This window comes from Saccharopolyspora hordei, from assembly GCF_013410345.1.
GTDB classification, from domain to species: Bacteria; Actinomycetota; Actinomycetes; order Mycobacteriales; family Pseudonocardiaceae; genus Saccharopolyspora; species Saccharopolyspora hordei.
Window position 1 is genome coordinate 1,755,169 of record NZ_JACCFJ010000001.1, and the last position, 228,184, is coordinate 1,983,352.

213 protein-coding genes, 3 tRNA genes and 1 riboswitch (2 of these 217 running past the window's edge) are annotated in these 228,184 nt (G+C 72.7%); of the genes, 153 read left to right on the forward strand and 63 right to left on the reverse strand.

Translation table 11 applies throughout. From position 1 onward, the window contains the following. Window positions 1–854, forward strand: the 3' portion of a protein-coding gene (locus HNR68_RS08300) for an acetyl-CoA C-acyltransferase (RefSeq protein WP_179719217.1). 334 nt of this gene lie to the left of the window's left edge; 854 of the gene's 1,188 nt are visible here — the last part of the coding sequence; the start codon falls outside the window, past its left edge; the stop codon is at window positions 852–854. A 144-nt stretch (window positions 855–998) separates the two neighbouring features. Next, window positions 999–1,697 carry a hypothetical protein gene (locus tag HNR68_RS08305; RefSeq protein ID WP_246330411.1) on the forward strand — a complete coding sequence of 233 codons (699 nt, stop codon included), beginning with the start codon at window positions 999–1,001 and terminating at the stop codon, window positions 1,695–1,697. On the opposite strand, the gene HNR68_RS08310 is transcribed toward HNR68_RS08305, so the two are convergent. The 3 genes from HNR68_RS08310 to HNR68_RS08320 form a co-directional block, all read right to left on the reverse strand. Beyond that, window positions 1,698–3,017: a DNA polymerase IV gene (locus HNR68_RS08310; RefSeq protein ID WP_179719221.1), complete on the reverse strand. Its 1,320-nt coding sequence runs from the start codon at window positions 3,015–3,017 to the stop codon at window positions 1,698–1,700. A 98-nt stretch (window positions 3,018–3,115) separates the two neighbouring features. Next, the gene (locus tag HNR68_RS08315; protein WP_218888232.1) at window positions 3,116–3,454 is read right to left on the reverse strand and encodes a TipAS antibiotic-recognition domain-containing protein; all 339 of its coding nucleotides are present in this window, start codon (window positions 3,452–3,454) and stop codon (window positions 3,116–3,118) included. A 252-nt stretch (window positions 3,455–3,706) separates the two neighbouring features. Further along, a complete protein-coding gene (locus HNR68_RS08320) occupies window positions 3,707–3,892 on the reverse strand; it encodes a hypothetical protein (protein WP_179719225.1) in 186 nt (61 codons plus the stop codon). Between the two features lie 941 nt (window positions 3,893–4,833). Here HNR68_RS08320 and HNR68_RS08325 point away from each other — a divergent pair. Further along, entirely contained in the window at window positions 4,834–5,550 is a 717-nt protein-coding gene (locus HNR68_RS08325; protein WP_246330804.1) for a helix-turn-helix domain-containing protein, read from the forward strand. Here the strand turns inward: HNR68_RS08325 and HNR68_RS08330 are convergent. The 5 genes from HNR68_RS08330 to HNR68_RS08350 all read right to left on the reverse strand — a co-directional run bounded on the left by HNR68_RS08330 (window position 5,532) and on the right by HNR68_RS08350 (window position 10,394). Further along, window positions 5,532–6,509, reverse strand: coding sequence for an ABC transporter substrate-binding protein (locus tag HNR68_RS08330; RefSeq protein WP_179719229.1), 978 nt, complete (start codon window positions 6,507–6,509; stop codon window positions 5,532–5,534). The two genes, HNR68_RS08325 and HNR68_RS08330, sit on opposite strands and share 19 nt — an antisense overlap. A 66-nt stretch (window positions 6,510–6,575) precedes the next feature. Continuing rightward, complete coding sequence (locus HNR68_RS08335) at window positions 6,576–7,619, reverse strand: ABC transporter permease (RefSeq protein ID WP_179719231.1); 1,044 nt, start codon at window positions 7,617–7,619, stop codon at window positions 6,576–6,578. After that, window positions 7,619–8,383: an ATP-binding cassette domain-containing protein gene (locus HNR68_RS08340; RefSeq protein ID WP_179719233.1), complete on the reverse strand. Its 765-nt coding sequence runs from the start codon at window positions 8,381–8,383 to the stop codon at window positions 7,619–7,621. Before HNR68_RS08340 ends, HNR68_RS08335 begins: the two co-directional genes overlap by 1 nt. Further along, entirely contained in the window at window positions 8,380–9,423 is a 1,044-nt protein-coding gene (locus HNR68_RS08345) for a class I mannose-6-phosphate isomerase (protein WP_218888233.1), read from the reverse strand. Before HNR68_RS08345 ends, HNR68_RS08340 begins: the two co-directional genes overlap by 4 nt. Beyond that, window positions 9,420–10,394: a LacI family DNA-binding transcriptional regulator gene (locus tag HNR68_RS08350; protein ID WP_179724780.1), complete on the reverse strand. Its 975-nt coding sequence runs from the start codon at window positions 10,392–10,394 to the stop codon at window positions 9,420–9,422. Before HNR68_RS08350 ends, HNR68_RS08345 begins: the two co-directional genes overlap by 4 nt. A 440-nt stretch (window positions 10,395–10,834) precedes the next feature. Here HNR68_RS08350 and HNR68_RS08355 point away from each other — a divergent pair, with 440 nt between their 5' ends. The 4 genes from HNR68_RS08355 (at window position 10,835) to HNR68_RS08370 (ending at window position 13,415) form a co-directional block, all read left to right on the forward strand. Next, on the forward strand, window positions 10,835–12,223 hold the full coding sequence (locus HNR68_RS08355; protein WP_343049998.1) for a glycoside hydrolase family 47 protein: 1,389 nt from the start codon (window positions 10,835–10,837) through the stop codon (window positions 12,221–12,223). A 252-nt stretch (window positions 12,224–12,475) separates the two neighbouring features. Then, complete coding sequence (locus tag HNR68_RS08360; RefSeq protein ID WP_179719237.1) at window positions 12,476–12,685, forward strand: hypothetical protein; 210 nt, start codon at window positions 12,476–12,478, stop codon at window positions 12,683–12,685. Then, complete coding sequence (gene cutA / locus HNR68_RS08365; RefSeq protein WP_179719240.1) at window positions 12,661–12,978, forward strand: divalent-cation tolerance protein CutA; 318 nt, start codon at window positions 12,661–12,663, stop codon at window positions 12,976–12,978. Before HNR68_RS08360 ends, cutA begins: the two co-directional genes overlap by 25 nt. A 77-nt stretch (window positions 12,979–13,055) precedes the next feature. Beyond that, window positions 13,056–13,415, forward strand: a complete 360-nt coding sequence (locus HNR68_RS08370; RefSeq protein WP_343049999.1) for a DUF3817 domain-containing protein — start codon at window positions 13,056–13,058, stop codon at window positions 13,413–13,415. Between the two features lie 7 nt (window positions 13,416–13,422). On the opposite strand, the gene HNR68_RS08375 is transcribed toward HNR68_RS08370, so the two are convergent. Beyond that, window positions 13,423–13,923 (reverse strand): MarR family winged helix-turn-helix transcriptional regulator, encoded by a 501-nt coding sequence (locus HNR68_RS08375; protein ID WP_179719242.1) that lies wholly within the window; start codon window positions 13,921–13,923, stop codon window positions 13,423–13,425. Between the two features lie 149 nt (window positions 13,924–14,072). On the opposite strand from HNR68_RS08375, the gene HNR68_RS08380 reads away from it, so the two are divergent. Beyond that, window positions 14,073–14,375, forward strand: a complete 303-nt coding sequence (locus HNR68_RS08380) for an MTH1187 family thiamine-binding protein (protein ID WP_179719244.1) — start codon at window positions 14,073–14,075, stop codon at window positions 14,373–14,375. Window positions 14,376–14,464: 89 nt separating this feature from the next. On the opposite strand, the gene HNR68_RS08385 is transcribed toward HNR68_RS08380, so the two are convergent. Then, window positions 14,465–14,746 carry a hypothetical protein gene (locus HNR68_RS08385; protein WP_179719245.1) on the reverse strand — a complete coding sequence of 94 codons (282 nt, stop codon included), beginning with the start codon at window positions 14,744–14,746 and terminating at the stop codon, window positions 14,465–14,467. A 310-nt stretch (window positions 14,747–15,056) separates the two neighbouring features. Between HNR68_RS08385 and HNR68_RS08390 the strand changes: the two genes are divergently transcribed. Next, complete coding sequence (locus HNR68_RS08390; protein WP_179719247.1) at window positions 15,057–15,971, forward strand: tetratricopeptide repeat protein; 915 nt, start codon at window positions 15,057–15,059, stop codon at window positions 15,969–15,971. Window positions 15,972–16,047: 76 nt separating this feature from the next. On the opposite strand, the gene HNR68_RS08395 is transcribed toward HNR68_RS08390, so the two are convergent. Together HNR68_RS08395 and HNR68_RS08400 are read right to left on the reverse strand one after the other, a co-directional pair. Next, entirely contained in the window at window positions 16,048–17,514 is a 1,467-nt protein-coding gene (locus HNR68_RS08395) for a neutral zinc metallopeptidase (RefSeq protein WP_179719249.1), read from the reverse strand. Window positions 17,515–17,878: 364 nt separating this feature from the next. After that, window positions 17,879–19,099 carry a neutral zinc metallopeptidase gene (locus tag HNR68_RS08400; RefSeq protein ID WP_218888824.1) on the reverse strand — a complete coding sequence of 407 codons (1,221 nt, stop codon included), beginning with the start codon at window positions 19,097–19,099 and terminating at the stop codon, window positions 17,879–17,881. Between the two features lie 100 nt (window positions 19,100–19,199). Between HNR68_RS08400 and glgP the strand changes: the two genes are divergently transcribed. Further along, a complete protein-coding gene (glgP, locus tag HNR68_RS08405) occupies window positions 19,200–21,749 on the forward strand; it encodes an alpha-glucan family phosphorylase (RefSeq protein ID WP_179719251.1) in 2,550 nt (849 codons plus the stop codon). A gap of 7 nt (window positions 21,750–21,756) precedes the next feature. Here the strand turns inward: glgP and HNR68_RS08410 are convergent, their stop codons facing one another. Next, window positions 21,757–22,695: a GlxA family transcriptional regulator gene (locus tag HNR68_RS08410; protein ID WP_179719253.1), complete on the reverse strand. Its 939-nt coding sequence runs from the start codon at window positions 22,693–22,695 to the stop codon at window positions 21,757–21,759. A 69-nt stretch (window positions 22,696–22,764) separates the two neighbouring features. Here HNR68_RS08410 and HNR68_RS08415 point away from each other — a divergent pair, with 69 nt between their 5' ends. Continuing rightward, complete coding sequence (locus HNR68_RS08415; RefSeq protein WP_246330412.1) at window positions 22,765–23,709, forward strand: NADP-dependent oxidoreductase; 945 nt, start codon at window positions 22,765–22,767, stop codon at window positions 23,707–23,709. Here HNR68_RS08415 and HNR68_RS08420 read toward each other — a convergent pair whose 3' ends face one another. The 3 genes from HNR68_RS08420 to HNR68_RS08430 form a co-directional block, all read right to left on the reverse strand. Continuing rightward, window positions 23,710–24,870: a hypothetical protein gene (locus HNR68_RS08420; RefSeq protein ID WP_343050000.1), complete on the reverse strand. Its 1,161-nt coding sequence runs from the start codon at window positions 24,868–24,870 to the stop codon at window positions 23,710–23,712. It lies immediately after the preceding gene. Between the two features lie 126 nt (window positions 24,871–24,996). Then, window positions 24,997–25,425, reverse strand: a complete 429-nt coding sequence (locus tag HNR68_RS08425) for a rhodanese-like domain-containing protein (protein ID WP_179719255.1) — start codon at window positions 25,423–25,425, stop codon at window positions 24,997–24,999. Beyond that, window positions 25,422–26,018: a cysteine dioxygenase gene (locus tag HNR68_RS08430; protein WP_179719257.1), complete on the reverse strand. Its 597-nt coding sequence runs from the start codon at window positions 26,016–26,018 to the stop codon at window positions 25,422–25,424. The genes HNR68_RS08425 and HNR68_RS08430 overlap by 4 nt, the downstream gene beginning before the upstream one ends. A gap of 466 nt (window positions 26,019–26,484) precedes the next feature. On the opposite strand from HNR68_RS08430, the gene HNR68_RS08435 reads away from it, so the two are divergent. The 3 genes from HNR68_RS08435 to hrpA all read left to right on the forward strand — a co-directional run bounded on the left by HNR68_RS08435 (window position 26,485) and on the right by hrpA (window position 32,247). Next, window positions 26,485–27,252: an ABC transporter ATP-binding protein gene (locus HNR68_RS08435; RefSeq protein WP_179724790.1), complete on the forward strand. Its 768-nt coding sequence runs from the start codon at window positions 26,485–26,487 to the stop codon at window positions 27,250–27,252. A 111-nt stretch (window positions 27,253–27,363) separates the two neighbouring features. Beyond that, window positions 27,364–28,146, forward strand: coding sequence for an enoyl-CoA hydratase-related protein (locus HNR68_RS08440; protein WP_179719259.1), 783 nt, complete (start codon window positions 27,364–27,366; stop codon window positions 28,144–28,146). Between the two features lie 159 nt (window positions 28,147–28,305). Continuing rightward, window positions 28,306–32,247: an ATP-dependent RNA helicase HrpA gene (gene hrpA, locus HNR68_RS08445; RefSeq protein WP_179719261.1), complete on the forward strand. Its 3,942-nt coding sequence runs from the start codon at window positions 28,306–28,308 to the stop codon at window positions 32,245–32,247. A 319-nt stretch (window positions 32,248–32,566) separates the two neighbouring features. Here the strand turns inward: hrpA and HNR68_RS08450 are convergent, their stop codons facing one another. Then, window positions 32,567–33,412 carry a DegV family protein gene (locus tag HNR68_RS08450; RefSeq protein WP_179719263.1) on the reverse strand — a complete coding sequence of 282 codons (846 nt, stop codon included), beginning with the start codon at window positions 33,410–33,412 and terminating at the stop codon, window positions 32,567–32,569. A 285-nt stretch (window positions 33,413–33,697) separates the two neighbouring features. On the opposite strand from HNR68_RS08450, the gene HNR68_RS08455 reads away from it, so the two are divergent. Both HNR68_RS08455 and HNR68_RS08460 read left to right on the forward strand, forming a co-directional pair. Next, window positions 33,698–34,480 (forward strand): electron transfer flavoprotein subunit beta/FixA family protein, encoded by a 783-nt coding sequence (locus tag HNR68_RS08455; protein ID WP_179719265.1) that lies wholly within the window; start codon window positions 33,698–33,700, stop codon window positions 34,478–34,480. A gap of 33 nt (window positions 34,481–34,513) precedes the next feature. Then, window positions 34,514–35,464: an electron transfer flavoprotein subunit alpha/FixB family protein gene (locus HNR68_RS08460; protein WP_179719266.1), complete on the forward strand. Its 951-nt coding sequence runs from the start codon at window positions 34,514–34,516 to the stop codon at window positions 35,462–35,464. A gap of 58 nt (window positions 35,465–35,522) precedes the next feature. Here the strand turns inward: HNR68_RS08460 and rnhA are convergent, their stop codons facing one another. Both rnhA and HNR68_RS26700 read right to left on the reverse strand, forming a co-directional pair. Further along, the gene (rnhA, locus tag HNR68_RS08465; protein WP_179719268.1) at window positions 35,523–35,981 is read right to left on the reverse strand and encodes a ribonuclease HI; all 459 of its coding nucleotides are present in this window, start codon (window positions 35,979–35,981) and stop codon (window positions 35,523–35,525) included. Window positions 35,982–36,125: 144 nt separating this feature from the next. Beyond that, the gene (locus HNR68_RS26700) at window positions 36,126–36,368 is read right to left on the reverse strand and encodes a hypothetical protein (RefSeq protein ID WP_246330413.1); all 243 of its coding nucleotides are present in this window, start codon (window positions 36,366–36,368) and stop codon (window positions 36,126–36,128) included. A gap of 122 nt (window positions 36,369–36,490) precedes the next feature. Here HNR68_RS26700 and HNR68_RS26705 point away from each other — a divergent pair, with 122 nt between their 5' ends. Beyond that, entirely contained in the window at window positions 36,491–37,300 is an 810-nt protein-coding gene (locus HNR68_RS26705) for a glycosyltransferase (RefSeq protein ID WP_343050001.1), read from the forward strand. Between the two features lie 276 nt (window positions 37,301–37,576). Here HNR68_RS26705 and HNR68_RS08475 read toward each other — a convergent pair whose 3' ends face one another. After that, window positions 37,577–37,768 carry a hypothetical protein gene (locus HNR68_RS08475; protein WP_179719270.1) on the reverse strand — a complete coding sequence of 64 codons (192 nt, stop codon included), beginning with the start codon at window positions 37,766–37,768 and terminating at the stop codon, window positions 37,577–37,579. Between the two features lie 106 nt (window positions 37,769–37,874). Here HNR68_RS08475 and HNR68_RS08480 point away from each other — a divergent pair, with 106 nt between their 5' ends. The 12 genes from HNR68_RS08480 to HNR68_RS08535 all read left to right on the forward strand — a co-directional run bounded on the left by HNR68_RS08480 (window position 37,875) and on the right by HNR68_RS08535 (window position 57,375). Beyond that, window positions 37,875–39,110, forward strand: a complete 1,236-nt coding sequence (locus tag HNR68_RS08480) for a cysteine desulfurase family protein (protein WP_179719273.1) — start codon at window positions 37,875–37,877, stop codon at window positions 39,108–39,110. A gap of 3 nt (window positions 39,111–39,113) precedes the next feature. Next, window positions 39,114–40,202, forward strand: a complete 1,089-nt coding sequence (gene mnmA, locus HNR68_RS08485; RefSeq protein WP_179719275.1) for a tRNA 2-thiouridine(34) synthase MnmA — start codon at window positions 39,114–39,116, stop codon at window positions 40,200–40,202. A 245-nt stretch (window positions 40,203–40,447) separates the two neighbouring features. Beyond that, window positions 40,448–41,239, forward strand: a complete 792-nt coding sequence (locus tag HNR68_RS08490) for an alpha/beta fold hydrolase (RefSeq protein ID WP_179719277.1) — start codon at window positions 40,448–40,450, stop codon at window positions 41,237–41,239. Window positions 41,240–41,271: 32 nt separating this feature from the next. Then, window positions 41,272–42,804 carry a fatty acyl-CoA synthetase gene (locus HNR68_RS08495; protein WP_179719279.1) on the forward strand — a complete coding sequence of 511 codons (1,533 nt, stop codon included), beginning with the start codon at window positions 41,272–41,274 and terminating at the stop codon, window positions 42,802–42,804. Window positions 42,805–42,837: 33 nt separating this feature from the next. After that, window positions 42,838–43,866, forward strand: a complete 1,029-nt coding sequence (locus tag HNR68_RS08500) for a uroporphyrinogen decarboxylase/cobalamine-independent methonine synthase family protein (protein WP_179719281.1) — start codon at window positions 42,838–42,840, stop codon at window positions 43,864–43,866. Between the two features lie 165 nt (window positions 43,867–44,031). Continuing rightward, window positions 44,032–45,039, forward strand: a complete 1,008-nt coding sequence (locus HNR68_RS08505) for a DUF6461 domain-containing protein (protein WP_179719283.1) — start codon at window positions 44,032–44,034, stop codon at window positions 45,037–45,039. Window positions 45,040–45,090: 51 nt separating this feature from the next. Then, window positions 45,091–45,783, forward strand: a complete 693-nt coding sequence (locus tag HNR68_RS08510; RefSeq protein ID WP_179719285.1) for a hypothetical protein — start codon at window positions 45,091–45,093, stop codon at window positions 45,781–45,783. Window positions 45,784–45,894: 111 nt separating this feature from the next. Then, window positions 45,895–48,015 (forward strand): NAD-dependent DNA ligase LigA, encoded by a 2,121-nt coding sequence (gene ligA, locus HNR68_RS08515; RefSeq protein ID WP_343050456.1) that lies wholly within the window; start codon window positions 45,895–45,897, stop codon window positions 48,013–48,015. A gap of 3 nt (window positions 48,016–48,018) precedes the next feature. Beyond that, window positions 48,019–48,534, forward strand: coding sequence for a GNAT family N-acetyltransferase (locus HNR68_RS08520; protein WP_343050003.1), 516 nt, complete (start codon window positions 48,019–48,021; stop codon window positions 48,532–48,534). 171 nt (window positions 48,535–48,705) lie between these two features. Next, the gene (locus HNR68_RS08525) at window positions 48,706–49,512 is read left to right on the forward strand and encodes an alpha/beta hydrolase family protein (protein ID WP_179719289.1); all 807 of its coding nucleotides are present in this window, start codon (window positions 48,706–48,708) and stop codon (window positions 49,510–49,512) included. A gap of 4 nt (window positions 49,513–49,516) precedes the next feature. Then, window positions 49,517–52,546, forward strand: coding sequence for an AAA family ATPase (locus HNR68_RS08530; RefSeq protein ID WP_179719290.1), 3,030 nt, complete (start codon window positions 49,517–49,519; stop codon window positions 52,544–52,546). Then, on the forward strand, window positions 52,543–57,375 hold the full coding sequence (locus tag HNR68_RS08535; protein WP_179719292.1) for a nucleoside/nucleotide kinase family protein: 4,833 nt from the start codon (window positions 52,543–52,545) through the stop codon (window positions 57,373–57,375). Before HNR68_RS08530 ends, HNR68_RS08535 begins: the two co-directional genes overlap by 4 nt. 36 nt (window positions 57,376–57,411) lie before the next feature. Here HNR68_RS08535 and HNR68_RS08540 read toward each other — a convergent pair whose 3' ends face one another. Beyond that, a complete protein-coding gene (locus HNR68_RS08540) occupies window positions 57,412–58,065 on the reverse strand; it encodes an ACT domain-containing protein (RefSeq protein ID WP_179724795.1) in 654 nt (217 codons plus the stop codon). Between the two features lie 295 nt (window positions 58,066–58,360). Between HNR68_RS08540 and gatC the strand changes: the two genes are divergently transcribed. The 4 genes from gatC to gatB are packed head-to-tail and all read left to right on the forward strand — an operon-like array spanning window position 58,361 to window position 61,873. Continuing rightward, window positions 58,361–58,660, forward strand: a complete 300-nt coding sequence (gene gatC, locus HNR68_RS08545) for an Asp-tRNA(Asn)/Glu-tRNA(Gln) amidotransferase subunit GatC (RefSeq protein ID WP_179719295.1) — start codon at window positions 58,361–58,363, stop codon at window positions 58,658–58,660. Then, complete coding sequence (gene gatA / locus HNR68_RS08550) at window positions 58,660–60,168, forward strand: Asp-tRNA(Asn)/Glu-tRNA(Gln) amidotransferase subunit GatA (protein ID WP_179719297.1); 1,509 nt, start codon at window positions 58,660–58,662, stop codon at window positions 60,166–60,168. The genes gatC and gatA overlap by 1 nt, the downstream gene beginning before the upstream one ends. Continuing rightward, window positions 60,165–60,365, forward strand: coding sequence for a hypothetical protein (locus HNR68_RS08555; protein WP_179719299.1), 201 nt, complete (start codon window positions 60,165–60,167; stop codon window positions 60,363–60,365). The genes gatA and HNR68_RS08555 overlap by 4 nt, the downstream gene beginning before the upstream one ends. Next, the gene (gene gatB, locus HNR68_RS08560) at window positions 60,362–61,873 is read left to right on the forward strand and encodes an Asp-tRNA(Asn)/Glu-tRNA(Gln) amidotransferase subunit GatB (protein WP_179719301.1); all 1,512 of its coding nucleotides are present in this window, start codon (window positions 60,362–60,364) and stop codon (window positions 61,871–61,873) included. The genes HNR68_RS08555 and gatB overlap by 4 nt, the downstream gene beginning before the upstream one ends. Before the next feature lie 61 nt (window positions 61,874–61,934). Here the strand turns inward: gatB and HNR68_RS08565 are convergent, their stop codons facing one another. Beyond that, on the reverse strand, window positions 61,935–63,359 hold the full coding sequence (locus HNR68_RS08565; RefSeq protein WP_179719303.1) for an FAD-dependent monooxygenase: 1,425 nt from the start codon (window positions 63,357–63,359) through the stop codon (window positions 61,935–61,937). An 86-nt stretch (window positions 63,360–63,445) separates the two neighbouring features. Between HNR68_RS08565 and HNR68_RS08570 the strand changes: the two genes are divergently transcribed. Next, entirely contained in the window at window positions 63,446–64,036 is a 591-nt protein-coding gene (locus tag HNR68_RS08570) for a TetR/AcrR family transcriptional regulator (RefSeq protein ID WP_179719305.1), read from the forward strand. Here HNR68_RS08570 and HNR68_RS08575 read toward each other — a convergent pair whose 3' ends face one another. Further along, complete coding sequence (locus HNR68_RS08575; RefSeq protein ID WP_343050004.1) at window positions 64,037–65,194, reverse strand: PQQ-dependent sugar dehydrogenase; 1,158 nt, start codon at window positions 65,192–65,194, stop codon at window positions 64,037–64,039. 73 nt (window positions 65,195–65,267) lie between these two features. Next, entirely contained in the window at window positions 65,268–66,203 is a 936-nt protein-coding gene (locus HNR68_RS08580) for an alpha/beta fold hydrolase (RefSeq protein WP_179719307.1), read from the reverse strand. A 198-nt stretch (window positions 66,204–66,401) separates the two neighbouring features. Between HNR68_RS08580 and HNR68_RS08585 the strand changes: the two genes are divergently transcribed. Next, complete coding sequence (locus HNR68_RS08585; RefSeq protein ID WP_343050005.1) at window positions 66,402–67,061, forward strand: DoxX family protein; 660 nt, start codon at window positions 66,402–66,404, stop codon at window positions 67,059–67,061. A gap of 153 nt (window positions 67,062–67,214) precedes the next feature. Here the strand turns inward: HNR68_RS08585 and ilvD are convergent, their stop codons facing one another. Both ilvD and HNR68_RS26710 read right to left on the reverse strand, forming a co-directional pair. Further along, complete coding sequence (gene ilvD / locus HNR68_RS08590; protein ID WP_179719311.1) at window positions 67,215–69,059, reverse strand: dihydroxy-acid dehydratase; 1,845 nt, start codon at window positions 69,057–69,059, stop codon at window positions 67,215–67,217. 341 nt (window positions 69,060–69,400) lie between these two features. After that, the gene (locus HNR68_RS26710; RefSeq protein WP_343050006.1) at window positions 69,401–69,868 is read right to left on the reverse strand and encodes a PH domain-containing protein; all 468 of its coding nucleotides are present in this window, start codon (window positions 69,866–69,868) and stop codon (window positions 69,401–69,403) included. 380 nt (window positions 69,869–70,248) lie between these two features. Between HNR68_RS26710 and HNR68_RS08600 the strand changes: the two genes are divergently transcribed. The 8 genes from HNR68_RS08600 (at window position 70,249) to HNR68_RS08635 (ending at window position 80,406) form a co-directional block, all read left to right on the forward strand. Next, window positions 70,249–72,078: an acetolactate synthase large subunit gene (locus HNR68_RS08600; RefSeq protein ID WP_179719313.1), complete on the forward strand. Its 1,830-nt coding sequence runs from the start codon at window positions 70,249–70,251 to the stop codon at window positions 72,076–72,078. Between the two features lie 7 nt (window positions 72,079–72,085). Continuing rightward, complete coding sequence (gene ilvN / locus HNR68_RS08605) at window positions 72,086–72,592, forward strand: acetolactate synthase small subunit (RefSeq protein WP_179719315.1); 507 nt, start codon at window positions 72,086–72,088, stop codon at window positions 72,590–72,592. A gap of 244 nt (window positions 72,593–72,836) precedes the next feature. Next, window positions 72,837–73,832, forward strand: coding sequence for a ketol-acid reductoisomerase (gene ilvC / locus HNR68_RS08610; protein ID WP_179719317.1), 996 nt, complete (start codon window positions 72,837–72,839; stop codon window positions 73,830–73,832). A 197-nt stretch (window positions 73,833–74,029) separates the two neighbouring features. Beyond that, on the forward strand, window positions 74,030–74,275 hold the full coding sequence (locus HNR68_RS08615; protein WP_179724800.1) for a DUF397 domain-containing protein: 246 nt from the start codon (window positions 74,030–74,032) through the stop codon (window positions 74,273–74,275). 289 nt (window positions 74,276–74,564) lie between these two features. After that, window positions 74,565–76,160 carry a phosphoglycerate dehydrogenase gene (gene serA / locus HNR68_RS08620; RefSeq protein ID WP_179719319.1) on the forward strand — a complete coding sequence of 532 codons (1,596 nt, stop codon included), beginning with the start codon at window positions 74,565–74,567 and terminating at the stop codon, window positions 76,158–76,160. Window positions 76,161–76,453: 293 nt separating this feature from the next. After that, window positions 76,454–77,497: a 3-isopropylmalate dehydrogenase gene (locus HNR68_RS08625; RefSeq protein ID WP_179719321.1), complete on the forward strand. Its 1,044-nt coding sequence runs from the start codon at window positions 76,454–76,456 to the stop codon at window positions 77,495–77,497. Window positions 77,498–77,762: 265 nt separating this feature from the next. Beyond that, on the forward strand, window positions 77,763–79,391 hold the full coding sequence (gene cimA / locus HNR68_RS08630; protein ID WP_179719322.1) for a citramalate synthase: 1,629 nt from the start codon (window positions 77,763–77,765) through the stop codon (window positions 79,389–79,391). Between the two features lie 232 nt (window positions 79,392–79,623). Next, window positions 79,624–80,406: a fumarylacetoacetate hydrolase family protein gene (locus HNR68_RS08635; RefSeq protein WP_179719324.1), complete on the forward strand. Its 783-nt coding sequence runs from the start codon at window positions 79,624–79,626 to the stop codon at window positions 80,404–80,406. A gap of 45 nt (window positions 80,407–80,451) precedes the next feature. On the opposite strand, the gene HNR68_RS08640 is transcribed toward HNR68_RS08635, so the two are convergent. Then, window positions 80,452–81,681: an FAD-dependent oxidoreductase gene (locus tag HNR68_RS08640; protein ID WP_179719329.1), complete on the reverse strand. Its 1,230-nt coding sequence runs from the start codon at window positions 81,679–81,681 to the stop codon at window positions 80,452–80,454. A gap of 105 nt (window positions 81,682–81,786) precedes the next feature. Between HNR68_RS08640 and gltX the strand changes: the two genes are divergently transcribed. The 5 genes from gltX to HNR68_RS08665 all read left to right on the forward strand — a co-directional run bounded on the left by gltX (window position 81,787) and on the right by HNR68_RS08665 (window position 84,880). Then, on the forward strand, window positions 81,787–83,283 hold the full coding sequence (gene gltX / locus HNR68_RS08645) for a glutamate--tRNA ligase (protein ID WP_179719330.1): 1,497 nt from the start codon (window positions 81,787–81,789) through the stop codon (window positions 83,281–83,283). Window positions 83,284–83,444: 161 nt separating this feature from the next. Next, a complete protein-coding gene (locus tag HNR68_RS08650; RefSeq protein ID WP_179719332.1) occupies window positions 83,445–84,197 on the forward strand; it encodes an HAD-IA family hydrolase in 753 nt (250 codons plus the stop codon). Between the two features lie 165 nt (window positions 84,198–84,362). Further along, window positions 84,363–84,434 (forward strand) — tRNA-Gln (locus HNR68_RS08655). 60 nt (window positions 84,435–84,494) lie between these two features. Then, window positions 84,495–84,570, forward strand: a tRNA-Glu gene (locus HNR68_RS08660). A gap of 237 nt (window positions 84,571–84,807) precedes the next feature. Continuing rightward, window positions 84,808–84,880, forward strand: a tRNA-Glu gene (locus HNR68_RS08665). Between the two features lie 158 nt (window positions 84,881–85,038). Here the strand turns inward: HNR68_RS08665 and HNR68_RS08670 are convergent. Continuing rightward, window positions 85,039–85,740: an IclR family transcriptional regulator domain-containing protein gene (locus HNR68_RS08670; protein ID WP_179719334.1), complete on the reverse strand. Its 702-nt coding sequence runs from the start codon at window positions 85,738–85,740 to the stop codon at window positions 85,039–85,041. A gap of 89 nt (window positions 85,741–85,829) precedes the next feature. Here HNR68_RS08670 and leuC point away from each other — a divergent pair, with 89 nt between their 5' ends. From leuC to HNR68_RS08685, 3 genes are all read left to right on the forward strand, one after another. Next, window positions 85,830–87,233, forward strand: coding sequence for a 3-isopropylmalate dehydratase large subunit (leuC, locus tag HNR68_RS08675; protein ID WP_179719336.1), 1,404 nt, complete (start codon window positions 85,830–85,832; stop codon window positions 87,231–87,233). A 25-nt stretch (window positions 87,234–87,258) separates the two neighbouring features. After that, entirely contained in the window at window positions 87,259–87,861 is a 603-nt protein-coding gene (leuD, locus tag HNR68_RS08680) for a 3-isopropylmalate dehydratase small subunit (RefSeq protein WP_179719338.1), read from the forward strand. A 233-nt stretch (window positions 87,862–88,094) separates the two neighbouring features. Beyond that, the gene (locus tag HNR68_RS08685) at window positions 88,095–88,796 is read left to right on the forward strand and encodes an HU family DNA-binding protein (RefSeq protein ID WP_179719340.1); all 702 of its coding nucleotides are present in this window, start codon (window positions 88,095–88,097) and stop codon (window positions 88,794–88,796) included. A gap of 468 nt (window positions 88,797–89,264) precedes the next feature. Here the strand turns inward: HNR68_RS08685 and HNR68_RS08690 are convergent, their stop codons facing one another. The 3 genes from HNR68_RS08690 to cofC all read right to left on the reverse strand — a co-directional run bounded on the left by HNR68_RS08690 (window position 89,265) and on the right by cofC (window position 93,321). Further along, the gene (locus HNR68_RS08690; RefSeq protein ID WP_179719342.1) at window positions 89,265–90,269 is read right to left on the reverse strand and encodes an NUDIX hydrolase; all 1,005 of its coding nucleotides are present in this window, start codon (window positions 90,267–90,269) and stop codon (window positions 89,265–89,267) included. 79 nt (window positions 90,270–90,348) lie between these two features. Next, window positions 90,349–92,625, reverse strand: coding sequence for an RNA degradosome polyphosphate kinase (locus tag HNR68_RS08695; RefSeq protein WP_179719344.1), 2,277 nt, complete (start codon window positions 92,623–92,625; stop codon window positions 90,349–90,351). Window positions 92,626–92,673: 48 nt separating this feature from the next. Continuing rightward, window positions 92,674–93,321 carry a 2-phospho-L-lactate guanylyltransferase gene (gene cofC / locus HNR68_RS08700; protein ID WP_343050007.1) on the reverse strand — a complete coding sequence of 216 codons (648 nt, stop codon included), beginning with the start codon at window positions 93,319–93,321 and terminating at the stop codon, window positions 92,674–92,676. A 112-nt stretch (window positions 93,322–93,433) separates the two neighbouring features. On the opposite strand from cofC, the gene HNR68_RS08705 reads away from it, so the two are divergent. From HNR68_RS08705 to HNR68_RS08725, 5 genes are all read left to right on the forward strand, one after another. Beyond that, window positions 93,434–94,228, forward strand: a complete 795-nt coding sequence (locus HNR68_RS08705) for a 1-acyl-sn-glycerol-3-phosphate acyltransferase (RefSeq protein WP_179719348.1) — start codon at window positions 93,434–93,436, stop codon at window positions 94,226–94,228. Further along, the gene (locus tag HNR68_RS08710; RefSeq protein ID WP_179719349.1) at window positions 94,215–95,222 is read left to right on the forward strand and encodes an NAD(P)H-dependent glycerol-3-phosphate dehydrogenase; all 1,008 of its coding nucleotides are present in this window, start codon (window positions 94,215–94,217) and stop codon (window positions 95,220–95,222) included. The genes HNR68_RS08705 and HNR68_RS08710 overlap by 14 nt, the downstream gene beginning before the upstream one ends. A gap of 79 nt (window positions 95,223–95,301) precedes the next feature. Next, window positions 95,302–96,408 (forward strand): cystathionine gamma-lyase, encoded by a 1,107-nt coding sequence (locus tag HNR68_RS08715; protein ID WP_179719351.1) that lies wholly within the window; start codon window positions 95,302–95,304, stop codon window positions 96,406–96,408. A gap of 333 nt (window positions 96,409–96,741) precedes the next feature. Further along, a complete protein-coding gene (locus tag HNR68_RS08720; RefSeq protein WP_179719353.1) occupies window positions 96,742–97,212 on the forward strand; it encodes a cupin domain-containing protein in 471 nt (156 codons plus the stop codon). Between the two features lie 84 nt (window positions 97,213–97,296). Beyond that, window positions 97,297–97,674 carry a group I truncated hemoglobin gene (locus tag HNR68_RS08725; protein WP_179719355.1) on the forward strand — a complete coding sequence of 126 codons (378 nt, stop codon included), beginning with the start codon at window positions 97,297–97,299 and terminating at the stop codon, window positions 97,672–97,674. Window position 97,675: 1 nt separating this feature from the next. Here the strand turns inward: HNR68_RS08725 and HNR68_RS08730 are convergent, their stop codons facing one another. Further along, window positions 97,676–98,332 (reverse strand): pyridoxamine 5'-phosphate oxidase family protein, encoded by a 657-nt coding sequence (locus HNR68_RS08730; RefSeq protein ID WP_179719357.1) that lies wholly within the window; start codon window positions 98,330–98,332, stop codon window positions 97,676–97,678. A 59-nt stretch (window positions 98,333–98,391) separates the two neighbouring features. Between HNR68_RS08730 and pdxR the strand changes: the two genes are divergently transcribed. Both pdxR and HNR68_RS08740 read left to right on the forward strand, forming a co-directional pair. After that, window positions 98,392–99,801, forward strand: a complete 1,410-nt coding sequence (gene pdxR / locus HNR68_RS08735; RefSeq protein WP_179719359.1) for a MocR-like pyridoxine biosynthesis transcription factor PdxR — start codon at window positions 98,392–98,394, stop codon at window positions 99,799–99,801. A gap of 131 nt (window positions 99,802–99,932) precedes the next feature. Then, window positions 99,933–101,024 carry a D-alanine--D-alanine ligase family protein gene (locus tag HNR68_RS08740; protein WP_179719360.1) on the forward strand — a complete coding sequence of 364 codons (1,092 nt, stop codon included), beginning with the start codon at window positions 99,933–99,935 and terminating at the stop codon, window positions 101,022–101,024. A gap of 45 nt (window positions 101,025–101,069) precedes the next feature. Here HNR68_RS08740 and HNR68_RS08745 read toward each other — a convergent pair whose 3' ends face one another. Beyond that, window positions 101,070–101,603, reverse strand: coding sequence for a DUF3515 domain-containing protein (locus HNR68_RS08745; RefSeq protein ID WP_343050008.1), 534 nt, complete (start codon window positions 101,601–101,603; stop codon window positions 101,070–101,072). Between the two features lie 117 nt (window positions 101,604–101,720). Further along, entirely contained in the window at window positions 101,721–101,954 is a 234-nt protein-coding gene (locus HNR68_RS08750) for an Lrp/AsnC ligand binding domain-containing protein (RefSeq protein ID WP_179719365.1), read from the reverse strand. A 72-nt stretch (window positions 101,955–102,026) separates the two neighbouring features. Between HNR68_RS08750 and HNR68_RS08755 the strand changes: the two genes are divergently transcribed. Beyond that, window positions 102,027–103,016: a thiamine-phosphate kinase gene (locus tag HNR68_RS08755; RefSeq protein WP_246330415.1), complete on the forward strand. Its 990-nt coding sequence runs from the start codon at window positions 102,027–102,029 to the stop codon at window positions 103,014–103,016. Window positions 103,017–103,073: 57 nt separating this feature from the next. Here the strand turns inward: HNR68_RS08755 and HNR68_RS08760 are convergent, their stop codons facing one another. Beyond that, window positions 103,074–104,408, reverse strand: coding sequence for an MFS transporter (locus HNR68_RS08760; protein ID WP_179719368.1), 1,335 nt, complete (start codon window positions 104,406–104,408; stop codon window positions 103,074–103,076). A 373-nt stretch (window positions 104,409–104,781) separates the two neighbouring features. On the opposite strand from HNR68_RS08760, the gene HNR68_RS08765 reads away from it, so the two are divergent. After that, window positions 104,782–105,456, forward strand: coding sequence for a uracil-DNA glycosylase (locus tag HNR68_RS08765; protein ID WP_179719370.1), 675 nt, complete (start codon window positions 104,782–104,784; stop codon window positions 105,454–105,456). 98 nt (window positions 105,457–105,554) lie between these two features. Continuing rightward, window positions 105,555–106,139, forward strand: coding sequence for an Rv1733c family protein (locus HNR68_RS08770; protein ID WP_179719372.1), 585 nt, complete (start codon window positions 105,555–105,557; stop codon window positions 106,137–106,139). A gap of 65 nt (window positions 106,140–106,204) precedes the next feature. Here HNR68_RS08770 and rpmB read toward each other — a convergent pair whose 3' ends face one another. Then, window positions 106,205–106,396, reverse strand: coding sequence for a 50S ribosomal protein L28 (gene rpmB / locus HNR68_RS08775; RefSeq protein ID WP_093146689.1), 192 nt, complete (start codon window positions 106,394–106,396; stop codon window positions 106,205–106,207). A 249-nt stretch (window positions 106,397–106,645) separates the two neighbouring features. Between rpmB and HNR68_RS08780 the strand changes: the two genes are divergently transcribed. The 8 genes from HNR68_RS08780 to HNR68_RS08815 all read left to right on the forward strand — a co-directional run bounded on the left by HNR68_RS08780 (window position 106,646) and on the right by HNR68_RS08815 (window position 117,901). After that, the gene (locus HNR68_RS08780) at window positions 106,646–108,205 is read left to right on the forward strand and encodes a DAK2 domain-containing protein (RefSeq protein WP_179719374.1); all 1,560 of its coding nucleotides are present in this window, start codon (window positions 106,646–106,648) and stop codon (window positions 108,203–108,205) included. Window positions 108,206–108,249: 44 nt separating this feature from the next. After that, entirely contained in the window at window positions 108,250–108,630 is a 381-nt protein-coding gene (locus HNR68_RS08785) for a GntR family transcriptional regulator (RefSeq protein ID WP_179719376.1), read from the forward strand. After that, window positions 108,627–109,580: a DUF1648 domain-containing protein gene (locus tag HNR68_RS08790; protein ID WP_179719378.1), complete on the forward strand. Its 954-nt coding sequence runs from the start codon at window positions 108,627–108,629 to the stop codon at window positions 109,578–109,580. The genes HNR68_RS08785 and HNR68_RS08790 overlap by 4 nt, the downstream gene beginning before the upstream one ends. Before the next feature lie 9 nt (window positions 109,581–109,589). After that, window positions 109,590–110,450 (forward strand): CPBP family glutamic-type intramembrane protease, encoded by an 861-nt coding sequence (locus HNR68_RS08795; RefSeq protein WP_179719380.1) that lies wholly within the window; start codon window positions 109,590–109,592, stop codon window positions 110,448–110,450. Window positions 110,451–110,504: 54 nt separating this feature from the next. Then, a complete protein-coding gene (locus HNR68_RS08800) occupies window positions 110,505–110,984 on the forward strand; it encodes a hypothetical protein (protein WP_179719382.1) in 480 nt (159 codons plus the stop codon). 93 nt (window positions 110,985–111,077) lie between these two features. Continuing rightward, window positions 111,078–113,315: an ATP-dependent DNA helicase RecG gene (recG, locus tag HNR68_RS08805; RefSeq protein ID WP_380574903.1), complete on the forward strand. Its 2,238-nt coding sequence runs from the start codon at window positions 111,078–111,080 to the stop codon at window positions 113,313–113,315. 554 nt (window positions 113,316–113,869) lie between these two features. Then, window positions 113,870–117,247, forward strand: a complete 3,378-nt coding sequence (locus tag HNR68_RS08810) for a pyruvate carboxylase (protein ID WP_179719384.1) — start codon at window positions 113,870–113,872, stop codon at window positions 117,245–117,247. A gap of 147 nt (window positions 117,248–117,394) precedes the next feature. Further along, on the forward strand, window positions 117,395–117,901 hold the full coding sequence (locus HNR68_RS08815; protein WP_179719386.1) for a hypothetical protein: 507 nt from the start codon (window positions 117,395–117,397) through the stop codon (window positions 117,899–117,901). A gap of 17 nt (window positions 117,902–117,918) precedes the next feature. On the opposite strand, the gene HNR68_RS08820 is transcribed toward HNR68_RS08815, so the two are convergent. Then, window positions 117,919–119,973: an ATP-binding domain-containing protein gene (locus HNR68_RS08820; protein WP_179719388.1), complete on the reverse strand. Its 2,055-nt coding sequence runs from the start codon at window positions 119,971–119,973 to the stop codon at window positions 117,919–117,921. 167 nt (window positions 119,974–120,140) lie between these two features. On the opposite strand from HNR68_RS08820, the gene rsmD reads away from it, so the two are divergent. From rsmD to HNR68_RS08880, 12 genes are all read left to right on the forward strand, one after another. Beyond that, window positions 120,141–120,695, forward strand: a complete 555-nt coding sequence (rsmD, locus tag HNR68_RS08825) for a 16S rRNA (guanine(966)-N(2))-methyltransferase RsmD (protein WP_179719390.1) — start codon at window positions 120,141–120,143, stop codon at window positions 120,693–120,695. A gap of 85 nt (window positions 120,696–120,780) precedes the next feature. Further along, complete coding sequence (gene coaD, locus HNR68_RS08830) at window positions 120,781–121,263, forward strand: pantetheine-phosphate adenylyltransferase (protein WP_179719392.1); 483 nt, start codon at window positions 120,781–120,783, stop codon at window positions 121,261–121,263. Window positions 121,264–121,372: 109 nt separating this feature from the next. Further along, window positions 121,373–121,801 carry a guanyl-specific ribonuclease gene (locus HNR68_RS08835; RefSeq protein WP_179719394.1) on the forward strand — a complete coding sequence of 143 codons (429 nt, stop codon included), beginning with the start codon at window positions 121,373–121,375 and terminating at the stop codon, window positions 121,799–121,801. A 209-nt stretch (window positions 121,802–122,010) separates the two neighbouring features. Further along, complete coding sequence (locus tag HNR68_RS08840) at window positions 122,011–122,745, forward strand: SPFH domain-containing protein (RefSeq protein ID WP_179719396.1); 735 nt, start codon at window positions 122,011–122,013, stop codon at window positions 122,743–122,745. A 369-nt stretch (window positions 122,746–123,114) separates the two neighbouring features. Further along, window positions 123,115–123,687, forward strand: a complete 573-nt coding sequence (locus HNR68_RS08845) for a YceD family protein (protein WP_179719398.1) — start codon at window positions 123,115–123,117, stop codon at window positions 123,685–123,687. Window positions 123,688–123,689: 2 nt separating this feature from the next. Further along, window positions 123,690–123,872 carry a 50S ribosomal protein L32 gene (rpmF, locus tag HNR68_RS08850; protein ID WP_150067595.1) on the forward strand — a complete coding sequence of 61 codons (183 nt, stop codon included), beginning with the start codon at window positions 123,690–123,692 and terminating at the stop codon, window positions 123,870–123,872. Between the two features lie 14 nt (window positions 123,873–123,886). Next, window positions 123,887–124,630, forward strand: a complete 744-nt coding sequence (gene rnc, locus HNR68_RS08855; RefSeq protein WP_179719400.1) for a ribonuclease III — start codon at window positions 123,887–123,889, stop codon at window positions 124,628–124,630. Between the two features lie 134 nt (window positions 124,631–124,764). Beyond that, complete coding sequence (gene mutM / locus HNR68_RS08860) at window positions 124,765–125,658, forward strand: bifunctional DNA-formamidopyrimidine glycosylase/DNA-(apurinic or apyrimidinic site) lyase (RefSeq protein ID WP_179719402.1); 894 nt, start codon at window positions 124,765–124,767, stop codon at window positions 125,656–125,658. Between the two features lie 101 nt (window positions 125,659–125,759). Beyond that, a complete protein-coding gene (locus HNR68_RS08865; RefSeq protein WP_179719404.1) occupies window positions 125,760–127,001 on the forward strand; it encodes a bifunctional glycosyltransferase family 2/GtrA family protein in 1,242 nt (413 codons plus the stop codon). Continuing rightward, the gene (locus HNR68_RS08870; RefSeq protein WP_179719406.1) at window positions 126,998–129,025 is read left to right on the forward strand and encodes a glycosyltransferase family 39 protein; all 2,028 of its coding nucleotides are present in this window, start codon (window positions 126,998–127,000) and stop codon (window positions 129,023–129,025) included. Before HNR68_RS08865 ends, HNR68_RS08870 begins: the two co-directional genes overlap by 4 nt. Before the next feature lie 102 nt (window positions 129,026–129,127). Beyond that, on the forward strand, window positions 129,128–129,832 hold the full coding sequence (locus HNR68_RS08875; protein WP_179719408.1) for a response regulator: 705 nt from the start codon (window positions 129,128–129,130) through the stop codon (window positions 129,830–129,832). After that, window positions 129,829–131,262, forward strand: coding sequence for a sensor histidine kinase (locus tag HNR68_RS08880; RefSeq protein ID WP_343050009.1), 1,434 nt, complete (start codon window positions 129,829–129,831; stop codon window positions 131,260–131,262). Before HNR68_RS08875 ends, HNR68_RS08880 begins: the two co-directional genes overlap by 4 nt. 66 nt (window positions 131,263–131,328) lie before the next feature. Here HNR68_RS08880 and asnB read toward each other — a convergent pair whose 3' ends face one another. From asnB to HNR68_RS08905, 5 genes are all read right to left on the reverse strand, one after another. Next, on the reverse strand, window positions 131,329–133,158 hold the full coding sequence (gene asnB, locus HNR68_RS08885) for an asparagine synthase (glutamine-hydrolyzing) (RefSeq protein ID WP_179719410.1): 1,830 nt from the start codon (window positions 133,156–133,158) through the stop codon (window positions 131,329–131,331). A gap of 304 nt (window positions 133,159–133,462) precedes the next feature. Further along, window positions 133,463–133,948 (reverse strand): hypothetical protein, encoded by a 486-nt coding sequence (locus HNR68_RS08890; RefSeq protein WP_179719412.1) that lies wholly within the window; start codon window positions 133,946–133,948, stop codon window positions 133,463–133,465. Then, window positions 133,945–135,438: a putative T7SS-secreted protein gene (locus HNR68_RS08895; RefSeq protein ID WP_179719414.1), complete on the reverse strand. Its 1,494-nt coding sequence runs from the start codon at window positions 135,436–135,438 to the stop codon at window positions 133,945–133,947. The genes HNR68_RS08890 and HNR68_RS08895 overlap by 4 nt, the downstream gene beginning before the upstream one ends. A gap of 1 nt (window position 135,439) precedes the next feature. Continuing rightward, complete coding sequence (locus HNR68_RS08900; RefSeq protein WP_179719416.1) at window positions 135,440–135,778, reverse strand: hypothetical protein; 339 nt, start codon at window positions 135,776–135,778, stop codon at window positions 135,440–135,442. Next, window positions 135,778–136,254, reverse strand: a complete 477-nt coding sequence (locus tag HNR68_RS08905; RefSeq protein ID WP_179719418.1) for an SseB family protein — start codon at window positions 136,252–136,254, stop codon at window positions 135,778–135,780. The genes HNR68_RS08900 and HNR68_RS08905 overlap by 1 nt, the downstream gene beginning before the upstream one ends. Window positions 136,255–136,725: 471 nt before the next feature. Between HNR68_RS08905 and HNR68_RS08910 the strand changes: the two genes are divergently transcribed. The 5 genes from HNR68_RS08910 to HNR68_RS08930 are packed head-to-tail and all read left to right on the forward strand — an operon-like array spanning window position 136,726 to window position 140,484. Continuing rightward, entirely contained in the window at window positions 136,726–137,097 is a 372-nt protein-coding gene (locus HNR68_RS08910) for a hypothetical protein (RefSeq protein WP_179719420.1), read from the forward strand. A 9-nt stretch (window positions 137,098–137,106) separates the two neighbouring features. Beyond that, a complete protein-coding gene (locus HNR68_RS08915; protein WP_179719422.1) occupies window positions 137,107–137,697 on the forward strand; it encodes a DUF3558 family protein in 591 nt (196 codons plus the stop codon). Window positions 137,698–137,706: 9 nt separating this feature from the next. Then, complete coding sequence (locus HNR68_RS08920) at window positions 137,707–139,008, forward strand: PPE domain-containing protein (protein WP_179719424.1); 1,302 nt, start codon at window positions 137,707–137,709, stop codon at window positions 139,006–139,008. Window positions 139,009–139,039: 31 nt separating this feature from the next. Next, window positions 139,040–139,810, forward strand: coding sequence for an ESX secretion-associated protein EspG (locus HNR68_RS08925; protein WP_343050011.1), 771 nt, complete (start codon window positions 139,040–139,042; stop codon window positions 139,808–139,810). Window positions 139,811–139,866: 56 nt separating this feature from the next. Next, window positions 139,867–140,484, forward strand: a complete 618-nt coding sequence (locus HNR68_RS08930; RefSeq protein WP_343050012.1) for a nucleoside/nucleotide kinase family protein — start codon at window positions 139,867–139,869, stop codon at window positions 140,482–140,484. A gap of 1 nt (window position 140,485) precedes the next feature. Here HNR68_RS08930 and HNR68_RS08935 read toward each other — a convergent pair whose 3' ends face one another. Both HNR68_RS08935 and HNR68_RS08940 read right to left on the reverse strand, forming a co-directional pair. Then, the gene (locus HNR68_RS08935) at window positions 140,486–140,677 is read right to left on the reverse strand and encodes a hypothetical protein (RefSeq protein ID WP_179719428.1); all 192 of its coding nucleotides are present in this window, start codon (window positions 140,675–140,677) and stop codon (window positions 140,486–140,488) included. After that, the gene (locus HNR68_RS08940; protein WP_179719430.1) at window positions 140,674–141,177 is read right to left on the reverse strand and encodes a hypothetical protein; all 504 of its coding nucleotides are present in this window, start codon (window positions 141,175–141,177) and stop codon (window positions 140,674–140,676) included. The genes HNR68_RS08935 and HNR68_RS08940 overlap by 4 nt, the downstream gene beginning before the upstream one ends. 135 nt (window positions 141,178–141,312) lie before the next feature. On the opposite strand from HNR68_RS08940, the gene HNR68_RS08945 reads away from it, so the two are divergent. Beyond that, window positions 141,313–141,606 (forward strand): acylphosphatase, encoded by a 294-nt coding sequence (locus tag HNR68_RS08945; protein ID WP_179719432.1) that lies wholly within the window; start codon window positions 141,313–141,315, stop codon window positions 141,604–141,606. Between the two features lie 130 nt (window positions 141,607–141,736). Beyond that, on the forward strand, window positions 141,737–145,375 hold the full coding sequence (gene smc / locus HNR68_RS08950; RefSeq protein ID WP_179719434.1) for a chromosome segregation protein SMC: 3,639 nt from the start codon (window positions 141,737–141,739) through the stop codon (window positions 145,373–145,375). 12 nt (window positions 145,376–145,387) lie between these two features. On the opposite strand, the gene HNR68_RS08955 is transcribed toward smc, so the two are convergent. After that, window positions 145,388–145,672 carry a hypothetical protein gene (locus HNR68_RS08955; protein ID WP_179719436.1) on the reverse strand — a complete coding sequence of 95 codons (285 nt, stop codon included), beginning with the start codon at window positions 145,670–145,672 and terminating at the stop codon, window positions 145,388–145,390. A 159-nt stretch (window positions 145,673–145,831) separates the two neighbouring features. On the opposite strand from HNR68_RS08955, the gene HNR68_RS08960 reads away from it, so the two are divergent. Next, window positions 145,832–146,443 (forward strand): hypothetical protein, encoded by a 612-nt coding sequence (locus HNR68_RS08960; RefSeq protein ID WP_179719438.1) that lies wholly within the window; start codon window positions 145,832–145,834, stop codon window positions 146,441–146,443. 10 nt (window positions 146,444–146,453) lie between these two features. Here HNR68_RS08960 and HNR68_RS08965 read toward each other — a convergent pair whose 3' ends face one another. After that, window positions 146,454–147,962 carry a sodium:solute symporter gene (locus HNR68_RS08965; RefSeq protein ID WP_179719440.1) on the reverse strand — a complete coding sequence of 503 codons (1,509 nt, stop codon included), beginning with the start codon at window positions 147,960–147,962 and terminating at the stop codon, window positions 146,454–146,456. An 8-nt stretch (window positions 147,963–147,970) separates the two neighbouring features. Continuing rightward, a complete protein-coding gene (locus HNR68_RS08970) occupies window positions 147,971–149,149 on the reverse strand; it encodes an anhydro-N-acetylmuramic acid kinase (protein ID WP_343050013.1) in 1,179 nt (392 codons plus the stop codon). Between the two features lie 158 nt (window positions 149,150–149,307). Between HNR68_RS08970 and ftsY the strand changes: the two genes are divergently transcribed. The 24 genes from ftsY to whiG all read left to right on the forward strand — a co-directional run bounded on the left by ftsY (window position 149,308) and on the right by whiG (window position 173,836). Beyond that, window positions 149,308–150,816: a signal recognition particle-docking protein FtsY gene (ftsY, locus tag HNR68_RS08975; protein ID WP_179719441.1), complete on the forward strand. Its 1,509-nt coding sequence runs from the start codon at window positions 149,308–149,310 to the stop codon at window positions 150,814–150,816. A 126-nt stretch (window positions 150,817–150,942) separates the two neighbouring features. Further along, window positions 150,943–151,632: a FadR/GntR family transcriptional regulator gene (locus tag HNR68_RS08980; protein ID WP_179719443.1), complete on the forward strand. Its 690-nt coding sequence runs from the start codon at window positions 150,943–150,945 to the stop codon at window positions 151,630–151,632. Next, window positions 151,629–152,843 (forward strand): CynX/NimT family MFS transporter, encoded by a 1,215-nt coding sequence (locus HNR68_RS08985; RefSeq protein ID WP_343050014.1) that lies wholly within the window; start codon window positions 151,629–151,631, stop codon window positions 152,841–152,843. The genes HNR68_RS08980 and HNR68_RS08985 overlap by 4 nt, the downstream gene beginning before the upstream one ends. 93 nt (window positions 152,844–152,936) lie before the next feature. Then, a complete protein-coding gene (locus HNR68_RS08990; RefSeq protein WP_179719445.1) occupies window positions 152,937–154,274 on the forward strand; it encodes an ammonium transporter in 1,338 nt (445 codons plus the stop codon). Then, window positions 154,271–154,609 (forward strand): P-II family nitrogen regulator, encoded by a 339-nt coding sequence (locus HNR68_RS08995; RefSeq protein WP_179719447.1) that lies wholly within the window; start codon window positions 154,271–154,273, stop codon window positions 154,607–154,609. The genes HNR68_RS08990 and HNR68_RS08995 overlap by 4 nt, the downstream gene beginning before the upstream one ends. A 446-nt stretch (window positions 154,610–155,055) precedes the next feature. Beyond that, a complete protein-coding gene (locus HNR68_RS09000; protein WP_343050015.1) occupies window positions 155,056–155,616 on the forward strand; it encodes an AAA family ATPase in 561 nt (186 codons plus the stop codon). A gap of 294 nt (window positions 155,617–155,910) precedes the next feature. Then, entirely contained in the window at window positions 155,911–157,632 is a 1,722-nt protein-coding gene (locus tag HNR68_RS09005) for a DEAD/DEAH box helicase (RefSeq protein ID WP_179719449.1), read from the forward strand. 171 nt (window positions 157,633–157,803) lie between these two features. After that, window positions 157,804–159,360, forward strand: a complete 1,557-nt coding sequence (gene ffh, locus HNR68_RS09010; RefSeq protein ID WP_179719451.1) for a signal recognition particle protein — start codon at window positions 157,804–157,806, stop codon at window positions 159,358–159,360. After that, on the forward strand, window positions 159,357–160,436 hold the full coding sequence (locus HNR68_RS09015) for an amidohydrolase family protein (RefSeq protein ID WP_179719453.1): 1,080 nt from the start codon (window positions 159,357–159,359) through the stop codon (window positions 160,434–160,436). The genes ffh and HNR68_RS09015 overlap by 4 nt, the downstream gene beginning before the upstream one ends. Window positions 160,437–160,572: 136 nt before the next feature. Next, on the forward strand, window positions 160,573–161,382 hold the full coding sequence (locus tag HNR68_RS09020; protein WP_343050016.1) for a CPBP family intramembrane glutamic endopeptidase: 810 nt from the start codon (window positions 160,573–160,575) through the stop codon (window positions 161,380–161,382). A gap of 100 nt (window positions 161,383–161,482) precedes the next feature. Continuing rightward, entirely contained in the window at window positions 161,483–162,241 is a 759-nt protein-coding gene (locus HNR68_RS09025; protein WP_179719455.1) for a CPBP family intramembrane glutamic endopeptidase, read from the forward strand. A 190-nt stretch (window positions 162,242–162,431) separates the two neighbouring features. After that, on the forward strand, window positions 162,432–162,872 hold the full coding sequence (gene rpsP / locus HNR68_RS09030) for a 30S ribosomal protein S16 (protein WP_179719457.1): 441 nt from the start codon (window positions 162,432–162,434) through the stop codon (window positions 162,870–162,872). Then, entirely contained in the window at window positions 162,869–163,108 is a 240-nt protein-coding gene (locus HNR68_RS09035; protein WP_010305954.1) for an RNA-binding protein, read from the forward strand. Before rpsP ends, HNR68_RS09035 begins: the two co-directional genes overlap by 4 nt. A 5-nt stretch (window positions 163,109–163,113) precedes the next feature. After that, window positions 163,114–163,650 (forward strand): ribosome maturation factor RimM, encoded by a 537-nt coding sequence (gene rimM, locus HNR68_RS09040; RefSeq protein WP_179719459.1) that lies wholly within the window; start codon window positions 163,114–163,116, stop codon window positions 163,648–163,650. 64 nt (window positions 163,651–163,714) lie between these two features. Beyond that, on the forward strand, window positions 163,715–164,515 hold the full coding sequence (trmD, locus tag HNR68_RS09045; RefSeq protein WP_179719461.1) for a tRNA (guanosine(37)-N1)-methyltransferase TrmD: 801 nt from the start codon (window positions 163,715–163,717) through the stop codon (window positions 164,513–164,515). Between the two features lie 192 nt (window positions 164,516–164,707). Further along, the gene (gene rplS, locus HNR68_RS09050; RefSeq protein WP_179719463.1) at window positions 164,708–165,064 is read left to right on the forward strand and encodes a 50S ribosomal protein L19; all 357 of its coding nucleotides are present in this window, start codon (window positions 164,708–164,710) and stop codon (window positions 165,062–165,064) included. A gap of 233 nt (window positions 165,065–165,297) precedes the next feature. Next, complete coding sequence (gene lepB, locus HNR68_RS09055) at window positions 165,298–166,212, forward strand: signal peptidase I (protein ID WP_343050018.1); 915 nt, start codon at window positions 165,298–165,300, stop codon at window positions 166,210–166,212. Window positions 166,213–166,219: 7 nt separating this feature from the next. Then, window positions 166,220–166,972 (forward strand): ribonuclease HII, encoded by a 753-nt coding sequence (locus HNR68_RS09060; protein ID WP_179719465.1) that lies wholly within the window; start codon window positions 166,220–166,222, stop codon window positions 166,970–166,972. A 33-nt stretch (window positions 166,973–167,005) separates the two neighbouring features. Next, window positions 167,006–167,329 carry a DUF2469 domain-containing protein gene (locus tag HNR68_RS09065; protein ID WP_009943624.1) on the forward strand — a complete coding sequence of 108 codons (324 nt, stop codon included), beginning with the start codon at window positions 167,006–167,008 and terminating at the stop codon, window positions 167,327–167,329. 706 nt (window positions 167,330–168,035) lie between these two features. After that, entirely contained in the window at window positions 168,036–168,437 is a 402-nt protein-coding gene (locus HNR68_RS09070; RefSeq protein ID WP_179719468.1) for a YraN family protein, read from the forward strand. Then, a complete protein-coding gene (locus HNR68_RS09075; RefSeq protein ID WP_179719470.1) occupies window positions 168,438–169,955 on the forward strand; it encodes a YifB family Mg chelatase-like AAA ATPase in 1,518 nt (505 codons plus the stop codon). It abuts the gene before it with no gap. Then, on the forward strand, window positions 169,955–171,115 hold the full coding sequence (gene dprA / locus HNR68_RS09080) for a DNA-processing protein DprA (RefSeq protein ID WP_179719472.1): 1,161 nt from the start codon (window positions 169,955–169,957) through the stop codon (window positions 171,113–171,115). The genes HNR68_RS09075 and dprA overlap by 1 nt, the downstream gene beginning before the upstream one ends. Before the next feature lie 788 nt (window positions 171,116–171,903). Further along, window positions 171,904–172,878: a tyrosine recombinase XerC gene (locus HNR68_RS09085; RefSeq protein WP_179719474.1), complete on the forward strand. Its 975-nt coding sequence runs from the start codon at window positions 171,904–171,906 to the stop codon at window positions 172,876–172,878. Continuing rightward, the gene (gene whiG / locus HNR68_RS09090; RefSeq protein WP_179719476.1) at window positions 172,853–173,836 is read left to right on the forward strand and encodes an RNA polymerase sigma factor WhiG; all 984 of its coding nucleotides are present in this window, start codon (window positions 172,853–172,855) and stop codon (window positions 173,834–173,836) included. The genes HNR68_RS09085 and whiG overlap by 26 nt, the downstream gene beginning before the upstream one ends. A gap of 14 nt (window positions 173,837–173,850) precedes the next feature. Here the strand turns inward: whiG and HNR68_RS09095 are convergent, their stop codons facing one another. Further along, on the reverse strand, window positions 173,851–174,384 hold the full coding sequence (locus HNR68_RS09095; protein WP_179719478.1) for a M23 family metallopeptidase: 534 nt from the start codon (window positions 174,382–174,384) through the stop codon (window positions 173,851–173,853). A 404-nt stretch (window positions 174,385–174,788) separates the two neighbouring features. Between HNR68_RS09095 and rpsB the strand changes: the two genes are divergently transcribed. From rpsB to HNR68_RS09125, 6 genes are all read left to right on the forward strand, one after another. Then, window positions 174,789–175,607, forward strand: coding sequence for a 30S ribosomal protein S2 (gene rpsB / locus HNR68_RS09100; protein WP_179719480.1), 819 nt, complete (start codon window positions 174,789–174,791; stop codon window positions 175,605–175,607). Window positions 175,608–175,782: 175 nt separating this feature from the next. Continuing rightward, window positions 175,783–176,598 carry a translation elongation factor Ts gene (tsf, locus tag HNR68_RS09105; protein WP_179719482.1) on the forward strand — a complete coding sequence of 272 codons (816 nt, stop codon included), beginning with the start codon at window positions 175,783–175,785 and terminating at the stop codon, window positions 176,596–176,598. A gap of 306 nt (window positions 176,599–176,904) precedes the next feature. Then, the gene (gene pyrH, locus HNR68_RS09110) at window positions 176,905–177,654 is read left to right on the forward strand and encodes a UMP kinase (RefSeq protein ID WP_179719484.1); all 750 of its coding nucleotides are present in this window, start codon (window positions 176,905–176,907) and stop codon (window positions 177,652–177,654) included. A gap of 101 nt (window positions 177,655–177,755) precedes the next feature. Continuing rightward, window positions 177,756–178,313, forward strand: a complete 558-nt coding sequence (gene frr / locus HNR68_RS09115) for a ribosome recycling factor (RefSeq protein WP_179719486.1) — start codon at window positions 177,756–177,758, stop codon at window positions 178,311–178,313. 36 nt (window positions 178,314–178,349) lie between these two features. Further along, a complete protein-coding gene (locus HNR68_RS09120; protein ID WP_179719488.1) occupies window positions 178,350–179,195 on the forward strand; it encodes a phosphatidate cytidylyltransferase in 846 nt (281 codons plus the stop codon). 28 nt (window positions 179,196–179,223) lie between these two features. Beyond that, window positions 179,224–179,955: a methyltransferase domain-containing protein gene (locus HNR68_RS09125; RefSeq protein WP_179719490.1), complete on the forward strand. Its 732-nt coding sequence runs from the start codon at window positions 179,224–179,226 to the stop codon at window positions 179,953–179,955. Here the strand turns inward: HNR68_RS09125 and HNR68_RS09130 are convergent, their stop codons facing one another. Further along, the gene (locus HNR68_RS09130) at window positions 179,956–180,720 is read right to left on the reverse strand and encodes a VOC family protein (protein ID WP_179719492.1); all 765 of its coding nucleotides are present in this window, start codon (window positions 180,718–180,720) and stop codon (window positions 179,956–179,958) included. A gap of 272 nt (window positions 180,721–180,992) precedes the next feature. Here HNR68_RS09130 and HNR68_RS09135 point away from each other — a divergent pair, with 272 nt between their 5' ends. Further along, a complete protein-coding gene (locus HNR68_RS09135) occupies window positions 180,993–181,460 on the forward strand; it encodes a hypothetical protein (protein ID WP_246330416.1) in 468 nt (155 codons plus the stop codon). Here HNR68_RS09135 and HNR68_RS09140 read toward each other — a convergent pair. The 4 genes from HNR68_RS09140 to HNR68_RS09155 form a co-directional block, all read right to left on the reverse strand. After that, the gene (locus HNR68_RS09140; RefSeq protein WP_179719494.1) at window positions 181,437–182,117 is read right to left on the reverse strand and encodes a metal-dependent transcriptional regulator; all 681 of its coding nucleotides are present in this window, start codon (window positions 182,115–182,117) and stop codon (window positions 181,437–181,439) included. The two genes, HNR68_RS09135 and HNR68_RS09140, sit on opposite strands and share 24 nt — an antisense overlap. A gap of 58 nt (window positions 182,118–182,175) precedes the next feature. Then, window positions 182,176–183,051: a metal ABC transporter permease gene (locus tag HNR68_RS09145; RefSeq protein ID WP_343050019.1), complete on the reverse strand. Its 876-nt coding sequence runs from the start codon at window positions 183,049–183,051 to the stop codon at window positions 182,176–182,178. A gap of 139 nt (window positions 183,052–183,190) precedes the next feature. After that, the gene (locus tag HNR68_RS09150; protein ID WP_179719496.1) at window positions 183,191–183,925 is read right to left on the reverse strand and encodes an ATP-binding cassette domain-containing protein; all 735 of its coding nucleotides are present in this window, start codon (window positions 183,923–183,925) and stop codon (window positions 183,191–183,193) included. Beyond that, window positions 183,922–184,848, reverse strand: a complete 927-nt coding sequence (locus HNR68_RS09155) for a metal ABC transporter substrate-binding protein (protein ID WP_343050020.1) — start codon at window positions 184,846–184,848, stop codon at window positions 183,922–183,924. The genes HNR68_RS09150 and HNR68_RS09155 overlap by 4 nt, the downstream gene beginning before the upstream one ends. Before the next feature lie 71 nt (window positions 184,849–184,919). On the opposite strand from HNR68_RS09155, the gene rlmN reads away from it, so the two are divergent. The 7 genes from rlmN (at window position 184,920) to HNR68_RS09190 (ending at window position 193,297) form a co-directional block, all read left to right on the forward strand. Then, window positions 184,920–186,032: a dual-specificity RNA methyltransferase RlmN gene (gene rlmN / locus HNR68_RS09160; RefSeq protein ID WP_179719498.1), complete on the forward strand. Its 1,113-nt coding sequence runs from the start codon at window positions 184,920–184,922 to the stop codon at window positions 186,030–186,032. A gap of 119 nt (window positions 186,033–186,151) precedes the next feature. Next, window positions 186,152–187,099, forward strand: coding sequence for a CE1 family esterase (locus HNR68_RS09165; protein ID WP_179719500.1), 948 nt, complete (start codon window positions 186,152–186,154; stop codon window positions 187,097–187,099). 93 nt (window positions 187,100–187,192) lie between these two features. Continuing rightward, a complete protein-coding gene (locus HNR68_RS09170) occupies window positions 187,193–188,638 on the forward strand; it encodes a PucR family transcriptional regulator ligand-binding domain-containing protein (RefSeq protein ID WP_179719502.1) in 1,446 nt (481 codons plus the stop codon). Between the two features lie 9 nt (window positions 188,639–188,647). Then, on the forward strand, window positions 188,648–190,051 hold the full coding sequence (locus HNR68_RS09175; RefSeq protein ID WP_179719504.1) for a PucR family transcriptional regulator ligand-binding domain-containing protein: 1,404 nt from the start codon (window positions 188,648–188,650) through the stop codon (window positions 190,049–190,051). Window positions 190,052–190,471: 420 nt separating this feature from the next. Further along, window positions 190,472–191,413 carry an agmatinase gene (gene speB / locus HNR68_RS09180; protein WP_179719506.1) on the forward strand — a complete coding sequence of 314 codons (942 nt, stop codon included), beginning with the start codon at window positions 190,472–190,474 and terminating at the stop codon, window positions 191,411–191,413. Window positions 191,414–191,524: 111 nt separating this feature from the next. Then, on the forward strand, window positions 191,525–191,758 hold the full coding sequence (locus HNR68_RS09185; RefSeq protein ID WP_218888237.1) for a hypothetical protein: 234 nt from the start codon (window positions 191,525–191,527) through the stop codon (window positions 191,756–191,758). Between the two features lie 105 nt (window positions 191,759–191,863). Then, window positions 191,864–193,297 carry an aldehyde dehydrogenase family protein gene (locus HNR68_RS09190; RefSeq protein WP_179719508.1) on the forward strand — a complete coding sequence of 478 codons (1,434 nt, stop codon included), beginning with the start codon at window positions 191,864–191,866 and terminating at the stop codon, window positions 193,295–193,297. A 145-nt stretch (window positions 193,298–193,442) separates the two neighbouring features. Here HNR68_RS09190 and HNR68_RS09195 read toward each other — a convergent pair whose 3' ends face one another. Both HNR68_RS09195 and HNR68_RS09200 read right to left on the reverse strand, forming a co-directional pair. Next, window positions 193,443–193,727 (reverse strand): DUF2631 domain-containing protein, encoded by a 285-nt coding sequence (locus tag HNR68_RS09195; RefSeq protein ID WP_179719510.1) that lies wholly within the window; start codon window positions 193,725–193,727, stop codon window positions 193,443–193,445. Between the two features lie 186 nt (window positions 193,728–193,913). Beyond that, the gene (locus HNR68_RS09200) at window positions 193,914–194,186 is read right to left on the reverse strand and encodes a GlsB/YeaQ/YmgE family stress response membrane protein (protein WP_179719512.1); all 273 of its coding nucleotides are present in this window, start codon (window positions 194,184–194,186) and stop codon (window positions 193,914–193,916) included. A 97-nt stretch (window positions 194,187–194,283) separates the two neighbouring features. Here HNR68_RS09200 and dxr point away from each other — a divergent pair, with 97 nt between their 5' ends. From dxr to HNR68_RS09250, 11 genes are all read left to right on the forward strand, one after another. Continuing rightward, window positions 194,284–195,531: a 1-deoxy-D-xylulose-5-phosphate reductoisomerase gene (dxr, locus tag HNR68_RS09205; protein ID WP_179719514.1), complete on the forward strand. Its 1,248-nt coding sequence runs from the start codon at window positions 194,284–194,286 to the stop codon at window positions 195,529–195,531. A 4-nt stretch (window positions 195,532–195,535) separates the two neighbouring features. Beyond that, window positions 195,536–196,819 carry a M50 family metallopeptidase gene (locus HNR68_RS09210; protein ID WP_179719516.1) on the forward strand — a complete coding sequence of 428 codons (1,284 nt, stop codon included), beginning with the start codon at window positions 195,536–195,538 and terminating at the stop codon, window positions 196,817–196,819. Window positions 196,820–197,007: 188 nt separating this feature from the next. Continuing rightward, the gene (gene ispG, locus HNR68_RS09215) at window positions 197,008–198,153 is read left to right on the forward strand and encodes a flavodoxin-dependent (E)-4-hydroxy-3-methylbut-2-enyl-diphosphate synthase (RefSeq protein ID WP_179719518.1); all 1,146 of its coding nucleotides are present in this window, start codon (window positions 197,008–197,010) and stop codon (window positions 198,151–198,153) included. 195 nt (window positions 198,154–198,348) lie between these two features. Beyond that, window positions 198,349–199,185, forward strand: coding sequence for a GNAT family N-acetyltransferase (locus HNR68_RS09220; protein WP_179719520.1), 837 nt, complete (start codon window positions 198,349–198,351; stop codon window positions 199,183–199,185). Between the two features lie 103 nt (window positions 199,186–199,288). Then, the gene (locus HNR68_RS09225) at window positions 199,289–201,076 is read left to right on the forward strand and encodes a penicillin-binding transpeptidase domain-containing protein (protein ID WP_179719522.1); all 1,788 of its coding nucleotides are present in this window, start codon (window positions 199,289–199,291) and stop codon (window positions 201,074–201,076) included. 56 nt (window positions 201,077–201,132) lie between these two features. After that, complete coding sequence (locus HNR68_RS09230; RefSeq protein WP_179719524.1) at window positions 201,133–201,405, forward strand: type II toxin-antitoxin system Phd/YefM family antitoxin; 273 nt, start codon at window positions 201,133–201,135, stop codon at window positions 201,403–201,405. Beyond that, window positions 201,402–201,797: a type II toxin-antitoxin system VapC family toxin gene (locus HNR68_RS09235; RefSeq protein ID WP_179719526.1), complete on the forward strand. Its 396-nt coding sequence runs from the start codon at window positions 201,402–201,404 to the stop codon at window positions 201,795–201,797. The genes HNR68_RS09230 and HNR68_RS09235 overlap by 4 nt, the downstream gene beginning before the upstream one ends. 61 nt (window positions 201,798–201,858) lie before the next feature. Continuing rightward, entirely contained in the window at window positions 201,859–202,716 is an 858-nt protein-coding gene (map, locus tag HNR68_RS09240; protein ID WP_179719528.1) for a type I methionyl aminopeptidase, read from the forward strand. Between the two features lie 132 nt (window positions 202,717–202,848). Further along, window positions 202,849–202,980, forward strand: a complete 132-nt coding sequence (locus tag HNR68_RS27125) for a hypothetical protein (protein ID WP_281377426.1) — start codon at window positions 202,849–202,851, stop codon at window positions 202,978–202,980. A gap of 124 nt (window positions 202,981–203,104) precedes the next feature. Continuing rightward, window positions 203,105–204,619 (forward strand): cobyric acid synthase, encoded by a 1,515-nt coding sequence (locus HNR68_RS09245; protein WP_179719530.1) that lies wholly within the window; start codon window positions 203,105–203,107, stop codon window positions 204,617–204,619. A 51-nt stretch (window positions 204,620–204,670) separates the two neighbouring features. After that, a complete protein-coding gene (locus tag HNR68_RS09250) occupies window positions 204,671–204,907 on the forward strand; it encodes a type II toxin-antitoxin system Phd/YefM family antitoxin (RefSeq protein WP_179719532.1) in 237 nt (78 codons plus the stop codon). Here the strand turns inward: HNR68_RS09250 and HNR68_RS09255 are convergent. Continuing rightward, a complete protein-coding gene (locus HNR68_RS09255; RefSeq protein WP_343050021.1) occupies window positions 204,883–205,578 on the reverse strand; it encodes a FadR/GntR family transcriptional regulator in 696 nt (231 codons plus the stop codon). The genes HNR68_RS09250 and HNR68_RS09255 overlap by 25 nt on opposite strands. Before the next feature lie 88 nt (window positions 205,579–205,666). On the opposite strand from HNR68_RS09255, the gene HNR68_RS09260 reads away from it, so the two are divergent. Then, window positions 205,667–206,911, forward strand: coding sequence for a CynX/NimT family MFS transporter (locus tag HNR68_RS09260; protein ID WP_343050022.1), 1,245 nt, complete (start codon window positions 205,667–205,669; stop codon window positions 206,909–206,911). A 48-nt stretch (window positions 206,912–206,959) separates the two neighbouring features. On the opposite strand, the gene gdhA is transcribed toward HNR68_RS09260, so the two are convergent. From gdhA to HNR68_RS09280, 4 genes are all read right to left on the reverse strand, one after another. Next, a complete protein-coding gene (gene gdhA / locus HNR68_RS09265) occupies window positions 206,960–208,300 on the reverse strand; it encodes an NADP-specific glutamate dehydrogenase (RefSeq protein WP_179719538.1) in 1,341 nt (446 codons plus the stop codon). Between the two features lie 315 nt (window positions 208,301–208,615). Continuing rightward, complete coding sequence (locus tag HNR68_RS09270) at window positions 208,616–210,013, reverse strand: mycothione reductase (protein WP_179719540.1); 1,398 nt, start codon at window positions 210,011–210,013, stop codon at window positions 208,616–208,618. A gap of 14 nt (window positions 210,014–210,027) precedes the next feature. Next, window positions 210,028–211,044 carry a VanZ family protein gene (locus tag HNR68_RS09275; protein WP_179719542.1) on the reverse strand — a complete coding sequence of 339 codons (1,017 nt, stop codon included), beginning with the start codon at window positions 211,042–211,044 and terminating at the stop codon, window positions 210,028–210,030. A gap of 133 nt (window positions 211,045–211,177) precedes the next feature. Continuing rightward, window positions 211,178–211,723: a YbhB/YbcL family Raf kinase inhibitor-like protein gene (locus HNR68_RS09280; RefSeq protein ID WP_179719544.1), complete on the reverse strand. Its 546-nt coding sequence runs from the start codon at window positions 211,721–211,723 to the stop codon at window positions 211,178–211,180. Between the two features lie 193 nt (window positions 211,724–211,916). Here HNR68_RS09280 and HNR68_RS09285 point away from each other — a divergent pair, with 193 nt between their 5' ends. From HNR68_RS09285 to HNR68_RS09295, 3 genes are all read left to right on the forward strand, one after another. Continuing rightward, the gene (locus HNR68_RS09285; RefSeq protein WP_343050023.1) at window positions 211,917–212,879 is read left to right on the forward strand and encodes a sugar kinase; all 963 of its coding nucleotides are present in this window, start codon (window positions 211,917–211,919) and stop codon (window positions 212,877–212,879) included. A 57-nt stretch (window positions 212,880–212,936) separates the two neighbouring features. Next, a complete protein-coding gene (locus HNR68_RS09290) occupies window positions 212,937–213,848 on the forward strand; it encodes an NAD(P)-dependent oxidoreductase (protein WP_179719546.1) in 912 nt (303 codons plus the stop codon). A 409-nt stretch (window positions 213,849–214,257) separates the two neighbouring features. Continuing rightward, window positions 214,258–215,064, forward strand: a complete 807-nt coding sequence (locus HNR68_RS09295; protein WP_179719548.1) for a S1 family peptidase — start codon at window positions 214,258–214,260, stop codon at window positions 215,062–215,064. 195 nt (window positions 215,065–215,259) lie between these two features. Here HNR68_RS09295 and HNR68_RS09300 read toward each other — a convergent pair whose 3' ends face one another. Then, window positions 215,260–216,159, reverse strand: a complete 900-nt coding sequence (locus HNR68_RS09300; protein ID WP_179719550.1) for a LysR family transcriptional regulator — start codon at window positions 216,157–216,159, stop codon at window positions 215,260–215,262. A gap of 155 nt (window positions 216,160–216,314) precedes the next feature. Between HNR68_RS09300 and HNR68_RS09305 the strand changes: the two genes are divergently transcribed. Beyond that, window positions 216,315–217,541 carry an MFS transporter gene (locus tag HNR68_RS09305; RefSeq protein WP_343050024.1) on the forward strand — a complete coding sequence of 409 codons (1,227 nt, stop codon included), beginning with the start codon at window positions 216,315–216,317 and terminating at the stop codon, window positions 217,539–217,541. Here HNR68_RS09305 and HNR68_RS09310 read toward each other — a convergent pair. Further along, complete coding sequence (locus tag HNR68_RS09310) at window positions 217,455–218,087, reverse strand: LysE family transporter (protein WP_179719552.1); 633 nt, start codon at window positions 218,085–218,087, stop codon at window positions 217,455–217,457. The two genes, HNR68_RS09305 and HNR68_RS09310, sit on opposite strands and share 87 nt — an antisense overlap. A gap of 314 nt (window positions 218,088–218,401) precedes the next feature. Between HNR68_RS09310 and HNR68_RS09315 the strand changes: the two genes are divergently transcribed. The 8 genes from HNR68_RS09315 to HNR68_RS09350 all read left to right on the forward strand — a co-directional run bounded on the left by HNR68_RS09315 (window position 218,402) and on the right by HNR68_RS09350 (window position 226,017). Continuing rightward, window positions 218,402–219,181, forward strand: coding sequence for a S1 family peptidase (locus tag HNR68_RS09315; protein WP_343050025.1), 780 nt, complete (start codon window positions 218,402–218,404; stop codon window positions 219,179–219,181). Window positions 219,182–219,352: 171 nt separating this feature from the next. Then, complete coding sequence (locus HNR68_RS09320; protein WP_343050026.1) at window positions 219,353–219,817, forward strand: DUF4291 family protein; 465 nt, start codon at window positions 219,353–219,355, stop codon at window positions 219,815–219,817. Between the two features lie 115 nt (window positions 219,818–219,932). Continuing rightward, on the forward strand, window positions 219,933–220,400 hold the full coding sequence (locus tag HNR68_RS09325) for a GNAT family N-acetyltransferase (RefSeq protein ID WP_179719556.1): 468 nt from the start codon (window positions 219,933–219,935) through the stop codon (window positions 220,398–220,400). Between the two features lie 112 nt (window positions 220,401–220,512). Then, a riboswitch (cobalamin riboswitch) is annotated at window positions 220,513–220,637 on the forward strand. 54 nt (window positions 220,638–220,691) lie between these two features. Continuing rightward, window positions 220,692–222,713: a putative cobaltochelatase gene (locus HNR68_RS09330; protein WP_179719558.1), complete on the forward strand. Its 2,022-nt coding sequence runs from the start codon at window positions 220,692–220,694 to the stop codon at window positions 222,711–222,713. A 258-nt stretch (window positions 222,714–222,971) separates the two neighbouring features. Next, on the forward strand, window positions 222,972–223,970 hold the full coding sequence (locus HNR68_RS09335; RefSeq protein WP_179719560.1) for a DUF6346 domain-containing protein: 999 nt from the start codon (window positions 222,972–222,974) through the stop codon (window positions 223,968–223,970). Window positions 223,971–224,013: 43 nt separating this feature from the next. Continuing rightward, window positions 224,014–224,403: a YbaB/EbfC family nucleoid-associated protein gene (locus tag HNR68_RS09340; RefSeq protein WP_179719562.1), complete on the forward strand. Its 390-nt coding sequence runs from the start codon at window positions 224,014–224,016 to the stop codon at window positions 224,401–224,403. Between the two features lie 14 nt (window positions 224,404–224,417). Beyond that, entirely contained in the window at window positions 224,418–224,726 is a 309-nt protein-coding gene (locus tag HNR68_RS09345; RefSeq protein ID WP_179719564.1) for a type VII secretion target, read from the forward strand. Window positions 224,727–224,730: 4 nt separating this feature from the next. Continuing rightward, the gene (locus HNR68_RS09350) at window positions 224,731–226,017 is read left to right on the forward strand and encodes a WXG100 family type VII secretion target (protein WP_179719566.1); all 1,287 of its coding nucleotides are present in this window, start codon (window positions 224,731–224,733) and stop codon (window positions 226,015–226,017) included. Window positions 226,018–226,050: 33 nt separating this feature from the next. Here the strand turns inward: HNR68_RS09350 and HNR68_RS09355 are convergent, their stop codons facing one another. Then, complete coding sequence (locus HNR68_RS09355; RefSeq protein WP_179719568.1) at window positions 226,051–227,211, reverse strand: MFS transporter; 1,161 nt, start codon at window positions 227,209–227,211, stop codon at window positions 226,051–226,053. Window positions 227,212–227,334: 123 nt separating this feature from the next. On the opposite strand from HNR68_RS09355, the gene cobO reads away from it, so the two are divergent. Together cobO and HNR68_RS09365 are read left to right on the forward strand one after the other, a co-directional pair. Then, window positions 227,335–227,949 carry a cob(I)yrinic acid a,c-diamide adenosyltransferase gene (gene cobO / locus HNR68_RS09360; RefSeq protein ID WP_179719570.1) on the forward strand — a complete coding sequence of 205 codons (615 nt, stop codon included), beginning with the start codon at window positions 227,335–227,337 and terminating at the stop codon, window positions 227,947–227,949. Beyond that, window positions 227,943–228,184: the 5' end (the start) of a cobyrinic acid a,c-diamide synthase CobB gene (locus HNR68_RS09365; protein ID WP_179719572.1), read on the forward strand. Its footprint extends 1,117 nt past the window's final position; 242 of the gene's 1,359 nt are visible here — the first part of the coding sequence; its start codon is at window positions 227,943–227,945; its stop codon lies beyond the right edge, outside the window. The genes cobO and HNR68_RS09365 overlap by 7 nt, the downstream gene beginning before the upstream one ends.

Below are 228,184 nucleotides of genomic sequence, written 5' to 3' on the forward strand. Positions count from 1 at the left end.
CCGGTGGCCAGGAGTCGATGACCCAGGCCCCGCACCTGCTGACCGGTTCGCGCGAGGGCTTCAAGTACGGCGACGTGCAGATGCTGGACCACATGGCCCACGACGGGCTGTTCTGCGCGTTCGACCAGGTCGCGATGGGCCTGTCCACGGAGAAGCACAACTCCCGCTACGGCGTGACCCGCGAGGAGCAGGACGCCTTCGCCGCCCGCTCGCACCAGCGCGCGGCCGCGGCGGCGGAGAAGGGGCTCTTCGCGGACGAGATCGTCCCGGTCGAGGTCCCCCGCCGCAAGGGCGACCCGGTGGTCGTCGACGCCGACGAGGGCGTGCGCCCGGACACCACGGTGGAGTCGCTGGCCAAGCTGCGCCCGGCGTTCGCCGCCGACGGCACCATCACCGCGGGGTCGGCGTCGCAGATCTCCGATGGCGCGGCCGCGGTCGTGGTGATGAGCAAGGCCAAGGCCGAGGAGCTGGGGCTGAGCTGGCTGGCCGAGATCGGCGCGCACGGCGTCGTCGCGGGCCCGGACGCCAGCCTGCACGAGCAGCCGTCCAACGCGATCAAGGCCGCCTGCGCCAAGGCCGGCGTCGACGCCACGGACCTGGACCTGGTGGAGATCAACGAGGCGTTCGCCGCCGTGGGCATCGTGTCCACCCGGGCGCTGGGCATCGACGAGGAGAAGGTCAACGTCAACGGCGGCGCGATCGCCCTCGGCCACCCGATCGGCATGTCCGGCGCGCGGCTCGCGCTGCACCTGGCGCTGGAGCTGCGGCGGCGCGGCGGCGGGACCGGTGCGGCGGCGCTGTGCGGCGGCGGTGGCCAGGGTGACGCCCTGCTCCTCCGGGTCCCGTCGGCCTGACCCTGAGAACACCCTGACATCGACCCTGGGATCGGTCGCCGACCAAGATCATCCGGAGTCGGCGTGGCTACCCTGGTCGGCATGAAATGGCTTCCAGGGGGATGGGAACGCGCTGACCGGGTCAGGAACCAGGAGCGGACGACGGTGCGCGCTCGTCGTCCCGACTGGCGCGGCACCGCCCGCTACACCTCGGAGCACGCTGCGACGCAGGGCCCGGCCACCCGGGTGCAGCCCGGGCCCGGGCACCGGCCCGTCGTGCTCGGCGCCGACGCGCGGGACGTCGACGTCAGCGCGAGCATGTTCCGGGCCCTGGTCATCGGCGGCGGCCTCAGCGGCCTGGGCACGGTGCTGGTCGCGGCGGCGCTGGTGAACAAGGGCAGCACCGTCGGGCTGTGGGTGTGGCAGCTCGTCTTCGCGGTGCTGTTCCTGTGGTTCATCGCCGGTTCCCGCGGGGTGTTCAACGGCCGCGGCTTCCTGGTCGACCGGAGCGGCTTCTACGCGCGCACCACCGGCGAGGTCTTCGGCGTGTCGTGGGACGAGATCAAGGCCGTCGGGATCGGCACCCTGCCGTGGGTGCAGCACGGCCGCCTCGTCGCCCCCGACCGGCGCCAGGCGCTGGAGTTCTACCCGGCCGACCCGGGCTTCGCGGCCCGGCACCCGGAGCTGGAGCGCTGGCGGGTGATCGAACCGGCGTCGCTGCCGGGCATGCCGGACGAGCGCTACCGGTTCCACCTGCCGCCGTTCAGCAGGCTGCCGCGCGCCCTGGAGGGAGCGGTGCAGGACGTCGTCCCGCAGAAGTGGGTCGGCCACTACAAGCGCAGCCTGCCGGGCCCGGAGAACTGATCACCAGCCGAGGCTGTCCACCGGGTCCGCGGGGGTCAGCTGCGGGTCGTCGATGGCGAACGTGCGGGCCACCCCGCGCCCGGTGGCGGCGGTCTCGAACCGCACCGTGACCCGGCCGTGGCCGGCGCCCTGGACCCAGCCGTGCCCGTGCTCGGGGTGCCGCACGTCGTCGCCGGCCCGCCACTGCCGGACCTCGGGCCCCGGGCTGGGCCGGGACACCGGCCGCGGGGCGAGCTCGGCGTCCGCGTGCTCCTCGGCCGGGTCGTCGAAGAGCGGCTCCTGCTCGTAGGTCGCCAGGCCCGAGTAGGACACGCCGACCAGCCGCACCGGGGTGCCGGGCGGGACCGCGACCGGCAGCAGCCGCCGCGCCGCCGCGGAGAGCGCGCCGAGGTCGCTGGTCGCCGAGGCGAAGGTCGCCGAGCGGCTGATCGTGGTGAAGTCCGAGTCGCGGACCTTGAGCGTCACGGTGCGCGCGGCGCGGCCCCCGGACACCAGCCTGCGGTGGGCCGACTCGGCGACCCCGAGCACCTCCGACAGCAGCTCGGCCCGGTCGGTGATGTCGACGTCGAAGGTCGTCTCCGCACTGACCTGCTTGGCCTCGGCCCGTTCGGCCACGGGACGGTCGTCGATGCCGTGCGCGAGCCGGTGCAGCTCGGTGCCGTGCGCCTGGCCCAGCAGCGAGACCACGTCGTTGAGGGTGAGCGCGGCGAGCTCGCCGATGGTGTGCACCCCGATGCGGTGCAGCTTGGACTCGGTGACCGGGCCGATGCCCCACATCGTGCGCACCGGCAGCGCGGACAGCAGCTCCAGCTGCTCCTCGGCGGGGACCACCAGCATCCCGTCCGGTTTGGCCAGGTCGGAGGCGATCTTGGCGAGCTGCTTGCCCGGCCCGGCCCCGATCGAGGCGGTGACCCCGACCTCCTGGCGCACCCTCGCCCGCAGCCGGCGGGCGAACTCCTGGACGCGTTCGGTGGGGGCGTCGGCCAGCTCGGTGGGCTCGAGGAACGCCTCGTCCACCGACACCTGCTCGACGACGTCGGAGACCTCCCGCACGATGCCGAGCACCCGCTGGCTGACCACCTGGTAGACGCGGAACCGCGGGGGCAGCACCACCGCCACCGGGCAGCGGCGCCGTGCTTCGGCCATCGGCATCGCCGAGCGGGCCCCGTACTCGCGCGCCTCGTAGCTGGCGCCGGCCACGGTGCCGCGCGGGCCGAGCCCGCCGACCAGCACCGGCCGGCCCCGCACGGTGGGGCGGGTGAGCTGCTCCACGGACGCGAAGAACGCGTCCATGTCCACGTGCAGCACCCACCTCCGCATGAGGACCATTCAACGGGATGGGCCCGACAGCGGCCGACGGGGCCGGGCGGGGTGCGAGGAGGGGAACCTTCCTGTCACCCCGCGCGCGGGGCCGGGGGTCAGCGGAGGTTCGCCCAGGCGTAGTGGATCATCGCCTCGCGGAGGTAGGCGGCCATGCCCTGGGGTTTCTTGCGCTCGATGCGGCGGCGGAACTTCGGCTGGTTCACGTACATCTCCGCCAGCCGCAGGTAGGAGGCGCGGTCGGGCGTCCAGAAGTTGCCGATCCAGCGGTAGTGCTCGCTGATGACCTGCTGGACGCGGGGGTCGTTGCTGGGCACGCCGGTGGCGAACAGCTCGGCGACGGCCGAGCTGATCCGGTTCCAGTCCTCGCCGATCTTCTGCGCGAGGGCTCGCCGCTGCTCCGGGGTGAGTGGGCCGTTGGCCCCTGCGGGCGTCATGTTCCCGATCAGGGCGGTTCCGTCCTCGACGGCCTCCGCCTGGTCGAGCCCGGGGTTCCCAAACACCTTGTCCGGTTGCACGGCGTCCCTTCCTCCACTCCGGCACGGCTCAGGTGCACTTCGACAGAGCACAGGCAGTGACCATCGCTCGCCACGATCTGCTGAGGATGTTCATCTGCCCGTGGCACAGTAACGGAGCGACTTTGGCACCGCGGGTGATTGGGGAGATCCGCTACCGGGCTGTGACGGCGATCAACCCCGCTCGCCCGGATCGTCGTCCTCCGGCTCGTCGCGAGCCGGCTTCGCGGGCGGCGCGAGGTACACCACGCCGCGCTCCAGGTCCAGCGGCCCACCCGGGTCGTGCTGCTCCGAGATGCCGCCCTGGTCGCCTTCGTGCTTGAGCTTGCGCCCGGGGAGGAGTTCACCGTAGGAGGCCATGCCCCCACGGTAACCGCGCACCACCGTCCCGGTCCCGCCCGCGAACGGGCATCCCACGGCACGCGACGGCTCGGGCAAGGGCCCGACCCCTCGCCCGAAGACGCTCCACGAGTCGTTCGGGACCTGATGGGGTAGGAGGCGGCTTTCCTCCTCTGGCCACCGAGATCGAGAAGCGCCGGAGCACTGAGGCCAGTTCGCTGGAGCAACTCGTGTTCTCGGTCGTGGAACACGAGGAATTCCGACGACACCCGGAACGGTTCGGGCCCGTTCCGAGGCATGCCGCGAGACCGCCAACGCACACGGGAATGAGCGACGGAACAGCACCGTTCGAAGTCGAGCGGACCCGAACCTCTCGAATGCCGAGAACACCAGGCCGCGAGCTGGATGTCATCGCTCCCCGCCTCGACGAAGAGTCGAGGCAGGGAGCGAAGGGATCGCAGCCGCTGCTCGTTCTCGTGTCTCGCACGAGCTCCACTGAACTCGTCGATCGTGGTCCACTGCTCGGCCGCGAGGTGTTCGGCGTGCACGGCCACACCCGAAGCCATCGCCTGGTAAGTGGTGAGGTGCACCCGACGGACCAGTTCACCGCCCGCCCAGATGTACACGTGCTCCCCAGCGCGGACGTGCCACGGCAGGTTCTTGAGCGGTGAGTGCGTCACAGCCGCACCCGCTTCCGGCGCTTCACCATCGCCCGGTACACCCGACGTTCCCGGCGCTGTTCGTGCCAGCGCCACAACAACGCACGCACGAGGAAACCTCCTCAGTGCTGCCGCAACGGGGTGCTTCGGTAGGTCGAGGGGTTCACCTACCGAAGCACCCGTCCGCATCGTCGGCGGCACTGATCACGGGGTGTGCAGACGAGGTGTCTGCACGTGTCTGCGGAGGAGCTTGGGCAGCTGCTGAGAGCCGCGAGGCTCGATGCCGGTTCGTCGCTGTCCCGCATGGCAGAACTGACTCACTTCTCGAAGTCCTACCTGGGGCAGGTCGAGACGGGGACACGTGCGGTGACTCCCGAGGTCCTGGAGGCCTACGGGCGAGCGTTGGGAGCGGCGATGTGGCGCAGGGAGATCACGCACCCGAGACTGGTCCGGGTCAAGGGCACCCAGCGGCTGGTGGAGCTCGTCCGGTCGGTGCAGTCGGGGCGGCCTGACGCGTTCGGCGAGAAGCCGACCGCGCACGCGACGGACATCGCGGTGGGCACGCGCATGGACCCCGATGGCGTCCGCCAGTTCCGGAAGTGGATGACCGAGGGCGAGACGGCGACGCTGCGCACCAACTCCTTGAGCGTGATCGCCACGGTGCCCGGCCGGGAGAACGCCGAACTCGTGATCGACGTGCTGGAGAACGACCCGAGAGGTCCGGCGGTTGTGCCTGGCGTCGGAGGTGTCCCGCCTGACTCAGGTCGACTGGCAGACCGCGCTGCGGGTCGCCGACGACATCGCCAGCCACCCGGACCCGGAGAAGCTCGCCCGCACGGCGGCGAAGGAAGCGGTGGACCCGAAGGACACCGAGAGCCGTTGGTGCGGCGCGTGCGTGCTGCGTCACCTGGCCCCAGTGCTGGGTCGCGCCCAGCGGGAAGTCGCCGGAACACGAAGGAGCCCCCGAGTTCCCACGGACTCGGGGGCTTCCTCGGTCGCTGTCAGCAGCTGGACTTGTAGAAGTACTGGCTCTGCTGGTCCATGTTCTCGCGGGTGATGGCGATCATCTCGGTCTTGGTCTCGCGCTCGACCGGCTCGCCCTTGATCGCCGCGATGGCGCGCTTGACGCCCTCCTGGCCGATCTTGCCGGGGTTCTGCGCGATGAGCGCCTGGACCCGGCCGTTGCGCAGGTCGTCGACCTGCTTGGGGCTGGCGTCGAAGCCGACCAGCTGGACCTGACCGGACTTGCCCGCGTTGGACAGCGCCGTCGCCGCGCCCTCGCCGGTGTTGAGGTTGGTGGCGAACACGCCCACCAGGTCGGGGTTGGCGGCCAGGGTCGAGGAGACGATCTGGGCCGCGGTCGCCGGCTCGTTCTCGGTGTACTGGGTCGGCAGCAGCTCCAGGTCGGGGTGCTTGGCGATCTCGTCCTCGAAGCCCTTGGCGCGCTCGTCGGTGGTGGAGGTGCCCGCCTTGGTGTTCAGCGCCAGCACCTTGCCCGGCTTGTCGCCGACCAGCTGGGCGAGGGTCTGCGCGGCGAGCTGGCCGCCCGCGTAGTTGTCCGACGACAGCGAGGTCACCGCGATGGAGCGGTCCTCGAGCGCGGTGTCCACCTCGACGACCTGGATGCCGTTGTTCTTCGCCTGCTGCAGCGGCGCGGCCAGCGCCTTGTCGTCGGTCGGGGAGATGATCACCGCGCCGGGCCGGGAACTGACGATGCCGCCGAGGATCTGCGACTGCTCGGCCTGCTCGAACTTCTCCGGGGCCTGCACGTTGAGCTGGTAGCCCTGGGCGGCCGCCTCCTGCTGGGCGGCGCACTCGATGGAGACGTAGAAGGGCTCGCCGCGCATCCCGGTGATCAGCGCGAGGTTCTTGTTGCCGGGGTCGGTCTGGCCCCCGCCGGTGTCACCGATCTGCCCGGAACCGCAGCCCGCCAGCAGCAGCGCGGCACCCACCGCGAGCACCGTCTTGCACGCTCTCATCCGAAACCACCTTCCACACACCGTTGTGCCGAAAACTCCGTGCCCGGTTCCCGCGCCCGCGCGGGTTCAGCGGCTGTTGCGCGCCTTCCGCCTGCGCTGGTCCAGCCACACCGCGGCGACCAGCACCGCGCCCACCGCGATGGGCTGCCAGAACGGGCGCACCCCGGCCATGACGAACCCGGCGTCGAGCACCGCGGGGATGAACACGCCGATCACGCTGCCCAGCACCGTCCCGACGCCGCCGAACAGGCTCGTGCCACCGAGCACGACCGCCGCGATCGCGTTGAGGTTGTCGTTGCTGTGGCCGCTGATCGTGGTGGTGCCGAAGTAGGCCAGTGACATGAACCCGGCCAGCCCGGCCAGCAGACCGGTCAGGGTGTAGACGGCGACGAGGTGCCGGGTCACCTTGATGCCGCTGCGGCGGGCCGCTTCGGCGTTCGAACCGATCGCGTAGGTGTAGCGGCCGAAGGCCGTGGTGTGCAGCAGCCAGATCGCCAGCAGCGTCACCACCGCGGCCAGGATCACCAGGTTCGGCACGACGCCGAACGAGGTCCCGGTGCCGAGCGTGGTGCGCAGCGCGCTCGGCACGGTGCGCACGTCGATGCCGTTGGTGAGCAGCTGCGCGGCACCGAGCGCCGCGCCGAACGAGCCGAGCGTGACGATGAGCGCGGGCACCCGGGCGACCGCGACCAGCACCCCGTTGAGCACGCCCCACACCGCGCCGCCGGCCAGCGCGACCACGAGGCCGATCGCGATCACGCCCCACCCGGCGCCGGTGGCGTCGCCGCCGCTGAGGCCCTCCATGGTCATCGCGGAGACGACGCCGGAGAACACCAGCACCGAGCCCACCGACAGGTCGATGCCGGAGGTGATGATCACGAACGTCATGCCGACCGCGAGCATGAGCAGCGGCGCCGCCTGCACCAGCAGGTTCTGCGCGTTGAACAGCGTGGGGAACGCGTCCGGGCGCAGGACGCTGAACAGCACGCACAGCCCCACCAGCACCAGGCCGGTCCACAGCGTGTTGGACCCGGCCAACCGCGCACCGAGGCCCTTCTCCGGCGTGAGCGTGTCCACTTCGGACTTCTGGGATCCCTGCTGGGTGGGCATCAGCTCGCGTCCTCCTGCGACAGCGCGCCGGTCATCGCACCGACGAGGTCCTCCAAGGTCACCTCGGCGGCGTTGAACCGAGCCACCCGGGTGCCGAGGCGCAACACCTCGACCCGGTCCGCCACCGACAGCACTTCCGGCATGTTGTGGCTGATGAGCACCACCGCGATGCCGGTGTCGCGCACCCGCCGGATCACGTCCAGCACGCGTTCGCGCTGCACGACGCCCAACGCCGCGGTCGGCTCGTCCATGAACACGAGCTTGTCCGCCCACGCCACCGAGCGGGCCACCGCGACGCTCTGCCGCTGGCCGCCGGACAACGAGCCGATCGGCACCGTCAGGTCCGGCAGCGACACCCCGAACTTGGCGAACTGCTCGGCGGCCTGCGCCCGCATCCGCGCCTTGTCCAGCATGCCGAGCCGCCCCAGCAGACCGGGGCGGCGGATCTCCCTGCCCAGGAACAGGTTCGCCGCCGGGTCCAGGTCCGGGGCGACCGCGAGGTCCTGGTAGGCGGTCTCGATGCCGTGCGCCCGGGCGGTGGTGGGCGAGTCCAGCACCACTGGCTGCCCGGAGACCAGGATCTGCCCGGAGTCCGGTTGCTCCACTCCGGACAGGCACTTGACCAGAGTGGACTTCCCGGCCCCGTTGTCGCCGATGAGCGCGACGACTTCACCGGGGTGGACGGTGAACGACGCGCCGCGCAGCGCTTCGACCCCGCCGTAGCGCTTGACCAGGTCGCGGGCCTCCAGCAGCGGTTCGGTCATCTCCGGCTCCCTGCGGACGGCGGGCGGCAGTGCACCGCGGTGAGATCGCCTTCGAGCTGCGCGGCCCCGGCCGCGTGCGGCACCACGACCGTGGAACCGCGCCGCAGGTCCAGGTCGCTGCCGTTGTCCGAGCGCAGCTTCCCGTTGCCCTCCAGCACGATCAGCACCCCGAAGGACGGTGCGAGCTCGACGGAGCCGTGCAGCCGGTCAGCGCGGAAGAACGGGGCGGCGTCCTCGGCCAGCAGCTCCACCCGGCCCGAGTCCTGGTCCGCGGTGTGCTTGATCAGCGACGCCAGCACGGTGTCGTCGAACCCGCTGTGGTTGAGCGTTTCCAGCGCGGTGCGCTGGTCCATGCCGAGGAACGCGCTCTCGGCGTCGGACAGGAACCCCTGCCACTCCAGCGTGACGGAGAAGTCCGTGGGCTGCTGCAGCTCCACGATGAACACGCCTTCGCCGATCGCGTGCGGGGTGCCCGCGGGCACGTGCACGGTGTCACCGGGGCGCACCGGGATCTCGTTGAGCGACCCCAGCATCGCCGAGGAGTCCTGCGTGCTCACCCAGCGCTCGACCACCTCGGGTGCGACGTCCTCGCGGAACCCCAAGTGGACGACGGGGTTCGGGCCGCTGGTGCCGACCACGATCCACGCCTCGGTCTTGCCGAAGCGGGAACCCAGGTGCTGCTGGGCGAACGTGTCCGACGGGTGGCAGTGCACCGGCAGCCGCTGTCCCGCGTCGAGCAGCTTGACCAGCAGCGCCGTGCTGTCGCCGAACGCGGCGACGTGCTCGGTGCCCAGCCACTGCTCGGGCGCCTCGCGGACCGCGTCGCGCAGCCAGCGACCGTCGGGCAGCCGGGACAAGCCGGACTCGGCCTGGCCGAACCGCGTCGTGGTGGACGCGACCCAGTCCTCCGGGCCGAACTCGCGGTCGTCACCGCCGCCGCGCAGCGCCGCGATGTTCGTGCCACCGCGGTAGAACTGCTGCGGTTGGTTGGCGGGCAGGGCGATCGCCTGCACCGACTGGTCATCGTGGACAGAACTCAACGGGTTACCTCTCCAGAACCTCGGGCCAGAAGCTGGGTGGGGACGACGATGCGGCGCGGTGGGGAGCGGTCACCGTCGAGCCGCGAGAACAGCAGCTCGGCGGCCGACCGGCCCAGCGCGCGGGTTTCGTGGGTGACCACCGTGACCGGCGGGTCCAGCAGGTCGGCGAGCTCGAAGTCGTCGAAGCCCACCAGCGCCGGGCGGTCGGGCCGCCCCGCCAGCGCGCGCAGCGCCTGGATGGTGATCCGGTTGTTGCCGGTCACCAGCGCGGTCGCGCGCCGCAGGGTGGTGCTCAGCGCCTCGGCCACCGACTCGTCGGTGTGCGGGCCCATGACCACCAGCTCGGGGTCGAACGGCACACCGGCCCGCGCGCACCCCTCGCGGAAGCCCCGCAACCGCTCGGCGGCGGTGTGGATCTCGGGGGCGTCGCCCAGGAACGCGATCTCCCGGTGGCCGTGCGCGGCCAGGTGCTCGGCGGCGAGCGCGGTACCGCCGGAGTTGTCGATCAGCACGACGTCGGCGTCGAGGTTGCCGGGCGGGCGGTCCACGAACACCACCGGCGTGCCCGCGTTGATCTCGTGCGCGATGTAGCCGTGCTGGTGGCCGGCGGGAACGACGACCAGGCCGTCGACGCGGCGCGCGCAGAACTCCAGCACCAGCTCGCGCTCCCGTGCCGGGTCCTCGTCGGAGGAACCGGTGAGCACCTGCTTGCCGCGGGTCCGCGCGACCTCCTCGACCGCGCGGGTCAGCACCGAGTAGAAGGGGTTCGCCAGGTCCTCCAGCACCAGGCCGAGCGTGCCGGTCCCGGTGCCGCGCCGCAGGTTGCGGGCACTGAGGTTGCGCCGGAACCCCAACTGGTCGATCGCGGCCAGCACGCGCTCCGCCGTGGCCGGGTGCACCCCGCTCTCGGCGTTGACGACCCGGGACACGGTCTTGATGCTCACGCCGGCCAGGCGCGCCACGTCGCTCATGGTGGCGCGCCGGACGTTCCCGGGGTCAGACAACGTTGTCATGGTGTGGCGCATTGCACCCCACCTGGCCGACCGCTGTCAATCCCGGTGGCGGGACCCGGCCACGGCGCCTCCCGCGGCGGGGAGGGGTGACAGGAAGGTTCCCGTGCTCCACCGCCACCACCGGCCCGCCGCGCTCGCGGGTGGCAGGAAGGCTCCCGTGCTGCGCACCGACCTGCGCTGCGGTGACAGGAAGGTTCCCATCCTCACCCCCCGCCGTCGCCCGGCCGCGCGCGTCAAGGCGGCGGACGGCGGTACCGGACACCGCTGATCGCTCGCGCGGGATGTCGGAACCGGACAGGAACCGCGCGGCGCATTGACCTTCCCGGCTCTGGCGGCAACTGTGATCCGCGCGGCTTGACAAGGTTGTCCAGCGACAGGAGGCGGCGATGCTCGGAGGCGTGTCCCGGAGAACGGTCCTGCTGCTCCTGGGCGGGGCGGCCGCCGCGGGTGGGTGGCTGGCGGCGGCTCCGGGCACCGCCTCCGCGAGCCGGGACTGGGAGCGGGTCGCCGAGTCCGTGCGCCGCGAGTACCTGTGGGCGTGGCAGCACTACGTCGACCGCGCGCTGGGCGCCGACCACATCAAGCCGGTCTCGGGCGGGCGCGAGGACTTCTTCGTCCCCGGGCACTCCGTCGGGCTCAGCGCGGTGGAAGCCGTCGACACGCTGTGGTTGATGGGCGCCGACGACGAGGTGGCGCAGGCCGTGCAGTGGATCGAGGACAACCTCAGCTTCGACATCGACGCGCCGTTCCAGGTCTTCGAGACCAACATCCGCATGGTCGGCGGGCTCGCGGCGGCCTACCACTGCACCGGCCGCCCCAGGCTGCTGGAGCTCGCCGTCGACGTGGCGGACCGGTTGCTGCCGGCGTTCACCGAGTCGCCGACCGGCCTGCCCTACCGCTACGTGAACCTGGCGACCGGGGAGGTCAGCCGCCCCGACACCAACATCGTCGAGGTCGGCACCTACATCGCCGAGTTCGGCGTGCTGTCGGAGTGGACCGGCGACCGCCGCTACTACGACCTGGCCAAGCGGGCCATGCGCGTGGTGTACGACAAGCGCACCGAGCTCGGCCTGCTGCCGCACGACATCGACGCCGAGACGGGCGAGTGGCGCAACCGCCAGGCCACCGTTGGCCCGCCCGGTGACTCCTACTACGAGTACCTCTGGGACGGCTACGCGCTGTTCGGTGACGAGGAGCTCCGCCAGTGGTACGACACGCTCACCGACGCGATCCTCGCGCACCAGGCCGAGCGGCACGACGGTCTGCTGTGGTTCCCGCAGGTCGACGCGTTCACCGGGGAGGTCCTCAGCCGCGAGCAGAGCGTGCTGGCCGCGTTCTACGCGGGACTGCTCGGCGAGTCCGGCCGGGTCCAGGAGGGCCGCGCGTACCACGACGCGTTCCACGCCGTGCAGGAGGAGTTCGGCGTCATCCCGAACTCGGTCGACTACACCACGATGACGACCAGCGACCCGGTCAACGAGCTGCGCCCGGAGTTCGCCGACGCCGCGCTGGCGCTGTGGCTGGCCACCGGTGACGAGGTCTTCCGGGAGCGGGCCGCGGTCCACTACGCGAACATGCTGCGGACCTCCAAGGCGCCCTACGGCTTCGCCGGCCTCGGCGACGTGACCGCCGAGCCACCGACCCAGCTGGACAGTTGCCCGGGCTACTGGTGGTCGGAGCAGATGAAGTACTACTGGCTGCTGTTCTCCGGCACCCCGCGCTTCGACTACCGCGACAACTACCTGACCACCGAGGCGAACCTGCTGCGCGGCGCCCGCCGACCGTGACAGGGAGGTTCCCGTGCTCGCACCGCGGTCACCCGCGGACGCGGCTGGGACCGACCCCGAGCACCTCGGCCAGCGCGGGGTGCACCCGGCCGGGGTCGACGGTGCTGGTCCGGCGCTCGGCGACCCCGGCGACGACGAACGGGTCCTCGGCGGCGATCCGCTCGACCGCCTCGCGGTCGACACCGCGCGCAAGAACCCCCCGCCCTCGGAGGTGGGGGTGGTCTGCCTGGACAGCACGAACGTGCCCCCGGCGTGGTGGCGTTCCAGGAACTCGACGTGGCCGGGCGCGTGGTCCGCCGCGTCCTGCTCGGACCCGGTGCACCGCTGGAGGAGGTGGAGCACGTCCTGGTCTTCGCCTGCGGTGGCCGTGGTGGCCGAGGGCGCGACGTGGAGCATGGGAACCTTCCTGTCACCGCAGGCCTGGTTACGCTGGGGGAATGGCTGATCATGTGCTGGTCGTGACCACCACGGGTTCCGAGGAGTCCGCCGCCGCGCTGGCGCGGGGTGTCGTCGAGGCCTCGCTGGGCGCGTGCGTGCAGGTCGTGCCGATCCGCAGCTTCTACGTGTGGGACGGCGCGGCGCAGGACGACCAGGAGTGGCAGTTGCAGATCAAGACCTCCGCCGCCCGGCTGCCGGCGCTGGTCGAGCACCTCAAGGCCGAGCACAGCTACGAGGTGCCGGAGATCATCGCCACCCCGATCGTCGGCGGGAACCCCGACTACCTGTCCTGGGTCGACGAGCAGACCGGGGCGTAGCGGACCGGCGTCGGCGTGGCCCCGATCACCCGGCACACTCGCAGGGGGAAGCCGTTGCAGACGGAAGTGGGGTCGACGTGCCGCGGACTCATGCCGGGTGGTTCCGGTTGGTGGCGATCGCCGAGGCGCTCTCGTGGGTGGGGCTGCTGGTGGCGATGGCGTTCAAGTACGGCTTGGACATGCCGCTCGGCGTGACCGTGATGGGCTCGGTGCACGGCGCCGTCTTCACCGCCTACGTGGTGACCTGCCTGGTGGTGTTCAGCCCGCTGCGCTGGCGGTTCTGGGTGCTGGTGCTCGCGCTGGCCGCGTCGGTGCCGCCGCTGGTCACGGTGTGGTTCGAGCGCTGGGCGGACCGGCGCGGGCTGCTGACCGAGCGCGACTCGGACGAGCCGACGTTCTGGACGCGCGTCGGCCACGTGCTGCGCGAGCTCAACTAGCTCCGGCTCAGAAGTCGCCGGCCGCGTGCCGGACCTTGCCGAGCAGCTCGGTGAGCTGCTGGGTCTGCCGCTCGGTGATGCCGCGCAGCCCGAAGTCGATCTCGGTGACCGCCTCGGTGGCCTTCTTCATCAGGTCCCGGCCGTCCTCGGTGATCTCGACGAGGGTGGTGCGCCGGTCGGTGGGGTGCGGCATCCGCCGCACCAGGCGGTCCTGCTCGAGCCGGTCGACGATGTTGGTCACGCTCGTGGGGTGCAGCTGGAGCCGGTCGCCCATGACCCGCATCGGCAGGCTGCCGCGCTTGGAGAAGGTCAGCAGCACCAGCGCCTCGTAGCGGGCGAAGGTCAGGTTGTGCGGCCGGAGCGCGTTGTCGACCGCGGATTGCAAGATCTGCTGCACCCGCATCACGCTGGTCACCGCGGCCATCGTCGTGGACGGGCCTACCCGTTCGGCCCAGATCTCGGCTGCGCGTGCGATGGGGTCGAAGGGCAGCGGGTTACGGGTGCTCATGGTGTTCGACGCTAGCAGCGGTGACCCGTGCCGTTGTGGGCTGTCGTGCTGTGACCGGTGGGATCGGCGACAGTGGGAGCGCGCGAGGAGCATGATCGCATCGACGGCGGCGGTGCGGTCCGCCGGAACTCAAGCGGGAGGAGCAGGACGTGCTGGTGGCGTTCAGCGTGGCCCCGAGCGGGGTCGGTGACAGCGACAGCGTCAGCGCAGCGGTGGCGGCTGCGGTGAAGGTGGTCCGGGAGTCCGGGCTGCCGCACGAGACGACCTCGATGTTCACCACCATCGAGGGGGAGTGGGACGAGGTCATGGACGTGGTGAAGCGGGCGACCGAGGCGGCCTCGGCCGGGGCGCCGCGCACCAGCCTGGTGCTCAAGGCCGACATCCGCCCGGGCCACACCAACCAGCTGCACGAGAAGGTGCGCCGGGTGGAGGAGCACCTGCGCGAGCAGTGACCCGCGCCCGTGGTGCGCGGGTCGGGACGCGGAGCGGGGGCGGCGCCAGGTCTGACGCCGCCCCCGCTGTCAGGTCCGGTCCGTGGCCCTCAGAGCTTCGGGTGGTCCACGACCGGCGCGTTGACGCAGGTGTTCACCTGCGGCGACAGGGCCGGCACGACGGCGCCCACGAGGGCGGCGACGTTGTCGCCGCACAGCTGCACTGGGACGGCGCTGATGTTGTTGTCGTCGACCGCGTTGATGCCGTTGTTGTCGGCGCTGTCCGCGAACGCAGCGGTGCCGAGGGTCACGACGCCGAGGGCGGTGGCGCCGGCGACACCGGCAACACGGGTAGCAATACGCACTGTTCCGTACCTCTCGTTGAACTGCATGCAGGAGGTCCACCGAACGGAGACCCCGAAGCCCGCGGGTGACCAGCGGTCCCCGCAGGCTTTGCACACACATTCGGAACTGGGGTCCGGCGATCTTGAGGGGTGCGGCCGCGCCTCCACCTCATAGAGGGAAGTCATTCACTGCTCCGTGTTGATCTCTGGATCCGTCGGCGTGTCGTGCTTGGTGCGGCGAGATCGCCGACGGCGAAACATCCACCGCCCTGCCACCGCTCGGCCGGCGGAACGTGTCAGGATGGGGAGCGTGACGAGGCCGGATCCACGCCAGAACGCAGCAGCAATGTCCGCCGCGATGGCGGGCGCAGTCGACCTGTCGGCTCTGAAGAGCCGCGCGGAGGCCAACGCTCGCGCAGCCGCGCAGCCGGCGGCCAGCGGGGATGGCGGTGCCGCGCCGACGACCGCAGCGGTCGTCGACGTCACCGAGGCCGACTTCCAGGCCCAGGTCGTCGAGAAGTCCCTGCAGGTCCCGGTGGTCGTCGACCTGTGGGCGACCTGGTGCGGGCCGTGCAAGCAGCTCTCCCCGGTGCTGGAGCGCCTGGCCCAGGAGGCCGGTGGCGCCTGGGTGCTGGCCAAGGTCGACGTCGACGCCAACCCGCGGATCGCGCAGCTGTTCCAGGTGCAGTCGGTGCCGATGGTCATCGCGATCGCCGGCGGGCAGCCGGTGGACGCGTTCACCGGCGCGCTCCCGGAACCGCAGATCCGGCAGTGGATCGACCAGCTGCTCAACGCGCTGCGCGACCAGCTGCCCGGCATCCGCGCCGCGGAGCAGGCCCGTGGCGGCCAGGCCGAGGAGCCCGAGGACCCGCGGTTCACCGCCGCCGAGGACGCGCTGGAGCGCGGTGACTACGCCGCCGCCGAGGCCGCCTACCAGCAGATCCTCGACGCCGAGCCGAACAACGAGCAGGCCAAGGCGGGGCTGGCGCAGGTGAAGTTCACCGCTCGCGCCGAGCAGGCCGACCCGTCCGCGATCGAGCGTGCGGACGCCGCGCCCGACGACATCGACGCCCAGCTGGCCGCCGCCGACGCCGAAGTGGCCGCCGGCAAGGTCGAGGCGGGCTTCGACCGGCTGGTCCGCACGGTCAAGCGCACCTCGGGCGACGAGCGGGACCGGGTCCGCCGTCACCTGGTCGAGATGTTCGAGGTCTTCCCGGAGGGCGACGAGCGCGTCAACAACGCGCGCCGGGCGCTGGCCAGCGCCCTGTTCTGAGCCCACACGTGGCGCGGCCCGTCACCGCGGCGCCGACGTGGCGCCGGTGACGGGCCGCGCCGCCGTTCCCGGGGGATCAGGGGGCGCTGTACTTCGTGCTGCAGGGGGCCATGCCCTCCTGCACGCCGATGCGGAACGCCTCCACGCGCGCGAACCCGACCGGCACCTGCTTGCCGTTGACGTCGGCCGCGATCAGGCTGTCCTCGCCGAGCAGCGCGGCCACTCCCTCGTCGATGTCCTCGGCGACGACCCGCAGGCTGCCGACCGGGTTGCGCTTGCCGATCGGGTCCTCCACCAGCAGCCCGCTCCAGGCGCCGACCATGCACGCCGTGCGCAGGCCCGCGGCGGGGTCGTCCAGCGGCAACCCGGCCGCCTTCTGCACCGACAGCGCGTACCGCGAGGCGACCTGGGCGTAGGCGGCGAAGTCGCCGTAGCCGGACTCGGCCTCCTTGCTCGGCGGCTGGGCGATGCGCTGCAGCGCCGGCAGGTCGAGCGAGACGGTGTTGGTGGACGCGCAGTACGACGCCGGGGTCGTCCTCCGGCCGCACGAGGACTGCCCGGTGGTGATGGTCGGCGGCTCGGCACCGGTGTCGCGGAAGACCTCCTGCAGGCTCTTCTCGACCGCTTCCAGGCCCCGCTCGTCGACCGGCAGGTCGGTGTCCTGCCCGGCCTTCCACGAGCCGAACAGCGTGGTGCGCCGGGAGACGTCGTCGAAGTCCATCTTCGCGCAGCGCTGCGGGCCCTCGTCGAACCCGTACTGGAAGGCGGTGACCCGGTCGAACGCGCTGCCGTGCGCGTTGCTGCCCATGAAGTCGGACTTGCCCGGGGCGTCCCGGATGAAGCTCAGCACGCCCATGACCTCGTTGAGGCCCTTGCCGGTGGAGATCTGGAAGTACCGGGAGGAGCCCTCGGCGACGTACCGGAAGTAGGCGCCGGCGAAGCAGTCGGCCTGCTGCTCCATCACGATCACCTGGTCGTCGGGCTTGACCGTGCGCGCCCGGTGCTGCACCGCGTGCCCCATCTCGTGGGCGAGCACGGCGACCACGGCCATCGGCCCGAAGCTGTTGTCCAGCTCCGGCAGCAGGGTGCCGCGGTCCCAGGCGACGAGGTCGTCCGGCGGGCAGTAGAAGGCGTTGACCACGCCCGCGGTGTTCTCGCCGCACAGCTGCTGGCCGGGGCCGCCGGAGTCGTAGGAGACCAGTCGCTTGACGGGCACGAACCGCTTGCCGTCGAAGGTCTCCGGGAAGACCGAGCTCCAGTACTCGTCGATGTCGGCGACGGCGTTGCGGGCCAACCTGTCCATCGGGCCGTTGTCGGTCCCGTCCACGGGCAGCGGCGCGTCCGGGGCGTCCGGCTTCGGCCCGCTCGGGCCGTTGGTGACCGGCAAGCCGGCCACCTCGGTGGTCGAGTAGCTGCCCATGGTGGTCGGGACGCCGCTGATCTGCTGCGCGCAGCCGGCGACCAGCGCGGCGCACGTGAACGCGGACAGCGCGGTGCTCAGGACTCGCTTCCGCTGTCGGCTCCTCGTCGATACCCGTGACACTGGCGCGCCCCCATCCTGCTGCAGGTGCGAAGTTCTCCGCGCACCGGGCGCACCCTGCGCCGCCCCGGTGCCCGGAGCAGCCTATCGGGTGATCGATCACCGCCACGGCGCTCTCGCGGATCTGGCCGGGTGACAGGAAGGTTCCCATCCCCAGGCCTGGTGGGGCGGCGGGAAGGCTCCCCCGCTCCGGTCGAGCTGGTCCTGGGGCGGAGGGAGGTTCCCCGTCCGGATCGGGCGGGATGACAGGGAGGTTCCCGTGCTCGCGCCCGGCGGGTGACAGGAAGGTTCCCTTCCTCAGGTCAGGCGGCAGGGAGGTTTCCCTGCTCCGGTGGGCGATGACAGGGAGGTTCCCTTCCTCGCGGCGTCAGCCGCAGGCGCGCGCGCCGCCGAGGGCGCCGGTGCGGAAGGCGGCGAAGCGGTCGAGCCCGGTCAGGGTGTTCTCGCCCCGGGCGTCGCGGGAGACGTCGTCGGACTCGAGCACCACCGTCACGGCTTCGTCGAGGTCGCCCCGCGTGAGTCCGGGCTGGGCCGCGGTGAAGGCGCCGGTGAGGCAGACGACCTGCTCGCTCGCGGCCGGGCCGGTGGTCGGGCGGCCCTGCTCGGCGAGGGCGGCCAGCGCGAACGTCGCGGCGAGCAGCGTCGTGGCGGCCTGGTCGCCGGTGCCGGCGTGCACCTCGGCCAGCGCGGCGCGGTCGAGCACGACCGTCGGCGGGCGTGGGCAGAAGCCCACCGGGCCGCGGGCCTCGGGGCAGCCGGGCCGCGACTGGACGACCGGTGGCGTCCACCGGTCGCCGACCAGGTTCCCGAAGAAGGCGGAGGCGCGGTCGGTGCGCAGCGCGTCGTCGAGCGGGACGTTGGGGCCGTCGGGCGGCAGCGCGGCCAGCGGTGTCCTGGTCGCTTCGGTGCACCCGCGCGGGCCGCGCGCGTAGCCCTCCTGGAACGCCGTGACGCGCTCGAACGCGCTGCCGTGCGCGTCGGTGCCCTGGAGGCTCACCGGGTCGCGGAAGACGGCGATCGCGCGCAGCGCGCCGTCCAGCTGTCCGGGGTCGATGCGCAGGTGCTCCGCGCGGCCGTCGGCGACGGAGCGGACGAAGGCACCGGCGAAGCAGTCGGCCATCGCTTCGAGGCGCGCCGGCTCCGCGTCCTCGCCGAGCCCGGCGCGGTGCTGCACGGCGTGACCGAACTCGTGCGCGAGCACCACGACGACCGCGGCGTCCCCGTAGTGCTCCCGGAGCACCGGCAGCAGTGCGCTGCGGTCCCAGGCGATGGCGTCGACGGTGGCGCAGTAGTGCGCGTTGCCCTCCAGATCGCGCACGTCGGCCACGCAGGGCGGCGCGGTGCCCGTGCCGGTGGTGTCGGCGGAGAAGAACCCGCCGTCGAGCTCGCGCCACGGTGCGCCGAACACCGCCGGGTACTGCTCGGCCCAGTAGTCCTGGACGTCGGTGACGACGGTGGCGGCCAGCCGGTCGACGTCGCCGCGGTCGGTGCCGTGCACGAAGGCCGGGTCGACGGTGTGATCGGCCACACCGGGCGGTGCCGCCGGGGGCGCTGCCGCGCACGCCGCGACGAGCACCAAGATCATCATCGTCACTGGTCCGAACGCTCGCACGACGCCCAGCTTCGCACCCGTCGCGGCCGCTGGTACGTCCGCACGCCGCGGGACGGTCCGGTATATCGTCCGGCCCGTGAGAGCCGTCCACCGTTTCACCGTGCGCGCCCACCTGCCGGAACCGTTGAGCGCCCTCGGCACGCTGGCGACCAACCTCCGCTGGGCCTGGCACCCGCCGACGCAGGACCTGTTCGCGGCGGTCGACCCGCAGGTGTGGTCGGCGGTCGGCGGCGACCCGCTGCGACTGCTCGCCGAGGTGCCCGCCGACCGGCTGCGCCACCTGGCCGGTGACGAGGACTTCCTGGCCCGCACCCGGGCGGTCGCCGACGACCTGCGCCGCTACCTGACCGTGCCGCGCTGGTACCAGCAGCGGCAGGACGAGGGTGCCGAGCTGCCCGACTCCATCGCGTACTTCTCCATGGAGTTCGGCCTCACCGAGGCGCTGCCGAACTACTCCGGTGGTCTCGGCGTGCTCGCCGGGGACCACCTCAAGGCCGCCTCCGACCTCGGCGTGCCGATGATCGGCGTGGGCCTGCTGTACCGGTCGGGGTACTTCCGGCAGGCGCTGTCCACCGAGGGCTGGCAGGTGGAGCACTACCCGGTGCTGGACCCGCGCGGCCTGCCGCTGGAGATGCTGACCGGGGAGTCCGGGCAGCCGGTGCTGGTGCGGGTGGCGATGCCCGCGGGGCGCACCCTGCACGCCCGCATCTGGAAGGCCCAGGTCGGCCGGGTGCCGCTGCTGCTGCTGGACAGCGACCTGCCGGAGAACGACGACGACCTGCGCAGCACCACCGACCGGCTCTACGGCGGCGACGCCGAGCACCGGATCCGCCAGGAGATCCTGGCCGGCATCGGCGGCATGCGCGCGGTCCGCGCCTACTGCGAGCTCACCGGGCACCCGCAGCCCGAGGTCTTCCACACCAACGAGGGCCACGCCGGGTTCCTCGGCCTGGAGCGGGTGCGGGAGCTGCAGGAGGACCCGGGCCTGGAGTTCGACCAGGCGGTCGCGGCGGTGCGCGCCGGGACGGTGTTCACCACGCACACCCCGGTCCCGGCGGGCGTCGACCGGTTCCCGGTGGACCTGGTCCGGCACTACTTCGGCGACGGTTCCGAGCAGTCCCTGCTGCCCGGGGTGGCGACCGACCGCGTGCTGGCGCTGGGCGCCGAGGACAACCCCGGCATGTTCAACATGGCGCACATGGGCCTGCGGCTCGCCCAGCGCGCGAACGGGGTCTCGGAGCTGCACGGCCGGGTCATCCGCAAGATGTTCCGCGGCCTGTGGCCGGGCTTCGGGGTGGAGGAGATCCCGATCAGCACGGTGACCAACGGCGTGCACGGGCCGACGTGGTCGGCGCGGGAGCTGGGCAAGCTGCTCGGTGAGTCCGAGATGGACAGCGGGGCGGGCCTGCGCGGCATGGAACCGGTCAGCGACTCGCTGCTGTGGGAGCTGCGCTGCTCGCTGCGCGCGCGGCTGGTCGAGGAGGTGCGCCGCAGGCTGCGCACCGCGTGGTTGCAGCGGGGCGCGTCGGACCTCGAACTGGGTTGGTGCGACTCGGTGTTCGACCCGGACGTGCTGACCATCGGCTTCGCCCGCCGGGTGCCGACCTACAAGCGCGCGACGCTGATGCTGCGCGACACCGACCGGTTGCGGGAGCTGCTGCTCGACCCCGAGCGACCGGTGCAGATCGTGGTGGCCGGCAAGTCCCACCCGGCCGACGAGGGCGGCAAGGCGATGATCCAGCGGATCGTCAAGTTCGCCGACCAGGCCGACGTGCGCCACCGCATCGTGTTCCTGCCCGACTACGACATGTCGCTGGCGCGCTACCTGGTGTCCGGGTGCGACGTGTGGCTGAACAACCCGGTGCGGCCGCTGGAGGCGTGCGGCACGTCGGGGATGAAGGCGGCGCTCAACGGCGTGCTGAACCTGTCGGTGCGGGACGGCTGGTGGGACGAGATGTACGACGGCCACAACGGGTGGGCGATCCCCAACGCGGAGGGCGTCAGCGACCCCAACCGGCGGGACGACCTGGAGGCCGCGGCGCTGTACGAGCTGATCTCCGAGCACGTGGCCCCGATGTTCTACGAGCGCAACACCGACGGTGTGCCGGGCAAGTGGATGTCGATGGTGCGCCACACCCTGGCCACGCTGGGGCCGCGGGTGCAGGCCTCCCGGATGCTCCGCGAGTACGTCGACAACCACTACGGCCCGGCCGCGCGGTCGATGCGCGCCATGACCGCGGACGACTTCCGCGGGGCGCGGGAGATCGCGGACTACCGGGCGCGCCTGCAGGCGGCGTGGGACTGGGTCGCGGTCAGCGACACCGAGATGTCGGTGGCCGACGGGACGCCGTTGCTCGGCGGTCAGGTGACGGTGCGGGCGCGGGTCGACCTGGCCGGGCTCGATCCGTCCGATGTGGACGTCGAGGTGGTGGTGGGGCGCGTCGACGACTCCGACGTGCTGCACGACTTCGTCACCGAGTCCATGCACCCGACCGGCGACGGCCGCTACGAGGCGACCGTGACGCTGCCGCACGCCGGACCGGCCGGGTACACCGTCCGCGTGCTGCCGCGCCACCCGCTGCTGTCCGGTCCCGCCGAGCTCGGCAAGGTCGTCCTCGCCGGGTGACCGCTCCTCAGACCCCGGCGCGGAACGTGCGGCGGTAGGCCAGGGGCGCCACGCCGATCGCGGCGTGCAGGTGCTGGCGCAGGGAAGCCGCGGTGGCGAAGCCGACCTGGACGGCGATCTCGTCGACCGGCAGGTCGGTGGACTCCAGCAGGTGGCGGGCCCGCGCCACCCGCTGCTGGGTGAGCCACCGGCCCGGGCTGGTGCCGACCTCCTCGCGGAAGCGGCGGGCGAAGGTGCGACCGCTCATCCGCGCGTGCTCGGCCAGGTCGGCCAGCGACAGCGGCGTGTGCAGGTTCTCCAGCGCCCACGCCCGGGTCGCCGCGGTGCTGGACTCCCCGGGGTCGGGCACCGGTCGCTCGATGTACTGGGCCTGGCCGCCGTCCCGCCACGGCGGCACGACGCACAGCCTGGCCACCTGGTTGGCGACCTCGCTGCCGTGGTCGCTGCGCACGAGGTGCAGGCACACGTCCACGCCGGAGGCGGCGCCGGCCGAGGTCAGCACGTCACCGTCGTCGACGAACAGCACGTCCGGGTCCAGCTGCACGGCGGGGAACAGCCGCCGGAACCGCTCGGTCAGGCACCAGTGCGTGGTGGCCCGCCGGCCGTCGAGCACCCCCGCCGCCGCGAGGGCGAACGCGCCGGTGCAGATCGACACGGTGCGGGTGCCCGGCTGGATCCGCGCGAGCGCATCGGCCACCGGCCGCGGCAGCTCGGCGGTGGGTTCACCCAGGTCGTAGGGCGGGATGACCACGGTGTCCGCGGTGCGCAGCAGCTCCGGGCCGTGCTGCACGGCGATCGTGAAGTCGGCGTCGGTGCGCACCGGGCGGCCGTCGACGGTGCAGGTCAGGACCTCGTAGCGGTCGCCGGCGCTGCCGAACACGCGTTGCGGGACGCCGAGCTCGAACGGGTAGACGCCGTCGAGGGCGAGGACCACGACCCGGTGCATGGCAGGATCCTATCGAATGTTGGCGTTCTTGCCATTCCGCCGGAGCCTCCGATGGGGCAACCTCGAGGCATGAGTGCAACGATGCGTGCGATCAGGCAGGACGAGTTCGGTGGTCCGGAGGTGCTGCGCGAGGTCGAGCTGCCGCGCCCCGAGCCGGGGCCGAGCGAGGTGCTCGTCGAGGTGCACGCGGCCGGGCTGAACCCGACGGACTGGAAGCACCGCGCCCACGAGCTGTTCCTGGGCAAGCCGCCGTACGTGCTGGGCTGGGACGTCTCCGGCGTGGTGGTGGAGGTCGGCACCGGCGTCACCCTGCACAAGCCGGGCGACGAGGTGTTCGGCATGCTGCCCTACCCGCACGGCGTCGGCTCGCACGCCGAGTACGTGACCGGACCGGCCCGCGCGTTCGTCCGCAAGCCGTCCTCAGTGGACCACGTGCAGGCGGGGGCGATCCCGCTGGCGGCGCTGACCGCGTGGCAGGCGCTGGTGGACACCGCGGACCTGCAGGCCGGGCAGCGGGTCCTCATCCACGCCGCCGCGGGCGGCGTCGGGCACCTGGCCGTGCAGATCGCCAAGGCGCGCGGCGCGCACGTGATCGGCACGGCGAGCGCGGGCAAGCACGAGTTCCTGCGCGGCCTGGGCGCCGACGAGCTGATCGACTACCGGGAGGTCGACTTCGCCGAGGCGGTCCACGACGTCGACGTGGTGCTGGACCCCATCGCCGGCGACTACCGCAGCCGGTCGCTGCGCACCCTGCGGCCCGGTGGCGTGCTGGTCTCCATCCTCCCCTACGGCGAGGAGGAGCTGGCGGCCGAAGCCGCAGAGCGCGGCGTGCGCGCCGAGCTGATGCTCGTCGAGGCCGACCAGGCCGGCATGCGCGCCATCGCGGACCTCGTCGAGTCCGGCCGGCTGCGCGCCGAGATCGCCGCGACGTACCCGCTGGCGGAGGCGGCCAAGGCGCACGCGCAGGGCGAGACCGGCCGCACCACCGGGAAGATCGTGCTCACCGTCCGCTGATCACGCCACGGAGAGCCGTTGGCGGGTCTCGGTGACGCGCGGCGACCACGGGGCGAGCTCCTCGGCCTTCGCCAGCGCCTCGCGCGCGGCGGCGTTGTCGCGGCAGGCCATGTGGGCGCGGGCCAGCGTGACCAGGTCGTCGGCGCGGGACAGCGGGGTGTGGTTGTAGTCGGCCCCGGTCCGCGCCAGGCGGACCGCGGTCTCCGGGTCTCCCTCGATGAGCGCCAGCAACGCGTGGGTGCCGCTGAGCTCGAACTCGGGGTAGCCGAGCTTGGTGGCGTCCTCCAGCGCCTTCTTCGCGGTCGGCAGCAGCGACTCCGCGGGCAGCTGGCCGGCTTCGACCGCCTTGAACCCGAGACCCGCCAACCCGGCGAGCAGGTAGGACATCTTGCGCGGCGGGAGGTCGCCGTGCTCGGACAGGAACTTCAGCAGCGTCAGGACCCCCGGTGCGTACTCGCCGCGGGCCTCCAGCACCGAGACCTGGACGGACATCGTCGCGCTCAACCCCGGGTGCTCCTCGGCGAGGGCGTCGGCGTGGGACTGGGCCTCGTCGATCTCGCCGCGGCGCAGCGCTTCGTAGGCGCGCGCGGCCAACGGCGCGGCCACGAACTCGGCGCGTTCCTCGCCCTCCATCCGCGGCAGCGAGAAGAGCAGCCACCCGGTGGAGGTGGTGAGCGGGACGCGCTGCGGCCAGAGCTTGTAGAGCATCAGCGGCGTGACGGCGACGACGAAACCCCGCCAGAACGCCGAGTCGGCGAGCAGCCAGCCGCCCACGACGACCGCGACGCCGACCACGGCGGACAGCAGCCCGGCCAGCCAGCAGCGCAGGATCACCGGCGACCGCCAAGGGCCGATCTGGGCGCGCAACGTGATCGGCAGCGAGCGCACGGTGAACGTCACGTGCCCGACGGTCCAGGATGCGACCTCGCGCATCGCGCCGAAGATCACGTGCCGCACCCGCAGGCCGAACAGGACGGACCCGACGATCAACCCGAGCTGGGTGGCCATCGGGAGCAGCACCACCCCGACGAGAGCCCCGGCCCATCCCGCCGCGGTCCCGGCGAAGCCGGTGCCCGCGACGGCCTCCACGACAGCGACGACGACGGCCCCGGCGAACCCGGCCACGACCCACGGGCGGAACAACAGACTCTGCGATCGCACAAGGTCGGGAGCCTACGGGATCCCGCAGCGCCCCACGCCGCTTTCGCCCCAGGTCGGCCCGTGAGCACGGGAACCTCCCTGCCACCGGTGACAGGAAGGTTCCCGTGCTCGCCACCGGCGGTGCGGTCAGCCGACGCGGGTTGTGACCGGGAGCCCGGCCGCCTTCCAGGCGCGGAAACCGCCGGCCAGGTCGGTCGCGCGGCGCAGGCCGAGGCCCTGGGCCTGGGCGGCGGCGAGGCTGGAGGCGTAGCCCTCGTTGCAGACCAGCACCACCGGGCGGTCCGGGTGCAGGCCGTCGAGGCGGTGCCTGCCCGCCGGGTCCAGGCGCCACTCGAGGACGATCCGCTCGACGGTCAGCGCGCCGGGTATCTCGCCGTCGGCGAGGCGGTCGGACTCCGGCCGGATGTCGATGATCAGGCCGCCGTCCTGCTGCAGCGCGAACGCCTCCTCCGGGGAGACGCGGGCCAGCTTGTCCCGGGCTTCGGCGAGCAGGTGGTCGATGCCGAACGGCCCGGGCGGGACCTCGTCGGGGTGTCGCGGGGTCGGGATGGTCATCGGCGCACCTCCGGCTGCTGCGGGGGAACCTCGGCGAGGTCGGCGTAGTAGTGCACCGGCAGCAGCGGCGGCGAGTAGGCGTGCACGCTTGCCGAGTTCACCGAGCTGACGTTGCGCACCTGGTGGGCGCGCCCGCTGCCGAAGCCGACGCTCGACCCGACGTCGTGGTGCGCGGTGCGGACCGGGCCGGACGGGTAGCGGTAGTCCTCGCGGAGCGCCCCGAAGAGCACGGAGAACGAGCCGGACGCGCCGCCGTGGTCGTGCGGGGCGGTGCCCTGGCCGGGCGCCCACGACAGCAACCACAGTTCGACGCCGGCGGTCAGGGCGAGCTTGGCCCACCAGCGGTTCTCGTCGTCGACGCGGACGATGTCGAGCAGCGGGCCGGTCAGCTCGGAGGTGACCAGGCTGGTCAGGTCGCGCAGTTCGCGGGGCGTCCACACCGGGTGGTCCGGACGGACGAGGTCCCGCAGCAGGGGCAGGTCGACGCCGGGGTGCAGTTCCGCTTCGCCCAGCGCGGGCACGGGTTCGGTCGGGGTGTAGGCGGACAGGTGGGCGGTGGGCTGATCGGGCCGGTGCTGCTGCACAGCGCTCATGGCGTGTCTCCAGTTCGTGTGGTGCGGGAGCACGGCACGACACGGCAGCCCTGCGACGGAGCTGGGGAGGGCTGCGGGAGGTGGAGTGATTCGTCGAGCCGCGCGAACGGACCTGGGAGCGGAGCGGAACCGCGTCAGCAACAGGCGGCGGTGACGACCCGGAACAGGTCGATCACGCGATCGCGGGTGAGCAGCGAATCGGACACGTCGACGATCGTGGCACGCCCCGCAGGACCACGCCAGCACGATCTCGACCGTCCCGGATGGTGGGCGGCAACGCCCGGCCGGGCGAGCACCGGATCGCTCCCGCCCGCAGCCGCCGGAGTCGCGGACGGAACAATGGTGCGTGGAGCGGACCCGCCGGAGGGAGTGCGGCGGTCCTGGACCACGACGAACCGGGGGCGCCAGGCCGGGCGCTGCGGGCAGTCACAGCGGGGAGGTAGACGTGGACGACCTGGTCATCCGGATGGATGGCGTCGGTGTGCGGCGGGGGAACACCACGCTGGTGGCCGACGTGAACTGGTCGGTGGAGCTCGACGAGCGTTGGGTGGTGCTGGGGCCCAACGGGGCGGGCAAGACCACCCTGCTGAAGATGGCGAGCACGGAGATGCACCCGAGCGAGGGCACCGTCGACGTGCTGGGCGAGCGCCTGGGCAAGACCAACGTGTTCGACCTGCGTCCGCGCATCGGGCTGTGCTCGGCGGCCCTGACGACCCGCGTGCCGGGTGACGAGCTGGTCCGCGACGTCGTGGTCAGCGCGGGGTACTCGGTCCTCGGCCGGTGGCGCGAGGAGTACGACGACATCGACACCGACCGGGCCGCGGAGCTGCTCGACCTGCTCGGCGTCGGGCACCTGGCCGACCGCGAGTTCGGCACGCTGTCCGAAGGGGAGCGCAAGCGCACCACGATCGCGCGTGCCCTGATGACCGACCCCGAGCTGCTGCTGCTCGACGAGCCCGCGGCCGGTCTGGACCTCGGCGGCCGCGAGGACCTGGTCGCGCGGCTGTCCGCCCTGGCCATGGACCCCGACGCTCCCGCGTCCGTGCTGGTCACCCACCACGTCGAGGAGATCCCGCCCGGCTACACCCACGCCCTGCTGCTGCGCGAGGGCACCGTCGTCGCGCAGGGGTTGCTCGACGACGTGCTCACCGAGGACAACCTGTCCAAGACCTTCGACCAGGACCTGGAGCTGCAGCGCAGCGGCGACCGCTACTTCGCGCGGCGGCGCGGCTGAGCGGTCCCCGCGCGGGGTTCTGGCGCGTGCTGAGACCCGTGACACAGCAGGTGCGGCGCCGGGCGCGATAGCCTGCCCGGCGAGGTGGCGGTTCGACGAGGAGGTTGCCGCGTGGGCGAGTTCGTCAGGCTGGAAGTGGACGGCGCGATCGGGACGATCCGGCTGGATCGGCCCAAGATGAACGCGCTGAACCGGCAGATCGAGGGCGAGCTGCGGGAAGTCGCGATCGAGGCCGCCGAGCGCGACGACATCCGCGCAGTCATCGTCTACGGCGGGGAGAAGGTCTTCGCCGCGGGCGCGGACATCAAGGAGATGGCCGAGATGTCCTCTGGGGACATGGCGCGCAAGGAGCAGCGCGGCCTGTCCGACGCGATGAGCCAGGTCGCCGCGATCCCGAAGCCGACCGTCGCCGCGCTCACCGGGTACGCCCTCGGCGGCGGGTTCGAGCTGGCCCTGAGCTGCGACCGGCGCATCGCCGCCGACAACGTCAAGGTCGGTCAGCCGGAGATCCTGCTCGGCGTGATCCCCGGCGCCGGGGGCACGCAGCGGCTGGCGCGGCTGATCGGGCCGAGCAAGGCCAAGGACATCATCTTCACCGGCCGGCACGTCGACGCCCAGGAGGCGCTGGCGCTGGGCATGGTCGACGAGCTGGTGCCGCCGGACGAGGTGTACCCGGCGGCGCGGCGGTGGGCCGAGCAGTTCGTCAACGGGCCGGCCCGCGCCCTGGCCGCGGCCAAGGCGGCGATCGACGGCGGGTTGGACATGGACCTGGCCAACGGCCTGAAGCTGGAGACGCAGCTGTTCGCGGGCACGTTCGCAACCGAGGACCAGAAGATCGGTATGCGGTCGTTCATCGAGAACGGACCGGGCAAGGCGAAGTTCACCGGCAAGTGAGCCGGCCCTGCGCCCGGCGGCGGGACGCGACACCGCCGCCGGGCGCAGCGGGCGGGCGGCAGCCCGGCGCACCGGACAGCGCGGGGCCTCGCCGCGGGTGTGAGGGGCGCGAAATGCAGCGGCAGGTCCAGCGGTGCCTTCTCTATGCTGGACCGGAGTATGGGTACGTCTGTGAAATCTCCGCTGGCTGACCTGCGGGACCGCTTGCCCGAGCTGATGCTGCACGACCAGCGTCGGCTGCGCCGCCGCATCGAGGGCGCTCGCAAGATCCGCGATCCGGAGGCCCTGCGGTCGGTGGCCGCGGAGATCGCCGCCGACGTCGACGCCGCGGAGCTGCGCGTGCAGAACCGGCGTGCGCACGTGCCCGAGGTCCGCTACCCGGAGAGCCTGCCGGTCAGCCAGCGCCGGGACGACCTGCTCGCCGCGATCCGCGATCACCAGGTCGTCATCGTCGCTGGTGAGACGGGCTCCGGCAAGACGACCCAGCTGCCCAAGATGTGCCTGGAGCTCGGCCGCGGCATCAAGGGCATGATCGGCCACACCCAGCCCCGCCGGCTGGCCGCCCGCACCGTCGCGGAGCGGATCGCCGAGGAGCTCGGCACCGAGCTCGGCGGCGCGATCGGCTACCAGGTCCGGTTCACCGAACGCGCGAGCGAGGACACGCTGGTCAAGCTGATGACCGACGGCATCCTGCTCGCTGAGATCCAGCACGACCGGCTGCTGCGCCGCTACGACACGATCATCATCGACGAGGCGCACGAGCGCAGCCTCAACATCGACTTCCTGCTCGGCTACCTCAAGCAGCTGCTGCCGCGCCGCCCCGACCTCAAGGTGATCATCACCTCGGCGACCATCGACCCGGAGCGGTTCTCGCGGCACTTCGACGACGCGCCGGTGGTCGAGGTCTCCGGCCGCACCTACCCGGTCGAGGTGCGGTACCGGCCGCTGGTGGACGACTCGGACGAGTCCGAGGACGTGGTGCGCGACCAGACCCAGGCGATCTGCGACGCGGTCGACGAGCTCTGCGCCGAGGGGCCCGGCGACATCCTGGTGTTCCTCAGCGGGGAGCGGGAGATCCGGGACACCGAGGACGCACTGCGCCAGCAGCAGCGCAGCGGCACCGAGATCCTCCCGCTGTACGCGCGGTTGTCGGCCGCCGAGCAGCACCGCGTTTTCCAGCCGCACTCCGGTCGCCGGATCGTGCTGGCCACCAACGTGGCCGAGACGTCGCTGACGGTGCCGGGCATCAAGTACGTCATCGACCCGGGCACCGCGCGCATCTCCCGGTACAGCTTCCGCACCAAGGTGCAGCGGTTGCCGATCGAGCCGATCTCGCAGGCGTCGGCGAACCAGCGCAAGGGCCGCTGCGGCCGCGTCTCCGAGGGCATCTGCATCCGGCTCTACTCCGAAGAGGACTTCCTGTCCCGGCCGGAGTTCACCGACCCGGAGATCCGGCGCACGCACCTGGCCTCGGTGATCCTGCAGATGACCTCCCTGGGGCTCGGCGAGATCGAGTCCTTCCCGTTCGTGGAGCCGCCGGACCGCAGGCAGATCACCGACGGCGTGAACCTGCTGCAGGAGCTGGGCGCGCTGGACAGCTCGAAGACCGAGCTGTCCAAGCGGTTGACGCCGATCGGCCGCAAGCTCGCGCAGCTGCCGATCGACCCGCGGCTGGCCCGGATGGTGCTCGAGGGCGACCGCAACGGGTGCCTGCACGAGGTGCTGGTGATCGTCGCGGCACTGTCCATCCAGGACCCGCGCGAGCGGCCGACCGACAAGCAGGAGGCGGCCGACCAGAAGCACGCGCGGTTCGTGGACAAGGAAGTCGGCTCCGACTTCATGACCTACCTCGCCATGTGGCGGTACCTGCGCGAGCAGCAGCGGGAGCTGTCCTCCAACCAGTTCCGCAAGCTGTGCCGCGCGGACTTCCTCAACTACCTGCGGGTCCGCGAGTGGCAGGACCTCTACGGCCAGCTGCGGCAGATGGTCCGGCAGATGGGCATGACGCTCAACGACCAGGAGGCCGACCCGGCGCGGATCCACCAGTCGCTGCTGGCCGGTCTGCTCTCGCACGTCGGCCTCAAGGAGGTCGAGAAGAAGAACGGGCAGCCGGGGCGCGGCGCCAACGAGTACCAGGGCGCCCGCAACGCCAAGTTCGCCGTGTTCCCGGGCTCGTCGTTGTTCAAGAAGCCGCCGCGCTGGGTGATGGCGGCCGAGTTGGTGGAGACCTCCCGCCTGTGGGCGCGCATCGTCGCGCGGATCGAGCCGGAGTGGGTGGAGCGGCTCGCGCAGCACCTGGTCAAGCGCAGCTACAGCGAACCGCACTGGGAGAAGGGCCGGGCGGCCGTGGTGGCCTACGAGCGGGTCACCCTCTACGGCATCCCGCTGGTGGTCGGCCGCAAGGTCAACTACGGGCGCATCGACCCGGAGCTCAGCCGCGAGCTGTTCATCCGCCACGCGCTGGTGGAGGGCGACTGGGACACCCGGCACGAGTTCTTCCACCAGAACCGGGCGCTGCTCGACGAGGTCGAGGACCTGGAGGAGCGCGCGCGGCGGCGCGACATCCTGGTCGACGACGAGACCCTGTTCGAGTTCTACGACCAGCGCGTCGGCGCCGAGGTGGTCTCCGGTCGGCACTTCGACTCGTGGTGGAAGAAGGTCCGCCGCGAGCAGCCCGACCTGCTCAACTTCGAGAAGTCGATGCTGATCAACCAGCAGTCGGCGGCGGTGAGCGACCGGGACTACCCGGACACCTGGGAGCAGGGCGGGCTGGAGCTGGCGCTGTCCTACCAGTTCGAGCCCGGGTCCGATGCGGACGGTGTCACCGTGCACATCCCGCTGCCGGTGCTGAACCAGGTGGACCCCAGCGGCTTCGAGTGGCAGATCCCCGGGCTGCGCGAGGAACTCGTCACCGCGCTGCTGAAGTCGTTGCCGAAGGCGCTGCGCCGCAACTTCGTGCCGGCCCCAGACTTCGCCAAGGCGGTGCTCTCCCGCGTCGAGCCCCTGGCCGCTCCGCTGCTGGAGAGCCTGCAGCAGGGCCTCCAGCGGATGACCGGGGTCGCGGTGTCGAGCACCGACTGGGACCTGGACAAGGTGCCGGACCACCTGAAGATGACCTTCCGGGTGGTGGACGGCAAGGGGCGCACGCTGGCCGAGTCCAAGGACCTGGAGGCGCTCAAGCGCAAGCTCAAGCCGAAGCTGCGCGCGGAGATCTCCGCCGCTGCCGACGACATCGAGCAGCGCGGGCTGCGCTCCTGGAGCTTCGGCGAGCTGCCGCGCACCTTCGTGCAGCAGCGCTCCGGGCACTCGGTGAGGGCCTACCCGGCGCTCGTCGACGACGGCGACAGCGTCGCGGTGCGAATGTTCGACACCGAGGAGGACCAGCGGCGGGCGCTGTGGGCCGGCACCCGCCGGCTGCTGCTGCTGAACCTGCCGTCGCCGGTGAAGTCCATCCAGCGCGGCATGAGCAGCACCACCCGCCTGGTGCTGGGCGGGAGCCGGTACGGCGACCTCACCACCGTGCTCGAGGACTGCGTCCGCTGCGCCGTCGACAAGCTGATGGCCGACAACGGCGGACCGGTCTGGGACGAGGCGGCGTTCACCGCGCTGCAGGAGAAGGTGCGGGCGCAGCTGGGCGCGGTCACCGTCGAGGCGGTGTCCGCGGTGGAGAAGGTGCTCACCACCGCGCAGCGGGTCGAGACCACGCTCGCGGACCGGGCGCGGGTGCTGCCGGCGGAGTCGCACGCCGACATCCGCGACCAGCTGGATTCCTTGCTGCGCCCCGGTTTCGTGACCGCGACCGGGTTCGCCCGGCTGCCCGACCTGGTGCGCTACCTGCGCGCGATCGAGCACCGGCTGGACAAGGTCCAGTACCACCCGCAGCGCGACCGCGAGTGGATGTACCAGGTGGACGAGGTCGAACAGCGGTACCGCGACCTGCTGGCCGCGGTGCCGGAGGGGCGTGCCCCGAGCGAGGCCCTGCTGCACGTCGGCTGGATGATCGAGGAGCTGCGGGTGAGCCTGTTCGCGCAGACGCTCGGCACCGCGTACCCGGTGTCGGTCAAGCGCATCCACCGCGCGATGGACAAGCTGGCGGGCTGAGCGGACCAGGCGGAGCAGCACGGTGGTGCGCGACATGGGAGTCCTCCGGGCTCGAGCGGTGGGCGGCGCACCGCGGCGCGGGCTGGGGACCCGGAGCGCTTCGCGGTGCCTCGCTCTCGAGTGTCCGGGCTCGAACGCCCGTTCGCATCACTCGTCGGAGTGGAAGTCGCGTGAAGACCCCTCGGAGGCAACGGGTTTCGCGGGGGGCGCGCTGACCGGCGCGCACGGGCGCCCGCCGTCCGGCGTGGCGTGACCGCGGCAGCGGCTCCGTGGTCCGGGACGCGGGCGGCGACGGGTTCGGGGCTCGGGCGGGGGAGCGTCAGCTCGCGGGGGACACGGTGATGCCGAGCGCGCCCGGTCCGGCGTGGGCGCCCAGGATCGCGCTGGTCTCCTCCACGATGGCGCGGCGGACCTGGGGCAGCTTCGACCGCAGCTCGTCGAGCACCTGCTGGGCGCGGTCACCGAACTGGAAGTGCTCGACGCCGACGTCCACCGGGTTGTTCCCGGCCCGCTGGACGGCGGTGCTGACGGCCTTCTTGAGGGCGCGCTCGATCCCGACCCCCTTGGCGTGCTGGTCGATGACGCCGTCCTTGAGCGCCAGCACCGGCTTGATCGACAACGCGTGGCCGAGCCACGCCTGGGCCCGGCCGATCCGGCCGCCGCGCTGCAGGTGCTCGAGCGTGTCCACGTAGAGCAGCTGGGTCGTGCCGCGCAGGCGGCGGTCCAGCACGCCCATCACGCCCTGCGAGGTCGCGCCGGCCGCAGCCGCCTCGGCCGCGGCGATGACCGAGAACCCGAGGCTGAGGCCGACCAGTCGCGAGTCGACCACGTAGACCGGGATGCCGATCTCGGTCGCCGCGGTGCGCGCGGACTCGCACGTGCGGGACAGGCCTTCGGAGATGTGCACCGAGATGATCGCCTCGGCGCCCGCCGCCACGGCGTCGCTGTAGTTCCAGAAGAAGGCGGGCGGCGGCGGTTCGCTGGTGGCCACCGGGGTGCCCTGGCGCATGGCCTCGGCCAGCTGCGGGTGCGGGACCCGCCGCTCGTCGTTGTACTCGTCGCCGACCTTCAACTCGAGCTGGACGATGGAGATGCCCAGCTGTTCGGCGACATCGACCGGGATGGAAGCCGTCGAGTCCGTCACGATGGCGACGCGTTGCCTCATGCGGTCAGGCTACTAAGGGGTAAACAGCTTTCCCATCTGCCCCGAGTGGATGTCCTGTATCACTTCGGTCGCACCGCGGTCGACGATGGTGAGTACTGTCACGTGCACGACTCGGTTGTCCTCGCGCTACCGGCGAGTAACATCGTCGGTGGTTGGCATCACTGTGCTTTTGACCCAGGGGCATGGCAAGGTCAACCTACCCGGACCGCACAGCGCCGGGTCCGCAAGCAGAGCCGCTGGAGGGCCAGCGAGCGTCGTCAGTCCGCAGGAGGTCGAAGAGGGCCCATGAACATCGTCGTCCTGGTCAAGCAGGTGCCCGACACGTATTCCGAGCGGAAGCTCAAGGATGCGGATCACGTGTTGGACCGTGAATCGGCCGATGCGGTTTTGGATGAGATCAACGAGCGCGCGGTGGAAGAGGCGCTGTTGATCAAGGAGGCGCAGGGCGGCGAGGTGACCGTCGTGTGCATGGGTCCGGACCGGGCGACCGACGCGATCCGCAAGGCGCTGTCGATGGGTGCCGACAAGGCGGTGCACCTGTCCGATGACGCGCTGCAGGGCACCGACGCCCCGGCGACCGCGCGTGCGCTGGCCAAGGTGATCGGCACCGTGGAGGGTGTCGACCTGGTGATCGCGGGCAACGAGTCCACCGACGGCCGGGCCGGTGCGGTGCCGGCGATGGTCGCCGAGGTGCTGGGCTGGCCGCAGCTGACCTACGCCCGCAAGGTGACCACCGACGGCTCCACCGTGACCATCGAGCGGGAGACCGACGCGGGCGTGTTCACCGTGGAGGCGGCGCTGCCGGCCGTGGTGAGCGTGACGGAGAAGATCAACGAGCCGCGGTACCCGTCCTTCAAGGGCATCATGGCCGCGAAGAAGAAGCCGGTGACGGTGCTGAGCCTGGCGGACGCCGGGATCGACGCCAGCGAGGTCGGGCTGGCCAACGCCGCCTCGCAGGTCGTCGCCTCGGCGCCGAAGCCGCCGAAGTCCGGTGGTGTCAAGGTGACCGACGAGGGCGAGGGCGGCGTGCAGGTGGCCGACTTCCTGGCCGCCGAGAAGCTGCTCTGAGTCGTTCACGGATTTTCGAGGAGGCGTTTTTCAATGGCTGAGGTTCTGGTCCTCGTCGATCACGTGGACGGCGAGGTCAAGAAGGTCACCTACGAGCTGCTGACCGCGGCGCGCCGCCTGGGCGAGCCGTCCGCGGTCGTGGTCGGCGAGCCGGGCACCGCCGAGAAGCTGGCCGAGTCGCTGGGCTCCTACGGCGCGGCCAAGGTGTACGCGGCGGAGTCCGCGGAGGCCACGCAGTTCCTGGTCACCCCGCAGGTCGACGTGCTCGCCTCGCTGGTGGGCTCGGTGTCGCCGGCGGCGGTGCTGGTCCCGGCCTCGATCGACGGCAAGGAGATCGCCGGTCGCCTGGCGGTGCGCACCGGTTCCGGTCTGCTGTCGGAGGTCGTGGACGTCGACTCCGAGGGCACGGCGTCGCACTCGCTGTTCGGTGGCACCTACGACGCGACCGCGAAGGTCACCAAGGGCACCCCGGTCATCGCCGTGCAGCCGGGCAGCATCGAGGCCGAGCAGGCCTCCGGTGCCGCGACGGTCGAGCAGGTCGAGGTCCCGGCCGGCTCGGGCGCGAAGATCACCGCCCGCCAGCCCGCCGAGGCCGGGGACCGGCCCGAGCTGACCGAGGCGTCCATCGTGGTCTCCGGTGGCCGCGGTGTCGGTTCCGCCGAGAACTTCGAGGTCGTCGAGAAGCTCGCCGACACCCTGGGTGCTGCGGTGGGTGCCTCGCGTGCCGCGGTGGACTCCGGCTACTACCCGCACCAGTTCCAGGTCGGGCAGACCGGCAAGACCGTGTCCCCGCAGCTCTACATCGCCCTGGGCATCTCCGGTGCGATCCAGCACCGCGCCGGCATGCAGACCTCCAAGACGATCGTCGCGGTCAACAAGGACCCGGAGGCGCCGATCTTCGAGATCGCCGACTACGGCGTCGTGGGCGACCTGTTCAAGGTCGCGCCGCAGCTGACCGAGGAGATCACCAAGCGCAAGGGCTGACGCGTTTCCTGCCCGAGGGCGGGTCGCACCTCAGGTGCGGCCCGCCCTTCGCGTTCGGTCAGGCCGCGCGGGCCTCGTCCCGGCCCCGGCAGGCGAGCCGGTCGGCGCGCTCGTTCTCGGGGTGGCCGCTGTGGCCCTTCACCCACTCCCACTGCACGTCGCCGTGCCGGGCGCACTCGGCGTCCAGGCGCTGCCACAGCTCGACGTTCTTGACCGGCTTCTTCGCCGACGTCATCCAGCCGTTGCGCTTCCAGCCGCGCATCCACTCCGTGATGCCCTTGAGCACGTAGGTGCTGTCGGTGTGGATGCGCACCGCGGGCATCGGGCGGGTCAGGGCGGCGAGGCCCTCGATCACCGCCGTGAGCTCCATCTTGTTGTTCGTCGTGACGGCTTCCCCGCCGTAGAGCTCGCGCTCGTGCTCGCCGTAGCGCAGCACGACGCCCCAGCCGCCCGGGCCGGGGTTCCCGCTGCATGCGCCGTCGGTGTAGAGGTCGACGCGGTCGGTCGTTGGCTGCATGCCCCGGAACCTAGCCGCCGCCGACGTGTCGACGCGGCGCGGGTGACCGGGAGGTTCCCGTGCTCACGGGAATCGGCCTGCGGCGTCGTGCCGCGTGGTGGCATGGTCGGCCGACGTGCGGATCGTGTTCACCACTGCGCCCGGTCACGGGCTGATGTTCCCGGTCGTGCCGCTGGTCTGGGCGGCGCGGGTCGCGGGGCACGAGGTGTTGCTGGCCACCACCGGCGAGATGGTCGGCGCCGGGGCGCGGGCGGGTTGCCGGTGGCCGACGTGCCGCCGGACCACGACGTGTGGCAGGAGCTGGTGCGCGTCGCGCGCGACGAGGAGCCGACGGCCGAGTTCGAGCGGTCCCTCGCCGCGCGGGGCCTGACCGAGGCGTACGCGCACGTGCCGACGGACGGCGGGCCGTTCTCGCTGACCATGACGCAGGGCGCGATCGAGGTGGGGCGGGCCTTCGGCGCCGACCTCGTCGTGCACACCACCGACCACCCGCGGGCCGGCTGGCCGCGGTGGCGCTCGGGGTGCCGGTGCGGGAGGTCGGCAACCGGGTCTCCTGGTCGACCCGGGACGGCGGCTTCGGGCGGAGGTTCGACGAGGACACCGCGATGTCCCGGCCGCTGCGGGCCCGGCTGGGCATCCCGGACGGGGCTCCGGAGGTGGTCGCGCGGATCGATCCGCGACCGCCGAGCACGGGCGGGCTGAGCGGGGACGAGGTCGACGAGGCGGACGGCGTGCCGTGGTGGCCGATGCGGTTCGTGCCGTTGCACGGCGGGTGCGCGGTGCCGGCCTGGGCGTTGCAGCGGCCGGAGCGACCGCGGATCGGCGTCACGCTCGGCACCGTGGTGCCGACGACGGCCGGCACGAGCACCGCCTCCGTGGTCGTCGAGGCGCTCGGGGACCTCGACGTGGACGTGGTGCCGACCGGGCGGGAGCCGGACCTCGCCGACGTCGCGCCGCTGCCGGACAACGCGCGGGCGGTGGGTTTCCCGCCGCTGTCGGCGTTCCTGCCGATCAGTGCGCTGCTGGTGCACCACGGTGGGTCGGGGACCACGGCGGCCGCGCTGCACCACGGCGTGCCGCAGCTGCTGCTGCCGTCCTTCGCGGACGACGCGATGTCGGCCGAGCGGGGCGTGGACCGCGGCGTCGGCCCCGCCCACGATCCGGCCACAGTGGACGCCGAGCTGGTGCGCTCCGCCGTGCGCGCGCTGCTCGACGACCCCGCGTTCGCGGAGGCCGCGCGTGAGGTCAGCGCGGAGATGGCCACCCAGCCGAGCCCGGCTCCGGTGCTGGAGGGCGCGATCTCCCAGCGCGTCGGGTGAGCACCGGGACCTCGCGCTCCGTGCGCTGGTCAGGTGTGCCGGCCGGGGGGGCGCGCGGCGGTACCCGCCCGCGGCTCGCGGCGGGTCACCCGGTGCCGGACCGAGTTCGGCCTGTCCGCGCCGGGCCCGCTGCACCCCCGCGGGTGGCCACCGGGCGGTCCTGCGCGCACCCGGACCACCGCGACGGGGCCGTGGCCGGCCCGGTGCGGCCGGGGCTCGCGCGGCGCGCACGGGCACCGGGTGCTCGGCCGTCGTCGCCGCGGGCGGGCGCGGTGGTCAGCGCGTTCGGCGAGGGCGCCACGGGGTGCGGCCCACCACGGCGGCGGCCTTCCCCGGGGAGACGTCGCTGGTCAGCTCGGTGCCGGCGGTGGCCCGCACGCGGCGCCCGGTGGTCGAGCTGGTCGTGCTGCCCGAGCTGCGCGGCACCCACCGCCGGGCGCTGGTCAGGCGGGCGCGGGCCGCGATCACGGCAGCCTCGCGTCCCGCAGCCCCGGGGTCCGGCGGCGGTGTGACGCGGGCGGACGTCCTGACCAGCGCCTTCCGCTCAGCGCGCCTGCATTACCCTGGACGAGCGATGACTTACCTCGACCACGCTGCCACCACACCCATGCGGCCAGGGGCGGTCGCAGCGCTCAGCGAGGCGTTGACCCGGCTCGGCAACGCCTCGTCGCTGCACACCTCGGGGCGCCGGGCGCGACGGGCGGTGGAGGAAGCGCGGGAGGACATCGCGGACGCCCTGGGCGCCCGGCCGTCCGAGGTGCTGTTCACCGCGGGCGGGACCGAGAGCGACAACCTGGCGGTGAAGGGGATCTTCTGGGCCCGCCGGGACGCGGACCCCGCGCGCCGGCGCGTGCTGGCGTCGATGGTGGAGCACCACGCGGTGCTCGACGCCGTCGAGTGGCTGGCCGACCACGAGGGCGCCGAGGTCACCTGGCTGCGCACCGACGAGCACGGCCGGGTGCGGCCGGAGGTGTTCGAGGAGGCGCTGGCGGAGAACCCGGACGACGTGGCGCTGGCCACCGTCATGTGGGCGAACAACGAGGTCGGCACGGTCAACCCGGTCGCGGAGCTGGCCGCGATCGCCCAGCGCTACGGGGTGCCGCTGCACACCGACGCGGTGCAGGCCGTCGAGACGCTGCCGGTGGACTTCGCGGAGTCGGGCGCCGCGGCCCTGACCATGACCGGGCACAAGGTCGGCGGCCCGTACGGGGTGGGCGTGCTGCTGCTGGGCCGCGACGTCGAGTGCACGCCGGTGCTGCACGGGGGCGGCCAGGAGCGCGAGGTGCGCTCCGGCACGCTGGACACGCCCGGGGTGCTGGGGCTGGCCGCCGCGGTGCGCGAGGCCGTGGACTCCCGCGAGACCCACGCGCGGCAGCTGGCGAAGCTGCGCGACGAGCTGATCAGTGGGGTGCGCGCCGCGGTCCCGGACGTGGTGCTCAACGGAGATCCCGGCGACGACGTCGTGGGCGGCGGGCCGTCGCGCCTGCCCGGCAACGCGCACTTCACCTTCCCCGGCTGCGAGGGCGACAGCCTGCTGATGCTGCTGGACGCCAAGGGCATCGAGTGCTCCACGGGGTCGGCGTGCACCGCCGGGGTCTCCCAGCCGAGCCACGTGCTGCTGGCGATGGGGGCCGATCCGAAGGCCGCGCGGGGGTCGCTGCGCTTCTCCCTGGGGCACACCTCGACGGCGGCCGATGTCCAGGCACTCACCGGGGTCATCGGGCCGGTGGTGCAACGAGCGCGTAGCGCCGGTCTGGCCGGGTTGCGCCGTTCTTCGGCGGGGCCGTCGGCCGCCGCCACGGAGGTGTGAGGCGTGCGAGTACTGGCAGCCATGAGCGGTGGGGTGGACTCCGCGGTCGCCGCGGCGCGGGCCGTGGACGCCGGGCACGAGGTCGTCGGGGTGCACCTGGCGCTGTCGGCCAAGCCCGGCACGCTGCGCACCGGTGCGCGGGGCTGCTGCACCATCGAGGACTCCCGCGACGCGCGCCGCGCCGCCGACCTGCTGGGCATCCCGTTCTACGTGTGGGACTTCGCGGAGCGGTTCACCGAGGAGGTCATCGAGACCTTCGTCGGCGAGTACGCCGCGGGCCGCACCCCGAACCCGTGCCTGACCTGCAACGAGAAGATCAAGTTCGAGGCGTTGCTGGACAAGGCGATGGCGCTGGGCTTCGACGCGGTCTGCACCGGCCACTACGCCCGTCTGTCCATCGTGGACGGTGTGCCGGAGCTGCGGCGCAGCCGCGACGAGGGCAAGGACCAGTCCTACGTGCTGGCCTCGCTGACCGCCGAGCAGCTGCGGCACTCGATGTTCCCGCTCGGCGACTCGCTGAAGTCCGAGGTGCGGCAGGAGGCGGCCGAGCGCGACCTGGCGGTGGCGAAGAAGCCGGACAGCCACGACATCTGCTTCATCCCGGACGGCGACACCAAGAAGTTCCTGGAGAGCAAGCTGGGCCAGCAGCCGGGCAAGCTGGTCGACGCCGAGACCGGCGCGGTGCTCGGCGAGCACACCGGGGTGCACGGGTTCACCATCGGCCAGCGCAAGGGCCTGGGCATCGACGCCCCGGCACCGGACGGGCGCCCGCGCTACGTGCTGTCGCTGGAGCCGGTGTCCGGCACGGTGAAGGTCGGCCCGGCGGACCGGTTGTCGGTGACCGAGATCGACGCCAAGCGCCCGATCTGGCCGTCCGAGCGGCCGCTGGACGGGCCGACGGAGTGCGTGGTGCAGGTCCGCGCGCACGGCGGCACCGCGGAGGCGGTCGCCGAGGCCGGCGGCGAGGGCATCCAGGTGCAGCTCCGCCAGCCGCTGCGCGGCGTGGCGCCGGGCCAGGCGATCGTGCTGTACCGGCCGGACGCCGGTGGCGACGTGGTCCTGGGCAGCGGCATCATCGCCGCCACCCGCTGAGGGACCGCACCGCGGTCACGCGGGGTCCGGCAGTCGATGGCGTTGTGCGGCCCGCCGCTCCGGCCCGGGGCGGCGGCCTTCGGGACGAGGCGCGGCGACCACGGGCCGGTCCGGGGCCGCGGGATGAGCGTCCGCCGCCGCGAAGCCCTCGCTCGTGCCGGGCACGCCAGGTGCGGTGATCACCGATCGGCAACCGGTCGCGGAAACCGTTTGTGCTCGGCACCCGGTGCCGACATGATCGGACCGTGACCACACTCCACACGACCGAGCGGGGGACCGGCGACCGCGCGGTGTTCGTGCACGGTTCGGGATGCTGGGCCGCGCACGAGACGTTCGGCTTCGCCGCGCAGCTCGCGCTCGCCGACGACTTCCACGTCGTGCTGCCGGACCGGCGCGGGTACGGGGGCAGCCCGGACGTCGAGCGCAGCGACTACGCGCAGGACGCCGCGGACGTCGCCGAGCTGCTCGACGGCGGCGCGCACCTGGTCGGCCACTCCTCGGGCGGGGTGGTGGCGATGCTCGCGGCCGCGCGCGAACCCGGTTCGGTCCGGTCGCTGACGCTCATCGAACCGGCGTGCTTCCAGGTGGCGGCGGACGCGCCGTTGGTCGCCGCGGCCCTGGAGCGCAACCGGGCCGCCATCGGGTCGGTCCCGCCGGAGCTGTCGGACGAGGACCTGGTGCGCCTGAACTTCGAGTCCGTCGGCTTCGCCGCGCCCGAGCCGACACCGGAGCTGGTGCGCGCCACGCGGACCGCGCTGGACGAGCACCCGGCCTGGGAGGCGGAGATCCCGGTCGAGCGGCTCGCCGAGGCGGGCTTCCCGAAGCTGGTCATCACCGGCACCTGGGAGGACGCGCCGCAGGCGTACCGGGAGCACGGCGGCGAGCCGATCCTGGAGTGCGCCCGGGTGACCGCGGAGCGCATCGGCGCGGACCTGCTCCGGGTGGACGGTGCCTCGCACTGGCCGCACAGCCAGCGACCCGAGACCGTCAACGCGGCGCTGCGCGAGCTCTGGAAAGCGGGGGTGCTCCGCGGTTAGTGTCTGGGGCCACCCGCGCCGATGGAGGTCCCATGTCCGGTCTTCGCGCCAGCACCGTCGCCGATGTCCTGCGCCGCACCGCCGCGAGAGTCCCCGACCGGGTCGCGCTGCGGTTCGTCGACAGCTCAGGGCGGGAGTCGGAGTGGACCTACGCCGAGCTCGACGACGCGGTCAGCCGCGCGGCCGGGGTGCTGCTGGCCGCGGGCGCGACCGCGGGCGACCGGGTCGCCGCCTACGGCAAGAACTCCGACGCCTACCTGATCGGCTTCCTCGCCTGCGCGCGGGCCGGTCTGGTGCACGTGCCGATCAACTACAACCTGACCTCGGGCGAGCTCGCCTACCTGCTGTCGCAGTCGGGCAGCAGCGTCGCGCTGGTGGACCCGGCGTTGGCGAGCAGGGTCGACGAGGTCCGGGCGGAGACCTCGGTGCAGCGCGTGGTCCCGCTGCGCGACGACGAGAAGTCGCTGCTGGCGCAGTGCTCGTCGGGACCGGTCCCCGAGCTCGACGTGGCCGTCTCCGACGACGACCTGGTGCAGCTGCTCTACACCTCGGGCACCACGTCGCTGCCCAAGGGCGCGATGATGACGCACCGCGCGCTGCTGCACGAGTACCTGTCCTGCCTGGTCGCCCTGGACTTCGCCGAGGACGACCAGCCGCTGCACGTGATGCCGCTGTACCACTCCGCGCAGATGCACGTGTTCCTGCTGCCGTACCTGATGATCGGCGCCACCAACCGGCTGGTGGAGGTGCCGGAGCCGGGTGACGTGCTGCGGCGCATCGAGCAGGAGCGGACCGGCTCGTTCTTCGCCGCGCCCACGGTCTGGGTGGCGCTGGCCAACCACGCCGACTTCGAAGGGCGCGACCTCACCTCGCTGCGCAAGGCCTACTACGGCGCCTCGATCATGCCCGGCCCGGTGCTGCAGCGGTTGCGGAGCCGGCTGCCGGAGCTCGGCTTCTACAACTGCTTCGGGCAGTCCGAGATCGCGCCGCTGGCGGCCGTGCTGCGGCCGGAGGAGCACGAGGAGCGGCCCGACTCGGCCGGGCGGCCCGTGCTGTTCGTGGAGGCGAAGGTCGTCGACGAGCAGGGCGAGGAGGTGCCGCCGGGGGAGTCCGGCGAGGTCGTCTACCGGTCGCCGCAGCTGTGCACCGGCTACTGGGACAAGCCGGAGGAGACCGCCGAGGCGTTCCGCGGCGGCTGGTTCCACTCCGGTGACCTGGTGCGGCGCGACGAGGAGGGCTACCTCTACGTGGTGGACCGGATCAAGGACGTGATCAACACCGGCGGTGTGCTGGTGGCCTCCCGCGAGGTGGAGGACGCGCTCTACACCCACCCGGCGGTGGGCGAGGTGGCGGTGGTCGCGGTGCCCGATCCGAAGTGGATCGAGCGGGTCGTGGCGGTCGTCGTGGCCAAGGACGAGGTGACCGAGGCGGAGCTGCTCGACCACGCCCGGGAGCGCCTGGCCGGGTTCAAGGTGCCCAAGGAGGTCCGCTTCGTGCCGGACCTGCCGCGCAACAGCTCCGGCAAGCTGCTCAAGCGCGTCCTCCGCGAGCAGCTCACCGCCTGAGGCGGCGGCCGTCCGGCTGTCGATAATGGCGGGGTGACTGACGCACCTTGGGGGCCGGGGATCGCCACCACCATCGGGTCGATGCCCGGCACGGATCCGGTGGAGGCCGCGCGCACCGTCGTCGGCGAGCTGCCCGACCTGACCCCGTTCCCGGAACTGCCGGGGCGCGGAGTGGGCGCCGACGTCCTGGGCCGGACCGCGGGCCTGCTGGTGGACCTCGCGGTCGAGGTCGTGCCGTCCGGGTACCGGGTGGCCGGCCGCCCGGGGCGTGACCAGCAGCGCGCCGTCGACCTGCTGCGCTGGGACCTGGACGCGGTGGAGCAGGCGGTCGCCGAGAAGGGCGCCCCGCGCGCGGTGAAGGTGCAGGCGGCGGGCCCGTGGACGCTCGCCGCGGGCATCGAGCTGCCCCGCGGGCACCGGGTGCTCACCGACCACGGCGCGCTGCGCGACTTCACCGCGTCGCTGACCGAAGGTCTGCGCGAGCACATCGCGCAGGTCGCCGACCGCACCGGCTCCCGCGTGGTGGTGCAGCTCGACGAACCCGTGCTGCCCGCGGTGCTGGCGGGGTCGCTGCCCACGCCGTCCGGCTACGGCACGGTCCCCGCCGTCCCGGAACCCGAGGCGCAGCGCCTGCTCGCCGAGGTCGTCGAGCCGCTCACCGCGGCAGCCGGGACGCCGGTGGTCGTGCACTGCTGCGCGTCCCGCCCACCGGTGGCGCTGCTGCGCCGCGCGGGCGCGGGCGCGATCGCGCTGGACGCCTCCGGCCTCGGCGACGTCTCCGGGGACCTGGCCGACGAGCTCGGCGAGGCCTGGGAAGAGGGCACCACGCTGTTCCTCGGCCTGGTGCCCAGCACCGAACCGGCCGACGCCGCGCTGCGCAGCCTCGCGCGACCGGCCTTCGACCTGGCCTCCCGCCTCGGCTTCGCCCGCGAGGTCCTCGCCGAGCGCAGCGTGCCCACCCCGACCTGCGGCCTCGCCGGCGCGACCCCGTCCTGGGCCCGCCGCGCGATCAGCCTCACCACCGACCTCGCCAAGCTCTTCACCGACGAAGCCGAGCAGTAGCGCCGAGACCCCGCTCGACCCCGGCCCACCGTGGTCCGAGCGGCGTACTCCGGATCCCCCCGATCAGTCCGCTGTGGACGTCCGCGGCCGACGAGGGGGTCACGATTGGTCCAGTCTTTTCGCGTTTCGCCGGTGAGGGCCCTCGTGCGCTGGTAGGAAGGGGCCGTGGGCAGCTACTGCGTCAGTGAGATCGAGCGCGCCGGGTGGGTGCGGCGCAGCATCATCCAGGAAGCGGCGTGCCTCACGTTCGTGCGCGGTGGCGATCTCGCCCACGTGGCCGAGGCGTTCGGGGCGGTCGCGTCGTCCGGTCGCGAGCTCGACATCGACGAGTTCTGCGAAGAGGCGTTCGCCAACCAGGAGAAGTACCCGATGGTCGCGCTCAAGCAGCTCGGCGACTGGGTGCTGGTCGTGGAGGACGGCGGTGAGCAGGGGCGGCGGCCCGAAGTGCTGCGGCGAGCGGCGGAGTCCACGGCGGTGTCGGTGTTCTGGGACGGCAGCGGCCTGACCCGGTTCTCGCACGCCGCCCGCGGTGAGCTGCGCACCGCGTTCGAGGCGGTGCTGCCCGAGTTCCGCGAGGGCACCGACCCCGACGGGCTGGAGGAGCTGCGCGTCGACCTGCCGTGGTCGCAGGCCGACCCGGTGGCGCTGATGCTGGCGCTGGCCGGGCGGATCACCGGGCTGCCGGCCAGCCCCGGGTGGCTGGCCGGGCCGCTGCGCACCTTCGCGGTCGCCCCGTGGCCGGACGACCTGGTCGCGGTGGCCGAGCCGCTGGACCACGTCGCCGGGTACCCGCCGGAGCTGGCCGCCGCGCTGCGCTCGGCCGGTGAGCAGCAGCTGCGGCGGGCCGCGGTGGCCGTCGCCCAGCAGGTGGCGCTCACCGCCGACTGCGCCGACCACCCCGTGCTCCGCCGCACCCTGGGCCGCCTGAGCTGCGGCGCTCCGGTCGACCACGGCGAACTCGCCGCCGCGGTGCGGGAGCTGTCCTGGCGGAGCGTCCTCGACCGGCCGTGCAGCACGGTCCGCGTGCAGCTGCGCGCGGCGGAGGCGGTGCGCCTGGCCACCCACCCCGACCCGCTCACCGCGCTGACCGGGGTGCTCGGCGCGGCGCGGCAGGTGCGCGGCGTGGAGGTCGGTGCGCTGGTGGACCTGGTGCGCGCGGAACTGGCGCGGTGAGTCCGTCCGTTCGGCCCCGCGCGGCAGCCCCCGACCGGCACAATGGGGCGCATGTTCAAGTTCCTCCGCCGCCGAGCCGCTGACGACGCCGCCGAACCGGTCGACGTGCAGGCCGACGCGGCCGCGCGCGCCGAGGTGTTCTGGCAGAAGTGGGACGCGCTGCTCCCCGAGATCGCCTCCGCGCTCGGCGACAGCGAGCCGCAGCGCGTCGAGAACCTGGTGGCCGACATGGTGGTCGGGGTGCACCCGAACCTGACCTTCGCCATCGAGCACGGCGAGAAGGCCACGTACGCGCTGGTGGTCAGCGGGCAGGCCGACCCGGAGCTGCGGCCCTACACCGACGCCTGGATCGCGGCCGCCCCGCAGCCGGACACGCTGTGGGAGTACCACGACTCGGTGCCGCCGGTGCCGGACCCCACGGAGGTCACGGTGAACCTGCGCGGCGGCAAGTACCCGCTGGCCGACGTGCGGCTGGCCGCGCAGGTGGACGAGGCCGAGGGCCTGGTCGACGTGGCCGTCTACCACCCCGGCTTCGCCGACCTCGAGGAGAAGGCGCGGCGGGCGCTGACGTTCCTGCCGCTGGACGCGACCCTCGGTGAGCGGCTGGCGGCCGACCGGCTGGGCCGGGTGGAGACCGCGGTGCAGGAACCGGCGGGCTCGATCGGCCTGCTGGAGTTCCGCGACATCGTCCGCGAGCTGGACCGGACCGCCACCGCGGAGTCCTCGGGCGGCGACGGGGCCTGACGGTCGGTCGGCGAGCCGCTGCGTGCCGGTGACGGGGCTGCTCGCTAGTCTCTGGGCGTGACCAGCAAGGACGTGGACGACCGCAACCCGGACAGCAGCGCCGAGGAGACCGTGCCGACCGACCCCGCCGCCGGCCAGGCGGCCGAGGGCGTCGAGGACGTGCCCGCTGACGTGCGCGAGCGCTACGCGGAGCTGGCCGAGGAAGTCCGCGGCCACCAGTTCCGCTACTACGTGCTCGACTCGCCGACCATCTCCGACGGCGAGTTCGACGAGCTGTTCGCCGAGCTGCAGCGGCTGGAGTCCGAGCACCCTGCCCTGCGGGCACCGGACTCGCCGACGCAGGTCGTCGGCGGCACCTTCTCCACCGAGTTCACCCCGGTCGCGCACCTCGAGCGGATGCTGAGCCTGGACAACGCGTTCAGCACCGAGGAGCTCACGGCCTGGGTCGAGCGCGTCGAGCGCGAGGTGGGCAGCGACGCGCACTACCTGTGCGAGCTGAAGATCGACGGCCTGGCGATCAACCTGCTGTACCGGGACGGGCGGCTGGAGCGGGCGCTGACCCGCGGTGACGGCCGCACCGGTGAGGACGTCACGCTCAACGTGCGCACCATGGGCGACGTGCCCGAGCAGCTGACCGGCACCGACGAGTACCCGGTGCCCGCGCTGGTCGAGGTGCGCGGCGAGGTGTTCTTCCGCGTCGACGAGTTCGCCGACCTCAACGCCCGGCTGGTGGAGGCGGGCAAGCCGCCGTTCGCCAACCCGCGCAACGCCGCCGCCGGCTCGCTGCGGCAGAAGGACCCGCGGATCACCCGGTCCCGTCCGCTGCGGATGATCTGCCACGGCCTCGGCAAGCGCGAGGGCTTCGAGCCGCAGCGGCAGTCCGAGTCCTACGCGGCGCTCAAGGCGTGGGGGCTGCCGGTGTCCCGCCACACCGTCGTGCTGTCCAGCGTCGCGGAGATCGTCGAGCACATCGACCACTGGGGCAAGCACCGCGACTCCGCCGAGCACGAGATCGACGGCATCGTCATCAAGGTCGACGAGGTGCCGCTGCAGCGCCGCCTCGGCGCCACCTCCCGCGCCCCGCGCTGGGCCATCGCCTACAAGTACCCGCCCGAGCAGGCCACCACGACGTTGCTCGACATCCAGGTCAACGTCGGCCGCACCGGCCGGGTCACGCCGTTCGCGGTCATGGAGCCGGTCAAGGTCGCCGGGTCCACGGTGTCGATGGCGACCCTGCACAACGCCGACGAGGTGCGTCGCAAGGGCGTGCTCATCGGTGACCGCGTGGTCATCCGCAAGGCCGGCGACGTGATCCCCGAGGTGCTCGGCCCGGTGGTCGACGTGCGCACCGGCGAGGAGCGGGAGTTCGAGATGCCCGCGACCTGCCCGGAGTGCGGGTGGGAGCTCAAGCAGCAGAAGGAGGGCGACGTCGACCTGCGCTGCCCGAACGCCCAGGGCTGCCCCGGGCAGAAGCGCGAGCGGCTGTTCTACCTGGCCAGCCGCAAGGTGCTGGACATCGACGCGCTGGGCTACGAGGCGGCGGGGGCGCTGCTGTCCGCCGGGGTGGTCGAGGACGAGGGCGACCTGTTCGACCTCGACGAGGCGAAGCTGCTCAAGACGCCGCTGTTCACCACCAAGGAGGGCAACCTCTCGGCCAACGGCCAGAAGCTGCTGGCCAACCTGGAGACGGCCAAGGAGAAGCCGCTGTGGCGGGTGCTGGTGGCGCTGTCCATCCGGCACGTCGGCCCGACGGCGGCGCAGGCGCTGGCCCGCGAGTTCGGGTCGCTGGACCGGATCGAGGCGGCGTCCGAGGAGGAGCTGGCGGCCGCCGACGGGGTGGGGCCGACCATCGCCTCCGCGGTGCGCGAGTGGTTCGCGGCGGACTGGCACCAGGAGATCGTGCGCAAGTGGCGGGCCGCCGGGGTGCGGATGGCCGACGAGCGCGACGAGTCGGTCCCGCGCACCCTGCAGGGCCTGTCGATCGTGGTCACCGGCACCCTGCAGGGCTTCTCCCGGGACGAGGCCAAGGAGCTGATCATGGCGCGCGGCGGCCGCGCGGCCGGGTCGGTGTCGAAGAAGACGGCGTTCGTGGTGGTCGGTGACTCGCCGGGGTCGAAGTACGACAAGGCGGTGCAGCTCGGGGTGCCGGTGCTGGACGAGGACGGCTTCCGCGTGCTGCTCGACCAGGGCTCGGAGGCGGCGGCCGAGGTCGCCCTGCCCGCGGAGGGGTGAGGCGTGTCGGTGCGGGACGGCGGGATCGGCGCCCGGACCTCGATCCGGGTGGCCCGGCCCGCCGAGCACGCGGCGATCGGCGAGATCTGCGTCCGCGCCTACGCCGAGGCGGGGAGCCTGCCGACCGACGTCGACTACGCCTCGGTGCTGCGCGACGCCGCCGACCGCGCGGAGCGCGCCGAGCTGCTCGTCGCGGTCCACGGTGACCGGCCGGTCGGCACGGTCACCGTGGTGCACCCCGGCACGCCGTACGCCGAGATCTCCCGGCCGGGCGAGCTGGAGTTCCGGATGCTGGCGGTGGCGCCGGAGGCGATGGGCGGCGGCGTCGGCCGCGCCCTGGTGCAGGCGGTCGTCGACCGTGCCCGCGAGCGCCGCCGGGAGCGGGTGGTGCTGTGCGTGAACGAGACGTCGGAGACGCCCCAGCGCCTCTACCGCAGCCTCGGCTTCGAGCGCTGCCCGGACCGCGACTGGTCCCCGGCCCCGAGCGTCCACCTCCTGGCCTACGCCATGGAGCTTTGATTTCGCGTCAGGCCTGCGCAGCAGAGCCTCGTGACTTCCTGCTGGAAGCCGCATGGGTGAAACATGCCGAAATAGGCTCTCCTTCGGGTAATCTAGATCACCCTGGGTAGCGATCTCTTGGTTTCACGTCGGCGAACATCCTTCGTCGGCGGAATCACCGGAAGGAGCACCATGCCTGATGTCGTGGGGGTACACGGCGTGGGTTGGCACAGCAAGTCACGGCGGGAGATGGCGGAGCGATGGAGGGCGGCTCTCGTCGAGGGGCTGGAGAACGAACGCTTTCCAGGCGCCTCGTCCCTCGTCTTCGAGCCGGCCTTCTACGGGCACCTCTACAACACTGGTGGAAAGGGCACACCGGTTGCGGAGATCGAGCACGGCTTTGAGGTCGAGCTGTTGACGGAGCTCGCCGAGCAGGCAGCACCGGTTCGGGAGACCACCAAGGTCTACGCGCCCCGCCAGGTCCAGCGCCTCTTCCGGCGGCTGCAGTCGACCGACTTCTTCACCGGCGCGGCTGACCGAGCCCTGGTCCGCTTCCTCAAGCAGGTCCACCGTTACTTCGCCGACCCCGAATTGCGCGGAGGCGTTCAGCGGGAATTGCGCATGGCGATCGGTGATGGGGCGCCCGTGGTGGTCGCTCACTCACTGGGCAGCGTCGCTGCGTACGAGTTGCTGCGAGGCGAACAGGACCTGCGGGTCGAGACGTTGGTGACCGTCGGTTCACCTCTGGGATTACGGGTGATCCGGGAACGCTTGAGTCTGGATGGTGATGCGAACCGCAACTGGCCCGGCAAGGTGCGTCGCTGGATCAACATCGCTGCCGTTGAGGACGCGATCGCCACTGTCAAGGAACTGGACGGGGTGTACGGCAACGGGATCGAGGACCGCACGGTGTTCAACACACGCATGCGGGCCCATCACTGTGAGCGCTACCTGAAGAACGTGGAGACGAGCCGTGCTGTCGCCGCCGCGCTCTCCTGAGCGTGTGTACTTCCTCGCGGGGGTTGCGAAGTACGAGGGTGAGTCCCTGCAGAACCTGGAGAGCGTTCCTGAAGAACTCGCCCGGATGCGCAGTCTCCTGGAACGGTTGGGATTCACCGACGGCGCGCCTTCGGACTTGAGGGGCGCTGAGGAGATCTCGCCGCTGGCCATGCGGAAGGCTCTGAGCGATTGGGCCACCCAACACGATGACGGTGAAGAGCGCACCGTCGTGATCTACTGCACGGGCCACGGGGAAGTCCCGGATTGGGCCCCGAGCGGGTGGTTCCTCGTTGACCGTGACTACCTGGCCGATCCCCTCGGGAACCGCTTGGACCCTGCAGACCTGCTCGAGCAGTTCGCTCGGGTGCACGCGGCGACCGACGTGCTTCTCGTGCTCGACGCGTGCATGAGCGGGCAGGGGGCTGTGGACAGCCTGTCGAAGGCGCTGAAGCGCTGGGAGACCCTGACCGAGAACTGCAACGTTCAAGTCATCGCGTCCGCTCGGCCGGTGGAAGAAGCCGGACAGCTCCGTTTCGTGTCGGCTTTCGAGCGAGCACTTGACCACGAGCCCCAGGGGAACGAGTACATCGACCTCCTCCGGCTGATCGGTGAGGTGAACGAGGAGCTCGGAGGGGAACAGCAGAGCAGCGTGCTCGCCACGCCTCAGGTGGGACGGTGCCGTGTCCTGCCCAACCCCAAGCACATGCCTCGAAGAGCGCCGGATTGGCTGGCCGGCGACCTAGCAGTCTGGAGCGCTCCTGCTCGTGGGGTAACAGAGCCCAACGAACCCGGTTGGTTCTTCACCGGCCGAGACAGCGCCCTGGCCGACCTCGTCACCACATTGGACGAAGAGCGTTCGAGCGGCGGACCGTGCCTCGTGGTCGGGAGTCCGGGCACCGGGAAGACAGCGCTCTTGGCCAGGTTGTACCTCGCTGGCCATGAGAAACACCGTCCGCTTCTGCCGCTGGTGGCGAGGGAGGGCTTGCTCCCTCCGGAACAGAGCGTGCATGCCGCCGTCAGTTTCGCCGACCAGCCGCTGTCCCTCGACCGGCTCAGCGAGGAGCTCGCGCGGCAGCTGGGAGTTCCAGAGGCGAGTGGAGACATCGAGGAGCTGGTGTCCGCACTCGCGCGGAAGGGAGAGCACGTCGGGATCGTGCTCGACGACGTGCACCGTTGTCCGGAGTTCTCGCAGTTGTTCGAGCTGGTGTTGCGACCGCTGGCACGACTCCGGAACGTGCGGTTGGTGTGCAGTGCAGACTCGGCCGAACGGCTGGAGGGCTGGGCGTACCGCATCATCGACCTGGACGAACCGCAGCACGCGGATGACCGTGAACTGCGCGCGTACATCCGCGACCGGCTGCTCCGCACGCCTGGTTCTCCGTTCGCGGGAGACGAGAGGCGAGCAGAGGAGCTGGCGGACCGCACGCTGCCGTTCTGCGCGCGCAACTACGCAGTCGCGGCTGAGTGCACGAAGGTGTTGCTCCGCGCGTCGACCGACCTCGAGCGCGCGGTAGCACGAAGAGCTGCAGTGGTCACCGACTCGCTGCTGCGGCGGGCGATCGGCACCGAGGACGCCCACGTCCTGGTGAAACCGCTCCGCATTGCCCCCACGGAATGGTTGCCCCGTTCGGTGTGGTCGCGAGTCGTGTCGGCCGACCCGAACATCTCGCGCGAGTACAGCGGGAGCGAGATCGAGGACGTGGCGCGATCGGGTCGTGCGTTCCTGGAACGATCGACGAACGAGGACGGTGAACCGTGTTGGCGTCTGCGCACACCGCTTGAGCCGGGCGGTGTGAGTCACCGGAGCACGCTTGCCACCTTGTACAACGCTGCGTTCCCGGACGGCTCGCCACGATGGGACCGGGTGGATCCGGCTCTAGCCCGTCTGCTCGTGCGTCAAGCCCAGCGAGACTCCAGCGATCTTCGGAGGTTGCTGGAGGACACGTCGTTCCTGACGCATGTCGCCCCGCAGCCGGACCTCGGTCCCGCCGCAGTGGAAAGTGGCATGCGCGACCTGGTGAACCTGTGGTTCGAGGTGCACCGGAGGGCTCTCGACCCCGATCGCAGAGCGGCTCTCACCACAATCCTGGCAGCGCATCGCGGTCTTCCCGCGAGTGGTCCTGCCCCGCGGATCGGACCTGTCGAACTGACCTGGGCCGTCCGGTACGCCGATGATGTCCACGGGGCGACCGGGCTCGTCACTGCATCTGGCTGGGCAGCCACGAGCCACGATGACGGCTCCATGCGGCTGTGGTCCCTGGCATCCCTCAGCGAACCGGAACAGCTCTCGTGTTTAGGGCCCGGCGAGTTCGCGGTACGGGACATGGCGATGACATCGGTCGGGGGCGATCCGGTCGTCGCCGCGGTCAGGTGGAACGGCGAAGTGCTCGTCTGGTGGCCGAAGCGCGAGAAGACGACGCTACTCAGCTCAGAGCGCGGCCCTGATCCGAAGCAGATCGGGCTGACCAGCGCGGGAGTCGTCCTCGGCAGGCAGCGCGAAGTCGAGGTGATCGACGTCGACACGCAGGCATCTCGGCGGCGCTGGCGTCTTCAGCACTTGCGGCTCACCGCGGTCCGAGCCATCGAAGATGGTGGTTTCGTCGTGGGCACGGCGGACGGTGCTGTTGTGTGGCGCAGCGCCGACCGCGTGATGATGCAGCGTCACGACGCTGCCATCGCCGGACTGGCGGTCTCGAGCAGCGGCCGGGTCATCGCCGCCCACAGCGAAGACGGCCGGATCTCGGTGCGCGATGCCCACACGGGGCGGTTGGTCCTGGATGTTGCATCCCCTGGGGCAACGCGCTTGGCGGTCAGCGACGACTGGCTCGCCGTCGTGCACGACGACCCGTCGCCACGCTGTGTCCTGCACGATCTTGCCGCTACCGCTCCGACGATCGAGGTACCGATGCCGGAAGGGCCGGTTGCAGCCGCTTTTCTGGAGAACCATGGGGACCAAGGGGTGTTGATCGCGGCCAAGAACGGATTCGCGAGGTTGACGATGGGCGCCGCAACGAGGGACCAGGTGGAGCGGTGACGGAGATGGTAGGACGCGCCACGAACGAGTTGATCATCGAGCTTCTCGAGCTCCGCGACGTGCTCAGTGGGCCGAACGAGGCAGAGGACTTCGGTGTGCTCGTCCGGCTCTACGACCGTGCCAGTGCGCGACCTAGCGCATCGGCGCAGTGCCAGGTCCGCATCCCGAAGTGGCTCACTGAGATTGCGGGCAGACCGGTCGTCGAGGTCCTCGAAGACTGGTTCACCTCCCCCGACGTTCCCTTGGCACTGGCTCAGGTGCTCTCCGCTGAGCAGCAGGAAGAGTTGCTCGACTTCCTCCACGCTGTCTGTGAGATCGAACCTGCCGCCAGACCGTCCGAGGACGGGATGCCCGTCGCGGTCTTGGATCCGTCCGGTCACGGGGCCCTGCCGCTCGTGTTGCGCCTGCACGACTCTGAGGAGGCGGGAGGACCACAGCTCACCGGGTTCGGGGCCCGCACCGAGGCGGCAGTACACGCAGGATTCGTCGCTGCACAGGCGGTGCTTGCCGAACTCGACATCACATCGACCGGAGGCATCGCAGCCGAACTGCCAGGAGTCGAAGGGCGGTTGGAGGATCCAGCGCTGGCACTGCCGTTGGCTCTGCGCGTCCTGGCGAGGGCGGCCGCGCCGCTCGAGCTGCCCGCGGACATCGTGATCGCAGGTGAGGTGGTCGACGGCGAGTGCAAGGCCTTGAACGAGTCGGAGGTGCGTCGGCGCCTCGACGCCGCCGGATGCCATGGGCGGGGGCTCCTCGCGCCCACTGACTCCGGGTGGGTGGTGTACCGCTCAGCGGATGATGTCGGCGAACACCGCGGGACCGACTTGAGCCTGTACGGCGCTGCACGGGCGCTGTGGCCTGAGGCCTGGTCCGCTTGGGCGGAGGAGCAGCGGCGAGCGATCCTCAGCCGTCTGCGGTGGTCGGTCAAGGAGGAGCTGCCGCAGCGCCGCCAGCCGCTGGAGGACACCGACGTCCGACAGGTCGACGAACTCGAACGGGTGTTCACAGAGAACTACCGGGCCCGTGCGGTGATCGGCGGACCCGCGGGCAGCGGCAAGAGCACCATCGCACGTCTGGTGGCTCGTCGCCTGCGGGCCCAGGGTTGGCAGGTGGTCACCGTGGTCCCCGCCCACGCTCGGTTGCCTGATCCGGGGCAGCTGCGGGCGGTGGCCTCGGCCGCCTTGGCCATGCCTGAGATCGAGAGCACGCGTCGTCTAGTCGTCGTGGACGACGTCGCACCTGTCGATGAGGCTGACGACGCCGACATCGACGACTTGTTGGCTTCCGTGAGCTCGTCCCTGGGTGTCGCGGTGCTCGCCGTGCTCCAGTACGACATCAACGCGGTGGACTTCAAGACCGACAGCGTCTTCGTGCTCCAGGGCGTGGTGGGTCAAGCCGCGGCGCTGAGATTCGCTGAGGACCTGATCGCAGCCCACCCTCACCTGGCCGGCGCCAAGCCTTGGCTGAGCGACATCGTCCGACGGCACTACCGCGATCTGCACCGCCTCTGTTGGGCGCTGCAACAGGCGACGTCGACTGGCCAAGACTTGTTGAGTGATGAGCAGATCGAAGCGCGCTTGTCAGAACTAGATGAGGACCAGTTGTATGCGCTCGCCCGACTTGCCGCTGTCTCGTTGCTGAACAACGGAAGCCACGCGAAAGACCTTTACCCACTGGGGGACAAGGATTTCGCGGATTTCGGTGCCCAGTACTCTGACCGGAGCGAACGATGGCGCCTGTATGATCACGGCACATGCCACCGGATATTGCGGAGGCACCTGGTTCGAAAGGGGATCGATCCGGGGTCTGAGGTCGCCGTTCACCGCGAGATCGCTAACCTTTCCGCGGCCGTGTTCGAAGAGACACTGGTCGGTGGCAACGATCAACCGGTGGCATTTCTGCGCAACGCACGGTATGGCAACGAGTCCGCGTGCCGCAGGATGCTGGCGGAGAGTGCTACTCTCGAACCGCAGTTCATGTCGTGGCTTGCCAGGATCGATGTCCTCACCTTGGCCGAGTTTGCGCTCGCTGCTGACAGTGTGTTGCCACAGAAGCTTCTCGGGGAAGTCGAACGCTGTCTCCTCGCGCGCGCGGAACTCCTGGACTCGCCCACCGGAGGCGAGCTCCTGCTGGTCTTGCGTGCCCTGCACCGGTTCCGGCATCGGGCAGCTGAGCAAGATTTCGAGGCGACTCTGGAGAGAGTCGCCCGCGTCGCCGAAGAAGTGTTGCGCACCTCCAGGGGCAGTGCGCGTACTCTCTTCCGCTTGGTCGAGCTCCTCGTCCGATTCCACCACGACGAGTTGAACAAGGTCGTGGCGGCGGTCGGTTCCGGTGCGCTGACCGATCTCGATCCCAATGATGTGGGCGACTACGGTTTGGTCCGTCGGCTCTCGAGGCTGTTGAAGCAAGCTGCGCGGGCTTCGGGTGAGACATTGCTCGAGTTGGAGGCCAACGGTGAGGTCGCGAAGTTGGTGCGTCATCGGCCGCAGCCTCGCCGGGGCGCTCCGATCATGCTCGCCCTGGTGGCGCTGCGCGGAGAACTCGGCAAGCTGTCAGACAACTGGGACGAGGTGTGGCGAGAATTCGGTCCGGGTATAGTGGCTTCTTTGCCGCACAGTGACGTCGGTGAATTGAAGAAGGCGCTCATTGACCTGCACGGATATTCGCCGGCATTGTGCTTGCACATGCTTCAGAATGTCGCCGGGCTTGACACTGCTCTGCGGACTCTCTTGGAGAGGAACGCTTTTGCGGGTGAAGCAGCCCAGCTCGTCGGCGTGTTGACCCATAGGCATCCTCGGCTGGCCTCCAAGGTGCTGTACGAGAGATCGGCTCCCGGGGTGTCGGCCGAAGCGCCGCCACGAAAGCGATTGGTCGAGAAGTTCGCTCGGCGAATCAAAGAAACGGGGGACAACAAGGGAGCTGGAATGCTCCTGCGCTCGACCCACGTCCTCGACGACTGGAGCGGGAATCCCGCGCGCGGGTTCTCCCATCATCTAGCGGTCGCTCTGGGGTTTGATTGGTTTCAAGAGCAGGTTGTCCGGGATGCCAGGGTGTCTGTCGTTGGATACCTGCTGTCTGGCCTGTCGAAGTCGCGAGCACCGTTCCGGGACAAGCTGCTCGACAAGGCTCGAGAATCTGTGGTCAACGCTGTCCGTGCGTCATTGCGACCGTGGGGGCCGCAGTTGGCGCTGACCATTGCTGATGACCCAGATCATGGGGACAAGTTCGTCGAGAAGTTGAGGAACGAGATCTCCGCGGAACGGCTTCTGGAGGGGATGCTGCGTGCTGGCAACCCCGACTCCCGGACATTTTTCCACCGGTTGGGGCGGACTCTCTACAGAGAGATTCCCACGACCTATCGCGATAGGTACGACCAAGAAGATCGGATTCTGACGAAGTCGCCGAGTTCGGCCCTGCAAGCTCTGGTCGAGGCAGCGAACACCTTGCGGTCGGCACACATCCCGAGTGCAGGCAAGGATGTGCTCGAAAGCGCCCTCCGCAGCAAACCCGGGAAAGAGATGCTCGACAGACTTGGCCGGTACACGTCGCCGACGGAGCTGGCGACGTCCATCCGGTTGCTGTACCGGCTTGATCCTGATTTCGCGAGAGCCAAGGTCGACGAGTTGATGACGCCCCGTCGCAAGAGTTGGGACGGACATGCTTCGGTGCTGCGTGATCGAGTGTTGTACGCGTTGTTCAACGCGCCTGCCGCTGCTGCCGACCTCATGAGCGCTGTAGAGCACGCTGCTCCGGGCCAAGGCGCGAGGCTGCTGGAGCAAGCTCGGTCCCGAAAGCAAGCTTGGAACACCTTCACTGACGAGGTGAAGTACATCCAGTACCCGACGCAGCAGTGGGCGATCGCCTATCATCTCGCTACGGTGGGCTTGCGGAGAGGTCAACCCCAAACGGATTGGATGCAGCACATATACCAGGCGCGCACAAAGACGCTCCCGCGTGTGCGCAGTCCCCGCTTGATCACTGAGACGCTGCAGATGTTCCACCTCTGGGACGAGGAATGGTTCGCGAGCGCGGTGGAACGGGTGGATGTTCCCCGATTGGTTTCCCGGTTGGCTGACGGGATCCCCGCGGACCTCGCAGCGGTACCGTCACTGTTGTCTGCCTTGGAAGCCGCAGGGGCAGAGGAGGTCGCGAGGAAGATCAGCGGAGTGTTCACCCTGCTCGAGCCAGCTGCAGTAGTGCGGCGTGTCGGGCTGCGTCAAGCATCCCGCCTTGTGATGTGGCTCAGTGACCACGGGGCCGCGGAAGCAGAGGACCTCGCTGTTGAACTGGCTCGCTCGACCTCGTCCCGGCTTGCGCGTACAACGATCCGGGACGAAGCCGTGCACTGGACTGAGATCGGCTGGGCCGCTGCGGCGTTGCACCGTGTCGGAGCCGCCCAGCACCTCAGCGAGGTTGATCCCGCCGTCGGGCCGAACCTTGCGTTTCCGGCTGAGTGTGCGTGGGGAGTGGCGCGGCTACCACAGCAGCGGTGGACGCGGACCGCGCTGTCGACCGCGCTGGACAAACTGGCCGCTGGGCATGGGCCCGCCGACGCCACGACGGCGTTCCACACGCTCGCTGCCGCCTCGGTGGCCGGTCGCACCGCGGACTTCATCCGAGAGCCGCAACAGTGGTCCGAGGTGTCGAAGGTGAGCATGGGGCAGCTGCGGGAGCTGCAACGACTCGCCGATTCCGATCCTGTTCTGAAGGCGTTCCTGCGGGAGCGCAGCGATGACTTCGCCCGCCACCTGACTGACGGGCCGAGTCACGACTACCGGGTGGAGGAGACGCTCAGTTGGTTCGACGGCGCCGTTGACGAGGCCAGTTGATGCGGCGTCCCGAGTCCAGCAGGACTCGGGACGCCGTCAGCTGTCGAGGACGACGGCGACGATGCCGGCGAGGTGGGCGAGGCGGGCGAGTTCGGCGGCGCGGAACATCGGGCCGCCCGGACGGCCCGCCAGCAGGACGCGGTCCGGCTTGCCGATGGGGGTCGCCGCGAGTTCGGTGCCCAGCTCCCGCCAGGTCTCGGGCACCCAGGTGTCGTCGCCGTCGAGGATCGACGCGCGCGCCAGGGGCAGCCACGGCAGTTCGAGGTAGCCCTCCTGCGGGGCGGACGTGCTCGCCGCCAGCTGCTCGGCACCGCCCGAACGGTGCCCGAAGACCATCGCCCACCCCGATCGGATGATCTTGGGAACGCCTTCGGCGAAGATCTGCAGGCCGCGGCTCGGCTCGGCGGCGATCTCCTCGACCAGCTCGAGCTCGCGGTGGGTGTCCAGGACGCCCGCGTAGGGGCGGACCGCGTCGACCGTGACCCCGTCGACGGACTCGGCCGCGGTGATCAGCACGTCCGGCAGGCGCCCGGAGGGCAGCTCCACCACCAGGTCGTCGATCGCCACGCCGCCGCCCCGCTCGACGACGTCCACGCTGAGGATGTCGGCACCGATCTCGCCGAGCGCGCTCGCCACCGAGCCGAGGGTGCCCGGCTGGTCCGGAATCTGCACCCGGATGAGGAAGGACACCGGACTCAACGCCTCCAGTTTCGTGCGCGACACCTCGCCGGTCGCGCTGCTCCGCGCGCACGAGGCCGCGCTCCGGCGGCTCCTCGTGCGAGGAACTGGCGTGGGAAATTGTGGCAGATGCCGGTCGCCGCCGGTGCCACCGCCGTCCACGCAGTGGAACGAGCGGAGGCGCCCGCGGGTTCCGCCGCGCGCGCCCGCGCCGACGCGCCGCGCAACCCGCGGAGCGTGCCGAGGGGCCTGGTCAATAGACTGGGCCGTACCCCGTGAAACCGGACATGACCAGGGAGCCTTCGCAGTGTCCAAGATCTCCCGCGACGAGGTCGCACACCTCGCCGGCCTGGCGCGGCTGGCCGTCACCGAGGCCGAGCTCGACACCTTCGCCGGCCAGCTCGACCAGATCCTCGATGCGGTGGCCAAGGTGGGCGAGGTCGCTGCGGACGACATCCCGCCCACGACCCACGCCGTTCCGGTGACCAACGTCTTCCGCGAGGACGAGGTGCGGCCGGGCTTGACGCGCGAGCAGGCGCTCGCTGCGGCGCCCGCCGCTGAAGAGGACCGGTTCCGCGTGCCACGGATTCTCACCGAGGAGGCCTGATGACGACCGCATCCGGCGGCAGCCTGACCGGGCTGACCGCGGCAGAGCTCGCCGAGAAGCTGGAGGCGGGTGAGGTCTCGTCGGTCGAGGTGACGCAGGCCCACTTGGACCGGATCGCCGCGGTCGATGCGGCCGTGCACGCGTTCCTGCACGTGGACGCCGAGGGCGCGCTGGCCGCGGCCCGCCGGGTCGACGAGCGCCGCGCCGCGGGCGAGGCCGTCTCCCCGCTGGCCGGTGTGCCGCTGGCGCTCAAGGACGTGCTCACCACGACCGACATGCCCACCACCTGCGGCTCCAAGATGCTGGAGGGCTGGGTCCCGCCGTACGACGCCACCGTGACCACGCGGCTGCGCGAGGCGGGCGTGGTCATCCTCGGCAAGACGAACATGGACGAGTTCGCGATGGGCTCGTCGACCGAGAACTCCGCCTACGGCCCGACCCGCAACCCGTGGGACCTCAACCGCATCCCCGGTGGGTCCGGTGGTGGTTCGTCGGCGGCGCTGGCCGCGCTCGAGGCGCCCCTGGCCATCGGCACCGACACCGGCGGCTCGATCCGCCAGCCGGGCGCGGTGACCGGCACGGTCGGCGTGAAGCCCACCTACGGCGGGGTGTCCCGCTACGGCCTGGTGGCGTTCTCCTCGTCGCTGGACCAGCCGGGGCCGTGCGCGCGCACGGTGCTGGACGCCGCGCTGCTGCACGAGGTGATCGCCGGGCACGACCCGATGGACTCCACCTCGATCGCGCAGCCGGTGCCGCCGGTCGTGGCGGCGGCCCGGGAGGGCGCGGCCGGTGACCTCAAGGGCGTGCGCGTCGGCGTGGTGCGCGAGCTCTCCGGCGAGGGCTACCAGCCGGGCGTGCAGCGCGCGTTCGACGCCGCGGTCGAGCAGCTGTCCGCGCTGGGCGCGGAGGTCGTCGAGGTCTCCTGCCCGCACTTCGGCTACGCGCTGCCGGCCTACTACCTGATCGCGCCGAGCGAGTGCTCCTCGAACCTGGCCCGGTTCGACGCGATGCGCTACGGCCTGCGCGTCGGCGACGACGGCTCGCGCAGCGCCGAGGAGGTCATGTCGCTGACCCGCGAGGCCGGGTTCGGCCCGGAGGTCAAGCGCCGCATCATGCTCGGCACCTACGCGCTGTCCTCGGGCTACTACGACGCCTACTACGGGCAGGCGCAGAAGGTGCGGACGCTGATCACCCGCGACTTCGACGCTGCGTTCGGGGAGGTCGACGTGCTGGTCTCGCCGACCACCCCGACCACGGCGTTCGAGATCGGCGAGCGGGTCGACGACCCGATGGCGATGTACCTCGCCGACCTGTGCACGATCCCGTCGAACCTGGCGGGCAACGCCGCGATGAGCGTCCCCTGTGGACTGTCCGATGAGGACGGCCTGCCGGTCGGCCTGCAGATCATGGCCCCGGCGATGGCCGACGACCGGCTCTACCGGGTCGGTGCGGCGTACGAGACCGCGCGCGGCGCCTTCCGCGTGCCCGAGCTGGAGGTGGCGGTGTGAACCCGAAGTTGAAGGCGGCGTTCCAGCTGGCGTCGGTCCTGTCCGCGGCCTTCGGGCTGCGCGCGAGCATCCGCGCGGCCCGGGAGAAGAAGGACAAGCTCGAGATGGCGGACGCGATCATCACCGCGGCCGGGCTCGTCACCGGCACCGCGCTGGCGGTGCGGGCGCTGCGTCGAGGCGAGGAGGACGAGAAGTGACCGCCGTCGCCGAGATCATGGACTACGACGAGGTCGTGGCCCGGTTCGACCCGGTGCTCGGTCTCGAGGTGCACGTGGAGCTGTCCACGAAGACCAAGATGTTCTGCGGCTGCGCGAACGTCTTCGGCGCGGAGCCCAACACCCAGGTGTGCCCGGTGTGCTTGGGCCTGCCGGGTGCGCTGCCGGTGGTCAACGCCAAGGCCGTGGAGTCCGCGATCCGGATCGGCCTCGCGCTCAACTGCGAGGTCGCGGAGTGGTGCCGGTTCGCCCGGAAGAACTACTTCTACCCGGACATGCCGAAGAACTTCCAGACCTCGCAGTACGACGAGCCGATCGTGCACGACGGCTACCTCGACGTGGTGCTGGACGACGGCGAGACGTTCCGGGTCGAGATCGAGCGCGCCCACATGGAGGAGGACACCGGCAAGTCGCTGCACCGCGGCGGCGCTGACGGTCGCATCCACGGCGCGGACCACTCGCTGCTGGACTACAACCGGGCGGGCGTGCCGCTCATCGAGATCGTCACCAAGCCGATCGTCGGTGCCGGGGCGCGCGCTCCCGAGGTCGCCCGCGCCTACGTCACCGCGCTGCGGGACCTGTTGCGCGCGCTGGGCGTCTCCGACGTGCGGATGGACCAGGGCTCGCTGCGCTGCGACGCGAACGTGTCGCTGATGCCGAAGGGCTCGCAGGAGTTCGGCACCCGCACCGAGACGAAGAACGTCAACTCGCTGCGCAGCGTCGAGCGCGCGGTGCGCTTCGAGATGCAGCGGCACGCGGCGGTGCTGGCCTCCGGCGGCACGATCCTGCAGGAGACCCGGCACTTCGACGAGTCCACCGGCACCACCTCGGCGGGCCGCCGCAAGGAGACCTCCGAGGACTACCGGTACTTCCCGGAGCCGGACCTGGTGCCGATCGCGCCGTCCCGCGAGTGGGTCGAGGAGCTGGCCGGGACCCTGCCGGAGCTCCCCTGGGAGCGTCGCAGGCGCGCCAAGGACGAGTGGGGCCTGTCCGACGAGGAGCTGCGCGACCTGGTCAACGCCGGGGCGCTGGAGCTCATCGCCGAGACCGTGGAGGCCGGGGCGAAGCCGGGCGACGCCCGCTCCTGGTGGGTCTCCTACCTCGCCCAGCAGGCCAACTCCCGCGGTGTGGAGCTGGCGGACCTGGAGATCACGCCGAAGCAGGTCGCGCGGGTGATCGAGCTGGTCGCCGAGGGCAAGCTGACCAACAAGCTGGCCCGCCAGGTCGTCGACGGCGTGCTCGCCGGCGAGGGTGAGCCGGACGAGGTCGTGGCGGCCCGGGGCCTGGAGGTCGTCTCCGACGACTCGGCCCTGCAGAAGGCGGTCGACGAGGCGCTGGCGGCCCAGCCGGACGTGGCGGACAAGATCCGCGGCGGCAAGGTCCAGGCGGCGGGCGCCATCGTCGGCGCGGTCATGAAGGCCACCAAGGGCCAGGCCGACGCGAAGCGGGTCCGCGAGCTCGTCCTCGCGGCCTGCGGTCAGCAGGCCTGACAAGCACGCGGAGGGCGTCTCCCGCCGGCCGGTGGGAGACGCCCTCCGTCGTACCGGGAGCTCACCGGGTGATGCGGGCGATGTGGCCGTCCGGGCGGACCAGCACGTGCGTGCCGGGGGAGACGTCGTAGACCTCCCGGAAGGCCCCCTCGGCGTCCACGAGGGACGTGCCCGTGGGGGCCGAGGAGATGCGGTGGGCGTGGACGCCCGGTGCGGTCGCCGGGGGTTCGGCGTCGAACGCCAGGTGGGTCCAGTGCGGGCCGCGGAACAGGTCGAACAGGCGGACCCGCGCGCCGTGGGCGTCGCGCAGCGGTGAGTCCGGTGCGCGGTCACCGGCGCGGACCCGGCCCGGCTCCGGGCGGTCGTCGTGGGCCAGCGGGCCGCCGCGGTAGGAGATGTGGAGCTGGTCGGTCTCCGGGCCGCGCCGGTGCGCGTCCGGGTGCCCGTCGACGTGCCGCCGCAGCAGCTCGGTGCTCAGGCCGAGGACCGAGGCGGCGACCGGCAGGCGTTCCGCCTCGTAGCTGTCGAGGAGCTCGTCGCTGCCGTCGGCGAGCTTCCAGCCGAGGTTGTGGGCGTCTTGGACCCCGGTGTTCAGGCCCTGGCCACCGGTCGGCGGGTGGACGTGCGCCGCGTCGCCGGCGAGGAACACGCGGCCCTGGCGGAACCGCCGCGCCAGGCGGATGTTGGGGCGCCACACCGTGCACCAGGTCAGGTCGTGCATCCGGAGGTCGCTGCGGCCGGAGCACTGCTCGAGCACCGACTGCAGGGCGGCGAGCGTGGTGGCGGGCTCGACGCCGTCGGGCAGCGGGACGGCGCACTGGTAGGCGTCGGTGCCCGCCAGGGGCATGAGGACGATGCCCCGGCCCGGGTCGTCGGCGTCGCCGAACCAGTGGCCGAAGTCGTGGTCCAGCCCGGTGACCGCCACGTCGGCGACCAGCATCCGGTGCGTCTCGCGCGTCTCGCCGACGAAGGCGATGCCGGCCGCCTTGCGCACCGTGCTGCGCCCGCCGTCGGCGCCGACGAGGTGGGCCGCGCGCACCTCTCCCGTGCTCAGCGTCGCCGTCACGCCCTCGGGGTCCTGCTGGAACCCGAGGAGCGCCACGCCCCGCTCGACCTCGACGCCGAGCTCCCGCAACCTCCCGCGCAAGACCTCCTCGGTGCGCCACTGCGGCACCGCCCAGCCGTTCGGGTGGGGGACGTCGGGGGTGGGCTCGACGACCTCGGCCATCCGGCGCTCGCCCACGTACCGGCCACCCACGTACGCCCGCATCGGAGCCGGCAGCATCCCGCTCTCCAGCACCTCGTCGAGCACGCCGAGGTCGTCGAAGACCTCCAGCGTGCGGGGTTGCAGGCCGTCACCGCGCGATCCGGTGAGCGGTGCGGCGGCCGCGTCGACGATCCGCAGGTCGACGCCGCGTCTGGCCAGGTCGATGGCCAGCGTCAGGCCCGTCGGCCCCGCGCCGGCGATGAGCACTCGGGTGTCCACGTCCGCTCCTCACTGAAACCGGATTCACTGAATTCTGGTTCAGAGTGGTGCTTGCTAGCGTGCCGTGTCAAGGAACGGGAGGTGTCATGGCGGACAGCCGCAAGGCCAAGGCCGCGGAGACGGAGGCCGCGCTGAAGGCCGCTGCTCGGCGCGTCTTCGACCGGGTCGGCTACCTCAACGCGAAGATCACCGACATCACCGCCGAGGCGGGGCGGGCCGCCGGGTCGTTCTACAACCACTTCGGCAGCAAGGAAGACCTGCTGGAGTCGCTGCTGTCGGACATGATCGAGGCCGGCGACCAGGAGGTCCTCGCCGACGCCGAGCACGACGCGGACTTCCGCAAGCGCGAGGCCATCCGCTGGCACGTCGCGCAGTACTGGCGCTTCTTCCAGGCGCACCGCACCGAGGTGCTCGCACTGGACCAGGCGGCCATGGTGGACCAGCGTTTCGCCGAGCGCCTCGCGACCCTGCTGGAACCCGACCTCCGCCACCTGGCCGACCACTTCGCCGAGGTCTCGGACCGCCCCGAGGCCACCGCCCTGGCGGTCTCGGCCCTGTGGCGGCAGTTCGCGCACACCACGCTGGTGCAGCGGCACCCGGCGGTCGCCGACCTCACCGACGACGAGGCGATCGACCTGCTGACCGACCTCACCGACCGCGGCGTGAACGGCCGCTGATCAGTCCTTGCCCGCGGTCCCGCCGGTCGGCGGTTCGAGGCGCAGCACGCGGTCGTCGCTGGAGACCGGGGCGCCGCCGTCCTTGTTCGACGTGCCCAGCCAGATCAGGCCGTCGGGGGCCAGCGTGGCGGCGGAGAAGCGCCCGTAGGTCTTCTCCATGACCTTCGCCGGCTGGCCGACGACGGTGCCGTCCGGCGCCGGGGTGAGCGTGTAGAGGGCGGCGGCGTCGCGCAGCGCCACCACCACGGTCGTCGGGTCGGCGGCGCACCCGGCGACCCCGGGCCGGTCCGACCAGGTCCACGACGGCGCGCCCAGCGGCTCGCCGAGCTCCAGCCGGAACAGCGCGTCCTGGCCGCCCAGCCGGTCGGTCACCCAGTAGGTGCCCAGGCCGGGCGTGCCGCACAGCCCGCCGGGGTCGGTGAGGCCGGAGACGACCACCGGCGACCGCGGGTCCGGGTTGCCCTGCGCCGGTGCGCCGAAGCCGTCGATGCGCAGCAGCTTGCCGGCCAGCGACTGCGGGTCCGCGGCGCTGCCGGGGTCGCCCGCGTTGCCGGTGGCGACCAGCAGCGCGCCCTGGCCGTCGTCCAGCAGCGCACCCGAGTTGCCGCGCGGTCCCTTGGGGATGCCGGTCAGCACCGGCTTGGGGCGGTCGCCCGCCGCGACCCGCACGACGCGGTTGTCGCTGCCGGTGGTGACGTAGGCGTAGAACAGCTCGTCCTCGTGGTAGGTCGGGGACAGCGCCAGCCCGGTGAGGCCCCCGCCGCTGCTGGCGTCGACCGGGATCCGCGCCAGCTCAACGGGTTCTGCGCCGCGCTCCACCCGCAGCACGCGCCCGGTGGCCCGCTCGCCGACCAGCGCGGCGGTCCCGTCGGGCAGCACCGCGATCGCGCCGACCGGGTCCAGGCAGGTCGCCACCACGGCCGGGTCCGGGTCCTGGCAGCCCACCGGCTCGGCCGGCTGCTGCGGCGGGGTGTCGGACTGCGGCGGGGGTTCCTCGGTCTCGAACGAGGGCTGCGGGCCGGCCTGCGGTTCCAGCGACGGCGGGTCGCCCCACGGCCTGGTGTGCTCGTCGGGGAACTGCGCGCAGCCCGCCAGGAGCGCGCCGAGCACCACGGTCGTGCTCACCAGGACTCGACGCATGCGCTTCGGGACTGCCACGGCGGTCGAGCCTATCGACCCACCGGTGAACCCGCGGTGAGCCCGCCCGGTTCCGCCCTGCGGAAGCTCGGGGTCAGGACGGCGCAGCCTTGCGGCGCGGACCGTCCTCCGGCAGCGGCAGGCGGACCCGCGGGACCTCCGGCGGCGGGGGGTCGACGCCCAGCCGGGCGCGTTCGACGGCCTCGACGCGGCGCAGCAGCAGCGCCAGCTCGGCCCGCACCGCGTCCGGGGCCTCGAACGGCAGGAAGTGCGACGCCGGCAGCTCCCGCACGCGCGCCTGCGGGAGCTCGGCGACGGTCCGCGCGATGCTGCCGACGTCCGCCAGCACGTCGTGCGCACCGGCGAGCACCGTGACCGGGCAGGACAGGCCGGACACCCGGGGGCCCGCCGAGGCGCTCCAGGCGAGGCTGAGCTCGGCGTGCCACCGCCAGTCGTGCTGGAGCAGCCGGCGGACCGCCGCGGTGAGCGCGGCGGTGTCGGCCTCCGCCCGCAGCAGGCCCGCGCTCCGCAGCACCCCGGCGGGCAGGTCGCCGACCGGCACGCTCGCGGTGACCGACTCCAGGAGGTCGCCGACCCACCGCAGCGACGTCGACCCGCCGAGGGCGAGCAGCCGCCGGACCGCGGTCGGGAACCCGACGGCGTGCAGCAGTGTCTCGGTGCCGAGCGTCGGGGGAGCGGCCAGCAGCATCGCGCCGCGGATGCGGTCCGGGAAGCGCCGCGCGAGGTCGAGCGCCACCACCGTGCCGCCCGACCAACCGACCACCACGGCGGCCTCCGCGCCGGCGGCGTCGAGCGCGGCGATCGCCTCCTCGGCGTGCTCGGCCGGTGTCACCGCGCCCGGACGGGGTGACCAGGTGATCGCCCGCGCGGCGGAGTCCACCGGCAGCAGCCCGGGGAACGCCGCCAGCTCCGGGCACCGCAGCACCACCGGCCGGACGGCCGTCCCGGCGCGCGGCCGGTCCCCGCTACCAGCGGAACCGTGGGGACCGCGGAACACTCGCCGCACCATCGGGTCATTCTGCCGCACCGTGGGCGGGCGGTCTCAGGCGAATCACGTGTCGAGGCTGTTTCGCCTGAAAGGGTCGCACGTCGGGGTGACCATGCCCTAGCCTCGTCCGGCGTGAGGACCCACGACGATCGCCCCGGCGGTGCGGGCGGCTACCCCGACGATCGCAGCTACGGCGCGCACGCCCAAGGTTCGGCGGGTGTGCCAGGTGCCCGAGGCACGCAGAGCTTCGGTGCGCAGAAGTACGACTACTACGACGATGACGACGGCTACAGCACGGCCGACGCCACGTCCCTGGTCGATCCGCGCGGGGGTGGCGAGGACGTCTACTACGACGACCTCGGCAACACCCGCAAACCGTTCGGCTGGAGCGGTAGCACCGACCTCGGTCTGCTGGTCCTGCGGCTGGCGCTGGGCGGCATCTTCCTCGCGCACGGCGCCCAGAAGCTCTTCGGCGTGCTCGGCGGTCCGGGCCCCGAGGGTTTTGCCCAGGCGCTGTCGGAGATGGGTTTCCAGCAGAGCGCCACGCTCGCGCTGGTCACCGGTGCCACCGAGCTCGGTGCCGGTGCGCTGCTGGTGCTCGGCCTGTTCACCCCGCTGGCCGCGGCCGGCGTGGTGGGGGTGATGGCCAACGCGATCGTCCTCAAGCTCGGTGCCGGTTTCTTCGCCGCCACCGGTGGTTTCGAGTTCGAGGCGACGCTCGGCGTGCTGGCCCTGGGCCTGATGTTCACCGGGCCCGGCCGGGTGGCGCTGGACAACGGGCGGGTCTGGTTCCGCCGTCCGCTGGCGTTCGGCTTCGTCGGGCTGGTCATCGCCGCGGCCGCGGCGACGGTGGTCCTGCTGCTGTTCCACAAGCCCTGATCGGGGCTCGACAGCGGGGGCGCGCACGCCGAGTGCGCGCCCCCGCTGTCGTGGGCGCGGCGCACGCCGCGAACCCCTCGAACAGGTGAAGCGCGCAGGGCACCTCCCACCGACCCCGTGGGCGAGGGGTGCCCTGCGCTCCTCGACGATCACTCACTTGTTGATGTCGCGGACCGCTCCGTGGGAGGCGGAGGTGGCGAGGCGGGCGTAGGCGCGCAGCGCCGCCGAGACCTTCCGGTCACGACCCACCGGCTGCCACGGGTGCTCGCTCGCCTCCATCTTGGCGCGCCGCTCGGCCAGGACCTCGTCGGGGACGAGCAGTTCCAGCTTGCGCTCGTGGACATCGATCAGGATCTGGTCGCCGTCCTCCACCAGGCCGATCGTGCCGCCGTTGGCCGCTTCCGGGGAGATGTGGCCGATCGACAGCCCCGACGAACCACCGGAGAACCGGCCGTCGGTGATCAGCGCGCACTTCTTGCCCAGCCCGGAGCCCTTCAGGAAGGCCGTCGGGTGCAGCATCTCCTGCATGCCCGGGCCGCCCGCGGGGCCCTCGTAGCGGACCACCAGCACCTCGCCCGGCTGGACCTCCTTGTTGAGGATCACCGAGACGGCCTGCTCCTGGCTCTCCACCACGCGCGCCGGGCCCTGGAAGCGCCACAGCTCCTCCTCGACGCCGGCCGTCTTGACCACCGCGCCCTCCTCGGCGAGGTTGCCCTTGAGCACGGCCAGCCCGCCGTCCGCGGTGTAGGCGTGCGCGACGTCGCGGATGCACCCGTTCACCGGGTCGGTGTCCAGGGAGGACCAGCGGTTGGTGGTGGAGAACGCCTCCGTGGTGCGCACCCCGCCGGGCGCGGCGTGGAACAGCTCGATGGCCTCCTCCGACGGCGACTCACCGCGGACGTCCCACTTGGACAGCCACTCGGTGAGGTTCGCGCTGTGCACTGAGGACACGTCGCGGTGCAGCAGCCCCGCGCGGTCCAGCTCGCCGAGGATCGCGGTGATGCCGCCGGCCCGGTGCACGTCCTCCATGTGGTAGTCGGAGTTCGGGCTGACCTTCGACAGGCACGGCACCCGGCGGCTGATCTCGGCGATGTCGTCCAGGGTGAAGTCGACCTCGCCCTCGATCGCGGCGGCCAGCGTGTGCAGCACCGTGTTGGTCGAGCCGCCCATCGCCATGTCCAGCGCCATGGCGTTCTGGAACGCCTTCTCGTTCGCGATGGACCGCGGCAGCACCGACTCGTCGTCCTCGCCGTAGTAGCGCTTGGCGATGCGCACGACGGTCCGGCCCGCCTCCTCGAACAGCGTGCGGCGCGCGGCGTGCGTGGCCAGCGTCGAGCCGTTGCCGGGCAGTGCCAGGCCGAGCGCCTCGGTGAGGCAGTTCATGGAGTTCGCGGTGAACATGCCCGAGCACGATCCGCAGGTCGGGCAGGCGGAGCGCTCCACCTCGGTGAGCCCGGCGTCGTCCACCGCGCTGTTCGCCGACGCGGCGATGGTGGTGATGAGGTCGGTCGGCGCGTGCGCCACGCCGTCCACCACGACCGCCTTGCCGGCCTCCATCGGACCGCCGGAGACGAACACCGTCGGGATGTTCAGCCGCATCGCGGCGTTGAGCATGCCCGGGGTGATCTTGTCGCAGTTGGAGATGCACACCAGCGCGTCCGCCTGGTGGGCGTTGACCATGTACTCCACCGAGTCGGCGATGAGCTCGCGGGAGGGCAGCGAGTAGAGCATGCCGCCGTGGCCCATGGCGATGCCGTCGTCGACCGCGATGGTGTGGAACTCCCGCGGCACACCGCCGGATTCCCGGACCGCCTCGGCCACCACGTCACCGAGGTCGCGCAGGTGCACGTGCCCGGGCACGAACTGGGTGTAGGAGTTGGCGATCGCGACGATCGGCTTGCCGAAGTCGTCGTCGGTCATGCCGGTGGCACGCCACAGCGACCGGGCGCCTGCGGCGTTGCGGCCATGGGTGGTAGTACGAGAGCGCAGCTGGGGCATGGTGCGAGCTTCCTCCTGGCTTCTCTTGCGTGGCGGGCGGAACCTCGCCAGACCGCCTGGCTGCGGGATCCGGTGTCCGACGCAATGTCCGGTGCACGGCGGGCGTCTTCGACGGGCGACCGCTCGAGGACCCGCGGCGGTGCTGGTGGGTCAGGTGGGTCGCACGCGACCACGGCCGCCGGTGTGGCGGTGCGACTCCGCGGTGCTGTCCACCGCCAGGGCGAGCGGATTGCCGCGTGCCTGACGGTCGTCGTGCCCCGGACGAACCCGCACCGGGGCCCGTCGCCGGGGCGCGTTCGGGGACGGCGCCACGCCTTGTGGGCGTGGCAGTGCCGCCGAGATTACTCCTGCGCCTCCGGGTTGGGCAGCCGCCCACCGCTCATCACCGACAGGCGGGGCAGGTCGCGCACCCGCACCGCGGGCAGGGTGACCTCCTGGCCGGAGGAGAGCACCGCCTTCAGCCACCGCTTCTCGTCCAGGCGCAGCGAGGCGACCTGGTCCCAGTCGAACCGGTTGCTGCCCAGCGCCGTGCGCACCGCGATCCGCTCGGGGCTGACCGTGGTCCGGGTGCGCAGGATCCACCAGGCCAGGCCCAGCGGGACCAGGTAGACGAGCAGGCCCCACGGGTAGGCGCCCCAGGCCAACGGGGTGGCGCAGACGAGGACGGCGACCACGGCGAGCAGCGACACCGGGGTGATCCGGAACGTCAGCGACTTCGGCAGCGGCGGCTGCTCCGGCTGGGAGCTCGCCGGGGCCTCGTCGGCCGGGTGGGTCTCGGGCTGCTCGGGCTGCTGCGGGGTCTCGCTCACGCCGTCGATGGTCTCACCTGCGGTTGCGCACCCGCCAAGGTCCCGTCGCCCGGACGCGGCGGTGCCCCGGCCGGGCGCGGCGCACGTCACACAGCGGCGGGGTGGTCGGCCCCTGACGTGCGGTGACAGCCTCGTGGGAGGGCGCGCGCCCACGACCCGCGCGTCCACCATGCGGGAAGATCGTCCCGCATGGTTTGACGGGGACCCGCGCGTTGATTAACGTCCACACCATGCTGCGACTGCACGACATCCTCGTACTTCCCAGGCGCGTCGACGCCTAGGAAGTTCGCAGCGTCGACGCGCCAACCCTCGTGAGGCCCTTCGTGGTCTGCGAGGGTTTTTTCGTGTCCGGCCCACCCTTCGACCTTGAGGCAGACCCGATGACCAGCGCCAATACCAGGCAGAATCCGGTCCCGGCGCCCCCGCCTGGACGCCGCCCCAAGCCCGCACCGCCCAGCGGTGCCCCTGTGAAGGTCACCGGTGCGCAGGCACTGGTGCGTTCGCTGGAGTCCGTTGGTTGTGAGATCGTCTTCGGCATCCCGGGCGGCACCATCCTCCCGTCCTACGACCCGTTGCTCGACTCCCAGAAGGTGCGCCACGTGCTGGTCCGGCACGAGCAGGGCGCCGGGCACGCCGCCACCGGGTACGCCCAGGCCACCGGCAAGGTCGGGGTGTGCATGGCGACCTCCGGGCCGGGTGCGACCAACCTCGTCACCGCGCTGGCCGACGCGCACATGGACTCGGTGCCGGTCGTGGCCATCACCGGCCAGCAGAGCACCGCGCTGATCGGCTCCGACGCCTTCCAGGAAGCCGACATCTGCGGCATCACGCTGCCCATCACCAAGCACAACTTCCTGGTCACCGACCCCGCGGACATCCCGCGCACCATCGCCGAGGCGTTCTACATCGCCTCCAGCGGCCGTCCCGGCCCGGTGCTGGTCGACATCCCCAAGAACGTCCAGACCGCCACCACCTCGTTCTCCTGGCCGCCGGAGATGAAGCTGCCGGGCTACCGGCCCACCAGCAAGCCGCACGGCAAGCAGGTCCGGGAGGCCGCCAAGCTGATCACCGAGGCGCAGCGCCCGGTGCTCTACGTCGGCGGCGGCGTGATCAAGGCCGAGGCGCACGCCGAGCTGCGCGAGCTGGCCGAGCGCACCGGCATCCCGGTGGTCACCACGCTCATGGCGCGCGGTGCGTTCCCCGACTCGCACCCGCAGCACCTGGGCATGCCCGGCATGCACGGCACGGTCGCCGCGGTCACCGCGATGCAGCGCGCCGACCTGCTCATCGCGCTGGGCGCCCGCTTCGACGACCGGGTCACCGGCCAGCTGTCGTCGTTCGCGCCGGAGGCCAAGGTGGTGCACGCCGACATCGACCCGGCGGAGATCTCCAAGAACCGCCACGCGGACGTGCCGATCGTCGGCGACTGCAAGGACGTGCTCACCGAGCTGATCGAGGCGGTCGCCAACGCCACCGCCGACCACGGCACCGCGGACCTGACCGCCTGGTGGGCCCAGCTCAACGACTGGCGCGAGCGCTTCCCGCTGGGCTACGAGTGGCCCGCCGACGGCAGCCTGTCGCCGGAGTACGTCATCGAGCGGCTGGGCGAGCTGGTCGGGCCGGACGCCATCTACGCGGCCGGGGTCGGGCAGCACCAGATGTGGGCCGCCCAGTTCATCGGCTACGAGAACCCGCGCACCTGGCTCAACTCCGGTGGCCTGGGCACCATGGGCTACGCCGTGCCGGCCGCGATGGGCGCCAAGGCCGGCGCGCCGGACAAGGTGGTGTGGGCCATCGACGGCGACGGCTGCTTCCAGATGACCAACCAGGAGCTGGCCACCTGCGCCATCGAGGAGCTGCCCATCAAGGTGGCCGTCATCAACAACGGCAACCTCGGTATGGTCCGGCAGTGGCAGAACCTCTTCTACGCCGAGCGCTACTCACACAGTGACCTCGGGACCCACAAGCACCGCATCCCGGACTTCAAGCTGCTGGCCGAGGCCTACGGCTGCGCGGGCCTGCGGTGCGAGTCCAAGGAGGACGTCGACAGCGTCATCCAGCGGGCGATGGAGATCGACGACCGACCCGTCGTGATCGACTTCGTGGTGGGTGCGGACGCCCAGGTGTGGCCGATGGTGCCCGCCGGGACGAGCAACGACGAGATCATGGCGGCGCGCAACGTCCGCCCGCAGTTCGAGGACGAGGAGTGAGCGGGCGATGAGCCGACACACGCTCAGCGTGCTGGTGGAGAACGTCCCCGGTGTCCTGGCCCGGGTCTCCGGGCTGTTCTCCCGGCGCAGCTTCAACATCGAGTCGCTCGCCGTCGGCCCGACCGAGCACCCGGAGATCTCCCGGATGACGATCGTGGTCGCGGTCAACGAGCAGCCGCTGGAACAGGTCACCAAGCAGCTCAACAAGCTGGTCAACGTCATCAAGATCGTGGAGCTGGAGCCGGAGGCGTCGGTCCAGCGGGAGCTGCTGCTGGTGAAGGTCCGCGCCGACGCCTCGGTGCGCAGCCAGGTGCTGGAGACGGTGCAGCTGTTCCGCGCGAAGGTGGTGGACGTCTCGCCGGAGGCGCTGACCATCGAGGCCACCGGTACCGCCGATAAGCTCGACGCGTTGCTGCGAATGCTGGAACCGTACGGCGTCCGCGAGATGGTGCAGTCGGGCACGATCGCGATCGGTCGGGGTCCGCGCTCCATCACGGCCACAGCAGTGCGCTGAACCCCGCCACAGGCCGCGAAGAAAAGTGAAAACAAGCTCGACCTGCGTAGCGGTGCCGGCAGCGGAACCTCAGCGCCCGCCCGAGCTCCGGGATCCCCGACTCATGCGTGCCCGATGCACCACGCTGGGGCTGTCCTCGTCAGGGGGACGCTGAGGACCCGCGGCGGTGCCGGTCGCGAGGGTGGACCGAGCAGCTCCGCCGCTCCACAGGTCGATGAAGCTCGAAAGGAACCGCTGAATCCCCATGGCAGTTGAAATCTTCTACGACGCGGACGCCGACCTGGGCATCGTGCAGGGCCGCAAGGTCGCGGTCATCGGCTACGGCAGCCAGGGCCACGCGCACGCGCTGAGCCTGCGCGACTCCGGCGTCGACGTCCGGATCGGTCTGCCGGAGGGCTCCAAGTCGCGCGCCAAGGCGGAGGAGGACGGCCTGAAGGTCCTCACCCCGTCCGAGGCCGCCGCCGAGGCCGACCTGATCATGATCCTGGCGCCCGACACCAAGCAGCGCGAGATCTACGCCAACGACATCGCGCCGAACCTGTCCAAGGGCGACGCGCTGTTCTTCGGCCACGGCTTCAACATCCGCTACGGCCTGATCCAGCCGCCGGCCGACGTGGACGTCGCCATGGTCGCCCCGAAGGGGCCGGGCCACCTGGTGCGCCGCCAGTTCGTGGACGGCAAGGGCGTGCCGTGCCTGATCGCCGTGGAGCAGGACGCCTCCGGCGGCGCGCAGGCGCTCGCGCTGTCCTACGCCGCGGCCATCGGCGGTGCCCGGGCCGGCGTCATCAAGACCACCTTCAAGGAGGAGACCGAGACCGACCTGTTCGGTGAGCAGGCGGTCCTCTGCGGTGGTACCTCGGCGCTGGTCCAGGCCGGCTTCGAGACCCTGGTCGAGGCGGGCTACCAGCCGGAGATCGCCTACTTCGAGGTGCTGCACGAGCTGAAGCTGATCGTCGACCTCATGTGGGAGGGCGGCATCGCCGGCCAGCGCTACTCCTGCAGCGACACCGCCGAGTACGGCGACCTCACCCGCGGCCCGCGCGTGATCGACTCGCACGTCAAGGAGAACATGCGCAAGGTCCTGGCCGAGATCCAGGACGGCTCCTTCGCCAAGGAGTGGGTGGCCGAGGACGAGGCCGGTCGCCCGAACTTCACCAAGCTGCAGGCCGAGGGCAACGCCCACCAGATCGAAGAGGTCGGCAAGAAGCTGCGCTCGCTGATGTCCTGGACCAACAAGTGAGCTGACCCGGTGCGCGCACCGCGCACCCTCGCCACGGTTCTCAGCGGCGCGTCACCCACGCGCGCCGCTGGTCGCGAACGGCCCGGTGCACCCCACGAGGGGCGCCGGGCCTCGTGCCGTCCGCGGTCGGTCACGTCCCGGGGACCCCGCGTCCGCCAGGGGTGGACCGATCGCTGCCCGTGAGGATTACAGTACGCATCGTGAGTGAGAACGAGATCGTCGACGACAAGGCGCACATCCGCGACCGGCTGGACTTTTCGAAGGCGGAGTGGATCACCAGCACCGACGACCCCGACGAGCCCGGCGTGGAGATCGCGTTCGTCGACGGCTACGTCGGCATGCGCAACGGGGCGGACCCGGACGGGCCCGTCCTGGTCTTCACCCCGGCGGAGTGGGACGCGTTCGTCGCCGGGGCCAAGGACGGCGAGTTCGACGAGCCGTGACCGACCGGGACCGAGTCCCGCGCCCGGGTGGACCTCGGGGCGGCGTCGGCGTGTCCCGGACCGCTGCTCCGACGAGGTGGTGCTCTCGACCCCCCGCAGCGGTGGTGCGTGACCGTCGCCACCCCCGTTGATCTGCGACAATGCGGGTGACCCGGACCCCGGGGCGGACGGTGGGAGCACCGGTGATCCGGACTACACCCTTGTGAACAGTTTCTCAATCTCCCGTTAAACTCCCCCCTCGTCCGGGCACAACGTCGTGCCGACCGTGATCTTCCACTGGAGTTCGCCCGTGACCAATGCAAGCCGTCCTGTCGTCCTGATCGCCGAGAAGTTGGCTCCGACCGTGATCGACGCCCTCGGGGACGGCGTCGAGATCCGCAACGTGGACGGCACGGACCGGCCGGCGTTGCTCGACGCCGTCGCTGAGGCCGACGCGCTGCTGGTCCGCTCCGCCACCAAGGTCGACGCCGAGGTGCTGTCCGCGGCGAAGAAGCTCAAGGTCGTCGCCCGCGCCGGGGTGGGCCTGGACAACGTCGAGGTTCCGGCCGCCACCGAGCGCGGCGTGATGGTGGTCAACGCGCCGACCTCCAACATCGTCTCCGCGGCCGAGCACGCGGTGGCCCTGCTGCTGGCGGTGGCCCGCAACGTGCCGCAGGCCGACGCGAGCCTCAAGGGCGGGGCCTGGAAGCGCAGCGCCTACACCGGCGTCGAGCTCAACGGCAAGACCGTCGGCGTGGTCGGCCTGGGCAAGATCGGCCAGCTGTTCGCGCAGCGGGTGGCCGCCTTCGGCACCAAGCTGATCGCCTACGACCCCTACGTCTCGCCGGCCCGCGCCGCCCAGCTGGGCATCGAGCTGGTGTCGCTGGACGAGCTGCTCTCCCGTGCCGACGCGATCTCCATCCACCTGCCCAAGACCGCCGAGACGCTGGGCCTGATCGGCGCCGAGGAGCTGAAGAAGGCCAAGCCCGGCATGCTCATCGTCAACGCCGCCCGCGGTGGCCTCATCGACGAGGACGCGCTGGTCGACGCGCTGCGCAACGGCCAGGTCGGCGGCGCGGCGATCGACGTGTTCAAGACCGAGCCGACCACCGAGAGCCCGCTGTTCGAGCTGGACAACGTGGTGGTCACCCCGCACCTGGGCGCGTCCACCCGGGAGGCCCAGGACCGCGCGGGCACCGACGTGGCCCGCTCGGTGCGGCTGGCGCTGCGCGGCGACTTCGTGCCGGACGCGGTCAACGTCCAGGGCGGTGCGGTCGGTGAGGAGGTCCGCCCGTACCTGTCGCTGACCCAGAAGCTCGGCCAGCTGCTGGCCGCGCTGCTGGGCACCACGCCGAGCTCGGTGACCATCGAGGCGCGCGGCGAGCTGGCCGACGAGGACGTCTCGGTGCTGCAGCTGGCGGCGCTGCGCGGCGTGTTCTCCGGTGCGGTGGAGAGCCAGGTGACCTTCGTCAACGCCCCGCAGCTCGCCGAGGAGCTGGGCGTGCAGGTGGAGATCGAGACCTCCCCGGAGAGCCCGAACCACCGCAGCGTCGTGACGGTGCGCGCGGGGCTCTCGGACGGCCGCACCGCGCGCGTGTCGGGTGCGCTGTCCGGCTCGAACCAGGTGGAGAAGCTGGTGGAGGTCAACGGCCGCCACTTCGACCTGCGGGCCGAGGGCAACGTGCTGCTGCTGGAGTACCCGGACCGCCCGGGCGTGATGGGCAAGGTCGGCACCCTGCTCGGCGAGGTCGGCGTGAACATCGAGGCGGCGACGGTCAGCCAGACCACCGAGCGCTCCGACGCGATCATGCTGCTGCGCGTGGACCGGCCGGTGGAGCCGGGCGTGCTGGAGCCGATCGGCGCCGCGGTCGGCGCCCGGATCGTCCGCACCGTGACCTTCGAGTGAGTCCGGTCTTCCTGCAACGTGGGGTGCGTCCTCCGGGCGCACCCCACGTTCGCGTCTGCTGGTCCGAACGGGGTTACTGCTCGGTCAGGTGACACGGGACGCGTTCCGCGATGTGAGACGTCCTCAGCATCGCACCAGCGGATCCGCTGCTTTCACTCTTTCGTGTGTCCCACGGTCCGGGAAGCTTCATCCACTTGGTGGGCCCGGCATGCCGTCGCTCGCGCACATGCCGGTAGCCTTCGGCTCAACAGTTCGAGCCCCGCGGGTCGGGGTGGTTCTCGGGAGGTGTGTAGATGCGGCTCGCTGTGATCCCCGGCGACGGGATCGGGCCGGAGGTGATTGCCGAGGCATTGAAGGTCCTCGGTGAGGTCGTACCGGACACCGAGATCACTCGATACGACCTGGGAGCCGCGCGCTGGCACGCGACGGGAGAACTGCTCCCCGAGTCCGTCCTCAGCGAACTCCGGCAGCACGACGCGATCCTGCTGGGCGCGGTCGGCGACCCGTCGGTGCCCAGCGGCATCCTGGAGCGCGGGCTGCTGCTCCGGCTGCGCTTCGAGCTCGACCACCACGTCAACCTGCGCCCGGCGCGGCTGTACCCGGGCGTGAAGAGCCCGGTGGCCGACCCGGGTGAGATCGACATGGTCGTGGTGCGCGAGGGCACCGAGGGCCCGTACGCGGGCAACGGCGGTCTGCTGCGCAAGGACACCACGCACGAGATCGCCACCGAGGTCAGCATCAACACCGCGTTCGGCGTGGAGCGCGTGGTGCGCGACGCCTTCGCCCGCGCCGCCTCCCGGCCGCGCAAGCACCTGACCCTGGTGCACAAGACCAACGTGCTCACCCACGCCGGGTCGCTGTGGTCGCGCGTGGTGGAAGAGGTCTCGCTGCAGTACCCGGACGTCACCGTCGCCTACCAGCACGTGGACGCCACCACCATCCACATGGTCACCGACCCGAGCCGGTTCGACGTGATCGTCACCGACAACCTGTTCGGCGACATCATCACCGACCTGGCCGGGGCGATCACCGGTGGCATCGGGCTGGCCGCCAGCGGCAACATCGACGCCACCCGCCGCAACCCGAGCATGTTCGAGCCGGTGCACGGCAGCGCGCCGGACATCGCCGGCCAGGGCGTGGCCGACCCGACGGCCGCGGTGCTGTCGGTGGCCATGCTGCTGGACCACGTGGGCCTGGCCGAGGCCGCCAAGCGCGTCGAGGCCTCGGTGGCGTTCGACCTGGCCACCCGCGACCACTCGGCGCCGGGGGCGACCTTCGCCATCGGCGACCGCCTCGCGGCCCTGGTCTCGTCCCGCGAGGTCGCGCCGCAGACCTGATCCCGTCGTCGTGGAGGGCGTCCCGGTCCGCCGGGGCGCCCTCGTCGTGTTCCACGAAGTGGGAACGGGTGGCCACTTGGTGGTCGGGGGCGCGTTGTGGCAGCATGGGCCCGTGGCTCTCCGCAGCAGCGCGATCATCATTGGCGAGCGCGCCGGGTAACGACTCCGCACCCCCGGCGCGCTGACCTCTCGCACCTGCGGGGGGTCTTTTTTGTTGCCTGCGTCGCCGCACCCACCACCACAGACGCCATCGGGAGAGGAAGCAGTGACCCGAACCACCCCGGCCGGAACCCCTCTGGGCGACGAGTTCCACGTCTACGACACGACGCTGCGGGACGGCGCGCAGCGCGAAGGCATCTCCTACTCGGTCACCGACAAGCTCGCCGTCGCGCGGCTGCTGGACTCGCTCGGCGTCGGCTTCATCGAGGGCGGCTGGCCCGGCGCGCTGCCCAAGGACACCGAGTTCTTCCACCGCGCCGCCGAGGGCGAGCTCGACCTGCAGCACGCCGCTCTGGTCGCCTTCGGGTCCACCCGCCGCGCCGGGGCCACAGTGGACGAGGACCCGCAAGTGCGGGCGCTGCTGGACTCCCGCGCGCCCGTGGTGACCCTGGTGGCCAAAGCGGACCGCAGGCACATCGAGCGAGCCCTGCGCACCGACGTGGCCGAGAACTGCGCGATGGTCGCCGACACCGTGCGGTTCCTGGTCGGTGCAGGGCGCCGGGTGTTCGTCGACGCGGAGCACTTCTTCGACGGCTACGCCTTCGACCCCGACACCGCGTTGCGCGTGCTCGAGTCCGCTGTGGAGGCGGGCGCCGACGTCGTGGTGCTGTGCGACACCAACGGCGGGCAGCTGCCGCTGCAGCTCGCCGAGACCGTCGGCGAGGTCGCCGCGCGCACCGGGTTCCGGCTCGGGATCCACTGCCAGGACGACACCGGGTGCGCGGTGGCCAACAGCGTCGCGGCCGTGCAGGCCGGTGCGACGCACGTGCAGTGCACCGCCAACGGGTACGGCGAGCGCGCCGGCAACGCGGACCTGTTCGCGGTGGTCGGGAACCTGGCCGCGAAGCTCGGGATGCCGGTGCTGCCCGAGGGTCGGCTGGAAGAGCTCACCCGGACCTCCCACGCGATCGCCGAGATCGCTAACCTGGCGCCGGACACGCACCAGGCGTACGTGGGGCAGTCGGCCTTCGCGCACAAGGCGGGACTGCACGCGAGCGCGATCCGGGTGGACCCCGAGCTGTACAACCACGTCGACCCGGCCGTGGTGGGCAACGACATGCGCGTGCTGGTGACCGAGATGGCCGGGCGCGCCAGCCTGGAGCTCAAGGGGGCCGAGCTCGGGCTCGACCTGTCCAGCGCGCCGGACGCGGTCACCGGCGCGGTCCGCCGCGTCAAGGAGCTGGAGGCGCGCGGCTGGTCCTTCGAGGCCGCGGACGCGTCGCTGGAACTGCTGCTGCGCCGGGAGATGGCGAGCGTCGGCGGTGCCGACCCGGTGGAGGCGCCGTTCCAGCTGGAGTCCTACCGGGTGGTGCTCGACCACCGGTCCGACGGCGAGGTGATCGCCGAGGCCACCGTCAAGGTGCACGTGGCGGGGGAGCGGGTGATCGCCACCGCCGAGGGCAACGGGCCGGTCAACGCGCTGGACGCGGCGCTGCGCGAAGCGCTGGTCCCGCACCTGCCGTGGCTGGGGTCGGTCGAACTGGCGGACTACAAGGTCCGCATCCTCACCGACGAGCGCGGCACCGACGCGGTCACCCGCGTGCTGGTGGAGTCCCGCGACGGGGAGGACGAGTGGACCACGGTGGGCGTCCACGCCAACATCGTCGAGGCCAGCTGGCTCGCGCTCTGCGACGCCCTCGTCCACAAGGCCTCCCGCGAGGCCGTCCCGCAGTGACGCACACCCCCGTGAGGTGAAGGCGACTCCGGGGGAGACCAGAGGTCCGATCTCCGGTGGAGTCGCGTCACCCGGGTCCCGGACCGCAGCCGGCGCCGTCCACGCAGCACGAGGCCGGGGAACACCGCCGGGAGCGCGTCGGCCGGCCGGCGAGTGCCGCGGCGGGGCCGGTGGCGGCGTGCGGAGATAGGCTCTCCCCCGGAGAGTCCACAGTTGATCGCGGAGGTTCGTCTTGCGCTTGGCACGTGTCGCCCACTCCGACGGGGTGTCCTTCGTGGCCCTCGAGCCGGACCCGGCCGCGCCGCAGGAGAAGGTGCTCGCGGTCGAGATCGACCAGCACCCCTTCGGTGAGCCCACCTTCACCGGGCGCAAGTGGCCGATGGCGGACGTGCGGCTGCTCGCCCCGATCCTGCCCACGAAGGTCATCTGCGTCGGCAAGAACTACGCCGAGCACGCGAAGGAGATGGGCGGCGAGGCGCCCGAGCACCCGGTGATCTTCATGAAGCCGTCCACGTCGGTCATCGGGCCGAACGCGCCCATCAAGCTGCCGCCGAGCTCGGAGCGGGTGGACTTCGAGGGCGAGCTGGCCGCGGTGGTCGGCCAGCCGTGCAAGGACGTCCCAGAGGCCCGCGGCACCGACGTGCTGCTCGGCTACACGATCGCCAACGACGTCACCGCCCGCGACCAGCAGCAGGCCGACGGCCAGTGGACCCGGGCCAAGGGCTACGACACGTTCTGCCCGCTGGGACCGTGGATCGACACCACCGTCGACCCGTCGGACCTGGCCATCCGCACCGAACTGGACGGCGAGGTCAAGCAGGACTCGCGGACCTCGCTGCTGCTGCACGACGTCGGCGCGCTGGTGTCGTGGATCTCGCGCGTGATGACCCTGCTGCCCGGCGACGTCATCCTCACCGGCACCCCGGCCGGCGTCGGCCCGATGCAGCCGGGCCAGAAGGTGTCGGTGTCCATCGACGGCCTCGGCACCCTCACCAACCCGGTGAAGCAGGGCTGACGGGCGGCTCCGGCCGACGGGCGCTCCGTCGGCCGGAGGGCCCGCTCAGCGCAGGGCGGCCCGCGGGGGGCGCTCGCGGACCGCGCCGTAGGCCAGGAAGTACGGCGGGATCGACCGCAGCCACGGCAGCTTCGAGACCGCGCGCAGCGGGAGCGGCAGGCGTGCGGTGTCGCCGAAGTCGATCTCGCCGCGCAGCGCCGGTGCGACCACGTTGTCGTGGATGACGCGCTGCAACCCCTGGACCAGCACCGTCGTCGGCCACCGGCGCCGCTGCACCGCGGCGACGTGCCGCCGCTCCAGGCGCCCCCGGCGCAGCGGCTCGGCCAGGTGGCGCGCCGCCGCGACCGCGTCCTGGACGGCCAGGTTGATGCCGATGCCGCCCACCGGGGACATCGCGTGCGCCGCGTCACCGATGCACAGCAGGCCCGGCACGTGCCACTTCCGCAGCCGGTCCAGCCTGACGTGCAGCAGCTTCACGTCGTCCCAGTCGGCGACCAGCTCCCGCCCGGCCAGCCAGGGGATCCTGCGCACCAGGTCCGCGTTGAACTCCTCGATGGGGCGGTCGCGGTCCTGGGCGTCGGTGTCCTTCTCGATGATGGCGGCCATCTGGTAGTAGTCGCCGCGGTCGATCATCGCGACGAAGGTGTCGTCGCGGATCAGTCCGATCAAGCCCGCCGGGTCGTCGGCGTGCCGCGGCACCCGGAACCACCGGACGTCCATCGGGGTCGGGAAGTCCCGCAGGCCCAGCTCGGGCATGTCGCGCACGAACGAGTCCCGGCCGTCGCAGGCGACCGTGATGGTGGCGCGGAGCTCGCCGGTGCCGCCGTCCGGGGTGCGGTAGCGGACGCCGTTGACCCGGCCGCCCTCGCGGATCAGCTCGGTCGCCTCGGTGTTCATCCGGAGTTCGAAGGTGGGCTCCTGCTTGCCCTCGTCGGCGAGCATGTCCAGCAGGTCCCACTGCGGGACCATGGCGATGTAGTTGTACTTGATGTCCAGCAGGCTGAAGTCGGCCATGGTGAACAGCTCGCCGCTCTGGCCGACCGGCACCGACACCCGGTCCACACGACGCTGGGGGAGTTCGGCGAACCGCTCGGCCAGGCCGAGGTCGTCGAGCAGCTGCAGGGTCGTCGGGTGCACCGTGTCGCCGCGGAAGTCCCGGAGGAAGTCGCCGTGCTTCTCGAGCACGACCACCTCGACGCCGGAGCGCGCCAGCAGCAGCCCGAGGACCATGCCGGCGGGTCCGCCGCCGACGATGCAGCAGGTGGTTCGCTCCATCGCGATCACTCCCCAAGAATTTCAACGCTCGTTGAATAACTTCAGCATCCTCCTGCCGGACTCGCCCGTCAAGCGCCTCCGACCAGTGGCTAGGCTGGATGTGTTATGAGCACGCCAGAAGCAGCAGCAACAGCAGCCGACAGGCCCGTCCGCGCCCGGTTCTGCCCCTCGCCGACCGGTGTCCCGCACGTGGGCCTCATCCGCACCGCCCTCTACAACTGGGCGTTCGCCCGGCACCACAAGGGCACCCTGGTGTTCCGCATCGAGGACACCGACGCCGCCCGGGACAGCGAGGAGTCCTACCAGGCGCTGCTGGACGCGTTGCGCTGGTTGGGCCTCGACTGGGACGAGGGCCCCGAGGTCGGCGGCCCCTACGGCCCCTACCGGCAGAGCGAGCGCGGCGAGATCTACACCGACGTCGCGCAGCGCCTGCTGGCCGCTGGCGAGCTCTACGAGAGCTTCTCCACGCCCGAGGAGGTCGAGGCCCGGCACAGGGCGGCCGGTCGCGACCCCAAGCTGGGCTACGACAACCACGACCGCGACCTCACCGAGGAGCAGAAGGCCGCGTTCCGCGCCGAGGGCCGCACGCCGGTGCTGCGCCTGCGGATGCCGGACCGCGACATCACCTTCACCGACCTGGTGCGCGGTGAGATCACCTTCCCCGCGGGCAGCGTGCCCGACCCGGTGCTGGTGCGCGGCAACGGGCAGCCGCTGTACACGCTGACCAACCCGGTCGACGACGCGATGCAGCGCATCACCCACGTGCTGCGCGGCGAGGACCTGCTGGCCTCCACGCCGCGGCAGATCGCGCTCTACGAGGCGCTGCAGCGCATCGGGGTCACCGACTTCACGCCCGAGTTCGGCCACCTGCCCTTCGTCATGGGGGAGGGCAACAAGAAGCTCTCGAAGCGCGACCCGAAGTCCGACCTGTTCCACCACCGCGAGCGGGGTTTCCTGCCCGAGGGCCTGCTGAACTACCTGGCGCTGCTCGGCTGGTCGATCTCCGACGACCGCGACGTGTTCACGCTGGACGAGATGGTGGAGGCCTTCGACATCAGCCGGGTCAGCTCCAACCCGGCGCGCTTCGACCAGAAGAAGGCCGACGCGATCAACTCCGCGCACCTGCGCGCGCTGGCGCCGGACGACTTCGTCGAGCGGGTCGTCCCCTACCTCGTCAAGGGCGGGGTGCTGCCCGCCGAGCCGACCGAGCAGCAGCTGGAGGTCGTGCGCGCCGCGGCGCCGCTGGTGCAGGAGCGGCTCATCGTGCTCTCCGACGCGGTCGGCATGATGGGCTTCCTGTTCGCCGGTGACGAGTTCGCCCCCGAGCCGGCCTCCGCGGAGAAGGCCCTCGGCGAGGACGCCGAGCCGGTGCTGCGGGCCGCCATCGACGCGCTCAGCGCGCTGTCCGAGTGGACGGCGTCGGCCATCGAGCAGGCGTTGAAGGACTCGGTCGTGGAGGGCCTGGGCATCAAGCCGCGCAAGGCCTTCGCCCCGGTCCGCGTCGCGGTCACCGGCCGCACGGTCTCGCCGCCGCTGTACGAGTCGATGGAACTGCTCGGCCGGGACGTCTCGCTGGCCCGCCTGCGCAAGGCGCTGGGCTGACCTCACCCGCCTCGCCGCCGGGGTCCTCCCGCTCGGAGGGCCCCGGCCGGTCGTGCTGCGGAGGAGCCGCGAGGGCTGCCTGCCGCGCACACCCGCATCGGCCGACAGGATCACCGTGTTGGCCGAATCGGACGCAGCGGGTGAACGCCTAGCCTCGCGGGGTGACATCCGCGCCGAACCACTCCACCACCCACGCACCCGGACAGCTCAAGGCCGTTTGCCTCGACGTCGACGACACCCTCCTCGACACCCAGCGCGCGTCGCGGCAGGGCTTGCGGGAACTCGTCGGCACCGACCGGGCGTGGCCGGTGTGGGAGCGCACCACGGACCACTACTACGCGCGGTTCGTCAACGACGAGCTCGACTTCGAGGCGATGTGCGTCGAGCGCACCAAGGCCTTCTTCGCCGCCTTCGGCGAGCAGATCGACGACACCGAGGCGGCCCGCCGCGAGAGCGTCCGCATGGCCGCCATGCAGAGTGCCTGGGGCCTGTTCGACGACGCCCGCCCCTGCCTCGACTGGCTGCGCGACAGCGGCGTGCGGCTCGCCGTCATCACCAACGCGCCGAGCACCTACCAGCGCAAGAAGATCGCCGCCGTCGGCCTCGCGGACGTCTTCGACGCCGTGGTGATCTCCGGCGAGGTCGGTGTCGCCAAGCCCGACCCGCGGATCTTCCGCACCGCCTGCGACGCGCTCGGCCTGCGCCCCGACGAGGTCGCCCACGTCGGCGACCGGCTGGACACCGACGCCCGGGGCGCCGCCCGGGCCGGCCTCCACGGCGTGTGGCTCGACCGCAGCCGGAGCGAGCGGGGGACCGTCGGGGATGTGCCCGTCATCACGAGCCTGCACGAACTCCCCGAACTCCTCGTCGGCGACCTCCCCGCCATTCCCGCGATGCCCGAACTGATCGGGTAGAGGGCGGTTGACCTGCGCCGATCCCGTGGCGACCGCCGAAACCCACCCCCCTTTCACAGCCCCCGCGGCGATGGTCTAATATTCTTACCAACGCAGCGGACAGGAGTCCGGGAGCGGAACTCCCCAGGGGGTTCGGCGAAAGGACGAACTGCCCGGGCGGCACCATGGGGTATGGTGTAATTGGCAGCACGACTGATTCTGGTTCAGTTAGTCTAGGTTCGAGTCCTGGTACCCCAGCGAGCAGGTTCCGCTCGCAACCGGCGCGAGTCGGTTGCGGTCGTGTGATCGCTCACGCGTGGTCCCGTCGTCTAGCGGCCTAGGACGCCGCCCTCTCAAGGCGGTAGCGCGGGTTCAAATCCCGTCGGGACTACCAAGCAGGAGAGCCCCGTTCGCACCTCGCGAACGGGGCTCTTCTCGTTGCTGCGGCGCTCCCGTGGGGCGGGTGTGGTGGGGCAGGGCCGGTCCGGTGCCCCGGCCGGTCGGGCCGGGCCGCGGCCGCTCTCGGTCGCTCGGTCCCCGCGAATTCCGCTGCTCCGGCGGCCTCCGGTCACTCGATGGGGGTGGGTGTTCGGGGTGGATCAGGCGTGTTGTAGAGTTACTGCCGTAACGCGGTCCCGTCGTCTAGTGGCCTAGGACGCCGCCCTCTCAAGGCGGTAACGCGGGTTCAAATCCCGTCGGGACTACAAAAGCGGAAAAGGCCCTCGCTCGCGAAATGCGACGGGGGCCTTTCCGTTTCCGCGTCTCGAGCACCGGCGCGACCGCACAGCGGCGGCTGGTTCGCCTCGAGGGGCGGTGCGGGCGCCGTCCGGTCACCCGCACCGCCCCGCGGTCGGCGACGCGCTCACAGACGGTTCTGGAGGGCGTCCGCCGCCGCCAGGAGGTCGGCCGCCCAGCGCGCGCCCGGGCGCCGGCCCATGCGGTCGATCGGTCCGGAGACCGAGATCGCCGCCACCACGTTCCCCTGCGTGTCCTTCACCGGGGCGCTCACGCTCGCCACCCCGGACTCGCGTTCCGCCACGCTCTGCGCCCACCCGCGGCGCCGGACCTCCATGAGCGTGCGCTCGCCGAAGACCGCCTCCGCCAGGACCGCGCGCTGGGTCGCCGGATCGGCCCACGCCGCCAGCACCTTGGCGCCCGAGCCCGCCGTCATCGACAGGGCCGTGCCCACCGGTACCGTGTCGCGGAGACCGCTGGGCGGTTCCGCCGTCGCGATGCACAGGCGCTGCATGCCGTCCCGGCGGTAGAGCTGGACGCTCTCGCCCGTGATGTCCCGGAGCTTGGGCAGCACCGTGGACGCCGCCTCCAGCAGCGGGTCCACCGCGCCGCCGGCCAGCTCGGCCAGGGCCGCGCCCGGGCGCCAGCGCCCGTCCGAATCCCGGCGCAGGAGGCGGTGCACCTCCAGTCCCACCGCCAAGCGGTGCGCCGTCGCCCTCGGCAAGCCCGTGCGGCTGCACAGTTCCGCCAGGCCGCACGGCTCCTCGGCCACGGCCTGCAGAACGGCCACCGCCTTGTCCAGTACTCCGATGCCGCTATGCTGTCCCACGTACCGATACTAGCTTCCCGGCATCTGGGAAGTCCACTCTGTGGGAAGACCCGTTCCGGGGTCTCGGCAGGCTCGACTGGGAGCAAGCGATGGGAAAAACGCTCGCGGAGAAGGTGTGGGACGCGCACATCGTGCGCCGTGGTGAAGGGCACGAACCCGACCTCCTCTACATCGATCTCCACCTGGTGCACGAGGTCACCAGCCCGCAGGCCTTCGAAGGGCTCCGGCTGGCCGGCCGGAAGGTGCGCCGCCCCGACCTGACGCTGGCCACCGAGGACCACAACGTGCCCACCACCGGGATCGACCTGCCGATCGCCGACCCGGTGTCGCGCACCCAGGTCGACACGTTGCGGAAGAACTGCGCGGAGTTCGGCATCCGGCTGCACCCGATGGGCGACGCCGAGCAGGGCATCGTGCACGTCGTCGGCCCGCAGCTGGGGCTGACCCAGCCCGGCACCACGGTGGTCTGCGGTGACAGCCACACCTCCACGCACGGTGCGTTCGGCGCGCTGGCCTTCGGCATCGGCACGTCCGAGGTCGAGCACGTGCTGGCCACCCAGACGTTGCCGCTGAAGCCGTTCAAGACCATGGCCATCAACGTCGAGGGCACGCTGCGCCCGGGCGTCACGAGCAAGGACGTGATCCTGGCCGTGATCGCCAAGATCGGCACCGGCGGCGGCCAGGGCTACGTGCTGGAGTACCGCGGCGAGGCGATCCGCAAGTTGTCCATGGAAGCCCGCATGACGATCTGCAACATGTCGATCGAGGCGGGCGCCCGGGCGGGCATGATCGCCCCGGACGAGACGACGTTCGAGTACCTGCAGGGGCGTCCGCACGCGCCGAAGGGCGCCGAGTGGGACGCTGCCGTCGAGTACTGGAAGACGCTGCGCACCGACGACGACGCCACTTTCGACGCAGAGGTCACGCTCAACGCAGACGAGCTCACGCCTTTCGTCACCTGGGGCACCAACCCGGGCCAGGGTCTGCCGCTGTCGGAGCGGGTCCCGGACCCGGAGCAGATCGTCGACGAGGGCGAGCGGTACGCCGCGGAGAAGGCGTTGGCCTACATGGGCCTGGAGCCGGGCACGCCGCTGCGCGACATCGCGATCGACACGGTGTTCCTGGGCTCGTGCACCAACGGCCGCATCGAGGACCTGCGCGCCGCCGCGGAGGTCCTGCGGGGGCGCAAGGTCGCCGAGGGCGTGCGGATGCTCGTCGTCCCGGGCTCGATGCGGGTCCGCAAGCAGGCGGAGTCCGAGGGGCTGCACGAGGTCTTCACCGCCGCCGGCGCGGAATGGCGTTCGGCCGGTTGTTCGATGTGCCTGGGCATGAACCCGGACCAGCTCACCCCGGGCGAGCGCAGCGCGTCGACCTCCAACCGCAACTTCGAGGGCAGGCAAGGCAAGGGCGGCCGCACCCACCTGGTGTCCCCGCTCGTGGCCGCCGCCACCGCGGTGCGCGGCACCCTGTCCTCCCCCGAAGACCTCGACTGAAGCCCACCCACCAGGAGCAGTGACGATGGAACCGTTCAAGACGCACACCGGGGTCGGCGTCCCGCTGCGCCGGTCCAACGTGGACACCGACCAGATCATCCCGGCGGTCTACCTCAAGCGGGTCTCCCGGACCGGCTTCGAGGACGCCCTGTTCGCCGCCTGGCGGGCTGACGAGGACTTCATCCTCAACCAGGAGCCGTTCCGGGCCGGCAGCGTGCTGGTGGCCGGGCCCGACTTCGGCACCGGCTCCTCCCGCGAGCACGCGGTGTGGGCGCTCAAGGACTACGGCTTCCGGGTGGTCATCTCCAGCCGCTTCGCCGACATCTTCCGCGGCAACGCCGGCAAGCAGGGGCTGCTGGCCGCCGAGTGCGAGCAGTCCGATGTGGAACTGCTCTGGAAGCTGCTGGAGAACGAGCCGGGTACCGCCGTGACGGTGGATCTCGAGCGACGCACCGTGCACGCCAAGGATCTCACCGTGCCCTTCCGGATCGACGACTACACCCGCTGGCGGCTGCTGGAAGGCCTCGACGACATCGGCCTGACCCTCCGGCACGCCGAGACGATCGACACTTTTGAGCGGGCGCGGCCGAGCTTCAAGCCGGTCACGCTGCCCCCGCCGGCGGGCTGACACCGGCCTCCCCGGGTGGCGGTTTCTCATTGCCGTGCAAGGGAAAAACCGTCACCCGGGGCACAACTGAACAGTTGCTCCACGAGCACCTCGGCCCCGTTGCCCGGAGACGAATGCCCGCGCCCTGAACGAAAAAAACGGGGCGTGGCGATTGGCATTTGTTTATCCGGGGCTTTACCGTTGACATTGAGTCGGCCCAACGGGGCCGTTGTTGTGTCCTGGGAGGGACTGAAGTGAACAAGGCCCAACTCATCGAGGCTCTGGCAGAACGCCTCGGCGACAAGAAGACCGCCAGCCAGGCTGTGGAAAACGTCGTGGACATCATCGTCCGCAACGTCAACAAGGGCGAGAAGGTCAACATCACCGGCTTCGGCGTTTTCGAGAAGCGGGCCCGTGCTGCGCGTACCGCTCGCAACCCGCGAACCGGTGAGACCGTGAAGGTCAAGAAGACCAACGTCCCCGCCTTCCGCGCCGGCACCCAGTTCAAGGAAGTCGTGGGCGGGCAGCGGAAACTGCCGCGCCAGTCCACCGTGAAGGCGGCCACCACCCGTGGCGCCACCACGCGGACGGCTTCCGCCAAGGCCGCGGCCGGCACCAAGAAGGCCACCACCACCCGGGCCGCTGCGACCAAGACCACTGGCCGCGCGACCACGAAGACCGCCACCAAGGCGGCCGGGACCAAGGCCGGCACGCGGTCCACCGCGACCAAGGCCGCCACGAAGGCCACCGCCACCAAGGCCGCGCCGAAGCGGACCACCAAGGCCACCACGGCCAAGGCGAGCACCGCGAAGGCCTCCACTGCGAAGGCCAGCACGGCCAAGGCGGCCACCAAGCGGGCGAGCACCGCCAAGTCGGGCACCACCAAGGCGGCGTCCAAGACGACCCGTCCGGCGACCAAGAAGGCGACGACGACTCGCAAGTCCACCAAGAAGTGAGTGCTCGCGGCAGCAGCGGGCACCATTGGACCGAGCGGGCGGCCACCTGACCCCGGTGTGACGGGGCGTGAGGCCGCCCGCTCTTCGGCAAGGCCCCCGGCCGCGCGGCGAGCGCTGCCGCCGGTGCGACACCGTGCGACGGACGCGGCGGAACGGGGGCTGAGCGGGCCGCAGCCGCGAGGATTCCGCCTCGCGGCGGCCGAACCCCAGTGGGCGGTGCGCACCGCCCACACGGCGCGATCAGCGCCGGACAGCGGTGTCCGACCGCTGTGCGACGGAGCCGGAGCGTCGGCGGAGGCGGACGCCGACGCTTCCGCCTCACGTCCCGGGTGGATCACTCGATCGCCGAACACCGCCGCCCGGCCGGGCGAATCCGGGGCCGGTGCCTTGTCGGACGTTCAGTGGGGAGAACCGCTCCTCCCGCCTGCCACCGAGGAGCCCGCGGCTCGGCGAGTGCGCGTTCCGCGCTCAGGTCCCGGGAACCGGGTCCGCGAGGTAGTCGGCCGCCACCAGGCGCAGGGCCGGGGCACTGCCGTTGCCGAGAGCCGGATCGGGGCTGAAGCTCAGCGTCCACACGCTCCCCTTGCGGCTGGCCGCCTCCTCCGGCCGCAGTCCCGGCCGACCGCGCAGCGGACCGGATCTCGCCAGCCGCGCCACCAGGTCCGGGATCACGCCGCCCTGGCTGCACACCACCACCGGACCCGGACCGGCCGCGATCCGCAGCATCCGTGCCACCGCCGCGGACGGGTCGGCGCGGTAACCCTCTTCGGAGAACAGCGGCTCGTCGGCGATCTCCACGCCGAGGTCCGCCGCGACCGGTGCCACCGTCTGCTGGCAGCGCACCCGGGGCGCGGAGTGGACGCGGACCGGACCGTACAGCGGCAGCAGGGAGTGCAGCGCGTCCCGCTGCCGCTGCCCCGCCGCGGAGAGCGGGCGCAGCACGTCGTCGCCGGACCACTCCGAGCGCTTCCCCGCTTTCGCGTGGCGCACCAGCAGCACCGTCGACAGCGCCGCGGGCAGCTGCTCGAAGGCGTCCAGCACGCGCCCGTCGTGCGGGTAGCTGAGCAACTCGCGCGCCTCGGCGACGGGTGCCCACCGCAGCACGTCCACTTCGTCGTTCGGCGCGAAGGCACCACCGCCGGCGCGGGCGGCGAAGTAGTCCACCACCTTGGGCGCGGTGCCGCCCACCGCGGGCACCTCGTAGGTCACCCGGGTGAGGAACCGGGACAGCACGCAGGAGAACCCGGTCTCCTCGGTGACCTCGCGGGCCGCGGTGTGCGCGGGCAGCTCGCCGGGGTCGAGCTTGCCCTTCGGCAGCGACCAGTCGTCGTAGCGGGGGCGGTGCACCACCGCCACCTCGAGGCCACCGGCGCCGTCGCGCCACAGCACCGCTCCGGCGGCACGCACGGTCCGGTCGGGAACGTCAGTCGGTTCGCCGTCGATCTGCTCGGTGGCAGGCTGGTTCTCGGTCATGCCCTTCGTCCTCACGCGTTCTCGACGGTGGCGTGCTCGGGGTCGGCGTCCGAGGGCGCGTCGGGGCGCTGGTCCTCGGTCACGACACCTTCGCGCCGTGCAGGCGCAGCATCTCCACTTGGTGGTCGCGGACCTGCTCCCCGCTGTTCGGGGAGGCCTCCCAGTCGCCCTTGGCGTTGAGCACCCAGCACCGCGTCGCCGGGTGCAGCGCCGAGTCGAGCATCGCGTCGAGCTGGGCAGTGAGCTTGGGATCGGTCACCCGGACCTGGGTCTCGATCCGGCGGTCCAGGTTCCGGTGCATCATGTCGGCGCTGCCGATCCAGTGCTCGTCGATGCCGACGAAGTGGAAGACGCGGGAGTGCTCCAGGAACCGGCCGAGGATGGAGCGCACCTCGATGTTCTCGCTGAGGCCCTCGACACCGGCCTTGAGCGAGCAGATGCCGCGCACCACGACCTGCACCGGCACCCCGGCCATCGACGCCCGGTAGAGCGCGTCGATGATCTGCTCGTCGACGAGCGAGTTCACCTTCATCCGGATGCCGCAGGACAGGCCCTGCCGGGCGCGCTCGGTCTCGGCCTCCACGCGCTCCACGATGCCGTTGCGGATGCCCTGCGGGGACACCAGGATGCGGCGGTACTCGCCGTGCCGGGCGTAGCCGGTGAGCACGTTGAACAGGTCGGTGAGGTCGGCGCCGATCTCCGGGGAGGCGGTCAGCAGCCCCAGGTCCTCGTAGATGCGGGCGGTCTTCGGGTTGTAGTTGCCGGTGCCGAGGTGGCAGTAGCGGCGGATGGTGGAGCCCTCCTGGCGCACCACCAGCGCGGTCTTGCAGTGCGTCTTCAACCCGACCAGGCCGTAGACCACGTGCACCCCGGCGCGCTCCAGGGTGCGCGCCCACTGGATGTTCGCCTGCTCGTCGAAGCGCGCCTTGAGCTCGACCAGCGCCACCACCTGCTTGCCCGCCTCGGCGGCGTCGATGAGCGCGTTGACGATCGGCGAGTCACCGGAGGTCCGGTACAGCGTCTGCTTGATGGCCAGCACGTGCGGGTCGGCCGCGGCCTGTTCGATGAACCGCTGCACCGAGGTGGAGAACGAGTGGTAGGGGTGGTGCACCAGCACGTCGCCCTCGCGGAGCGTGGAGAAGATGCTCTTGGGGGTCTGGCCCTCGGCGAACGCCGGGTGCGTCGCGGGCACGTACGGCGACTCCTTGAGGTCCGGCCGGTGCAACCGCTCCAGCTGGAACAGGCAGGACAGGTCCAGCAGACCCTTGACCTCCACCACGTCGTGCTGGTCGACCTCCAGCTCGCGCAGCAGGAGCTCGAGCATGTTCTCGCTCATGGTGTCGGTGACTTCCAGCCGCACCGGCGGACCGAAGCGGCGGCGCGCGAGCTCCCGCTCCATGGCCTGCAGCAGGTCCTCGTCGCGGTCCTCCTCGACCTCCAGGTCGGCGTTGCGGGTGACCCGGAAGATGTGGTGCTCGGCGACCCGCATGCCGGGGAACAGCTTGCCCAGGTGCGCGGCGATGAGCTCCTCCAGCGGCAGGAAGGTGGCGCGCTGGGTCTCCCGGTCGGACTCGACGCGGATCAGCCGCGGCACGTTGTCCGGCACCTTCACCCGGGCGAAGCGCCGGATCCCGGCGTCCGGGTCGGCGACGGTCACCGCGAGGTTCAGCGACAGCCCGGAGATGTAGGGGAACGGGTGCGCCGGGTCGACCGCCAGCGGGGTGAGCACCGGGAAGATGTGGTCCTCGAAGTAGCGGGTCAGCCGCTCCTGGTCGGCGGGCTCCAGCTCCGCCCACTTCAGGATGCGGATGCCGTGCGCCGCCAGCTCGGGCAGCAGCTCGTCCAGGAAGACCCGGCTGAGCTTCTCCACCAGGTCCTGGTTGCGGGCGGCGATGCGGGTCAGCTGCTCGTGCGGGGTGAGCCCGTCGGCGCTGCGCACCGACAGCCCGGTCTCCTCGCGCCGCTTCAGCCCGGCGACGCGCACCATGTAGAACTCGTCCAGGTTGGACGCGAAGATCGCCAGGAACTTGGCGCGTTCCAGCACCGGCTGCGACGGGTCCTCGGCGATGGCCAGCACGCGCGCGTTGAAGTCGAGCCAGGACAGCTCCCGGTTGAGGTAGCGGTCCTCGGGCAGGTCCGTGGACGCCGCCGCGCGGGTCACCGCGGGCGGCGCGGACGGGACGCGGGCACCTCCGGAGCTGGTGCCGCGGGTGCGTTGCGACGTCGCCGAGGTCGCGCGACCGGCGCGGCGCGCCGGTCGCGGGGCACGACGGGTCGACCGGCCACGGGTGCTTCGCTCGGCGGGCTGCTCGGCCCGGCCGCTGCTGTCGGTGCTCACGCGTCCATTGTCACCCATCCGACGGGCTCAGCCGATGTCTGTGAAGGACGTTCACGGGTGGGGCGGTCACACCGCCGCCGCGGTGCGCGGGCCGAGGCCGAGGGCGCGGGCGGCGCGCAGGTCGGCCTCGGTGTCGACGTCGCAGCGCAGCGAGTCCCACGGGCCGAGGAGCGGCTTGGCGCCGGAACCGGCGTGCGCGTCGGCCGAGCCGGGACCGAAGCGCGGGTCGAGCGGCCGGCCCGGTTCGGCCAGCAGCAGCGTGGTGCCGGTGCCGTGCCGGTCCGGGCAGAACGAGCGGTCCGCGCCGGCGGCGCTGATCGCGGCCGCCAGCTCGTCCGGCCGCAGCGCGGGCAGGTCCGCCTGCAGCGCCCCGACCCGCTCGACCCGGTGCCGCAGCGCGGCGTCGCCGTGCCGCAGCGCCGCGTTGAGCCCGGCCGCCGGGGCGTCCGGGAGCACCTCCACGCCCATCGCGGCGAACGCGGCGGTCAGCACCGGGTCCGAGGTGATCACCACGACGCCGCCGACCCCGGCGGCGCGGCGCGCGGCGGACACTGTGTCCAACGCCACGGCCGCGACCAGCTCGGTGTGCGCCGCGGGGTGGCGCGCACCCCCGTCGAGCAGCCGCGACTTGGCCAGGTGCAACGGTTTGACCGGGACGAGGAGGTGCACCGGCGGGTAGCCCCGCTGCGGGTACCGGTGGTCGGTGGCGCTCACGCCCCCATCTTCCCGGCCCGGGGAAGCGGACCGCGGAACCGACTCGTTGGCGACCCGCGGTCGGCCTCGGGGTAACTTTGCGGGCGCCCGCGAGGACAGATGAGGAGATGCCGTGGCGGAACCGAGGAGCCTCCGGCGCGAGCGGAGGCAGCGCATCGAGAAGGCGCAGGGCATGGGCAAGTTCTGGCTCGGCCTGGCGCGCGCGGTGTTCTACCCGCTGACCGCCGCGCTGGCCCGCACCGAGGTGCGGGGGATGCACCACGTCCCGGCCGACGGACCAGCGCTGGTGGTGCTCAACCACGTCTCCCACCTGGACCCGGTGTTCGACGCGGTGACCGTGCACCGCGCCGGGCGCGTGCCCCGGTTCCTCGCCAAGCACACGCTGTGGAACGTCCCGGGGTTCAGGAACGTGCTGGTCGGCACGGAGCAGATCCCGGTCTTCCGCGGCACCGCCGACGCGCGGAAGAGCCTGCAGGAGGCGCACGCCGCGCTGGAGCGCGGCAAGGTGATCGTCATCTACCCGGACGGCACCATCACCAAGGACCCCGACGGCTGGCCGATGACGCCGAAGGTCGGGGTGGCCCGGCTCGCGCTGGCCCACGACGTGCCGGTCATCCCGGCCGCGCGCTGGGGGACCAAGGACGTCTACGACCACTACGCCAAGCGCTTCCGCCCGTTCCCGCGCAAGACGGTCCGGTTCCACTTCGGCGAACCGCTGGACCTCTCGGCCTACCGGGGCGCGGAGCAGGACGGGCAGGCGCTGCGCGAGGTGACCCACCTGGTCATGGACCGGGTCAAGGACCTGCTCGGCGAGGTCCGCGGCGAGCAGCCGCCGGCCGAGTTCTACAGCCCCGCCCGCAAGAAGAGCGCTGCGCCGGAGGAGCGGGACGACGATGGCGCAGCCTGAGCGGATCGCGGTGCTCGGGGCCGGGTCCTGGGGCACCACCTTCGCGAAGGTGCTCGCCGACGCGGGCAACGACGTCGTCCTGTGGGCGCGGCGCGCGGAGGTCGCGGAGGCGATCAACGAGACGCGCTGCAACACCGGGTACCTGCCGGGCGTGCGGCTGCCGGAGTCGCTGCGCGCCACCGACGACGCGGCCGCGGCGGTGCACGACGCCGACGTGGTGGTCCTGGCGGTGCCGAGCCAGTCGCTGCGCGAGAACCTCGCGGGGTGGCAGCCGCTGCTGCCCGCGGACGCGACGCTGGTGAGCCTGGCCAAGGGCGTGGAGCTGAGCACGCTGAAGCGGATGAGCGAGGTCATCGCCGAGGTCGCGGACGTGCCGATGGAGCAGGTCGCGGTGGTGTCCGGTCCGAACCTGGCCAAGGAGATCGCCGCCGGGCAGCCGACCGCGACCGTGGTGGCCTGCGCCGACCACGAGCGGGCGGTGGCGTTGCAGCACGCCTGCTCGACGCCGTACTTCCGGCCCTACACCAACACCGACCTCGTCGGCATCGAGATCGCCGGCGCCTGCAAGAACGTGATCGCGCTGGCCTGCGGCATGGCCGTCGGCCTCGGCTACGGGCACAACACGATGTCCTCGCTGATCACCCGCGGGCTCGCCGAGACCACGCGGCTGGGCGTGGCGCTGGGGGCGGACCCGATGACCTTCGCGGGCCTGGCCGGGATGGGCGACATGGTGGCGACGTGCATGTCGCCGCTGTCGCGCAACCGGACCTTCGGTGAGCGCCTCGGTCGCGGGGAGACCCTGGCGCAGGCGCAGGAGGCGGCGCACGGGCAGGTCTCGGAGGGCGTGAAGTCGTGCTCGTCGATCCGCCAGCTGGCGGCGCGGCGCGGGGTGGAGATGCCGATCACCGACGTGGTGCACCGCGTCTGCCACGAAGGCCTCCAGCCGGGACCGGCAGCGGCCGAACTGCTCGGCCGGGAGCGCAAACCGGAGTAGGACCCGGACACCGGGCCGCTGGTGCCCGGCGGGTGCCCGGGTGACGGCGGGTCGACCAAGTGATGGAGCAGGTGAACTCGTGAACGACTCGGGCCTCGGGGACGGCACGCGCTGCGTGCGCGGTGGGCACCCGGAACCGGTGAGCGGCGCGCCGATGCTGCCGGGGCCGGTGTTCGCCGCCCCGTACCACCTCGGCGGGGCCGAGGGGAGCGGTGACTCCTACGGCCGGGCGGGCAACCCGACCTGGCGGGCGTTGGAGGCCGCCATCGGCGACCTCGACGGCGGTCGCTGCGTGCTGCTGCCCTCCGGCATGGCCGCGATCAGCACGGTGCTGCGCGCGCTGCTGCGCCGCGGTGACGCGCTGGTGCTGCCCGGCGACGGCTACTACGCGACGCGGCAGTTCGTGCGCGAGGAGCTGACCGAGCTGGAGCTGGACGTCCGCGAGATCGCCACGCCCGGCCCGTGGACCGACGACGTCTTCGCCGGCGCCCGCCTGGTGCTGCTGGAGACCCCGTCCAACCCCGGCCTGGACGTGTGCGACATCGCCGAGCTCGCCGAGCGCGCGCACCGGGCGGGCGCGCTGCTGGCGGTGGACAACACCACGGCGACGCCGCTGGGGCAGCGGCCGCTGGAGCTGGGTGCCGACATCGTGGTCGCCAGCGACACCAAGGCGTTGGCCGGGCACAGCGACCTGCTCATGGGGCACGTGTCGGTGCGCGACCCCGGGCTGGCCGAGCGGGTGGAGCGGGCGCGGACGCTGTCCGGGGCGATCCCCGGGCCGTTCGAGACGTGGCTGGTGCACCGCAGCATGGGCACCCTCGACCTGCGCCTGGCGCGGCAGGCGGAGAACGCCGCCGCGCTCGTGGCGGCGCTGCGCGACCACCCCGCGGTGTCCGGCCTGCGCTGGCCCGGTGCGCCCGACGACCCGTCGCACGAGCTGGCCCGGCGGCAGATGCGCCGCTGGGGCGGGGTGTTCCGGTTCGAGCTGGCCGACGCGGCCGCGGTGGAGGAGTTCGTCCGGCGCAGCGAGCTCGTGGTGGCGGCGACCAGCTTCGGCGGCCTGCACAGCACGGTCGACCGCCGTGCCCAGTGGGGCGACCCGGTGCCCGAGGGCTTCGTGCGGTTCTCCGCGGGCTGCGAAGACCCCGACGACCTCGTGGCCGACGTCCTCCAGGCCCTCTCCTGACCCCGGGGCACGCACCTCGCCGGGCGCGACTCCGCACGGGAGTGGGACGTCTGGTTCCCACCGGAGTCGCGTGGACCTCGGTGGGGCGTGGGGTGGGGCACACTCCGTGGTGTGAGAACTCGCCGGGGTGAGTTGACGGCGGGTGGGCTGGGCTGGTTGAGTTCGCGCCATGGTGTTGCGCGCGATGAACGGACGGCGGGGTCACATCGACCTCCACCGCGTCGCCAGCGCGCTCTGTTCGTGTCCTTCGTGTTGATCGACCTCACGTCATCCCCGGGCGTCGCCGCGCGTCTGCGCGCGCCCGTTCGCACCGATCCCGAAGGACTTCCCCACGTGTTCGCCGTTCCACCGGGCACCGTCGCTGCCCCTGCCGACCTGACCACCGCCCACCCCGTCCGCATCGCCCGCGAGCTCGCCGCCGACCGCGGAGCCTGGGCGCACCTGCTGCGCTACGACCCGGACCAGCGCTGGTTCGAGCTGATCACCCGCACCGAGCACCACGAGGCGTGGCTGCTGAGCTGGCTGCCCGGGCAGCACACCGAGCTGCACGACCACGGCGGCGCCACCGGTGCGTTCACCGTCGTCTCCGGCGACCTCACCGAGCGCGTCGTGCGCGCCTCCGGGGCGGAGGTGCTGCACCGGCTGACCACGGGCCAGTCCCGCGTCTTCGGTCCGGACTACGTGCACCAGGTGTCCAACACCGGGCAGGACCCGGCGGTGAGCATCCACGTCTACCGGCCGGTCCGGGCGCCCATGCGGACCTACGAGCACGACCCCGTCCACGGCTTGCGTCCCAGGGCGTAGCGATCGCGTTACGCAGCGCCACGCCGCCGGAAACAGTCGCGCGCTGTCCTGTCCGTGTTCCCAGCCGACGACACGGGAGGACGCATGAGCACGACCTACGACGCGATCGGCGGCCGGCCGGCGCTGGAGGCGGTGGTGCCCGCCTTCTACGACAAGGTGCTGGCCGATGACGAGCTGGCGCCGTTCTTCGCCGGGACGAACATGTCCCGGCTGATCGGTCGCCAGGTCGAGTTCTTCGCCGCGGCACTGGGCGGGCCGGAGCCGTACCGGGGGCCGTCGATGCGGCAGGTCCACCAGGGCCGCGGCATCCGGCAGCGCCACTTCGACCTGGTGGCCGGGCACCTGGCCGAGACGCTGCGGGAAGCGGGCGTCGCCGAGGAGCTGGTCGACGAGGTCCTGGCGGCGATCGCACCGCTGTCCCGCGAGATCGTCTCCGAGGAGCAGGAGCAGGTGGCGAGCTGACTCACCCCGTCCAGCGGCGCTCGCGGACGTGGGACGGGACCTCGGTGCCGGGCGGCAGGTCCGGGTTCGGCACCGGCTCGCCCCACGACCGGCGCAGCGGCAGGACACCGGCCCACGCCGTCGCGGCCGCGACGTCCTCCGGGTCGTCGTTCGCCCCGCCCTCGCGCACCTTGACCGACGCCTCGCGCAGGTCCACCGCGACCACCGCGGTCGCCGCCAGCTCCTTGCGGTCCGGCTGCCGCGCGTGCTCCCACGAACCCGGGGCGAGGTGCTCGGTGATCACCCGGAGCGCCCGCCAGACCTCGTCGGGGTCGGTGACCCGGCGAGCCCGGGAGTGGACCACCGCCGACCGGTAGTTGACCGAGTGGTGGAACAGCGAGCGCGCGTAGACGATCCCGTCGACCAGCGTCACGGTCACGCAGACCTCCGGTCGCTCGTCGGCCGCGCGCAGGCTGCGCGCACCGGTCGAGCCGTGCAGGTACAGCGTGTCGCCGTCGCGGCCGTAGGCGGTCGGCAGGACGCGCGGCGAGCCGTCGACCTGCATGCCCAGGTGGCAGACGAGCCCGGCGTCCAGCACCGCGTGGAGGTCGGCGCGGTCGGTGCGGGCGCGGTGGGCGCCCCGGCGGATCGTGGACCGTTCAGTGGTGGAGAGATTCACGCGACCAGGATCTTCCGCGGAGTGGCATCATCGAAGTGCCAATCGAGGAGAATCCTGGAATGCCACATGCGGTCCCCGCGGCCAGCTCCCCGTTGCTGGAGCTCGCCATCGACCTGCGTCGCGACGACCCCCGCCCGCTCGCCGTCCAGCTCGCCGACGCGCTCCGGCACGCGGCCACCATCGGCCAGCTGCGCGGCGGCGACCGCCTGCCGTCGACCCGCGCGCTCGCGCGTCACCTGGCGGTGAGCCGCACGGTGACCGCCGCCGCCTACGAGCAGCTGCACGCCGAGGGCTGGATCGCCGGGCGGCACGGCTCGGGCACCTACGTCACGACCAGTCCTCCCGGCGCCGCGGCGGGGCCGCCGCACGGCGCCTCGGCGGGCACGCCCGAGGCGCAGGAGCCGGACGTGGTGCTGACCCCGGGGGTGCCGTGGGCCGGGGGCATCGACCGCGCGGCGTGGCGGCGGGCGTGGCGCGCGGCGGCCGACCTGGCACCGGACTCCAGGCCGCACCGGGTCGGGGTCCCCGCGTACCGGGAGGCCGTCGTCGAGCACCTGCTGCGGCACCGCGGCCTCGTGCTCGGCGGGCTGACGGTCGACAACGTGCTCGCCACCGGGGGCACCACCGCCGCCGTCATCGAGCTGGCCTCCGCCGTGCTGGAGCCGGGCGACGCCGTCGCGGTGGAGGAGCCCGGCTACCAGCGCGCCGTCGGCGCGCTGCGGTCGGTCGGGGCGCGGGTTGTGCCCGCGCGGGTGGACCACGCCGGGATCGTGGTCGACGCCATCCCGGAGGGCGTGCGCGCGGTCTACTGCTCCCCGGCGCACCAGTACCCGATCGGTGGGCGGTTGCCCGCGGAGCGGCGGATCGCGCTCGTCGAGCGGGCCCGCGCCGAGGGATGGCTGATCGTCGAGGACGACTACGACGGGGAGCTGCGCTACGACGTCGCGCCGCTGCCGGTGCTGGCCTCGATGGCCCCGGACGTCGTCGTCCACCTGGGCACCACGAGCAAGATCCTCTCGCCGACGCTGGGCGTGGGCTGGATGCTCGCCCCCGACCGGGTGGCCACCGCGGTGGTCGAGCGCCGCGAGCGCACCGGCACGGGCCCGGCCGCCGCGGGCCAGCGCGTGCTGGCGGAGTTCGCCCGCAACGGGGACCTCGGACGCCACCTGCGCCGGCTGCGGCGCGAGCTCTCGCAGCGCCGGGCGCTCGTGGTGGACGGCCTGGCGGCCGAGGGCGTGGAGGTGTTCGGCGACCGGGCCGGTGCGCACGTCGTGCTGCCCCTGCCGGACGCCGAGACCGAGCAGCGCGTGGTCGCCGAGGCGGCGGAGGAGGGGCTCGTGCTCGACGGGCTGAAGCGGCACCACTGCGGCCCCCAGCAGTGGTTCGGCCTGGCGCTCGGTTACGCCGCGTGCGCGCGCGAGGACCTGGCCCGGGCGCTGCCGGTCATCGCCCGGGTCTGCCGCGCCTGAGGTCGCGGTCCCGCAGCCGTGGCACCCCCGCCCGCGGAGCGGAACCACGTGGTCGCGCAGCGTGTCCGGCGGTGGTCGGGCGGCCGCAGGTTGTGGAACGGCGGGCGCGCCGGACAGGTATGGTCCGGCGCATGACACAGCGCAAGACCCGGGTGGCGGTCGTCTTCGGCGGACGCAGTACCGAACACGGCATCTCCTGCGTCTCCGCGGGCAGCGTGCTCGCGCACCTGGACCGTGAACGCTTCGAGATCGTGCCCGTCGGCATCACGCGAGAAGGCGCGTGGGTGCTGGGCACTGACGACCCGAAGCAGCTGGAGATCCGCGACCGCCGGGAACCCGAGGTCGCGCCCGGCACCGCCGTCGCGCTGCCCGGCGACCCCACGCGCCGCGACCTGGTGCTGCTGGGTCCGGAGCGGGGCGGCGAGGTGCTGTCCGGGGTCGACGTGGTCTTCCCGGTGCTGCACGGCGCTTTCGGGGAGGACGGCACCATCCAGGGCCTGCTGGAGATGGCCGACGTGCCCTACGTGGGGCCCGGGGTGCTCTCCAGCGCGGTGTCGATGGACAAGGAGTACGCCAAGAAGCTGCTCGCCGCGGAGGGGCTGTCGGTCGGCCGCTACGAGGTGCTGCGCCGCGGTCAGTCCTCACTGGACGACGAGCGGCGGGAGCGGCTCGGGCTGCCGGTGTTCGTCAAGCCCGCGCGCGCCGGCTCGTCGCTGGGCATCAGCAAGGTCACCGACTGGGCCGAGCTGGACGCCGCGATCGCGGAGGCGCGGCGCACCGACCCCAAGGTGATCATCGAGGCCGCGGTGACCGGGCGCGAGATCGAGTGCGGCGTCCTGGAGTTCCCAGACGGCCGCGTCGAGGCCTCGCAGCCCGCCGAGCTGCGCGTGACCGGGAAGACCGACTGGTACGACTTCGAGGCCAAGTACTTCGACGACGTCACCGAGTTCGACCTCCCGGCCAAGCTCGGTGACGACACGACCGAGGAGCTGCGCTCCAGCGCCGTGCGCGCCTTCCACGCGCTGGAGTGCCAGGGCCTGGCGCGGGTGGACTTCTTCCTCGCCGAGGACGGCGAGCTGATCGTCAACGAGGTCAACACCATGCCGGGCTTCACGGACATCTCGCTGTTCCCGCGGATGTGGGCGCACAGCGGCGTGGACTACCAGACGCTGCTGAGCACGCTCATCGACACGGCCATCGCCCGCGGCACCGGCCTGCGCTGACGCGGACGGCCCCGGCTCCGCGGTGGAGCCGGGGCCGTCCGGGTGTCAGGGGAAGACCGGTCGCTTCGGCAGCGTGTCGCGCAGGAGCGCCGAGAGGTCCTGCAGCGGTCCGGTCCCGGTGCCCCCGGGGACGGTGAGCGCGACGTAGACCGGCCGGTCGACCGCGAGCCACGAGGTGTCGCCGCCCTGGTCGATCTTCAGCCAGCTCACCCCGGAGACGTCCACCAGCTGCGCGGTGGGCGTCAGCTCGGCGGGGGCGTCGATGCCGCACCGCACCGTGATCGGGTCGTGGGCGGCGTCGCCCCAGGCGACGGTCGCCGCGGGCGCCGGCTGCGCCAGCTCCCGGCGCGGGACCGGGGCGCCGCCGACCACCAGCTGCTGGGGCAGCGCACCGGTGACCGCCGCGCACTCGGGCGATCCCGCCTCCGGGGCGGGGATCGGGGCGAGCGCGAGCGGGCCCGTCCGGCGGGCCTCCACGGCGGCGTGCGCGGCCTGCTGCTCCTGCCGGGAGGTGTACCAGCCGTACGTGCCGATGCCGGCGACAGCCAGGGCGAGGACAGCTCCGAGCGTGATCGCCACGATCAACACCGGCCGGGGCACTCCGGTCGCTGATTGGTGAACCACGTCGTCCACTACAACACGGCCGCCGGTCCCGCAGGACACCGGGCCGTCCGCACCGTCCGGTGCGTCACCTGGTCACAGGTGCACGACCGGACACGTGAGGGTCCGGGTGATGCCCTCCACGTTCTGGATCTTGGCGACGACCATCTTGCCGAGCACGTCGACGTTCTCCGCCTCGGCGCGGACGATGACGTCGTACGGACCGGTGACGTCCTCGGCGCTGATGACGCCCGGGAAGTCCTTGATCTCGCCGGCCACGGCGGCGGCCTTGCCGACTTCGGTCTGGACGAGGATGTAAGCCTGAACCACGGCGTGCCCCTTCGTGTTGCCGATGTGCTCGGGTAGGAAACTGGCAGAAAGCTACCTCATCGGACCGAGCGGATGCTCAAGGAAGGAAGGTCCCAGTTGGGTCCTGATCCGTCGCAGGACGCACAGACCGTTTCCCAGTTGGGTGAGTTCGGTCTCATCGAGCAGGTGACGGCGGGACGCGAGCAGTCACCCGGCACCCTCCTCGGGCCCGGGGACGACGCCGCGGTCCTGCGGGCACCCGACGGGCGCGTCGTGGCCACCACGGACGTGCTCGTCGAGCAGGTGCACTTCCGTCTCGACTGGTCAACGCCGCACCAGGTGGGGCGCAAGGCCGTGGCCGTGAACCTCTCCGACATCGCCGCCATGGGTGCGGTGCCCACCGGTGTGCTGGTCGGGCTGGGCTGCCCGCCGGACCTGCCGAGCAGCGTCGCCGAGGAGCTCGTCGGCGGCATGTGGGAGGAAGCACAGCAGGTCGGCATCGGCGTCGTCGGCGGGGACATGGTGTCGGCCTCGTCACTGACGATCTCCGTCACAGCGCTCGGGGACCTGCAGGGCCGGGAGCCGGTGACCCGCTCCGGGGCCCGCCCCGGCGACGTGGTCGCGGTGGCCGGACGGCTGGGCTGGTCGGCGGCGGGCCTGGCCGTGCTGGGCCGCGGGTTCCGCTCGCCCGTCGCGGTCGTGGGCGCGCACCGCGTGCCGGAACCGCCGTACGCGGCGGGACCGCAGGCCGCGCTGGCCGGCGCGACGTCCATGATGGACGTCTCCGACGGGCTGCTGTCCGACCTCGGCCACATCGCGGCGGCCTCGGAGGTCGCCATCGACGTGCGCACCGAACAGGTGGAGGTGCCGCAGCGGCTGAGCGAGGTGGCGTCCGCGCTCGGCGCCGACGCCCGGCACTGGGTGCTCACCGGCGGCGAGGACCAGGCCCTGGTCGCGACGTTCCCGGCCGACCGGGAGCTGCCGGAGGGCTGGCGCGCGATCGGCGCGGTCGCCGAGGGCTCGGGCGTCACGGTGGACGGCTTCACCTACGAGGGCCCGAGCGGCTGGGAGCACTGGCGCTAGGCGGACGACGAGGGCCCCGGCGCGCCGCAGCGCACCGGGGCCCTCCGCGTGGATCCGTCAGCTCGCCGAGGAACCCGCCGGGGACGGCGCGTCCTGCATCAGCGGCTGGCGTGCGGTCTCCTTCATCAGCAGGATCGGGATCAGGGCCACGACCGCCGCGCCCATCACGTAGTACGCCGGGAAGAAGGTGTTCCCGGTGCTCTTCACGACGGCGTCGTTGACCAGCGGAGCGGTCCCGCCGAAGAGCGCGGTGGAGATGTTGTAGCCGACGGAGAAGGCCGCATAGCGGACCTTGGTCGGGAACATCGCGGGCAGCGTCGAGGCCAGCGGGCCGATCAGCTGCACGTGCCCGATCGCCAGCAGCCCCAGACCGCAGAGCGTGGTGAGCACGGTGCCCTGCGCGATGAGCAAGAACGCGGGGATCGGCAGCACGATGAAGCAGATCGCCGCGGACAGGAACAGCGGCTTGCGGCCGACGCGGTCGGACAGGGCGCCCACCGGCGTGATGATCACCATCATGAACAGCACGGTGAGCAGCAGCGGGACGAGCACCTGGTACTCCTGACCGTCCTCCACGTGGAGCGTGTCCTTCAGGTACGTCTCCATGTAGGTCAGGATCGTGTAGTTGGCGATGTTGATCAGGACGACGATGCCCATCAGGATCAACAGCTGCCGCCACCAGCCCTTGACCAGGTCCTTCAGCGGCGACTTGGCGACCTGGTGGGTGGCCTCCAGCTGCTTGAACGCCGGCGTGTCCTCCAGCTTGGAGCGCAGGTAGAGACCGACGCCGCCGAGCGGACCGGCGATCAGGAACGGGATCCGCCAGCCCCAGCTCTCCATCGAGGCGCTGTCCAGGTTCAAGATCAGGATTGTCGGCACCAGGGCACCGAAACCGAATCCGGTCAGGGTGCCGAATTCCAGCCAGCTGCCCCAGAACCCGCGCTTGCGGTCCGGCGCGTACTCGGCGATGTAGGTCGCCGCGCCACCGTATTCGCCACCGGTGGAGAAGCCCTGCAACAAGCGGCACAGCAGCAACAGCATCGGCGCGAAGATCCCGATGGTGCCGTACGTGGGCAACAAGCCGATGACGAATGTGGAGCCCGACATGAGCAGGATGGTCAGCGCGAGCACCTTCTGCCGCCCGATGCGGTCGCCCAGCGGGCCGAAGAACAGGCTGCCCAGCGGCCGGAACAGGAACGAGATGGCGAAGACGCCGAACGCGGAGACCGTCTCCAACGGACCGGGGAAGAACTGGTGACCGACGTAGACCGCGACGTAGGCGTATACGCCGAAGTCGTACCACTCCGTGCAGTTCCCGATGGCAGCGGCGCCGACGGCGCGGCGCAGCAGTGATCGCTGCTCGGGTGATGTTTCGGTTTCCTGCGAAGTCATGAGTTTGCGGCCCACCTCCGGGTCATGTCGTCCACGGCCGTGGTCGATCGACAACTTCGCCAGAACCTAGCCGAGTGGCCTGGGGTAGGCCACCAAATGGACGTGATCGACGCTTTCCCATGATATTTCCTTTATTCGGGCGGGCACCGTTCCGCGCGCCGGATCGGCCTCGCCGCGGGGTCCGGATTTGACAGCCGAATTCGCCGGGTGACAGGCGAAAATGCCCCCTTCGTGTGCGGTTCGGCTACGGGGGGTGGGCAAAATCGCAGCGCGTGTTACATCCGTCGTGTGTGACGTGCATCACGCTTGCTCATGGTACGGGGGTTGCGGGGGTGGCGGTGGGTGATCTCGGCGGCTCGCTAAGGTGCTCGGCATGACCGCGCGTCCCCTGCACGAACTCGTCGAGGCCGGCTGGGCGGAAGCGCTCGCCCCGGTCGCCGAGCGGGTCAAGGCCATGGGCGAGTTCCTGCGCGCCGAGGTCGCCGCGGGACGGCGGTACCTCCCGGCGCCCGAGCACGTGCTGCGCGCCTTCCAGCAACCGTTCCACGACGTGCGGGTGCTCATCGTCGGGCAGGACCCGTACCCCACGCCCGGGCACCCGGTGGGGCTGAGCTTCTCGGTGGCCCCCGGCGTCGCGCCGCCGCGCAGCCTGGTCAACATCTTCCGCGAGTACGTCGACGACCTCGGCCACCCGATGCCCAGCAGCGGCGACCTCACGCCCTGGACCGAGCGCGGGGTGCTGCTGCTCAACCGGAGCCTGACGGTCGAGCCCCGCAAGCCCGGGTCGCACCGCGGCAAGGGCTGGGAGGAGGTCACCGCGCAGGCCATCCGCGCGCTGGCCGCGCGGGAGGCGCCGCTGGTGGCCATCCTGTGGGGTCGCGACGCGCGCGACCTCCGGCCGCTCATGCCGGGCGTGGCCTGCGTCGAATCACCGCACCCCAGCCCGATGTCGGCCGACCGCGGGTTCTTCGGCTCGCGGCCGTTCAGCCGGGCCAACGAGCTGCTGGCCGCCCAGGGCGCCGACCCGATCGACTGGAAGCTGCCGTAACCGCGTCATCGCTGGTCGCCTGCGGTGGACCTGGTCAGCGGCCAGTCGTACATTGGCCCTTGCCGGACGTTGCGCTCGAGGGCGGAAGAAGGCTCGTCATGGGAGCCGACCGGAGGACCAGCGGCCTGCGGTGCCTGATCCGCAAGGCCTTCCCCGGCGCGAACCCGTTGCGCCGGCGCACCGACCTCTTCGAGCCGATCGCGCTCCTGTTCGTCGTGCTCGTCGTGGCCCTCACCGCGGTGCAGGCCTGCGTGGTGGCGCAGCAGGAGCTGGACCGCCGCCTCGCCGTGGTCCAGCACGAGCAGGCCACCAAGCACCAGGTGGTGGCCTCGGTGGTGGACGAGCTGCCCGGGAAGACCGCGCGCCAACGGCCGGTCGTGGTGAAGTGGGGCGAACCGCCCGAGGAGCGGTCCGCGGTGGTCCAGCTGCCGTCCGCGGTCCCCGCCACCGGCCCGCTGCAGGTGTGGGTCGACGACCGCCAGCGGGTGACCACGCCGCCGCTCACCCGGGCTGAGGCCACCCAGGCGGCCGGGGTGGCCGGGGCGAGCGTCGTGCTCGGCTCAGCGCTGGTGACCACCCTCCTGCTGCTGGGCGCCCGCGCGTGGGTGCAGCACCGCAGGCTGCTGGCCTGGGAAGTCGAGTGGGCGAGGGTCGAGCCGCAGTGGCGCGACCACGCCTCGTAGCGCGGCCCGAGAAGCAGAAGACCCCGAGGTGCCCGCACCCCGGGGTCGTTGCACGCTGTGCGCGTTCAGCCGCGGACGACCTTGCCGGCCTTGAGGCAGGAGGTGCACGCGTTGATGCGCTTGCGCTGCGAGAGACCGATCTTGGCGTGGACGGTCTGGATGTTCGGGTTCCACCGGCGACGAGTCTTCCGGTGGGAGTGCGAGACCGAGTTGCCGAAGCCAGGTCCCTTGCCGCAGACGTCGCAGACGGCAGCCACGTCAGACACCCCTTACTTTGCTTGACGGTTACAGCGATGAGAGCCACGCAAGCGACCCCCACTTGCGTGAGAGCTTGCTGTTCACCGCCGTTGGCGGCGGCCTGAGCCCGGGACTTCCGCGCCCGGGGTCATCGCCGCCCTGGGACCGGATCAGTGTAGCCCACCGCCGGGTCCCCCTCCGGCGGTGGGGGCGCCCCGCTGCGGGCAGCCGATAGTCTCGGGCGGGTTCGATCGTAGGAGGGAGTCCGGTTGGTGCGGACGCTGGACGCCGCGGCGGCCCGGCGCTGGGCGGATCTCGCCCTGGCTGCGCTCGTCGCCGAGCGAGCTGCGATCGACCGGATCAACGTCTACCCGGTCGCCGACGGGGACACCGGCACGAACCTGCTGCAGACGATGCGGGCCGCGGTGGCCCGGCTCGACGCGACCGCTCCCGACACGCTCGGCGGGGTGCTCGGCGCCCTCGCCGCGGGGGCGCTCGGCGGGGCCCGCGGCAACTCCGGCGTGCTGTTCTCCCAGGCCCTGCGGGGGATGGCCGAGTCGCTCCGCGACGTCGAGGCCGCGGACGGGCGGGCCCTGCGGGCAGCGCTGGCCCGGGCCGACGAGCTCGCCCGCGAGGCGCTCGCCGAGCCGGTCGAGGGCACCGTGCTGTCCGTGCTGCGCGCCGCCGCGCGGGGCGCGGAGGGGGCGGACCAGCTGGCCGTGGCGGTGCACGGCGCGACCCGGGCGGCCGTCGAGGCCCTGGCCGCGACGCCCGCGCAGCTCTCCGCGCTGTCCGACGCCGGGGTGGTCGACGCCGGCGGGCGCGGCTTCGTGGTGGTGCTCGACGCGCTGCACGCGGTGGTGCGGGACGGCGAGCGCGTCTCGCCCGACGCCCCGCTGCCCGGCGGTGCCGGCGCCCTGGAGCACGAGTCGGACCACGAGTACGAGGTCATGTACCTGCTCGGCGACACCGACCAGCAGCGCGCGACGGCGCTGCGGGAGGTGCTGTGCGGCCTCGGCGACTGCGTCTCGGTGGTCGGGGACGGCGCGGGCTCGTGGGCGGTGCACGTGCACTGCGACGACATCGGTGCGGCGATCGAGGCGGGCATCGACAGCGGCCGGGTGCGCGGCATCAAGGTGACCCGGTTCGCCGACCAGCGCGCGGCGTTCGCCCGGGACGCCGCGGTGCTGGCCTGCGTGACCAGCCGCGAGCTGGGGGAGCTGTTCTCGGCGGAGGGCGCCGACGTGCTCGTCGAGGGGCCCGAGGGGGTGGCCGAGCGGTTCGGCTCGGCGGTCGAGGCGACCGGGGCGGCGCACGTGGTGGTGCTGCCCAACGACCCGGACGTGGCCGCGTTGGTGGAGGACGCGGTCGCCGCGGTGATCGACGGCGGGCCGGACGTGGTGGTGGTGCCCACCGCGTCCCCGGTGCAGGGGCTGGCCGCGCTGGCGGTGCACGACGCGACGCGGCGGCGGGCCGACGACCAGGTGGCGATGGCCGAAGCCGCGGCGGCGACCCGGCGCGGGGAGCTGCGCGTCGCCGACGCCGAGGCGCTGACCTGGGTCGGCCGCTGCCGGCCCGGCGACGTGCTCGGGATGGTCGACGGCGAGGTGGTGCTCATCGGCGACGACGTGCTGACGGCGGCCCAGGACCTCGCCGACCGCATGCTCAGCACCGGCGGCGAGCTGGTCACCGCGCTGGTGCACGCCGACGCCCCGGGCGGCCTGGCCGACGTGCTGGCCGACCACCTCCGCCGGTCCCACCCCGAGGTCGAGCTCGCGCACTACCCGGCGGGCGAGATCGGCGCGGTGCTCCTCCTCGGCGTCGAGTAGGTGCTCCCGCAGAAGACGTGAATGGTGCTAGTGTCATTGGCACCATGCTGCTCTCCTTGGACCTGCACGACGACCGTCCGCTGCACGAACAGGCCGCGGACGCCATCCGGCGCGCCATCGCAGCCGGCGAGGTCGCGCCGGGTGACCGGTTGCCGCCCGCGCGGGACCTCGCGGTCGCGATGCAGATCAACGCCAACACCGTGCTCCGCGCGCTGCGCGAGCTGCGGGCGGAGGGGCTGCTGGAGTTCCGGCGCGGGCGCGGGGTGACCGTGCTGCGCCGACCGGACCCCGGAGCCGCCCTGCGCCAGAAGCTCCGCGACCTGCTGGCGGAGGCCGGGCGGCACGGCTTCGAGCCGGACGACGTCGTCGCGTGGGTGAGAGCTGAGACGCAGCAGGGCCGCGACGACCACGGGAGGGCGAGATGAGCTACCGCACACGGTTCCTGGTCGCGTCGAGCGGGTGGGCGGTGGTCGTGACCGCGGCGCTGCTCGCCGGGGCGGTGGCGGTGCGCGACCGGCTGCCCGACCCGATGGCCTCGCACTGGGGCCTCTCGGGCGCGCCGGACGACGCGGCGCCTGCCGTCGTCCTGCTGGTGGTCGACCTGGTCCTGTGGCTGGCCATCGCGGGCAGCGCGGTGGCCCTCGCGGCGCGCGGCGGGCAGCGGCGCGCCACCCGCGGCAGCGCCGCCGCCGTCCTCGGTGCCGGTGCGGTGTTCGTGCTCGGCCTGTCCGCGCTGACCGTGGGTGCCAACCTCGACGTCGCCGCGTGGCAGCAGGCCCGGCCGCTGCCGGTCTGGCAGGTGCTCCCGGTGCTGCTCGCCGCGGCGCTGGGCGGCGGGCTCGGCTGGTGGGTGGGCAACCGCGGGCCGGACGACCGGTCCGCCGACCCCGGCGAGGTCGCCGAGCTCGCGCTGCGGCCGGGCGAACGCGCGGTGTGGGTGTCCTCGGTGCGCAGCCGGGTGATGCTGGTCATCGGCTGGCTCACCGTGCTGCTCGCGGTCGTGCCGCTGGTGCTGCAGACCTGGGCGGCGTCCGGGGGCGCGCTGCTGGCCGGGCTGGTGGTGCTCGCGCTGTCCTCGGCGCGGGTGCAGGTCGACGAGGACGGGGTGCGCACCTCGTTCGGCCCGCTGCGCTGGCCGGTCCGGCGGATCCGCCTGGAGCAGGTCGAGAGCGCGCGGGTGGAGACCCGGCGCGCGCTGGAGGTCGGCGGCTGGGGCTACCGCGTGCTGCCCGGCAGCACCGCGATCATGCTCCGCAGCGGCGAGTGCCTGGCGCTCCAGCTGGTCTCGGGGCGCACCTTCTACATCAGCGTGGACCGCCCGGAGCGCGGCGCGGAGCTGGTCAACGCGCTGGTCGCCGAACGCTCCGCGCTGTGAGGGGGGACCGTGCGCCGTCGTGACCTGCTGGTGTTCCTGGTCGTCGCGCTGGGCGGGGCCTGGCTGGTCGCCGCGCCGCTGTGGCTCGGCGTCACCAGCTCCACCGGGCTCACCGGGGCCTTCATGATGCTCACGCCCACCCTGGCCGTGCTCGCGGTGCGGGCGGTCGACCACCGGGCACCGGCCCGGGAGTGGGCGCGGGACACCGGCCTCACCTTCGGGCCCCGCCCGGGGCGGACCGGCGCGCTGCTGGTGGCCGCGTGGTTCGGCACCGCCCTGCTCAGCGCGGTGGCGGTGGCGGTGAGCGCCGCGCTCGGGCTGCTCGAACTGGACCTCGAGGGCTTCAGCCTGGTCGCCGGGGCGCTGGGCGGTTCCGTGCCGCTCGACGTCGAGACGGTGGTGCTGCTCCAGCTGGTCAGCGCGGTCCTCGTCGCGCCGCTGGTCAACTCCGTGCTGGCCTTCGGCGAGGAGTGGGGCTGGCGGGGGTGGCTGCTGCCCCGGCTGGCCGAGCGCGGCACGGGGTTCGCGCTGCTGGTCTCCGGGGTGGTGTGGGGCGTGTGGCACGCGCCGCTGACCCTGCGCGGCTACAACTACCCGAACCTCGGCCCGTGGGCGGCGCCGCTGTTCGTCGGCACCTGCGTGCTGCTGGGGCTCTTGCTCGGCTGGCTGCGGCTGCGCTCCGGCAGCGTGTGGCCGGCGGTCGTCGGGCACGGCGCGTTCAACGCGGTGGCCGGGCTGCCGATGCTGCTGGGGTCGGCGGCCGCACCACCGAACCTCGTCGTCGCCGGCATCACCGGCCTGGTCGGGTGGCTGCTGATGGGCGTGCTCGCGGCCGTCCTGCTGCGGCGCTGGCCTGTCGCGGCCGGCTGACCTGCGCGCCCCGGTACTGTCGTCACCGGTCGTCGAGTCGCGCGGGAGGGCGTGGTGGGTGTCCGCAGGCGGTACCTCTGGTTCGTGGCCGGCTGGACGCTGCTCGTCGCCCTGCTGATGCTCGCGGTGCCGCTGGCGCTGCGCTCGCGGCTGCCGGACCCGATCGCCGTCGAGTGGTCGTACTCCGGGGAGCCGGAGGACTCCAGCTCGCTCCGCGACTTCCTGTTCGGCCAGCTCGTCTGGTGGGGCGTGGTCGCCGGGGTGTGGAGCGTGTTCGGGCTCGGCGGCGTGCTCCAGCGGCGCGGGCTGGCCTGGGCCGGGGCGGCGCTGGGCGTGTTCGGGTCGACGATGCTCGGCACCGTGGTGCTGACCGCGGTGGCCAACCTGGACGCGCCGAGCTTCCGCGACGCCGTCGACCCGCCGGGGTCGGGGTGGTTGCTGCTCGGCGGCGCGCTCGCGGGGTGGGTCGGCTGGCGGCTGGGCGACCGCGGCGCGCCGGCACCGACCGGTCACGACGTCGGAGCGGTCCGCTAACTTGCGGAGTGCCTGGCGCACCCGCGCGGCGGGGACCTGCGACCGCGGCCAGGTGCGAGGAGGCTGGGACAGGCTCTCACCGGAGGACCAGTGGTGACCACGATGGACACGAAGCTCGACCGGGTGCTCGGCGCGAAGTCCGGCAAGGCGCTCGAGTCGGCACTGGGGCTGGTCACGGTGGGCGACCTGCTGCGCCACTACCCCCGCCGCTACGCCGAGCGCGGCGAGCTGACCGCGATCGCCGGGCTGGAGATCGGCGAGCACGCCACCGTGCTGGCGAAGGTCGAGCGGGTCAGCAAGCGCACCATGAAGTCCCGCCGAGGCACCATCGTCGAAGCCCGCATCACCGACGGGCACCGCTCGCTGACCTGCACCTTCTTCAACCAGGCGTGGCGGGAGCGGGAGCTGGTGCCGGGCCGGCGCGGGATGTTCGCGGGCAAGGTCACCTCCTACCGGAACCAGCTGCAGCTCGCGCACCCCGAGTACCAGCTGTTCGACGAGGGGGCCACCGACATCGGGTCGGCCGTCGAGGAGTTCGCCGGCGCCCTGATCCCGGTCTACCCGTCGGCGCAGGGCCTGCCGTCGTGGTCCATCGCGCGGTGCGTCAAGCAGGTGCTCGACGTCTGGGACGGCGCGGACGACCCGTTGCCCGCGGAGCTGCGCGAGCGGTTGGGGCTGGCCGACCTGGAGTCGGCGCTGCGCAAGATCCACCGCCCGCAGAGCTTCGCCGACGTGGCGGCCGCCCAGGAGCGGTTGAAGTGGGACGAGGCGCTGTCGGTGCAGCTCGTGCTGGCCCAGCTGCGCGGTTCGGCCAAGTCGCACCCGGCGCCGGTGTGCCCCCGGCGCGACGACGGGGTGCTGGCCGCGTTCGACGAGCGGATGCCGTTCGAGCTCACCGCGGGGCAGCGGGAGGTCGGCGAGCAGATCGCCGCGGACCTGGCCGACGAGCACCCGATGAACCGCCTGGTGCAGGGCGAGGTCGGCAGCGGCAAGACGGTGGTGGCGCTGCGCGCGATGCTGCAGGTGGTCGACGCCGGCCGGCAGGCCGCGATGCTCGCCCCGACCGAGGTGCTGGCCGCGCAGCACGCCCGCTCGCTGCGGGAACTGCTGGGGGACCTGGCCATGGCGGGCGAGCTCGGCGGGGCCGAGAAGGCCACCCGGGTGACGCTGCTGACCGGCTCGCTCACCGCGGCGCAGCGCAAGAAGGCGCTGCTCGAAGCGGCGTCCGGGGAGGCCGGGATCGTGGTCGGCACGCACGCGCTGATCCAGGACCGGGTCTCCTTCGCCGACCTGGGCCTGGTGGTGGTCGACGAGCAGCACCGGTTCGGCGTGGAGCAGCGCGACGCGCTGCGCGCGCGGGCGGGGGAGCAGACCTCGCCGCACGTGCTGGTGATGACCGCGACCCCGATCCCGCGCACCGTGGCGATGACCGTCTACGGCGACCTGGAGACCTCGGCGCTGCGGGAGCTGCCGCAGGGGCGGTCGCCGATCAGCACCAGCGTGGTGCCGGTGACCGAGAAGCCGAGCTGGCTGGACCGGGCGTGGGCGCGCATCCACGAGGAGGTCGCGGCCGGGCACCAGGTCTACGTGGTGTGCCCGCGGATCGGCGACGACGAGGAGAGCGCGGGCAAGGGCGGGAAGAAGGCGCGCCGGGCCGCGGTGGACGACAGCGACGGCAGCGAGGAGGAGCCGCCGCCGGAGGACGGCGAGGAGCGGCGCCCGCCGCTGGCGGTGCTCGACGTCGCCGAGCAGCTCGCCGCGGGTCCGCTGTCGGACCTGCGGTTGGGGGTGCTGCACGGGCGGCTGGCGCCCGACGACAAGGACGCGGTGATGCGGGCCTTCGCCGCGGGGGAGATCGACGTGCTGGTGGCGACCACCGTCGTCGAGGTCGGCGTGAACGTCCCGAACGCCACCGTGATGGTGATCATGGACGCGGACCGGTTCGGGGTCAGCCAGCTGCACCAGCTGCGCGGCCGCGTCGGCCGGGGCAGCGCGCCCGGCCTGTGCCTGCTGGTCACCGAGGCGGTCGCGGGCACCACGACGCGGGAGCGGCTGGACGCGGTCGCCTCCACCACCGACGGGTTCGAGCTGGCCCGTCTGGACCTGGAGCTGCGCCGCGAGGGCGACGTCCTCGGCGCCGCCCAGTCCGGCCGCAAGTCCGGCCTGAAGATGCTGTCGCTGCTACGGGACGAGGACGTGATCGCCCAGGCCCGGGAGGAGGCGGCCCGGGTCGTCGCCGCCGACCCGACGCTGCGCGACCACCCCGGCCTGGCCCGCATGGTCGCCGAGGTCGTCGACGAGACCCGCGCCGAGTACCTCGAGAAGAGCTGACCCCCAGCGGCACTCACCCCGACGGCGGTGCCGGCTCTGGTGGTGCTGACCTCGGGCACGGTGCCGGCTGAGGGACGTCCCGCGCCGACGCACCGGCCCCGCGGGGACAGCAACTCACCTCCTCGGCGCGTCGGGACCCGGCACGCCGGTGCGTGGAGGGAACGGAACCGAGCGGTGCGGCGTGCTCCCACGGAGGGTTCGCGGTGCGGAGTCCTGCCGGAGGGGTGGGGTTGCGTCACCATGACGACGTGGTCGGGGTCGTGGCGTTCGGCACGTGTCCGCGGGCGGTGCGGACGGTGCGTCGACTCCTGCGGGCGGTGCGTCGACGGCTGGTGCCCGCACGCGCCACGGTTCGGCCCGAACAAGACGGCGAAACTTGCGATCAAGGAAACATCCGCCGAGTTTCTTTTGGTCTAGACCTTGACGAGTCGTGTTGTTTTGCCAGGTAGTAGGCCATGCGGCTGATCTCATCACCCGAGAAGTTCTCCCGGCAGGGGGAATTTTCGCGGTACTGTGCTGAGCACTGACCGACACCCGCAAACCGAGGAGCCGGTATGTTCCGCAAGGTTCTCGTCGCCAACCGCGGTGAGATCGCGATTCGCGCCTTCCGCGCCGCCTACGAGCTGGGCGCGGGCACCGTCGCTGTGTTCCCGCACGAAGACCGCAACTCGCTGCACCGCCTGAAAGCCGACGAGTCCTACGAGATCGGCGAACCCGGCCACCCGGTCCGCGCCTACCTCTCCGTCGAGGAGATCATCGCGGCCGCGGAGAAGTCCGGCGCCGACGCCGTCTACCCCGGTTACGGGTTCCTGTCCGAGAACCCCGAGCTGGCCCGGGCGTGCCGGGAGGCCGGGATCACCTTCGTCGGCCCCAGCCACGAGATCCTGCAGATGACCGGCAACAAGGCGACCGCGGTCGCCGCCGCCCGCGAAGCCGGGGTGCCGGTGCTGGACTCCTCCGCGCCGTCCCGCGACGTCGACGAGCTGCTGGCCGCCGCCGAGGACATGGCGTTCCCGGTGTTCGTCAAGGCCGTCGCCGGTGGTGGCGGGCGCGGCATGCGCCGCGTCGACCAGCGCGAGGCGCTGCGCGAGGCCCTGGAAGCGGCGATGCGCGAGGCCGAGTCGGCCTTCGGCGACCCGACCGTCTTCCTGGAGCAGGCCGTCGTCAACCCGCGGCACATCGAGGTGCAGGTCCTCGCCGACGGCGCGGGCAACGTGATCCACCTCTACGAGCGCGACTGCTCGGTGCAGCGCCGCCACCAGAAGGTGATCGAGATCGCGCCGGCCCCGAACCTCGACCCGGAGCTGCGGGAGCGGATCTGCGCCGACGCGGTCGCCTTCGCCCGCAAGATCGGCTACGTCAACGCGGGCACCGTGGAGTTCCTGGTCGACGAGCAGGGCCGCCACGTGTTCATCGAGATGAACCCGCGCATCCAGGTCGAGCACACGGTCACCGAGGAGGTCACCGACGCCGACCTGGTGCAGGCGCAGCTGCGCATCGCCGCCGGGGAGACGCTGGAGGACCTGGGCATGACCCAGGACGCGATCCGGCTGCGCGGCGCGGCCCTGCAGTGCCGCATCACCACCGAGGACCCGGCCAACGGGTTCCGCCCGGACACCGGCATGATCAGCGCCTACCGCTCGCCGGGCGGCGCGGGCATCCGCCTCGACGGCGGCACCGCGTTCGCCGGCACCAGCGTCAGCGCGCACTTCGACTCGATGCTGGTCAAGCTCTCCTGCCGGGGCCGTGACTTCGCCACCGCGGTGGCGCGGGCGCGGCGCGCGGTCGCCGAGTTCCGCATCCGCGGTGTGGCCACGAACATCCCGTTCCTGCAGGCGGTGCTGGACGACCCGGACTTCGCCGCGGGCAACGTCACCACCTCGTTCATCGAGGAGCGCCCGCACCTGCTCACCGCCCGGCACTCCGCCGACCGCGGCACCCGGCTGCTCAACTACCTCGCCGACGTCACCGTCAACCGCCCCAACGGCGAGCGCCCGAGCACCCCGGACCCGACGTTCAAGCTGCCGTCGGTCGACCTGTCGGTGGAACCGCCCGCCGGGTCCAAGCAGAAGCTGGAGGAGCTCGGGCCGGAGGGCTTCGCGCGCTGGCTGCGGGAGTCCAGGGCCGTCGGGGTCACCGACACCACCTTCCGCGACGCCCACCAGTCGCTGCTGGCCACCCGGGTGCGCACCAAGGACCTGCTCGCGGTCGCGCCGCACGTGGCGCGGATGACGCCGGAGCTGCTGTCCCTGGAGTGCTGGGGCGGCGCGACCTACGACGTGGCGCTGCGGTTCCTCGCCGAGGACCCGTGGGAGCGGCTGGCCAAGCTGCGCGAGGCGGTGCCCAACATCTGCCTGCAGATGCTGCTGCGCGGCCGCAACACCGTCGGCTACACGCCCTACCCGACCGAGGTGACCGAGCACTTCGTGCAGGAGGCCACCGACACCGGCATCGACATCTTCCGCATCTTCGACGCGCTCAACGACGTCGAGCAGATGCGCCCGGCCATCGAAGCGGTGCGGGCCACCGGGAAGTCGGTCGCGGAAGTCGCGCTGTGCTACACCGCGGACCTGTCCAACCCGGACGAGAAGCTGTACACACTGGACTACTACCTGCGGCTGGCCGAGCAGATCGTCGAGGCCGGGGCGCACGTGCTGGCCATCAAGGACATGGCCGGTCTGCTGCGCGCGCCCGCCGCGGTGCAGCTGGTGTCCGCGCTGCGCCGCGAGTTCGACCTGCCGGTGCACCTGCACACCCACGACACGCCCGGCGGCCAGCTGGCCACCTACCTGGCGGCCGTGCAGGCCGGGGTGGACGCGGTGGACGCCGCGACCGCCTCGATGGCCGGCACCACCTCGCAGCCCGCGCTGTCCTCGGTGGTCGCCGCCACCGACTACACCGAGCAGGCCACCGGCCTGGACCTGCAGGCGGTGTGCGACCTGGAGCCGTACTGGGAAGCGGTGCGCAAGATCTACCAGCCCTTCGAGGCGGGGCTGGCCTCGCCCACCGGCCGGGTCTACAAGCACGAGATCCCCGGCGGCCAGCTGTCCAACCTGCGCACCCAGGCGGTGGCGCTCGGCCTCGGCGACAAGTTCGAGGAGATCGAGGCGATGTACGCCGCGGCCGACCGGATCCTGGGCCGGTTGGTCAAGGTCACCCCGTCCTCGAAGGTGGTCGGTGACCTGGCGCTGCACCTGGTCGGCGCCGGGGTGGACCCCGCGGACTTCGAGGCCGACCCGCGCAAGTTCGACATCCCGGACTCGGTGATCGGGTTCCTGCAGGGCGAGCTCGGGGACCCGCCGGGCGGCTGGCCGGAGCCGTTCCGCACCCGAGCGCTGGAGGGCCGCACCGCGGTGCGCCGCCTCGCGGAACTGTCCGATGAGGACCGAGCCGGGCTGGAGTCGGACCGCCGCGCCACGCTGAACCGGCTGCTGTTCGCCAAGCCCACCAAGGAGTTCACCGAGCACCGCGAGGCCTACGGCGACACGTCCCTGCTGCGCAGCAAGGACTTCTTCTACGGCCTGCGGCCGGGCGAGGAGTACTCGGTGGACCTGGAGCCGGGCGTGCGGCTGCTCATCGGGCTCGAGGCGATCAGCGAACCGGACGAGCGCGGCATCCGCACCGTGATGGCGACGCTGAACGGCCAGCTGCGCCCGATCCAGGTCCGCGACCGCTCGGTCGCCGTGGACCTGCCTGCCGCGGAGAAGGCTGACCGCAGCAACCCCGGCCACGTGCCCGCGCCCTTCGCCGGTGTGGTCACGCTGTCGGTCAGCGAGGGCGACACGGTGGAGGCGGGGCAGACCATCGCCACCATCGAAGCGATGAAGATGGAGGCGGCGATCACCGCGCCGACCGCCGGCCAGGTCAAGCGCGTGGCCATCGGAGCGGTGCAGCAGGTCGAGGGCGGTGACCTCATCATCGAACTCGGCTGATCCGCCGCGAGCGACCCGCGGGCCGTCCAGCAGGAGCGGCCCGCGTCGCGTCTCGCGGGCCGGTCCACGCGATCGGGTGGCAACCGGAGGCGCGCCGGGAGCGTCTACGGGGTACCAGGGAGCCGCGAGAGACCGGGGGTTCGAACGATGCGGGTGTTGTCAGCGGTGTGGGCGGCGGTGGCCGCCGTCGTGGTGGCCGGGAGCCCGGCGGTCGCGCAGGCCCCGGAGGGGGTGCGCGACGTCGACTGGCGCAACGCCGAGTTCACCGTGCCGCGAGTCGGGCCGTGCCCGCAGCAGCCGGTGCCGTTCACCGACGGGGCCGCCGAGGTGGGCGACTGGGTCTACCGGTTCACGCCGGAGCGCGAGGTCGAGTACGCCGACGTCACCGGGGAAGGCGTGGAGGACGCGCTGCTGCTGGTGGAGTGCGGGCCGCGGAACGCCGAGTACTCCCGGGCGCTCGTGGCGGTGACCGAGGGCCCGCGGCCGCTCGGCACCGTGGTGAGCCCACCGACGTGGCGGCAGGTGCCGCAGTCGTGCACCGTGCAGGACGGGGTCATCGCCGTCGAGGTCGAGGACTTCGACACCGGCGGCACCTGGACCGAGCGCTACCGGTGGGCGCAGTCGGCCCAGGCGTTCGTGCGCATCGACGCCTGAGCCGACCGCGCGGGGGCTCACGCGGTCTTGAGCACGGTGAGCAGCTGGGTGGCGCGGCTGAGGGCGACGTAGAGGGCCCGGCGGCCGGTGCTGGACTCCGCGGCCAGGCCGTCCGGGTCGACGACCACCACGGCGTCGTACTCCATGCCCTTGGCCTCCAGGCTGCCGACCACGCGCAGCCGGTCCGCGTCCTCGACGTCCGACGTGGACAGCCACTCGCGGACCTCGTCCCGGCGGGCCATCGTGGTGATCAGCCCGACGGTGCCCTCCGCGGCTCGCAGCAGGTCCGCGGCCGCCGAGCGCACCGCGGACGGCAGCTGCTCGGAGGTCACCTCGCGCACGGTCGGCTCGACGCCGGTGGTGCGCACCGCCACCGGCAGCTCGTCCGCAGGCACCAGGTCGCGCACCGCGTCCGCGGCCAGCGCGAAGATCTCCGCCGAGTTGCGGTAGTTGGTGCGCAGCGTGAACCGGCGGTGGGTGCGCTGCGCGCTCAGCGCCTCCTGCCGCGCGGCCGCCGCCTCCTCCGGGTCCGGCCAGGACGACTGCACCGGGTCGCCCACGATGGTCCAGCTCGCGTGGCGCCCGCGGCGGCCGACCATCCGCCACTGCATCGGCGAGAGGTCCTGGGCCTCGTCGACGACCACGTGCGCGTACTCGTCGTAGTTGACCGGGCGGGGCGGCTGCTCCGGTTCGTCCTCGGTGCGGCGGCGCTTCGGCGGCGGACCGGCCAGCACGCGCAGCTCGTCGATCAGCGCGATGTCGGCGACCGTCCACTCGGTCACCTCGGTCCAGGACTTCGCCAGCAGGCCGACCTCCTCGGCCGACAGCAGCCGCCGCGCCGCCTGCGACAACCGCGCCGGGTCGGACAGCCAGCGCAGCACCTGCATCGGGTACACCGGCGGCCACCAGGCGACCAGGAACCGGTGGAACTCGATGCGCTCGCCGATCTCGGTGATCAGCTGCTCCCGGTCGGGCTGGAACTCGTCGTCGGCGAGCTGCTCCGCCTTCTGCCACAGGGCTTCCAGCAGCGCGTCGGCCGCCCGCATCCGGTTCTTGTTGGGCTGCCCGCCCTTGTTGTGCAGCGAGCGGCGGATCCGCTTGAGCTCGTCGGCCTCCACCTTGAGCACCGCGCCCCGGTAGAAGACCTGCAGCGTCTCGGGGGCGTCCGGCGGGGGCAGCCGCAGCGCGCGCCGCAGCACCTTCACCATCCGCGACGAGCCCTTGATCTCCGCGGTGCGCGGGTCGTCGATCTTGGCGGTGCTCACGCCGTCCAGCACCTCGCCGAGCGCGCGCAGCTCCACGTTGTGCTCGCCCATCGACGGCAGCACCCGCGAGATGTAGGACATGAACACCGGCGACGGGCCGACGACCAGCACGCCCGGCCCACCGAGCCGCCGCTGGTCGCGGTAGAGCAGGTACGCGGCGCGGTGCAGGGCGACCGCGGTCTTGCCGGTGCCGGGGCCGCCGGTGATCTCGGTGACGCCGCCCTCGGGGGCGCGGATCGCCTCGTCCTGCTCCTTCTGGATGGTCGCGACGATGTTGCGCATCGCGTCGCCGCGCGAGCGGGTCAGCGCCGCCATGAGCGCGCCGTCGCCGACCACCCGCATGTCGGCCGGGGCGCGTTCCGGGTCCAGCAGGTCGTCGGAGAGGTCCACGACCTGCTCGCGCGAGGAGCGGATGACCCGGCGGCGCACCACGTCCAGCGGCTGCTCCGGGGTCGCCTGGTAGAAGGCGGCGGCCAGCGGGGCGCGCCAGTCCACCAGCAGGTTCTCGAACTGCGGGTCGCGGATGCCCAGTCGTCCGATGTGCACCGCGTCGCCGTTGGCGAAGTCCAGGCGGCCGAACACCAGCCCCTCGGACTCGGCGTTGAGCGCCTGCAACGTCCGGTTGGCGTGGTGCAGCATCACGTCCCGCTCGTTGAGCGCTTCGGGCGTCGCTTCCCGGCCGTACTCGTAGCTCTTGTCGCGCATCGCCTCGGCCTCGGCGCGCAACTCGTCGAGACGGGCGTACACCCGGTCGACGTGCTGCTGCTCGACCGCGATCTCGGCCTGCTTGATGGACGCTTCGGACACCTGTGTCGTTCTCCCCGTCTGGCGCGGTGGGCAGACCTGACAGCGTACGCCCGCACCGCCGCCGGACGCTGTGCTCCCGGGAGCGGGCCGGCCGGAGGCGCAGGCGTAAAATGGCTGGAAACACCCCTCCGAAGAGCGGTCGGTCCGCCGTGCGCCACGATGGGTGCGTGACGCGGATCGTGGCCGGGAGCGTGGGCGGGCGCCGCATCGAGGTGCCCCCGCGAGGCACCAGACCCACTTCGGAGCGCGTGCGGGAAGCCGTGTTCAGCGCGCTGGACTCGGCGATCGAGCTCCCCGGCGCGCGAGTCCTCGACCTCTACGGCGGTTCCGGTGCCCTCGGGCTGGAAGCCCTCTCGCGCGGGGCCGCGCACGCCACCTTCGTCGAGTCGGACCGCCGTGCCGCCGCGGTGCTGCGCCGCAACGCCGCCGCGCTCGGCTTCCGCGACGTGCACGTGGCGCAGGCGAAGGCCGAGACGCTGCTGAGCTCGCCCCCCGACCAGCCGTTCGACGTGGTGCTCGGCGACCCGCCCTACGACCTGTCCGGCGAGCTGCTGCACCGGGTGCTGGCCGCGCTGGTCGACAACGGCTGGACCGCGCCGGGCAGCCTCGTCGTCGTGGAACGGGCGGTGCGCAGCGGAGAACCGGACTGGCCGCCGGGCCTGCGGGCGCTGCGCACCAAGCGCTACGGCGACACCGCGGTGCACTGGGCCGAGCACGGGTGACGCCGCGCGGCGGCGTGGCGCGGGCCGGTGAGGCGCACCACGTCGTCATGGGTGATCGCGTTCGGGGCTGCTACCGTCCCGACCCATGAGACGTGCCGTGTGTCCAGGTTCTTACGACCCCGTCACCAACGGTCATCTGGACATCATCGAGCGAGCGTCGAAGCTCTTCGACGAGGTCGTCGTCGCCGTGCTCATCAACAAGAGCAAGAAGAGCCTGTTCACCGTCGAAGAGCGGCTGGAGATGCTGCGCGAGGTCGCCGCGCCGTGGCCGAACGTGCGCGTCGACGCCTGGCACGGCCTGCTGGTGGACTACTGCCGCACCAACGGCATCGGGGCGATCGTCAAGGGCCTGCGCGCGGTCAGCGACTTCGACTACGAGCTGCAGATGGCGCAGATGAACCAGCAGCTGTCCGGGGTGGAGACGATGTTCATGTCCACCAACCCGCAGTACAGCTTCCTGGCCAGCTCCCTGGTCAAGGAGGTCGCCACCTACGGCGGTGACGTCTCCGACCTGGTCCCGCCGACGATCGAGCAGCGCCTGCGCCAGCGCCTGTCCGAACGGGCCTGAGCCGCACTGGTCCGGCCGGAGCAATCCGCGTCCCACGATGGTGGCCGCGTCACTTCGGGTTCACGTCAGGGTCAGGAGATGATCATGGTCGGCGTCTAGCGTGCGGCCCATGATGCGGATCACGTCGAAGACAGTGCAGCTGCTGCTGGCCGGGCTGCTCGCGGTGGTGGGCCTGGTCGGGTTCTCCACGGGCGCGGTCTCCGCGCCGGTCACCGCGCCGGTGGCCGTGCAGGCGCCGTGCGGCGACACCTCCGGGTTCGAGAAGGTCAACCTGTCCGACCTGCCGGCCGAGGCGGCCGAGACCGTGGACCTGATCCAGCAGGGCGGCCCGTTCCCGTACCCCCAGGACGGCACGGTGTTCGAGAACCGGGAGGGCATCCTCCCGGACTGCGAGACCGGCTACTACCACGAGTACACGGTGGAGACCCCGGGCAGTGACGACCGCGGTGCCCGCCGCTTCGTCGTCGGCGAGGGCGGTGAGTACTTCTACACCGACGACCACTACGAGAGCTTCAAGCTGACCGACATCAACGCCTGAGACCTCCGAGCGCGTCAGACCGTGAACGCCTCCCCGGACGCCCCGGGGAGGCGTTCGCGCGTCCGGACCGGTGACACGCGGGCGCCGCAATTCCCCCGTCCCGTGCCCGGCGCAGGCACACTGGGAGAGCGGAGCGGCCCGTGATCACCGGTCGCGGGCCGTTCTGAGATGCTTGCCGCTGCGGCGGCTACGACGGCAGGGAGATCAAGGTGTACCGGGTGTTCGAGGCCCTCGACGAGCTGGTCACGATCGTGGAAGAGGCGCGTGGCGTTCCCATGACCTCGGGGTGCGTGGTGCCCCGCGGCGACGTGCTGGAGCTCCTCGACGACGTCAGGGACGCGATCCCGCAGGAGCTGGACGACGCCCAGGACGTGCTCGACCACCGTGACGAGGTCATCTCCACCGCCGAGGCGAAGGCGGACAAGGCCGTCACCGACGCCCGCAACGAGGCCGAGCGCACCCTCGCCGCGGCCCGCGCGGAGGCCGAGCAGCTGCTCGCCGAGGCGCGGGAGAAGGCCGACGAGCTGCTCGCCGAGGCGCGCGGCCAGGCCGAGCAGGCGGTGACCGCCGGTCGCCGCGAGTACGAGGACTACGTCAGCCGCGCCCAGTCGGAGGCCGACCGGATGGTGCAGGCCGGCCGGGCCGCCTACGAGCAGTCGGTGCACGAGGGCAAGGCGGAGCAGGCCCGGTTGGTGTCCGACACCGAGGTCGTGCAGGCGGCCAACGCCGAGGCCAAGCGGATCGTCGACCAGGCCAACGAGGACGCCGAGCGGCTGCGCAGCGAGTGCGACGCCTACGTGGACTCCCGCCTCGCCGACTTCGAGGACCTGCTGAGCCGCACCCTGCGCACGGTCGGCAAGGGCCGCCAGCAGCTCCGCAGCCCCGTCGGTGCCCCCTTCGACTACGAGGAGTGGGGCTCGAACGCGAGCTCCACCTCGAACTGACGTCGCGGACGCACGGGCTCTGAAGCGGTGCCCTTCGCCTCTGTGTGACGGCGGCGGTTCCTGGGGACCGGAGAGCTCGGCACGACGGTCTCGTCGTGCCCGCACTCCGGGTGGGTGGTCGTCGACCGGTTCCGGTGCGGGTGGAGAGCCTCGCTCGTGCGGTCGGCGCGGAGGGGCGTGACCAGGCGCACAGGCGTCCTCCGGGGGCGAGCTGGTGGTTCGCAGGGCCTGGTGTCGTCATCCGGGTGGGGTCGCGTACCCTGGGAGAGCTGGCTTCGGACGACGTGCCGGTCACCGCGGGTGCCGGTCTCCTCGTCGTCCGCCGATGCCGCGAAACTGCCCGATTGAACCAGCCACCGAAACTTCGTGATGTCTCAGAACCAGGATGAGCGTGCCGCGCAGGCCGGGCCCTGGGTGATCGACACCCGGGAGATCGGCCACCGCGCAGGCAGCAGCCGCGCCTACGCGCGCAGCGCCCCGGCGCCGGCCGGGTTCGGGCTGGACATGATCAAGGTGCCCGAGGGTGAGCCGGTCGAGCTCGACCTCCTGGCGGAGTCGGTGGTCGAGGGCGTGCTGGTGTCGGGTACCGCCGTGGCTCACCTGTCCGGTGAGTGCGCTCGGTGCCTGGACCCGATCTCCGACGAGGTCGAGGTCGAGGTGCGCGAGCTGTTCGCCTACCCGGACAGCGCCACGGACACGACCAGCGATGACGACGAGGTGGAGCGGGTCGTCGACGACCTGATCGACCTCGAACCGACGGTGCGGGACGCGATGCTGCTGTCGCTTCCGTCGGCACCGTTGTGCTCGCCGGACTGCCAGGGGCTGTGCTCCGGGTGCGGCGTGAAGTGGGCCGAACTCGCCCCCGATCACACGCATGAGACCATTGACCCTCGCTGGGCCGCGTTGCGAGAGCGGTTCGGCGGGACCGAGGAGGAGAAGTAGTCGTGGCCGTCCCGAAGCGCAAGATGTCCCGGGCCAACACCCGTCACCGCCGGTCGCAGTGGAAGACCTCGGCGCCGACGCTGGTGCAGTGCTCGAACCGTTCCTGCCGCGAGCAGAAGCTGCCGCACGTGGTCTGCCCGGCGTGCGGTCAGTACGACGGCCGCCAGGTCGTCCAGCCCGCCTGATCGGCGGTCGCGCAGTGGGGGGAAAGCAGTCGCGGGCCCGGAAGGTCGACCGGGGCCCGTTGTTGGCAGCGCTCGGCGTCGAGCTCGACGCCGAGCTGCTGACCCTCGCCCTCACCCATCGCTCCTACGCCTACGAGAACGGTGGCCTCCCGCCGAACGAGCGGTTGGAGTTCCTGGGTGACGCGGTGCTCGGACTGGTGATCACCGATCGCCTGTACAACGACCACCCGGACCTCGCGGAGGGCCAGCTCGCGAAGCTGCGCGCCAGCGTGGTCAACATGCACGCGCTGGCCGGGGTCGCGCGGGGGCTCGGTGAGGGCGGCCTGGGTGAGTACCTGCTGCTGGGCAGGGGCGAGGAACTCACGGGGGGCCGGGACAAGGCGAGCATCCTCGCGGACGGCCTCGAGGCCGTGCTCGGCGCGGTGTACCTGGAGAAGGGCATCGACGTCGCGCGCGAGGTGGTGCACCGGCTGTTCGAGCCGCTGCTGGCCGAGGCGCCGCAGCGCGGTGCCGGCCTGGACTGGAAGACCAGCCTGCAGGAGCTGACCGCGGCGGCGAGCCTGGGCGTCCCGGAGTACCGGGTCGAGGAACAGGGGCCGGACCACCGCAAGGAGTTCAGCGCCTACGTGGCCGTCGGCGGGCAGACCTACGGTCGCGGTGACGGGCGCACCAAGAAGGAAGCCGAGCAGAAGGCCGCCGAAGCGGCGTGGCGCCAGCTCTCCCAGAAGACCGGGGAGAGCGCGGAGTCGTCCACCTGAGGTGACCGGGACCGCAGCGTCCGGCCGGCCGTGGCACCTCCTGGCGCGTGAGCGCGGGGAGCTGTCCCGGCCAGGCGGTCGCTGCGTCACCACCGCTCGGGGCCCGCGGTGCGGGCGCAGTCGAAGGTGTTCTCGTGCCCGAATTGCCTGAGGTCGAGGTCGTCCGGCGCGGAGTCGCCGAACACGCGGTCGGTCGCACGGTGGCCGGCGTCGAGGTCCTGCACCCGCGCGCGGTGCGCCGCCACGTGCCCGGACCGGACGACCTCGTCGGGCGCCTGACCGGCCGCGTGCTGAGCGCGGCGCGGCGGCGCGGCAAGTACCTGTGGCTGGAGCTCGGCGGTGCGGGCGCGGCGCCCCAGCTGTCCGGTGGCGAGGCCCTGGTCGTGCACCTCGGGATGAGCGGCCAGCTGCTCGTCCAGCCCGTCGGCGCCCCGGACGAGAAGCACCTGCGCGTGCGGTTCCGGTTCGCCGACGGTGGCCCGGAGCTGCGGTTCGTCGACCAGCGCACCTTCGGCGGGGTGCACCTGGCCGAGCTGGTCGAGGTGGACGGGGTCGCGCTGCCGAAGCCCGTCGCGCACATCGCGCCCGACCCGCTGGAGGAGAGCTTCGACCTGGACCAGGTGGCGGCGCGGTTGCGGGCGCGGCGCACCGGCATCAAGCGGGCGCTGCTCGACCAGACCCTGGTGTCCGGCATCGGCAACATCTACGCCGACGAGGCGCTGTGGCGCGCCAAGCTGCACTGGGCGCGGCCCACGGCGACGCTGACCCGGCCCAAGGTCCGCGAACTGTTCGACGGCGTCGTCGAGGTGATGCAGGACGCGCTGCGCGCGGGCGGCACCTCCTTCGACGCGCTGTACGTCAACGTCAACGGCGAGTCCGGCTACTTCGACCGGTCGCTGGCGGTGTACGGCCAGCTGGACCGCCCGTGCCGACGCTGTGGTGCGCCGATCCGGCGCGACCCGTTCATGAACCGCTCCTCCTACACCTGCCCGGTGTGCCAGCCGAAGCCGCGCAACGCCCACCTCTAACGCCGCGGCGTTCCCAGCTGGTTCCCAGCTGATCTCGACGTTCCTCGCACCTCCGTCCGGCTCCATGGACTCCGGAAGCCGTGGACGAGAGGTGGTGAGGGATGAGCGCCGTGCCGCAGCTCGACGTCGGGCGCCGCGCGCCGCGTCGGAGGACCGCGACCGTCGACGTCGTGATCCCGGTGCACAACGAGGAACGGTCGCTGCCCGGGTGCCTTGAGGTGCTCAGCGAACACTTGGCCGGGGAGTTCCCGTTCTCCTGGACGATCACGGTCGTCGACAACGCCAGCACGGACGGGACGCTGCGCGTTGCGCACGAGCTGGCCGCGTCGATGGACCGGGTGCGGGTGCTGCACCTGGACCGCAAGGGGCGCGGGCTGGCGCTGCGCACCGCGTGGAGCTACAGCGACGCCGACGTCGTGGCCTACATGGACGTCGACCTGTCGACCGGGCTCGACGCGCTGCTGCCGCTGGTCGCGCCGCTGGTGAACGGGCATTCCGACCTGGCCATCGGGTCGCGGTTGGCGCCCGGGTCGCGGACCGTGCGCGGGGGCGGGCGCGAGCTGGTCTCGCGTTGCTACAACCGCCTGGTCCACTGGACGCACGGCAGCCGGTTCACCGATGCGCAGTGCGGGTTCAAGGCGGCCCGGGCCGATGTGGTCAAGCCACTGCTGCCCGCGGTCCGGGACGACTCCTGGTTCTTCGACACCGAGCTCCTGCTGCTGGCCGAGCACAACGGCCTGCGGGTGCACGAGGTGCCGGTGGACTGGGTCGAGGACGTCGACACCCGCGTGGACGTGGTGCGCACCGCGCTCGACGACCTGGCCGGGCTGGTGCGGGTCGCGCGGGCCAAGGTCACCGGTGCCGCGCGGGTGCCGGACCTGCCGCGACGGCCCGCGCCGCGCGCGGCGCACCCGCGGGCCGTGCTGGCCGAGCGGGAGAACGGCCTGCTGTGGCAACTGGTCTCGTTCGCCGCCATCGGTCTGGTGTCCACTGTGCTCACGTCGGTGCTGTACGCGGTGCTGCGCACCTGGTGGCCGCCGCTGCTGGCGAACTTCGTCGCGCTGGTCGTGATGAACCTGTGGAACACCGAGGCCAACCGCCGGTTCACCTTCCTGCGGCGGGCGGGTTCGTCCGGGCGCGTGCACCTGCAGGGGCTGGTCGTGTTCGCGCTGTACTACGCGGTGACCTCCGGGGCGCTGCTCGGTCTGCACGCCTGGCAGCCGGATCCGTCGCGGTGGCTGGAGGTCCTGGTGCTCGTGGCGTCCTCGGTGCTCGGCACGGCGCTGCGTTTCGTGCTGCTGCGCACCTGGGTGTTCCGGTCCGGTGCGGAGGGGACGTCATGACCGCTGTCGCTGAGCCGCGCACCGCGCCGGCCTGGACCCGGGTGCGCAGGTGGGAACCGTGGGCGCTGGCCGGGATCTGTGCCGTCGCCGCGGTGCTGTACCTGTGGGGCATCGGGAGTTCGTGGGGGAACTCGTACTACTCGGCGGCTGTGAAGTCGATGTCGCAGAGCGTCGAGAACTTCGTCTTCGGTTCCTTCGACCCGGTCGGTGTGGTCACAGTGGACAAACCGCCGATGGCCCTGTGGGTGCAGGTGCTCTCGGCGCAGGTGTTCGGGTACAGCCGGTTCGCCCTGCTGTTCCCGCAGGCGGCGATGGGGGTCGCGGCGGTCTTCCTGCTGCACCGTGCGGTCCGGCGGTGGGCGGGGGAGCACGCCGCGCTGCTGGCCGGGCTGGTGCTGGCGCTGACGCCGATCACCGTGGTGATCAACCGGGACAACAACCCGGACACGCTGCTGGTGCTGCTCGTGGTCGCGGCCGCCTACGCGATGGCGCGGGCTGTCGAGGCGCGGCGGGCCACCGGGTGGCTCGCGCTCGCCGCGCTGCTGGTCGGGTGCGGCTTCCTGACGAAGATGCTGCAGGCGTGGATGGTGCTGCCCGCGTTCATCGCCGCCTTCCTGCTGGGCAGCCGGTCCGGGTGGGGCCGCAAGGTCCTGGACCTCGGGGTGGCGGCGGTCGTGCTCCTGGTGAGCTCGTTCTGGTGGGTGGCGGCGACCGCGCTGTGGCCGTCGCCGAAGCCGTTCATCGGGGGCAGCGAGGACGGGTCCGCGTGGGACCTGGTCTTCGGCTACAACGGGTTCGGCCGGATCTTCGGCGAGGACGGCGATCCCGGCGGGGGACCCGGACCCGGTGGTCCCGGTGGCGGCGGGGGCTTCTCCGGCTCGCCGGGTGCGCTGCGGATGGTCAACGAGCAGCTCGCCGGTCAGATCAGCTGGTTGCTGCCGCTGTGCGCGCTGGTGCTGGTGTCGGTGCTCGTGGTCGGTGTCCGGCGGCGCCCGGTGGACCGCGCGCAGCTCGCGGGCTGGGTGCTGTGGGGCGGCTGGCTGGTGGTCATCGGCCTGATGTTCAGCTTCGCGCAGGGCATCATGCACCCCTACTACACGACGATGCTGGCGCCCGCGGTCGGTGCGGTGGTCGGGGCCGGGCTGGTCCGGTTCTGGCGCTGGTACCGGGAACCCGGCGCGAAGGCGTGGCTGCTGCCGGTCGGCGTCGCGATCACCGTGGCCTGGGCGATGGCTGTGGTGGCGCGCGACCTGAGCTGGCACGCCTGGGCGGGCTACGCCGCCGTGGGCGTGGGGTTCGTCGCGCTGGTCGTGCTCGCCATCGGCCGGCGCGGCGGGGTCGCGCTGGCGCGGTCCGGTCTGGTGTTGGGGCTGGTCGCGGTGCTGCTGGTGCCGACGGCGTGGTCGGCGATCGCCGCGGTGCGCGGCGAGACCGGCATGGGCGGCACCAACCCGATGGCCGGCCCGGAGACCAGCATGCGCCCGCCGGGGATGCCCGGGCCGGGGATGCGGCCACCGGGCGTCGGCGGGGACGGCGGGCAGCTCCCCGGTGGCCCGCCGTTCGGCAGGGACGACCGGCGAGGCGGTCCGGGCGGCGCCTCGCTCAGCGCGGACCAGGAGGAGCTGGTCGACTACGTCCAGGCGCAGGCCGGGGACCTCACGGTGCCGCTGGCGGTCGACGGCGGGTCGATGGGGGCGTCGGCCTTCATCATCGGCTCCGACCTGACCGTGATCGGCATGGGCGGTTTCAGCGGCGGTGACGAAGCGCCGTCGGTGGCGCAGCTGGCCGCGTGGAAGCGGTCCGGTCAGCTCGGTTTCGTCCTCCTCGGCGGCGGTCCGGGCGGCATGCGCGGGCCGAGTGGCCCCGGCCTGCCCGGCGGACCGGATGCCGACCTGCCGGGCGGCCCCGGTGGCCAGGCGCGCGTGGCGCGCCAGGAGTGGGTCGAGCGGAACTGCACCCCGGTGGACCCGGCGGAGTGGGGCGGCTCGGCCGACAGCGGCCAGGAGCTCTACGCCTGCCGCTGACGCGGGCGTCGTGAGTGCGAACACCGGCTCCAGCCGGTGTTCCCACTCACGACCACCCCGTGTTCCCAGGGTTCTCCCAGGTTCGTCGGGAAGACTCGGTGCGTGGTCGCTTCGGACGGGGCTCGGGTGCTGGTCGTCGACGACGAGCCGAACATCCTCGAACTGCTCACGGCTGCGCTGCGGTTGAGCGGGTTCGAGGTGCACGGCGCCGGGACCGCGGCCGACGCGCTGCGCGCCGCGGCGGAGTGGCGGCCCGACATCGTCGTGCTGGACGTGATGCTGCCGGACCGGGACGGCTTCTCGGTGGCCTCCGAGCTGCGCGCGGGCGGCGACACCGTCCCGGTGCTGTTCCTGACCGCGCGGGACGCCGTCGAGGACCGCATCGCGGGGCTGACCGCCGGCGGCGACGACTACGTCACCAAGCCGTTCAGCCTGGACGAGGTGGTGCTGCGGCTGCGCGCGATCCTGCGGCGGGTGCGGCCCGCGCAGGGCGACGACGCGACGCTGCGCTACCATGACCTCGAACTCGACGAGGACCGCTACGAGGTGCGCCGCGCCGGGCGGGTGGTCGCGCTCTCGCCGACCGAGTTCAAGCTGCTGCGCTACCTGATGGTCAACGCCGAGAAGGTGGTCAGCAAGGTGCAGATCCTCGACCGGGTGTGGAACTACGAGTACGGCGGGGACGGCCGGATCGTCGAGTCCTACATCAGCTACCTGCGGCGCAAGATCGACACGACCGCGCCCGCGCTGATCCACACCGTCCGCGGCGTGGGGTACGTGCTGCGGCTGCCCCCGGAGCACCGGTGAGGGGGACGCTGCGCGGGCGGCTGGTGCTCGTGCTGCTCAGCGCGCTGCTGCTGGGCCTGCTGGCGATGGGCTTCACCAGCACCGTGCTGCTGAGCCGGTCGCTGCTCGACCGCACCGACGAGCGGTTGGCCGAGCTGGCCGGACCGTGGGAGCACGGCGCGCTGCCGCCGCCGGACCCGACGCGCGCCCCGCCGAGGCCCGGCCGGGGAGACCTGCCGACCGACTTCCGGGTGCTGGTGTTCGACCCGGTCCTGGGCCAGGTCGGCGGGGTGCTCGGGAGCCCGGAGGGCGATCTCGGCGGTCCGCTGCTGGTGGAGCCGACGCGCGGGCCCGAGGTGGGGACGGTGCCGGACCGGGCGGGCGGCGCGGACTGGCGGGTGCGCACCGTCGCGCTGCCCAACGGCCGCGTCGCCGTGCTCGCCCTGTCGCTGTCCACAGTGGATGCGACGGTGCGGCAGCTGGTCACCATCGAGCTGGCGGTGGGCGGGGTCGTGCTGGTCGTGCTGGCGGCGGCCGCCGCGGTGACGGTGCGGCTGAGCCTGCGGCCGCTGGACCGGATCGAGCGCACCGCCGACGCCATCGCGGCCGGGCACCTGGACCGCCGCGTCCCGGACCAGGACCCGCGGACCGAGGCCGGGCGGCTCGGCGCGGCGCTGAACACGATGCTCGGCCGCCTGGTGGACGCCCTGCAGCAGCGGGAGCGGTCCGAGCAGCGGCTGCGGCGGTTCGTCGCGGACGCCTCGCACGAGCTGCGCACCCCGCTGACCTCGATCCGCGGCTTCGCCGAGCTGTACCGGCGCAGCGACCAGCACCGGCCGGAGGACGTGCGGATGATGATGCGCCGCATCGAGTCCGAGGCGGTGCGCATGGGCGGCCTGGTGGAGGACATGCTGCTGCTGGCGCGGCTGGACCGGGAGCGCACCGTGGACCTGGCGGAGCTCGACCTGGTGCCGCTGGTGCAGGACGTGGTCGCGGACGGGCGGGCGCGCGACCCCGACCGGGAGATCACCTGGCGCGGGCCCGAGCAGCTGCGCGTGCTGGGCGACGGCCCGCGCGTCCGGCAGGTCCTGACGAACCTGCTGAGCAACGCGCTGCTGCACAGCACCCCGGGCTCGCCGATCACCGTGGAGGTGGCGCACGACGCGCAGCGCGGGGGAGCGCTCGCTTCGGCGGGGGCGGAGCTGCCGCCCGGCAGCCCGGTCGCGGTGGTGTCGGTGGCCGACAGCGGGCCGGGCATCAGCGTCGAGCACGCGAGCCGGATCTTCGACCGCTTCTACCGGGTGGACGACGGACGCACCCGCGCGGCCGGCGGAACGGGGCTGGGGCTGGCGATCGCGGCGGCCCTGGCGGAGGCGCACAACGGCTGCGTGGAGCTGCGGTCGAACTCCGCCGGGGGCTGCACCTTCCGCCTCGTGCTGCCGCTGACCTGACCGCGGGCGGCGTGGGCGCTCGGGGCGGTAGGACCACCCCGAGCGCCCACGGGACCGACCGGTGCGTCAGAGCTTGATGGTCGGCCGGTGGATGTCGAACCACGCCGCCAGGTCGAGCGCGCGCTCGAAGGCGTAGCGGGTCGGCGTGTCGATGTTCGCCGGGTCCTTGGCGAGGGCGTCGCGCAGCCACCCCTCGTCCAGCAGGGACAGCGCCTCACTGCCGCTCGAGGAGAGGTCGGCCACCTGGCGCTGCAGGACCGCCGCGTACTTCGGGTCCTGAGTGGACGGGTACGGGCTCTTCACCCGCTCCACCACCGACTTCGGCAGCGCGTCGGCGGTGGCGCCGCGCAGCAGGCTCTTCTCCCGGCCGTCGTAGGTCTTCAGCGACCACGGGGCGTTGAAGACGTACTCGACCAGCCGGTGGTCGCAGAACGGCACCCGGACCTCCAGGCCGACCGCCATGCTCATCCGGTCCTTGCGGTCCAGCAGCACCCGGACGAAGCGGGTCAGGTGCATGTGGCTGATCTCCCGCATCCGCCGCTCGAAGGCGCTCTCGCCGTCCAGCGTCGGCACTGCGGCGACCGCGTCGCGGTAGCTGTCGGCCACGAAGGTCTCCAGGCTGAGCGCCCCGCTGATGTGCGGGGCGAGCACGCTCTGCTGCTGGCCCTGCTGGGAGCGCACCGCGGCGAACCACGGGAAGGTGTCGGCCTCCCGCACGGCCGGGTCGTGGAACCACTTGTAGCCGCCGAAGACCTCGTCCGCGGACTCGCCGGACAGGGCCACCGTGGAGTGCTCGCGGATCGACTTGAACAGCAGGTAGAGCGACTGGTCCATGTCGCCCAGGCCCATCGGGAAGTCGCGGGCCTGCACGGCGGCGCGCCGCACCTCGGGGTCGGCCAGCGTGTCGGGGTCGAGCACGATGTCCTGGTGCTGCGAGCCGACGTGCTCGGCGACGTCCCGCACGTAGGGGCCGTCCGGGGTGGCGCGCATCTCGTCGGGCACGAAGTTCTCGGTCTGGCCGACGAAGTCGACCGCGAAGCTGCGCACCTTCTCGCCGTTGCGGGCCAGCTGGAGGCCGGCCAGCGCGGTGATGGCGCTGGAGTCCAGGCCGCCGGACAGCAGCACGCAGCGCGGCACGTCGGAGATCAGCTGCCGCGCGACGATGTCGTCGAGCAGCTCCCGCACCCGCGCCACGGTGGTCTGCTGGTCGTCGGTGTGCTCGACGGCCTGCAGCGTCCAGTAGGTGTGCTCGTGCAGACCGGTGCGGTCCACGGTGACGATGGTGCCCGGCTCGACCTCGCGCATGCCCGCCCACACCGCGGCCCGCGGGGTCTTGACCGGGGCGAACAGCTCGCGCAGCCCGTCGGCGTCGACGACCTTCTCGGCCAGCGGGTTGGCCAGGATCGCCTTGGGCTCGGAGCCGAACAGCACGCCGTGCTCGGTCGGGTAGTAGTACAGCGGCTTGATGCCCATCCGGTCGCGGATCAGCAGCAGCTGGTCGGTGCGAGCGTCCCAGACGGCGAAGGCGAACATGCCGTTGAGGTGCTCGGCGACCTGCGGGCCCCACTCGAGGTAGCCGTGCAGGACGACCTCGGTGTCGCTGTCGGTCTTGAACTGGTGACCGCGGCGGCGCAGCTCGTCGCGCAGCTCGGTGAAGTTGTAGGCCTCACCGCTGTAGACGATCGCCACGTCCCCGTCGGGGGAGGCCATCGGCTGGGTGCCACCGGGCAGGTCGATGATCGCCAGGCGACGGTGGCCGAGCGCGGCGTGCGGGGCCACCCAGGTGCCGCGGGCGTCCGGGCCCCGGCACGACATGGTGTCGCACATCGCATCGATCGTGCCCTGCTCTTGGGTGAGGTCGCGCTGGAAATCGATCCAGCCGGAGATGCCGCACATTGGCCGTTCTCCTTCAACGTTGGGGTGTCGTGCGGATGTGTCCGCGAACGGTCCGCCCCGTGGGGGCCTGTTTACCAACGCTAACGAGATCGTTGCATCGATGAAACCTTGTGACTGGGTGAACTCGCCCACTCACGAATCGTTCGGATCGACAGGAAAACGGCGAAACGGGACGAGGTGGGCGCAACGGGGCGCCGTCGCGCACCACCTGCGTCCCACCGGCCACAGTGGACTCATCGCGCCACGCCGACGCGCGGACGGGGCGCGGGATCCCGGGCGTGGCAGGCGCCGTGCGGCGGAGCCGTCACCCCCGCTGGCTGCGCAGGTGGTCCCGGAACGCGGTCCAGGTCAGCCCGCCCGGTGGGACCTCGCCGGCCCACTCCCGGCGGTAGAGCAGGTGCAGCTCGCAGCTCGGGGCGAGCAGTCCCGCGTCGCGTTCCGGCAGCGCGGCCAGGACCGGGACCGGGGCGGGGTCGGGCGGCCACCCGAAGCGCGGGCAGAGCACGGTCTGGTCGATGTCGCACGGGTGCTGGGCGGTCCCGTGCCAGGCGTCCACCCGAGCGCCCTGTGCGAAGAAGGTCACCCGCGGGAGCTCGTGCCGGACGCCCCAGAACGCCCGGAAGACGTCGGGTGCGCTGACCTGGACGGGGTGCCAGGGGCCGGTGGCGCACACCCGCACCCCGCCGTCGCCGCGCTGCCAGGACACCTCCGCCGAGGCGCGCACGACCTGGCCGTCGCGCCCGGGGTGGGGTGCCCAGACCGGCACCCGGGTGGTGCGCACCCCGCTCATCGTGCCCCCTCCTCGACGCGGTGCATCTCCGCCGCGCGGTGGCGGACCTCCTGGAGGTCGCTGGGGTTCCCCCGCTCCGCCCAGGACTCGTAGGTCCGGGCCTCGTCCTCGATCGAGGCCCGCCGGGCCAGGTCTTCCGCGGACGTCAGCGGTCCGGGGGCGTCCGGTGCCGGCGGGTCGCCGGGGAGCTCGGGGGCCGGGTCCGGCGGGGGCGGGGCGCCCCGGCCGTCGTCCAGCCAGCTCTCCGGGGTGCCGTCGTCGTCGAACCACTCCGGCAGCTCGCGGCTGCGCGGTTCGGCGGGCGGGGGTTCCGGTTCGGGCAGCGGATCCGAGCCGCGCGGGCCGAACTCCGGGCCGTCCCAGCGCGCGTACGGGTCGGCGGGGGCACCCGGACGCGGTGGGGAACCGGTGTCCCAGCGCGGTGCGGGGTGTCCCGCGTCGCCGAGCCGGTCCGCTGTGCGGGAGACGTCCCCGGCGGTGTCGGCGACGTCGGCGAGGCGGTCGGCGGTCCCGGCGACCCGGCTGGCGATGCCGCCGCCGACGAGGCTCGCCGCCGCGTCCGGGACCATCGACCCCAGCGCCCGGGCCGGGTTCTCCTTCCACGCGTCCACGTCGACGACGGTCTTGACCGCCTGCCACGGGTTCTCCAGGACCGACTGGACCGCGGTCGTCGCGGCCTCGGTGAACCGCGCGCAGCCCTCCGGGTCGGTGAGCTGCGTGCTGGGCAGGCTGTAGTAGTGCGCCTCGGCCAGCCCGATGCCGAGTCCGGCGACGCCCTGGACCGTGCCGACGACGCCGTCCACGACGCCGCGGCCGAGGTCGACGGCCAGGTCGCCGAACAACTGCACGACGTCGGCGGCGTTCGCGGCGATCTGCGCCAGCGGACCGGGCGCGTCCGGTGCGTCCGCGGTGGCCAGCGCCACGGTGTCGGCCGCGCGGTCGCCCGCGGCCCGCACCGCGGCTCGGGCCGCGGCGATCTCCTGCTCCGCGCGTGCGCGCGCCTCCGCGCCGGGGTCGACGAACTCGCCCGGTGCCGGGCCGGAGCCGCCGGCGTGGGCCGCGGTGGCGGCCCGGTGCGCCTGCAGCGCGGCCTGCGAGGCCGCGTTCGCGCGGTCCAGTTCCTCCTTCGCCCGCTGTGCGCGCGGCTTCTCGGTGGCCAGGACCTCGTGGTAGTCCAGCACGGCTCGGCCCGCGCCGGTGAGCGCGTCCCCGGCCTCGATCCACTCGCGCGGTGCCTTCTCCAGGAAGGCGTCGCGGAACGCGTCCGCGGCGCGGCCGGTCCAGCCGCCGGAGTCGATCGCCCTGATGCCCCGGCCGGCGCGTTCCAGCGCAGCCCCGAGCTCGGTGAGGTGCTCGCCGATCTCGGCGACCGTGGCGGGATCGCCGGGGATGACGTCCTGCGGCCCGACGCCGGTCAGCTGGCCGAGCTCGTGCAGCTCGTCACCGAGCCACGCGAGGTCTTCGGAGAACGTGCTGCTGTTGCTGACCACGTCAACCACCCGCCCCGCGCTGGAGCTCGTGCGCCGCCTGGTCGTCCACCTCGCGGTAGGTGGTGCGCGCCTCGCCGAGCGCGTCCACGGCGGCCTGCCCGTCCTCCACCAGGTAGCGGAGGCCCCAGTGCCAGGCGTCGCCGAAGGCGACCAGCGCGCCGCCCAGCCTGGGGTGCCCGACGTGCACGGCGGCGTCCGACAGGCTCTCCTCGAGTCCCATGCCCTGCTCGCCGGCTGCGCTCCAGCCGGCCATGTCGCCGAGCTCGGACACCGCCGCGCGGATGCCGTCCTCGGCGTCCCGCAGCGCGTCCAGGTCGACGCGAAAACCGTTGTGCGTCATCACGATCCGTTGCCCTCGAGTGCGATCTGATCGGGTACCAGGCCGGGGACCGGGGCCAGCGCGGTGCGGTGCCCGCTCCCGGCGTCGACGACCAGGCCGGTGCCCCTGGGCAAGGCGGGCAGGCACTGGTCGAGCAGGTCCGCCCCGGTCACCTCCGCGTACCGCACCGCGTCCGCGCCGCGGCCGGAGCGGCGGTGGAACTCGGCCATCCGGGCCGGCGAGGTGAACACCGCCAGCCAGGACGTCTCGCCGCTGCGCGCGGTGATGAGCGCGGTGCCACCGTCCTCATCGGACACCGCGGTGAACAGCGTGGTGTCCCGCAGTGCCGCGGCGAGGTGCTCGAGCGACGCCTGCCCGGCGCGGAAGCGGTGCAGGACGTCGAGGAGCGCCGGACCGCGCGGCGCGAACAGGTCGCCGCTGAGGCGCACTGCGGAGCGCGGGAAACCGGTTCCCGGGCGCGGGTGTTCCAGCGGCATGGAGCGGCCTCCTCGACGTGGGTGGGGGATCGGGGGTCGGAGCGGTACCACGAGACCCATCGGCGGTGCCGGGCCCGCACTTGCTCCCCGTGTCGGTTGAATCGCCGCCGTCATCGCTCCAGCACCGCGCGAATCGCGCGTGGTTGAGCCACTTCCCGGGCGATACGTCCGAAAGTCGTTCGCCGGGCGAATGTTTCGCGATCGCGTCGTCCGTGCTCGGTGGCTGTCGTGGTCTCCGGGAGCCTGCGGCGCCCAGCGCCTGTCGGCGAGGTCCGCTCGGAGCCGGGTCTGGGACTTCGCGGGCGCTTTCGGGCGAAGCCCGCATTCCGCCCGCGCGTGCGTTCGCGATCGCGCACGGTCACGTGGGGTTCGTGTGAAGTTCGCGCGAGGTGCTGACGCAGGGTGATCCCCGCTGCTAGGGTCGGCGGTCGAATCGCTGATCAGAAGCCGCTGACTGGGGGTTTTCCCGCGATGACGACGCCAGCGCCGCCGCCACCGCCGCCGACTCCGGGCGGTGGTCAGACCCTCACCGTCAACAAGGACAACGTCCTCGAAGTCCGCAAGATCATCCTCTCCGCGGCCGAGGAGGCCCGGCTGAAGCTGTCGAGCCTGGCGCCGAACCTGGTCGTCCGGGCGCCGGGCGAGGACGAGGTCAGCAAGACGGCGGCAGCGGTGTGGACCGCGAACCTCGTGGGCAACCCCGATTCCCACTACGCGCGGCTCATGCAGTACGTGTCCAACGTCTTCGAACTGGGCCGCCAGCTGGAAGAGGCGGCCAAGCAGTACGGCTACACCGACGACGAGATCGCTGCATCGTTCACCGTGCAGCAGGACCAGGTGTGAGGGGGTCCGGTGCGCGCACTCCGGTACGGGTTGGTCGTGGGGGCCGCGGCTGCGGTCACGCTGACCGGTTGCACGGTGAACGGGCCTGACCCCGAACCCAGCACCACGACGTCGAGCGGGGGAGCGCCGTCGTTCTCGTTCCCGGCACGACCTGCGGAGCTGCCCATCGCGGGCAAGCAGGACCAGGAGATCTGCACCTGGCTCACTCCCGAGCAGAAGGCGCAGCTCGAGACCGGTGGCGGTCGCCCGGTCGTCAAGAACGGCAACAACTACAACGGCTGCACCTTCCTGGGGCAGTCCGGCCGCGCGCAGTTCGGCGTGTCCCTGCGGGTCGTGCCCGAAGGGCTCGAGGCCTTCGCCGCGAAGCTCGCCGACTCCGAGCCGGAACAGACCGAGGTCAACGGCTTCGGGGCGGTGCGGAGCCAGGTGCCGGGTGCTGAAGGGCTCGGCTGTGCGGTGTTCGTCGACGCCGCCGAGGGCCAGACGCTCTACGTCGACATGAGCCTGACCACGCCCGGGGCGATGGACGACGCGCAGATGTGCGAGAAGGCCGGGCAGGCCGCCGAGGCGGCCGTGACGACGTTGCAGGCCAAGGGCTAGGGGGACGCTGTGACGAGCATCGATCCGATCCGCGACATCCGGTTCGAGGGGATGGACATCCCCCAGCTCCAGGAGTGGATCACGCAGGTCAAGCAGGGGCGCGGCACGGAGTCGATGCAGTCCGCGGTGCGGGCCCTGGACGAGTGCGTGAAGGTCGTCGTCGAGCTGGACGAGACCCTGCGGCGCGAGCTGGGCAAGCTGCAGATCGCGTGGGAGGGCAACGCGGGCGACCTCGCCGCGGCCGCGACCCAGCAGCAGGCGGTGTTCCTGTCCGACGCCCCGGACCCGCTGCGGGCGTCCGCGCAGAGCGTCGACGCGCAGGGCCGCAGCTACGAGTCCACGCGCCACACCCTGCCGAACACCGACGAGCTGCGGCACAAGCAGTCGGAGAACGTGCTCGAGTGGGTCGGCGGCGCGTTCGGCTACGAGAGCGACTACGACCAGGAAGCCAAGCAGATCGACGCCCACAAGAAGGCCGCGCAGGCCGCGCTGGGCTCCTACCGCGACACCTCGGTCAGCCAGGCGGAGGCCTACCGGCCGCTGCCGGAGGTCCCGCCCGCGACCGTGACCCCGCAGTCGACCGCGCCCAGCGGCGTCGTCGGTGCGGGGCTGGGCGGTGTCGGGTCCGCGTCGGCGGGCACCGTCGCCGGCTCGGCGCAGCCCGGGGTGCCGACCCCCGGGACGGCGAACCCCGGTCAGAACCCCGGTCAGGGTGTGGGCGCGGTCCCCGGCGGCGGCGTTCTCCCCGGGCAGGGGCTCGGTGACGGGCGCACCGGGCGGCCGAACGAGCGGGTGGCGCCGCCGAAGCGCACCGGCGAGCGGCGCGAGGACGAGCGCGACAGGGGCGGCGAGGCGGACCCGACCCCGGAGGCGGCCGGCGACAGCGGTGGCGTCAGCGCCGGCACGGTGCTCGGCATCGCCGCGGGCGGCGCGGCCGTCGCGGGCATCGGCGCGTACGCGGCGAGCAAGGTGCTCGGCGGGCGGGCCGCTCCGGCCCCCGCGGGCGGCCCGGGCGGGGCGGTCGGCGACGGCAAGACCGCGGCGCGCGGGATCGGCGGTGGTCCGGGTGACACCGTGGCCGGCAAGGCCGCGGGCAGCACGCCCGGCAGCCGCCCGGCGGCGGGCTCGATGATGTCCCCGGCCGCGACCCGCGGCGAGAAGCGGAGCGAGGACGCCGAGCACGAGAACAAGTACGTCGCGGAGGAAACCCCCTTCGACGACGAGCGCCTGGTCGCACCGCCGGTGCTGGGCGGTGACCAGCGCGACGACGAGAAGCCCGCCGAGACCGAGACCGAGCAGAAGCAGGACTGACGTGCGCCCTGGAGCCGAAGGCGATCCGATCGTGCTGACCGCGTTGGAGTTCGACGTGGTCTGCGAGGCGGAGAAGCTCACCGAGCACCGGCACATCGTGCTGGACGTGCCGAGCCCCGGCGTGACCTACACCGAACGCGCCGAGCTGGTGCAGCAGGCGTGGGCGTCGCTGCGCGCCAAGCGCCTCGCCGAGTCCGCGCGCGACCGGCTGGACGTCGACTTCGCCGACCTGGTCGGCCTGCTCGACCGCCCGCAGCGCAGCGTGGACGTGCGCATCTGGGCGGACCGGTCGATCCGGGCGCTCGCCTCGGCGAACGGTTCCGCGGGGCTGCTGACCATCGTGGACGGCGACGTGGTGGAGATGACGCCGGTCCGCGGCGGTGCGCTGGCCGAGGCGGCCGTGTCGGTGGCGGGCGACGTGCCGCCGGGCACCGGGCGCGCGGTGAGCCTGCCCAACGACATCCTCCGCCAGGCCAGCGACCACGCGGGACCGAACGACCCGCTGGCGTTCACCGACGAGCTGCGCGCGCTGGGCATCCCGGCGGACGACGCGGCCGACGTCGCCCACATGGCCAACGGCATGGGCGTCCGCGGCCAGTTCGGCGCGGAGGGCAACCGGAGCCGCGGCCGACCGCAGCGCGCGGACCGGGTGGTGGCCTTCCACGACACCGACCAGGGCCGCTACCTGCACGTGGTCCGCCCCAGCGGCGACGGTCGTCGCTGGAGCACGATCGCCCCGGCGGACAACGCCCGCATCGCCGAGTACACCAGGGAACTCCTCGCCGAGGTCTGGGAGGACTGATCCGGACCGGGCGCGTTCTGCGTGACCTGGTCCGGTTCGCCAGGTGCGGAGTTCCCGTGGAGTTCTCGAAGCTGGTGGAGCGGGCGCGGGCGCTGGCCGACCGTGGACAGCGGCGGGTCCTCGGGATCACCGGGGCGCCCGGGGCCGGGAAGGGCACCGTCGCCGAGCGGCTCCTCGCCGAGCTCGACGGTCGCGCGGTCGTCGTGCCGATGGACGGGTTCCACCTGGCGAACGCGCAACTGCGGCGGTTGGGCAGGCAGGACCGCAAGGGGGCGCCCGACACCTTCGACGCCGCCGGGTACGTGGCGCTGCTGCGGCGGGTCCGGGAGGCCGACGAGACCGTGTACGCGCCGGAGTTCCACCGCGAGGTCGAGGAGTCCTACGCCGCCGAGATCGCCGTGGAGCCGGACGTCCCGCTGGTCATCACCGAGGGCAACTACCTGCTGCTGGACGTCCCGCCCTGGTCCGAGGTGCGGGACCTGCTGGACGAGTGCTGGTTCCTCGCCCCGGACGACGAGGTCCGCGTGCAGCGGCTCGTCGCCCGGCACGTCGCGCACGGCCGGACCCCGCAGGAGGCCGCGGAGTGGGTGCAGCGCAGCGACGAGGCCAACGCGCGGCTGGTCGCGCCGACCCGGGCGCGCGCCGACCTGGTCGTCCTCGGCGACCCGCGGTGACTCAGGGCCGCTGGGCCAGTTCGGCGCGCACGTCGTCGGGGATGCGCCCGGTGTGGTCGATCGGCGTCCACGGTTCGCTGCGCACCCACTGCGACCCGCAGCCCCGGCAGGCCAGCAGCGGCAACCCGTTGAGCTGCTTGCGGGTCCGGTGCCAGGAGCACAGCGACCGGCAGGCGTGCGCGGCGAGCGTCATGCGGAACCGTCCGAGGTCTCCGAGAACGTGGTGTGCGTGGTCGTGGGCGGCGGCGTGGTCGTCGGTGGGGGCGTCGTCGTGGGCGGGGGCGTGGTGGTCGGCCGGGTCGTCGTGGGCGTCGGACCCGGCGTGGAGGTCGGCCCCGGGTCCGGCGGCGACGGCGGCGTGTGCCCCGGCGGCGGTGGCACGTCGCTCGGGGTGGTGGGTTCCGTGCCGAGCTCCTCGCTGGTCGGCGCGTCGCTGCTGGTGCTCTCCGACGAGGTCTCGCCGGGCGGCAGCGGCGGCAGCAGCGGCGGGACGCTCGACGTGGTGGACGACGCGGGGCGGGAGGTCGCGGTCGGCTTCAGCGAGAAGTCCGGTGTGTCCTCGTGCGGCTGCTGGCTGCCGGCGACCATCGCGGCCGTCGTGGCGAACGCGGTGGCAACCACGATCCCGGTCGCGGCCAGCACCACCAGGCGCTTCGGCCGCGCGTCCGGGTCTTCCACCTGCAACGGGTCCATGGCTGCCCCACTCGTCGGTCCTTCGCGCGGTCGGCGGGCCGGATCCCGGCCTGCCCCGCCGAATCGCGGCGGATCATACCGGCCGCGCCCGGTCCGGTGGGCGCGCTGGGGCGGGCCCGCACCTGGTGCGGCATCATGCGGGGTGTGACGGACTCCGGAGCTGCGCGACTGACCGCATGGGTGCACGGGCACGTGCAGGGCGTGGGTTTTCGCTGGTGGACGCGGGCGCGAGCGCTCGAGCTCGGGCTCGTCGGCAGCGCCACGAACCTGCCCGGGAACCGCGTCGAGGTGGTGGCCGAAGGCCCTCGCGACGCCTGCGAGAAGCTGTTGGCGGCACTGCGTTCCGGGGAGACCCCCGGTCGCGTCGAGTTCGTCGCCGAGCAGTGGTCGGAACCCAAGGGCGGCCTGACCGGCTTCGTCGAGCGCTGACCGGCCGGACCGGTCCAGTGCCGGCGGTCGGGCCGTCGTCCGCGGTTCTGCGTGGTCGGGCGGGACGGCAGAGGTAGGCTCGGCCGGACGTGAACAGCGCGACCACTCACGGGAAAGGCCGATCGCAGCCGTGCACCTGAAGAGCCTGACGCTGAAGGGGTTCAAGTCCTTCGCCTCGGCCACCACGCTGCGCTTCGAACCCGGCATCACCTGCGTCGTCGGGCCGAACGGGTCCGGCAAGTCCAACGTGCTGGACGCGCTGCGCTGGGTCATGGGCGAGCAGGGGGCCAAGGACCTGCGCGGCGGCAAGATGGAGGACGTGATCTTCGCGGGCACCTCGGGCCGGGCCCCGCTGGGTCGCGCCGAGGTCACGCTGACCATCGACAACTCCGACGGCGCGCTGCCCATCGACTACACCGAGGTCTCCATCACCCGCCGCATGTTCCGCGACGGGGCGAGCGAGTACGAGATCAACGGCAACTCGTGCCGCCTGATGGACGTGCAGGAACTGCTGTCGGACTCGGGCATCGGCCGCGAAATGCACGTCATCGTCGGCCAGGGCCAGCTGGCCTCCATCCTGCAGGCCAAGCCGGAGGAGAACCGCCGGCTCATCGAAGAGGCCGCGGGCGTGCTCAAGCACCGCAAGCGCAAGGAGAAGGCGCTGCGCAAGCTCGACGCCATGCAGGCCAACCTGACCCGGTTGACCGACCTCACCGGCGAACTGCGCCGCCAGCTCAAGCCGCTCGGCAAGCAGGCCGAGATCGCCCGCAAGGCCCAGACCGTGCAGGCCGAGCTGCGCGACGCCCGGTTGCGCCTCATCGCCGACGACCTGGTCACCGCGCGCGCCGAGCTGGCCCGAGACGAGGCCGACCAGGAAGCCGCCCGCGTCAAGCGCGCCGAGGTGGAGCGGGCGCTGCAGTTCGCGCAGTCCGAGGAGAAGGCGCTCGAGGAGCAGGTCGCCGCGGACGCGCCCCGGCTCCACCGCGCCCAGGAGACCTGGTACCGGTTGTCCGCGCTGGAAGAGCGGCTGAACGGCACGCTGCGGCTGGCCGCCGAGCGGCACCGGCACCTGACCGCGCAGACCGAGGAGCAGCGGCCGGGACGCGACCCCGAGCAGCTGGAGGCCGAGGCCGAGGAGGCCGCCGAGCAGGAGGTCGAGCTCCGCGAGCAGCTCGAGGAAGCGCGCGAAGCCCTGCACGAGGTGGTGCAGCGCCGCACCGAGCTGGAGTCGGAGCTCAAGCAGGCCGAGCAGGCGCACATGGCCGCGGTGCGGGCCATCGCCGACCGGCGCGAGGGCGCGGCGCGGCTGTCCGGTCAGGTCGAGTCGCTGCGCAGCAAGGTCAACGACACCTCCGACGAGATCGAGCGGTTGTCCGAGGCGCTGGAGGAGGCCACCGCGCGCGCCGAGGAGGCCGAGCGCGCGCTGGCCGACGCCCAGGAGGAGAGCGGGGACCAGGACTCCGACGACGCGGGCCTGCAGGAGCGCCGCGAAGCGGCCGCCGAGGCCCGCGACGCCGCCCGGGCCCGGGTGGAGGAGCTGGTCAGGGCCGAGCGCGCCGCGGAGCGGGAGATCGCCTCGTGGAAGGCCCGCGTCGAGGCGCTGTCCATGGGCCTGCAGCGCAAGGACGGCACGGGCGCGCTGATGGCCGCCGGCGACCGGGTTCCCGGGCTGCTGGGGTCGGTCGCGGCGCTGCTCACCGTCGAGCCGGGCGCGGAAGCCGCGCTGGCGGCGGCGCTCGGCGCGGTGGCCGACGCGGTCGCGGTGCGCGGGGTGACCGACGCGGTGGCCGCCCTCGAGATGCTGCGCGCCGAGGAAGCCGGCCAGGCGGGACTGCTCATCGGGACCGGAGCGGAGGTCGACCGCTCCGCGTGGCCGCAGCTGCCCGGTTCGGCGCGGTGGGCCGCCGACCTGGTCAGCGCGCCCGACGGGCTGCGCGCCGCGGTGACCCGGGCGCTCGACCGGGTCGCCGTGGTCGCCTCGCTCGACGAGGCGCGAGAGCTCGTGCAGCGCCACCCCGAGGTCCGCGCGGTGACGACCGACGGCGACGTGCTCGGCGCGCACTGGGCGATCGGCGGTTCCGACGACAAGCAGAGCGCCATCGAGGTGCAGGCCGCGGTCGACGAGGCCGAACGCGAACTCGCCGCCGCGCAGCGCCGCGCCGAGCAGCACGCGGCCGCGCTGGAAGGCGCACGGGCGGAGGAGGAGTCGCGCCGCGCCGAGGTCCGCGCCGTCCAGGAGCAGATCAACGAGGCGAAGGTGCAGCGGGCGCGCAGCACCGAACGCCTCTCCAGCCTCGAGCGCGCGGCCCGCTCGGCCAGGGCCGAGGTCGACCGCGTGCGCCAGCAGCGCGCGAAGGTCGAGCAGACCCGCGAGCAGTCGCTGGCCAAGCTCGCCGAGCTCGAGGAGCGGCTGCGCGTCGTCGAGTCCGAGCAGGAGGAGGCCGCCGAGCCCGACACCGAGGAGCGCGACCGGCTCAGCGCCGAGCTCACCGCCGTGCGGCAGCAGGAGATGGACGCCCGCCTCGCCCAGCGCACCGCCGAGGAGCGCGCCCGCGCGGTGCAGGGGCGCGCGGACCAGCTGCGCCGCGCCGCGCGGCACGAGCGCGAAGCGCGGGCCCGCGCGGAAGCCGCGCGCAAGGCCCGGGCGCGCGCGGCGCGCGTGACGCAGGCCGTGGTCGAGGGCTGCGAGACCGCGCTGGAGCGCATCGCCCGGTCCCTGCGCGCCGCGACCGAGGAGCGGGACGTCGCGCAGGCCAAGCAGAGCGAGCACGAGCAGGCGCTCGGCGCGGTCCGGGCGCGGGTGCGCGAGCTCAGCGGCGAGCTGGAGAAGCTCACCGACGCGGTGCACCGCGACGAGGTCGTGCGCGCCGAGCAGCGGCTGCGGATCGAGCAGCTCGAGACCAAGATCATCGAGGACTTCGGGATCGGCCTGGACGACCTGGTCGACGAGTACGGGCCCACCGTGCCGATCCCGCCCGGCCCGGCCGAGGTGGCCGAGTACGAGGCGGCGAAGGAGCGCGGTGAGGACGTCAGCCCGCCGCCGCCGGTGCCGTTCGACCGCGCCGCGCAGGAGCGCCGGGCCAAGCGCGCGGAGAAGGACCTCTCCCTGCTGGGCAAGGTGAACCCGCTGGCGCTGGAGGAGTTCGCCGCGCTGGAGGAGCGGTACAAGTTCCTGTCCACGCAGCTGGAGGACCTCAAGGACAGCCGCCGCGACCTGCTCAGCGTCGTCAAGGAGGTGGACGAGAAGATCCTCGAGGTCTTCTCCTCGGCCTTCGAGGACGTGGCGCAGGAGTTCCAGACCGTCTTCAAGGTGCTGTTCCCGGGCGGCGAGGGGCGGCTGACGCTCACCGACCCCGAGGACATGCTCACCACCGGTGTCGAGGTGGAGGCGCGGCCGCCGGGCAAGAAGGTCAAGCGGCTGTCGCTGCTGTCCGGTGGCGAGAAGTCGCTGACCGCGGTGGCCATGCTGGTGGCCATCTTCCGCGCCCGCCCCTCGCCGTTCTACGTGATGGACGAGGTCGAGGCGGCGCTGGACGACACCAACCTGCGCCGGCTGATCACGCTGCTCGACCAGCTGCGCACCACCTCGCAGCTGATCATCATCACGCACCAGAAGCCGACCATGGAGATCGCCGACGCGCTCTACGGCGTGACGATGCGCGGCGACGGCATCACGCAGGTCATCTCGCAGCGCCTGCGCGGCGAGGCGGAGAAGGCCAAGGAGCCGGACGCGCCCGCCGAGGGCGACGTCGCCTCGGTCCTGGACTGAGCACCACGCCGGTCAGCCCGTGACGCCGAGGGCGTACCCGACGCCGAAGGCGATCAGGGCGGACACCGCCGCGGTGCCGATCACCAGCGGCCAGCCGGGGCGCTGCACGGCCCGCGGCGCGGGGGCGGCCCGGTGCCGCGCAGGGCGGTGCGGCAGCTCCGGGCGTGCCAGCTCGGCGCGGCACCGCTCGCACTCCGCCACGTGCGTGCGCACCAGGAGCCAGTCCACGTCGTCCAGCGCCCCCACCGAGTACGCGCCGAGCTTGGCCTGGAACTCCGCGTGATCGTCCTCCTGCACCACCGACCCCCGTCCCCAGTGCGTCCGTGTGGTCCATCGTCGCAGCGGGGCCGCCGCTGAAGGGGTGGGACGGTCGGTTCCGGTCCGAATCTCGCGTGCGGGAGGATGTGCGGCGGACCGGCACCGAGCGCGGCGTCCACCGGAGAGCAGGAGGAGACCATGACCAATCCCTACGGCCCGCCGCCAGGCCAGCAGCCCTACCCGCAGCAGGGGTACCCGCAGCAGGGCTTCCCGCAGTCCGGCCCGGTGCCGGCGCCGCAGCCGATGCCCCCGCAGGGATACCCGCAGTCCGGCCCGATGCCGGCCGCGCCGCAGGGCTACCCGCAGCAGGGCGGCTACCCGCAGCAGGGCATGCCGCCGGCGCCGCAGCCGATGGCGCCGCCCCCGCCCGGCATGGGGCGCGTGCTCATCGACTGCTCCTACCACTGGCTGGCCTTCGTCCTGGCGCTGTTCAAGCCGCAGGTCACCATCAACGGCCAGCCCGGCCCGTACCTGCAGTGGGGCAAGACCCCCATCGACCTGCCGCCCGGCCAGCACCAGGTGCAGGTGCACGTGAACTACCTGTGGAAGATGGGCACCGCGACCGCGGTCGTCCCGGTCGGTGTGGGCCAGCAGGTCGACGTCTTCTACAAGGCGCCGCTCATCGCGTTCGTCGACGGCGCGATCGGCCCGACCCCGCAGGACCCGCCCGGGCTCGGCCTGACCATCGGCATCTACGCGGGCTCGTTCGGCTTCGTCCTGCTGATGATCATCCTGACGCTGGCCCTCTGACCCGCGGAGCTCACGGCGTGTCGGCGTGCTCGGCCGGCGACTCGACGGTGGGGCGGCTGTGCCGCAGCGACAGCAGGCCGCCCACCACCAGCGTCACGAGCACGCCCAGCGGGGTGTACCAGGGGAACGCCAGGGCCGCCTCGCCGCCCTCGCCGTCCGGGAACTGCACCCCGAAGACGAACACCAGCACCACCGCGATCGTCGCCCAGAACGCGATCTTCGCGTCGGTCTGCCGGGCCCGCTTGACCAGCAGCCCCAGCAGGAACGCGCCGAGCAGCGCGCCGTAGGTGTAGCTGGCGATGCTCAGCCCGACCTCCACCACCGGGTTGTCGGTGCTGCTGAACAGCGACGCGAACACCACGAACACCACGGCCCACACCAGCGTCCAGAGCTTGCCCATCCGCAGCACGGCCGCGTCGTCGAGCTTGGGCTTGGCGAAGCGCTGGGCCAGGTCGCTGACGGTCGAGGTGGACAGCGAGTTCAGCGACGAGGCCAGGGTGCTCATCGCGGCGGCCAGGATGCCCGCGATGAGCAGCCCGGACAGCCCGGGCGGCAGGTGGTCGACGATGAACGTCGGGAACAGCTCGTCGTTGCTGGCCATGCCCATCTCGCTCGGCGAGGCGCCCTGGAAGAACGCCCACAGCATGGAGCCGATCAGCAGGAACAGCGCGAACTGCAGGGCCACCACGACACCGCTGGCGATCAGCGCCTTCTGGCTGTCGCGGACGTTCCGGCAGGCCAGCAGGCGCTGCACCATGAGCTGGTCGGCGCCGTGCGAGGCCATCGCGAACACCGCGCCGCCGACGACCGCGGTCACGAAGGCGTACTGGTCGGTGACGATCGACGAGGTGAAGTCGAGCAGCTCGAACTTGCCCGCGTCCAGCGCGGTGCTGAACCAGTCCGCAGGCAGCTGCCCGGCCAGCACCACGGCGGCCACGATCGCGCCGCCGACGTAGACGCCCATCTGGATCGCGTCGACCCACACCACGGCCTTGATCCCGCCGAGGTAGGTGTAGACCACCGTCAGCACCGCTAGGACCAGCACGATCTGCCAGTACGCCAGGTCCACGCCGAACGCCGCCAGCACCACCTTCACCGGGATCGCGGTGGCGAACAGCCGCAGGCCGTCGGCCAGCAGCCGGGTGATCAGGAACGTCACCGAGGCGGTGCCCTGCAGCCCGGCGCCGAACCGCTGGCCGAGGAACTCGTAGGCGCTGACCAGGTTCCCGGCGAAGTACTTCGGCAGCAGCACGAAGGCCACCACGATCCGGCCGATCAGGTAGCCGATCGCCAGCTGCAGGTAGGTGAAGCTGCCGAGGTAGGCCACCGTCGGCACGCTGATCACCGTCAGCGTCGAGGTCTCGGTGGCGACCACCGAGAAGCACACCGCCCACCAGGGCAGCTGCCTGCTGCCGACGAAGTAGTCCTCGGAGCTCTTCTGCCGGCCGCTCAGCAGCAGCCCGAGCACTGGCATGGCGACCAGGTACAGGCCGATCACGGCCAGGTCGAGCGATCGCATGCTGCCTCCTACGCGGTGTCACCGGGCTGCACGCGCAGCCGGGTCGGCTGGTCGACGACCGGGGCCGGCATCCGCAGCGGCCCGGCTCCAGGTGTGATGCTGCCCAACAACCGGGGACCGGCGGCCCCCGTGGTGCCCGGCGTGTTGCCGGAAGCCCCGTGCCAGGTGAGGAAGCCGAGCAGCGCGGTGAGCAGTGCTTCCTTGCTGTCGGCCGGCAACCCCAGCTCGTCGCTGACGAGCACCGGAACGTCCAGTTGGCGGCGCAGCGTAGCGAGCAGCACCGGATTCCGCACCCCCCCGCCGGAGGCGATGACGCGGACGGCCCCCTCCGCGCGGCAGGCGTCGGCGACGGTGCGCGCGGTCAGCTCGGTCAGGGTGGCGAGCAGGTCGGCGTCGGCGACGTCGCCGCCCACCCGCTCCAGCGCCCGGTCCAGGTAGGCGGCGTTGAACCGCTCCTTGCCGGTCGACTTCGGCGGGGGCAGGCGGTAGTAGGCGTCGTCGAGCAGGACCTCCAGCAGGTCGGTGCGCACGGTGCCGCGCGCGGCGAGCGCGCCGTCGGTGTCCTGCGGGTGCCCGGTGACGCGGGCGGCGGCGAGGTCGATGAGCGCGTTGCCCGGGCCGGTGTCGTAGGCCAGCGGGCGGTCGCCGCCGACCACGGTGATGTTGGCGATGCCGCCGATGTTCAGCGCGACGCCGGGCCCCGGCTCGTCGGCCAGCCACAGCGCGTCCAGCACGCCCGCCAGCGGTGCGCCGTGCCCGCCCGCGGCGACGTCGCGGGCGCGCAGGTCTGAGACCACGGGCAGCCCGGTGGCCTCGGCGATCCACGCGGGTTGCCCGATCTGCAGGGTGCCGCGGGCCCGGTCGTCCTCGACCCAGTGGTAGAGCGTCTGGCCCAGCGAGGCGACGAGGTCCGCGCGGCCGTCCGCCAGCTCCACCCCGCGTTGCGCCGCGGCGGCGAAGTGCTGGCCGACGAGCGTGTCCAGGCGGCACAGCTCCGCGGCGCTGCACTCGCCGGGCGGCAGCGCCGCCAGCAGGGCGCGGTGCAGGTCGGGCGGGTAGGCGAGGGTGGTGCTGCCGAGCGGCCGGAGCTCGAGGACGTCACCGTCCAGGCGCAGGTCGGCCGCGGCCACGTCGACGCCGTCCATCGACGTGCCGGAGAGGAGCCCGAGCACCCGCCACCAGTTCACGCCAGTGGTCTATTCCACAGTCGGTGTCGAACGCAAGCATCGAGAGCGCCTTTGTTGGAAATTTGCTCACTACATCGCTCCAGTGCCACGGGTGGAACCCGCCCGGCGCCTCCGGGGCGCGTGCCAGCACCGGAACGACCAGGTGGGAGGATGGGCGGGTGACGACCTCTACCCTGATTGTGATCATCGTCGCCGTGGTGCTGGTGCTGGCGGTCGCCGTGACCGCCGGCCTGGTCCTGAACCGCCGGCGCCGGATCAGCCTGAGCGAGCGGGAGGACACCGCCGGGCCGACCGAGGCCGTCAAGGGCGGTGGCTACCGTGCGGGCGGCGGCATCAGCCTCTCCAGCGGTGGCTCCACCACGGTCGCCCCGCCGGAACACCCCGCGGGCGAGCGCACCGAGGTGGAGGGCCAGCCGGGTGTCGGTGACGACGCGGCGGTGCCGCGGGACTCCGAGCGCCGCGGCATCGTCGACGTCCCGCTCCCGGACGGGACCACCACGACGGCGGACAGCCCGGCGGACGGGTCGACCGCGACGGCGGAGACCCCGACCACGACGGACGGTCCGACGACCACGACGGACACCGGTCCGACCACGGTGGACGAGCCCCCGGCGCAGACCGAGGCCCCCGCGGCCCCGGCCGAGCCCGAGGTGCCGGCGCAGGAGCGCGTCGAGCCGGTGCCCGAGCCGACCCCGGCGGAGCCGGGAGCGGTCGAGGAGGTCGAGGAGATCGAGCCGACGGCGGGCCGCTTGGAGCGGCTGCGCGGTCGCCTGTCCCGGTCGCGCTCGACCTTCGGCCAGGGCCTGCTCGGCCTGCTGGGCGCGGGGGACCTCGACGAGGACTCCTGGGAGGAGATCGAGGACACCCTGCTCATGGCCGACCTGGGCGCGGCCACCACGACCGAGATCACCGACCGCCTCCGCACCGAGATCGCCTCGCGCGGCGTCCGCACCCCGGAGCAGGCGCGCGCGCTGCTCCGCGAGGTGCTGGTGGACGCGCTCGGCCCGGACATGGAGCGCGCGGTGCGGGCGCTGCCGCACGGCGACCCGGCCAACGGCGGCAAGCCCGCCGTGGTGCTCGTCGTCGGCGTCAACGGCACCGGCAAGACCACGACCACCGGCAAGCTGGCCCGGGTCCTGGTCGCCGACGGCCGGACCGTCCTGCTCGGCGCGGCCGACACGTTCCGCGCGGCCGCGGTCGAGCAGCTGGCCACCTGGGGCAACCGGGTGGGTGCCGAGGTCGTCCGCGGCAAGGAGGGCGCGGACCCGGCGAGCGTGGCGTTCGAGGCGGTCAGCCGCGGCACGGACACGGCGGTGGACGCGGTGCTGGTGGACACCGCCGGCCGCCTGCACACCAAGACCGGCTTGATGGACGAACTGGGCAAGGTCAAGCGGGTCGTGGACAAGAAGGCCCAGGTGGACGAGGTCCTGCTGGTCCTCGACGCCACGACCGGCCAGAACGGGCTCACCCAGGCGCGCGTCTTCTCCGAGGTGGTGGACGTGACGGGCATCGTGCTGACCAAGCTCGACGGCACCGCCAAGGGCGGCATCGTCTTCCAGGTCCAGCGCGAGCTCGGTGTCCCGGTGAAGCTGGTCGGCCTCGGCGAGGGCCCGGACGACCTCGCGCCGTTCGAGCCGGAGGCGTTCGTGGACGCCCTGCTCGACTGACACCCCTGCGGCACGGCCCCCGCGTCCCGCGCGGGGGCCGTCTGCTGTCCGGACGCGATCTCACCCTGCGGAAGAGATTTGTCTGACGACTGACGTTTCGCGTACGGTCGCGCCGGAGGTGTGCGGATGCGGGTGGTCAGACGGCGGTCTTCCGTCGACGAGGTCATCGCGGCGCTCAACGAGCAGCTGGCGAACGGGACGTGGGCGCCGGGGGAGCGGATCCCCACCGAGCAGGAGCTGGTCGCCGAGCTCGGGGTGAGCCGGGCCGTCGTCCGGGAGGCCGTGCGCGCCCTGGTGCAGCTCGGCTGCCTGGAGGCGCGGCAGGGCGCCGGCACCTTCGTGGTCTCCGCCGCCGACCCTTCGCCGATGCTGCGGCAGCTGCGGCGGGCCGAGCTGCGGGACGTCTTCGAGGTGCAGCTCGCCCACGACGTGCAGGCCGCGCGGCTGGCGGCGCAGCGGCGCGACGACGCCGACGTCGAGCGGCTGCGCGCGCTGCTGGACCGGCGCGACCGCGCCGCGTCGCCGGAGGAGTTCGGTGCCGCCGACGTCGCGTTCCACTCCGCGGTGGTCGACGCGGCGCGCAACCCGCTGCTCACCGAGATGTACCGCTACTTCAGTGAACGCTTGCGGGAGAGCCTGGTGGCGCTGCGCGCCGACAGCGCCCTGCAGGAGGGCGGTCCGCAGGCCCACCACGCGCTGTTCGAGGCGATCGCCGCCCGGGACGCCGAGGCCGCGGCGGCAGCCGCCCACGCCGTCATCGAACCGTGCCTGACGTCGCTGCGCGACGTCGCCGGCGAAGGGGGGACCGCGTCGTGAGCACCGGAGCCCAACGGTCGCGCACCGCGGTGGCCACCCTCGTGCTGATCGTGCTCGTGGCGCTGGCGCTGCGGCCGCCGTTCACCGCGGTGGCCCCGCTGCTGGAGCGGATCCAGCAGGACCTCGGGGTGTCCACCACCTTCGGCGGGGTGCTGACCACGTTGCCGGTGGTGTGCCTGGGGGCGTTCGCCTTCGTCGCGCCGGTGCTGCGGCAGCGGTTCGGCGACGAGGAGGTGGTCGTCGGCTGCCTGGTCGTGCTGCTGGTCGGCAACCTGCTGCGGGCCGTGGGGACCACGTGGGCGCTGCTGACCGGCACGGTCGTGGTCGGCGCCGGGATCGCCGTGGCGAACGTCGCGCTGCCGGGCCTGATCAAGCGCGACTTCCCGGACCGCATCCCGGCGGTCACCGCGGCCTACACCATGTGCCTGACGCTGGGCGGCGCGTTCGCGGCCAGCGTCGTGGTGCCGATCAGCGCCGCGGTGGGCTCGCCGTGGCGGGCCCCGCTCGGGCTGCTCGCGGTCCCGGTGCTGCTGGCCCTGGTGATCAGCGCCTTCGTGCTGCGCCGCGGCTCCAGCACGCCGCCCCCGCCGGCGCGGCCCGGGGTGCTGTGGGGCAACGCGCTGGCCTGGCAGGTGACCGCGTTCATGGGCCTGCAGTCGGCGATGGCCTACGTCGTGTTCGGCTGGCTGCCGACCATGCTGCAGGGCCGGGGGATGAGCGCCGAGCTGGCCGGGCTGGCGCTGGGCGTCCAGGCGGCGGTGCAGGCCGCCGGGTCGCTCGCGGTCCCGGTGCTGTGCCGCCGGTTCCGCGACCAGCGGCCGGTCTCCACCGTGCTCGGGGTGTGCATCGCGCTCGGGTTCGCCGGGGTCCTGGCCGGTCCGGTGGCCGGGGTGTGGCCCGCGGTGGTGCTGCTCGGCGTCGCGCAGGGTGCGGCCTTCGGCCTGGCGCTGACGGTGATCGGGCTGCGGTCGCCGGACAGCGACACCGCCGCCGCGCTGTCCGGGATGGCGCAGGGCTGCGGCTACCTCATCGCCGCGGCCGGTCCGCTGCTCATCGGGCTGCTGCACGACCTGGCGGGCGGCTGGACCGCTCCGCTGGTGCTGCTCATGGCCTGCTGCGCCGCCTGGCTGGTCGCCGGGTGGCTGGCCTGCCGCCAGCGCCTCGTGCCCTCGGTGCACCGCGACGCACAACGCGTCCGTGACACGCGGTGAGCGTGATTTCACAGCACTGAAACAACGGGACGGGGCGCGTGAAACACGCATTCCCCATGATGCGGCGCAACTCGGTCCGCACGGGGAGGCGATGTGAACTCAGGCGACACCGCGTGGGTGCTCGTGAGCGCGGCTCTGGTCCTGCTCATGACCCCAGGTTTGGCGTTCTTCTACGGTGGCATGGTGCGCTCCCGCGGCGTGCTCAACATGCTGATGATGAGCCTCGGCAGCATCGGTGTGGTGGGCGTGCTGTGGGTGCTCGTCGGCTACTCCACGGCGTTCGGTTCTGACGTCGGCGGCGTCGGCCTGCTCGGTGACCCCACCGAGTTCTTCGGGCTGAGCTCGCTGCTGGGCGAGGACCAGCTCTCCGACTCGATCCCCACCATGGCGTTCGTCGGCTTCCAGGCGATGTTCGCGATCCTCACGGTCGCCCTGGTCTCGGGCGCGATCGCCGACCGGGCCCGCTTCGGCCCGTGGCTGCTGTTCGCCGCGCTGTGGGCGGTGGTGGTGTACTTCCCGGTCGCGCACTGGGTGTTCGCGTTCGACTCCACCGACGACGCGGGCACCGTGACGGCGGTCGGCGGCTGGATCGCCAACCGGATCGCCGCGATCGACTTCGCCGGTGGCACCGCGGTGCACATCAACGCCGGTGCCGCCGCGCTGGCGCTGGCGCTGGTGCTGGGCAAGCGCACCGGCTGGCCGAAGGACCCGGGCAAGCCGCACAACCTGCCGTTCGTGGTGCTCGGCGCGGGTCTGCTGTGGTTCGGCTGGTTCGGGTTCAACGCCGGTTCGGCGCTGGCCGCCGACACCACGGCCGCGGTGGTGCTGGTCAACACCCTGGTCGCCACCTCCGCGGCGATGCTCGGCTGGCTGCTGGTGGAGCGCATCCGCGACGGCCACGCCACCACCCTCGGTGCCGCGTCGGGCATCGTCGCCGGGCTGGTCGCGATCACCCCGGCCTGCTCCTCGGTGACCCCGCTGGGCGCGATCGCGGTCGGCGCCATCACCGGCGCGGTCTGCGCGCTGTCGGTGAGCCTCAAGTTCCGGTTCGGCTACGACGACTCGCTCGACGTCGTCGGTGTGCACCTGGTCGGTGGCCTGATGGGCACCCTGCTGGTCGGCCTGTTCGCGTCCGCGTCCGCCCCGGCCGGGGTCGACGGCCTGTTCTACGGCGGCGGGCTGGACCAGCTGTGGCGGCAGGCTGTCGGCGCGGTCGCGGTGCTGGTGTACTCCTTCGTGCTGAGCCTGGTGCTGGCGCTGCTGGTCAAGGCGGTCGTCGGGTTCCGGCTCGGTGAGGAGGACGAAGCCGTGGGCATCGACGAGACCGAGCACGCCGAGGCCGCCTACCACTTCAGCGACAGCGGCTCCGCGCGCCGCGCCCCGGTCGCGGCCGACGACGTGGAACGCGAACTGGAGGGCAGCCGCGCATGAAGCTGGTGACCGCGATCGTGCAACCGTCCAAGCTGGACGACCTCAAGGACGAGCTGGGCCGGCTCGGGGTGCTGGGCATGACGGTCAGCCAGGCGCAGGGCTACGGCAGGCAGAAGGGCCGCACCGAGGTCTACCGGGGCGCCGAGTACCCGGTGGACTTCGTGGCGAAGCTGCGCGTCGAAGTGCTGGTCGACGAGAGCGCCGTGGACGAGGTGGTGGACGGCGTCGTGCGTGCCGTCCGCACCGGCCAGGTCGGCGACGGCAAGGTGTGGGTCACGGCGGTGGACACGGTGGTCCGGGTCCGCACCGGTGAGACCGGCCCCGAAGCGATCTAGCGCACGACACGGCACGCAGGGCGCTCCCGACCGCCGAGGTCGGGGGCGCCCTGCGTCGTTCCCCGAGTGGTTCGACGCACCCGCGCGCGGGGCGAGGTGAGTAGCACTACGCAGCCGAACTCAGGGGGCTTCACGGTCTCGCCGCGACCCGCCCGCACGGCACACTTCTCAGTGCGACGGGCCATCAGGGGGGATCCGGAGGGGGCACCCGCCCGCACTGGGGGTCGGGCGGGTGGTTCCGGGCCTGGCAGTCGCACCGAGGGGGGAACCCGCTCGGGTGGGAGGGGAAGGGCCATCCGAGCGGATCGGAAGTGCACCAGGGGGAGTGCGGGAGGCGGCTCGACGGGGGGAGCGAGCCGCCTCCCGCACGTGCGGCCGGACCCACCGGCCAAGATCGTCCACCGCGTAACCTGGTCCTCGTCGTGGACGGACAGGACTCCTCACCAGTGGCCGCACACCCCCCGCCGACCGTGCGCGTCGGCCGACGGTCCCTCGTCGTCCTCGCCGGGCTCCCCGGCGCGGGGAAGAGCACCGCGCTCGGCAAGATCCGCGCGGACGCCGGCATCTCGACGTTGGACTCCGAGCAGGTCCGCGCGTGCCTGCGCGCGCTGCTGCCCGCGCGCCTGCCCTACCGCTGCTACCGGCCGCTGGTGCACCTGGCGCACCGGACCCGCATCGCGTGGTGGTGCCTGACCGCCTCCGGCCCGGTCGTCGCGCACGAGCCCGCCACCCGCGCCACCACCCGCGCCCTGCTGGTGGCGTTCGGCTGGGTGAGCGGACGCCGGTGCGTGCTCGTGTGGCTGCACGCCGACCCGCGCGACGCCCTGGCCGGGCAGCACCAGCGAGGCCGGCTCATCCGCAGCGGGTCGTTCCGGCGGCACGTGCAGCGGGCGGAGCGGATGCGCCTGCGGCTGCGCGGCGGTGCCACCCCGCGCGGCTGGCAGCAGGTGCACCTGCTCACCCGCGACGAGGTCGCGTCCGGGATCCGCCTGGACGTGCGGGGGTGACGTGCGTCCCGTTGGGCCGGGGCGGCGCGGCGGGCGCGGACCTCGATCGCTAAGCTCGTCAGTTGGTGCAGCGGCCAGGACGTCGCCGCACCTGGCTGAGAATCATCGAGCTGCGGGTCACTGGCAACAGGGTGTGGGTCCAGAAGAGCGCGCGGTTCGACGAGCGCAAGCGGCAGCCCCGTGGTCGCGCGGACCACCGCGCCGACCCCTCCAGCCCGTACCTGGCGGGCAGCACCGGGCCGTTTCCGCGATCCATCAGCCCCCTTCGACCCACCTAGGAGACCCGCTACCAGCATGCAGACCTTCGACGAGCTCGACCTCGACCCGCGCGTCCGCCAGGCGCTGACCGAGATCGGCTACGAGACCCCCTCCCCGATCCAGGCGCAGACGATCCCGCTGTTGCTGGAGGGGCGCGACGTGCTGGGTCTGGCGCAGACCGGCACCGGCAAGACCGCCGCGTTCGCACTGCCCGTCCTCTCCCGGCTCGACCTCGAGGCCACCGGCCCGCAGGCCCTGGTGCTGGCCCCCACCCGGGAGCTGGCCATCCAGGTCTCCGAGGCGTTCCAGCGCTACGCCGCGCACCTGCCCGGCTTCCACGTCCTGCCCATCTACGGCGGCACCGGCTACGGCCCGCAGCTGGCCGGGCTGCGCCGCGGCGCGCACGTCGTCGTCGGCACCCCCGGCCGGTTGATCGACCACCTGGAGAAGGGGTCGCTGGACCTGACCGGCCTGAAGAACCTCGTGCTCGACGAGGCCGACGAGATGCTGCGGATGGGCTTCATCGAGGACGTGGAGCGCATCCTGCAGGCGGTGCCGGCCAGCCGCCAGGTCGCGCTGTTCTCCGCGACCATGCCCGGCGCCATCCGCGGGATCAGCCAGAACTACCTCAACGACCCGGTCGAGATCTCGGTCAAGACCAAGACCAGCACGGCCACCAACATCAACCAGCGGTACGTGCCGGTGCGCGGCGCGGGCAAGCTCGACGCGCTGACCCGCATCCTCGAGGTCGAGCCCTTCGACGGGATGATCGTGTTCGTCCGCACCAAGCAGCTCACCGAGGAGCTCGCGGAGAAGCTGCAGGCGCGCGGCTTCAGCGCGGCGGCGATCAACGGCGACATCGCGCAGGCGCAGCGCGAGCGCACCATCGGCCACCTCCGGGACGGCAAGATCGACATCCTGGTGGCCACCGACGTCGCCGCCCGCGGCCTGGACGTCGAGCGCATCTCGCACGTGCTCAACTACGACATCCCGCACGACACCGAGTCCTACGTGCACCGCGTCGGCCGCACCGGTCGTGCCGGGCGCAGCGGCGAGGCGATCCTGTTCGTCTCCCCGCGGGAGCGGCACCTGCTGCGGGCCATCGAGCGCGCCACCCGCCAGTCCATCCAGCAGATGGAGCTGCCCACCATCGAGGCGGTCAACGACCGGCGGCTGGCCAAGTTCGCGCAGAACATCACCGACACCCTCGCCAAGGGCGGCCTGGAGGTGTTCCAGGAGCTGGTGCGGGAGTACGAGCGGACCCACGACGTGCCGGCCGTGGAGATCGCCGCGGCCCTGGCCGCGATGGCGCAGGGCGACCGCCCGCTGCTGCTGGAGCCCGAGCCGGAGCCGCCGCGCCGCGAGGGCGCGACGTTCCACCCGAGCAGCTCGGACACCGAGACCTACCGGGTCGAGGTCGGCCGCCGCAACCGGGTGACGCCGCGCGCGCTGGTCGGGGCGCTGGCCAACGAGGGCGGGGTGCCCAGCAAGTACATCGGGCACATCGACATCCGCAACGAGCACACCCTGATCGAGCTGCCCGCCGACCTGCCGGACGAGCTGCTCAGCAAGCTGCGCACCACCCAGGTGGCCGGGCGCGGGCTGCGCATCAGCCGCGCCGACGGCGAGGTCGTCAGCCGTCGCCCGCGGCGTCCCGCCCGGGACCGCGACCGGGACCGGGACCGGCGCCCGCACCGCAAGGGCCAGCGCTCGCCGCAGTCCCGCGGGGCGCGGCGCGAGGACTACCAGCGCAGTTGAGCGGGTCACCCCGGGTGTGGCGGCAGCCACCCCGGGGTGCGCCGTTCGTGCGGAACGGCCGGCCGGGCGGCGCGGCCGACGGTGCGACGATCCGTCCGGCCCGCACCGGCGGGTGGCCTCGGGCAGTTACCCTCGCTTAGGTAATCCATCGACTCTGGAGACCGTGAACCCGTGTTCGACACTCTCTCCGACCGGCTCACCTCGGTCCTGACGAACCTGCGCGGCAAGGGGCGGCTGTCCGAGGCGGACATCGACGCCACCGCGCGGGAGATCCGCATCGCCCTGCTCGAAGCAGACGTGGCGCTTCCCGTGGTGCGCAGCTTCATCAAGGGTGTCAAGGAGCGCGCCAAGGGCACCGAGGTGTCGCAGGCGCTCAACCCGGCGCAGCAGGTCATCAAGATCGTCAACGAGGAGCTGGTCTCGGTCCTCGGCGGCGAGACCCGGCGGCTGCAGTTCGCCAAGAACCCGCCGACCGTGATCATGCTGGCGGGTCTGCAGGGTTCCGGCAAGACGACGCTGGCGGGCAAGCTCGCCAAGTGGCTGGTCGGCCAGGGGCACACCCCGCTGCTGGTGGCCTGCGACCTGCAGCGGCCGAACGCGGTGAACCAGCTGCAGGTGGTCGGTGAGCGCGCCGGGGTGCCGGTGTTCGCGCCCGAGCCGGGCAACGGCGTGGGCGACCCGGTCGAGGTCTCCCGCCGCAGCATCGACGAGGCGCGCCGCGCCCAGCACGACGTCGTCATCGTCGACACCGCCGGCCGGCTGGGCGTCGACGAGGAGATGATGAAGCAGGCCGCCGACATCCGGGACGCGATCTCCCCGGACGAGGTCCTGTTCGTGCTCGACGCGATGGTCGGTCAGGACGCGGTCAACACCGCCGAGGCGTTCCGCGACGGCGTCGGCTTCTCCGGCGTGGTGCTGACCAAGCTCGACGGTGACGCCCGCGGTGGTGCCGCGCTGTCGGTCCGCGAGATCACCGGCCAGCCCATCATGTTCGCCTCCAGCGGCGAGAAGCTGGAGGACTTCGACCTGTTCCACCCGGACCGGATGGCCAACCGGATCCTGGGCATGGGTGACGTGCTCACCCTCATCGAGCAGGCCGAGCAGGCCTTCGACCAGGAGCAGGCGGAGAAGGCCGCGGAGAAGCTGGGCACCGGCCAGCTGACGCTCGAGGACTTCCTGGAGCAGATGCAGGCGGTGCGCCGGATGGGCCCGCTGCAGAACCTGCTGGGCATGCTGCCGGGCGCCAACCAGATGAAGGACCAGCTGGCCAACTTCGACGAGAAGCACCTGGACCGCATCCAGGCGATCATCCGCGGCATGACGCCCGAGGAGCGGGCCGACCCGAAGATCATCAACGCCTCCCGCAGGCAGCGCATCGCGCGCGGCTCCGGCGTGACCGTCAGCGACATCAACGACCTGGTCAACCGGTTCTTCGAAGCCCGCAAGATGATGCAGCAGATGGCTGGCGGCTTCGGCTTCGGCGGCGGTGGCGGCAGCAAGAGCCGCAAGGGCAAGAAGGGGAAGAAGGGGAAGAAGGGCAAGGGCCCGACGCAGCCCAAGGGCATGCGCGGCCTGCCTGGCGGCTTCCCCGGCATGCCGCCCGGCGGGTTCCCCGGCATGCCCCCCGGTGGCCCGGACCTGTCGAAGCTGGAGGGCGGCCTCAACGAGCTGCCCCCCGGTTTCGACCCCTCCAAGCTGAACTTCGGGAACGGCAAGAAGAAGAAGTGAGCGCGCTGCACCTGCGCGGTGTCGTGCTGCCCGACGGCGCGCACCGCGACCTGTGGATTCGTGACGGCCGGATCAGCCTCGAGCCGGTGCCGGGCGCCGAGACCGTCTTCGACGGCGGTTTCGTGCTGCCCGGGCTGGTCGACGCGCACTGCCACATCGGCATCGGCCCGGAGGGGCCGGTGGAGCTGGACGAGGCGGCCGCGCAGGCCGAGCTCGACCGCGACGCCGGCACCCTGCTGGTCCGCGACTGCGGTGCGCCGATCGACACCCGGCCGCTGCAGGAGCGGGAGGACCTGCCGCGCATCGTCCGCGCCGGGCGCCACCTCGCCCGGCCGAAGCGCTACATCCCGCACCTGGCCGACCAGCTCGAGGACGAGGAGCAGCTGCCCGCCGCGGTGGCCGAGCAGGCGGCCTACGGCGACGGCTGGGTCAAGCTGGTCGGCGACTGGATCGACCGCTCGGTGGGCGACCTGGCTCCGCTGTGGAGCGACGAGGTGCTGGCCGAGGCGATCGCGACCGCGCACCGCATGGGCGCGCGGGTGACCGCGCACGTGTTCGGGGAGGACGCGCTGCCGGGGCTGATCGCGGCCGGCATCGACTGCATCGAGCACGGCACCGGCCTCACCGACGAGACCGTCGCGATGATGGCCGAGCGGGGCACGGCGCTGGTCCCGACGCTGATCAACGTGGAGAACTTCCCGTCCTTCGCGGCGGCGGCCACCAAGTACCCGACCTACGCCGCGCACATGACCGACCTGTACGAGCGGGCGGACCGGACGGTGGCGAAGGCGATCGAGGCGGGCGTGCCGGTCTACGCGGGCACCGACGCGGGCGGCGGCATCGCGCACGGCGTGCTGGCCGACGAGGTCTTCGCGCTGCACCGCGTCGGGATGTCCACCGAGCAGGCGCTCGGCGCGGCGTCCTGGCAGGCGCGCGAGTGGCTGGGCTGGCAGGGCCTGGAGCACGGCGCCCCGGCCGACCTGGTGTGCTACGACGCCGACCCCCGCAAGGACCTCACCGAGCTGCGCAGCCCTCGCCGCATCGTGCTGCGCGGCCGCGTCGTCGACGCGGCGTGACCGACCGCGCTCCCCGCCCCGCCGTCCGCGCGCGGCGGGGCGGACGCGTGGGCGATCACCCCAGGTCAGCGCCTGGGGTGATCGGCGTCGGACGCGGCGAGCACATAGTGTGGGAGACGTCGGAGGGGAGGGCGTCGTGGGGGAACAGCCGGAGGAGCGGCCGGATCCGCCGTCGCGGGCCATGCGCCCGGTCGAGGGCGCCGCGGACCCGGACCTGCACCCGAGGTTCTGGGAGGCCCAGCTGGAGGCCGCCCGCCGCGGCTCGCTGGCCTGGGGCCTGGCGGCGTTCTTCCTCGGCTACGGCGGCTACTACCTGTTCGTGCTGGTCCTCACCGCGGTCCGGCCGGAGCGGCAGGGCGGGTTCGACCCGACCGCCCCGCCCAGCACCGGCCCGCTGCTGCTGCTCGCCTTCGCCCCGAACGTGCTGCTGGGCCTGGTGCCCGCGGTGTTCTCCTGGTGGCGCGGCCGCGGTCTGCGCGCGGACTTCGGCATCGTGCCCAAGCGCCGGGACTGGAAGGTGGGGGTGGCCTGCGGGCTCACCGCGCTGATCGGGTCCTGGCTGCTGACGCTGGTGATCATCGCGGTGTCCGGGCCGCCGCCGGAGACCGACCTGGCCCGGCTGATGCAGGGGGAGCGGACCGTCTGGCTGTTCCTCTTCGCGCTGTTCGCCTTCCTCGGGGCGCCGCTCACCGAGGAGCTGCTCATGCGCGGCGCGCTGTGGGGCGCTCTGGAGCACTACCGGCTGCCGCGCTACGCGATCCTCGTCCTGACCTCGCTGATCTTCGCGTTGATCCACCAGGAGGTGTGGCGCACCCCGGTGCTGTTCGTCGGCGGGCTGGCGATCGGCGCGGCGCGGATGATCACCGGCCGGGTGGCGACGAGCATGATCGCCCACGCCACCAACAACTTCCTGCCCGCGCTGCTGCTCTTCGCCGTCGCGCGGTGACGCTGGCGCCGGGCAGCGCCGCTGCGGCGGTAATGTGGCTGCTCGCCGGTGCCCGCGAGCAGCCGGGCCGGGCCACTCGATGCCGATCGGCACTGCGGAGATGCCCGTGAACGAAGCGCAACAGCCACCGTCGACCGAGGACGGGGGATCCCCGGAACGGTCGAGCACGCCCCCCGTCCGCACGCACCGGTGGGGACTCGGTGCGTTCTTCCTGACGCAAGCGGTGTTCGTGCTCGTGTCGGTGACGCTGGCGGCCGCCCTCGGCACCCCGGACGCCGAGACGCTGGCGGTCATGCTGATGCTGCCCACCGTGCTCGCCGGGGCGCTGGCGGTGGTGATCACCATGGTGCGCGGCAACGGCCCGCGGCTGGACTTCGGCCTGGAGTGGCGCTGGTCGGACGTGACCACCGGGCTCGCCATCGGGGGCGTGGGCCTGGTCACCACCACGATCGCGACCTCGCTGTGGGCGGAGTGGGTGGGCCAGGACAACGCCCACTCGACGGTGAGCAGCCTGCTCGAGGGGGTGCGGCTGCCCCCGGCCGTGGCCGTGCTGGTCTTCCTGCACATCTGGCTGATCGCCCCGCTGTGCGAGGAACTGCTCTACCGCGGGCTGCTGTGGGGCGCGATGGAGCGGATGCGCTGGAGCCAGCTCAACGTGTTCGTGCTCAGCACCGCGGTCTTCGCGATCGGCCACCTGGAGCCGGAGCGCACCGCGCTGCTGCTGGTGATCGCCATCCCGATCGGGGTGGCCCGGATGGTCACCGGCCGGCTGACCGCCAGCGTGGTGGCCCACCAGGTGAACAACTTCCTGCCCGCCCTCGGCCTGCTGCTGATCTCGCTCGGCCTGCTGCCCGCCTGACCGGCGGACCGCCCGGACCCCGAGACCGGTCCGGACGTCGGGATCTGGCAGAATGGCCAGTTGTTCGCCGCGAGGGGTCCCTCTCACCGCTTGTGGCCGATTTGACGTATGAGCGATCCCGGGCGCCGCCCCACGCGCTTCGGGAGCGCTCACCGGAGCACGAACGAGAGTCTGAGGAGCACCAGCACCCGTGGCTGTGAAGATCAAGCTCGCCCGGATCGGCAAGATCCGCGAGCCGCACTACCGCATCGTCGTCGCCGACGCCCGCACCCGCCGCAACGGCCGGGCCATCGAGACGATCGGGCAGTACCACCCGAAGGAGAACCCGAGCGGCATCGTCGTCAACTCGGAGCGGGTGCAGTACTGGCTGGGTGTCGGGGCACAGCCGACCGACCCGGTGCGCAACATCCTGGAGATCACCGGTGACTGGCAGAAGTTCAAGGGCCTGCCGGGCGCCGAGGGCAAGCTGAAGAAGCCCGAGCCGAAGCCGAGCAAGCAGGAGCTGTTCGAGGCCGCGCTCGCCGCCGCCAACGAGGAGCCGTCCGTCGAGGCCACCACCCCGAAGAAGAAGGGTGGCAAGAAGGCCGAGGACAAGGCCGAGGAGCGCAAGACCGAGGAAGGTCAGGCGTGACGGTCCTCGCGGACGCGCTTGAACACCTGGTGCGCGGCATCGTCGACAACCCCGACGATGTCCGCGTCCAGCTGCTCACGACCCGGCGCGGTCGCACCCTCGAGGTGCACGTCAACCCCGACGACCTGGGCAAGGTGATCGGCCGCGGCGGGCGCACCGCCACCGCGCTGCGGACCGTGATGTCCGGCATCGGCGGGCGCGGCATCCGGGTCGACGTGGTCGACACCGACCGCTGAGCACCATGGCGGTGACAGAGCCGGAGACCCTCGCCGTGGGGCGCGTCGTCCGACCGCACGGTGTGCGGGGAGAGCTCGTCGTCGAGGTGCTCACCGACAGCCCCGAGCTGCGCTTCGCTCCCGGCTCGGTGCTGGGGACCCAGCTGCGCGGCAAGGACCGCGGACAGGAGCTCACCGTGGCAGCCGCCCGGCCGCACGCCGGGCGGCTGCTGCTGCGCGTCGAGGGGGTGGACAGCCGCGACGCGGCCGAGGAGCTCCGCGGCGTGCTGCTGACCGTCACCACCGACGCCCTCGAACCGACCGAGGACCCGGACGAGTTCCACGACCACGAGCTGATCGGGTTGCGGGCCGTCCAGGTCTCCGGTGACGAGGTCGGCGAGGTGCGGGACGTCGTCCACACCCCCGCCGGCGAGCTGCTGGCGGTGCGCACGGCCGAGGGGCGCGAGGTCCTGGTGCCGTTCGTGGCCGACATCGTGCCCGAGGTGGACGTGTCGGCGGGCACACTGGTCATCGACCCGCCCGAAGGCCTGCTGGACGAGTGACCGCAGCAGTGCAGTGATCCCGCCCTCGCCGTCCGGCGGGGGCTTTTTCCGTTCCGAGGGCAGCATGCGCATCGACGTCATCACGATCTTCCCCGACTACCTGAACCCGCTGCGGGAGGCGCTGCTGGGCAAGGCCATCGAGCGCGAGCGCATCTCGGTCGGCGTGCACGACCTGCGGGACTGGACGCACGACGTGCACCGCGCGGTGGACGACAGCCCCTACGGCGGCGGCCCCGGCATGGTGATGAAGCCCCAGGTGTGGGGTGAGGCGCTGGACAGCGTGTGCGGGACCGGCGCGAAGGGCGGGCCGGTGCCGCGGCTGGTCGTGCCCACCCCGGCCGGTCGCCCGTTCGACCAGCGCACCGCCGTCCGCTGGTCCGCCGAGCCGTGGCTGGTGTTCGCCTGCGGCAGGTACGAGGGCATCGACCAGCGGGTGATCGAGGACGCGGCCACCCGGATGCCGGTGGAGGAGGTCTCCATCGGCGACTACGTGCTGGTCGGCGGCGAGGTCGCCGCGCTGGTGATGATCGAGGCGGTGGCCCGCCTGCTGCCCGGGGTGCTGGGCAACCCGCTGTCCGCCGAGCAGGACTCGTTCTCCGACGGCCTGCTCGAGGGGCCCTGCTACACCCGCCCCGAGGTCTGGCGCGGGCGCGCGGTGCCGGACGTGCTGCGCTCCGGCAACCACGCCGCGATCGCCCGCTGGCGGCGCGACCAGGCGCTGGCCCGCACCTACCACCGGCGGCCCGACCTGCTGGAGGCGCTGCCGGAGGGGGCCCTGGATGCGGCCGACCGCGCGCAACTCGATAGACTGCGCGAGTCGGATCACTCCGATGAGTCCCGGGATGCCGGAGAAGCGCCCCGCTGACCGCATGTCGGTGGGGTCGGTTGATACGCCGAAACGCGGATCTGGCACACTGGAACGGTTGACACAGCCGGACGAGCCGTCCGGTGTGCATTGAGCAAGTTCACCCCGTGTCAGGCGGTGCCTCGCCACTAGGTCGGGTCATCGGCATGCGAGAACACGGGTGCCTTCGACACGGATGAGGACGGACCACCGATGAACACCCTGGACGCGTTGGACGCCCAGTCGCTGCGCTCCGACATCCCGGCCTTCCGGCCCGGTGACACGCTGAAGGTCCACGTCCGCGTCATCGAGGGTTCGCGCGAGCGGACTCAGGTCTTCCAGGGCGTGGTCATCCGCCGGCAGGGCGATGGCATCCGGGAGACCTTCACCGTGCGCAAGGTTTCCTTCGGTGTCGGTGTGGAGCGGACGTTCCCGGTGCACACCCCGAACATCGCGCAGATCGAGGTCGTGTCGCGCGGTCACGTTCGGCGGGCGAAGCTGTACTACCTGCGCGACCGGCGCGGCAAGGCCGCGAAGATCAAGGAGAAGCGGGAGACCGCCGCTTCCTGATCGGACGTGCTGCGAACAGCCCGGATGCCCCTGCATCCGGGCTGTTTCTCGTCCGGGCCGGCGGCGGGGTCCGGTCGTGACGGGACGGCGTCCACCTTCGGGTGATCACCGCGGCGTCGGCCGGGGGCCTCGACCGGGAAGTCTGGGAAAAGTCCACGTCACAGCGGCTCGTCCGGGCTCGCCGAAGCGGGGGAGTGCGACGGCGCCCGCCGCGGTTCCAGTAGCCTGGCCCGGTGGCCGACGTCATGCGCAGCGGATCAGCGGAGGAGCCCCACGAGGCGGAGCACCACAGCGGTGCTCCGGACGAGACGGGGGAGGGTTCTCGCCGCCGCAAGCCCAAGGACAAGAAGAAGGGCTCGTTCTGGCGCGAGCTGCCGATCTTGATCGTCACCGCCCTGGTGCTGACGATCCTCATCCAGGCGTTCATCGCCCGGGTCTACGTGATCCCCTCGCAGTCGATGGAGCAGACGTTGCACGGCTGCACCGGCTGCAACAACGACCGCGTGCTGGTCGACAAGATCACCTACCGGTTCTCCGACCCGGAGCCCGGCGACGTCGTGGTGTTCCGCGGGCCGCAGCCGTGGGTCCAGCACGAGTTCCAGGCCGAGGAGCCGACCAACCCGGTCGCGGGCTTCTTCCAGAGCGTGGCCTCGCTGCTGGGCTTCGGCGCCCCGGACGAGAAGGACTTCGTCAAGCGGGTCATCGCCGTGGGCGGCCAGACGGTGGAGTGCTGCGACGCGCAGAACCGAGTGCTGGTCGACGGCAAGCCGCTCAACGAGCCGTACCTGTACTGGGAGCCGGGCCGCGGTGTCGGCCAGGCCGAGTTCGCCCCGGTGACGGTGCCGCCCGGCCACCTGTGGGTCATGGGCGACAACCGCAACGACTCGGCGGACTCCCGCATGCAGGGCGGCGGCGGCGTCAACGGCGCGGTGCCGGTGGAGAACGTGATCGGCAAGGCGCAGTTCATCGTGCTGCCGCCGACCCGTTGGCAGACCGTCGACGACCCCAACCCGCAGGCCACCGCGCTGGGCGCGCCGGCCTGGCAGACCGGCCTGCCTGCCGGGATCGGGGTGGCCGCGGCGTTCCCGACGGTGTGGCTGGGTCGTAGGCTCGTCGGTGTGGTGAGCAAGCGACGAGCCTCGGAGTGACGTTGACGTGACGGTGGCGGAGTTCCGGCCGCCGAGGTCGGTGATCCGGCGCAGCAGTGGCAACTGGGCTCTCCAGAGCGCGCTGGACCGCCGCGGCCTCGGTCCGGTGGCCGGCGTGGACGAGGCGGGGCGCGGGGCGTGCGCCGGTCCGCTGGTGGTGGCGGCGTGCGTCCTCAAGCCGGGCGACGGTCGGCGCTTCGAGGGGCTGACCGACTCGAAGGCGCTGTCCGAGGACGAGCGGGAACGCTTGTTCGACCGCATCACGGCACGCGCGTTGAGCTGGTCGACCGTCGTGATCCCCGCCGAGGAGGTGGACGCGCTCGGCATCCACGTGGCCAACCTCGAGGGCATGCGGCGCGCGGTCGCCCGGCTCTCCGAACACCCCGGGTACGTGCTCACCGACGGGTTCCGGGTGCAGGGCCTGGCCACGCCGAGCGTGGCCGTGGTGAAGGGCGACATGGTGGCGGCCTGCGTGGCGGCGGCCTCGGTGCTCGCGAAGGTGACCCGTGACCGGCTGATGAGCGAGGAGCTGCACCGCGCGTTCCCGGTCTACGGGTTCGACGTGCACAAGGGGTACTGCACGCCGATGCACTCGGCGCGGCTGACCGAGCACGGGCCGTGCGAGGAGCACCGCTGGTCCTACGCCAACGTGGTGGCCGCGGCGCAGCGGCACGGGATGCGCTCGCCGCGTGCGGTGAGCAGCAAGCCCGGGCTGTTCGATGCTTCCGAGGGGGAAGTGGTGGACAATGAGGTTTTGTAGGCCGATCGCCGACGCAGAAGGGCTCGCACAGCGATGAGCGCCGAGGATCTCGAGAAGTACGAGACCGAGATGGAGCTTCAGCTCTACAAGGAGTACCGCGACATCGTCGGGCAGTTCACCTATGTCGTGGAGACCGAACGGCGCTTCTACCTGGCCAACGCGGTGGACGTGCAGGTGCGCAACTCCGATTCGGAGGTCTACTTCGAGGTGGCGATGTCAGACGCGTGGGTCTGGGACATGTACCGGCCGGCGCGCTTCGTCAAGAACGTCCGCGTGATCACGTTCAAGGACGTCAACGTGGAGGAACTGGACAAGCCGGACCTCCGGTTGCCGGAGAGCGGTCCCTTCGGTTCCTGACCAGCGGTCATCGACCCAGCTCGGGCGGTCGTCGAGAGGCGACCGCCCGAGCTCTTTTCGTGCGCGGCGTTCTCAGCCGCTCGGGTCTCGCGATCGTCGGGCTCGGTCGCACTCGGCTTGCTCTCGCACGCGGTGGGACCAGCATGAGGAGCGTCCGGTACCAGTCGCGCGACGGGTTCGTCCAGTCGTGCTGTCTGAGCACGAGCTCGGGGAGCGATCGGGAGGAACCGTCGCCGCTGTTCTGCCTCGTGTTCTGCGCAGGCCCGGCTGAACTCGTCGAGGGTGTCCCACTGCTCGGCCGCGAGGTGGTCGGCACGACGGACCGTTTCGCCACCGGCCCACCTGGAGGTGGCTGATCCCGGAGCGGTGGTCCCGGACCGCACCTGGTCACCGGGATCCTGTGCTGCGCGCCGTTCCACCCGCCCGCGATCCGGGTGCCGACACGCCCGCGCATCGCTGCCTCGGGCGAACGGCCTGGCGCGATTCTTCGTTCTCAGCTCGGCATTCCCACTCCTTCGAGTGAGCTCTTTTGTCCACAAGGGATTCGGTTGTCCACAGATTTCCGCGCGGTACTGGTGGTTCGCCGTTGCTCCGGGCACGGTGATGACGTCTCCCGTGCCCGGACCCGTTGGGGCGCAGCGGAAAGCGGCCGACCGGTCCTGCTCCGGCGCGGGACGTCCCGGAACACCACACCGAGGAGGTACTCGTGCGCCGCAAGGAGATCACCGGTCCGGTGAGCGACGTCTGCACCGGGAACGGCCGCAACGAGCTGGGGGAGGCCGGCGAACGGCTGGCCGCGGAGATGCTGGAACGGCGGGGGATGACCGTGCTGGACCGCAACTGGCGGTGCCCGCAGGGAGAGCTCGACATCGTCGCCGCGGACGGCGACACCGTGGTGTGCTGCGAGGTCAAGGCGCGCTCCGGCGTCGACTACGGCGGCCCGGTGTACGCGCTCAACCCGGAGAAGATCACGCGGATCCGCAGCGCAGCGCGGTCGTGGTTGGCCGAACGTCGGCTCGTGGGCTGCCCGGTCCGCTTCGACTTCGTATCGGTGCTGTGGCCACCGGGCAGACCACCGCGCCTCCGGCACCTCGAGGGGGTGTTCTGAGTGGCGCTGCGACGGACCTGGGCCGTCGCGCTGTTCGGCGTGGACGGCGTGCTCGTGGAGATCGAAGCGGACGTGCGCAAGGGCGGGCTGCCGTCGTTGCAGCTGCTCGGGCTGCCCGACACCGCGTTGCAGGAGGCCAAGAACCGCGTCCGGGCGGCCATCCAGAACTGCCGGGAGGACTGGCCCGCGAGCTGCGTGACGCTCGCGCTGTCCCCGGCGGCGCTGCCCAAGGCCGGCACCTCGTACGACCTGGCGCTGGCCTGCGCGGTGCTGGCCGGGGCGGAACTGGTGCCGCCGCACCGGCTGGCGGGCACGGTGATGTTCGGCGAACTGGCGCTGGACGGCCGGATCCGCCCGGTGCGAGGGCTGCTGCCCGCCCTGCTCGCGGCGCGGAAGGAGGGCATGCGCCGGGCGATCGTGCCCGCTGCCGGGCTCGCCGAGGCGCACCTGGTGGACGGCATCGAGGTGCTGGGCGCGACGCACCTGCGCGAGGTGGTGGCCTGGCTGCGCGAGCTCGGCGAACTCGCTCGCCACCCGCCGGAGGTGGCCGGGCCGCCTGCCGAGGAGGTGCCGGACCTCGCCGACGTGATCGGCCAGCCCGAGGCGCGCTGGGCGCTCGAGGTCGCGGCGGCGGGCGGGCACCACCTGCTCATGGTCGGCCCGCCCGGAACCGGCAAGACCATGCTGGCCAAGCGGTTGTGCGGGCTGCTGCCGGACCTGACCGACCAAGAGGCGCTGGAGGTGACGGCGATCCGGTCCGTGGCCGGGGAGCTCTCCGACTCGGCGAGCCTGGTGCGGGTCCCGCCGTTCGTGGCGCCGCACTCCTCGCTGTCCATCCCGGCGTTGATCGGCGGCGGCACCGGCCTCGCCAAGCCGGGCGCGGTCAGCAGGGCGCACCGCGGGGTCCTGCTGCTGGACGAGGCGTGCGAGCTCGGGCCGAAGCGGCTAGAGGCGCTGCGCACCGCGCTGGAGGAGGGCGAGGTCCGCCTGGCCCGCCGGGACGGCGCGCTGCGCTACCCGGCGCGGTTCCAGCTGGTCCTGGCCACCAACCCGTGCCCGTGCGCACCGGCCCGGGACCTGGACTGCCAGTGCCCGCCGCAGGTCCGGCGGCGCTACCTCGGCAAGCTGTCCGGTCCGCTGCTGGACCGGGTGGACCTGCGGGTGCGGATGCGCCCGATCACGGCGATGACCGGCCCCGGCGGTGCCGAGCCGGAGAGCACCGCGGTCGTGCGCGAGCGGGTGGCGCGGGCCCGGGCCGCCGCGCGGGAGCGGTGGTCGCAGCACGGGTGGCGAACCAACACCGAGGTCCCGGGCCCGGTGTTGCGGCGCGAGTTCGCGCTGCCCGAGCGGGTCACCGCGTTGCTCGACCGCGGGTTGGAGGTCGGGGCGATCACCGCCCGCGGTGCGGACCGGTGCCTGCGGGTGGCGTGGACGCTGGCCGACCTCGACGGCGAGGAGCGCCCCGACGCCGAGCACGTGGCGGCGGCGCTGGAGTTCCGGGACAGGAGGGCGGCGTGATGACGACCTGGTCGAGGCTGGGCGAGAAGAGCAAGCGGGAAGTGCGGTTGGCGCGGGCCTTCCTGGCCGCGGTCGCCGAGCCGCCCGCCCCGGCGCTGGCCGGCTTCGTCGCCCGGCACGGTCCGTGCCGGTCAGTCGAGTTGGTCCAGCGGGGGAAGGCGCCGCCGGACGTGCTGTCGGAGGTCGAGGCCAGGTTCGCGCACGTGTCCGCCGAGCAGCTGCTGGCGGCGACCGAGGCGGCCGGAGCCCGGCTCGTGGTCCCCGAGGAACCGGAATGGCCGAGCAGCGCCTTCCAGGACTTGGCCGGCGGGCGCGAGGTCGGGCTCCCGGAGGTCGCCGAGCCGATCGCGCTGTGGGTGCGCGGTCGGGAGGACCTGGCGACGGCGCTCGACCCGGCGATCGCCGTGGTCGGGGCCCGGGCGGCGTCCGGCTACGGCGAGCACGTGGCCGCCGAGTTCGGCCACGGCCTCGCCCGAGCGGGGTTCACCGTGGTGTCCGGCGCCGCCTACGGCATCGACGGAGCGGCGCACCGCGGTGCGCTGGCCGCCGGCGGGCGGACGGTGGCGTTCCTGGCCTGCGGGGTCGACGTCGACTACCCGGCGGGACACGGTCGCTTGCTGCGCGCGGTGGCCCACCAGGGCGCCGTGGTCAGCGAGTACCCGCCGGGCACGGAGCCGCGCAAGCACCGCTTCCTGGTCCGGAACAGGCTGATCGCCGCTGCCGGGCGGGCCACCGTCGTGGTCGAGGCCGGGGCGCGCAGCGGTGCCACCAACACCGCGGGCACCGCGGACGCGCTGGGACGGCCGGTGCTGGCCGTGCCCGGGCCCGTCACCTCGAAGAACTCGGTGGGGTGCCACGGGATGCTGCGCTCCGGGAAGGCCGTGCTCGTCACCAGCACTGCGGAGGTGCTCGAAGCGGTCAGCCCCATCGGGGTCCCGGCACCGGTCGAGGACGTCGGCGAGCAGCGCCGGACCGACCGGCTGGGGCCGCACGCGCAACGCCTGCACGACTCGTTGCGCGGCATGGACGGGGCCAGCGCGGAGGAGCTCGCGCGCGACTGCGGCCTGCCGCTGGGCGAGGTGCGGGCGCTGCTGCCGGAACTGGAGCTGTCCGGCTTCGCGGTCCGCACCGAACGGGGGTGGTCGGTCGCAGCACGGTGAACTCCAGTGGGCACCGGGAACTCCAGTGGGCACCGGCGCGCTGCCGGGTGGTCGCGGTGGCCGGACGAGCTCGTCCTCGGCCACCGCGCCCGCGACGGACCGCGTGCTGCCCTCGAACGCTGGCAGGGCGCGGTCGCTGGGCAGGAGCGGTCCAGGAGCCGGGACCGGACTGGGGCCGCGGCCACGGGTGCTGTCCCTGAGCGGGGTGCCGGCCCCGGACGTTGGTGAGCTGCTCGTACTCGGCAACGGTCGTCGCGGCGGCCGGGGTTCCGTCCCCGGACGCTGGCGAGCTGCGTCGACCTGGATTGCGGCGGCCTCGCACGACAGTGCCGTCCCCGGACGCTGGCGAGTTGCCCTGGACCAGATCGCTCCCGCCGACCCCGACACGTGCCGTCCTCGAACGCCGGCGAGCTGCAGGGTCCGAGCTGGCAGCGCTCCGCTGCCGAAGACTCCCGCCGTGAGGGCACCAGGACAGTGACCGCGCACCGGCGGTTCGCGCGTGGCCACGGGCAGAGCGGCCACCGCGGCGGGCCGGGGAGGGGAGAGCGCGCCGGAAGGCTGAGTCGCGGGCGAGCCGGGTGATCGCACCGGAGCGCTGGCCGGCAGAGGAGGTGTCCTCGGTGGGCCAGCGTGCGAGTCGCCTGACGGTCCTCCGCTCCGCCCGTCGAGGCTCGCCGCGACTCGGTGGTGCCGCCGTGTCGGTGCCGATGCGGGTGAGGACGGCGGCGATCGTGATTCGGGCGTGGCGATGCTTGACCGGTGGCAGCGATGGGGCCAGCGTCTGAGGCATGGCCCGCGCCCGTTCCACCGATTCGCGAAGACCGGACTTCCGCGCGGTCCGTGCGAGGCTGCCCGAACCGCTGGCCACCGCGGTCGACGGGTTCGAACGGCACCTCGCCGTCGAGCGGGGGCTGTCGGTGCACACCGTCCGCGGGTACGTCGGCGACGTCGTCTCGCTGCTCGACCACCTGGCCGGGACAGCGGGCCGCGAGGACCTCGCCGACCTGGACGTCTCCGTCCTCCGCGAGTGGTTGGCGGCCCAGCACGCGCGGGGTGCGAGCCGGTCGACGATGGCCCGGCGGACCGCGGCCGCCCGCACCTTCACGGCGTGGGCGCGGCGCGCCGGGCTGCTGACGCACGACCCGGGGCCGCGGCTCGCGGTGCCCTCGACACCGCGGAAGCTGCCGGCGGTGCTGCGCACCGACCAGGCGAGAGCGGCGATGCAGGCCTCGGCGGCCGGGGCCGAGCAGCACGACCCGGTCGCGCTGCGTGACCACGCGGTGCTCGAGCTGCTGTACGCGACCGGCGTCCGCGTCTCCGAGCTGTGCGGACTGGACGTCGACGACGTCGACCGCGAGCGCCGGGTGGTCCGCGTGGTGGGCAAGGGCGACCGGGAGCGCGTCGTCCCGTTCGGCCTACCCGCGGATGGTGCGCTCGACCGGTGGATCACCGCCGGACGGCCGAAGCTGGCCGGGGCCGACTCCGGGGCCGCGCTCTTCCTGGGGGTGCGGGGTGGGCGGTTGGACCCGCGCACCGCACGTCGGATCGTGCACGACGCGGTCGAGACCGTTCCCGGTGCACCGGACGTCGGACCGCACGGCATGCGGCATTCAGCGGCGACCCATTTGCTGGAAGGCGGTGCGGACCTCCGTAGCGTTCAGGAGTTGCTTGGTCACGCTACGCTCGCAACGACCCAGCTTTACACCCACGTGACCGTTGAACGGCTGAAGGCGATCCATGAGCGAACCCACCCCCGTTCCTGACCACGCCGGGGGCGGCGCCGACACGGTGGCCGCGAGCCCGGACTCGGCGCCGGTGACAGCCCGTGACCAGGGCGGCCGGACGAACGGCCACACCCACGAGTGCGTGCGGCGCCACGGCCTGTCCGTGGCGGCCGAAGCCGCGGCCGAGGCGGACGGGAAGGCGGCCGGCGCGGACGTCACCGACGACCAGCGCAGCGCCGACGACGTCGAGGCGGGCATCGTCGCGCTCTGGAAGGAGTTCGGCGAGAAGCGCGACCAGGAGCTGCGCGACCGCCTGGTGCTGCACTACGCGCCGCTGGTCAAGTACGTGGCGGGGCGGGTGGGCACCGGGTTGCCCTCGCACGTCGAGGTCTCCGACCTCATCCAGTCCGGGATCTTCGGCCTGGTCGACGCGATCGAGAAGTTCGAGCCCGAGCGCGGCCTCAAGTTCGAGACCTACGCGATGCAGCGCATCCGCGGGGCGATCCTGGACGACCTGCGAGCCCAGGACTGGGTGCCCCGGTCGGTGCGCAGCCGGGCCAGGGACGTCGAGCGGGCGCTGGAGCGCCTGGAGGCGAAGCTGCAGCGCACGGCCACCGACGCCGAGCTGGCCGAAGAGCTGGGCCTGTCCCTCGACGAACTCCGCGAGCTGTTCGCCCAGCTGCAGATGACCAGCGTGGTCGCGCTGGACGACCTGATCGGCGCCGGGCCGATGCAGGCCTCGCTGGCCGAGACGCTGCCTGACGACCGGGCCGAGGACCCGGTGGCGACCCTGGTGGACCGGGACAGCCGCCGCCAGCTCGCCGAGGCGGTGGAGCGCCTGAGCGAGCGCGACCGGGTGGTCGTCACCCTCTACTACTTCGAGAACCTCACCCTCGCCGAGATCGGCAAGGTCCTCGGCGTGACGGAGTCCCGCGTCTGCCAGCTGCACACCAGGGCGGTGCTGCGGCTGCGCGCGAAGCTCACCGAAGCCAGCTGACGACGGCCCTGCCCTCACTCCCACGGGAGCAGGCGGACGCGTCCCGCGCCCAGCAGGCGCAGCGGGTCCAGGTGGGTCGGGCCCTGGCGGACGCCCCAGTGCAGGCACGCCCCGGGCGGCTGCGCCGGGCACTCCGGGTGACCGGCTTCCAGCTCGCCGATCGGTCGCCCCCGGCTGACCTGGTCGCCGACCGCCACCGTCGGCCGGACCGGTTCGTAGGTGGTGCGCAGGCCTGGTGCGTGCTCGATCGACACCACGTCCCGGCCGGCCACCGGCCCGGCGAACACCACCACCCCGTCGCCCGCGGCCAGCACCGGTTGACCGACCGCGCCGACCAGGTCCACCCCGCGGTGCCCGGGGCCGTAGGCGTGCGCCGGGGCGTCGAACGGCCGTGCGACGGCGGGCGGCGGCGCCAGCGGCCAGCCGAACGCACCCGCGGGAGCCGGGACCGCGGCGCGCGGGGCGGTCGGCGTGGGCGTGCTGGTCAGGCCGACCGCGGCGGAGGCCACGCCGCCGCACAGCAGGGCTGCGGTGATCACCTGGCGCATGGCCCCACGGTGGCCTGGCCGCCGGGGCGCGCACCAGGCTGAACCGGAAATCTGTGGACAAACCGATCGGGTGTGGATGACCTGCGGTCCACGATCGTGTCAGGTGGCGCGTCCAGTACACTGTTGGCGCGGTTTCGTGTCCGCACGGACCGACTTCGCGTGCCCGCACGCCACGCCTGCGGAGGGCGGACCTGACGGTCGGCCACCACGTGGCTTCTGTACCGAGTTCTCCACCTCGGACGTCGCTGCCCCGAGCAGGGTGCCGGTGCCCCGCGGTCTCGGGCTCCTCGTGAGCCCGGGTGGGGTGACCGGAGCGGGCACCAGGGCGGCGGGTCACCCGGCTCGTCGCGGCAACCGAATCGCGCGCCACCGGCGCGCCCGAACCGAGGGGTGCGAACCAGGCCATGGCCGTCGTCACCATGAAGCAGCTGCTCGACAGCGGCGTGCACTTCGGGCACCAGACCCGTCGCTGGAACCCGAAGATGAAGCGCTACATCTTCACCGAGCGCAACGGCATCTACATCATCGACCTGCAGCAGACGCTGTCCTACATCGACGGGGCGTTCGACTTCGTCAAGCAGACCGTCGCGCACGGCGGGACGATCCTGTTCGTCGGCACCAAGAAGCAGGCGCAGGAAGCGATCGCCGAGCAGGCCCAGCGGGTCGGCATGCCGTACGTCAACCAGCGCTGGCTGGGTGGCATGCTCACCAACTTCCAGACCGTCCACAAGCGTCTGCAGCGTCTCAAGGAACTCGAGACCATGGAGCAGACCGGGGGCTTCGAGGGTCGCACCAAGAAGGAGATCTTGATGCTGACCCGCGAGAAGGACAAGCTCGAGAAGACCCTCGGCGGTATCCGCGACATGAACAAGGTGCCCAGCGCCGTGTGGATCGTGGACACCAAGAAGGAGCACATCGCGGTCGGCGAGGCCCGCAAGCTGGGCATCCCGGTGGTGGCGATCCTGGACACCAACTGCGACCCGGACGAGGTCGACTACCCGATCCCGGGCAACGACGACGCGATCCGCTCCGCCGCCCTGCTGACCCGCGTGGTCGCCGACGGTGTCGCCGAGGGCCTGATGGCCCGCAGCGGCCGCACCAACGGCGCGCCGGAGGGCGAGGAGAAGCCGGCGAGCGGTGAGCCGCTGGCCGAGTGGGAGAAGGAGCTGCTGGCCGGTTCCGGCCAGGCCGCCGAGGGCGGCGAGCAGACCGCGCAGTCCTGATCCGCCGCGCCCCGCGTCCGCAGGCCGGACGCGGGGCGCGATCGGGCTGCCCGCCCGTCACACCGCAGGTGTGACCGCCCGAGCTGGGCACGCCGCCCCGGCGAGCGCACCGAGCGCCGCGGGGCGGCCCACAAGACCTCCGAAGCTTCGACACCAGAAGGACGGACAACGCACGATGGCGAACTTCAGTGCGGCCGACGTCAAGCGGCTCCGCGAGCTGACCGGCGCCGGCATGATGGACTGCAAGAAGGCGCTCGAGGAGAACGACGGCGACTTCGACAAGGCCGTTGAGCACCTCCGCATCAAGGGCGCCAAGGACGTCGGCAAGCGCGCCGAGCGCGCGACCGCCGAGGGCCTGGTCGCCGCCGACGGCGGTGTGCTGATCGAGCTGAACAGCGAGACCGACTTCGTCGCCAAGAACGACGAGTTCGTCCAGCTCGCCAACAAGATCGCCACCGCGGTCAAGGAGGCCGGCGCGGGCGACCTGGAGAGCGCGCTGGCCGCGCCGCTGGACGGCAAGACCGTCTCCGAGGCCGTCCAGGAGCTGTCCGCCAAGATCGGCGAGAAGCTGGAGCTGCGCCGGGTCGCCAAGTTCGACGGCACCGTGGCCACCTACCTGCACCGCCGCTCCTCGGACCTGCCCCCGGCGGTCGGCGTGCTGGTCGAGTACACCGGTGACGACGCGGAGGCCGCCCGTGGCGCCGCCATGCAGGTCGCCGCGCTCAAGCCGAAGTACCTGACCCGCGACGACGTCCCGGAGGACGTCGTCGCCAACGAGCGCCGCATCGCCGAGGAGACCGCGAAGGCGGAGAACAAGCCGGAGAAGGCCATCCCCAAGATCGTCGAGGGTCGCCTGAACGGCTTCTTCAAGGAGAACGTCCTGCTGGACCAGCCGTCCGTGCAGGACAACAAGAAGACCGTCAAGGCGCTGCTGGACGAGGCCGGCGTGACGGTGACCGGCTTCGTCCGGTTCGAGGTCGGCCAGGCCTGACCTGCTGCGGGAGGTCGGCCGGGACCGCACCCAGCGGCCGGCGGCCACCGGACGCGGACCCAGCGCCCCGCCTTCGTCGGGAAGGCGGGGCGCTTTCGCAAGTCGCGGCTGTCGCAAGCCGATGACCTGCGGTTGAGAAGTGCGACGAGCTCGACTGGACTGGACGTCGGGCGGGCTCGACCACCTGCGGGTTCTCATGCGCCTTCTCGGGGCGGGGCGTCAGCCCCGGCGAGAAGACGCATGAGGTTCCGCCAGGTGCCCACCAACGCGAAGTGACCACAGACCGAACCTCGCAGGAGGAAACCAGTGACCGACGAGGGCCCGACGCAGCGCGGTTACGGCCGGGTGCTGCTCAAACTGGGCGGTGAGATGTTCGGCGGGGGCGGCGTCGGGATCGACCCGGACGTGGTCGGCACGGTGGCCCGGCAGATCGCCGAGATCGTCGCCGACGGGGTCGAGGTGGCCATCGTCATCGGCGGCGGCAACTTCTTCCGCGGCGCGGAGCTGCAGCAGCGCGGCATGGAGCGGGCGCGCGGCGACTACATGGCCATGCTGGGCACCGTGATGAACTGCCTCGCGCTGCAGGACTTCCTGGAGCGCGAGCACGGCATCGACACCCGCGTGATGACCGCGATCACCATGGGCCAGGTGGCCGAGCCGTACATCCCGCGCCGGGCCATGCGGCACATGGAGAAGGGCCGCGTGGTGATCTTCGGTGCGGGCACCGGGATGCCCTACTTCTCCACCGACACCACCGCGGCGCAGCGGGCGCTGGAGATCGGCTGCGAGGTCGTGCTGATGGCCAAGGCCGTCGACGGCGTCTACACCGCGGACCCGAAGACCACCCCGGACGCGAAGCTGTTCGACCGCATCACGCACCGCGAGGTGCTGGAGCGCGGCCTGAAGGTCGCCGACGCGACCGCGTTCAGCCTCTGCATGGACAACCACATGCCGATCCTGGTGTTCAACCTGCTGCAGGAGGGCAACATCGCCCGCGCGGTCAACGGGGAGAAGATCGGCACGTTGGTCAGCACCCCGGCCACCGCCCCGGCCTGATGGTGCAGGATCCTGATCTGGTCGCGGGCCCGCTGCCGGACGGCGGCGCACCGCGGGAGACACTTGCAATGTCCACCGGTCGGCAGACTTAAGGAGCAACCGTGATCGACGAAGCTCTTCTCGAAGGCGAGGAGAAGATGCAGAAGGCGGTGGAGCGGGCCAAGGAAGAGCTGGCCACCGTTCGCACCGGCCGCGCGAACCCTGCGATGTTCTCCGGCATCACCGTCGACTACTACGGTTCGCCGACGCCGTTGAACCAGCTGGCCAGCGTGACCGTGCCGGAGGCGCGGCTGGTGGTCATCAAGCCCTACGACGCCAGCCAGCTGGCGGCGATGGAGAAGGCCATCCGCGACTCCGACCTGGGCGTGAACCCCACCAACGACGGCCAGCTCATCCGGGTGGCGATCCCGCAGATGACCGAGGAGCGCCGCAAGGAGATGGTCAAGCTCGCCAAGCAGAAGGGCGAGGACGGCAAGGTCAGCGTGCGCGGCGTCCGCCGCAAGGTGAAGGAAGAGATCGACCGCATCGTCAAGGACGGCGAGGCCGGCGAGGACGAGGGCACCAGGGCGGAGAAGGAGCTCGACAACCTCACCCACCGCTACACCGCCCAGATCGACGACCTTGTCAAGCACAAGGAAGCAGAGCTGCTCGAGGTCTGAGTGGTGACAGCCGGCCAGTGCGAAGGTGAGTCCGGTATGCCCGCTGGGACCCCGGGCCCGCCTTCGCGTCCCTCTCGGGCCGGACGCGACCTCCGTGCCGCGATCGGTGTCGGGGTGGTGCTCGGTGCCGCGATCATCCTGTCGTTGCTGATGGTGCGCTTCGTCTTCATCGGCATCGTCGCCGCCGCGGTGGCCGTGTCCAGCGTGGAGCTGGCCAACGCGCTCAAGCGCGGCTCGGGCACCCAGGTCTCGCTCGCCCCGGTGCTGGTGGGCGGGCAGGCCATGGTGTGGCTGTCCTGGCCGTTCGGCCTGCGCGGTGTGCTGGTCGCGTTCGCCATCACCGTGCTGGCGTGCCTGGCGTGGCGGTTCCGGCACGGCGTCGACCACTACGTGCGGGACGTGACCGCGTCCGTGTTCACCGCGGCCTACGTCCCGCTGTTCGCGGCGTTCGCGGCAATGCTCGTGCGTCCGGAGGACGGTGCGCTGCGGGCGTTGTGCTTCATGATCGGCGTGGTCGCGTCCGACACCGGTGGTTACGCGTTCGGCGTCCTGTTCGGCAAGCACCCGATGGCACCGCGGATCAGCCCGAAGAAGTCCTGGGAGGGCTTTGGCGGGTCGATGCTGGTCGGCGTGGTGGCCGGGGTGCTGTCGGTGACCCTGATGCTGGGCGCCGACTGGTGGAAGGGCGCGCTGTTCGGCGCCGCCCTGGTGTGCACCGCGACGTTGGGCGACCTGATGGAGTCGCTGATCAAGCGGGACCTGGGCATCAAGGACATGGGCAACCTGCTGCCCGGTCACGGCGGGCTCATGGACCGGATGGACTCCTTGCTGCCCTCGGCCGCCGCGGCGTGGATGATGCTCTTCTGGCTCGTCCCGAGCTGATCCCCGCTCGACCAGGAGGCAGGAGACGGTGCTCGGATGGCGGAAGCCGGCGCGGCCGCAGGTCACGCCGAGCCCGAACATCTGGCACTGGCCGGACCTGTTCGAGGTCGAGAACCGGGCGCAGGACGCCACCGGCGCACTGTGGCGCGCGCTGCGCGAACGCTGCGACTGGACCGGCCTGGACGTGGTCGACGTCGGGTGCGGCGATGGCTTCCACCTGCCGCTGTTCGCCGCCGACGCGCACACCGTGATTGGCGTCGAGCCGCACCGGCCGCTGGTCGAGCGGGCCCGCCGGCGGGTGGCCGGCACGCCCGGCGTGGACGTGCGGCAGGCGCCCGCCCAGCGGCTGCCGCTGGCCGACGCCAGCGTGGACCTGGTGCACGCCCGCACGGCGTACTTCTTCGGCCCCGGCTGCGAACCCGGGCTGGCCGAGGCGGAGCGGGTGCTGCGTCCGGGCGGCACGATCGCGATCGTGGACCTGGACGCGGGCTGCCCACCGTACGGCGACTGGATGCGGGCGGACGCGCCGCAGGTCGACCCGGTCGCCATCGAGTCGTTCTTCCAGCTCCACGACTTCGACAGCACCCCGGTGGACACGCTGTGGCGGTTCGAGGACCGGGCCTCGCTGGAGGCGGTGCTGGGCATCGAGTTCTCCGCCGAGGTCGCCGCGCGCGCGGCTCGCGAGACCCCCGGGTGCACCATCCCGGTCGGCTACCGCCTCCGCACCCGCCGCAAGCCGACCACGCTGCTGCGGCCGTGATCACTCGCCGGTGCGCTGGGCGGTGTCGATGATGAAGAAGCTCGCGCCCACCACGTCGCGGACCAGGGCGAGGCGGCCGTGCGGGGAGTCGGTGGGCCCGCGCAGCACCTCGCCGCCGAGCTCGACCACCCGGGACAGCGCCCCGTCGGTGGTCAGGTCCGGGTTGAGCTGGAAGTACAGGTGCCAGTGGGCGGGCACGTCCACGGGCAGCGTGAGGCCGCTCTCGAAGCGGCCGGCCGTGGGCTGGTCGTCGACGTACCAGACCGTGTAGTCGAACGCCTCGCCCGGTTCGCCGATCTGCTCCTGGCGGTAGCCGAGCAGGTCGGCGTAGAAGGGGTCGGCCGCCGAGCCGTCGCGGGTGTGCAGCTCGGCCCAGCAGAGCGTCCCGGCGTGGTCGCGGCCGAACGTCGCGACGGGCGGCCCTTCCCGGAGGCCGATGACCGCCCCGGTGGGGTCCTCGGCGACCAGGTACACCTCGTCCGCGGACGTCTCGGTGGGCGGGACGAGCACCTTCCCGCCCAGGGCGCGGACGCGTTCCACCGCCTTGCGGACCGAACCGCACTCCAGGTACAGGGTCCAGGCGGTCGGCAGGTCGTACTCGGGCGGCAGCAGCCCGGCGACCGCGACGTCGCCCTTCAGCGCCACGTCGTAGCCGTGCCGGTGGACCCAGTGCCAGCCGAACAGGCCGGTGTAGAACTCCCGGACCTCCGCCGGCTCGTGACTGGCCAGGTCCACCCACGACGGTGCGCCCACCGGGATGGCCATCGCTCCTCCTCCGGCACCGCAGCGGGGCGCCCCACCGCCCCCCGCTTCTCAGGGTGACCGGCCCCACGGCGGGGGAAACACCGGCGGTGCAACGCGAGCGCGCCAGTCACCCGCCGGCGTTACCCTTCGGTGCCTTCATCGCAATGGAACGCCCCCGAATGACGCCTTGATCCTGGCGAGGCCTCGTGATCGACTAGACGTGGTCACCCAGCGTGCCTGCACGTGCGGCGTGACCTTTTCGTGCACAGCACTTCGGGGGGACAGGAGCAGCCATGGCCAACCGCGCGGCGAAGCCGGTCACCGCGGGCCTGAGCCGGCTCGCGGAACTGGACCGCCGGGAGCGCGCCCGCATCCTCCGGCAGCTGTGCGAGCAGTACCCGGCCTTCCGCGCGCTGCTGAAGCAGGTGTCGGTCGCCCGCGCCGTCGCGTTCGGGTCGGGTCTGGTGCTGGCCGTCGCGGTGATGTTCCTGGTGAACGACGCGCCCGTGGTGCTGGTGTCGGCCCTGGTGTTCACCGGGCTGGCCGGGTTCTGCTACGTCGCGGTGGCGTTGACCGACAGCCGGTTCGACCTGCTGCTCGCGGTGCTCGGCGCGCACCGGACCGACGAGCTGCACGGGCGGTTGGTGACCGAGCAGGTCTACGGCGAGGACTCCGCCGAGCAGCCGACGCGCACCGTGGTGCCCACGAGCCCGGTCGGCCCGCGGCTCGCCGACGGGTCAGCGCTGCACGCTGATCGATAGCGCCGCGGCGATCTCGTCGCCCACGAAGTGCGTCTCCGGGGGTTCGCCGACGCGCACCACCAGCGGCCCGCCGAACGGCTTGCGCTCCACGATCTCGATGCGCGAGCCCAGCGTCATGCCGTGCTCGGTGAGGTAGCGCAGCAGCTCCGAGTCGGTGTCCCAGACGCGCGCGATGGTGCCGATCGTGCCGGGTTCGACCTGGCCCAGCAGCTTCGTCGCCGGCTCCTCCATGCGGCCGTCCGCGGTGGGGATCGGGTCGCCGTGCGGGTCGTGGGTGGGGTCGCCGAGCTTGGCCGCGATGTGCGCGACGAGCTCGTCGGAGACCGCGTGCTCCAGCGCGTCGGCCTCCCGGTGCACCTCGTCCCAGCTGTAGTCCAGCTCCTCGACCAGGAACAGCTCGATCAGCCGGTGGCGGCGCAGCACGTCGTGGGCCAGGCGGCGGCCCTCCGGGGTCAGCTCGACGCTGCGGTACCGGACGTGCGTGACGAGGCCGAGCTGGGCCAGTTTGTTGATCATCCCGGACACCGACGACGGGCTCAGCCCGAGGCGTTGCGTCAGGGTGGCGTTGGTGACGGGCGCGCCTCGTTCGCTGAGCCCGTAGATCGCGCGGAGGTAGTCCTCGACGGACGGAGACGGACGCTCGGCCCTGCTCGTCATGCTTTCACGATACGGGCGATCGGGGTCCGTCCAGCAGGCGGTTCGACCGAATGCCTGGTCAGGCGCGGACCGCGGCGCGCTCACCGGCCCGGCGGCGGGCGGCCCGGGCGAGCAGGCCCTGCTCCGGCGCCGCGAGGTGGACCAGCGCGAACACCACGGCCTGGCACACCACGATCATCCCGCCGGTCGAGGTGTCCAGGTGGAAGCTCAGGTAGGTGCCCAGGACGCTGCTGCACACCGACAGCGCGGCGGCCACCGCGAGCATCCGCGGGACGCGCTTGGTCAGCAGGAAGGCCGTGGCGCCGGGCGTGATGAGCATCGCGGTGACGAGGATGACGCCGACCGCCTGCAGCGCCACGACCACGGTCAGCGCCAGCATCGTCAGCAGCAGCGCGCTGATCCGCCGCGGGTTCAGGCCGATCGCGTGCGCGTGCGTGGGGTCGAAGGCGTAGAGCGTGAGGTCGCGGCGCTTGAGCAGCGCCACGGCGAGCACCACGGCGGCGATCACCAGCACCTGCAGGATGTCGGAGTCGGTGACGCCCAGCACGTTGCCGAACAGGATGTGGTTGAGGTCCACCTGGCTCGGGATGCGTGAGACCAGCACCAGCCCGAGCGCGAACAGGCCGGTGAACACCACGCCGATCGCGGCGTCGCCCTTCAGCCGGGTGGTGCTGCGGACGCCGGCGATGAGCCCGACGGCGAGGCTGCCGAACAGGAACGCGCCGAGGGAGAAGGGCAGCGCCAGCACGTAGGCCAGGACCACGCCGGGCAGCACGGCGTGCGAGACCGCGTCGCCGAGCAGGGACCAGCCGATCAGGGTGATCCAGCAGGACAGCACGGCGCAGACCAGGCCCGCCACCAGGCTGACCAGCAGCGCTCGCTGCATGAAGCCGAACTGCAGCGGCTCGACCAGCAGCTGCACGATGTCGTTCACGGGGTTCCCCCCAACGTCTGCTCGACCCCGGTGCGCCGCGACGTCCGTGGGGATCGGGTGCCCGAGGACAACGGGGGTTGCGTCCCCGACTCCGGTGGACGTTGCGCCGGGGTCTCGGTGCGAGGGCGTGTCGCGCTGGTCATGAGGGGTCCACCGCGGTCTCCACGCCGAAGGTGCGGGCGAGGGTGTCCGGCGACAGCACCACGTCGAGCGGGCCGTGCGCGACCACCCGCTGCTGCAGCAGCACCGCCTCGTCGCACAGCGCCGGGACGCTGGCCAGGTCGTGGGTGGAGACGACCACGGTGCGGCCCTCGTCGCGCAGCCCGCGCAGCAGGCCGGTGATCATCGCCTCGGACTTCGTGTCCACCCCGGCGAAGGGCTCGTCGAGGAACAGCAGCCGCGCCTCCTGCGCGAGCCCGCGGGCGACGAACGCGCGCTTGCGCTGGCCGCCGGAGAGCGCGCCGATCGGGTTGCCGGCGAGCTCGGTGAGCCCGACCCGCTCCAGCGCCTCGCGCACCGCCGCCCGGTCCCGCGGCTTGGGGCGGCGGGTGAGGCCCAAGTGCCCGTAGCGGCCCATCATGACCACGTCCGCCACGGTCACCGGGAAGGTCCAGTCGACGGCCTCGGACTGCGGCACGTACGCCACCAGCCCCTCCTCGCGGGCCCGCCGCTGGTCGCGGCCGAGCAGCCTGATGTCGCCGGAGTCCGGGCGGACCAGGCCCATCAGCGCTTTGAACAGCGTCGACTTGCCGGAGCCGTTCATGCCCAGCAGGCCGCAGACCCGGCCGGGCTCGACCTCCACCGACACGTCGTCGAGCGCCAGCGTCTCGCCGTAGTGGACGGTGACGTGGTGCGCGCGGATCGCCAGGGTCACGAGCCACCCCGCAGCCCGGCGACGATCGCCTCGGCGTCGTGGCGCAGCAGGTCCAGGTAGGTCGGGACCGGGCCGTCCGGCCCGGACAGCGAGTCGACGTAGAGCACCTCGCCCAGCCGCGCGCCGGTCTCCCGGGCGACCTGCCGCTGGGCCTCGTCGTTGACGGTGGATTCGCAGAACACGGCGGGGACTCCGTTCTCCCGGACGAACTGGGTGGTGGCCCGGATCTGCTGCGGGGTGCCCTCCGCGTCGCTGTTGACCGGCCACAGGTAGGCCTCGCGCAGGCCCGCGTCGCGGGCCAGGTAGGAGAACGCGCCCTCGCAGGTGACCAGCGCCCGGTGCTCGGGCGGCAGGGACGCCAGCTCCTCGCGCAGGTGCTGGTCGATCTCGGCGAGGCGGCGCTGGTAGGCCTCGGCGTTGGCGCGGAAGGTCTCCGCGTGCGCCGGGTCGAGGCGGACGAAGGCGTCGCGGATGTTGGCGACGTAGGTCATCGCGGTGCGCGGCGACATCCAGGCGTGCGGGTTGGCGGCGCCCCGCTGCTCGCCGCCCCGGATCGGGACCGTCTCGACGCCGTGGGTCAGCGTCACGTGGTCGGCCTCGCTGCGCTCCACGAACTTGGCGAACCAGCGCTCCAGGCCGAGCCCGTTGTCCAGCACCAGGTCGGCCTTGGCGGCCTTGAGCATGTCGCTGGGGGTGGGCTCGTACTCGTGGATCTCGGCGCCCGGCTTGGTGAGCGACTCCACCACGACGGCGTCGCCGGCGACGTTGCGGGCCATGTCGGCGAGCACGGTGAACGTGGTGACCACCCGCTTCCGCCCGTCGTCGGGCTGGCTCACTCCGGTGCCGCAGGCCATGGTGAGCAGCAGCACCGCTGCCGCGACGAGCGCGGTGTTTCGGAGCCGTGCAGACCTGGGTTTCGCCACGGCGAAAACTGTAACCGCTGCCGGTGCCCGGCACCAAGGTCGAGTGGGAGCGTGGGAGGATGGGGAGCGCTATGTCTGCGACTTCCCTGCCTCTCGTCTTCGACGCCCCGCGCCGCGGCATGCCCCCGCGGCACCTCGCCGACCTCTCCGCCGACGAACGGAAGGCCGTCGTGGTCGAGCTGGGCGAGAAGCCGTTCCGCGCCAAGCAGCTGGCGCACCACTACTTCGGTCGGCTCACCGCCGACGTCGGGTCGATGACCGACATCCCGGCCGCCAGCCGCGCCAAGCTCGGCGAGCGCCTGCTGCCGCCGCTGCTCACCGAGGTGCGCAGCCTGGTCACCGACGAGGGGACGACCCGCAAGACGCTCTGGCGCGCGCACGACGGCACGCTGCTGGAGAGCGTGCTGATGCGCTACCCGGACCGCGCCACGGTCTGCATCTCCAGCCAGGCGGGCTGCGGCATGGCCTGCCCGTTCTGCGCCACCGGACAGGGCGGGCTGCAGCGCAACCTGTCCACCGCCGAGATCGTCGACCAGGTGCGCGCGGCGGCCGCCGCGATGCGCGACGGCGAGGTCCCCGGCGGGCCGGGGCGGCTGTCCAACGTGGTGTTCATGGGCATGGGCGAGCCGCTGGCGAACTACCGGCGGGTGATCAACGCGGTGCACCGCATCTGCGACCCGGCCCCGGAGGGCCTGGGGCTGTCGCAGCGCTCGGTGACCGTCTCGACCGTGGGCCTGGTGCCGGCGATCAAGAAGATGACCGCGGAGAACCTGCACGTCACCCTGGCGGTGTCGCTGCACACGCCGGACGACGAGCTGCGCGACACCCTGGTGCCGGTGAACAACCGCTGGAAGGTGGCCGAGGTCCTGGAGGCCGCGCGCGGCTACGCCGACCACACCGGCCGCCGGGTGTCCATCGAGTACGCGCTGATCCGCGACGTCAACGACCAGCCGTGGCGCGCGGACCTGCTGGGCAAGCTGCTGCACCGCCACCTCGGCCAGTTCGCGCACGTCAACCTGATCCCGCTGAACCCGACGCCGGGCAGCAAGTGGGACGCCAGCCCGAAGCCGGTGGAGCGCGAGTTCGTCCGCCGGGTCCGCGACGCGGGCGTGCCGTGCACGGTGCGCGACACCCGCGGCCAGGAGATCGCCGCGGCCTGCGGCCAGCTCGCCGCCGAGGGGTGAGCTCCGCGACGCGTGTGGCGCGCGGGGCGGTCGTGAACGCAATGAACACAATGGTGACTGCCGGGTGATCTGTGCCTCATGATCCTGCTGCTGTTGCAGGTGGGATCAGGGAGGCGACGATGCCCCGCTGGAGAGCTGTCCGGAACAGGTGGACGTGGGCCGTGCTGGCCGCGGTCGGGACCGTGGTGCTGGGCGGGGTGCCCGCGCACGCGTCGACGGTGATCGACCACCCGGTGCCCACCACGGGGTGCGGCAAGCCGTCGCCGGTGGAACCGGGGACCTCGCAGACCCGCACCCTCGAGTCCGGCGGCCTGACCCGCAGCTACCGGGTGCACGTGCCGGAGCACTACCTGCCCGTCGTGCCGACCCGGGTGGTGCTGTCGTTCCACGGGCACAGGCGCACCGCGGAGTACCAGGAGGAGCTCTCCGGGTTCTCCGGCGGCGACGCCATCGCGGTCTACCCGCAGGGCGTCGTCGGCACCGACGGGGAGACCGCCTGGCAGGGCGCGCCGTACTCGGCGGACGTCGACGACGTGCTGTTCACCAGCGACCTGCTCGACGAGCTGCAGCGGGAGTTCTGCGTCGACCCCCGGCGCATCTACGCGGCGGGCAAGTCCAACGGCGGCGGCTTCACCGGGGTGCTCGCCTGCCGGATGAGCGGGCGGATCGCCGCGTTCGCCCCGGTGTCCGGTGCGTTCTACCCGCAGGGCGGTGAGTGCGCCCCGGACCGCCCCGCGCCGGTCCTGGACTTCCACGGCACCGCGGACGGCACGATCCCGTACGACGGCGACCCGGCCAAGGGCCTGCCGCCGGTCCCGGACTGGATGGCCGGCTGGGCCGAGCGCAACGGCTGCGCCGACGAGCCGGTGGTCCGCGACCACGGCGACGGGGTGCAGGTCAGCACCTGGCACGGCTGTGACCGGGGCAGCACGGTCGTGCACTACCGGGTCGAGGGCCTGGGCCACGACTGGCCGAGCACCCACCCGAACCCGGACTCCGACGTGCCCGCGGTGCTCGACGCGACCCCGATCATCGAGGACTTCTTCGCCCGGCACCCGTTGCGCTGACCCGGTCCGGCTCGGCGGGCCGCCCTGCTCCGAACAGGTGACGATCTGGTTCACTCGGGTGCTGGGACTGGCCAGACCGTCGGGAGGTGACCGGTGCCGTTGACGCTGCGCGACCTGGTCGCGGACCCCGAGCTGGGCCTCGCCGTGCGGGCCGGTGACCGGGTGCTGGACCGGCCGGTCACCTGGGTGCACACCAGCGAGCTGACCGACCCGTCACCGTTCCTGGAGGGCGGCGAGCTGCTGCTCACCACCGGCCTGGCGCTGCGGCGCGCGGACTGCGCCGGGCTGGTCGACGCGCTGACCTCGGTCGGTGCCGCCGGACTGGGCTTCGGCGTCGGGCTGAGCCACCGCGAGGTCCCCGCCGAGCTGGTGGCCGCCGCCGAGCGGGCCGGGCTGCCGCTGCTCGAAGTGCCCCGCCCGACCCCGTTCATCGCGATCAGCAAGGCCGTCTCGCGGACCCTCGCCGCGGACGAGTACGCGAGCCTGCGCCGCACCAGCCGCGCGCAGCACGAGTTGGCGCAGGCGGCGGGCACCGGCGGCGTCGCCGCGCTGGTGCGCACGCTCGCGCGGCTGCTCGGCGCGTGGGTGCTGCTGCTGGACCCCGGCGGCCGGCTGCTGCACAGCGCGCCGGTCGCGGCCGGCTCCCGGCTGGCGCAGCTGAGGTCCGAAGTGGACGAGCTGCGCGCGAAGCGCGGCCTGGCGGCCACCGGGTTCGCGCTCGGCGACCAGGAGGTGAGCATGCAGGCGCTCGGCGGCCGGGCACGCGGGTTCCTCGTCGTGGGCCGCGGCGGGCCGTTCGCCACCACGGACCACCACGTGATCAACTCGGCCGCCTCGCTGCTCACCTTGGCCCTGGAGCAGGTCGAGGCGCTGGGCGCGGTGCGGCGGCGGCTGCGGTCGGGCTTCCTGGAGCTGCTGCTGCGCGGCGAACCGGTGCAGGACGTGCTCGGCGACCTGCGCGCCGAGCTGCCGCCGGAACCGTTCCGGGTGGTCGTGCTGCTCGGCGCGCGGAACCGGGACGAACTGCTCGCCGAGCTGGCCGCGGACCAGCCGAGCGCCGTCTACCTGGCCGAGCGCGGTGATGCGGTGGTGGCGCTGGTCGGCGAGGACGCGCTGGACTGGATCACCGACCAGCCCGGGCTCGCCGTCGGCGTGTCCGAGCCGAGCACGTCGGCCGGGGTCGCCGAGGGGCTGCGGCAGGCCGAGCAGGCGGCGCAGGCCGCCAAGCGCGGCGGCACCGTGGTGCGCTTCAGCGACCTGGCCGGGCGCGGTCTGCTCGACCTCCTCCCGGACGCCGACGCGCGGGCCTTCGCCGAGTCCGTGCTGGCACCGCTGCGCGACCACGACGTGCTCCTGCGGTCCCTGCGGGCGTGGCTGGCGCACCACGGCCAGTGGGACCCGGCGGCGAACCGGCTCGGCGTGCACCGGCACACCCTGCGCAACCGCGTGCACAAGGCCGAGGACCTGCTCGGGCGCAGCCTCGACCAGCCCGGTGTGCGGGCCGAGCTGTGGCTGGCCCTGCACGTGCTCGGCGTGTGAGGTGTGGCGGTGCTCGTCGAAGACCTGCTGGACCGGCCGGAGCTCGACCTCCGGGTGCGGGTGCGCGGCCGGGTGGACCGGCCGATCCGCTGGGTGCACACCATCGAGATCGAGTCGCCGGGGCGGTTCCTGCGCGGCGGCGAAGTGGTGCTCACCGCCGGGGTGTGGCGCACCGCCGGGATCACCGCGGAGGCGTTCGTGGCCGACCTCGTCGCGGCCGACGTCGCCGCCGTTGGGTTCGGCCTGGTGCCCCCGGAGACCGAGGTGCCGGAGGAGTTCGTGGCCGCCGCGCGCGACCGCGGGCTGACCTGCTTCGTGGTGCCCGTCGAGGTCGCGTTCCTGCAGATCGTGGAGGCCTTCGTCGCCACGAAGCGGGCGGAGTGGGAGCGCCCGCTGCGCCGCCACCTCGCGCAGCACGACGCCATCGTGGCCGCGCTGCGGGTCCAGCGGGGCGTCGGCACGGTGGTCCGCACGCTGGGTGCGCAGCTCGGCGAGCCCGTGGCGGTGCGCGCCGCCGGTGGCGTGGTGGCCGGTGAGGTGCCGGTGTCGCACCACCCGTTGCCGCTGGTCGGCGAGGGCCTGGCGGACGCGGAGCTGCTGCTGCCCAGGCCGGTGGAGGAGCTGGACGTCGAGCAGCAGGCGGCCGTGGTGCAGGCGATGCCGTTCATCGCGCTGGAGATCGAGCGCGCCCGGGCGGTCCGCGCGACGGAACTGCGGTACGCGTGGGAGCTCTTCGAGTGGGTGCACAGCGCCACGGTGGGCGTCGACACCGTCCGCACCCGGCTGCACTCGCTCGGCCTGCCGCCGGACGGCCCGCTCGCCGCGGTGGTGGTGCGCACCGCCGACCCGGACGCGGTGGCGGTGCGGCTCGGGGACCTGCTGGGCGGTGACGGGGTCGCGGCGCAGCGCGGCGGGGACGTGGTCGCGTTCGCGCGGGTGCGCGACAGCGCGGTGGACCTGGCGCGGTGGGTCCACGCGTCGCTGGGCGGCGCGGTGGGCGTCGGCCAGCCCGGCACCGCCGCGGAGCTGCGGGTGAGCCTGCTGCAGGCGGCGCACGCCGCGGAGGCGGTGTCGTCGCGGCCCGAGCGCGGCTGGATGACGCACGAGCAGCTGAGCAGCCCGGCGCTGCTGCTCTCCGCCCAGGACCCGGAACTGCTGGCGGCGACCTCCCGGGCGCTGCTCGGCCCGGTGCTCGACCACGACGAGCGGCGCGGCAGCGACCTGCTGCCGTCGCTGGCGGCGTACCTCGACGCGGGCGGGCGCTGGCAGGAGGCGGCGCGGCGCCTCCACGTGCACATCAACACGCTGCGGCACCGGATGAGCCGGGTGGAGGAGCTCACCGGCCGCAGCCTCGCCAGCACCGCGGACCGCGTCGACCTCTACCTCGCCCTCCGCGCCCTCCGCCAGTCCTGATCCAGGCGCCCCGGACTCCGGGCGGGGCCACGCCGTGACGAGGCCGTTGACCTGCTCGTCCAATGCCGCCCCGGACTCCGGGCGGGGCCACGCCCCCCCGGCGACCGGGACCCACCACGCCCTCGGCCACCGCCGGACCGGGCCTCGACACGCCCCCGGGGGCGTCGGTGCACCCGCGACTTCCACGGAGACCAGACGTCCGATCCCCAGGGAGGTCGTCGGACGATCGTCCCCCGGGGGTTGTGCGATCGTCCAACCGTGGTGGGGGACTTCGGAGGATCGGTGACTACCTCGGGCCGGTGATCCCGGCCACCCTGTGGTCCGGTGCCGCGCGGCCGCGGACGCCGTGGAGACGGTCGTGAGTGCGGAAGCCGCCTGGAGCCGGTTCGCGCACTCACGAGGGAGTGGAGGGGATGCGACATGAACGAGCCGATCGGTCCGGTCGACGCCACGCGCGTGCCGCGCTACGGCGGGGACACCACGTTCGCGCGGCTGCCCCGCCTCGCCGACGTGCCGGACGCCGACGTGCTCATCTGGGGCGTGCCCTTCGACACCGGGGTCAGCTACCGGCCCGGCGCCCGGTTCGGTCCCAACCACGTGCGCCAGAGCTCCCGGCTGCTGCGGCCGTACAACCCCGCGGCCGACGCCGAACCGTTCGCGGTGCGGCAGGTCGCCGACGCCGGTGACGTCGGCGTGAACCCGTTCGACATCGACGAGGCCATCAGCACCATCGAGACCAGCGCCCGCGAGCTGTCCGGCACCCGTCGCACGCTGCTGACCATCGGCGGCGACCACACCATCGCGCTGCCGCTGCTGCGGGTGCAGCACGAGCGGCACGGGCCGGTGGCGGTGCTGCACTTCGACGCCCACCTGGACACCTGGGACACCTACTTCGGCGCGCCCCACACGCACGGGACCCCGTTCCGCCGCGCCGCCGAGGAGGGCCTGATCGACTTCGAGCACTCCATGCACGTCGGGCTGCGCGGCCCGCTGTACGCGAAGGTCGACCTGGACGAGAGCGAGCGGATGGGCTTCGCGGCGGTGCACAGCCGCGAGTTCGCCCGCACCCCGCTGGACACCATCATCGAGCGCATCCGCGGCCGCCTCGGCGACCGCCCGGTGTACGTGTCCATCGACATCGACGTGCTGGACCCGGCGTTCGCCCCGGGCACCGGGACCCCGGAGGCCGGCGGGCTGTCCAGCCGCGAGCTGCTGGAGGTGGTGCGCGGGCTGGCCGACCTCAACGTCGTCGGCGCGGACCTGGTCGAGGTCGCCCCCGCCTACGACCACGCCGAGATCACCGGCATCGCCGCCGCCCACCTGCTGTACGACCTGTTGTGCGTGCTGCCCGGAGGCCGCTGATGCGCCGGGTCCGCGACGTCGTCGACGGCCGGGCGGTGGACGCCCGCCGCGGGCGCACCACCGGCCTGGTCGACCCCGGGGCAGGACTGCACGGCCGCGACCCGCGTGCTCGTGGAGCGGTCCGTCGAGCTGCGGCGGGTCGGGCTGTCCCTGCCGGTGGTCATCGCCTCCACGGCCCCGGTGAAGGAGACCGCGCAGGCGGTGGTCCAGGCGAAGATCGCCGAGCTCGAGCGCGAGGTGGCCAGCAGGCAGGCAGCCATCACCTTCCTCCGGCACACCGCCGAGTGCCGCCACCGCTACCTCGACGACTGCCCGGACTGCGCGGCGTTCGCCCGCGAGCCGTGACGGTCTGGACAGCGCCGACGGCGTCGGTGGACGGATTGGCAGTACGCCGGTGATCGACCGCGGTCGTAGCGTCGGGGCAGGACCGGACACGACAGGAGGCAGCGGATGGCATCGGTGATCGGGAACTGGGTCGCGGGCGAGCGGGTCACCAGCGAGGCGACGTTCGAGGTGCGGCACCCCTACGACGGTTCGCTGGTCGCCACGGCCTGCTACGCCACCGACGCCGACGTGGAGCGCGCGGTGGCCGCCGCCGACGCGGTGCGCCGCGAGTTCGCCGCCACGCCCGCGCACGTGCGCGCCGCCGCGCTGGACCACGTGACCCGGCGGCTGGAGGAGCGGGCCGAGGAGGTCGCGCAGCTGATCACCGCCGAGAACGGCAAGCCGATCAGCTGGGCGCGCGGCGAGGTCGCCCGCGCCGTCTCGACCTTCCGGTGGGGCGCGGAGGAGGCCCGCCGGTTCTCCGGCGAGCTGCAGCGGCTGGACACCGACCCGGGCGGCACCGGCCGGATGGCGCTCGTCCGCCGCGTCCCGCGCGGCCCCGTGCTCGGCATCTCCCCGTTCAACTTCCCGATCAACCTGGTGGCGCACAAGGTCGCCCCGGCGCTGGCGGTCGGCGCGCCGATCGTGCTCAAGCCCGCGCCGAAGACCCCGCTGTCCGCGCTGGTGCTGGGCGAGCTCCTGGCCGAGACCGAGCTGCCCACCGGGTCCTGGTCGGTGCTGACCACCAGCAACGACAAGGCCGCCGAGCTGGTCACCGACCCGCGCCTGCCGGTGGTCTCCTTCACCGGGTCCGGCCCGGTCGGCTGGGGCATCCGCGACGCCGCGCCGCGCAAGCACGTCACGCTCGAGCTCGGCGGCAACGCCGCGGTGGTGGTCGACCCGACCTGGACGGACCTGGACTTCGCCGCGGACCGGATCGCGACCTTCGCGATGTACCAGGCCGGGCAGTCCTGCATCTCCGTGCAGCGCGTCTACGCGCACCGCGACGTCTACGACGACCTCGCCGCGCGCGTGGTGAAGGCGGTCGAGGCGCAGGTCACCGGCGACCCGAAGGACCCGGCGACCAAGGTCGGCCCGATGATCGACGAGGCCGCCGCCGCCCGGCTCGAGGAGTGGGTCGGCGAGGCCGTCGAGGCCGGCGCCGAGGTGCTCACCGGTGGGACGCGGGACGGCGCCACCTTCGCGCCGACCGTGCTGGCCGACGTGCCGGAGGACGCCAAGGTCTCCTGCGAGGAGGTCTTCGGCCCGCTGCTGGTGCTGGCGCCGGTGGGGTCGGTGGACGAGGCGTTCGAGAAGGTCAACGCCTCCCGCTACGGGCTGCACGCCGGGGTGTTCACCCGCGACCTGCAGCTGGCCTTCCGCGCCGCCGCGGAGCTGGAGGTCGGCGGCGTGATCATCGGCGACGTGCCGAGCTACCGCGCCGACCAGATGCCCTACGGCGGGGTCAAGGAGTCCGGCGTGGGCCGCGAGGGCGTGCACGCCGCCATGGTCGACCTCACCCAGGAGCACGTCACGGTCCTCACCGGCATCCCCGTGTGAGGCGTGTGGTGGGTGTCGTGAGTGCGTGGGCGCGGTCAGCACTCACGACACACCACGAGCACGGGTCCCACGGCCCCGGGAGTTCACCCCCGAACACGGCAACGCCGCCCCCGGGAGCTCCCGGGGGCGGCGTTGCGGTCCGTCGTCAGCCGCGCCAGGCGGTCTTCTTGCGGCGCAGGTCGATGAGCAGGCCGATGACCAGGATCGCGGCGATGATGATCAGCCACACGTCCTCGGTCTTGAAGTGGCCACCACCGCTGAGGATGCCCTGGTGGTTGCCGATCAGCATGATCAGGCACGCGAAGACGGAGAACCACCCGGCGACCTGCGTCGCCTTCGGGAAACCGCCGTGCCAGCCCCACTCGACCGACGGTTCTTCGGCCGGGTCGACGGCCTGGCTGGGCTTCTTCTCCAGCTCGGTGCTCGCCACGTTCCCCTCCTGGTGCCACGTCCGGCTGCGCGGGCCGGATGATGATGCTCGAAGCGCGAACCACCGACCGGCGATCCACGCGCCCCATCCTCGCACACGCCGTCGACGTGGCGGCGGGCGCCCGCCTCGGCCGAGCAGCGAAAAGGGGGCCGTGGCAAGCGCCTCGGCGCAGCCTCCCGCCGCGCCTCACCCGCGTGGCACCGACCTGCGGCCGATGATCGCCCGGTGGGCGCCCAGCACGATGAGCGAGCCCACCAGGGCCAAGATCCAGGTGCTGAGCGACCAGAACCGGTCGATGCCCACCCCGAAGACCCAGTTGCCGATCAGGCCGCCGACGAAGGCGCCGACCACCCCCAGCAGCATCGTGACGAGGACCCCACCACCGTCCTCGCCCGGCATGATGGCCTTGGCCAGCGCGCCCACGACGAGACCGAGAACGATCCACCCGACGATCCCCATGGTCGACCTCCTCCGAGCAGCGACCGATGGCCAGATCGTGACCCCGCACAGCGGTTCGTGCACCGCGAGCGACCTGTCCTCACCGGCTTCAGGGACAATGAGCGCGATGCACGCCGACACCCCGAAGCAGAGCGCTCCCGGTCCGCGCACCGTCCTGGTGCTCGGCTCGACCGGGTCCATCGGTACCCAGGCCCTGGACGTCATCCGGCAGAACCCGGACCGGTTCCGCGTCGCGGGCCTGGCCGCGGGCGGCAGCGACCCGCGGACGCTCGCCGCGCAGGCGCTGGAGTTCCAGGTCCCCGCGGTCGCCGTGGCCAAGTCCACCGCCGTCGAGGACGTCCAGCTCGCCCTCTACGCCGAAGCCCAGCGGCGCGGCCACGCCGCCGGCGAGTTCGCCATGCCCCGGCTGCTGGCCGGGCCGGACGCCGCGACCGAGCTCATCGAGTCCACCCCCGCCGACGTGGTGCTCAACGGCGTCGACGGGTCCCGCGGCCTCAAGCCCACCCTCGCCGCGCTGGACACCGGCGCCCAGCTGGCGCTGGCGAACAAGGAGTCGCTCATCGCGGGCGGGTCACTGGTGCTGGACCGGGCGGCGCCCGGGCAGATCGTGCCGGTGGACTCCGAGCACTCGGCGCTCGCGCAGTGCCTGCTCGGCGGGCGGGCCGACGAGGTCGAGAAGCTGGTGCTGACCGCCTCCGGCGGGCCCTTCCGCGGCCGCAAGCGCGACGAGCTCGTCGACGTCACGGTGGAGCAGGCGCTGGCGCACCCGACCTGGTCGATGGGCAACGTGGTGACGATCAACTCGGCGACCCTGGTGAACAAGGGCCTGGAGCTGATCGAGGCGCACCTGCTGTTCGGCGTCGACTACGACCGCATCGAGGTGGCGGTGCACCCGCAGTCGATCGTGCACTCGATGGTCACCTACACGGACGGCTCCACGATCGCCCAGGCCAGCCCGCCGAACATGCGGATCCCGATCGCGATGAGCCTGGAGTGGCCGCGCCGGGTGCCCGGGGCCGCGCCCGCGCTGGACTTCTCCCGGGCGCAGGAGTGGACCTTCGAGCCGGTCGACGACGAGGCGTTCCCGGCGATCGAGCTCGCTCGCGCGGCCGGGTCCGGCGGCGGCTGCCTGCCGGCCGTCTACAACGCGGCCAACGAGGAAGCGCTCGCGGCTTTCGTCGACGGCCGACTCGGCTTCACCGGGATCGTGCAGACTGTGGGTGACGTGCTCGCCGGGGCCGACCAGTGGCGGTCCGCGCCGGCCGGCTTGGACGAGGTCTTCGCGGCCGAGGACTGGGCGCGCGCCAGGGCGAACGAACTGGTGGCTGCGGGGAAGGCGGAGTGAGCTGATGCTGGTCGTCATTGGCATCGTGATCTTCTTCTTCGGGCTGCTGTTCTCCATCGCGTGGCACGAGCTGGGCCACCTGGCGGCCGCGAAGCTGTTCGGGGTCAAGGTCACCCAGTACATGGTCGGGTTCGGCCGCACCCTCTGGTCCCGCAAGAAGGGCGACACCGAGTACGGGATCAAGCTGATCCCGTTCGGCGGCTACATCCGGATGATCGGCATGTTCCCGCCGAAGGAGGACGAGAAGCACGGGCGCTCGGCGTCCTCCTCGCCGTTCCGGGCGATGATCGAGGACGCCCGGCAGATGTCCGCCGAGGAGATCACCCCGGAGGACGAGCACCGGCAGTTCTACCAGCGCAGCCCGTGGAAGCGGATCATCGTGATGCTGGCCGGGCCGGTGATGAACCTCGTCCTGGCGATCGGCATCTTCACCGCGATCCTGATGGGCCACGGGACCTACACGCCGACCACCACGGTCGCCTCGGTCAGCGAGTGCGTGCTGCCGGCCAACGCGCCGAACAAGGACGTCTGCCCGCCCGGTGCCAAGCCGGCCCCGGCCGCGGAGGCCGGGTTCCAGCCCGGCGACCGGATCGTGGAGTTCAACGGCAAGCCCTACACGACCTGGGAAGACCTGCAGCTGGCCATCCGCGGCACGACCGGGCCGGTGCCGGTGGTCGTCGAGCGCGGCGGGCAGCTGATCACGCTGCACCCGGTCCTCATGCGCAACCAGATGCCGAAGCTGGGCTCGACCAGCGAGTACGAGACGGTCGGCTTCCTCGGGCTGAGCCCGACGCAGGAGCTGGTCAAGCAGGACATCGGCGGGGTGGTCGACACCATCGGCGGCTTCGTCAGCCTCACCGCGCAGAAGGTCATCGAGCTGCCGCAGCGGGTGCCGGACCTGGTCGCGGCGATCTTCGGCGGTGAACGGGCCCAGGACTCGCCGGTCGGCATCGTCGGCGCCAGCCGGCTGGGCGGCGAGGTGCTGTCCTCGGACCAGATCACCGTCGACGACCGGATCATGCTGATGTTCAACCTGCTGGCCGGGGTGAACCTCTCGCTGTTCGTGTTCAACATGCTGCCGCTGCTGCCGCTGGACGGCGGCCACGTCGCCGGTGCGCTGTGGGAGTCGGTCCGCCGCGGCTTCGCCAAGCTGGTCCGGCGGCCGGACCCGGGGCCGTTCGACACCGCGCGGCTGATGCCGCTGGCCTACGCGATCAGCATGGTGTTCATCGCCTACTCGCTGCTGGTCCTGGTCGCCGACGTGGTGAACCCGGTGACGCTCTTCTAGCGCTCGTGGCGCGCGGCCTGCGCGAACGGGTGATGCGCGTCTCCGGACCCGGCGCTGGTGGCGGAATCGATCACTCGGCGTGATCTGTCGTACGCCGGTGACGTCCAGCCGGATGAAGGCTCGCCGGTATCGTGGTGCGCGGGCGGTGGCAGCCGCCGAAGGACACCAGCAGAGGTGGAGAGGATTCGATGACCGTCGATCTGGGCATGCCCGCGGCCCCGGCTCCGGTGCTCGCGGAACGGCGCAAGACCCGGCAGTTGCAGGTCGGGGCGGTCGGAGTGGGCAGCGAGTTCCCCATCTCCGTGCAGAGCATGACCACGACCGTCACCGCGGACGTCAACAGCACGCTGCAGCAGATCGCCGAGCTCACCGCCGCCGGGTGCGACATCGTCCGGGTGGCCTGTCCCAGCGCGGACGACGCCGAGGCGCTGCCCGCGATCGCGAAGAAGTCCAAGATCCCGGTCATCGCCGACATCCACTTCCAGCCGAAGTACGTGTTCGCGGCGATCGAGGCGGGCTGCGCCGCGGTGCGGGTCAACCCCGGCAACATCAAGAAGTTCGACGACAAGGTCAAGGAGATCGCGCAGGCCGCCAAGGACCACGGCACGCCGATCCGGATCGGCGTCAACGCCGGTTCCCTGGACCCGCGGCTGATGAAGAAGCACGGCAAGGCCACCCCGGAGGCGCTGGCCGAGTCGGCGCTGTGGGAGGCGAGCCTGTTCGCCGAGCACGACTTCCACGACCTGAAGATCTCGGTCAAGCACAACGACCCGGTCGTGATGGTGCGCGCCTACGAGATCCTCGCCGAGCAGTGCGACTACCCGCTGCACCTCGGCGTCACCGAGGCCGGGCCGGCCTTCCAGGGCACGATCAAGTCCGCGGTCGCCTTCGGCGCGCTGCTGCGGCAGGGCATCGGCGACACCATCCGGGTCTCGCTGTCGGCGCCGCCGGTGGAGGAGATCAAGGTCGGCACGCAGATCCTGCAGTCGCTGAACCTGCGGCCGCGCAAGCTGGAGATCGTCTCCTGCCCGTCCTGCGGTCGCGCGCAGGTCGACGTCTACAAGCTCGCCGACGAGGTCACCGCCGGGCTGTCCGGCATGGAGGTGCCGCTGCGCGTCGCGGTCATGGGCTGCGTCGTCAACGGGCCGGGGGAGGCCCGCGAGGCGGACCTGGGCGTGGCCTCGGGCAACGGCAAGGGCCAGATCTTCGTCAAGGGCGAGGTCATCAAGACCGTGCCGGAGCACAAGATCGTCGAGACGCTGATCGAAGAGGCGATGCGCATCGCCGAGGACATGGAGGGCACCGGCGGCGAACCGGTCGTGACGGTCGGTTGAGGTCCTGGGCACGACCGTCCCCAGGTCGGGGGCGGTCGGTCAGCCGTTCCCGTGGTGCGCGCGCGGGCTCGTGCGACCGCCATGCGCGTCGCCTCACCCACCGGGCTAGTCCGAATGGGTGAGCGCGGGCTCTCCCGGTGTGGCACGTCCCGGCGTGGCGAGTCGCGTCCCCGGCGTTTCTGGCAGTCTTGGCAGGTGCTCAAGCTCGCCGGTGCACGGCTGTTGGAGGAGCGGGACGCGGCGCAGGTCCGCTCGGTGCTCGAGTCCGCCCCGGTCGCGGCGTGCATGGTCGCCGCCCGCGTCGAGGAGGCGGGCATCCACCCGCTGCGCCTCGGCGGCGAGCTCTGGGGCTTCGGCACCAAGCTGACCGGCATGTGCTTCTCCGGCGCCAACCTCATCCCGCTGTGCGGTGGACCGGACGCGATGCGCGCGTTCGCCGACCGCGCGCTGCGCCGCCGCCGGGTGTGTTCCTCGCTGGTCGGCCCGGCCGAGCAGGTGCTGGCGCTGTGGGACGAGGTGGCCGCGCAGTGGGGGCCGGCTCGCGAGGTCCGCTCCGAGCAGCCGCTCATGGTGCTCGCGGAGCCGCCGCACGTGGACCCCGACCCGCTGGTGCGCCAGGTCCGCCCGGACGAGCTGGAACGCTACCTGCCCGCGGCGATCGCGATGTTCACCGAGGAAGTGGGCGTGGACCCGCGCAGCGACGGCGGCGCGGCGAGCTACCGCGCGCGGGTGGCCGACCTGATCGCCAGCGGCCGGGCGTTCGCCCGCTTCGAGGGCGGTGAGGTGGTGTTCAAGGCCGAGATCGGCGCGCTGTCCAGCACCGTCGGCCAGATCCAGGGCGTCTGGGTGCACCCGGACCGGCGCAGCACCGGCCTGGGCACGGCGGGCACCGCCGCGGTCGCCGACCGCCTGGTCCGCGGCCTCGGCCGCACGGCGAGCCTGTACGTCAACGACTACAACATCGCCGCCCGGCTGGCCTACCAGAAGGTCGGGTTCCGCCGCGTCGGCTCCTTCGCCACCGTCCTGCTCTGACCAGGCCCCCGCGACGACCGGACCTCGGCCCCGTCCCGGGGTGGACGTGACCGGGACGTGTTCGCGGGTGGACCTCCTCGGCGTTTTCGGCATACTCGCGGGCATGGTTTCCACGCGGATCTTCGCCGGGCTCGCCGCTCTGCTGCTCGTTCCCCTGGCGGCGTGCAGCTCCGGGCCGTCCGAGCAGGACGTCGCGGCGTCCTTCGTCAACGCCGTGGCGGCCGGGGACGCGGCGGGTGCCGCAGCCCAGACCGACGACCCCGAGCAGGCGCGGCAGGCGGTGGAGGCGGCGCACCGGGGCCTGTCCCCGGAGAGCGTGCGCGCGAGCGTCCGGGAGGTCACCGAGGACCAGCAGGGCACGCCGACCGCGACGTTCGACCTGACCTGGGACCTCGGGGCGGGCCGGGTGTGGGAGTACCCGAGCCGGCTCCAGCTGGTCGAGGGCGACGAGGGCTGGAAGGTCCGCTGGGCACCGAGCGTGCTGCACCCCGACCTCCGGGACGGGCAGACCCTGGCGTTCCGCGAGCAGCGGCCCGACCCGGCACCGGTGCGCGACCGCGACGGCACCGAGGTGATGCGCCCCGAGCAGCTGGTCACCGTGAGCCTGGACCCGCAGGCCGCCGGTGACCTGCCGGGAGTGGCGGGTGCGCTGGCGGACGCGCTGCGCAGCATCGAACCGTCGATCACCCAGCAGTCCATCGTGGACGGTGTCGCGAAGACCCCGCAGGGCCAGCCGTACGCGGTGGTGACCCTCCGGCAGGCCGACTACGAGCGGGTCAAGCCGCAGGTCTACGACCTGCCCGGGGTGCGGTTCCCGGTGCAGACGCGGCTGGTGGCCAGCGACCGCGGGTACGGCACGCAGGTGCTGGCCGGGGTGTCCCGCGCGGTCGACGAGCAGGTCGCGGCCGCCGCCGGGTGGCGGGTCGTCGCGGTGGACCCGTCCGGCGCCGAGGCGGCCGTGCTGCACGAGGTCGCCGCGCGACCGGTGGAGCCGGTGACCGTGACCCTCGGCGACCGCACCCAGCGGGCGGCCGAGCAGGCGGTCGACGCGGTGCCGCAGGCGGCGATGCTGGTGGCCGTGCAGCCCTCCAGCGGGGACCTGCTCGCGGTGGCGCAGAACCCGGCGGCCGACGCGCAGGGGCCGGTGGCGCTGACCGGCCAGTACCCGCCCGGCTCGACGTTCAAGACGGTGACCGCGACGGCCGGGCTCGAGGCGGGGAAGGTCAACGTCGACACCCCGGTGGAGTGCCCCGGTACGAAGGTCTTCGACGGCCGGGTGCTGCCCAACGACGAGGAGTTCGACCTCGGCCGGGTGCCGCTGCACACGGCCTTCGCCCAGTCCTGCAACACCACGTTCGCGCAGCTGGCGGTGGACCTGCCCGCGCAGGCGCTGACCGACGCGGCGCAGCGGTACGGGCTGGGCGTGGACTTCACCATGCCGGGCGCGACGACCATCACCGGCAAGGTGCCGCCGGCCGACACCGTGGTGCAGCGGGCGGAGAACGGCATCGGCCAGGGGAGGGTGCTGGCCAGCCCGTTCGGCATGGCGCTGGTCACCGCCTCGATCGCCGAGGGCCGGATGCCGGTGCCCACGCTGATCCGCGGCACGCGGACCGAGGCCGACGCGAACCCGCAGCCGCCCTCCCAGCAGACCCTGGACCAGCTCCGGCAGATGATGCGCGAGGTGGTCACCGAGGGCACCGCGCGCGGACTGGTCAGCTCCGGTGAGGTGCGCGGCAAGACCGGGACCGCGCAGTTCGGCGACGGCACCCACGCGCACGGCTGGTTCGTCGGCTACCGCGACGACGTGGCGTTCGCGGTCCTGGTCACCGACGCGGGCTCGTCCGGCCCGGCGGTGGACACGGCCCGGCGGTTCCTGCAAGGCATCTGATCGCGTCGCGTGGTCGGGTGATCGCGTGCGGTGATCGACGTGCTACGTTGTAGCGCATGGAGCGGATCGGTGTGCGCGAGCTGCGGCAGTACGCGAGCCGGTACCTGAAGCGGGTCGCCGCCGGTGAGTCGTTCCTGGTGACCGACCGGGGGCGCACCGTCGCCGTGCTGGCTCCGCCCACCCGCGAGCAGTCCCTGTACGACGAGCTCGTCGCGGCCGGGGAACTGGTGCCCGGCGAAGGCGGCGAGCTGCCCGACCCGTTGCCCGCAGCGCCCACCCCGAGCGTGTCCGACCGGCTGCTGCGCAGGCGTGAACAGGAGCGGCTTTGATCTACTTCGATTCCTCCGCGCTGATCAAGCTCATCGCCCCGGAGCCGGAGAGCGAGGCCCTGAGCCAGTGGGTCCGCGAGCGCTGGGAGCACCCGCGGGTCACCAGCGCCCTGTCCAAGGTCGACGTGCTGCGGACCTTCCGCGAGGTCGGCCCGCACGCCGTGGACCTGGCCGAGATCGTCATCTCCAAGATCGACCACCTGCCGGTGAAGCAGGACGTGCTGGACGCGGCCAGCGGGCTGCGGGCCCAGGTCGGACCGGTGGACGCGGTGCACCTGGCCTCGGCCTGCAAGATCAAGGACGGCCTGGTGGCCTACGTCTCCTACGACCCCGCCCTGCTCGCCGCGGCCGAGGACGCTGGTCTGGCCACCGCCTCTCCCGGCGCCGCGTGACCGGGTGGACCGGCGGTCACCGCCCGGAGTCCGGCCGCGGGACGTGGTTAGAGTGGGGGTCATGCCGGTTCGAGCTCCGTTGCAGCCAGGCGTGCAGACACCGCGCCGTCCAGTCCCCGCGCACATCGAGCGTCCCGAGTACGTCGACAAGCCGGCCCCCCAGCGCGGCACCGACCCCGACGTGCAGCCGCCCGAGGTCATCGAGGCGATGCGGGTCGCGGGCAAGCTCGCCGCGCAGGCGCTGGTCGAGGCCGGCAAGGCGGTGCGGCCCGGTGCGACCACCGACGACGTCGACGCGGTCGTGCACGAGTTCTTCTGCGACCACGGCGTGTACCCGTCGACGCTCGGCTACCGGGGCTTCCCGAAGTCCTGCTGCACCTCGCTCAACGAGGTGATCTGCCACGGCATCCCGGACTCGACCGTCATCCAGGACGGCGACATCGTCAACGTGGACGTGACCGGCTTCATCGGCGGCGTGCACGGCGACACCAACGCGACGTTCCTGGCCGGCGAGGTCTCCGAGGAGGCGCGGCTGCTGGTCGAGCGCACCCACGAGGCGATGATGCGCGGCATCAAGGCCGCAAAGCCCGGTCGCCAGCTCAACGTGATCGGCCGCGTCATCGAGTCCTACGCCAAGCGCTTCGGCTACGGCGTGGTCCGCGACTTCACCGGGCACGGCATCGGCCGTTCCTTCCACAGCGGCCTGGTGATCCTGCACTACGACGAGCCGTCGGTGCAGACGATCCTCGAGCCGGGCATGACCTTCACCATCGAGCCGATGATCACTCTCGGCACCCACGAGTACGACGTGTGGGACGACGGGTGGACGGTCACCACCAAGGACAAGAGCTGGACCGCCCAGTTCGAGCACACGATCCTCATCACCGAGGACGGCAACGAGATCCTGACGCTGCCCTGACGCGGGCACCGTCAGCTGGGGCTCCGCCGCGATCTTCGCGCCGTTCGCCCCGCTCGTGCTGGTCATGCCGGCCCGGGGACACCAGGTCCGGGTGGACGCGCGCTGCGCAGCGGTCGGGACACCGACCTGCTCGTGTGGACCGAGCTGCGCGCGGTGCGCGTCCAGGAGCCGGAGCCGGAGGCGGAGGACGCCCCGGACTCGCGGGCGCTGCCGGCCGCACTGGTGCTCCACCCGCGGGCCCGGGGTTCGGCGCGGTGCCGCTGACCAGCCCGAACCCGCCTGAGGCGCAGCTGGGACCGCACCGCGCAGCGGATCACCCGGGCGGTCGCGCAGTTCCGGCCGGACCTGGTGCGCCAGCACGGGGCCGTGGGGTAGGGAGTTCTTCTTCGTGAGTGCGTTGTTGGTGGCCGGGACCACGTCCGACGCGGGCAAGAGCGTCGTCACCGCCGGGATCTGCCGGTGGTTGGCGCGGAGCGGGGCCCGGGTCGCCCCCTTCAAGGCGCAGAACATGTCCAACAACTCCGTCGTCACCCCCGACGGCGGGGAGATCGGGCGGGCCCAGGCGGTGCAGGCCGCGGCCTGCGGGCTCGAACCGTCGGTGCGGTTCAACCCCGTGCTGCTCAAGCCCGGCGGCGACCGCAGCTCGCAGGTCGTCGTGCTCGGGCGGGTCGCCGGCGAGGTGACGGCGCTGTCCTACCGGGCGCGCAAGGCGGCCCTGCTGGACACCGTGGTGTCCACGCTGGAGGGACTGCGGGCCGAGTTCGACCACGTCATCTGCGAGGGCGCGGGCTCGCCCGCCGAGATCAACCTGCGCGCCCACGACATCGCCAACATGGGACTGGCGCAGGCCGCCGGGTTGCCGACGCTGGTGGTCGGTGACATCGACCGGGGCGGGGTGTTCGCGCAGCTCTTCGGCACCCTCGCGCTCCTGGACGCGGCGGACCAGGCGCTCGTCGCCGGGTTCGTGATCAACAAGTTCCGCGGTGACCCGGCGCTGCTGGCGCCCGGCCTGGACCAGCTGCGCCGGCTGACCGGGCGCCCGGTGCACGGTGTGCTGCCCTGGGCCGAGGAGCTGTGGTTGGACGCCGAGGACTCGCTGTCCTACGCCGCCGACGGTGTCGTCGGCCGGCCCGCACCACCCCGGGGCGGGCAGTGGCTGCGGGTCGCCGTGCCGCGGCTCCCGCGGATCTCCAACGCCACCGACGTCGAAGCCCTGGCCGCGGAACCGGGGGTGGCGGTGCGGTTCGTCACCGAGCCCTCGCGGCTGACCGACGCCGACCTCGTCGTGCTGCCCGGGTCGAAGTCCACCGTCGCCGACCTGGCCTGGCTGCGCCGCAGCGGGCTGGCCGAGGCGGTCCTCGCGCACGCCCGCGCCGGGCTGCCGGTGGCCGGGATCTGCGGTGGGTTCCAGATGCTGACCCGGCGCATCCACGACGACGTCGAATCGGGTTCCGGGGCGGTCGACGGACTCGGGCTGCTGGACCTGGAGATCGAGTTCGCGCCGGACAAGACGCTGGCACGGCCCACCGGCCGCGCGTTCGGCGAGCCGGTGTCCGGCTACGAGATCCACCACGGGGTGCCGGTCCGGCGCGGCGACCTCGAACCCCTGGTCACCGCCGCCGACGGGCGCCCCGAGGGCGGCATCGCCGATTCGGTGCTCGGCACCCACTGGCACGGCCTGTTCGAGAACGACGCCTTCCGGCGGTCCTTCCTGCGCTGGGCGGCCCGGCGCGCGGGCCGGGACCGGTTCCAGCCTGCCGAGGACACCGTGTTCGCCGACGTCCGCGCCGCGCAGCTGGACCTGCTCGGGGACCTGGTCGAGGAGCACCTGGACACCGACGCGCTGCGCAGGCTGCTCGACCGCGGGGCGCCCGCCGGTCTGCCCGCTGTGCTGGCCGGGTGACGCCGCGTCGGTCACCGCTCCCAGCGGTGTCACGCGGGTAACGTCGACGGCATGGCTGAGTACACCGTGGACGAGGCCCGCGAGCGGTTGGCCGAGCTGCTGGACCGCGCTGAGTCGGGTGAGGAGGTCGTGATCACCCGGTTCGGGGCGCCGTCGGTCCAGCTGTCGCCCGTGCGTGGCCGGTCCAGCGGCTTCGCCGCCGGGGTGATCGCGGGCTCCTGGGTCGCACCCGCGGGCGCGGAGGCCTTCGACCTCGGGACCGACTACTGGCCGGACGCCTCGTCCTGAGACCCCGTCTGGGCGAGCAGTTCGTCGAGGAACCCGCTGGCCTCCTCGGCGGCCCGCCGCGGGTCCTGCTCGCGCACCGCGTCGAGCAGCGCCGTGTGCGAGAGCAGCTGCTCCGGCGGGAGCGCGGGGTTGAAGGTGGTCGCCACGCTGGAGGTCACCGCCTCGCGGATCCCGTCGTAGAGCGAGATCAGCACCGGGTTGTGCGAGGCCGCGACCAGCAGCCGGTGGAACTCGGCGTCGTTGGCGATGACCGCGGCGCTGTCCCGCTCCTGCGCCGCGGCCTCACGCGCCGCCAGGCGCGCCGTCATCTCCCGCAGGTCGTCCTCGGTGCGCGCGCGGGCGGCCAGTCGCGCGCCCTCGACCTCCAGCGCGCGCCGCACCTCCAGGACCTGGCGCAGCTCGGTGCCGCAGAGCTTGCGCACGGCCCCGGAGATCTCGTTGGTGGCGCGGACGAAGGTGCCGTCGCCCTGCCGGACCTCCAGCAGCCCCGCGTGCGAGAGCGCGCGCACCGCCTCCCGGACGGTGTTGCGACCGACGCCGAGCGCCGCCACCAGCTCGGCCTCGGCCGGGATCTTCTCGTCGACCGGCCACTCCCCGGACGACACGAGCTCGCGGATCTGGGTGATGACCTGGTCGACCAGCCCCGTCCTCTTGGCAGTGACCAAAGGCACTGGCAGGTCCTCCCATCCAAACATCCTACGTTTGACACACTAGGTCGTGATGTCCAGTGAGTCACGTACCCAGCACGCCTCTGACCATGTGGCTGACCAGGATGCCACCCGGATCTCCACGGACGTGCACCCGGACGCGCTCGCGGACCGCGGTGCCGCGCCCAGCCGGAACCGCGCGGTCGCCGGGGGCGGCCTGCTGCTGGCCGGCGTGGCGCTCGCGGCGGCGAACATGCGCCCCGCGGTCACCAGCCTCGCCTCGCTGCTCGGCGAGGTGCGGGATTCGCTCGGTGCCTCCAGCACCTGGGCGAGCGTCGTGACCTCCGTGCCCACGCTGTGCTTCGGCGTGGCGGGCATCGGTGCGCCGCTGCTGGCGCGGCGGATGGGCATCAACAAGGTCATCGGCGTGTCGCTGGCGGTGCTCACCGCCGCGATGCTGCTGCGCACCACCGGCGGCCCGTGGACCGTGCTCAGCGGCACCGTCCTGGTGTGCGCGGCGATCGCGATGTGCAACGTGCTCATCCCGGTGGTGGTCAAGGAGGCGTTCCCCACCAGGGTCGGGATGGCCACCGCGCTCTACACCACGGCGATGGCCGCGGGCGGTGCGACCGGGTCCGCGCTGACGCCGTACCTGGACGCCGCCACCGGCAGCTGGCGGCTCTCGCTGGCCACCTGGGCGGTGGTGGCCCTGGCCGCGCTCTGCGTGTGGGTGCCCGCCACCGCGCACCGCTCGTCCGCGCGCCAGGTGGCCGGCTCGTCCGGGCCCCGGCGGTCGCTGGCCCGCAGCCCGCTGGCGTGGGTGATCACCGGCTACTTCGCGCTGCAGTCGCTCGTCGCCTACGTCGTGATGGGCTGGCTGCCCGAGGTGTTCAAGGGAGCCGGGTTGGACGGCACCACCGCGGGCATGCTGCTCGGCCTGCTGCTGCTGATCGGCGTGCCGATCAACATGGTGCTGCCGCCGCTGGTGACCCGGACCCGCAGCCAGTCAGGCTGGGCCGTCGGGATGGCGGTGCTCACCACGGGCGGTCTGCTCGGGCTGCTGCTGGCGCCGCTGAGCGTGCCGGTGGTGTGGGCGCTGGCGATCGGCATCGGCATGAGCGCCTTCCCGCTGGCGCTGGTGCTCATCTCGCTGCGCACGGCCAACGCCGCCGACACCGGCTCGCTGTCGGCGATGTCGCAGAGCGTCGGCTACCTGGTCGCGTCGTTCGGGCCGTTCCTGTTCGGCGTGCTGCACGACGTGACCGGCGGCTGGTCGGCGTCGCTGCTGGTGCTCGTGGTGGTGGTCGCGCTGCAGGCGGTGTTCGGCGTCATCGCCGGCCGCCCGCGCACGGTCTGACGCCGAGGGGCGCCCCGGTGTGGCGGGGCGCCCCTCGGCCGGCTCGGGTCAGATGAGGCCGAGGCGGAGCATGGCGTCGGCGACGTTGGTGAAGCCGTTGATGTTGGCCCCCGCCACGTAGTTGCCCGGCATGCCGTACTCCTCCGCCGTGGCGTAGCAGCGGTCGTGCACGTCCTTCATGATCTGCTCGAGCCGCTGCTCGGTGAACTCGAAGCTCCAGCTGTCCCGGGACGCGTTCTGCTGCATCTCCAGCGCGGAGGTCGCCACGCCGCCCGCGTTCGCCGCCTTGCCCGGCCCGAACGCGACGCCCGCCTGCTGGAAGGCGCGCACGGCCTCGGGGGTGGTCGGCATGTTCGCGCCCTCCCCGACCGCGATGCAGCCGTTGGCGATCAGCTTCGTCGCGTCGTCGGCGTTGAGCTCGTTCTGCGTGGCCGACGGCATCGCGACCTGGCAGGGCACCTCCCAGACGCTGCGGTCGGCGACGAACTTCGCCCCCGGCCGCCGCTCGGCGTACTCGGAGATCCGGGCCCGTTCGACCTCCTTGAGCTGCTTGACCAGCTCGACGTCGATGCCGTTCTCGTCGTGCACGTAGCCGGAGGAGTCCGAGCAGGCCACCACGGTGCCGCCGAGCTGGTGCACCTTCTCCATGGTGTAGATCGCGACGTTGCCCGAGCCGGACACCACGACCTGCTTGCCCTCGAAGGACTCGCCGCGCGCCGCCAGCATCTCCTGGACGAAGAAGGCGCAGCCGTAGCCGGTCGCCTCGGTGCGCACGCGGGCACCGCCGAAGGACAGGTGCTTGCCGGTCAGCACGCCCGACTCGTAGCGGTTGGTGATCCGCTTGTACTGGCCGAACAGGTAGCCGATCTCGCGGCCGCCGACACCGATGTCCCCGGCGGGGACGTCGACGTACTCGCCGATGTGGCGGTGCAGCTCGGTCATGAAGCTCTGGCAGAACCGCATGATCTCGCGGTCCGACCGGCCCTTGGGGTCGAAGTCCGCGCCGCCCTTGCCGCCGCCGATGGGCAGGCCGGTGAGGGCGTTCTTGAAGATCTGCTCGAAGCCGAGGAACTTCACGATGCCCTGGTACACCGACGGGTGGAAGCGCAGACCGCCCTTGTACGGGCCCAGCGCGCTGTTGAACTCCACCCGGAAGCCGCGGTTGATGTGCACCTCGCCGTGGTCGTCCTCCCACGGCACCCGGAAGGTGATCTGCCGTTCCGGCTCGCAGATGCGCTCGATGATCTTCTGGTCGGCGTACTCGGGGTGCTTGTCGATGACGGGCCCGATGCTCTCCAGCACTTCGCGAACGGCTTGGTGGAACTCCGTTTCGCCGCGGTTGCGCTGGACCACGTTGTCGTAGACCGGCTCGAGACGTTCGTGAAGCACTGGTTTCGAACTCCTTCATTCGCGCGACTGGAGCGTTGCACCCCCAGGGCCAGGACACAACTGCCGCTCCAGCACACTCCCCGGTCTGGATCGGATCAAGATGATGCCGACCACACCACCCGCGCGGAGTCGGACCAGCGTCGTGGCTGGTGAACCGGTGTGGAACTGCGTGTCCAGGGACAACGGGTGCCGCGCACCGCGGCGGCCAGGCGACGGTGCGCGGCGAGGGCGACGCCGTTCACACCCGGGAAACGTGCGGGGGCTCGTTCACACCCCGGACACGTGCGGGAGCCCGTGCGAACGTGCTGCGCCCGGTCAGCGCAGCGGCAGGTTGAGCAGCGCGTTCTCCACCAGCTCGGGCATGGCGGGGTGGATCCAGTACTGGCCGCGGGCCATGGTGCGGGCGTCCAGCCCGAACTGCATCGCCTGGACCAGCGGCTGGAGCAGCGTCGGGGCCTGCGGGCCGATGATGTGGGCCCCCAGCAGCTGTCCGGTGTCCGGGTCGGCGAGGAGCTTGGCGAAGCCCGTGGTGTCCTCCATCGCCCAGCCGTAGGCGATGCCCGCGTAGTCCTGGGTCGAGGTGACGTGCTCGACACCGCGCCGCTGGGCCTCCTGCTCGGTCAGCCCGACCGAGGCGATCTGCGGGGCGGTGAACACCGCGTGCGGCACGAACCGGTGGTCGGACTCGATCGGCTCGTCCGGGTGCAGCAGGTTGTGCTGCACCACGCGTGCCTCGTGGTTGGCGACGTGCTTGAGCTCGAAGTCGGAGCTGATGTCGCCCAGCGCCCACACGCCGTCGACCGAGGTCCGCTGGGTGGCGTCGACCCTGATCTTGCCGCTGTCGGTGAGCTCCAGCCCACCGGCGGCGGCGTCGAGGAGGTCGGTGTTCGGCACCCGGCCGGTCGCGACGAGCAGCGCCTCGGCCTCGACCACCTCGGCGCCGTCCGGCCCCTCCAGGTGCAGGCGCACCAGTTCGCCGTCCCGCTCGGCGGAGACCACCTTGCGGTTCAGCCGCAGGTCCCAGCGCTGCGCGGCGAGCTCGGTGAACCGCGCCGAGACGTCGACGTCCTCGGTGCGCAGCACGTGCCCCGAGCGGCCGACCACGGTCACCTCGACGCCGAGCGCGGAGAACACGTGGGCGAACTCGGCGCCGATGAACCCGGTGCCCACGACGACCATCCGCCGGGGCAGCTCGTCGAGCCGCATCACGGTGTCGCTGGTGTAGTAGCCGACCTGCTCGAACCCGGGGACGTCTGGGATCGCCGGGCGGCCGCCGGCGGCCACCACGAACCGGTCGGCGGTGATCGTCTCGGGGCCGTCCGCGGTCTGCACGGCCAGCTGCTTGACGCCGGTGAAGCGGGCCACGCCCTGGTAGAGGGTGACGTTCGGGTTGTCCTCGGCGCGGTAGCGGCGTCCGCCCTCGGCGATCGGGTCGATGCGACCGAAGATCCGGTCCCGGACGTCGTGCCAGCGCACGCCCCGCAGCTCCAGGTCGACGCCGAGCCCGGCGCCGCTCGCCGGGGCGCTCGCCACGTCCGCGGTGTGCACGAACATCTTGGTCGGGATGCACCCGACGTTCAGGCAGGTGCCGCCGTAGGCGTCGTTCGGGCCGACGCCCTTCTCCACGATGGCGACGTCCCACTCGGCGAACCGGTCGTCGAGGATCGTGTTGCCGGAGCCGGAACCGATGATCACGAGGTCGAAGTGCCGCACTGGTCCATCCTGCCTCACGTCGAGCGGGCCACCTTCGGGGCGCGCTGGCCTTGTCTGGCGTCGATCACTTCCAACCCGGCGACCCACCCGGTGATTCCGCGGTGGTCTCGGGTCTTCATCACGCCCGCAGCGTGCACCGCGCACCACAGCGCCCCCAGCACGGGGTCCGCCCCGCCGAGCACCGCCTCGCACACGCCCTGGGCAGTGGCGAAGCCGCCGAGGCCGGTCGTCCAGCGCAGCAGCGCGGCGCGCCGCGGGCGGCCGGGGGCGCGGGCGCGCAGGCGCACCGCGTGCTGGCCGAGTGAGCTGCCCCCACCGAGCAGCGTCGCGACCAGCAGCACGGCGGCGGGCGCGAACCACAGCGCCGTGGCCGCCCACCACGGGCCGGGAGCGGTACCGGTCAGCCAGAGCAGGAGCTGGGCGCCGCGCGCGCCCGCGACGCCCAGCCACCAGAGCAGCAGCAGGTCGCAGCACATGCCGAGCAGCCGCCGGGACGCGCGGACCGGGCGCGGTGCCGCCGGCCGGTCGCGGGCGGTGGTGGGCACCCGGCGCAGCAGCGGCGCCAGGAAGCCGCCGAGCAGCGCTCCGGCGGTGTTGGCGAGGAGGTCGTCGACGTCGAACACCCGGTACGGGCACGGGCGCAGGAACCACAGGCCGGTGAGCTGGGTCAGCTCGACGAACACCGAGACGGCACCGCCGGTGACCGCGGCCGCGACCGGGCCGCGCCGCAGCAACGCGCCCAGCGGGACGAAGAGCGCGACGTTGCACCCGAACTGGGGCCACATCGCCGGGTCGCGGAGACCGGCGAAGAGCTGCCACTGCGGTGGGTGGCAGGCCCCGTCGCCGGGGAACGGCAGCAGCACGTAGCTAGCCAGCGCGACCGCGTAGAGCGTGGTGGCGAAGCGCAGCAGCGCCACGCCCACGCGCAGCTCGCCGTGCCGCCGGTGCTCCGCGGCGACCAACGGCGCGAACAGCAGCGCCGCCAGGCCGGTGGTGACCAGCGCGGCGAACCAACCCGGCAGCACGCTCATCTCGCCCTCCTCACGTCCGGGAGTCCCCGTGGTGAAGAGGCGCGAAGGCCCGTTCCAGATACACCTCGAACGGGTGGTCAGAACAGCCGTGCCCGCCCCGGGACCCGGGACGGGCACGGCCCAGCGCTGCGTGTCAGTGCTGGTAGGTCGGGGTGATCACGGCGCGCGCCAGGGTGTGGAACGCCAGGTTGAAGCTGACCACGGCCGGGCTGGCCGAGTCGTCCACACCGAGCTTGTCGGTGTCCACGGCGTGCACCACGAAGTAGTAGCGGTGCGGCCGGTCACCGGGCGGCGGGGCGGCGCCGCCGAAGGCCCGCTCGCCGAAGTCGTTGGCCACGTGGAAGGAGCCGGCCGGGATGTTCTGGCCGTTGCGGTTGCCCGCGTCGGTGGCCAGCTCGGTCACGTCGGCCGGGATGTCGACGAGCACCCAGTGCCAGAACCCGCCCGGGATCGGCGCGTCCGGGTCGAAGCAGGTCACCACGAAGCTCTTCGTGCCCTCCGGGAAGCCCGACCAGCGCAGGTGCGGCGAGTGGTTCTGCCCGTCGGCGCCCATCCCGTCGAAGGCGTGGGCACGCGGCATCGGCTCCCCGTGGGTCACGTCGTCGGAGGTGACGTCGAAGCTCGGGACCGCAGGCAGCAGCGAATACGGATCGGGGTCGATCGGGCGCTCCAGACTCATGCGAAGCAACCTCCATTCCAAGGATCTGCGGTGATCTCCGGCCAGCCTAGAAGCCCGGTCGGCCCCGTGCGCGGACCGGCTCGCTGGGTGCGGTCGCCCACCGCGGGCATTGCACACCGTGCAACGGCGGTGGGTATTTCGCACAGTCCTCGCTAGGCTGTGCCGCGACGTCGTGGAGCGAGGAGGAGCGACCGTGGTGGAGCCGGGCTCCGAGGTGCTGTGCTTGGGGGAGACGATGTCGCTGGTCTCGCCGGCCTCCCCGGTGCCGCTGGAGGAGGCCCCGGTGTTCACCCTCTCCGCGGCCGGCGCGGAGTCCAACGTCGCCATCCACCTGGCCGCGCTGGGGCACCGGGTGAGCTGGGCCAGCCGGGTCGGGGACGACCCGCTCGGGCGGCGGGTGGTCGCCGCCATCGCCGCCGCCGGGGTGGACACCAGCCTGGTCGAGGTGCGCTCGGACGCGCCGACCGGCGTCTACTTCAAGGACCCCGGACCGCGGGGCACGCGGGTGCACTACTACCGCGCCGGGTCCGCGGCGTCCACCATGGACGAAGGCTTCCTGCCGGACGACCGGGCCGACGCGCCGCGGCTGCTGCACCTCTCCGGCATCACGCCCGCGCTCTCGGCGAGGTGCGACCGGCTCGTCCGCCACCTGCTCACCCGGCCGCGCCGCGCCCGGGTCTCCTTCGACGTCAACTACCGCCCGGCGCTGTGGCCGGTCGAGCAGGCCGGCCCGGTGCTGCGCGAGCTGGCCCAGCTCGCCGACCTGGTGTTCGTCGGGCTGGACGAGGCGCACGCGCTGTGGGGGGTGCGGGCGCCCGAGGACGTGCGCCAGGTGCTGGGCCGGCCGGACGTCGTGGTGGTCAAGGACGGGGCCAACGCCGCGCACGCGTTCGGCGCCGAGGCGGTGACCGTGCCCGCGCCGAAGGTCGACGTCGTCGAGCCGGTGGGGGCCGGGGACGCGTTCGCCGCCGGGTTCCTCTCCGGGGTGCTGCGCGGCGACGGCACCGTGCGCTGCCTGCGGCTCGGGCACGTCCTGGCCGCCCACAGCCTGCTCAGCACCGAGGACCACACGCCGGCGCCGGACGCCGCGGACCTGGAGCGGTGGCTCGGGTGCGACGACCTGGCGTGGGGCGGGCTGAGCTTCGGTGCCCGGTGACACCGCGCTCGCCCGGTCCGGGAGCGTGCCGAGATGGTCGAGAGGGATGGAGAAGTCGTGAAGGTCCACGTTGGTCCGGTCGCCCTGCCCGAGCTGGAGGCCGCGGTCGTCGCGGGCGGTGCCGAGCTCAGCTCCGCCGCGGACGCCAGCGCGCTGGTCTGGTACGGCGGGCCGCCGGAGCAGTTCGCCGAGCTCGACCACCCGGGCCTGGAGTGGGTGCAGTTGCCGTCGGCCGGGATCGAGCCCTGGGCGGCCTCCGGCGCGCTGCGGGACGGCGTGACGTTCACCTCGGCGGCGGGCACCTACGCGCAGACCGTCGCCGAGCACGCGCTGGGGCTCATGCTGGTCGGGGCGCGGCAGGTGCACCTGATGGCGCGGGCGTCGCGGTGGGCGAAGCCGGACGGGATGCGCGGGGTGCACGGCTCCACCGTCGGCATCCTCGGGGCCGGCGGCATCGGCCGGGCGCTCATCGCGCTGCTGCGGCCCTTCGGGGTGCGGGTGCTGGCGGTGAACCGGTCCGGCAAGCCCGTCGACGGTGCGGTCGCGACCTGGCGTGCCGACGACGTCGAGGGCGTGCGCGAGCTGCTCGCCGAGTCGGACTTCGTGGTCGTCGCCGCGCCCGCCACGGCCGAGACCGCACAACTGGTCGACGCGGACGCGCTGGCCCGGATGAAGCCGGGCGCGTGGCTGGTCAACGTGGCGCGCGGCTCGCTGGTCGACACCGGGGCGCTGCTCGCCGCGCTGGACGAGGGGCGGCTCGGCGGGGCGGCGCTGGACGTCACTGACCCGGAACCGCTGCCGGACGGGCACCCGCTGTTCCAGCACCCGCGCGCGATCGTCTCGCCGCACGCGGCCAACCCGGAGTCGCTGCTGGTCCCGGCCTTGGCCCGCCGGGTGGAGGAGAACGTCCGCCGCCGCCTCGCCGGGGAGCCGCTCCTCGGCGTGGTGGACCGCGCTGCGGGCTACTGACCGCGGCAGGCTGCGGTCGTGAGCGCGGAGGCCGGTGGGAGCCGGTCTTCGCGCTCACGACCCCTTGTCCCGTCCACAGTGGAGCTGGTCGGTGGGACCGGTGTCCTGGTGGCTCACCCGGCTCGGGAAGTCCTGTTGGAGCATTGACAGAACCGCCTCTGTCATGAGTGAGAACACTCGGTGCGAGTGCGTGGTGGACCCCTGAGCAATCGAGTCCTCTTTGGACAGTGCGTGTCCGCCATTGGTGTGTAAATGACGGGGTATTTCCACTCGATCGAGTTGTGCTCCTTCGTGCTTCCGAATCCAACGACGGGTTCTGATCCTCTCTCTCATGGACACTTCGGTTGAGCCGGAGACGGCGGGTCGAGACACGATCTGCCGGAGGGGCTCCGGGGGAGGAGGCATCGAGATGGCGAACACACGGAGCCGGGTGTGGTCGGTGGCCGGGTTGCTGGCGGCGGCGACGTTGTCGTCGGGGTTGGTGACGGGAGCGGCCGAAGCGGCTGGATCCGGGATCGCGGCCACTGCGGCGCCCCCCATCGTCGGGGGCGAGCCTGCCAAGATCACCGACCACCCGTGGGTGGTGTTCCTGACCGACACCCAGGGCAACCAGTTCTGCGGAGGGACGGTCGCGAAGGCCAACAAGGTCATCACCGCCGCGCACTGCGTCGACGGGGACGAGCCGGAGGGGGTCAAGGTCGTCGCGGGCCGGGAGAGCAAGCAGAGCACGGACGGCACGGTCGCCGACGTGACCGGGATCTGGGTGCACCCCCAGTACCAGGACGCCAACACCGGTTCCGACGTCGCCGTGCTCACCCTCGGCCAGGACCTGCCGCAGCAGCCGCTGGCGGTGGCCACCAAGGACGACACCACGCTGTACGAAGCGGGCACGATGGCGTCCGTGTACGGGTGGGGCAACACCGCCGAAGGCGGCCAGGCGTCGGACACCCTGCAGAAGGCGGACGTTCCGCTGACCAGTGACGCCGACTGCCAGGAGGCGTACCCGCAGTACAAGGCGGACGCCATGGTGTGCGCCGGGTTCGCGGAGGGCGGCGTGGACAGCTGCCAGGGCGACTCGGGCGGACCGCTGGTGGTGGAGGACAAGCTGGTGGGCATCGTCTCCACCGGCACCGGCTGCGCCCGGCCGAACGCGCCGGGCATCTACACCCGCGTGGCGACCTACCACGACGACGTGCAGCAGCAGCTGGACTCCTGACCAGGTGACCGCGCGGCCGGGGCGGCGGGAGCGCCCCGGCCGCGTCACGTCACCGCGGGGCACGGGCGGCCGCGAGCCGGCGACGAGGCGGTCCACCGAGGACGGTCGTCACCGGGCTGGGCCCGTGCTCGGGAGTGGAGGCGACCTCGCGATGTGCTCACCGGCCGCGACCAGCGGGGCACCGAGGTCAGCCGGTCAAGCGAGCCGCAGTCGGGGGCCGAGTTCGCGCGCCAGGCGGGTGGTCAGCGACCGGAACGTGCGCACCGCCGGGTTGCGGTCGCCCGCACGGGTGGCCAGCACGCTGTGCTCGGGCGGTGCGTCCAGCACCGGCACGCAGACCGTGCCGGGCCACGGGTAGTAGCGCTGGAACGACTCCAGCGCCGACCCGGCGCCCCGCCCGGCGGCGGCCGTGGTCAGGACCTCGTGCGGGGTCACCGCGTGCGACCTGCTGCGGTTCGGCGTCAGGCCGCCACGCGCTTCGGTGAAGTACAGGTAGTCGCTGAACTGCCGCGGGGTGTGCTCGGGGAGGCTGACGTAGGGCAGGTCGAGCACGTCGTCGAGGTGCACGGCCGGGGCGTCGGCCAGCTCCCAGGACGCCGGCACGACGACGATGCGCCGCTCGGTGGTCACCACGTCCACCGCGATCCGCTCGTCCACCGGGGCGGGCCGCACGAACGCCACGTCCACCCGGTGCTGCACCAGCGCGGAGACGTGCTCGGTGAAGTCCAGGGCGAGGAACTCGACGGAGACGTCCGGGCAGGCCCGCTGGAAGGCCTGCACGACGGCCGGCGTCAGCTCGGCCGAGCCGTTGCTCATCACCCCGACCCGCAGCGTCCGCTCCGGCGGCGCCTCGGTGACGTCGGCGACCGCGGCGTCCAGCGCGGCCAGCAGGGACCGGGCGTGCCCGACGAACCGCTCCCCGGCCGGGGTGAGCCGCACGGGCGAGCGCTCCAGGAGGCGCACGCCGAGGTCGCGCTCCAGCTGCTTGACGTGCGCCGTGACGGACGCGGGCGACCGGAACAGCCGCTCGGCGGCCTTGCCGAAGTGCGCCTCCTCCGCGACCGCCAGGAAGGACGTCAACCGACGCAGGTCCATGCTCGCAGCGTACGAACCCGCGGAAGTCCTGAGCGGGTCCGCGGAGCGGCCGGACCTGCGGTTCCGGGAAGCCGTTCGAGACGGAGATCACGGCCGCGTTCACGATTCCTGAACGACTGCTGTGCCGCCGCGCGACGAGGGCTTAGAACCACCGGGTGCGCAACGGATGGTTGCCCGCCGCGCTGCTGATGACCGCGGTGGGCTGGGGAGCGAACCAGTTCTCGTCCCTGCTGGGCGCCTACCAGCGCGACCTGGGACTGCCCGGCCCGGTGACGACGGGCCTGCTCGCGCTGTACGTGGTCGGCCTGCTGCCGGGCCTGCTGCTCGGCGGCCCGCTGGCCGACCGCCGCGGCCGGCGCCCGGTCGTCCTCGGTGCCGTCGTGCTCAACGCCGCGGCGACCACCGCGCTCATGGCCGGCGTGCTCGCCGCGCCCTGGCTGGCGGTGGGGCGGCTGGTGACCGGGCTGAGCACGGGCGCGGTGCTGGCCGCGGGCAGCGCGTGGGTCCGGGAACTGTCGCACCCGCCGTTCGGGACCGCGCGGGAGGACGGCGTCGGCGCCCGCCGGGCCGGGGTGATGCTCTCGGCGGGCTTCAGCGTCAGCGGCCTGGTCTCCGCCCTGGTCGCGCAGTGGGGGCCGCACCCGCTGGTCACCGCGTACCTGCCGCACCTGCTGCTGTGCGCGGGCGGGGTCGTGCTCGCGCTGTCCTGCCCGGAGACGCGCGCACCGGGGAGCGGTTCGGGTGCGCGCGGTCTCGGCACCCGCGACCCGCGGTTCCGCCGCCTCGTGCTGCCGGTCGCGCCGTGGGTGTTCGTCGGGCCGACGGTCGCGTTCGGGACGCTGCCCGGTCTGGTGGCCCGGGACCTGCACGGCGTCGAGATCGTCTACGCCGGCGTCACCGCGCTGCTCACCCCGGGCCTGGGCGCCGTGGTGCAGCCCCTCGCGCGGCGCTCGGCCCGGCGCGGTGAGCGCGCCCCGGCCGTGGTCGGCCTGCTGGTGCTGGCGGCCGGGCTCGGGCTGGCGGCGGTCTCCGTGGCGTGGGTGCTGCCCTGGTGGGCGTTGGCGGCGTGCCTGCTCATGGGCACCGGGTACGGGTTCACGGTGACGTTCTGCCTCACCGTGGTGGGGCGGATCGCCGGACCGGGCGAGCTGGCCCGGCTCACCGCCGTGTTCTGGTGCATCGCCTACCTCGGCTTCGCCACGCCGTTCGCGATCAGCCTGCTCGCCCCCGTGGTGCCTGCCCAGGTGGTGCTGCTGGTGCTGGTCGGGCTCGCGCTGGCCACCGGCGCGCTGGTCTCAGGTCGTGACCAGCCCGACCGAGATGGTCAGGAACGCCGCCGCGCTGACCACGTCCAGCGACTTCGCGACGCGGGGGTCCTGTAGCCGGTCGGCGATCCGGGCGGCGCCGAGCACCATCGAGGCCTCCCACACCAGGGCCAGCAGCAGGAAGACCACGCCGAGCAGCACCAGCTGCAGCGCCGGGGAGGCGGCCGCTCCCACGAACTGCGGCAGGAACGCCAGGCTGAACAGCAGCATCTTCGGGTTGGTGAGGTTGCTGAGCAGCCCGCGCAGGTAGGGGTCGGCGTCGTCGACCGGCGGTCCGGCCAGCGTGCCCTCGGTGGTCTTCTTCCTGGTCAGCCACAGCCCGCGCAGGATGGACGCGGCCAGGTAGACCAGGTAGGCGGCGCCGATCCACTTCAGCGTGGACAGCACGGCGGGGTGGCTGGTCACGAGGGCGCCGAGCCCGGAGATCACCAGTGCCACCTGCAGGATGCTCGCGGTGTGGATCCCGGCGAGCGCGAGCATCCCCGCCCGCCGGCCGCGGTGCAGCGAGGTCCGCAGCAGCAGGAAGAGGTCGACGCCAGGGGTCAGCACGACCACCGCGCTGGCCACCAGGAAGGCGGGCAGCGGGGTCAGGTCCACGAGCACGGTTCACTCCTCCGGACAGCGCGCAGCGTTGATCACTCGAACGGGTTTGATCTGTCAGCTGATCAAGCGACGTTTCGCGGACCCGGCGCTGCGAGGCGCTCCAGGTCCGCGTCGGCACGGGAAGGACGAGCGACGGTCCACACTGACCGGCTCAGAAGGATTTCCCGTCTAATCCAATCTTAACGAAATATTTTCCTGCGAATGTGTGAGTTGTGCCTCGTGATGTGTCGGTACGCGACTGACTACTGTGTGCCATCAGCATGATCCGCGACAGTGGGAGGGTCGACGTGGCGCGTGGCAGGACCGGATCCGCAGTGCGAGGGCTCGTGATCACCGGCGCGGTGGTGGCGCTCGCCGGGGCGCACCCCGAGGTGGCGGGCGCGGCGGACGACACGCAGGCCCGGATCGTGGGCGGTACCGAGGCCACGACCGCGGAGGCCCCGTGGGCGGTCGCCGTCACCGACGACCGCGGTCGGCAGTTCTGCGGTGGGGCCCTGGTGGCGCCGGTCAAGGTCGTCACGGCCGCGCACTGCGTGGTGGACGAGATCACCGGCACGCAGCGCGCACCGCAGGAGCTGCGCGCGATCGCGGGCCGCACCGACCTGCGCACCGACGAGGGCGTGGTCGCGGACGTGCAGGCGGTGTGGGTGCACCCGAACTTCCGCGGCTACACCAGCGGTGACGACGTGGCGGTCCTGACGTTGAACGCGCCGCTGCCGCAGCGCCCGGTGCCGCTGGTCGACCCGGGCGACACCGAGCACTACCGGCCGGGCACGGTCGGCCGCGTCTACGGCTGGGGCAGGACCAGCGAGTCCGGGTGGCCGTCGGAGGGCCTGCGCGCGGTGGACGTGCCCATCACCACCGACGAGGCGTGCCGGGGCGCCTACGCGGACTACGACCCGCAGAGCATGTTCTGCGCCGGGTACCCGGAGGGTGGCCGCGACGCGTGCACCGGCGACTCCGGTGGCCCGATCGTGGCGGACAACCGCCTGATCGGGGTGGTGTCGTACGGCACCGGCTGCGGTCGGCCGAACACGCCGGGCGTCTACACCCGCCTCTCCCGCTACGCCGACGAGCTCACCGGCCAGCTCTGAAACCCGGTTGATCCGGCGCTCGCCTGCCGCAGGGTGACGTGGTGTGGGAGATCGGGTGAACCGCGCGGTGCGGGCGAAGCAGACGGAGTCGTCCCTGACCGTCCACCAGGCGCACTCGCCGGAGATCGCCGACGCGCGGCCCTGGCGGCCGGGACGTTCAAGCGCGAGCGCATGACCTGGATCAAGCCGTCCTCCCGGTGGATGGCCCACCGCTGCGGCTGGGCGACGAAGCCGGGCCAGGAGCGGGCGCTGGCAGTGGAGGTCACCCGTGCGGGCTTCGCGTGGGCGCTCGAGCACGCCTGCCTGAGCCACTTCGAGCCGGACGTCCACGGCACCCGGGAGGTGTGGGCGGAGCAGAAGAGGACGAGCCCCGTCCGTGTCCAGTGGGACCCGGAACGGGACCTGCTCCACCGGCCCCTGGACCACCGCTCGACCCAAGCGGGACTGGGCGGCGAAGCGGTGGAGCGCTACGTGGGCGAGTGGACCACCTCCCTCACCGACGCGACCGGGACGATGCGCGAGATCGCCGCGCTGGTCGCCGCCGGCGACCTCGACGCCGCCGAGGCGGCGCTGCCCCAGGAGACGCCGTACCCGCTGCCGGACCACATCGCCCGCCGCCTCGGCGCCACGGCGTGACGCGGTCACACCGACCGTCCCGCGCGGTCGCGGACTGGGCCGAGGGAGTGGTGTTGGCTACTCACGGTGCAGGTAGATGCGGGTGCGGAGACCGTGCTGTGATATCCAGGAGAGGATGACCCTCGAGCCTCTCGCGACCGCCGTCCACCGCGCCTACACCGCGGACCTGGACGCCGCGGACTTCTACCGGATGCTGCGCCTGCGCGTCGACGTGTTCGTCGTCGAGCAGGAGTGCCCCTATCCGGAACTCGACGGTCGCGACCTCGAGGAGACCACCCGGCACTTCTGGATCGACTCCGCGGACGGGTACGTGCTCGGCTACCTGCGGTTGCTCGAGGACCCCGACGGCACCTTCCGGATCGGCCGGGTGTGCACCGCCAAGTCCGCGCGCGGGCACGGCCTGGCGCGCAAGCTGATGCGCGCCGCCGTCGCCGAGGTGCAGAACGCCCCGGCGGTGCTCGCCGCGCAGGTCTACGCCAAGGACTTCTACGCCTCCTTCGGGTTCGTCGAGGACGGCGAGGAGTACCTCGAGGACGGCATCCCGCACATCGACATGCGTCGCGAACCCCGCCGCCGCGCCTGACCCGAGTTCCGGCCGCGCCGGCAGTGGCGCGCGTCTCGGCGGGGCGGTGGGCGGTTGGGCCCACCGGTCCGGTTCTGCGACGATCTCCGTGATCCGAATGCAAGGGGTGCGGCAGGAAGCCGGTGCGAGTCCGGCACGGTCGGCGCCACTGTGACCGGGGAGCGGCCCTCCCCCGAGAGCCACCGGGACGACCTGGGAAGGCCGGAGGGGCGCGGAGATCCGGGAGTCAGGACACTGCGGCCCCTTGTTCCCGCCACCGGGGCGTCCGAACCCCGAGGAAGGAACGTCGACGTGGTCGCTGCTCCCCGTTTCCCCTTCTCCGCCGTCGTCGGTCACGACGACCTGCGGCTGGCGCTGCTGCTCAACGCCGTGCACCCGCGCATCGGCGGTGTGCTGGTGCGCGGCGAGAAGGGCACCGCGAAGTCCACCGTGGTGCGCGCGCTGGCGTCGCTGCTGCCGCCGCTGGACGTGGTCGCCGACTGCCGCTTCGGGTGCGACCCGGCCGGACCCGACCCGCAGTGCCCGGACGCGCCGCACGGCTCGGCCGCGACGCAGCGCCCGGCGCAGCTCGTCGAGCTCCCGGTCGGTGCCACCGAGGACCGCCTGACCGGCTCGCTGGACCTGGAGCGGGCGCTGACCGAGGGTGTCCGCGCCTTCCAGCCGGGTCTGCTCGCCGCCGCGCACCGCGGCGTGCTGTACGTGGACGAGGTGAACCTGCTGCACGACCACCTCGTCGACCTGCTGCTGGACGCCGCCGCGATGGGCCGCGCGCACGTCGAGCGGGAAGGCGTCTCGGTCACGCACCCCGCGTCGTTCCTGTTGGTGGGGACGATGAACCCGGAGGAGGGCGAGCTGCGGCCGCAGCTGCTCGACCGGTTCGGCCTCACCGTGCACGTCGCGGCGTCCCGCGACGTCGACACCCGCACCGAGGTGGTGCGCCGCCGGCTCGCCTTCGAAGCCGACCCGGCCGGGTTCGCCGCGCAGTGGGCCGACGCCGACGCCGAGCTCGCCGAGCGCATCCGCGCCGCGCGGGACCGGGTCCGGCACGTGGCGCTGCCGGACGCCGAACTCCGCCGGATCTCCGCGCTGTGCGCGGCCTTCGACGTCGACGGGATGCGCGCCGACCTGGTGCTGGCCCGCACCGCCGTCGCGCACGCGGCCTGGCGCGGCGCCGACGCGGTCACCGAGGCCGACGTCGAGGCCGCTGCCCGGCTCGCCCTGCCGCACCGGCGTCGCCGGGACCCCTTCGACGAGCCCGGCATGGCCGAGGACCAGCTGGAACAGGCGCTCGCCGAGGCCGCGGAGCACGCCGGGGACGACGGCGACGAGCCGCCGGAGGGACCGGACGACGGCCCCGGGGGTGGCGGCGGTCAGTCGCCGGACGGGCCGACGGAGCCGACCGGCGGCAGCGGCGCGGACGAGGGCGGCGACGGGCGCGCCCCGGCGGACAAGCCACCGGCCGCGCCGACGCCGGCGTTCCGGGCGCGGCTGCTGGAGGTCCCGGGCCTCGGTGAGGGCGCGCCGGGACGGCGCTCGCGGTCGCGGTCGCGCAGCGGCCGGACGACGCGTCCGTCCGCTGTGGAGGGGCACGGTGTGCACGTGGCGGCCACCCTGGCCGCCGCCGCACCGCACCAGCTCGCGCGGGGGCGCAGCGGCCCGGGACTGGTGCTGCGGCCCGGTGACCTGCGGCGCGGCATCCGGGAGGGCCGCGAGGGCAACCTGGTGCTGTTCGCGGTGGACGCCTCCGGGTCGATGGCCGCCCGGGAGCGGATGTCCGCGGTCAGCGGTGCGGTGCTGTCGCTGCTCCGGGACGCCTACCAGCGGCGGGACAAGGTCGGTGTGGTGACGTTCCGCGGTGGGTCGGCGGAGCTCGCGCTGCCCCCGACGTCCTCTGTGGACGTGGCGGCGGCGCGGATGCGCGGACTGCGCACGGGTGGCCGCACCCCGTTGGCCGACGGGTTGCTGCAGGTCCAGCGGGTGGTGCAGCGCGAGCGGACGCGCGACCCGCAGCGCCGCGCCCTGGTCGTGCTGCTGACCGACGGGAAGGCCACCGTGCCGGTGCAGTCCGGGCTGAGCGGGCGCGACCGCGCGCAGCGCGCGGTGGACGACGCCCTGCGGGCCGCCGGGCTGGTGGCGAGCACGGGCGCGGCGTCCGTCGTGGTGGACTGCGAGAGCGGGATGGTCCGGCTGGGCCTGGCCGCCCGGCTGGCCGCGGCCCTCGGCGGCCCGTGCCTGCGGCTCGAGGAGCTCTCGGCGGAGAACGTCGCGGGGGTCGTGCGAGCCGTCCGGGACGAACGGCCGCGCGCCGCTTGATCTCGGTTTGGTTACGAGATCGGCTGACACGAGTACCGGCCCGCTGCTCGGATTGGTACGGTGGCTGCCGTCCACCTGACCCCCAGGGGTGGACTTGCGAAGTGCCCCCGCGCTCCCGGCGACCCCCAGGCTGGTTGAGTGCGGGGGCCTCTCAGTCTCTGGCCCCGGTTGTGACGTGTGCCGGGTCCGCGCGGTTCGTCCGTTCCTCGGTGCGAAGATGCTGCACCGAAGTGTGTTCGGTACCGCCGATGGAGGGACATGGGCTCGCAGTCGGCCGCACCTGCGGGGGAGGCGGCGCGGAACCCGCGGACGCCGCCGTGGCGCCGGCCGTGGGCTGAGCTGCCGCGCGAGGAGCGGTTCTGGCGCACGGCTTTCGTGGCCTCCCAGGTCCTGGTGCGCGTCGTGATCGCACTGGTCTGCTACACGGTCTTCGTGCTCACCGGCGCGGTGGCGTCCGACGGCGCCGTGACCGACCGCGGCACCGCGCTGGCCACGCACTGCGAGCGGGTCGGGCCGATCAGCCGGTCCGGACTGGGCTGGTACTGGTCCTGCGAGGCGGAGGTGACCTGGTCCGACGGGCGGACGACGCGGGAGGAGTTCCCGTCCTCGCAGCTGACCCCGCGGAACACGACCGAGCCCGCGCCCGTGGTGCACCGGGACGTCCGCGACGCGGCGGACCAGGTCGTGGTCGACGCCCCGCGCCCGTTCGCCGTCCTCGGCTGGGTGATGCTCGTCGCGTTGACCGGCCTGCTCGTCCACGGCGTGTGGGTCCCCGGCGTGCCGCCGATGCCCGCGGACCGCCGGGCGGAGCGCCGCCGGCGGGTCCGGTTGCAGTGGTGGCAGCCGCTGGCCGCGCCGATCGGGTGGGGCCTGTTGGTCGCGGGTGGGCTCGGCGCCGCGTCCCCGACCGCGTCGGGGCTGTCGGTGCTCGCGATCGTGCTCGGGTTCGGCGCGCTCGTCACCGCGTGGGCCGTGTCGCTGAACCGCAGACGGAAGGGCGTCGTCGAGCCGCGGGAACTGCCGCCGGAGCTCACGGCGAGGTGGGGGAAGGTGGGCGGCTGGCTGCTCGTCCTCGGCGGGATCGCCGCCGTGGCGGGGCTCGGCACGACGCTGCCCGACCCCGTCGGCGTGGTCGGCGTGCTCGCGCTGCCCTGCGCGGTGATCGCGGTGGGGTGGCGGGTGAAGGTGGTCGCAAGCCGGAGGTCGCGTGGAACCGATCCAGGGGGGACCGCGTCGATCTGGACAACAGCGGGGTGATGGGAGGCAACGAGTGGAGCAGTCGCCGGAACAGTGGTTGGCGATGATGCAGCAACGGGCTGACGAGATGGTGCGCCAGTCCGAGCAGATCCAGCAGCAGATGCAGGAGATGGCCGAGACGGCCAGCGACCCCGACGGGACGGTGTCGGTCACCGTCGGCGCCAACGGTGCGCTCAAGGACCTGCAGATCGACCAGCGCGCGATGCGCCGGAGCGCGGCGGACCTGCGGACGACGATCCTGCAGCTCGCCGGGCAGGCGCAGGCCGCGGTGGCCGGTCGCGTGGTCAGCGCGGTCGAGCCGGTGGCGGGCACCGCGGGGATGGAGTTCCTGCGCTCCCAGCTGCCGCCCGAGCCAGAGCCCGAGGGGACCCCGTCCCGGCGCCCCGAGGTGGACGACCACGACGACGAACCGCCGCAGTCCTTCCTGCGCTGAACGGAGTGAGCACGATGACGCAGCACTTCGCCGTGCGGCCCGCCGATCTGCGGTCGCACTCGGACTACCTGTCGGACCTCGCCGAGAAGGTCTCGGCCGCCGCTGACAAGGCCAACGGGGTCAGCTTCGGCGTGGACTCCTTCGGCCTGGTCGGGCAGATGTTCGCCTTCCAGGCGCGGGAGACCTCGCAGCAGGGTGCCGAGCAGATCCGCACCTTCTCCCAGCGCACCGGGGTGCTTGGCGAGAACGTGCGGGCGTGCGCGGCCGACTACGAGAGCGACGACCAGCGCAACGCGGACAACATCGGAAAGATCGAGGTGTGACCTGATGTCGTCGATGTTCGTCGATGTGGAGTCGCCGTCCCTGGAGTCGGGGAGCTGGAGCGCCGGCGCCGGGATCGTGGACTCGGCCCGCGCCACCGCCAACGCGGTGCAGAGCGGCGACTGGGGCGACCTCGCCGCCAGCGGTGGTGTGCTGGCCCTGGACGGCCTGCTGCTGACGATCGACCCGGTCGGTTCCGCGCTGGCCGCGGGTGTCGGCTGGCTGATGGAGCACCTCGCGCCGCTGCGCGAGCTGCTCGACTTCGTGGCCGGTGACCCGAACGCGATCAAGGAGGGCGCCGACACCTGGAACTCCATCAAGGAGGACCTGCAGCAGCTCGCCGAGGACCTGCCCAAGAAGGCCCAGGAGCAGACCGCCGAGTGGTCGGGCCAGGCCAAGGACGCCTACGCCAAGCAGGTCCAGCAGTACACCGAAGGCCTGCAGGCGCTGTCCATCAGCGCGGGCAGCGCCTCGGCGACGATCGCCACCGCCGGGACGATGGTGGCCACCACCCGCGGCATCATCCGCGACATCATCGCCTCGGTCGTCGCGGAGCTGATCAAGGGCGCGCTGGCGGCGCTGGCCGGCTCGGTGGTCAGCTTCGGCGCCACGGTCGCCGGGTACCTGGCCTACGCGGCCGGGCGGGTCGGCATGACCATCGGCAAGATCACCGCCAAGATCAGCAAACTGCTGGCCAAGCTCGGCAAGGCGGGTTCGCTCATGGCCCGGACGCTGGACGACATGGCCAAGGTCGGCTCGAAGATCGGGGCCGACCTGGTGACCACGGGCGCGAAGGCGTTCCCGGTGTCCCCGGCGCTCGGCGGGGCCACGCACGCGGCGGGCCGGGCGGCCACGGCGGGCGCGGACGGCCTGAGCACGGCGGCGACGGGCATGACCCGCGCGGCGGACGGCCTCACCACGGCGGCCGGCCGCACCGCCGACGCCGCCACCGGCATCACCCGCGGCTCCGAACAGCTGGCCGGCCACGGTCTGCGCTGGATGCACGGCGCGGACGACGCGGGCCGGTCGGTCAGCGAGGGCCTCGGCCGCACGGTCCAGGACGCGGCCCAGAACGCCGGGTACAGCGGGCGCTTCTCCGAGGGCATGGACCGGGTGTCCAACGTGCTCCGGCCGGAGAGCGCGACCATCCGCGGCGTGCTCGGCGCGGAGCAGTACCACGAGCAGAACTACGACGAGGACTCCGGCTCGTACTACGACGGCTACAACGCCCGGGGCCAGTACACCGGGGAGCACGGTCGCGACGGGTACCGCGACCTCCCGCGTCCGGAGTGACGGGCCCGCGCGCGTGACGGCGCCCGGGTGCCGTCACGCGCGCGTGGCCACCCGGGCCTGGTAGCGGCGGTGGGCGACGGAGGCGACGACCAGCAGCGGGACCGCGGTCGCCGAGGCGGTGCCGAACAGCAGCGCGTACCTGCCGTGGTCGGCGAGGTGCCCGCCCGCCGCCGACGCCGCCGCGCTGCCGAGGAACAGCGCGGAGGCGAACAGCGACACCGCCAGCCCGCGGGCCTCCGGGACCACCGAGGTCACCCAGGTCTGCAGGGACGAGTGCAGGAACGACCAGCCACCGCCGAGCAGCAGCGCGGTGACCACCACCGTCACCACGTCCGTCCGCAGTGCCACGACCAGGTGGCCGACGGCCATCGAGGACCCGCCGAGCGCGATCAGCTGCCACACCGCCAGCCGTCCGCCCAGCGCCTTGACCAGCCGGGAGGACAGCCACACCCCGACGCCGTAGGTGGCGGTGGCCAGCCCGGCCACCGCGACGCTGACGCCGTGGTGCACCAGCGCGGACGGCAGGAAGGTCAGCACGCCCAGCAGCACGGCGCCCTCCACGAAGACCAGCCCGAACACCAGCAGCGCCCAGCGGTTGGCCAGCACCGTCGCGAGGTGCGCGCGCACCCCGGCGACCGCGGCGCGCTCCGGTTCCGGCAGCCGGCCGATGAGCACGGCGCACGTCCCGGCGCACAGCGCGGGGAGGACGAAGACGACGCGCCAGTCCAGCAGTCCGGCGAGCACCCCGCCGACCGCGGTCGCCAGCGCGGTGCCCATCGCCGAGGCCGCCATGAGGTCGGACAGCGCGCCCTGCCGCCGGTCCGGGGAGACCGTGTCCCCGACGTAGGTCAGCGAGGACGGCACGATCGCGCCCACGCACGCGCCGGTGACCACCCGCGCGGCCACCAGCGTGGTGAGGTCCGGCGCCAGCGCGGACGCGAGCCCGGCCACCGCCGCGCCGGCCAGCGTCCCGCGCATCACGACGATCCGCCCGAACCGGTCGGACAGCACGCCCCACACCGGCTGCAGGCACCCGTAGGCGAGGAAGTAGCCGCTGGCCGCGGCGACCGCGGACGCCAGCGGGACCCGCATCCCGAGCGCGATGAGCACCAGCATCGGGGTGACGGCGAACCGGTCGAAGTTCGAGATGAACGTGGCCGCGGACAGCACCAGCGGTGGCCTGGCGGACGGCATGGACGGGCTCCTCCCCACGACGTGGCGTCCATGCTCACCGACGACCGGGCCGCGGGAGCCGTGACGTTGACCACCCGCGCTGCCCGTCCCGGCTCCGGGGAGATCGGCGGATAGGGTCGGGGCATGCCTCAGGGACAGCCTTCCACCGTGCCGAACGATGGTCTGACCACCCGCCAGCGGCGCAACAGACCGCTGGTCGTGGTGCACACCGGCGAGATGAAGGGCAAGTCCACCGCCGCGTTCGGGCTCGCGCTGCGCGGCTGGAACCAGGGCTGGTCCCTCGGCGTGTTCCAGTTCGTCAAGTCGGCGAAGTGGCGGGTCGGCGAGGAAGCCGCGTTCCGCGCGCTGGGACGGCTGCACGCCGAGACCGGCCAGGGCGGCCCCGTCGAGTGGCACAAGATGGGCGAGGGCTGGTCCTGGGCGCGCAAGAAGGGCACCGAGGAGGACCACGCCGCCGCGGCGCTGGAGGGCTGGCGCGAGATCGCGCGGCGGATCCGCGAGGAGCGGCACCGGATGTACGTGCTGGACGAGTTCACCTACCCGCTGAACTGGGGGTGGGTCGACGTCGAGGAGGTCGTGGCCACGCTGCGCGACCGGCCCGGCCACCAGCACGTCGTGATCACCGGCCGCAACGCCCCGCAGCAGCTGGTCGACGCCGCGGACCTGGTGATGGAGACGACCAAGGTCAAGCACCCGATGGACGCCGGGCAGAAGGGCCAGAAGGGCATCGAGTGGTGACCTCCGGGCACGCCCGGCTCGTCATCGCCGCCCCGGCGTCCGGGCACGGCAAGACGACGGTCACGACCGGGTTGCTGGGCGCGTTGCGGCGCCGCGGCACCGACGTCGCGCCGTTCAAGGTCGGACCGGACTACATCGACCCCGGCTACCACCGGGTCGCCGCCGGGCGGGTGGCGCGGAACCTGGACCCGGTGCTGGTCGGCGAGGACCGCATCGCCTCGCTGTTCCGCCGCGG

Excerpts from the sequence above, each read along its gene's own strand:
- HNR68_RS08310 (WP_179719221.1), bottom strand. The coding sequence starts at position 3,017 with ATGCGGAGGTGGGTGCTGCACGTGGACATGGACGCGTTCTTCGCGTCC.
- HNR68_RS08315 (WP_218888232.1), bottom strand. The coding sequence starts at position 3,454 with ATGACGCCCGCAGGGGCCAACGGCCCACTCACCCCGGAGCAGCGGCGA.
- HNR68_RS08320 (WP_179719225.1), bottom strand. The coding sequence starts at position 3,892 with ATGGCCTCCTACGGTGAACTCCTCCCCGGGCGCAAGCTCAAGCACGAA.
- HNR68_RS08325 (WP_246330804.1), top strand. The coding sequence starts at position 4,834 with ATGGCAGAACTGACTCACTTCTCGAAGTCCTACCTGGGGCAGGTCGAG.
- HNR68_RS08330 (WP_179719229.1), bottom strand. The coding sequence starts at position 6,509 with ATGAGAGCGTGCAAGACGGTGCTCGCGGTGGGTGCCGCGCTGCTGCTG.
- HNR68_RS08335 (WP_179719231.1), bottom strand. The coding sequence starts at position 7,619 with ATGCCCACCCAGCAGGGATCCCAGAAGTCCGAAGTGGACACGCTCACG.
- HNR68_RS08340 (WP_179719233.1), bottom strand. The coding sequence starts at position 8,383 with ATGACCGAACCGCTGCTGGAGGCCCGCGACCTGGTCAAGCGCTACGGC.
- HNR68_RS08350 (WP_179724780.1), bottom strand. The coding sequence starts at position 10,394 with ATGAGCGACGTGGCGCGCCTGGCCGGCGTGAGCATCAAGACCGTGTCC.
- cutA (WP_179719240.1), top strand. The coding sequence starts at position 12,661 with ATGGCTGATCATGTGCTGGTCGTGACCACCACGGGTTCCGAGGAGTCC.
- HNR68_RS08375 (WP_179719242.1), bottom strand. The coding sequence starts at position 13,923 with ATGAGCACCCGTAACCCGCTGCCCTTCGACCCCATCGCACGCGCAGCC.
- HNR68_RS08385 (WP_179719245.1), bottom strand. The coding sequence starts at position 14,746 with ATGCAGTTCAACGAGAGGTACGGAACAGTGCGTATTGCTACCCGTGTT.
- HNR68_RS08390 (WP_179719247.1), top strand. The coding sequence starts at position 15,057 with ATGGCGGGCGCAGTCGACCTGTCGGCTCTGAAGAGCCGCGCGGAGGCC.
- HNR68_RS08400 (WP_218888824.1), bottom strand. The coding sequence starts at position 19,099 with ATGATGATCTTGGTGCTCGTCGCGGCGTGCGCGGCAGCGCCCCCGGCG.
- HNR68_RS08410 (WP_179719253.1), bottom strand. The coding sequence starts at position 22,695 with ATGCACCGGGTCGTGGTCCTCGCCCTCGACGGCGTCTACCCGTTCGAG.
- HNR68_RS08415 (WP_246330412.1), top strand. The coding sequence starts at position 22,765 with ATGAGTGCAACGATGCGTGCGATCAGGCAGGACGAGTTCGGTGGTCCG.
- HNR68_RS08425 (WP_179719255.1), bottom strand. The coding sequence starts at position 25,425 with ATGACCATCCCGACCCCGCGACACCCCGACGAGGTCCCGCCCGGGCCG.
- HNR68_RS08430 (WP_179719257.1), bottom strand. The coding sequence starts at position 26,018 with ATGAGCGCTGTGCAGCAGCACCGGCCCGATCAGCCCACCGCCCACCTG.
- HNR68_RS08435 (WP_179724790.1), top strand. The coding sequence starts at position 26,485 with ATGGATGGCGTCGGTGTGCGGCGGGGGAACACCACGCTGGTGGCCGAC.
- hrpA (WP_179719261.1), top strand. The coding sequence starts at position 28,306 with ATGGGTACGTCTGTGAAATCTCCGCTGGCTGACCTGCGGGACCGCTTG.
- HNR68_RS08450 (WP_179719263.1), bottom strand. The coding sequence starts at position 33,412 with ATGAGGCAACGCGTCGCCATCGTGACGGACTCGACGGCTTCCATCCCG.
- HNR68_RS08455 (WP_179719265.1), top strand. The coding sequence starts at position 33,698 with ATGAACATCGTCGTCCTGGTCAAGCAGGTGCCCGACACGTATTCCGAG.
- HNR68_RS08460 (WP_179719266.1), top strand. The coding sequence starts at position 34,514 with ATGGCTGAGGTTCTGGTCCTCGTCGATCACGTGGACGGCGAGGTCAAG.
- rnhA (WP_179719268.1), bottom strand. The coding sequence starts at position 35,981 with ATGCAGCCAACGACCGACCGCGTCGACCTCTACACCGACGGCGCATGC.
- HNR68_RS08480 (WP_179719273.1), top strand. The coding sequence starts at position 37,875 with ATGACTTACCTCGACCACGCTGCCACCACACCCATGCGGCCAGGGGCG.
- HNR68_RS08495 (WP_179719279.1), top strand. The coding sequence starts at position 41,272 with ATGTCCGGTCTTCGCGCCAGCACCGTCGCCGATGTCCTGCGCCGCACC.
- HNR68_RS08510 (WP_179719285.1), top strand. The coding sequence starts at position 45,091 with ATGTTCAAGTTCCTCCGCCGCCGAGCCGCTGACGACGCCGCCGAACCG.
- HNR68_RS08525 (WP_179719289.1), top strand. The coding sequence starts at position 48,706 with ATGCCTGATGTCGTGGGGGTACACGGCGTGGGTTGGCACAGCAAGTCA.
- gatA (WP_179719297.1), top strand. The coding sequence starts at position 58,660 with ATGACGACCGCATCCGGCGGCAGCCTGACCGGGCTGACCGCGGCAGAG.
- HNR68_RS08570 (WP_179719305.1), top strand. The coding sequence starts at position 63,446 with ATGGCGGACAGCCGCAAGGCCAAGGCCGCGGAGACGGAGGCCGCGCTG.
- HNR68_RS08580 (WP_179719307.1), bottom strand. The coding sequence starts at position 66,203 with ATGGTGCGGCGAGTGTTCCGCGGTCCCCACGGTTCCGCTGGTAGCGGG.
- ilvD (WP_179719311.1), bottom strand. The coding sequence starts at position 69,059 with ATGCCCCAGCTGCGCTCTCGTACTACCACCCATGGCCGCAACGCCGCA.
- HNR68_RS08600 (WP_179719313.1), top strand. The coding sequence starts at position 70,249 with ATGACCAGCGCCAATACCAGGCAGAATCCGGTCCCGGCGCCCCCGCCT.
- ilvN (WP_179719315.1), top strand. The coding sequence starts at position 72,086 with ATGAGCCGACACACGCTCAGCGTGCTGGTGGAGAACGTCCCCGGTGTC.
- ilvC (WP_179719317.1), top strand. The coding sequence starts at position 72,837 with ATGGCAGTTGAAATCTTCTACGACGCGGACGCCGACCTGGGCATCGTG.
- HNR68_RS08625 (WP_179719321.1), top strand. The coding sequence starts at position 76,454 with ATGCGGCTCGCTGTGATCCCCGGCGACGGGATCGGGCCGGAGGTGATT.
- HNR68_RS08640 (WP_179719329.1), bottom strand. The coding sequence starts at position 81,681 with ATGGAGCGAACCACCTGCTGCATCGTCGGCGGCGGACCCGCCGGCATG.
- gltX (WP_179719330.1), top strand. The coding sequence starts at position 81,787 with ATGAGCACGCCAGAAGCAGCAGCAACAGCAGCCGACAGGCCCGTCCGC.
- leuC (WP_179719336.1), top strand. The coding sequence starts at position 85,830 with ATGGGAAAAACGCTCGCGGAGAAGGTGTGGGACGCGCACATCGTGCGC.
- leuD (WP_179719338.1), top strand. The coding sequence starts at position 87,259 with ATGGAACCGTTCAAGACGCACACCGGGGTCGGCGTCCCGCTGCGCCGG.
- HNR68_RS08690 (WP_179719342.1), bottom strand. The coding sequence starts at position 90,269 with ATGACCGAGAACCAGCCTGCCACCGAGCAGATCGACGGCGAACCGACT.
- HNR68_RS08695 (WP_179719344.1), bottom strand. The coding sequence starts at position 92,625 with ATGGGTGACAATGGACGCGTGAGCACCGACAGCAGCGGCCGGGCCGAG.
- HNR68_RS08710 (WP_179719349.1), top strand. The coding sequence starts at position 94,215 with ATGGCGCAGCCTGAGCGGATCGCGGTGCTCGGGGCCGGGTCCTGGGGC.
- HNR68_RS08725 (WP_179719355.1), top strand. The coding sequence starts at position 97,297 with ATGAGCACGACCTACGACGCGATCGGCGGCCGGCCGGCGCTGGAGGCG.
- pdxR (WP_179719359.1), top strand. The coding sequence starts at position 98,392 with ATGCCACATGCGGTCCCCGCGGCCAGCTCCCCGTTGCTGGAGCTCGCC.
- HNR68_RS08740 (WP_179719360.1), top strand. The coding sequence starts at position 99,933 with ATGACACAGCGCAAGACCCGGGTGGCGGTCGTCTTCGGCGGACGCAGT.
- HNR68_RS08755 (WP_246330415.1), top strand. The coding sequence starts at position 102,027 with ATGCTCAAGGAAGGAAGGTCCCAGTTGGGTCCTGATCCGTCGCAGGAC.
- HNR68_RS08760 (WP_179719368.1), bottom strand. The coding sequence starts at position 104,408 with ATGACTTCGCAGGAAACCGAAACATCACCCGAGCAGCGATCACTGCTG.
- HNR68_RS08765 (WP_179719370.1), top strand. The coding sequence starts at position 104,782 with ATGACCGCGCGTCCCCTGCACGAACTCGTCGAGGCCGGCTGGGCGGAA.
- HNR68_RS08770 (WP_179719372.1), top strand. The coding sequence starts at position 105,555 with ATGGGAGCCGACCGGAGGACCAGCGGCCTGCGGTGCCTGATCCGCAAG.
- HNR68_RS08785 (WP_179719376.1), top strand. The coding sequence starts at position 108,250 with ATGCTGCTCTCCTTGGACCTGCACGACGACCGTCCGCTGCACGAACAG.
- HNR68_RS08790 (WP_179719378.1), top strand. The coding sequence starts at position 108,627 with ATGAGCTACCGCACACGGTTCCTGGTCGCGTCGAGCGGGTGGGCGGTG.
- HNR68_RS08810 (WP_179719384.1), top strand. The coding sequence starts at position 113,870 with ATGTTCCGCAAGGTTCTCGTCGCCAACCGCGGTGAGATCGCGATTCGC.
- HNR68_RS08815 (WP_179719386.1), top strand. The coding sequence starts at position 117,395 with ATGCGGGTGTTGTCAGCGGTGTGGGCGGCGGTGGCCGCCGTCGTGGTG.
- coaD (WP_179719392.1), top strand. The coding sequence starts at position 120,781 with ATGAGACGTGCCGTGTGTCCAGGTTCTTACGACCCCGTCACCAACGGT.
- HNR68_RS08835 (WP_179719394.1), top strand. The coding sequence starts at position 121,373 with ATGATGCGGATCACGTCGAAGACAGTGCAGCTGCTGCTGGCCGGGCTG.
- HNR68_RS08845 (WP_179719398.1), top strand. The coding sequence starts at position 123,115 with ATGTCTCAGAACCAGGATGAGCGTGCCGCGCAGGCCGGGCCCTGGGTG.
- HNR68_RS08865 (WP_179719404.1), top strand. The coding sequence starts at position 125,760 with ATGAGCGCCGTGCCGCAGCTCGACGTCGGGCGCCGCGCGCCGCGTCGG.
- HNR68_RS08870 (WP_179719406.1), top strand. The coding sequence starts at position 126,998 with ATGACCGCTGTCGCTGAGCCGCGCACCGCGCCGGCCTGGACCCGGGTG.
- asnB (WP_179719410.1), bottom strand. The coding sequence starts at position 133,158 with ATGTGCGGCATCTCCGGCTGGATCGATTTCCAGCGCGACCTCACCCAA.
- HNR68_RS08890 (WP_179719412.1), bottom strand. The coding sequence starts at position 133,948 with ATGAGCGGGGTGCGCACCACCCGGGTGCCGGTCTGGGCACCCCACCCC.
- HNR68_RS08900 (WP_179719416.1), bottom strand. The coding sequence starts at position 135,778 with ATGACGCACAACGGTTTTCGCGTCGACCTGGACGCGCTGCGGGACGCC.
- HNR68_RS08905 (WP_179719418.1), bottom strand. The coding sequence starts at position 136,254 with ATGCCGCTGGAACACCCGCGCCCGGGAACCGGTTTCCCGCGCTCCGCA.
- HNR68_RS08910 (WP_179719420.1), top strand. The coding sequence starts at position 136,726 with ATGACGACGCCAGCGCCGCCGCCACCGCCGCCGACTCCGGGCGGTGGT.
- HNR68_RS08935 (WP_179719428.1), bottom strand. The coding sequence starts at position 140,677 with ATGACGCTCGCCGCGCACGCCTGCCGGTCGCTGTGCTCCTGGCACCGG.
- HNR68_RS08940 (WP_179719430.1), bottom strand. The coding sequence starts at position 141,177 with ATGGACCCGTTGCAGGTGGAAGACCCGGACGCGCGGCCGAAGCGCCTG.
- HNR68_RS08945 (WP_179719432.1), top strand. The coding sequence starts at position 141,313 with ATGCGGGGTGTGACGGACTCCGGAGCTGCGCGACTGACCGCATGGGTG.
- HNR68_RS08960 (WP_179719438.1), top strand. The coding sequence starts at position 145,832 with ATGACCAATCCCTACGGCCCGCCGCCAGGCCAGCAGCCCTACCCGCAG.
- HNR68_RS08965 (WP_179719440.1), bottom strand. The coding sequence starts at position 147,962 with ATGCGATCGCTCGACCTGGCCGTGATCGGCCTGTACCTGGTCGCCATG.
- HNR68_RS08980 (WP_179719443.1), top strand. The coding sequence starts at position 150,943 with ATGCGGGTGGTCAGACGGCGGTCTTCCGTCGACGAGGTCATCGCGGCG.
- HNR68_RS08995 (WP_179719447.1), top strand. The coding sequence starts at position 154,271 with ATGAAGCTGGTGACCGCGATCGTGCAACCGTCCAAGCTGGACGACCTC.
- HNR68_RS09005 (WP_179719449.1), top strand. The coding sequence starts at position 155,911 with ATGCAGACCTTCGACGAGCTCGACCTCGACCCGCGCGTCCGCCAGGCG.
- HNR68_RS09025 (WP_179719455.1), top strand. The coding sequence starts at position 161,483 with ATGCCCGTGAACGAAGCGCAACAGCCACCGTCGACCGAGGACGGGGGA.
- rimM (WP_179719459.1), top strand. The coding sequence starts at position 163,114 with ATGGCGGTGACAGAGCCGGAGACCCTCGCCGTGGGGCGCGTCGTCCGA.
- trmD (WP_179719461.1), top strand. The coding sequence starts at position 163,715 with ATGCGCATCGACGTCATCACGATCTTCCCCGACTACCTGAACCCGCTG.
- rplS (WP_179719463.1), top strand. The coding sequence starts at position 164,708 with ATGAACACCCTGGACGCGTTGGACGCCCAGTCGCTGCGCTCCGACATC.
- HNR68_RS09065 (WP_009943624.1), top strand. The coding sequence starts at position 167,006 with ATGAGCGCCGAGGATCTCGAGAAGTACGAGACCGAGATGGAGCTTCAG.
- dprA (WP_179719472.1), top strand. The coding sequence starts at position 169,955 with ATGACGACCTGGTCGAGGCTGGGCGAGAAGAGCAAGCGGGAAGTGCGG.
- HNR68_RS09085 (WP_179719474.1), top strand. The coding sequence starts at position 171,904 with ATGGCCCGCGCCCGTTCCACCGATTCGCGAAGACCGGACTTCCGCGCG.
- whiG (WP_179719476.1), top strand. The coding sequence starts at position 172,853 with ATGAGCGAACCCACCCCCGTTCCTGACCACGCCGGGGGCGGCGCCGAC.
- HNR68_RS09095 (WP_179719478.1), bottom strand. The coding sequence starts at position 174,384 with ATGCGCCAGGTGATCACCGCAGCCCTGCTGTGCGGCGGCGTGGCCTCC.
- rpsB (WP_179719480.1), top strand. The coding sequence starts at position 174,789 with ATGGCCGTCGTCACCATGAAGCAGCTGCTCGACAGCGGCGTGCACTTC.
- tsf (WP_179719482.1), top strand. The coding sequence starts at position 175,783 with ATGGCGAACTTCAGTGCGGCCGACGTCAAGCGGCTCCGCGAGCTGACC.
- HNR68_RS09120 (WP_179719488.1), top strand. The coding sequence starts at position 178,350 with ATGCCCGCTGGGACCCCGGGCCCGCCTTCGCGTCCCTCTCGGGCCGGA.
- HNR68_RS09130 (WP_179719492.1), bottom strand. The coding sequence starts at position 180,720 with ATGGCCATCCCGGTGGGCGCACCGTCGTGGGTGGACCTGGCCAGTCAC.
- HNR68_RS09135 (WP_246330416.1), top strand. The coding sequence starts at position 180,993 with ATGGCCAACCGCGCGGCGAAGCCGGTCACCGCGGGCCTGAGCCGGCTC.
- HNR68_RS09140 (WP_179719494.1), bottom strand. The coding sequence starts at position 182,117 with ATGACGAGCAGGGCCGAGCGTCCGTCTCCGTCCGTCGAGGACTACCTC.
- rlmN (WP_179719498.1), top strand. The coding sequence starts at position 184,920 with ATGTCTGCGACTTCCCTGCCTCTCGTCTTCGACGCCCCGCGCCGCGGC.
- HNR68_RS09165 (WP_179719500.1), top strand. The coding sequence starts at position 186,152 with ATGCCCCGCTGGAGAGCTGTCCGGAACAGGTGGACGTGGGCCGTGCTG.
- speB (WP_179719506.1), top strand. The coding sequence starts at position 190,472 with ATGAACGAGCCGATCGGTCCGGTCGACGCCACGCGCGTGCCGCGCTAC.
- HNR68_RS09190 (WP_179719508.1), top strand. The coding sequence starts at position 191,864 with ATGGCATCGGTGATCGGGAACTGGGTCGCGGGCGAGCGGGTCACCAGC.
- HNR68_RS09200 (WP_179719512.1), bottom strand. The coding sequence starts at position 194,186 with ATGGGGATCGTCGGGTGGATCGTTCTCGGTCTCGTCGTGGGCGCGCTG.
- dxr (WP_179719514.1), top strand. The coding sequence starts at position 194,284 with ATGAGCGCGATGCACGCCGACACCCCGAAGCAGAGCGCTCCCGGTCCG.
- HNR68_RS09210 (WP_179719516.1), top strand. The coding sequence starts at position 195,536 with ATGCTGGTCGTCATTGGCATCGTGATCTTCTTCTTCGGGCTGCTGTTC.
- ispG (WP_179719518.1), top strand. The coding sequence starts at position 197,008 with ATGACCGTCGATCTGGGCATGCCCGCGGCCCCGGCTCCGGTGCTCGCG.
- HNR68_RS09225 (WP_179719522.1), top strand. The coding sequence starts at position 199,289 with ATGGTTTCCACGCGGATCTTCGCCGGGCTCGCCGCTCTGCTGCTCGTT.
- HNR68_RS09230 (WP_179719524.1), top strand. The coding sequence starts at position 201,133 with ATGGAGCGGATCGGTGTGCGCGAGCTGCGGCAGTACGCGAGCCGGTAC.
- map (WP_179719528.1), top strand. The coding sequence starts at position 201,859 with ATGCCGGTTCGAGCTCCGTTGCAGCCAGGCGTGCAGACACCGCGCCGT.
- HNR68_RS09250 (WP_179719532.1), top strand. The coding sequence starts at position 204,671 with ATGGCTGAGTACACCGTGGACGAGGCCCGCGAGCGGTTGGCCGAGCTG.
- HNR68_RS09275 (WP_179719542.1), bottom strand. The coding sequence starts at position 211,044 with ATGAGCGTGCTGCCGGGTTGGTTCGCCGCGCTGGTCACCACCGGCCTG.
- HNR68_RS09280 (WP_179719544.1), bottom strand. The coding sequence starts at position 211,723 with ATGAGTCTGGAGCGCCCGATCGACCCCGATCCGTATTCGCTGCTGCCT.
- HNR68_RS09295 (WP_179719548.1), top strand. The coding sequence starts at position 214,258 with ATGGCGAACACACGGAGCCGGGTGTGGTCGGTGGCCGGGTTGCTGGCG.
- HNR68_RS09300 (WP_179719550.1), bottom strand. The coding sequence starts at position 216,159 with ATGGACCTGCGTCGGTTGACGTCCTTCCTGGCGGTCGCGGAGGAGGCG.
- HNR68_RS09320 (WP_343050026.1), top strand. The coding sequence starts at position 219,353 with ATGACCTGGATCAAGCCGTCCTCCCGGTGGATGGCCCACCGCTGCGGC.
- HNR68_RS09325 (WP_179719556.1), top strand. The coding sequence starts at position 219,933 with ATGACCCTCGAGCCTCTCGCGACCGCCGTCCACCGCGCCTACACCGCG.
- HNR68_RS09335 (WP_179719560.1), top strand. The coding sequence starts at position 222,972 with ATGGGCTCGCAGTCGGCCGCACCTGCGGGGGAGGCGGCGCGGAACCCG.
- HNR68_RS09340 (WP_179719562.1), top strand. The coding sequence starts at position 224,014 with ATGATGCAGCAACGGGCTGACGAGATGGTGCGCCAGTCCGAGCAGATC.
- HNR68_RS09345 (WP_179719564.1), top strand. The coding sequence starts at position 224,418 with ATGACGCAGCACTTCGCCGTGCGGCCCGCCGATCTGCGGTCGCACTCG.
- HNR68_RS09350 (WP_179719566.1), top strand. The coding sequence starts at position 224,731 with ATGTCGTCGATGTTCGTCGATGTGGAGTCGCCGTCCCTGGAGTCGGGG.
- HNR68_RS09355 (WP_179719568.1), bottom strand. The coding sequence starts at position 227,211 with ATGCCGTCCGCCAGGCCACCGCTGGTGCTGTCCGCGGCCACGTTCATC.
- cobO (WP_179719570.1), top strand. The coding sequence starts at position 227,335 with ATGCCTCAGGGACAGCCTTCCACCGTGCCGAACGATGGTCTGACCACC.